This is a genomic window from Streptomyces sp. WY228 (assembly GCF_019287315.1).
In the GTDB taxonomy this organism is placed as follows: Bacteria; Actinomycetota; Actinomycetes; order Streptomycetales; family Streptomycetaceae; genus Streptomyces; species Streptomyces caviscabies.
Genome location: NZ_CP079114.1, coordinates 1 through 229,547, shown reverse-complemented (window position 1 = coordinate 229,547; position 229,547 = coordinate 1). Strand labels below are relative to the sequence as shown.

Below are 229,547 nucleotides of genomic sequence, written 5' to 3'. Positions count from 1 at the left end.
CGGGGCCGGTCGTCCCCGCCGCGCGCGCGTCCGTCGCCGTGGTGGCGACCGCGGCGGCCCCGGCTGCCGCCGCCGCGTACAGAACCCCGCGTCTCGCGGGCCCCCGGCCGCTCACTTCGGGCACACACCGGTCGGGTCGTAGGAGCTGCCGTAGGTGCCCACGGCGTCGCCGCCGGTGTTGCCGCTCATGGTGTTGGAGCAGACCGGGCCCTGCGGGGTGCGCATGAACTTGATGCCGCCGCCCGCGTTGCCGGTGATGGTGTTGCCGTAGACGGAGGTCGCGGTGCCGTCCGTCGCGGTGTCACCGCCGAGCCGGACGCCCGCGCCGACGTTGTCGTGGACGGTGTTGTAGCGGAAGATGTTGCCGCTGCCCCGGGCGTCGAGCCCGCCGGAGCTGGGGTCGCGCTGGCCGCTGCAGTCGTTGTGCTCCACGTAGTTGTTCGTCGCGTTCTCCTTCACGTCCACGCACTCGTTGCCCCGCGTGACGATGGTGTTGTGATGGATACGGTTGTTCCGGCTGACGTCGGCCGCCGCGTCCGGAGCCCCGTTGGAGCCCTGCTGCTCGGGGGCCGTGCCGAGGTAGACGCCCTCGCCGTTCTTCCCGCCGCCGTCGAACACGAAGTCGGCGACCCCGCAGTCGGTGATGGTGTTGTCGTCCACCTCGGCCCCCGTCACGAGGTAGCGCAGCCGCAGGCACTCGTCGGCCGCGTTCTTGAGGGTCATGCCGGTGATCCGCAGACCGCCGACCCCGTTCCCCGGGGTCGTGCTCATGACATAGATGAGTTTGAGCCGGTAGCCCGACACGTCCGAGGCCGAGCCGTGCAGCCCGTCGACGGTGAAGCCGCTGAGCGTCGTGCTGTCGTGCCGGACCTGGATGATCCGGGCCTCGCCCGCGCCCTTCACCACGGCGCTCGACGGACCGGTGAGGGTGACCCCGGCCCGGGCGGTCACCACGTCCTGCCGGTAGGTGCCCGGGGCCAGGTTCACCACCGCGCCCGCCGGGGCCAGGTCCACCGCCTTCTGGATCGTGGCCAGCGGGGCGCCCGCCGACGTACCGGCGTTGGCGTCGCTGCCGGACGGTGACACGTAGTACGCGCTCGCCGCCGGGGCGGCGGCCGAGGGGGTGGTGACGAGGAGCGGGGCGAGGCCGGCGACGAGCGCGGCGGCCAGGGCGGTGCGCGGAACACGGCTCATGAGGTGTGCCTCCTGGGATCGGCGAAGGACAGGGCGAGCAGGACCGGAACGCTGGGGCCGAGCAGCAGCGGCCCCAGCGGTACGACGAGGGAGAGCAGGACGGCGGAGACCACCGCGCCGAGCAGGGCGGTGCCCCGGGCCGGAGACCCGAAGCCGAGCGACAGCGCCCCGGCCGACCAGCCCCGGACACCGCCCTCGGGCGCACGGCCCGCCTCGGCCGCGAGCGCCACGTGATGGATCACGAACGCCGCCGCTATGCCCACCTGCGCGGCCAGCAACGGAAAGGTCCACGCCTCCGAACGGCCCAGCAGATGCACGGTGTTGGCGGCCAGGACGACCGCGGCGGCGGTGGACAGCAGACCGTGGAGCCACAGCGCGCGCCAGTAACCGCCGAAGGCGGCGAACGTGTTGGCGAAGCAGCGGCTGTCCCCGTCCACCCGCCACCGCTGGAGCGCGCGGCCCATCGCGGCAAGCGCCGGGAGCCAGGTCACCACGCCCAGCGCCAGCAGCGTGAACGCGGCCCCGGCGGCGGCCGGGTAGGCGATGAACTCCAGCCGGCGCAGCAGCGTCGGCCGGCCGGACGGGGTGGCTTCCGGAGCGGGCGGCGAGGCCACCGCCCCGGGCAGCGGTGCGAGAGGTGTGGGAGGTGTGGGAGGTGCCAGAGGTGTCCCCATGGGCTATCCGACCTTTCCGGTGTACGGCTCCGGTACGTCGAGGAGTACCCGGCCCGCCAGCTCCAGCCGGGTCGCCGCCACGACGTACGGGGCTCCGTCGGCGGAGAGCAGGACGGCGGCGGCGTCCGCCGAGAGCCCGTCGCCCCGCACACGGCGGTCGACGGGGGAGAGGAACACGCTCTCCTCGCCGTCCGCGAACCGCACGCCGTGCCCCTCGGCCAACTCCGTCCCGGCGACCGCGCACGCGGCGTCCGGCGTGATGGCGGTGAGGAACAGGCCCGAGCGGCAGGCGGCGGTGGTCACGTCGAGCGTGTGCAGGGTGCGTACGAGCCGCAGTTCCGGAGTGCTGGATGTCGGATTGGCGGCCACCTCCAGGACCCCGGTGCGCACCGACGCCTTGTCCGGGGCCAGCCGCCGCACCCGGGCGGTCGCCTCACCGGACCTGATCAGCCGGGTGCCGTCGGCGTGTTCCTCCGTCGGCCGGTCCGTCCGGAGCAGGAACGTCCACGCGCGAGGTTCGTCCGCCTCCGCCAGGTCCAGGAGCACCAGGCGCCCCGCCGGGGTGAACACCAGCGTCCGGTCCAGCCGGCGGAGTCCGAGGGCCGGGTCGTACATCGCGGCGATCTCCGCCGTGGCGTGCGCCCACCCCTCCTCCTCGCCCACCAGCACGTCCCGCTGCCGGGCCTGCCGCTCGAAGGGAATCCCCTCGTAGACGTGGTAGCGGTCCTCGTCCGCGTACCCCTGCCCGTCGACCAGCAGCAGATTGTGGTGCGCCGCCCGCTTGCGGTTGCTGTAGCCGTCGTCCACGGCGAGGAAGGCGCCCCGCGACAGCAGGACGAAGGAGCCCGAGTCCGGGTGGTGGTGCCCCTGGTTGAGTGTCTCGTGGCCCAGCTCCGTCCGGTGTTTCGCGCTCGTCTCCCAGGCCCGGTGGCCGCCGCCCGGACTCGCCTTGAACGACACCGCGGTGGCGTCGTCGTCCCAGCCGGTGCGGGCCGCGAGCAGCCCCAGATCCGGGAAGAACGCCCGGGTGGCGGTGGGCCGGGCGGGCGCGACGGCCGGGTCGTACCAGAGATATTCGAGGTACGCCTCCGGCAGGATGCCCGGCCGTACCCCGCTGTGCTCCGCCTCCGCCCACAGCAGCTCGCCCGAGGCCAGATCGCCCAGCCACTGCGCCTCGGCGATGCCGTACCGCGCGGCCAGCCGGTAGTAGAGCGCGGCGCTGTGGCCGCTGCGCCGGTCGTGGCAGTCGCCGTGGTCGACCGTGAACGCGAAGCCGGGCGCGCTCTGGTGCAGCCGGTAGCCGAAGGTGTTCGCCATGAAGCCTCCCCGGTCCCACCAGTCGACGCCCTCGGCCTCCGCCAGCAGATCCAGATGGATCGCCAGGAACGGGACCCCGTAACGCCAGTAGACGACCCCCTCCGCGTGCGAACCGTCCTCGGGCAGCACCTCCAGCACCGTGGCGAGGTTCGACTTCGCCCGTTCGGTCCACTCCTCCTTGCCCAGCACATAGCCGGCCGTCGCCAGACCCGCGTAACAGATCCAGTTGTGGTTCTGCCAGTACGAGGACGACCACCAGCGGCCCTCGCTCGCCACCGCGAAGTCGTACAGACGGCGCCCCTGGAGCAGCAGCTTGTACCGGAGCAGCGCGCCCACGTCCTCCGGCAGGTCGTCGCCGATCCAGCGCAGGGCGAGCGCCAGATGGTGCAGCAGCCAGCCGGCGTCCAGGTCGTGGTCGGGCATATGGGCCCGGCCCCAGTGCGGCAGCCGCACCGCCGCCTCGATCCAGCGCACGCTCTCCGCCAGATCGGCCGGATCGCCGCCGACCCGGTAGGCCAGGGCGGGGTTCGACGCGGCCGGGCCGAGCCAGGTGATGCTGGCCATCGGATGGGTGCGGGGCGGGGTCAGGGCGCGGTGCCGGGCCGCCTCCTCGCGCACCCGGGTCTCCTGCGCGGGGCGCGGACCGGGCGGTGGGGTCGCCGAGAGCAGCACGGCTCAGTCCTCCGTCCGGAAGCGGGCCGTCGAACCGTCCGCCAGTTCCACGGTCAGCTCACCGCCGTCCAGCCGTACGTCGCTCACCGCGGGGCCCGCCGACGCCGCCTGGTAGACCGAGGCGAAGACGGTGTGCGCGGCCTCGGCCGTGAAGTCGACCCGGGTCCTGGTGCGCTGCGGGTCGTCCGCCGGACCGGGGCCCGGCAGCGTGAGCGGGCGCACCGGCACTCCGGCGCTCTGCGTGTGCCAGCCGTGCAGCGTCTCCTCCCCGTACCAGGTGGTGCGCACCGGGCCCGCCGCCTGCACCTGTACGTCCAGAGCGGTGCCGGGCCGCAGCTGGGCGGTGACCCGGGGGTTCTCCCGCCCGGTGACCTCCACCGTCAGCAGGTCCACCAGATAGCACGGGCCGACGGCCACCCGGCGGACCGCCCGGACGCCCTCGTACGCCTCCGTCACCTCGGCGGTCACCGACACGGCGTCCGCCGCGGTCAGCGCACCGGCGCACTCGGCCTGCTCGGCGCCGTCCACCCGGAACGCGGGGTGCGCCGCCGTCGAGGTGTACAGATCGCGGAACTCCGGGTGGGCGTAGGGCACCTGACCCGGGTCCGGCTGCCACGCGGTGGTGTCGCCGTACAGATACAGCGAGAGCTTGTCCCGGTGGCCGTGCGATCCGCCGTGCGGCCCGAAGTCCACCAGCGCGTGGACGCCCGCCGCCCGCAGCACCGCGTACCCGGTCGAGGGAAACACGGTGACCGGCGCGGGCGCGGCCCGCCGGAGCAGCGGCGGACCGGCGAACCAGCCGCCCAGCTCACGGTCGAGCGCGTCGTCCGCGTCGCCGAGCTCCGCCCGGACCCGGTCCGCCACCAGCGCCAGCGCGTCCGACGGCACAGACTGCTGGGCCAGCGCGATCAGTTCCAGCCACTCCAGGCCGAGGGCGTTCCGCCGGTAGGGGCCGTCGTGCAGCGCGGGCAGCACACCGCCCGGCGTCGCGACGGCGGCCAGCACGTCCGTCATCCCCGCCAGCACGCCCACCACATCGGCAGGCAGGGCGGAGGGGGCGGTGGAGCGCAGCGCCAGCAGCGCCGCCCGCAGCACGAAGCCGTGGTAATAGGTGCTGCCCTCCCACTCCCAGCCGTCGTCCGCGACGGCCGCCCGCAGATGTGCGTACAGCCCGTGTTCGCCCTCCAGCCAGCGCCCGGCGCCCGCCCAGGCCTCCTCCCGTACGGCCGCCGCCGCCCGGCCCGCCGCGACACCGGCCGCGTTCAGCCACGCCGTGTAGTTGGAGGCCAGCTGCCCCCGGGAGATCAGCACCTCCCGGGCCTCCAGCGCCGCTTCCTCCAGCGTCTCCAGCAGCGGCAGCACCGCCGCCAGGTCACTGGCCTCCTTCTCCGCGAGCGTGAGCACCGCGTGCCCCACGTTCACCGCCCAGATGGCGTCCGTCAGCGCCTGGTGGAAGAGCCGGCCGCGCAGCATCCAGGTCTGGGCCTCGCCGTGCCGGCCGGCGGCCAACTCGGCGTACAGGCCCGTGTACTCGACCAGCCGCTCCACCGCCTCCGCCCGCTCACCCCGGTGCGCCAGCACCCGCAGCCGCCGGGCCCAGGCCTGGTGCGAGAGGACCAGCCACGCGCCCCGTACCGCTTCGCTGTCCACCCGGCAGCCGTGCGCACACCGCGCACCGCCCTCGGGAAACACCCCGGCCAGGAGATCGCCGTGCTCCAGCTCCACCCCGTGCGCCGGGCAGATGTACGCGTGCCACCAGCCGCCGCGCTCCCGCGCGATCCGCCTCAACGCGGCCATACGCCACCGTCGATGTCCGTCGTGGTCGCCGTGAGGAAGCCCGAGGCGGGCGAGGCCAGATGCACCACGGCGGAGGCCACGTCCTCGGGGGTGCCGGCCCGGCCGACCGGGATGCCCGCCTCCATGGCCTCCTGCGCCGCGGGCGCGGTGAAGGTGTCGTGGAAGTCGGTGCCCTTGATGAAGCCCGGCGCGACCGCGTTGACGGTGATGCCGGTTCCGGCCAGCTCCTTGGCCAGTCCCTTGGTGAAGCCGCGGATGCCGGCCTTGGCGGCGGCGTACGCCACCGAGCCCGGGCCGCCGCCGTTGTGCGCGGCGAGCGAGGACATGGTGATGACGCGTCCGGCCGAGGACCGCTCCAGATGCGGCAGCGCCGCCCGCACCGTGCGGAACGTCGAACCCAGGTTGGTGGAGATCACCCGGTCGAAGTGCTCGTCGGTCATCTCGGCGATGGTCGCGCGGCCGACGAGGTGACCGGCGTTGCAGACCAGGACGTCCAGTCCGCCGAGGAAGCCGGCCGCCTCCTCGACCAGCCGGTCCACCTCCGCGCTCACGGTCACGTCGGCGGCGAAGGCCTTGGCGCGCCGGCCCAGTGCCTCGATCGCGGAGACCGTCTCGACGGCCCGGTCGGCGGAGGAGTGGTAGTGCACGGCGACATCGGCGCCGGCCTCGGCCAGCGCGAGCGCGATGGCGCGGCCGATGCCGTGCCCCGCCCCCGTGACCAGCGCACGGGAGCCCTGAAGATCAGCAGACATGGGTGAAGCCCTTTCGGTTTCCGGCCACGGCGGGCCGGGGGCCGGTCAGGTGAGACCGGCGGTTCACTTGAGACCGGCGGTGGCGAAGCCCTGCACGAAGTAGCGCTGGCCGATGAGGAAGAGGAGCACCATGGGAAGGGTGGCGAGCGTGGTGCCGGCCATCAGGTAGTGCCACTGGGTGCCGTTCTCCGTCTTGAAGACGGACAGCCCGACCTGGATGACCCGCAGACTGTCCGTCCGGGTCACCAGCAGCGGCCACAGGAAGTTGTTCCAGGACGACTCGAAGGTCAGCAGCGCCACGGTGGTGAGCGCCGGCTTGACCTGCGGCGTCATGATCCGGGCGTAGATGCGGAACTCGCCGAGGCCGTCGAGGCGGGCCGCCTCCTCCAGCTCCACCGGCAGATCGAGGTAGAACTGGCGGAAGAGGAAGACCGCGAACGGCGTCACCGCACCCGGGACGATCAGCGCCCACCAGGTGTCGAGCCAGCCGCTGCCGCCCTGCCCGAGGATGTCGTTCCCGCCGGCCAGCGGCATGAAGCGGACGATCAGGAACTCCGGCAGCACCTTCGTGTACGTCGGGATCATCAGCGCCGCGATGAAGAGGTAGAAGATCACCTCACTGCCCCGGAACCTGATCCGGGCCAGCGCGTACCCGGCCATGGAGGCGACCAGCACGTTCAGCACGGTGTGGCTGAAGGCGATGATGAAGCTGTTGCGGGCGTAGGTGGCGAACGGCGCCGCCCGGAACGCGTCGACGTAGTTGCCGAACTGCCAGCTGCTGGGCAGGAGTCCGGCGTCCTGGGAGGCGATGTCCACCGGCGACTTGAGTGAGGTGATCACCATCCAGACGAACGGCACCACCATCAGCAGGGAGATCACCGACAGCGTGATGTAGAGCGCGATCCGGCCCGGGGACACCGGCCGCCGGCCGTCGTGTCCGCGCTTCACGGGGCTGACGTCCACCGGCTTCCGCGTCTCAACTGTGGCCACGGGTGCCTCCCATGATCCGCCGGTTGACCAGGGTGAAGCCCATCAGCAGCACGAACAGCACCAGGGACTGGGCGCAGGCGTATCCGACGCGGAACTCCCGGAAGGCGGACTTGTAGATCTCGTAGGTCATCATCGTCGTGCTGTTGGCGGGGCCGCCGTCGGTGAGGATGTAGATCTGGTCGAAGGACTGGAACGCGCCGATCATCGACGTGATGAGCACGAAGAACGTGGCGGGCTTCAGCAGCGGCAGCGTGATGGAGAAGAACTGCCGGACCTTCGAGGCGCCGTCCACCGACGCCGCCTCGTACAGCTCCCGGGGAAGCGACTGGAGCGCGGCGAGATAGATGAGCATCTTCATGCCGATGCCCTGCCAGATGCCGACCAGGATCACCGAGGGCATCGCCCACGCCGTAGAGGAGAGCCAGGCCGGGCCGTCGATGCCGATGAACGACAGCAGCGCGTTGAACAGGCCGTTGCCCGGGTTGTAGATCCACAGCCAGACCAGGGCGATGGCGACGGTGGCCGTGACCTGCGGCAGGAAGACCGCGGTGCGGAAGATGCCCCGGGCCTTGAGCCCGGTGTGCAGGGCCAGCGCCAGCAGCAGGCCCAGCAGCATGCCGAACGGCACGGTGAAGAAGGTGTAGACGACGGTGTTGACGATGGACTTGCGGAAGACCGCGTCGTCCAGCATGTCCCGGAAGTTGTCGAGCCCCACGAACTGCGGGGCGGTCAGCACGTCGTACTTCGTGAACGCCAGGACCACCGCCGCCAGCACCGGCAGGCCGATCCACAGCGAGGCGTGCAGCAGCGCGGGCGCCACCATGAGCATGCCGGCCCGGCGCCGTCGGCGTCCGGGGCCCGTGGGGGTCCTGCGGGTGCGCCGGGTCGGCGCCGGTTCAGGAGGTGCGGGCGGCCGCACGGGCCGCGCCTTCAGTACGGATGTCGCTCCCACAGTGACGGGTCCTCACATCCGGCCGATGGCGGCCTCGGCGAGCCGGCCGAGCTCCGCGATGGCGTCCTTCGCCGACTGGCCGCCCACGATCGCGGGCTCCAGCGTCGGCTTGATCTTCTCGCGGATCTCCATCCAGGCGGCGGTGCCGCCCTCGGACGCCGCGTGCTGGAGGTTCTTCAGGGAGAGGTCGACGAACTGGTTCTCCTTGACGTAACCGGTGTCGTCCAGATCCCGCAGCCCGGGGACCGAACCGCGCTGCTGGGCCGCGCCGAGGATCGATTCGGGGGTGGCCAGCCACTCCACGAGCGCACGGGCCGCGGCCGGGTGCTTGGAGCTCGCCGACTGGGTGACGAGGGTGCCGCCCTGGAGCATCGCGGGCCTGCGGTTGGCCAGGACGAACGCGCCGAGCTTGTCCTGCTCGATCAGCTCCGGGTGCTGCTCCTTGACCTGGACCCACAGTGCGCTGGTCGTCATCATCATCGACGCCTGACCGGTCTGCACGTTCGACGGGGCTCCGGCGGCGGTCTTGCGTGCGAAGTCCGCCGAGCCGTCGGCCACCAGGTCCTTGAAGAACTGGAGTGCCTCCACCCCGCGGGCGTCGGTGAACAGCACCTTCCTGCCGTCCGCGCTGAACAGCTGACCGCCGTTGGCGAAGAGGAAGGTCTCCCAGCACTGGCGCAGATCGATGGAGAAGGGGTCGAAGCCGACCCGGCCGTTTTTCGTCAACTGCTTGGCGACAGAGCGCAGTTCGGACCAGTTGCCGGGCGTCCTGCGGATGCCTGCCTCGGCGAAGTGGTCCTTGCGGTAGACCACGATGCGGGTGTCCAGCACGACGGGCAGGGCGTACAGCCTGCCGTCGTGGCGGGAGGGTTCCAGCACCCGCTTCTCGTAGTCGTGGGCCTTCGCCAGCTTCTCCGGCAGTTCCGCGATCGCCCCCTTGGCGGCGAACGGCGGGATCCAGCCGACGCCCATCATCAGCACGTCGGGCAGCAGGCCGCCCGCGAGCCCGGTGGTGATCTTCTCGTTGAGCTGGGCGTACGTGGTGTAGTCCACGTTTACCTTGACGTCCGGATACTTCTTCCGGAACCCGCCCAGCGTCTCGCCCTCCAGGAGCGTCTTGCCCTTCGCGCCCTCGTAGATCGGGGTGAGGAGGGTGATCTCGCCCTCGGCGTGACCGTCGGCGGAGCCGGCCGCGGAGGTGCCGGTGCCGCAGCCCGTGAGCGCGGCGGCGGTGCCCGCACCGATGGCGGCGAGCAGCGACCGTCTGTTGAGTTCCATGAGCACCCCTTTTGAGGTGGAGTCTGTGGATCGATCCAGTGAAGAGATCCCGGCCATGGCTGGGATGCACTGGTAAATCGATGCACTGAGACTAGGAATGCCGTTGGAGCGACGTCAACAGCTGATGCACAAGAATTTTTCGCCCACGTTAACGGGTGTATCGGTAGAGAGACTTCAGTAAATCGATACACTAGGGTGGTCAGGGAGTTTCGAACCGGAGGTGGCATGAGCGGGGTAACGATCCATCAGGTCGCGGCGGCTGCGGGCGTCTCCGCGAGCACGGTCTCCAACGTCCTCAACGGGCGCACCGACCGTATGCAGGCGGCCACCCTGGCGCGTGTCGAGGAGACCATCGAGCGGCTGAGCTACCGGCCCAACCGTGCGGCGCGGATGCTGCGCACGGGCCGGATCAAGGTGATCGGCCTGATCGTGCCCTCCGTCGCCAACCCGTTCTGGGGATCGCTCGCGCGGGAGCTGGAGGCCATCGCGCTCGCCGAGGGCTACCACGTACTGCTCTGCAACAGCGAGCGCGATCCCGCCCGGGAACTCAAGTACGGCGAGGAGCTGTTGGCGGACGGGGTCAGCGGTGTGGTGCTCTGCTCCTCGCTGCCCTCCCTCGAACACGTCGAGCCGCTGCTCAGCCGGGGTCTGAAGATGGTCGCCTTCGACCGTACGGCCCAGGCGGGCGATCCGCCGTCACTGGCGAGCATCAGTGTGGACAACGCGATGGGGGCCGAGCTGGCCACCCGTCATCTGCTCGAACTCGGCCACCGAAGACTGGCGTTCGTCTCCGGCTCGGTCAACAGCGTCAACCGCCGCGAGCGGCTGCGGGGCTTCCGCGCCGCGCTGGAGGGGGCCGGGCTCGACCCGGCCGACGCGACGGTCTGGCCCGGGGCGGACACCAGCGAGTTCGGCGACAAGGACGCGGCCGAGCTGGGCCGCAATGCGGCCCGCGAGCTGCTCTCCGGGCCTCGTCCGCCGACCGCGTTCGTCGCCATCAACGACATGTGCGCGATCGGGATCTGCCGGGGCGCCAAGGACGCCGGACGCACCGCCGGGCGCGATGTGTCGGTGGTCGGCTTCGACGACATCCTGCTCGCCGACCTCTTCGAACCGCCGCTCACCACCGTCCGCCAGCCGCTGCCGGAGATGGCGGCGGAGACCTTCCAGCAGCTGCGCGCCCGGATCGAGTCGGCGCCATCGGCCGGCCGCTCCCTGCTGATCCGGCCGCGGCTGGTGGTCCGGGAGTCGACCGCGCCGGTGCCCGGGTCCGAGCCCGGGTCCGAGCCCGCGTCGGCGTCGGCGGACGCGGGGACCCCGGACGCTCCGCACGCGGTCGCCCCGGACGAGGTCGCTCCGACGGTGTGAGGAGCGCCGGCGGCTGACGCGCCGGCCGCTCCGGGCGGTCACCCGGAGCGGCCGCACGCCTCGTTGTCCGTCAGCGCCGGACGACAGGCCGGTTGGCCGGCAGGTCGGTTGGCCGGCAGGTCAGCCGGACGATGAAGCAGTCGGACGATTGCGTCAGTCGGTCGACGCTGTCCAGCCCGTCGCGTCGATCCGGCCGGCGTCCCGGGGCCGTTCCGCGTCGAAGACCGTCCGGACGCCGTCCCGGACCCGCAGGCCGTCCACGTACGCGCCGCGTCCCACGTACAGCTGGTCGGTGGTGTAGCGCCACCGCAGGCGCACGTCCCGGCCGCGCCAGGCCGTCAGGTCCGCCTCCAGCCGGTGCCAGACACGCCCCGACCAGCCGCTCACCGAGCCGGCCGGATGCGGCTGCGGATCCGGCCGGTGGCCCGGTCCCGGACGTACGGTGGTGAACGGCACCGGCTGCCAGCCCTGCCCTGCCGACGCCTCCAGGAAGAGCCCGTCGGAGGCCGGCTCCGTGTCCCACCACAGCGCGCACTCCAGCCGGGCCCGCTCGGAGTCCAGGCGCAGCGCGGGCAGCGTGAGGGTGGCGGTGGACGCGCTCGCCATGCCCGAGAACCAGGCGGTGCGCCCCCGCTCGGGCCGGACCGGGACGGCCCGCGCCAGCTGGTTGGCGGCAGCCACTCGGGGCGCGCTGCCCGAGCGCCAACTCCGTACGGGATGGACCGAGTTGCCCAGCACGATGAGGAAGGTGTCGGTCGACGGGTCGAGCACCAGGCTGGTCCCGGTGAACCCGGTGTGCCCAGCGCTGCGCGGGGTCGCCATCGCGCCCATGTACCAGTGCTGGTAGAGCTCGAAGCCCAGACCGTGCTCGTCGCCCGGGAACGCGGTGTTGAAGTCGGTGAACAGCAGGTCGACCGAGTCCTCGGACAGGATGCGGGAGCGGCCGTACACCCCGCCGTTGAGGAGCGTCCGGGCGAGGACCGCGAGGTCCCAGGCGCAGGAGAACACCCCGGCGTGGCCCGCCACCCCGCCGAAGCCGAACGCGTTCTCGTCGTGCACCTCGCCCCAGACGAGACCGCGGTCGAGACCGGACCAGGGCAGCCGGGCGTCCTCGGTGGCCGCGATCTTCGGCTTCCAGGAGGCGGGCGGGTTGTAGCGGGTGCGGTGCATCCCGAGCGGTCCGGTGATCTCGTCGCGGAGCAGGGCGTCCAGCGGGCGGCCGGTGAGGTGCTCCAGGATCAGCTGCAGCGAGATGAGGTTGAGGTCGGAGTAGAGGTAGGCGCTGCCCGGGGTGCTCGCGGGCACCTCCTCCCACAGCATCCGGAGCTTGCCCTCCCGGGTCGGTTCCTCGTACAGCGGGATCCACGCCCGGAAACCCGAGGTGTGCGTGAGCAGGTGACGGACCGTGATGTCCTGCTTGCCGCCGCCCGCGAAGTCCGGGAGGTACGAGGCGACCGTCGCCTCCAGCTCCAGCCGGCCGCGCTCGATCTGCTGGACCGCCAGGAGCGAGGTGAACAGCTTGGAGATCGAGGCCAGGTCGAAGACGGTGTCCTCGGCCATCGCGATCTGCTGGTCCGCCGGGAACTCCACCCCGGTGTCGGTCTTCTCGTCGTACGCGGAATAGCGCACCGCCTTGCCGATCGGCCGGTGCAGCGCCACCGTGCCGCCCCGCCCGGCGAGCAGCACCGCGCCCGCGTACCAGGGGTGCTTGGGGGAGTCGGCGAGATAGGCCTCGGCGTCCCGCACCAGCTGGTCCAGCGGTCCCTGGAGCAGCCCGGCGCGCGCGGCGCTCCCGCGTCGCAGCGTGGGCCGGCGCGCCGCCCCTGACTCCATGCCCGCTCCCGCTCCCGCTCGCGTGTCCGCCGCTCCGTCCGCCGTGCCCGCGCCCGGCCCGCTCCGGGCGGCCGCGGCCGCGAGCGGAATCGGCGTCAGTGCGAGCGCGCCGCCCAGCGCCAGTATCCCGCCGCCCAGCCGCCGCCGGGCGATGCCGCTCCCGCCCGCGCGGGATCCGTCTGCCTGGGATCGGCCCGTGCGGGATCCGGCTGCCTGGGCTCCGACTGTGTGAGATCCGCCTGCCTGGGATCCTGCCGCGTGGGATCCGGACGGAGAACCGCCCCCGCCCCCTCGCGCGCCCCGGCCGTCCGCCGCCCGTCCGTTCCCCCGCGTGTCCCCGTGCGTGTCCCCGGTCATCCGCAACTCCTTCCCGCGCCCGACGCCCGGCCACCGGGTCGCACCCGGTGGCCGGAGTCCGCGCGAAAGTAACTTCCGAAATCTCGCCGAGCAGTGAAAGTTCCTGCCGCCGCAGAGGTTACTGTCACCCCCGCGCTCCCGGGTGCCTCCCGGCCCGCAAAGAATCTGACACTGCATCAGAAAATCTCTTCCCTCGGTCGCCCGGCTGCGGCATCCTGCCGCCCATGGAGACGGAACTGAGCCGCCGACTGGGAATCGAGCACGCCATCTTCGGCTTCACGCCGTTCCCCGAGGTCGCCGCGGCCATCACCAGAGCCGGCGGCTTCGGCGTGCTCGGGGCGGTCCGCTACACCGCGCCCGAGGACCTCGCGCGTGACCTGGACCGGCTGCACGAGCACGCCGACGGCAAGCCCTACGGCCTCGACGTCGTCATGCCGGCCAAGAAGGTCGAGGGCGTCACCGAGGCGGACGTCGAAGCGATGATCCCGGCCGAGCACCGCGGGTTCGTACAGGACCTCCTGGCCCGCTACGGCGTGCCCGAACTGGCCGAAGGAGAGGAGTCCGGCTGGCGCATCACCGGCTGGATGGAGGAGGTCGCCCGCAGCCAGCTCGACGTGGCCTTCGACTACCCGATCAAACTCCTCGCCAACGCTCTCGGCTCCCCGCCCGCCGACGTCATCGAGCGCGCCCACGACCACGACGTCCTCGTCGCCGCCCTGGCCGGAAGCGCCCGGCACGCCCGGCGGCACGCCGAGGCGGGCATCGACGTCGTCGTCGCCCAGGGGTACGAGGCGGGCGGCCACACCGGGGAGATCGGCTCCATGGTGCTGGTCCCCGAGGTCGTCGAGGCGGTCGCCCCGCTGCCCGTGCTGGCCGCCGGAGGCATCGGCAGCGGTGAGCAGGTCGCCGCCGGGCTCGCCCTCGGCGCGCAGGGCGTCTGGCTCGGCTCCCTCTGGCTCACCACCGAGGAGGCCGACCTGCACTCCGAGGCCCTGACCGCCAAACTGCTCGCCGCGGGCTCCGGGGACACGGTCCGCTCCCGCGCCCTGACGGGCAAGCCCGCACGCCAGCTCCGTACCGCGTGGACCGACGCCTGGGACGACGCGGCCGGGCCCGGCACCCTCCCCATGCCGCTCCAGGGGCTGCTGGTCGCCGAGGCCGTCTCGCGGATCCAGAAGTACGAGGTCGGGGAGCTGCTGGGCACGCCCGTCGGGCAGATCGTCGGCCGGATGACCAGCGAACGCAGTGTCCGGGCCGTGGTCGACGACCTGACCCGCGGCTTCGAACGGGCCGTCACCCGCATGAACCGCATCGCCGGAAGGAGCGCAACGTGAACCAGCCGCCCAACGGCTTCTGGGCCCAGGCCGCCGCCGACCCCGACCGCACCGTCCTGATCGCCCCCGACGGCGAGGAGTGGAGCGCGGGCCGGCTGCACGCCGACGTCAACCGCATGGTCCACGGACTGCGCGCGGCCGGGCTGCGCGAGGGCGACGCGTTCGCCGTCGTCCTGCCCAACGGCGTCGAACTGCTCACCGCCTACCTCGCCGCCTCGCAGGCCGGCTTCTACCTCGTGCCCGTCAACCACCACCTCGTCGGCCCCGAGATCGCCTGGATCGTCGCCGACTCGGGGGCCCGCGTCCTCATCGCCCACGAACGCTTCGCGACCGCCGCGACGGCCGCCGCCGACGAGGCGGAGCTGCCCGCCACCCACCGCTACGGCGTCGGCACGGTCCCCGGCAGCCGCCCGTACGCCGAACTCCTCGACGGCCACCCCGCGGGACCGCCCGAGGAACGCACCCTCGGCTGGGTCATGAACTACACCTCCGGCACCACCGGCCGTCCGCGCGGAATCCGGCGTCCGCTGCCCGGCAAACGGCCCGAGGAGACCTATCTCGGCGGGTTCCTCGGCATCTTCGGCATCCGGCCGTTCGACGGCAACGTCCACCTGGTCTGCTCGCCGCTCTACCACACCGCCGTGCTCCAATTCGCGGGCGCCGCACTCCATATCGGGCACCCGCTGGTCCTGATGGACGGCTGGGCGCCGCAGGAGATGCTGCGCCTCATCGACGCCCACCGCTGCACGCACACCCACATGGTGCCGACGCAGTTCCACCGTCTGCTCGCACTGCCCGAAGACATACGGGGCCGCTACGACGTCTCCTCCATGCGGCACGCCATCCACGGGGCCGCGCCCTGCCCCGACCACGTCAAACGCGCCATGATCGACTGGTGGGGGAGCTGCGTCGAGGAGTACTACGCGGCCAGCGAGGGCGGTGGAGCGTTCGCCACCGCCGAGGACTGGCTGAAGAAGCCCGGCACCGTGGGCAAGGCCTGGCCGATCAGCGAACTGGCCGTCTTCGACGACGACGGCAACCGGCTCGCGGCGGGCGAACTGGGCACCGTTTACATGAAGATGAGCACCGGCGGCTTCCGCTACCACAAGGACGAGACCAAGACCCGCAAGAACCGCATCGGCGACTTCTTCACCGTCGGCGACCTCGGTGTGCTGGACGAGGACGGCTACCTCTTCCTCCGCGACCGCAAGATCGACATGATCATCGCGGGCGGCGTCAACATCTATCCCGCCGAGATCGAGTCGGCCCTGCTCACCCACCCCGCCGTCGCGGACGCCGCCGTCTTCGGCATCCCGCACGCCGACCGGGGCGAGGAGGTCAAGGCCGTCGTCGAACCGGCCGACGGCCACGAGCCGTCGGCCGGACTCGCCGCCGCGATCCTCGCCCACTGCGAAGAGCGGCTCGCCGGCTACAAACGGCCCCGGAGCCTGGACTTCATCACCGCGATGCCCCGCGACCCCAACGGCAAGCTCTACAAACGACGCCTGCGCGAACCGTACTGGGAGGGCTTCGAACGGCCTCTTTGAGGCGGGCGGCGACGACCACTGCTCGGTGTTACATGGGGCCGCAGCCGGGCATGCCGCTGTTCCCGGAGGGCTTCGACCCGCCGCTGAGCGATGCGCAGCCGGCCTGGGCGCGGGCGGAGGGCGGAGCCGTGCCGGGGTGATCCGCCAGGAACGCCCGGGAACGCCGTCACGACACGTCAGCGAGAAGGGCGCCCGCCCAGGCGGACGCCCTTCTCACCGCGCACGGGCGCACCCACGCGCCCACCGCTCTACCGCCGCTCGTGCACCCGCACCACCCGCAGGGCCGGCGAGCGGGCGATGTCCTTCTCGCAGAACCGGGACGTCACCCAGCGCTCGCCCGCGTACAGCCGGGTCTGGTCGCTGAAGTGCGGCGACTTCGGGTTCTCCGACTGGGAGTACGTCAGCAGCGTCCGGGCCACCGGGCAGCGGCTGTCGTCCCAGCCGACCGCCTGGATGTAGCTGGAGCCCGTCGACACCTCCGTATAGCCGCCCGCCGCCGCGTTCCACACGGGCTCGGTCTTGTTCCAGATGCCCAGCGACTCCGTCCCGCCGCCGATCGGGAGCCGCTTGCCGTTCCGGACCACGAACTGGTGCTTGCCCAGCGGTGCGTCGAGCGCGATGCCCGCCGCCCGCAGCTCCGTCACCGCGTCCGCCAGCGCCGTGCCGACACCCGGCGCGGCGGTGTTCAGACCGCGCGGGGTGCGTACCGGGTCGGCCGGGTCGAACGGGGTCCGCCACAGCTCGGCGGCGGGCACCGCCGAGGCCCTCCGCCAGAACCGGTCGAAGAGCAGCGCGCCCCGGCTGTCGCTGTCCACGCTCCGGTCCCAGCGCCGCAGCACCCGGCAGGCCTCCGACACATCGACCGGCGTACCGCCCGTGCCCACGGCCGTGCCGCCCGGCAGCGCCGCGCACCACCGCGCCGTCTCCGACGCGGCCAGGTCTCCGGCCGGCGCACGGTTGGCGAACTGCTGCCGCTGGAGATCCGCGACCCGGAGGCGGCCCTTGTCCGCCATCGCCGCGACATCCTCGATCGCGCCACGCGTCCGCATCGACCGGGGCGTCGCGACCGTGCCGAAGATCCGCTCGTACCCGGTCAGCGGCTGCTCCGCGTTGGTCAGCCAGGCGCTGTCGTTGGAGTTCTCCACGTACGGCCGGTTCTTCAGCGTGGGCATCCGGCTCGGGCCGAAGACGCCCGGCTGCACCGCGTCCGGGTCGCTGCCCAGCGCGCAGTCCTCGCGCGAGCCGTCCAGCACCGCCAGCCCGGACGCCGGATACGTGGCCCGGCCCAGCGGGGTCGAGCAGCGCTCCGCCAGCTCGTCCGTGATCCTCGGCAGGACCTGCGACTGGGCGAAGAACGAGTGCCCCGCCCGGTCCGCCGCGATCGTGTTCACCCACGGCATGCCCTGGTTCCGGTGCAGTGAGCGTTCCACGTCCGCCGTGGAGCGGGCCCTGCTGAAGCCCAGACCGGTGTCCGCCATCCGCAGATTCGTCGCGTTCGGGTCGTTCAGCGCGTACGCCGTGCTCGCCGTCCACGGCAACGGCAGCGCCGAGCCCATGGAGTCGACGACCGGGCCGTAGCGCGTCCACCACTGGGTGCGGGTCACGGGAGCCGCGCCCTTCACCGGGACGCTCACCGTCCGCTTCGTCATCCGCTCCCGCTTCCCGTCCACCAGATACGTGGTCGGGTCGGCCGGATCCAGCGTCAGCTGATGCAGATTCAGCGTGACGCCCGTGGCGACCGTATGGCTCCACGCCACATCCGCGTTGTGCCCGATCGAGATCGTCGTGGCGCCCAGCAGGGACGCACCCGACACGTTCAGCTCACCGGGAATGGTCTGCTGCGACTGCCAGAAGCGGCGTCCGCCCTGCCACGGGTAGTGCGGGTTGCCGAGCAGCAGCCCGCGCCCGTTCACCGTGGTGGAGCCGTCGAAGGCCACCGCGTTGGAGCCCATGTCCGCGTTCTGCGCCGACAGCAGCCGCTCGGCCGCCGTCGCCGCCTCCTCGGGGGTGACCCCGGCCGCCGGGGGAGCGGCGGTCGGCGGCCGCGCCGCCGTGATGCCGTCGATGCCGCGCCCCTGACCGCCGAGCACGGCCAGCGCGTAGCCGCGCGCCGCCACGTCCAGAGCCGTCACCGGACGGACCCAGGACGCGCCCCGGCAGGCCGGATCGGTGATCCGGTTCTGCTCGATCCACGCGTTGTACCCGGCGGCGAACCCGCGCATCGTCTCCTTGGCGTCCCGGCTCGGACCGGCGGGCGCGGGCACCTTCAGCAGCTTCTCCACCGTGCCGCTGTCCCGGACACCCCGGAAGTACAGATCGCTGGAGAGGTTCGTCGCCGCCGAGGAGAGCGAGAAGTCCGGGGCGGCGTCCGGGCCGAAGAACCTCGACCGTTCCCCGCGCACCGTGAGGAAACCGTCCGCCAGCGTGCACACCTGGTCGGCCGCCTGCGCCCAGCCGGTGCCGAAGCCGAGCTGTGCGTAGTCCTTCGCCACGATGTGCGGAATGCCGTACTCCGTGTACCGGATGACGGCGGAGAGCCCGCCGCCGGACGGGTGCCGCTGTGGCCCGGCCCCGGACGCGGCGGCCGGCGGCAGCGAGGCCGACACGGTGAACAGGGCGAGACCGGCGACCCCGAGCAGTCTCAGACGGTTGCGTAACGTCAAGGTGTTCCTCCCAGCGGTGCGGGTGGCACGGCGGCGGTCCGGACCGTCCGGACAGCCACGCGCCACTCAGCCAGGGAGCCTCGGGCACTGTCAACCGTCTGGTCGGTATCCAGCCTCTTGACCCCGGGGCCCGGGCCGCACAGGATCACGCCATGACAGGTGTACGCAGCAGCACAGTCGACGGCGTCCTCACCCGCAGCGCCCGGCGCACCCCCGGCCGGACCGCCGTACGGTACGCCGACCGGGCCTGGACCTACCGCGCGCTGGACGCCGCCGTCTCCACGGCCGCCGCCGTCCTCACCGAGGAACACGGCCTCGCCCCCGGAGACCGGGTGGCCGCCTACGCGCACAACTCCGACGCCTATCTCATCGGCTTCCTCGCCTGCGCACGGGCCGGGTTCGTCCATGTGCCGGTCAACCAGAACCTCACCGGCGACGACCTGACCTACCTCCTGGACCAGTCCGGCTCCGCCCTCGTCCTGACCGACCCTGACCTCGCCGGGCGGCTGCCCGACAGAGTCCCGGTGCGCGCGCTGCGCGACGCTCCCGGTGCGCTCCTGGACGCCCTGGAGACGGAACGGCCGTTCACCCCGCAGCGCCCGCCCGCCTCCGACGACCTGGCGCAGCTGCTCTACACCTCCGGCACCACCGCCCTGCCCAAGGGCGCGATGATGACGCACGGGGCACTGGTCCACGAGTACGTCAGCGCGATCACCGCGCTCGGCCTCAGCGCCGCCGACCGGCCGGTGCACTCGCTGCCGCTCTACCACTCCGCTCAGATGCATGTGTTCCTGCTGCCCTATCTGGCGGTCGGCGCGGAGAACACCATCCTGGACGCGCCCGACGCCGTCCGCGTCTTCGACCTCGTCGAAGCGGGCCTGGCCGACAGCCTGTTCGCTCCGCCCACCGTCTGGATCGGCCTCGCCAACCACCCGGAGTTCGCCACCCGCGACCTCGGCGGTCTGCGCAAGGCGTTCTACGGGGCCTCGATCATGCCCGTGCCCGTCCTGGAGCGACTGCGGAGACGTCTCCCGCACCTGGCCTTCTTCAACTGCTTCGGCCAGAGCGAGATCGGCCCGCTGGCCACTGTGCTGGGCCCCGACGAGCACGAGGGCCGGATGGACTCCTGCGGCCGTCCCGTGCTCTTCGTGGAGGCCCGTGTCGTCGACGAGAAGGGCCAGGACGTCCCCGACGGCACCCCGGGCGAGGTCGTCTACCGCTCGCCCCAACTGTGCTCCGGCTACTGGGACAAGCCCGAGGAGACGGCGGCCGCCTTCCGCGACGGCTGGTTCCACTCCGGCGACCTCGCGGTCCGTGACGCCGAGGGCTTCTACACCGTCGTCGACCGGGTCAAGGACGTCATCAACTCCGGTGGTGTCCTCGTCGCCTCCCGCCAGGTCGAGGACGCTCTCTACACCCACCCCGCCGTCGCCGAGACCGCCGTCATCGGCCTGCCGGACGACCGCTGGATCGAGGCCGTCACCGCCGTCGTCGTCCTGCGCGGCGAGGCGAGCGACACCGAACTCATCGCCCACGCCCGTGAGAAGCTGACCGCGTTCAAGGCCCCCAAACGCGTCGTGTTCGTGAACGAACTGCCGCGCAACGCCAGCGGAAAGATCCTCAAGCGGCAACTGCGCGACGAGCTCGGCTGACTCAGGCCGCTACAGCCGCCCCGCCTCCACGATCCGCCGCAGGAACCGTCGGGTGCGCTCCTCGCGGGGCGCGCCGAACACCTCCTCGGGCGTGCCGCGTTCCAGCACCACTCCGGCGTCCAGGAAGCACACCTGGTCGGCGACCTCGCGCGCGAACGCCATCTCATGGGTGGCGATCACCATCGTCATGCCGTCCTCCTTCACCTCCCGTACGAGACCCAGCACTTCGCCCACCAGCTCCGGGTCCAGGGCGGCCGTGATCTCGTCCAGGAGCAGCAGCCGGGGCCGTACCGCCAGCGCCCGCACGATCGCCGCCCGCTGCTGCTGTCCGCCGCTGAGCCGGTCCGGATACTCCTCCGCCTTCGCCCCGAGCCCCAGCCGCTCCAGCAGCTCCCGGGCCTCCGCCTCCGCCCGGGTCCGGGACAGGCCGTGGACCCGGCGCGGGGCCAGCGTGATGTTCTGCAGGACGGTCAGATGCGGGAAGAGGTTGTACGCCTGGAACACCACGCCGATCCGGCGTCGCACCGCGTCCGCGTCGGCCCGGGGGTCCGTGATCTCCTCGCCCTCCAGCCAGATCGCCCCGTCGTCGACCTCCTCCAGCAGATTGGCGCAGCGCAGCAGCGTCGACTTCCCGGAGCCGGAAGCACCGATCAGCGCGGTCACCGTGTGCGGGGCCACCTCCAGGTCCACGTCCCGCAGCACCAGCGACGTACCGAACGACTTGCGGACCGCCTCCATCCGCAGCACCGGTGCCGTTCCCGCCGTGCTCATACCAGCCCTCCCTGGGCCCGCCGCCGGTCCATCCGGGCCGTCACCCAGTCGGTGAGCCGGGTCATCGGGATGGTCAGCGCCACGAAGACCAGCCCGGCGACGACGTACGGCGTGTAGTTGAAGTCCTTGCTCGCGATGATCTGCGCCGCGTACACGGCGTCCACCGCCCCGGCGATCGAGACCAGACCGGTGTCCTTCTGGAGCGACACCAGGTCGTTGAGGAGCGGCGGCACCACCCGGCGCACCGCCTGCGGCAGGACGACGAAGCGCAGCGCCTGCCCGCTGCTCAGCCCCAGCGAACGCGCCGCCGCCCGCTGCGACGGATGCACGGACTCGATGCCCGCCCGGAAGACCTCCGCGACGTACGCCGAGTACGTCAGCACCAGCGCGCTGCCGCCCAGCAGCACCGGATCGGTGGTCACCCCCTCCAGCCGCAGGGCGGGCACCCCGAAGACCACCATCAGCAGACAGATGATGAGCGGCAGCCCCCGGAAGAAGTCCGTGTACGCGGTCGCCAGCGCCCGCAGCGGGAAGAACACCGGACCGCGCAGGGTCCGTGCCACCGCCAGCAGCAGGCCGAGTACGAGCACGGCCGCACCGCACACGGCCAGCAGCCGGAGGTTCAGCCACAGGCCCTCCAGGACCTGCGGGAAGGCGACGCGCGCGTAATGGGCGCTGAAGAACGTCTCCTTGGTACGCGTCCAGCCCGGCGAGTTCGTGATCAGCAGGAACAGCACCGCGCCCACGACCAGGGTGCTGGTCGCGGCGATCGCGGTGGCCCGCCGGGTGCGGGCCCGCCGGTGGCGCTCGCGGGCGATCCGGCGCTCGGACGGGACGTAGCCGTCCTCGACGGCGGCCGGCGTCTTGTGCAGGGTCACTTGAGCACCGGCGCGTCGACGGCGTCGGAGAGCCACTCCTTCTCCAGGGCGGCCAGCGTGCCGTCCTTCCGCAGGGCGTCCACCGCACCGCTCACGCAGGAGGTGAGCGCGGACTCCTTGTCGAGGACCAGCCCGAACTGCTCCGGATCGCCGGGGGAGTCGGCGAACTGGCCCACCACCTCGGCCTCCGGCACCTCCGCCCCGGTGATGTAGAAGGCGGTCGGCAGATCCACCACGATGGCGTCCACCTGGCCGGTCTTCAGCGCCGACTTGGCGAAGTCGTTGCGCTGGTAGACGGCCGGCTTCTCGCCCGGCTTCACCAGATCGGTGATGAAGTCCAGGCTGGTGGTGCCCACTTGAGCGCCGAGCTTCACGTCCTTGAGGTCGGCCACGCTCTTCGCCCGCGCGGCCTTCGACGACTTGAGGGCGACGACGGCCTGGCGCACGTCGTAGTAGCCGGAGGAGAAGGCGACGGCCTTCTTCCGCTCCTCACTGATGGAGACCTGGTTGATGTCGAAGTCGAACTTCTTCGCACCGGGCGCGAACGCGCTGTTGAACGGCGTGTGCTGCCACACCACCGCCTCGCGGTCGTACCCGAGCTCCTTCGCCACGGCGTAGGCCACCGCCGACTCGAAGCCCTTCCCGTTGGCCGGATCGTCGTCGGAGAACCAGGGCGCGTAGGCGGGCTTGTCGGTGCCCACGGTCAGCTTCCCGGACGCCTGGGTGGCGAGCTCGCCGGGAGCGCAGGACGCTGTGGCGCCGGCGGCCCGGTCCGGCGCCTTCTCCTCCGCTTGCGGGGCACAGCCCGTGAGGGCGGCGCAGAGGACGACGGCGGAGCACAGGGCGGTGATGACCAGGGGCCGGTGGGCGAGATGCATAGCGGGAGACTCGCAGGACCCGGCCCCCCGTGTCGAGACGTTTCGGCAGCTGTCCACATCGTGGGAACGGGTGTTGCGGTGGTGTGAACAGGGCCGGTCAGCGCCGCTGCTCACCCCGTGCCGGACTCCTTCTCCCGCAGGTCCACGATCCGCCGGATCTTGCCCACCGAGCGCTCCAGCGACTCCGGATCCACGATCTCGACGCTCACCGACACCCCGACGCCGTCCTTCACCGCCGCCGCGATGGACCGCGCCGCCCTCTCCCGTTCGTCGCCCGTCGCGTCCGCCCGCGCTTCCGCGAGGACCGTCAGCGCGTCCAGCCGCCCGTCCCGGGTCAGCCGCAGCTGGAAGTGCGGGGCGACGGCGGGCGTACGCAGCACGATCTCCTCGATCTGGGTGGGAAAGAGGTTCACCCCGCGCAGGATCACCATGTCGTCGCTGCGCCCGGTGACCTTCTGCATCCGGCGGAACGTCCGCGCCGTCCCCGGCAGCAGCCGCGTCAGGTCCCGGGTGCGATAGCGGATCACCGGCATCGCCTCCTTGGTCAGCGAGGTGAAGACCAGCTCCCCCTCCTCGCCGTCGGGCAGCACCTCACCGGTGAACGGGTCCACGACCTCCGGATAGAAGTGGTCCTCCCAGATGTGCAGCCCGTCCTTCGTCTCCACGCACTCCTGCGCGACCCCCGGGCCCATCACCTCGGAGAGCCCGTATATGTCGACCGCGTCGATGGCGAACCGGTCCTCGATCTCCCGGCGCATCCCCTCGGTCCACGGCTCCGCGCCGAAGATCCCGACCTTCAGGGACGTCGACCTCGGATCGACGCCCTGCCGCTCGAACTCGTCCAGCAGCGTCAGCATGTACGACGGCGTGATCATGATGATCTCGGGCCGGAAGTCCTGGATCAGCCGGACCTGGCGCGCGGTCATGCCCCCGGAGGCCGGGATCACCGTGCAGCCCAGCCGCTCCGCCCCGTAGTGCGCCCCGAGGCCGCCGGTGAACAGCCCGTATCCGTACGCCACATGGACCTTGTGCCCGGGCCGTCCGCCCGCCGCCCGGATCGAACGGGCCACCACGTCCGCCCAGTGGTCCAGGTCCCGCTCGGTGTACCCGACGACCGTCGGACGTCCGGTCGTGCCGCTGGAGGCGTGGATCCTGCGCACCTCGTGCTCCGGCACGGCGAACATCCCGAAGGGGTAGTTGTCCCGCAGATCCGCCTTCGTGGTGAACGGGAACCGGGCCAGATCGGCGAGCGTCCGGCAGTCCTCGGGCTTCAGCCCGGCGCGGTCGAAGGCGTTCCGGTAGAAGGGGACCTTGTCGTACGCGTGCCGCAGCGTGGCGCGGAGCCGCTCCCGTTGCAGGGCCTCCAGCTCGCCCCGGCCGAGCCGTTCCGCCGCGTCCAGCATGGCCGTCATGGGGACCCTTCCTCTCCCGAAGCGGGCGACCGATCATTCGGTCGATCTTCCTGGGTGCAGTAATTCAGGAGGCCGGGGGCGCTGGCAAGAGGGGCGCACACATCGCCGTGGATCAGCTTCCCGCGAAGTCCGGTGCGTCCGCACACGGGTTCCTGTTTGGATGTGGCGTATGCCGATCTTCTCCGCGTACGACACGACCCCGCTCGCCTATCGCCTGGTGGGGGAGGGCGAACCGCTGATCTGCCTGCCCGGCGGGCCGATGCGGGCGAGCGCGTATCTCGGAGACCTGGGCGGGCTCGCCGCCCGTCGGCAGCTGGTCCTCGCGGACCTGCGCGGCACCGGCGACTCCGGGGTGCCCGAGGACCCCTCGACGTACCGTTGCGACCGCCTCGTCGACGATGTGGAGGCGCTGCGCGAACACCTGGGCCTCGACCGGATCGACGTCCTGACCCACTCCGCGGGCGCGGACCTCGCCCTGCTGTACGCCGCCCGCCACCCGGAACGGCTGCGCACCCTCACCCTGATCACGCCCAGCACCCGGGCCGTGGGCATCGAGGTGACCGACCAGGATCTGCGCGAGTCCGCCGAACTGCGGCGCGACGAGCCCTGGTACCCCGAGGCCAGGGCCGCCCAGGAAGCGCTGCTCGCCGGCGGGCCCTTCGCGGAGCTGTGGCCTGCCGTCCGGCCGCTCACGTACGGCCGCTGGGACGAGGCGGCCCGCGCCCACGCCGAGGCCTCGGCCGGACAGACCAACCCCGAGGCCCGTGACCACTACGCCGCCGAGGGCGCGTTCGACCCCGCCGCCACCGCCGCCGCCCTGCGCGAGGTGACCGTGCCGGTGCTGGTCCTGGCCGGGGAGTACGACGGCCACCCGAGCCCGGACCGCGCCACCGAGCTCGCCGCGCTCTTCCCGCACGCCGAGTTCGTCGTCCAGCGCGGCGCGGGGCACTTCCCGTGGCTGGACGACCCCGGAGCCTTCGCCCGTACGGTGGCGGCCTTCCTCGACCCGGAGATCCTGAGCGTGCAGGCCGGCGGGGTCCGGCTGGCCCACCGGGTGTGGGGCGCCCCCGAGGCCCCGCCCGTCGTCCTGCTGCACGGCCGGGCGGGCTCCGGCGCGACCTGGACCCGGATCGCGGAGGACCTGGCCGCCGACCACCGGGTGTACGCCCCCGACTTCCGGGGCCACGGGCTGAGCGACTGGCCCGGCCGCTACTCCTTCGAGATGTTCCGCGACGACCTGCACGCCTTCCTGGAGGCCCGCAACCTGGCCGGGGCGACCGTCGTCGGACACTCCATGGGCGGGGTCGCCGCCTACCTCCTGGCCCAGCGGGAACCGGACCTGATCGGGCGGCTGATCATCGAGGACGCGCCGCCGCTGTACCCGCTCGACCCGCCCCGGCCGCTCTCCGTCCGCCCGGCGGGCGACCTCGACTTCGACTGGCCCGTGGTCCCCGACACCGACGCCCAGCTGAACGACCCCGACCCGGCCGTCCCCGGGCGGTTCCCGGAGATCACCGCGCCCACCCTCGTCATCGGCGGCGGCCCCGCCAGCCACATCGACCAGGAACAGCTGGTGCGGATGGTCCGCGCGATACCGGACGCCGAGCTGGTCACCATCGACGCGGGGCATCTGATCCACACGGACCGGCCGGAGGAATTCCTCGCGGCGATCCGGTCGTTCGGGCTCACCGACCGGAAGGGAGGCGGCGGGGCGTGCTGACCGAAGGGCGGTTCAGGACCGATGCCCTGCCGCGGAGCGACCGGTTCGCCCGCTGGCAGCAGTGCATGACCGATGTCGTCGCGCCCATGGAGATCACGAGCCCGCACGCGGACGACTTCTGGGCCGACCACCGGCTCCTGCGCGTCGAGGACACCTTGCTGTGGCCCACTTGTCTGCACGCCTCCCGCTACCGGCGCACACCCCGGCTGATCCGGCAGTCCGACCCGGGACTGCTCCACATGACGCTGGTCCTGCCCGGCAGCGGGACCGTGCTCGTCGATCAGGGCGGGCTGCGCAGCGCCGTCGGACCGTACGACCTCTACGTCCTCGACGTGTCCAGACCCAGTGACGTCGGCACCGTCGACGAGCCGATCGTGGGGGTGGGGGTGGACTTCCCCCGGTCGCTGCTGCCCCTGCCGACGAGCACCTCGCTGGACGAGCTGCTCGGCCGGCCTCTCTCCGGCCGGCACGGCTTCGGCGCGCTGTTCAGCCAGTTCGTCACCCATCTGGTGGACCAGTCGGACTCCTACGGTCCCGCCGACGGGCCCCGGCTGAACCGGGTCCTGCTCGATCTCGCGGCCGGACTGCTCGCCGGTGGGCTCGACCGGGAGACGGCCCTGTCGCCGGAGACCCGGACCCGCAACCTCGTCCTGACCATCCGCACCTTCATCGGCCGCAATCTCCACGACCCCCGGCTCACCCCGGCCGCCGTCGCCGCCGCGCACCACATCTCCACCCGGCATCTGCACCGGCTCTTCCAGCAGGAGGGCACCACGGTGGCCGCACTCATCCGCAGCCGACGCCTCGAACGGGCCCGCCGGGACCTCGCCGACCCCGCCCTGGCCCACACACCACTGCACACGATCGCCGCCCGGTGCGGTTTCGGCGCGCCCGCCCACTTCAGCCGGGTGTTCCGCGCCGCCCACGGCATGTCCCCCAGCGACTACCGCCACGCCGGACTCCGGGACCGGGCGGAACCGGCGCGCTGACGAAGGCGGGTGAGGTGCTCGGCACACCCCCGTGGCACCGGGCACCCCGACGCCCGCCCCACCAGTCTGCGGTTCGCCTCCCGCCCTGTCCTTGACGATGGGCGACGGGGCGTTTGACGATCAGCGACCGGGGCGGCAGGGCTTGCCGACCGGGGGCCCGGGGCCGGGGGCGTCGGCCGGCCGGTCGTTCAGCTCCGCGCGGCCTCCGCCGCCACCGTCTTCGCCCACCGGTAGTCCGCCTTGCCGCTCGGCGAACGCTGGATCCGGTCGGCCAGCACCAGGGCCCGGGGGATCTTGTAGCCGGCGAGCCGCGTCCGGCAGTGCGTCTGCACCGAATCCAGAGTCAACGCATCGGCCCCGTCGCGGAGTTGGACCACGGCGGCGACCCGGTTGCCCCAGCGCTCGTCCGGAACGCCCGCGACGAGCGCGTCGTACACGTCCGGATGGGACTTCAGCGCCTGCTCGACCTCCTCCGGATACACCTTCTCGCCCCCGGTGTTGATGCACTGGGAGCCCCGGCCGAGCACGGTGACGATGCCGTCCGCGTCCACGGTCGCCATGTCGCCCAGCAGCACCCACCGTTCCTCGCCCCGGCGGAAGAAGGTGTCGGCGGTCTTGGCCGGGTCGTTGTAGTAGCCGAGCGGGACATGCCCGCGCTGGGCGATGCGGCCCGGCTCACCGGGGGCCACCGGCTCGTACGTGACCGGATCGACCACCGCCGTACGGGCGTTGACCTGCACCCGGAAGCCCTTCTCCGGCCCCGAGTCGGCGGTGGCCGTGCCGTTGAAGCCGGACTCCGATGAGCCGAAGTTGTTCAGCAGCATCACCGTCGGCACCAGCGCCTGGAACTCCGCCCGCACCGAGTCCGACATGATCGCCCCGGAGCTGGAGACGGAGAACAGCGACGAGCAGTCCGTCCCGCGCTGCGGCCCCTTGAGGCAGTCGATCAGCGGACGCAGCATCGCGTCGCCGACCAGTGACACACTGGTGACCTTCTCCTTCTCGATCGTCCGCAGCACCTCATCGGGCACGAACTTGCGGTGCACGACGACCCGTTGGCCGAAGTTGAAGCCGATGAACGCGGTCAGCGTGGAGGTCCCGTGCATCAGCGGCGGGGTGGGGAAGAAGGTGATGCCGTCGCCACCCGCGGCGACCCGCTCCGCCAGCTCCTGCGGGGCCTTCACCGGCTCACCGGTCGGCGCACCGCCGCCCAGACCCGAGAAGAACAGGTCCTCCTGACGCCACATCACGCCCTTCGGCATGCCGGTCGTGCCGCCGGTGTAGATGATCAACTGGTCGTCGGCGGAGCGGGCCGCGAAGCCGCGCCCGGCCGCGCCCGAGTCCTCCGCCTCGGCGAACGGCACGACCGGCCCGGCCGGGGGAGCGGCGCCGGCGGGGCCCACCCGGATCAGATGGCGCAGCCCCGGGGCCTGCGGGGCGGCCGCCGCGACCCGCTCGTCGAACTCGCCGTCGAAGACCAGCGCCGCCAGGTCGGCGTCCCGGTAGAGATAGACCAATTCCTCTTCTACGTAACGATAGTTGACGTTCACCGGAACGATCCTGGCCTTGAGGGCGCCCAGCACCGTCTGGAGGTATTCGACCCCGTTGTAGAGGTGCAGCCCCAGGTGCTCGCCCGGCCGGATGCCCGCGTCGATCAGGTGGTGGGCGATCCGGTTGGCGGCGGCGTCCAGCTCCGCGTAGGTGAGCCGCCGCTCCGCGCCCGTACCGGGATGGTCGACGTACAGGAGCGCCTCGCGGTCGGGCACCGTGTCGGCGACCGATTCGAACAGGTCGGCAAGGTTGTACTCCACCGTTCCTCCTGACCCCGGATGACTGGCGACTCGGCCGTCATTAGAGCGCCGGGCGGCACAAGTGGGAAGAGGTGGCGTCGAAACAATCTGACGAGCTGTCAGAAAACTATTGAACTGCGACCCCTCCTCCTGCAACCTGTTCCAGGTCTGGAGACAGGAGTCGGTCATGGGCGGTACGGAACACCTCACCGTGCGGCGCGAAGGCGCCACGCTGGTGCTCACCTTGAACAGACCACAGGCCAGGAACGCGCTCTCGCTGCCGATGCTCGTCGGCCTCCACGACGGCTGGATCGAGGCCGACGAGGACGACGCGATCCGCTCCGTCGTCCTCACCGGCGCGGGCGGCGCGTTCTGCGCGGGCATGGACCTCAAGGCGCTGGCGGGCGGCGGAATGGCGGGGGAGGAGTACCGGGAGCGGATGACGGCCGACCCGGACCTCCACTGGAAGGCGATGCTGCGCCACCACCGCCCCCGCAAACCGGTCATCGCCGCCGTGGAAGGCCCCTGTGTCGCGGGCGGCACCGAGATCCTCCAGGGCACCGACATCCGCATCGCCGGAGCGGGCGCCACCTTCGGGCTCTTCGAAGTGCGCCGGGGCCTCTTCCCGATCGGCGGCTCCACCGTCCGGCTGCCCCGCCAGATCCCCCGCACCCACGCCCTCGAAATGCTGCTCACCGGCCGCTCCTACACCGCCGAGGAGGCAGCCGCCATCGGGCTCGTCGGCAGGGTCGTGCCCGACGGAACCGCACTGGAGGAGGCCCTCGCCGTCGCCGAGCGGGTGAACGCCTGCGGGCCGCTCGCCGTCGAGGCCGTCAAGGCCTCGGTCTACGAGGGCGCCGAGCTGACCGAGACCGAGGCGCTGGCCGCCGAACTCAAGCGCGGCTGGCCCGTGTTCGCCACCGAGGACGCCAAGGAGGGCGCCCGTGCCTTCGCCGAGAAGCGCCCGCCCGTCTACCGGCGCGCCTGACCCGAGGAGAGAGCCATGACCGACGTCCTCAGCGCCCCGCTGGTGGTCGAATTCCCCTTCACCCGCTCGCTCGGGCCGGTGCAGAGCGCCTTCCTCACCGGACTGCGCGAACGCACCGTCCTCGGTGTCCGCACGGAGGACGGCACGGTGCTCGTGCCACCCGTCGAGTACGACCCCGTCACCGCGAACGAGATCCGCGACCTCGTCGAGGTCGCCCCCACCGGCACCGTCACCACCTGGGCCTGGAACCCGGCCCCCCGCCGTGACCAGCCGCTCGACACCCCCTTCGCCTGGGTCCTCGTCCGCCTCGACGGGGCCGGCACCGCACTCCTGCACGTACTCGACGCGCCCGGACCCGACGCCGTGCGCACCGGGATGCGCGTCCGGATCCGCTGGGCCGCGACCCGCACCGGCGCCATCACCGACATCGCCTGCTTCGAACCGTACGAGGGTGAGCCCGACGGCTCCGAACCCGCCCCGCACACCGCTGAGTTCGCCGACCCCGTCACCGGCATCGTCACCCCGGCCCGCCTCGACTACGTCCACACCCCGGGCCGCGCCCAGAGCGCCTACATCAAGGCCCTGGAGGAACGCCGCACCGTCGGCGAACGCTGCCCGTCCTGCCGCAAGGTCTACGTACCGCCGCGCGGCGCCTGTCCCACCTGCGGGGTCGCCACCGCCGAACAGGTCGAGGTCGGACCGCGCGGCACGGTCACCACGTTCTGCATCGTCAACATCAAGGCTGCTCATACGGCGAACCTCGATATCGAAGTCCCGTACGTCTACGCCCACATCGCCCTCGACGGCGCCGACCTCGCCCTCCACGGCCGCATCGCCGGAATCCCCTACGACCAGGTGCGCATGGGGCTGCGCGTCGAGCCCGTCTGGAGCGAGGGCGCCCGCCACGTGGACCACTACCGGCCCACCGGAGAGCCCGACGCCGACTACGACACGTACAAGGAGCTGGTGTAGATGCGGGACGTGGCCATCGTCGCCTTCGCCCAGAGTGCACACCGGCGGCGCACCGACGAGCTCTCCGAGGTCGACCTGCTGATGCCCGTCCTCCACGAGGTCCTGGGCGCGACCGGCCTCAAGGCCAACGAGATCGGGTTCACCTGCTCCGGCTCCGCCGACTACCTCGCCGGGCGGGCCTTCTCCTTCACCATGGCGCTCGACGGTGTCGGCGCCCATCCGCCCATCTCCGAGTCGCACGTCGAGATGGACGGGGCCTGGGCGCTGTACGAGGCCTGGGTCAAGATCCAGACAGGGGAGGCGGACACCGCGCTCGTCTACTCCTACGGCAAGTCCTCGCCCGGCCGGGTCCGCGACGTCCTGACCCGCCAGCTCGACCCCTACTACCTGGCCCCGCTCTGGCCGGACTCCGTCGCGCTCGCCGCCCTCCAGGCGCAGGCCCTCATCGACGCCGGAGACACCGACGAACCCGCCCTCGCCGAGGTTGCCGCCCGTAACCGCACCGCCGCCGTCGGTAATCCGTACGCCCAGCTCACCGGCGACGTCCCGGTCGGCGACCACCTCGTACGGCCGCTGCGCACCGCTGACTGCCCGCCCATCGGCGACGGCGCGGCCGCCGTGGTCCTCGCCGCCGGGGACACCGCCCGCGAGCTGTGCGAACGGCCCGCCTGGATCCGGGGCATCGACCACCGCATCGAGGCGCACGGCCTCGGCGTCCGCGACCTGACCGACAGCCCTTCCGCCCGGCTCGCCGCCCAGCACGCCGGAGCCTTCGAACGGCCCGTCGACACAGCCGAGCTGCACGCCCCGTTCACCTCGCAGGAAGTCGTCCTGCGCAAGGCGCTCGGGCTCGGCGACGACGTCCGCGTCAACCCCTCCGGCGGGGCGCTCGCCGCCAACCCCGTGATGGCCGCCGGACTGATCCGGCTCGGCGAGGCCGCCGCCCGCATCCACCGCGGCGAGTCCGACCGGGCCCTCGCGCACGCCACCTCGGGACCCTGCCTGCAACAGAACCTGGTCGCCGTCCTGGAAGGGGAGAGCGCTCATGCCTAAGGAGCCCGTCGCCGTCGTCGGCATCGGCCAGACCAAGCACGTCGCCGCCCGGCACGACGTGTCCATCGCCGGGCTGGTCCGAGAGGCCGCCGTCCGCGCCCTGGCGGACGCCGGGCTGACCTGGAGCGACATCGACGCCGTCGTGATCGGCAAGGCGCCCGACTTCTTCGAGGGCGTCATGATGCCGGAGCTCTACCTCGCCGACGCGCTGGGCGCCGTCGGCAAACCGATGCTCCGCGTGCACACGGCGGGCTCGGTCGGCGGCTCCACCGCCCTGGTCGCCGCCAACCTCGTCGCCGCCCGCGTGCACCGCACCGTCCTCACCCTCGCCTTCGAGAAACAGTCCGAGTCCAACGCCATGTGGGGGCTCTCCCTGCCCGTCCCCTTCCAGCAGCCGCTGCTGGCCGGGGCGGGCGGCTTCTTCGCCCCGCACGTGCGCGCGTACATGCGGCGTACCGGAGCGCCCGACGAGGTCGGATCGCTCGTCGCGTACAAGGACCGCCGCAACGCGCTGAAGAACCCCTACGCGCACCTCCACGACCACGACATCACCCTGGAGAAGGTCCGGGCCGCCCCCATGCTCTGGGACCCGATCCGCTACTCCGAGACCTGCCCCTCCTCCGACGGCGCCTGCGCCATGATCCTCACCGGCCGGGAAGGCGCGGCCCGCGCACCCCACCCGCCCGCCTGGGTGCACGGCGGGGCGATGCGCAGCGAACCGACGCTCTTCGCGGGCAAGGACTTCGTCTCCCCGCAGGCCGGGAAGGACTGCGCGGCCGACGTCTACCGACAGGCCCGGATCACCGACCCGCGCCGCGAGATCGACGCTGTCGAGATGTACGTACCGTTCTCCTGGTACGAGCCGATGTGGCTGGAGAACCTCGGCTTCGCCGACGAGGGCGAGGGCTGGAAGCTCACCGAGGCGGGCGTCACCGAACTCGACGGCGACCTTCCCGTCAACCCGTCGGGCGGCGTGCTGTCCACCAACCCCATCGGCGCGTCCGGCATGATCCGCTTCGCCGAGGCGGCCCTCCAGGTGCGCGGGCGGGCCGGCGAGCACCAGATCGACGGGGCCACGAGGGCGCTCGGTCACGCGTACGGGGGAGGGGCACAGTTCTTCGCCATGTGGCTCGTGGGGTCCGAGCCCCCGCCCGGCTGAGAGAACGCGGCGGGCCCGGTCCCACGGGGCCCGGGCCCGGCTCCGCAACGTGAGCCGGGACACGTAACATGGCAGGCATGTCCTTCCTCCGCCGCCGTAGCGCCGCAACACCCGCGGGCCCGGACTTCGACGTCCTGGCCATGGACCCCGGGGACTGGCCCGGCAACCTCGGCGCCGGTCTGCTCCCCGCCCCTGACGGCAGCTGCCAGGGCGTCTTCCTCCGTTACGACCTGTACGGCGGCCGGGGCCCGGCGATGATCATCGGCAACCTCCCGGAAGGCTCGCCCGCCCGCGAGACCGAGGAGGGCCAGGTCCCCTTCGAGGTGGCCCAGCTGCTCCTCGCCCTGGAGAACGACGAGCCGATCGAGGTCGTCAGCTCCGAGGACGTCCCGGTCATGCAGGGCGACAATCTGCTGATCGTCCGCCGGGTCAAGCTCTCCGAGAGCCGGATCGCCTGCGTCCAGTTCGACCGCAGCGACGGCGTCCTGGTGACCATCGCCAGCTGGGACCGGCCGATCACCGACGACCTGTACACCCTGCTCAAGCCCCTGCCCGCGGAGCTGTTCCAGCAAGGCTGAAACGTATCTCCATAGGCCGCCCGCATATGCCGGGCGGCCTGTTCCGTCGGCTGCGGCCCGCCGCGCGTTCCTCCGTACGACGGGCCGCGGAATCGTCAACTACACAGCACTACCTGCCAGTTGGGCCATCAGCCGAGTCACCTGCGCCGCCGAGGTGCCGAGCCCCGTGGGGCCGCTCAGGTGCCAGGGCGTGTCGTGCCCCTGCCGCAGATCCTCCTCACGGTAGCGGCGGCAGCCCCGGTGCCAGATCAGGATCCCCGCGATCCAGTGCTTGAGCTCCTGCACATAGCCCGCCAGGATCTCCCGAGCCTCGGCGCCGAGGTCGAAGTCGTCGTACAGCACCGGGAATTCGACCTCGGCGACATGCAGGAACTGCCGCAGCCGGGAATTCATCAGGTCGTGCACGATCGCCACGCCCGTCGGATAGTCCACGCCGAAGAAGTTCTGCACGACCAGGACGCCGTTGTGCACCTCGCCCTCGTACTCGATCTCCTTCTGGTACGAGAACAGATCGTTCAACAGGCAGGCGTAGTCCGCCGCCGCGTTCTCCAGGGAACGCATCGGACCGCTGCGGTAGACCTCGTCCGGAACGGTCCTGCCGTGCCCGAGCCGGCACAGGCTCATCGTCAGATCCGAGCCGAACGTCGCCCGCCGCATCTCCACGTAGTCCACCGGGTCGGGGATGCGGTTCTGCGCCTGGTTCGCCAGCTCCCACAGCCAGCTCTCGGTCATCGACTCGATCGAGGTACGGAAGGTCCGCCGCGCGCTCAGGTCCATCGGCGCGGCCGTCCTGCGCCACAGGTCGGCCAGACTCCGCTCCAGGGCGTTCACCGGCTCCGGCGTCCCCTCGCCGTCCAGCGGCATGAACAGCGACAGCCGTTCGTTGGCCAGCCGCGCCCCCGTCAGGTCCCGGGCCCGCCCGTGCACCACCGGGAACCAGTCGTCCCCGTACGTTCCCCAGGCCAGCCAGCCCGAGGACAGGTCCAGTTCGTCCGGGGTCGCGTCCGGATGCAGGCCCGCCGCGCAGAGCGGCAGGTCGATCGCGACGATCCGCCGCTCGTCCCAGATGTGCGAACCCGGCACGCCCGGCTGGGCCTCCAGGATGCCCATCCGCCGCGCCCACTCGACGAGCCGGACCCGGGCCCCCTCCAGATGAGGACTCAGCGTGGTGCCGAACGGCAGGTCGAAGTCCGGCAGCAGCGAGGGGCCCACGTGCTGGTACGGCACATGACTGTGGCTGCGGGCCCGCGCGGTCTCCGAGCGGAGCGTGAGTTTGATGGAGGCGGCGGACATGCCGAAACCGGCCACGGCCTCGCCCGCGCCGCCGCCGTTCATGTAGCGGCTGGAGCGCATGTGCCATTCGTGGCCGCCGGACTGCCAGTCCTGGAGCCCCTTGACGTACGCCAGCACGGCGGCGGTCTCGGTCGGGTCCAGGCCCTTCTCGGCGCAGAGCGGGCCGAGCTCGGTGAGGGCGGTGTTCTCGAACTGCTGGAGCCGTGAGGTCAGCAGGTCGTTGACCGCGTCGGCGGCCTCCTGCGTGGAGCAGTCGAGGAACTTCTCCAGCACCAGCACGCCGTTGCTGTTCTCCCCCTCGTCCTCCACCTCACGCTGGTAGGAGAAGAGGTCGTTGCGCAGGTGCACCGCGTCGGAGAAGGCGTCCCGCAGCACCCGCAGCGGCCGGGATCCGGCGACCGACGCCGGCACCTCCGCGTTCGCCGCGTACTCGACCAGGCCCGCGGACCAGGGCGCACCGCCCACCTTGCGGCGCATCTCGATGTACTCGACGGGGTTCGCGATGCGGCCCTCGTGGATGTTGGCGAGCTCCCACAGGGACTCGTTGAGGAGGTTCTCCGTCGACTCCGCGAACCGGGCCCGCCAGGCGTCCGTCATCGCCGGGACCGTCCGGGCCCACAGATCGGCGAGCCCCGCCTCGACCGGGTTCTCCGGCTCCGGGGTCGGGGCGCCTCGCTCCATCGGCATGAAGGCGGGCAGCCGGTCCAGATACCGCTTGCCGCCCTCCCGGTCGGGGGTGCGCTTGAACAGCTCCAGGAAGTGGTCGTCGAAGAAGAAGACCCACACGTACCAGTCGGTGACCAGGGACAGGGCCTCGGCCGAGCAGTCGGGGTGGGTGTAGGCGCACAGCAGGGCGTAGTCGTGCGCTTCCAGGTCCTTCTCCTCCCAGATGCCGGACCCCTCCAGCATCCCCATGGAGCGGGCCCACGCCCGGGTGTGCGTGCGTGCCGCCTCCACATGAGGGTTGAGCCGCGCCGGATACGGAACATAGAAATCCGGCAGTGAGAAGGGCTGTGCCATGTGCGTCAGGCCTTTCCAGAAGCCTCCGCGCGGGGAAACGCGCGGACCGGTGGTGTCCGCGCAGCACTACCCTTCGGCCATACGGAGCACGCACGACGGCGATTAGTCAGATCATCGCGGTTTGGCCTGTGCGTGCTCGGAAGTCGGTCGCTCAGTAGGCGGAGTCGACGTTGTCGATCGAGCCGTACCGGTCCGCGGCGTAGTTCGCGGCGGCGGTGATGTTGGCGACCGGGTCGGTGAGCTTCTTCGGGGTGCCCTTGACGTGGTACGCGTCGAAGGTGGGCTGGATCACCTGGAGGAGACCCTTGGAGGGAATGCCGTTCCGCGCGTTGATGTCCCAGTCGTTGACGGCGTTCGGGTTGCCGCTGGACTCGCGCATGATGTTGCGGTGCAGCCCCTCGTAGGAGCCGGGGATGTTCTTCTTCTTCATGATGTCGAGCGACTCGCGGATCCAGCCGTCGAGGTTGTTCGCGAACTTCTTCGGCGTGACGGCCTTGCGCTCGGTGGAGCGGTTGGCGGCCTGCTTCTCGGAGCGCGCCTCGGTGGCGTCCTTCTCCGCGGCGGCCTTGGCGGCGGCCTTCTTCGCGGCGGCTTCCTTGGCGGCGGTCGCCTCGGCGGCCTTCTTGGCCGCGGCGTCCTTCGCCGTGGGGATGCCCGCGGCGGCGACCGGCTCCACGGAGATGGAGGAGCGGGCCTGGGGGGTCTGCGCCTCACTCGCACCGCCGGTGGCGGCTATGGCGGTGACCGAACCGGCCGCGACGAGCACAGCGGTGGCGATCTTGTGCGAGCGAGTGATGCGCAGGGTGGAGATGCGGGGCATGCGTGAGCTCTTCCTATGGGGGACGGGCTTCGCGGCCTTCGCGCCGCGTCGGCAGGAACCGGGGTGTCCGGGCCGCGTTCGCCGGTGGGCGATCGACGCGGGCTCGTACTCGGTGCTTGCCGGGATCCATGGTTAGCGCTGTCCGACATGGGAAGCAATGACCGCCTTTACTACTCTTCATCGTGAGATGCCAATTTATGAGCCAAATGGGCTGTTCGTTACGCCGGACGGGACGGTTCGCGCCTCCTATCGGAGGTCGTAGGTGACGTGGGTCTCGTGGCGGGCCTCACCCGCCGGGGCCCCCGGAACAGCACAGGGTCAGCGCCCGGTCACGCGCGGACGGGGCCCGGACGGCGGTCGCAACCGCCCGTCCGGGCCCCGGAACAGCGCGCTGCAGGACCGGTGTGTCGGCACCGGTCCCGCAGCGCGCTTCCTTCTTCACAGTGGTCTGGTCACGGCCTTCACAGCGCTGCGGTCACTGTGGTTCTCGGCGGGCGGGCCGTCGGCCCGCGTCGTCCTGCGTGGTCGTTCTCCCCGTCGTCGCTCAGCGGGTGCCGACCGCGGCCCGCACCGCCCGCCGCGCCATGGCGCAGTCGTCGTGCAGCCTCCGCAGCAGCAGCCGCTGCTCCTCGCCCGAGGAGAGCGCGCCGGGGCGGTCCTGCCCCGCCCCCACCGGGGGCGCCTCGCGCATGGTGCGCTGCACCGCCGTCTCGTAATTGCGGATCTCGCGAGTCAGCACCAGCATCAGGTTCACCAGGAACGCGTCCCGCGCGGCCGGGCCCCTGGCCTGGGCCAGCTGGCTGATCTGGCGGCGCGCCACCGGCGCGTCGCCCAGCACCGCCCACAGCGTCGCCAGGTCGTACCCCGGGAGATACCAGCCGGCGTGCTCCCAGTCGACGAGTACCGGCCCGGTCGGCGACAACAGGATGTTGGAGAGCAGCGCGTCCCCGTGGCAGAACTGCCCCATGCCCTGCCGGCCGCCCGCGTGGGCCAGGCCGTGCAGCAGCTTCTGCAGATCGCCGAGGTCACGGTCGGTGAACAGACCGAGCTCGTGGTAGCGCGCGATCCGCGAGGCGTAGTCGAGCGGCGCCTCGAACAGTCCGGGCGGCGGCCGCCAGGCGTTCACCCGGGCGATCGCGCCCAGCGCGGCACGGATGTCGGCCCGCGGCGGCGCCTCCGCCGGATGCCGGGTGAGGGCGGCGACCCGGCCGGGCATCCGCTCGATCACCAGCGTGCAGTTCTCCGGGTCCGCCGCGATCAGCCGGGGCACCCGAACCGGGGGGCGGTGCCGGACGAACGCGCGGTACGCCGCTATTTCGTGCCGGAACCGCTCGGTCCAGGCCGGCGAGTGGTCCAGTAAACACTTCGCGACGGCGGTGGCCCGCCCGGTCGCTCCGACGATCAGGACCGAACGGCCGCTGCGGCGCAGCACCTGGACCGGGTTGAACTCGGGGCAGATGCGCTGGACGGAGGCGATGGCCATCCGCACCTGCGCGCCCTGCGGGCCGGACAGGTCGATGCGTCCGCTGAGCGGTCCGGCGCCCGGTCCCGCGGCCCGTCGGGCCCGGCCCGGACCCTGCGCCGGTGCGCCGGCGTGAGGAGCGAGATAGGGGCCGCCGCCGGCGCCCATCGGGCGGAGCGGACGAGGCGGGGCGGACACGGAGGACGATGCTGTGTACATGGGCGAGACAGATCCCTTCGTGCGCCGACAAGGTACGTGCGCCAACCCGGCCGACGGCCGTTCGGCACCCTGGGGAGTACCTAGGGCTGCCGGGCGGGGTGGCGCTTTCCTACCTGACACCGCGTCGCGGGTGGCAGACCATCTGGCGGACCCTGGCGAACCCTGGCGAATAGTCACAGCGCATCTGACAGGGGGTTAGTGTCAAGTCAGCCGAGAACCTGGGGGCTTGAAGTGACCGGAGAACCCAACACCCGTCTTTCCGACCTGTTCGGCCTGGCCGGCTGGTCCAAGGGCGAACTCGCGAGAATGGTGAACCGGCAGGCGGCGGCCATGGGCCACCCGCAGCTGGCCACCGACACCTCGCGGGTCAGGCGCTGGATCGACATGGGGGAATCCCCCCGTGATCCCGTGCCCGAAGTGCTGGCGGCTCTGTTCACCGAGCGGCTCGGCCGTGTCGTGACCATCGAGGACCTCGGGTTCGGCCGACGCGGGCGTGTGGGGAAACGGCGAGACTCCGGGACGGAAAACAATCCCGATCAATTGCCGTGGGCGCCCGAACGGACGGCAGCGGTCCTCACCGAATTCACGGGAATGGACCTCATGCTCAACCGACGCGGCTTGGTGGGTGCGGGCGCCGCGCTCGCCGCCGGCTCAACCATCGCCGGCCCCATGTACGACTGGCTGCACAGCGACCCCGCTCTGGCGGCCGACGCTCCACGTACCAGCGATCCTCTGCACGCCGATCCCGCCGGTTTCGACCGGTACGAGGCCGCTCCGGTGGGCTCCGAGGAGATCGAGGCCCTGGAGCATTCGGTCGAGGTCTTCCGCGCCTGGGACGCGTCCCGGGGCGGCGGACTTCAGCGCAAGGCGGTCGTGGGCCAGCTCAACGAGGTGGGCGGCATGCTCGCCTACCGCCACCCCGACCATCTCCAGCGCCGCCTGTGGGGCGTCGCCGCCAACCTCGCCGTCCTGGCGGGCTGGATGTCCCACGACGTCGGCCTCGAGCCCACCGCCCAGAAGTACTTCGTCATCGCCGCGCACGCGGCCCGCGAGGGCGGCGACCGGCCACGCGCCGGAGAAGCGCTCTCCCGGGCGGCGCGCCAGATGGTGCACCTGGGCCGGCCCGACGACGCGCTCGATCTGATGAAGCTCGCCAAGTCCGGCTCCGGCGACGAGACCCTGCCCCGTACGCAGGCGATGCTGCGCACCATCGAGGCCTGGGCACAGGCGTCGATGGGCCGTGGCCAGGCCATGCGGCGCACCCTCGGCGAGGCCGAGGAGCTCTTCGTGTCGGACAAGGGCGATGTGCCGCCGCCCAGTTGGATGCAGATGTTCGACGAGGCCGATATGCACGGCATGCAGGCGCTCGCCTTCCGCACCCTGGCCGAGCACGACCCGGGTGCCGCGATCATCGCCCAACGCCATGCCAAGCAGGCCCTGGAGCTGCGGATCAACGGGCGCCAGCGGTCGAAGATCTTCGACTACATCTCGCTGGCCTCGGCCTGCTTCATCGCCAACGACCCCGAGCAGGCCGACCGTTACGCCCGGCTCGCGCTGGTGTCGATGGGGGAGACCTCCTCGCACCGCACCTGGGACCGGCTCCGCGAAATGTACCGGCTCACCGGTCAGTTCGCGGGATACGCCGGAATCCAGGATCTGCGTGAGGAGATCGAGCTCTCGTTGCCGAACCAGAAGAAGGCCAAGGGCACACAGATCTGACCCGGCCCGGCCGCGCCGTTCCGCGCTCCGTCACACTCTGACAGTGCTCACCGGCAGTACTCACTGACAGGGCTCACTGACAGGGCTCACCGACGGGGCTGTGACACAGCCCCGACACGTCGGCGCTTCCTCATGCCCCGATACGGGCGACCAGCACGCACGCGTCGTCCGGTCGTTCGGTCCCGCCGAACTCCTCGACGACACTCCGGACGCACTCCTGTGCCGTACGGGCCTCGGCGAAGCGGGGCGCGAGGGCGAGCAATGCCTCCGGGCCCGCACCCCGGTCGCCGCGTCGGGTCAGGCCGTCGGTGTGCAGCACGAGCACGTCGCCGGGGAGCAGCCGTACGTCGTCCTGCTCGAAGACGACGTTGGACGCGGCGCCGAGCAGCATGCCGTCCGGCGGCGGCAGGAGCCGTCCCGAACCGTCGCGGAAGAGCAGCGGTGCGGGGTGTCCGGCCTGTGCCCAGGACAGAAGGGAGGTGCCGGGGTCGAAACGGCAGCACAGGGCGCTGCCCAGCGCGGGCTGGACCGACGTTTCGAGGACCTGGTTGAGGTGGCCCAGCAGCGCGCCCGGCTCGATGCCGGCGACCGCCATGCCCCGCAGCGCGCCCAGCATCATCGCCATCGCCGAGGTGGCGGGGATGCCGTGCCCGGTGAGGTCGCCGACGGTGAGCAGGGTGCGTCCGTCCGGGAGCTCCATCGCGTCGTACCAGTCGCCGCCGATGAGCCCGCTCGACGCCGAGGGGAGATAGTGCGCGGCGATGTCCAGGGCCCCGGGACCCCGGGCCGGGAGGCGGAGCGAGCCGCGCCACGGCGGCAGGACGGTCTCCTGGAGCTCCACCGCCATACGGTGCTCGGTCCGCTGGATGTGCTTCTCGCGCCGCACCGACGCACGGCTCCTGCCCACGGCCTGCTCGCTGCGGCGCAGCTCGCTGACGTCCCGCAGCACCGCCCACATCGAGGCGGTGCAGCCCTCGGCGTCCAGGACCGGCTCGCCCGTCATGTGCAGTGTGCGGGTGTCGCCGTCGGGGCGCACGATGCGGAACTCGCCGTCCATCGGCCGGCCGTCGACGAGGCAGCCCGTCACCATGGCGGTCAGCAGCGGCTGGTCCTCGGGCAGCAGCACGGACGGCAGGTCGTCCAGCGAGAGGGGTGTGGACCCGGGCGGCCTGCCGAAGATCTCGTACAGCTCGTCGGACCAGCTGGACTCGTCGGTGAGGAGGTTCCACTCGGCGCTGCCCACCCGGTTCGGCGGGGAACCGGCTCCCGGCCCGGCCGGGGCCTCGTCGTCCCGGGGAGCGGAGTCCTCGGTGCGCGGACCCGGCAGACCCGCCCTGAGCTGGCCCAGGTGCTCGTCGAGATTGTCCAGGTGGTGCACGGCCAGCTCGCACAGGGCGCGCTGCCAGCGCAGCTGGGGGTCGTCCTCGTCGAACAGGGCGGCGTCCCGCCGCACGGCGTCCACATCCCCCCGGAGCCGACGCGTCCGGTGGATCAGGTCGTCGACGGCGTCGTGCGCGGGAGGCTGTGGTGCGGGGCGGTCCGCGAAGAGGGGGGACGGCATCTCGTACTCCGATACAGGCGCGGCCTAGCCGGTTCTGAAGGGTGGACCGCTACCGACTGTCGCACAGGCCACGGCAGGCCGTAAGGGATTTGGCAACACTCGATGCGTTGGTGCGTCTGGCATATGCCAGCGGCTCTCCGGCGTGATGATAATCCGAACAGGCATGCGTTCGGGGCGAGTTGACCACATGGTTCGGGGCCGGTGGTGGGGCGGGAATGCCGAGGGGGTGGCTCGCGTTACCTCACCAGAACGAAAACGAATCCCATTCCCGATACGGGAGTGGGGTCGGCAGAGGTATCAGGGAGGCGCCCATGGCACGCAGTGAGATCAGGCCCGTCGTCACTCTCCGCTCCACCGCCGGAACGGGCCGGAGCTACGTGACGCGCAAGAACCGCCGCAACACCCCCGACCGGCTGGAGCTCCGCAAGTTCGACTCCGCCGCCGGCCGGCACGTGCTGTTCCGCGAGACCCGCTGACCGACCGGGTCCGCCGGCCGGAAGAAGTCCATCTCCTGTTTGTCACCGCTCTCGGTGGTGAGGAAGGAACGCATCGATGAAGCCCCGTATCCACCCCGTCTCCCGTCCCGTGGTCTTCCGCGACCGCGCGGCCGACGTCGCCTTCCTGACCCGCTCGACCGCCGACTCCGGCGAGCGCGTGCAGTGGCAGGACGGCAACACCTACCCCGTCATCGACGTCGAGACCTCGTCGGCGAGCCACCCGTTCTACACGGGCGGGCGCCAGGTGGTCGACACGGCGGGCCGGGTCGAACAGTTCCGGCGCCGTTACGGCACCGGCGAGACGTCCGGAAGCTGACCCGAACGAGCGCTGACCAGCGGTGGAGTCCGGGATTCCGTGCCGTGGATCACATCCGCGGTGGCGGGTTCCCGGGAACAGTCCAGGATGGTTTATCGTTCATCTATACGTGGGTGTGAGGGGGACAGTGTCCCCGGGCCTCACCTATAGCCCATGGGGACGATCGGACGACCGAAGCCCCATGGAGCCTTTCGCCGAGAGGCGACCGCCCTTCACGCCCGCACTCAAGCCGCCCCGGCTGGATTCCCCCGATCCGGCCGGGGCTTCCCCCTGTCCGGCCGCGGCCCGCCGCCCCGGAGCGGGGCCGTCTCCAGCACCAGCGCACCGGCAGCCGGCACCAGCGCGCCCAACGCGGCCCCCGGGCTCCACCACCGCTCGGCCAGGGCCGCGACCGCCGCCCCTGCCACCACCGCGGCCAGCCGCCCCAGCACCCAGCCGTCCCCACCCCGGAGCTCCCGCAGGGCCACCCGGCCCGCGAGCGAGGTCAGCGTCCCGGTGAAGTAGTTCGTCGGCGTCACCCGTACGCGCCCCTGGACGCCCATCGCGACCGCCACCAGGGCCAGCAACCCGAGCCGGTCCCCGTACGAGGAGACCAGCTCCAGCCCCCACAGCACGGCCGCCGCCCCCAGCAGAACGACCTCCGCTCCCAGCAGCACCGGAACCCGGAGCCCGAGCCGCCCGGCCATCAGCGCACCCGCCGCCGCCCCGCAGAAGTACGCGCCCAGGGCCACGGCCACCTTCAGCGCCACGCCCCTCTCGCCCGCACCGGCGGCCGAGGCCCCGAGCAGCACCAGGTTCCCGGTCATCACCCCGGCGAAGACCTGCCCCACGCACAGGAAGACGAACGCGTCCGCCGCCCCGGAAGCCGCGGACAGGAGAAGCAGCGCTCCCTCGCCGCGCCACGGCAGATCACCGGGCCGGGGCGCGGCGGAAGAGGTCGAGCGGGGCGGAGACGGCGGGGGCGCCGGGGGAGCGGTGGGCACCCGAGCATTCTCGGCACCCACCCCTCTCGGACCGGCGCGTCGCCCACGCTGCGGCGCGCCGCGGCCGAAAGCCTCACGCGCGCGGCCGTCACACGGTCTCGTGCAGATCCTTGGCGTAGTGCTCGATCGCCCGCCGGTACTCCTGAACCGACGGATCCTGGCTGGTCGTGGCGGTCAACTCCAGCAACAGCCGCATCGCCTCGTGGTGCTCGTCGGTGTTGAACAGGGCCATCGCCAGGAACGCCCGCAGCGCGCCGTGGTCCGGGAACTCCTCGACGCCCCGGCGCAGCGTCTCCACCGCCTGCCCGTACCGGCCGAGGACCCGGTACGTACTGCCCAGGCCCAGGAGCGCCCCGCGCCGGTCCTCCTCGGCGAGCTCCGGATTGGCCAGCGCACGCTCGTAGTACGGCACGGCCTCCGACTCCAGGCCCAGCACATCGTGGATCCACGCCGTGCGGTAGGCCACCTCCGCGTCGTCGGGGTACTCGGCGGTCAGGGCGAGAAGCCGCTCGCGCGCCTCCTCGGGCCGGCCTCCGGTACGCAACCGGTCGGCCTCGTCCAACAGGTCCTTCTTCGTCCGTGCGCTCATGCGCACATCGTCGCAGGAGGTCGCGGACGGGCGGGTGAGATTTCGTCCCACCGGGCCGCCGAGGAGTGTGTTCCGGCCGGGCCGGGGCACTCGTCGGCCATGACAGCAGAGGCGAATCCCCGGACACGCCAGGGGACATGGGTACGTGTGGTGGTGCGCGGCGCGGTCCTGACGGTGGTGCTGCTGGGACTGGTGGTGTTCTCCGTCCTGTTGGCCAAGGTGACGCTCACGCCCTCACCGGCCTCCGAGGACCTCGTGACGTCGAACCTCCGCCCCGGTCGCTCGCTGCGCCAGTACGCCGAGGACTACACCTTCCTCGCCGCGTGCAAACAGGCGGGCGGAAACCTGCTGCTCGGCGTGCCGTTCGGTCTCCTGCTGCCGTTCTTCGTACCGCGTCGGCTGCGCATGATCCGGATGACGTTGCTGACGGCCGTCGCCATGGCCGTGGTCGAACTGATCCAGGGCGCGCTGGTCGCGGGCCGCGCCTTCGACATCGACGACGTCATCCTCAACACGGCGGGCGCGCTGCTGGGCTACTTCGTGCTGGGCCGCCGGATCACCCACCGCTACTACATGTACGCCGACGTTCCCGCCCCTTCCGAACGTCCGGCAGAGCCCGAGCCCGCTCCCGAGCCGAAGCGCACGCCGAGGCTTACCGCCGGCGCGAAGGCCGCTCGTACGAAGCCGCCCGGTGCGAAGGCCGCCGGTGCGAAGGCCGCTCGCACCAAGCCGGCCGGTGCGAAGGGCACGAGGACGAAGTCCGCCGGGAAGAAGGGCACCGCCACGAAGCCCGCCGGCACAAAGACCGCCGCCACGAAGGGCACTAGCACGAAGAAGCCCCGCTCCCTCCTCGACCGCGTCCGTACCCGCGTCCGCAGCCGCTGAGCGCGGCACCCGTTCGGGCCCGGGCCGTTTGCGGGTGGCCCGGACCGGACGCACGGTGGGGACACGTCCTGCGCGCGGATGCCGTACGGACGCCCTGCCGAGGAGGAGCGACATGGCCGAAGGCCAGTGGAGCCCGGGCCGCAAGGAGATGGACGCGGACGAGTTCAGGCCCGTCCTGGACATCGTCGAACCGGCACGTCAGCGGCGGCTGACCGTCCTTCTGCGACTTCTGCTGCTCATCCCGCACTTCATCGTGCTGTTCTTCCTGCACATCGCGGCGTTCTTCACCGTGATCGTGGGCTGGTTCGCGGCCCTGGTGCTGGGGCGGCTGCCCGACCCCGTCTTCCGCTTCCTGGCCGGCGTCCTCGGCTACGACATGCGCGTATCGGCGAGCGACATGCTGCTCATCGACCGCTACCCGCCCTTCGCCCTGACCCCGCCGGCCGACTATCCGGCGCGGATCGAGGTGCGGCCCACCCCGCTCAACCGCCTGGCCGTGCTGTTCCGCGTCTTCCTGATGATCCCGGCGGCGATCGTGCAGAGCCTCGCCGTGTACGGGTGGTGGGCGCTGGCCTTCGTCTGGTGGCTGATCACGCTGTGCCTCGGCCGGATGCCCCGCCCGCTGTTCGAGGCGACGGCGGCCACCCTGCGCTACCGGATGCGGTTCTCCGCGTACGTCATGATGCTCACCCCGGCCTACCCCAAGGGCCTGTTCGGCGACGACGGCGACCTCGCCGTGGCCCGTGAGCCGGCGCGCTCCGCCACGCGCCCGCTGGTCCTGAGCAGCGCCGCGAAGTGGCTCGTGGTGCTGTTCCTGGTGCTGGGTCTCGCGGGGAACATCACCACGTCCGTGACCACCTCGACGACCGACGACACCCGCCTCGTCGGACGCTAGGGCCTGTCGGGCTCGGCCCCCGCCCCCGCCGCGTCGGCGTAACGGCGGGCCAGGTGGGCGAAGGCGTCCCTGAGGGCGTCCGGGCCGACCACCTCGATGTCCACGTCGAACCTGCCGAGTTCGGCGGCCAGGCCGGGCCAGGACCAGGCGCCCAGGATCACCCGGCAGCGGTCCGGGCCGTGCTCCTCGACGATGCCGTGGCGGAGATGGCCGGCCACCTCGGAGGCGGGTGCGGCGAGGATCGCCTCGCCGCGGCAGGGCCACTCCCCGGGGGTGTCGGAGCCCTGGAAGCGGGCGGCGACGAAGGCGGCCACATCGCCTCCTGGCACCTCGCGGGGCGTGAACCGGGGGCCCGTGGGGGTCCGTGGGGTGATCCGGTCCGCGCGGAAGGTCCGCCAGTCAGCGCGGTCCAAGTCCCAGGCGACCAGATACCAGCGCCCGCCCCAGGTGACCAGGCGGTGCGGCTCCACGCGGCGCACCGCGGGCGCGGCGTCGGCCTCCGCCGGAACGTACGCGGGGGAGTGGTCGAAGCGCAGCACCTCGCGGGCGTGCACCGCCGCGCTGAGCGTCAGGAGCACGCGCGGATCGGCCTGCGGCTGCGTCCGCCCTCCCGTGCGCTCGACGGTGGTGACCTGGAGCGCGTCCACGCGATGGCGCAGCCGGGCGGGCATGACCTGCCGGACGGTGGTGAGCGCGCGGGCCGCGGCCTCCCCGATCCCGGCTCCGGTCGCGGCGGCCGTCCGGAGGGCGACGGCCAGCGCGACGGCCTGATCGTCGTCGAACAGCAACGGCGGCAACTGCGCGCCCGCGTCCAGCCGGTATCCGCCGTCGGGCCCCTTGAACGCCGCGATCGGATAGCCCAGCTCCCGCAACCGGTCGACATCCCGCCGCACCGTGCGCGGACTGACCTGCAGCCGCTCGGCCAACAGGCTGCCCGGCCAGTCGCGGCGCGCCTGGAGCAGGGAGAGCAACGCCAGCAGTCGCGCTGAGGTCTTCGGCATGAGGCCAGTATGACCGGAGAAGAGGCCACACCCTGTCCTCTTCCCTTGCGAAGGTTGATCCGTACCGAACGACGGAAACACCGGAAGGACCCGATCGCCATGCCCGCAGCACCCACGTCCCTGGACGCCGAACGCACCGACCTCCTCGCCGCGCTGGCCACCGTGCGAGCCGCCCTGATCCGCTCGGTCGAAGGCCTCGGCGACGAGCAGGCCGGTGAGCGACCGACGGTCAGCGCGCTGTGCCTGGGCGGTCTCGTCAAGCACGTCACGGCCATGGAGGAGAGCTGGCTGCGCTTCGTGACCGAGGGCCCCTCGGCGATGTCCTTCGCGCTGCCCGACGGAGTCACCTGGGGCGACCTGGCGGCCGGCACCGCACGCGAGCTCCCGACGTGGATGGCCGACCGGGACAAGGAGTTCCGGATGCTGCCCGGTGAGACGACGGCCGGGGTCCTCCACGCCTACGAGCAGGCCGCCGCCCGCACCGAGAAGATCATCCTCGAGGTTCCCGACCTCGCGGCGGCGCATCCGCTTCCCGACGCGCCCTGGAACGAGCCCGGCGGGGAGTGGAGTGTGCGGCGGGTGCTGACCCACGTCATCGCCGAGACCGCACAGCACGCTGGCCACGCGGACATCCTGCGCGAGACGCTCGACGGGCGGCAGGCGACCTGACCGACGGGGCACCGGGGCACCCCGGGCGCCGGTACGCCCGGGGCGTCACGACAACGGGGCGTAGCGCTTGCGCGAGGATGTGCGAGGAAGCGCCCGCGGCAACCGAGAGGGAGAAACGACACGATGACCGTCCTCGACAACCGGGCGCTGAACCGTGCCATGCTCGCGCGGCAGTTGCTGCTCGACCGGGCCGACCAGCCGGTCGTGGACGCGGTGGCTCACCTCTGCGGCCTCCAGGCCCAGGAGCCGCAGGAGCCCTTCGTCGGGCTCTGGTCCCGGCTGGCCGCCTTCGATCCGGCGGCCCTCTCGGATCTGCTGACCCGGCGCGGCGTCGTGCGCACCCATCTCATGCGCCGCACGGTCCATCTGGTCACCGCCGACGACGTCCTCGCCTGGCGGTCCCGCCACGACGCGATGCTGCGGCAGCGGGTGCTCGGCGTCTACCGCGACGAGCTGAAAGGGGTGGAACTCGACGAACTCGCCGCAGAGGCGCGGGACTTGATGGCGGACGGGGAGCCCCGCACGGCGGCCGAGATCGTGCGGGAGCTCGCCCCGGGCCGGCCGGGTCCCGGGCCCCGGGCGCTGGGCGAGATGGTGGTCGCCGCCCTCGTCCCGATGGCCCAGGCGCCGCCCCGGGGGCTGTGGCGGACGAAGGGCGGGGTACGCAATGTCGCGCTCTCCTCGTGGCTCGGCCGCCCGGTCGACCCGCCCGCCGCCGACGGTTCCGATCCGGTCGGCCAGGCGCTGGTGCGGCGCTATCTGGCCGCTCACGGTCCGGCCGCCACGGCCGATCTGCGCGCCTGGTCCGGGCTGGCCGGACTGCCCGGCGCGGTGACCGCCGTACGCGACGAGCTGGTCTCCTTCCGCGACGAGCGGGGCCGGGAGCTGCTCGATCTGCCCGACGCGCCGCGACCGGATCCGGACACTCCCGCCCCGGTGCGGTTCCTGCCGGCCTTCGACAACGCGATCCTCGGTTATCAGGACCGGAGCCGGATCATCGACGATGCCCACCGCGGGCTCTCGGTGGCCGGGGAGCGCGTCGTCCTGGTCGACGGCCGGGTGGCCGCCACCTGGACCGTCAGCGAGGACGTCGTCACGGTGGATCCCCTGGGCGCCCTCTCCCGCGCCGACCGCGCCGCCGTGGCCGACCAGGGGAGCGAGCTGGCGTCGTTCCTCTCCGACGGCGACAGCGACCGCGTACGGGTGGCGGCCGCGCCGCGCTGACCGGAGCCGTCCGCCGGAAGGCCCCGCGTCTGCTCGTGCGTACCGGAACGGGCCTATTTTGTGCGGGAGTTCGTACGGGGGGCGGCGGGAGCGGGACTGAAAGCGCCGGGCGCGGGTCACACGCAGGACATGACGTCCAGCGACGTAACCACAGAGCCCGCGCCGCACAGCGGCGGAAAGCGGAACACCCGCCCCGCCCGGGGGTGTCTGCACGTCCTCGGCATCGGCGCGGCCGTCCTCGTCCTGCTGTTCGCCGGCAGCCGGCTGAGTCTGCTGCCCGGACTCGGCGACCTCTTCGGCGAGGAGACCCACGACCGGTCCGGCCCGGCCGTGCTCAAGTCGATCCAGGACATGAGCGCGTACGAGGCCGCCTCCGGCAACTTCCAGGTCGTCGTCGACCTGGAGAAGGACACGAAGTTCCTGCCCGACGTGGTGCGTGGCACCCGCACCCTGTTCGTCGGCGCGGGCACGGTCGGCGCCTCCGTCGACCTGGGCAAGGTCACCGACAACGGCGTCGTGGTGAACGAGGACCGCACCGCGGCCGAGATCCGGCTGCCCCACGCGGTGCTGGGCAAGCCGGCGCTCGACCCCGACCGTTCCTACGCGGTGTCCAAACAACGCGGTCTCCTCGACCGGCTGGGCGACTTCTTCTCCGACAACCCCGGCAGCGAGCAGGCGGTCAACCAGCTCGCCGCCCGGCACATAGCGGAAGCGGCGAAGGAGAGCGGACTGACCGTCCGCGCGGAGAAGAACACCGCCGCCATGTTGAAAGGACTGCTCGGCTCGCTCGGCTTCGAGCGCGTCACGGTCCGGTACGGCGACGACCAGGAATGATCGCGTCACCCGGGCGGCCCGGCGGCCGTGCGCGCCCGCCCGGGCCCATCCGGCGGGCGGGCGGCCGCCGCGTACCGCCCTTGACGTGAACGCGTCGGTCGGTATGGTCTAGTCCAAGTGCAAGGCCTTTCCGGACATCCGTCATCAGGCGTGTCCGGCAAGGGACTTGCAGCCCTTCGCGCCTCTTGGCCCCACACTCGCGAGGCCTCGCCGTCGAAGCCGGACCCCCCACGGTCCGCCACCGCGCGGTGCGGTCTCATGTGAAGGAGAAGCATGCACGCGAAAAGGAAGACCGCACTCGCCGTCGGCGCCATGCTCGCCCCGGTCCTCGCCCTCAGCCTTCCGGCGAGCTCCGCCAGTGCTCACGGCTACATCTCCAACCCGCCCAGCAGGCAGGCGCAGTGCGCCGCCGGCACGGTCAGCTGTGGTGCGATCAAGTACGAACCGCAGTCCGTCGAGGGCCCCAAGGGGCTCACCAGCTGCAGCGGCGGCAACAGCGGCTTCGCCGAGCTGGACGACGACTCCAAGGGCTGGTCGGTCACTCCGGTGAACCGCTCCCAGCAGTTCGAGTGGAAGATCACCGCACGCCACTCCACCAGCACCTGGCAGTACTTCGTGGGCGGCGAGAAGATCGCCGAGTTCGACGACGGCGGCGCGCAGCCCGGCGCGACCGTGACCCACCAGGTCGACTTCGGCAACAAGACCGGCCAGCAGAAGATCCTGGCCGTCTGGAACATCGCCGACACCTCGAACGCGTTCTACGCCTGCATCGACGTCAACATCGGCTAGCACCGCCCAGGCCGGGGCCCGCGCCCCGCGTCCACCACGCCCCGGTCGCGCCCGTCGCGCGGCCGGGGCGTGGTGCTGTCCCCGACGACGTGCCCGATGGCCGGAAAACGGCATGGCGCGGAAGCTTCATGTAGCCGAACGGTTACCCTACGTCAGCTGTCCTGATGGATCATCAGTGCTCGAGGGGACTCCTGACTTGAACCGCATGCGTACCGTACTTGCCGCGCTCGGCATCACCGCCGGACTGCTCTCCGCCCCCGCGGCGTACGCCGCACCCGGGCCCGAGCGGCCCGCGCCCGCCGCCGAACGCCATGAACCCTGCACCGGAGAGTTCCGCGGCGACGCCCGCCTCGGCCCCAAGTGGCTGCCGAACAAGCGGCTCGCCCCGGTCGGCCCGCTCCTGAACGGCTACCAGCGCACCGGCGACCTCACCCCGAAGGACTTCCTGAAGAAGTACTGGGAAGGCCCCGCGGACACCGGCAGCTGGAAGTACCCGCCCAACGACGGCTTCGCCGAGCTGAACGGCGAGCTCGACAAGGAACCGGTCAAGCTCCGCACCGGCCAGCGCCTGGACCGCTTCGGCTCGGAGTACGGCGGCTACCTCGCCCCCGCGGGCGACGCCTACGCCGAGCGCGCCCTGCCCCCGCAGAACCTCAACACCCGTGACGCGGACACCCCGTGCGACTACCGCGTCTACAAGGTCGCCAAGCCCTTCTGGGTCTGGCAGGGCTCCATCGCCCCGTGGTTCGAACAGCCCGGCGGCGGACAGCAGATCAAGCTCGACGCCGTGTTCCTCGACCCGGGCGAGGGGCATCGGCTCAATGTGAAGTGGCTGCTGGACAACGCCTACCTGACGCCCGCGGGCGCGTAACCGGCCATGGACCGCCGGGAACTGCACGCGGCACTCGTCGAGGCACGGATCCCCGGCGGCTACTACCGGATCGAGGGCGTCCACGAGCCCGTACCCACCCCGCCGGACTTCCTCTTCGTCCGGCGGGGCGGCAGCGGCGGCTGGGAGACCGGGGCGTTCGAGCGTGGTACGTACGAAGTCCTCGCCCACCACCCGGACGAGGCCGCCGCCTGCGCCCACCTGCTCGGTCTCCTCGTCTGAACCGCCCCCACCCCAGGGGTTTGCCGCATCGGCAAAAAACCTTGTCCGGGCGCACGCCCCGGCCGAATGATCGTGATCGTGCGGCCGGGCCACCCGGCCCGGCCGCCCGCCGAAGCGTCACGACCGCCCCACCCGCACGGGGCGCCCGAGGAGAAGCCATGCCGGAGCCCACCGCCGTACCCACGCCGCCCACGGGCCGTTCCGCCCGCCCCTCCACCGTCCTGCCCGGCGCGACCCACCGCACCGTCGACGTCCCCGGCGGCCGGATCCACTGCGTCGAACAGGGCACCGGCCCCCTCGTCCTCCTCGTCCACGGCTTCCCCGAGTCCTGGTACTCCTGGCGTCACCAGCTCCCCGCCCTGGCCGCCGCCGGACACCGGGCCGTCGCCATCGACGTACGCGGCTACGGGCGCTCCTCCGCACCCGCCGCCACCGACGCCTACCGCATGCTCGCCCATGTCGCCGACAACACCGCCGTCGTCCACGCCCTAGGCGAGGAGACCGCCACGGTCGTCGGCCACGACTGGGGCTCGCCCATCGCCGCGAACAGCGCCCTGCTCCGGCCGGACGTCTTCACCGCCGTCGCCCTGCTCAGCGTCCCCTACGCACCCCGCGGCGGCCCCCGCCCCACCGACGGCTTCGCGGGCATCGGCGGTGAGGAGGAGTTCTACGTCAGCTACTTCCAGACGCCCGGCCGCGCCGAGGCGGAGATCGAACCGGACGTACGCGGCTGGCTCGCCGGCTTCTACACGGGCCTCTCCGGCGACACCCCCGCCCCCGCCGACCGGGCCGGCCTCTTCTTCGTACCGCCGGGCGCGCGCATGGCCGACCGGTTCCCCACCGGCCGGCTCCCCGGCTGGCTCGACGAGCGGGACCTCGACGTCTACAGCGAGGAGTTCGAACGCACCGGCCTGACCGGCGCGCTCAACCGCTACCGCAACGTCGACCGGGACTGGGAGGACCTCGCCGCCTGGGACGGAGCACCGCTCACCCAGCCCTCGATCTTCATCGGCGGCGCCCTGGACGCCTCCATCACCTGGATGTCCGACGCCATCGACGCGTACCCGAAGACCCTCCCCGGTCTCTCCGCCGCCCACATCCTCGAAGGCTGCGGCCACTGGATCCAGCAGGAACGCCCCGACGAGGTCAACCGGCTGCTGACCGACTGGCTGCGGGGCCTGCGCTGAGGCTCTGATCCGAGACGCCCCGCCTCAGCAGGGCGTACCGCGGGTCGCCGCCGTAGCCCGCAGCAGATCGCGGACGAGCGTGAAGTCGATCTTCTTCGGGTTGCGGAAGCGCAGACAGCCCTTGCCCATGTCGTGCGGGGCCAGCCGGTCAGCGAACGCGTCGCGGACGTCGGTGCGCAGCAGATAGAACGAGATGTACTGCTTCTGATCGGCGAAGGCGATCTCCCCCGTCCCCGACCCCTCCCGCTCATAGGCGGGCATGCCGTACGCCATCACCTCACGGAACCCCGTCAGCTCCTCCCGGCACAGCGCGCGCAGCGCCGTGAGGGCCTCCCGGCGGGACTCCGGGGCCTCGGCGAGGTACTGATCGACGTTCTCCGCGCTGCTTCGGACCATGAGGAGATCGTACGGCGGCTTCCGCCGGCCCGGCGGTGTGTCGCACCCCGGGGCCGCCGGGCCCTCGGGCCAATGTGGGCGGATGAATACCGCAGGCATGCTGGCCGAAGCGTTCGACCGGGTCGGGGAAGCGGTCCACGCGGCGGTCGAAGGACTCACGCCCGACGACCTCAACGCCCGCGTCGACGCGGAGGCGAACTCCATCTCCTGGCTGGTCTGGCATCTCACCCGGGTCCAGGACGACCACATCGCCGACGCCGCCGGAATCGGACAGATCTGGCTCACCGAAGGCTGGGCCGAGCGCTTCGCGCTGCCGTTCGACGAGACGGCGACCGGCTACGGGCACACGGCCGACGAGGTCGCCGCCGTCCGCGTGGACTCCGCCGAACCCCTCCTCGGCTACTTCGACGCCGTCCACGAGCGGACCCTGGACTACGTCGCGGGGCTGGAGGGCCACGCCCTCGACCGGGTCGTCGACCAGGGCTGGTCACCGCCGGTGACGCTGGGTGTCCGGCTGATCAGCGTCCTGGCGGAGGACCTGCAGCACGCGGGCCAGGCCGCATTCGTCCGCGGCATGCTGGAACGCGCCTGAGCCGGCGCCCCCGGAACCCGTTGCCCGGGGGGTGTCCGGACCGGGACCGCGCACACCCGTGCACGGTCCCACCGGCGGTGCCATACTCGGAAGAAGTCGGCTGGACAGGCTTGTCATCGTCCGAAAGGTGACCGTCATGAGTTGGGCATCTTGGACGACCAGCGGGGTCTACACGGGCACCGGCGGAGTGCGCACCGAGGAAGCGGGCATCCTGAGCGGCGATCTCACGGTGCACACGACCTGGTTCGACGGACAGGCGGCGGTGGCCGTGCAGTACAGCGGCTCGTCGGACTGGTTCACGCTCACCGGCAGCCCCGTGCCGTGTCCCTCCGAGGAGGAGAGCCGCCGCTTCCACCAGAGCGTGGTCGAAGCCGTCCGCGCCGGGGAGGGCGCGACGGTCCCGCCGGTCGGCGCCGGACCGGCCTAGGGGGCGTCTTGTCGATCAGGGCCGGGTCCGCGACGCCTGCCACGGCACCTCGCGGCGTTGCCGAAACGCCCGAATCGCTCCGCGATGAGGACGTTCCAGCGCCTTGCGATGCACCGCACCAGACGCCGCGGCCTGACCGACCCTGATCGACAAGACACCCCCTAGGCCCTGGCGCACCTCGCCGCTCACCGCGCCCCATAGAGTGGATCACCGGATCCGTTCCCTCAGGGACGGGCGGCGGTACACGGGGCGAGGAGCGGTGCAATGGGGCGTGCCACACGGCGGTCGAGGACACGGAAGAACCGGCCGTTCTGGGTGGAGCTGCCGCTCCTCATCGGTATGGCCCTGGTGCTGGCCCTGCTGATCAAGACCTTCCTGGTGCAGGCCTTCTCGATCCCCTCGGACTCCATGCAGAACACCCTTCAGCAGGGCGACCGGGTCCTGGTCGACAAGCTGACGCCCTGGTTCGGTTCCGAGCCGGAGCGCGGTGAGGTCGTCGTCTTCCACGACCCGGCGGACTGGCTCGCGGGCGTGCCCGTGGACGAGCCCAACACCGTGCAGAAAGTACTGAGCTTCGTCGGCGTGATGCCCTCCGCCGAGGAGAAGGACCTCATCAAGCGGGTCATCGGCGTCGGGGGCGACACCGTGGAGTGCGCGGGCGACGGGCCGGTGAAGGTCAACGGCACCGCCCTGGACGAGCCGTACGTCTTCCCCGGCAACACCCCGTGCAGCAACGACGAGGGCGGCCGCTTCAAGGTCACCGTGCCCGACGGCAAGATCTGGGTGATGGGAGACCACCGCCAGGCCTCGGCGGACTCCCGCTACCACCAGGACGACCCGAACCAGGGCATGGTCCCCGTCGACGAGGTCGTCGGACGGGCCGTCGTCGTCGCCTGGCCGATCGGCCGCTGGAGCACCCTGCCGGTGCCGGAGACCTTCAAGAACGTGCCCGACAAGTCCTAAGAAGCGTCCTGGCGCGCCGGGAAGTTCCGTACGTAGCGGCGCTGCCAGGGCGTCTCCACCGCGCGCGGGTGGTAGCCGGCGCGCACGAACGCCACCGCCTCGTCGGCGGGCACCCCGTCCAGGACGGCCAGGCAGGCGAGGGCCGTCCCGGTGCGCCCCATCCCACCGCCGCAGGCCACCTCGACCCGGCTCCCGGCGGCCCGGTCCCACACCTCTTCCAGGAGGGCCCGTGCCGCCGCCCGGTCCGCCGGGAGCCGGAAGTCCGGCCACCGCAGCCACCGCGACTCCCAGGCCACCGGGGGCGGGGTCCGCCCCAGGAGGTGGACGGCGAAGTCGGGTTCGGGGCCCGCGGGCACGGGCCTGCGCAGCCCCCGGCCGCGTACGAGGCGTCCGGAGGGCAGGGCCAGGACGGCCGGGTCGGAGGCGTTCCACGTCTCGGTCACGTGTCCCAACCTAACGACCCGGCAGCCGCCGGTCATACGCATCGGAACAGGCGGGCGAAGATCGGACGGCGAAGATCAGACAGCGGCGTCGAGATCCTGCGCGAGCAGTTCCGCCAACTCCTCGACCGCCGCCCGCGCCCCGTCGCCCTCGGCGCTGAGCACCACGGTCTCGCCGTGCGGGGCGGCCAGGGCCAGCACCGCGAGCATGCTGCGGGCGTCGACCGGGTCGCGGCCCTCGCGGGCGATGGTCACCTTGACCGGCTGGCGGGCGGCGGCCTTGACGAACAGCGACGCCGGACGGGCGTGCAACCCGCTGCGCGAGGCTATGGCGACGGTCTGCTGGTGCATGGATCACTCCTCGGAAGAAACTGCGGATTCGGATCGGTGTGCGGGGTGTTCAGGCGGCGACGGTGACCCGGGAGTCGTCGGAGCCCGTGGCCTCCGCCTCCCCGGCCGGGTCCGACGCCGTCCGCCGGGCGCCTTTGAGCAGGACGACGAGTGCGGTCGCCACGAGCGTCCCGGCGGCGATGGCGAGCAGATAGAGGAACGGCTGACCGATCAGCGGGACGACGAAGACGCCGCCGTGCGGGGCGCGCAGCGTCGCGCCGAAGGCCATCGACAGCGCGCCGGTGACCGCACCGCCCGCCATCACCGACGGGATGACCCGCAGCGGATCGGCGGCGGCGAAGGGGATCGCGCCCTCGGTGATGAACGAGGCGCCCAGCACCCAGGCCGCCCGGCCGTTCTCGCGCTCGGTCTTCGTGAACAGCTTCTTGCGTACGGTGGTGGCGAGCGCCATCGCCAGCGGCGGGACCATTCCGGCGGCCATCACCGCGGCCATCACCTTCAGGCTGCCGTCGGTCGGGTCGGCGAGACCGCCGACCGCGAAGGCGTACGCCACCTTGTTCAGCGGGCCGCCCATGTCGAAGCACATCATCAGCCCGAGGACGACGCCGAGGATCACCGCGTTGGAGCCCGACAGACCGTTCAGCCAGTCCGTGAGCGCGTTCTGCAGCGAGGCGATGGGCTTGCCGACCACGATGAACATCAGGAAGCCCACGACCGCCGAGGCGATCAGGGGGATCACCAGGACCGGCATGATGCCGCGCAGGGTCGCGTGGACCGGGACCCGCTGGATGGCCATCACCACCGCACCGGCCAGCAGACCGGCGACCAGACCTCCGAGGAACCCGGCGTTCACCGTGAGCGCGATGGCGCCGCCGACGAAACCGGGCACCAGCGCCGGCCGGTCCGCCATCCCGTACGCGATGTACCCGGCCAGCACCGGCACCAGGAACGCGAAGGCCGCCGAGCCGATCTGGTTGAGCAGGGCCGCCCAGCTGTCCGCCTCGCCCCAGACGAAGTGGTCGGCGACCGACTTGGCGCTCGCTATCTCGTAGCCGCCGATGGCGAACGACAGGGCGATCAGCAGACCGCCCGCAGCGACGAACGGCACCATGTAGCTCACGCCGGACATCAGATACGTACGGAGCCGGACGCCGAAGTGCGCGTGATCCGCGCCGGATCCGCCCCCGTCGCCGTCGCCGGAGTCCGTGGATCCGCCGTCCTCGGACACGGCGGCGATCTCTCCGCGTTCCGCCTTGCGGCGGGCCTCGGCGATCAGCTCGGCGGGCCGGTTGATGCCCGCCTTCACCCCGACGTCGACCAGCGGCTTGCCCCGGAAGCGGCCCTTCTCCCGGACCTCCACGTCATGCGCCCAGATCACGGCGTCCGCTGCCGCGACGACGGCGGGGTCCAGCTTCTTGAAGCCGGCCGAGCCCTGGGTCTCCACCGTCACCTCGACCCCCTCGGCACGGCCCGCGGCGGCCAGGGACTCGGCCGCCATGTAGGTGTGGGCGATGCCGGTGGGGCAGGAGGTGACCGCGACGATCCGGAACGGCGCGGCCGCGGCCGCGGTGGCGTCATCCTCTTCAGGCTCAGGATCGGGATCGGGATTCTCGGTGGGTTCCTCGCCCCGGATCAGCGCGGCCACCGCCCCCGGGTCCGTCCCGGCGCGCAGCGCGGCGGTGAACTCCGGGTCCATCAGCCTGCGGGCCAGGGCCGACAGGATGGTGAGGTGGTCGTCGTCGGCCCCGGCCGGGGCGGCGATGAGGAAGATCAGGTCGGCCGGACCGTCGGCCGCCCCGAAGTCGATGCCCGCCGCGCTGCGCCCGAAGGCCAGCGTCGGGGCGCTCACATGCTCGCTGCGGCAGTGCGGGATGCCGATGCCGCCGTCGAGGCCGGTCGGCATCTGCGCCTCGCGGGCGGCGACATCGGCCAGGAAGCCGTCGAGATCGGTGACGCGGTCGGCGGCCACCATCCGCTCGGCGAGCGACCTCGCGGCGGCGTCCTTCGTTGCGGCGGACAGATCGAGGTCGACCAGTTCCGCGGTGATCAGCTCACTCATCGCGGTGCTCCTTGCTCGGGGACCGCCGTGCGGCGGCTCGGGGGGACGGGGCGGCGGGATCGTACGGGTGGGGTCCGTACCGGAGTTGCGGGGGTTGCGGGGGTGCCGGGTGATGGTGCGGGGGTCATGGGGCGGGCTCCGTCAGCGCGCGGTCCAGGGGCACGTCGGAGGTCGTCACGACCGACGGCAGATCGAGGTCGGCCGGGGTGGGCATCAGGCTTCCGGCCAGCTGTACGGCCGCGGCCCCATGGGCGACGGCCGAGGTGAGGGCCTCCGGGCCCCGCCCGCCCGCCGCCAGGAACCCGGCGAGCGAGGCGTCCCCGGCGCCGACATTGCTGCGTACGGCGGTCACCGGAGCGGTGGCGAAATACGCGCCCGACGCCTCGGCCAGCAGCTGCCCGTCCGCGCCCAGGCTCGCCAGCACCGAACGGGCCCCGCGCTCCCGCAGCTCCTCGGCCGCCTTCAGCGCGTCGCCCACCGTGGCGAGCGGCCGGCCGACGGCCTCGGCCAGCTCCTGGACGTTGGGCTTGATCACATCGGGCCCTCCGGCGAGCGCGGCGGTGAGCGCCGCCCCCGAGGTGTCCAGCGCGATCCGCGCACCGGCGCGGTGACTCCGCTCGACCAGCTCCGCGTACCACCGGGGCGGCAGCCCGCGCGGCAGGCTCCCGCAGCAGGCGATCCAGTCGGCGGCCGACGAGCGGACCCGTACCGCCTCCAGGACGTCCTCCGCCTCGGCCGGACTCAGTTCGGGGCCCGCCGCGTTGACCTTGGTGAGGGTGCCGTCGGGCTCGACGAGCGTGACGTTGATCCTGGTGTTCCCGGCGATCGGCACACCGGCCGCCTCGATGCCGAGATCGCCGAGGAGCCGCGCGAGCAGTGCGCCCTCCGGGCCGCCCATCGGGGCGACGGCGACCGTGCGGTGTCCGGCCGCCGCGACCGCGCGGGAGACGTTGACGCCCTTGCCGCCCGGGTCGACGCGGTCGGCCGTGGCACGCAGCACGGTGCCGCGGGTCAGTCCCGGCAGCTCGTAGGTGCGGTCCAGGCTGGGGTTGGGGGTGACGGTGAGGATCATGCGCGTACTACTTCCGTGCCCCGGCTCTCGATGGAGCGGGCGTCGTCGGGGCTGAGGCCCGTGTCGGTGATGAGCAGGTCCACATCGGTGAGATCACCGAAGCGGGCGAAGTGCTCCTGCCCGAACTTGCCGGAGTCGGCGAGCAGGACGACCCGGCGGGCCGCTTTGACCACGGCCCGCTTCACCGCGGCCTCGGCGAGGTCGGGCGTGGTCAGGCCGCGGTCGGGGCAGAAGCCGTTGGTGGCGAGGAAGACCACGTCGGCGTTGATCTCGGCGTACGAACCGAGCGCCCAGGCGTCGACCGCCGCGCGGGTACGGTGCCGGACCCGGCCGCCCACCAGATGCAGCGCGATGCCGGGGTGGTCGGCGAGCCGGGCGGCCACCGGCAGCGCGTGGGTCACCACGGTCAGCGCCGCGTCGACGGGGACGGCGGCGGCGAGCCGCGCGGTGGTGGTGCCGGCGTCGACGATCACATTGCCGTCGGCGGGCAGTTCGGCGAGGGCGGCCTGCGCGATCCGGTCCTTCTCGTCGGCGGCGAGGGCGTCGCGTTCGGCGAGGTCGGGCTCGAAATCGAGCCGCCCGACCGGGATCGCCCCACCGTGCACCCGGCGCAGCAGTCCCGCCCGGTCCAGGGCCTTGAGATCGCGCCGGACGGTCTCCGCCGTCACCTGGAACTCCTCGGCCAGCGACAGCACGTCGACCCGGCCGCTCTCCTGGGCGAGGCGGAGGATCTCCTGCTGCCGCTCCGGTGCGTACATGTGGTTTCGTTTCCGTTTCATGCCCGAGTCTGTGGTTTCGCGCTCAGGTTACGTCCGGGGTGCGGGAATGTAAACACATTCGGGCGAGGAGTGGGCATGAACGGAAGGCCGGGCTCGTCGTCGGACCTGGGCGCGCACAGCCGGGCGGGGCGCGCCCAGGTGCACGGCGCGCCCCGCCCGGCGGGTCCGGTCACCGCGGTTCGGGTGCGTCCTTGCTCAGGGGGCGGGCCAGCAGGGGAGCCCCGGGGACCTGATGGCCGCCGCTGGCGAGCATCCGGACCTCGCCCCGGTCGCTGATCTCGGCGCGCACGATCCCCGTCTCGTCCTCGTACACCGGGGATCCGCCCGCCCCCAGCCGGTCGGTCATCCGGACGGAGACCACGTCGTCCGCGGCGCCGGACATCTGGAAGATGAGCTCATAACGCTCGGTGTGCACCATGTGATCCATGACGGCCTCCGGGCCGGGCGCGGAGAATACGGCCCTGCCGCCATTGTTTCGCACCTCGGCGCCCGGCGCCCGGGGAGCGAGGGCCAACGGGCGGACCCGCCCGGTCGATCGGGTGGTTCCCCGGTAGGACAACATGACCGATGGCTCGGAGGGCTAGTCATGCGTGCATGAGACTCGATCCTCGACGAATGAACAGTGCCTCCTCCCGTTCCCGCACCCTCAAGACGGTCGGCGCCCTCGGCATGGCCGCCGCCGCGGCCGTGCTGATGACCGGATGCGGTCAGAGCTCGGACAGCGCGACGAGCGCGGCCACCTCCGAGGCCGCGAAGGTCGTTCCGCAGAAGCAGACGACCTCGCCGTCGGCCAGCGCCGAGCTCACCGAGGACCAGCAGGAGCGCAAGAAGGTGCTCGACGCCACGAAGGTCACCTTCGACGACGCGGCCACCACGGCCACCGGCGAGGTGGCCGGCGGCAAGCTGGTCGATCTGGACCTGGAAGGCGTGGACGACGACGACCGCGAGAGCCCCAGCCCCACCGCCACCGGTAGCCCCACCGGCACGGCCAGTCCCACCGGATCCGCCAGCCCCACCGGAACGGCGAGCCCGACCGGAACCTCCAGCCCCAGCGCGAGCCCGGGCGCCGAGGGCCCGGTCTGGGTCGCCGAGGTCGCGGAGAAGGACGGCACGGTCCACACCGTCCGGATCAACGCGGTCGACGGCAAGGTGATCGAGGCCCGTGTCGACGCGGATCAGGACGCGGACGACAAGAAGGAGACCGCCGACCGGCTGGCCCAGGCCACCCAGACCCCGCAGCAGGCGGCCAAGGTGGCCACCGAGAAGAAGAAGGGGACGGTCACCTCCGTCAGCCTCGACGACAACGAGGGCAACGGCGTCATGTGGCAGGTCGATGTGGTCGGCTCCGACTGGAAGAAGACGACCTTCGACGTGGACGCCAAGAACGACACCATCATCCGCGAGGAGACCGACAACGACTGACCGTCTCCCCGCCTGACCCGCGAAGGGGTACGCCGGACACCCGGCGTACCCCTTTCCGTATGCCTACTGCGCGCCGCCCGGCCTCCGGCGGTCGAGCAGCCGGCAGACGAAGTCCTCCTGGAGCTCGCGGAGGGTGGCCAGCAGTCGCGGGTTCGTGGTGCTGTTCACCTGGGAGGTGAGGGAGACGGTCAGCGACCGCTTGCCGTCCTTCGTCCCCGCGGCCAGCTGCGTGTAGCCGGGGAAGTTGCCGGTGTGGCCGTACACGGTGCCGCAGCGCGTCGTGTACGAGAACACGGCGAGACCGGCCCTGTTGCGTCCGGGACCGGCGGGTTCGGAGCTGCCCGCGACGAAGGACAACTGCTGCCGCCGGACCGCCGGGCCGAGCCCCAGCCCTCCCGCGTAGCCGCGCACGAAGGCCCCCAGATCCCGGGGCGTGGAGACGATGCCGCCCGACGCCCACACCCCCGAGGCGCTGAGCACCGTGCTGACGTCCTCCGGCGCGTTCGGCGGATCCACCGCGTAGCCGTGCAGAAAGGGCTCGGGCAGCCGGTAGCCCTGCGGGAGGCTGGTGTCGCGCAGGCCGAGCGGCCGGTACACCAGGTCGGCGAGGAGCTTCTCGTACCGCCGCCCCGTCGCCGCCTCGGCCATCAGCGCCACGGCGATGTTGTCGGAGTTGGAGTAGCGGTACGCCGATCCCGGCCGGAATCGCAGCGGGTCACCGGCGACGTAGTCCAGCAGCCGGCGGGAGTCGAAGTGCCGGCGCGGGTCGGCCGTCAGCTCGGCGACGAACGTGGGGTCCTCCGTGTAGTCGGGGAGCCCGCTGGTGTGGTTGAGGAGCTGGCGGAGCGTCACCCGGTGCCAGGCGGCGGGCAGCCGGGGCAGCCGCCGGCCGATGGTGTCGTCCAGGCCGAGCGCACCCCGCTCGGTCAGCTGCAGGGCGACCGAGCCGCTGAAGGCCTTCGCCGTGCTGGCGATCCGCATGTGGTCGGTGGTCCGGGGCGGGCGGCCCGTGCCGAGCTGCGACGTACCGGCCCGGTACACCTCGCTCCTGCCGCCCGCCGTGAGGACCGCGATGGCGCCGGGCGGCCCTCCCGGGGTGTCCACGAGCGCCTGGAGCCCGCGCTGCAACGCGGGATCGACCGGCCCGTGGCGGCCGTCGCCCCCGTCGCCGCCCGCATGGGCCGGGCCGGTCATCAGCCCGGCGAGCGACGCGGCCGCCACAGCGGCGACGACGGCTCTTCGCCGCGGCGGCCGACTGCGCGGGAGCGGAGCGTCGTGAAGGGAACGTACGGGCACGGGGGCCTCCGGGGAGCGGTGGGCGTCGAGCGGGCGGAGCGGCATGGTCCGCTTCCGCGAGCCCGGCGTCGGGCGGGCGGAAGCGGTACGGTCCGCTCCCGCGAGCCCCAGCATCGGGCGGCCGCACGGGGCTTGCCCCCGAGGTGGACCATCCGGCCGATCATCGCCACACCGGCGGAGTCCGGCGCGGACCGTCCCTCCGCCCGCCGCCGCATGCTCCGGCAGCCCCGGTCAGCGGACCGGGGGAGCGCCCCCGCTCAGATCCAGGACGTACCGCCGCCCGGGGCGGTCGCCGAACATCACGTCCTCCAGCGGCTCGAACCCCGTGCGCGCCAGCACCGCGCGGGATCCCGTGTTGTCGAGCGTCGTCTCCGCCCGCAGCGTGGTGAGCCCGTACTCCCCGACCGCCAGGACGCAGACCTGCTGGACCGCCCAGGTGGCCAGCCCCCGCCCCGCGGCCTTCTCCGCTATCCGGTAGCCCAGCTCGGCCGAAGCGTCCCGCACCCCTATCAGGTTGATCCGGCCGAGGACGGCGCCGTCGTCGTCCTCGATGAGGTGGAAATGGTGCAGCCCCGCGCCCTGTTCGGCGAGCAACTCGCGGTGGCGTTCGGCGAACGCGGCGAAGTAGTCGTCGCCCCGGTCGGGGATGGACGCGGCGAAGTAGGCCCGGTTCTCCCGTTCGAAGGCGAGCAGAGCCTCGGCATGGTCGGGACGGAGCCGGCTGATGGACGTCATACCGGGATGCTAGGCGGTCGGTGTCCGCCGGGTGTCCGACCACCGGCGCCCACCGCTCTACGGCCGGGCGCCGGTGCGGCGGGCGGTTCCGGCACGGACGGTCCGCGATCTCCGCGCTGTCCGGGCCTATCCGGGCTGCCCGCGCTCCAGCGCGTGGGCCAGGCCGCGTTCGGCGTCGTCGGCCGAGGCGTGCCGGTAGGCCCGCTCGTACGCCGAGTCGCCCGCGGCCTGCCGGGCCCGGAGCTCCCACTGCTCGCGGATCGCTCCGAGCTCCGGGGTGCCCCGGTGCGGGTGGCCGATCATGCGCCAGTACGCGTGTCCGGTACCGGAGGCACGGGCCGCGGCCACGCCGTTCCCCTGGGCGGCGATGGCGCCGGCGAGCAGATCGAGGCCGAGCGCTATGCCGAGGCTGTCATGGAGCTCGTGCTTGCTCGCGAGCATCGCCCGCGCGTGGCTCTCGGCGTGCCGGGGGCGGCCCTGGAGCAGGTGGATGAGGGCGAGTTGGTGATCGGCGTAGGCCCGTGCCCAGTGCTCGCCGAACCGCAGACTGATCCGCTGGAGCCGCATGGCCTCCTCGTACGCCTCGTCGAGCCGGCCGAGCGCGGACAACGCGAACAGGCGTATCACCCGGCAGCGCAGCTGCGAGGGCGCGTCCGCCGGGTCGCCCGGGTGGAGGCGCAGCGCGCGGTCGCTGACGGAGTGCGCGGTGAGCGGCCGGCCCATCATCAGATACGTGAAGCTCACGGAGTGCGCCGCGAGGAGCATGGCCTCGGGGTCCTCGTCCCGGCGGGCCGCGTGCCCGCACTCCTCGCCGGTACGGCGGGCCGCCTCGTGGTCACCCTGCAGGGTCATCGTGATCCCCAGGGCCCAGAGCGCCCGGGTGCGGTGCGGCCCGGCGGAGAGCGGCAGGGCGAGCACCCGCTGCAGATACGTACGGGCCTGGTGCAGATGGCCGCAGCAGCTCCAGAAGAGGCCGACGCACCCGGCCATCTCCATCGCCATCTCCGGGTCCTCGGCCAGCAGATGGTCCAGGGCCGCGCACAGGTCCGCGTGGGAGTCGGCGATCCGGTGGTACCAGAGGACCTGCGAGGGCCCCAGCCAGCCCGCGTACGCCTGGACGGAGACATGGGCGAAGTGCCGGGCGTGCCGGTCCGCGAAGAGCGCGTCCTCCGCCAGCTCGGCCAGCCACATCGCCCCGTACTCGCGCAGTGTGTCCAGCATCCGGTAGCCGTCCCCGGTACGCCGGAGCACGGACTGGTCCGCCAGGCGCTCCAGGGCGGGGGCGACGGCCTCGGTGTCCAGCGGTCCGCCCGCGCACACCGCCTCCGCGTCCGCGGTCGTGATGACGCCGCGGAAGACGGAGAGCCGCGCCCACAGCAGCCGCTCCAGCGGCGCGCAGAGCTCGTGGCTCCAGCCGATCGTGGTGCGCAGGGCGCGGTGGCGGCGGGGCCAGAGAGTGTCGTCGGTGAGGTTCTCCATCCGGGAGGCCAGCCGTCCGGTGATCTCCTGCGGACTGCTGTCGCGGAGCTGGGCACAGGCCAGCTCGACGGCGAGCGGTATGCCGTCGAGGCGGTGGCAGATCTCGGCGACGGCGGCCGTGCTGCCGGGGTCGCCGAGCGCGAGGCCCGGGGCGACGGCTGCCGCGCGCTCGTGGAAGAGCCGGACGGCGTCGTCGCCGTCCTCGCCCGCGGACAGCGGCGGCACCTCGACGCACAGCTCGTCCGCGGCGTCCAACGGCTCCCTGCTGGTGGCCAGGACCGTCAGCCCCGGGGCCGCGGCGAGCAGTTCGGCGACGAGCTGCCCGCAGGGGCCGACGATCCGCTCGCAGCAGTCGAGGACGAGGAGCAGGTTCTTCTCGGAGAGCCATTCGCCGAGCGCGGCCACCGGTCGGCGAGGGCTGTGGTCCAGGAGCCCGACGCCGTCGCAGACCGTCGTGGCGAGCAGGTGCTCGTCGTGCAGATGGGAAAGGTCGGCCCACCAGACACCGTCGGCGTAGCGGTCCCGGGCACGCTCGGCCGTGCGCAGGGCCAGCCGGCTCTTGCCGACCCCGCCGGGGCCGGTGAGCGTGACCAGCCGATGATCTCGAAGTGCCCGTTCGACGCTGACCAGTTCGCTGTCGCGGCCGACGAAGCTGGTCGTCACGACGGGGAGGTTGCCCATCACGGGGACATCCTGCCTCGCCGTGACCCATCGCCTCCGTTCATAGCGAAAAGCAGTCAGAAACGGCCGACAATGCATCCTGTTCGATCGTCAAGTGGCATCGGTCGAAAGGCCATCCGGAGCGCACGCACTGAGGTGTCCGCCGCGTCCGCCGCATCCGCCGCGTCCGTGTCCGCCGTATCCGAGCCGCCCGTCGATCACGCCGCGTCGAGAACCGTGGCCAACGACTCCAGGGCCGCCACCGGATCGGGACCGACCGGGGCCAGGACGGAGTCCGTGACACCCGCCGACCACAGCCCGTCGAGGCGGGCCCGGGCCTCCTGCGGGGTGCCGGCCACGGCGAGTCGCGCGACCTGGTCGTCGGGCAGCCGCCGGACGAACTCCGCGCGGTCGGCGCACCCGGCCCGGAGCTCGACCAGCTCGTCGGCGAACGGGAGCGGTGCGATGTGCGCGTGCCAGTCGGGCTCGCCGATCCACTCCAGCGCCGGGCGGGCGGCGGCCAGCGCGGTGTCCCGGTCGGCGTCCACGGACGCGACGTTGTACGCGACCAGGCGGTGGGGGCGGTCGGCGGCGATGTGCCCGAGCGCCGCCCGTGCGTACTCGGGGGCGACCGGCTCCGCGAGGACCGTTCCGTCGGCCACCTCGCCGGAGACGGCCAGCGACTTGGGGCCCCGGACACCGGCCAGGATGTCCGGCACGATCCCGGGCAGCGCGCTGGGGTCGAGCTGTACGCCGTCGAGGTGGACGTACTGCCCGCGCCGCTGCGTGAGCTCGCCGCGCAACAGCGCCCGCAGGGCGTCGACGTACTCGCGGAGCAAGGCCAGCGGGCTTCGGGGCCACTGACCGACGCTGCGCATCCAGTGGGGCATGCCGTGTCCCACGGCGACATCGACCCGGCCGGGGAAGAGCTGCGCCAGCGACGCGATCTCCAGCGCCGCGAACGCCACGTTGCGGGCGCCGGCGGGCAGCAGGCCGATGCCGACCCGGATGCGCTCGGTGGAGGCCAGCACGGCGGCCGCCTGGGCGACGCCCCCGCGGAAACCGAGGTCCTCGACCACCCAGACGGAGTCGAACCCCAACTCCTCGGCGCGGCGCGCGTACGGCAGGATCCGGTCGGCGGGCAGATCGCGCGGCAGCAGGACGCCCACGGTCCGGTCGGTGGCGGGGGAACGCACAGGTGCTCTCCTTCGGTCGGCGGCCGGGCGACGGCGATCGGCACACCCGCCGCCCCGTTCCGTCTCCGGTGAAGATAGCGAAGCACCGGTGGCGGACCGGACGGCGGCCGGGCGGCGTTGTCGTACCCCTGCACTACGTTGCTGGCATGACGCAATTCGTACTGGTGGCAGGGGCCTGGCTCGGCTCGTGGGCGTGGCGCGACGTGGTGCCCGGTCTGCGCGCGGCCGGTCACGGGGTCCACCCGCTGACGCTGTCGGGCCTCGCCGAGAAGCAGGGGGTGGCGGCCGGGCAGCGGACGCACGTCGAGGACATCGTCGGGCTGGTCGAGCGCCTCGACCTGCGCGACGTGGTGCTGGTCGGACACAGCTACGCGGGCATCCCGGTCGGGCAGGCGGCGACGCTGATCGGCGACCGGCTCGCCCACGTCGTGTTCGTCGACTCCAACGTCCCGGCCGACGGCGAGTCCTTCGTCTCCGGCTGGCCGGACGGCCGGGACGGCGTGGAGGCCGCCATCGCCGCCAACGAGGGCTTCTGGCCGCCGCCCGCCGCCGCCGACTGCGTGGACCAGGGCCTCACCGACGAACAGATCGCCCGGTTCCTCACCGGCGCGACCCCCCACCCCGGCGCCACCCTCACCGAGCCCGCCACCCTGACCCGGTCCCCGGGGATGCTGCCCACGACGTACGTCAAGTGCCTGCTCGACTGGCCCGAGCCGAGCCCCGAGGTCGCCGAGCTGCTCACGAGCGAGCCGTGGCGGCTGGTCACCATGGACACCGGTCACTGGCCGATGTTCTCGCAGCCGGACGAACTCGCCAGGGTTCTGCTGGACGCCGCGGGAAGGGTCGCGTGAGCATGCCGACCCCTTCCGGCCCGGAGCGGCGGGCCCCGGCCGAAGCGGCCACGGAGCACCCGGAGATCACCTACATCGGATGCGCCCGCTGCGGCACCCTGATCGCGGGCCTCGACGGACGGTACGCCTGCTCGGGCTGCGGCTGGGTCAACGAGTGGACCGAGGGCCACCGGCCCCTGCCCGCGGCCCGGCGCCGGCGCGCCCAGGGCCATCCGCGATCGCTCCCGTAACAGCTCACGGCCGCCCGTCCACCGGGACGGCACGGAACCCGCCGCCGAGAGCGGTGCGGAACGCACGAACCGACGACGACCCGGCGGCGGCCCCGCCGCAGGAGGAGAGCACGACATGTCCGACCCGCACGACACCGACCCGGTCCGCACGTCCCTGGCCGAGATCGCCGCCCTGCTCGCCCCGGCGCACCCCGCCGTGGCCGAGGAGGTGCTGCGCGCCCACGACAGCCCGCATGCGTACGTGAGCGCCTTCGCGGACCGGCTGGCGGACCGGGGCATCGACGAGCCGGTGGACAACCTCGCCTGGATCGCCCTCATCGACGCGCTCGACGCGCACGGGCTGCTCGCGGAGTTCGACTGGAAGGAGGACGCGCAGGAGATCCGGGCCCGGTTGCGGAAGCTGGAATCACGGCCCTCCATCGACCCGTGGGTGCTCTTCGAGGCCCGGGAGACGGGTCTGCCGACCGACAGGTTCCTCGACGCCTGCGGCCGCCACTACCGGGAGATCGGTGCGGCGCTGGCCGTCCTGGACATCGACTCCGACTGCTATCCGGTGGTGGGCCTGCGGGCGGCCCGCGCCGACGAGCTGACCGCCCTCGCCGCCCGTGCCGGCTTTCCCGTGCGGCATCTCGGCGCGGGCCGCCGCAGGCGGTGACCGGGCGGCCGCCCTCGGCCGCCCGGGGGAGCGGCGGGGCGCCGTTCCAGCAGGTGCGGGGCGGTCCCGGCACCTGAAGGCGAATCGCCCCCGCCGCCGCCCACCACGTACACTCGCCCCCGCCTCCGCCGACCGGCAGAGGCTTTTCGCACCAGACCGACGGGGAAAATCCGTATGAGTTCCGCAGACAGCACCGAAGCACCGATCTACGCCGGCCTCGTGGAGGAGCACGGCGACGTGCCCGCCGAAGTGCGCCGGGTGGCCGAGGAGGTCCTGCGCGAGGCCGACCGCGCCATCGATTTCGGCGCCGTACGGACCGCCGCCGCGGCCCGCTAGCAAGCAGCCGGAACCCCGGCCGCAGCCGCCCCAGGGCGGACAAGTCCATCACGGGACGATAAACGTCCTGCAACTATTGCCATATTCTTGCGTTCACGACGCGATGGCTTGCTGAAGAGCCGCCATACGTGGAAGCGGGTGAGGCCGCGGCAGGCCGGGCGCCGAACAGCGCGCCCGATGCCCCCGCGGCCCCCCGCCCGCCCGTCGTGACCGCCCCGGCGGCCGTGCTTCGGTGAGCGGTCCACGCACCCGCGTGGAGAGCGCTCCCAGCCGGCCGCCGAGGGGCGGGAGGCCGCAGCTCCGGTGCCGAACGCCGGACCGGCCGGACCTCCGCCCTCCCGAGCGGCCTTCCCGCGAGTCTCGCCGGGCGTCCCAGGTCGCCACGGCATCACCTCTCCTCCGTCGCCGACGCCGGCTTCCCCGGCGCCGGCCGTACGTGACCCGTAGCCACGGCCTGCGCGGTCGAGGAAAGCCTGTGCGGCTTCTGGTGGCCCATCAGCACTCACAGAACGTAGTGCAGTCGCAATCTTGCAAATGTGGATCGGAATATTGCGTTGGCCTGTTCGCCGTTCTATCGTGACGCTCCGATCAAGGCCGTGCTTGGGCGTCACCCCGGAGGAGCCGTAATGAAGCCGCGCAATCTTGCGATCTTGCTGACCACAGGTCTCGTCGTGAGCCTCGCTGCCTGTGGCAGCGACTCGGAGTCCGACGCGGGAGGAGGGGTGGCCATCACCGTGGCCTGTCAGCCACCGAAGACCGCACCGAAGCAGCGAGAGGCGTGGAACGACGACGTCGCCGCGTTCGAGAAGGCGCACCCCGGAGTCACGGTCAAGAGCACCGACCAGCAGCCGTGCTTCGACCCGAAGACCTTCGCCGCGAAGCTCGCCGGCGGACAGATGGAGACGGTGTTCATGGTGCCGGTCACCAACTACGCCGACGTGATCTCCAAGAAGCAGGCGAAGGACATCTCGGACGTCACCGACCTGGTGAAGAACTACGGCGACATCAAGCAGGACGTCAGGGACATGGTCGTCAAGGACGGCAAGACCTACGGCGTCCCCAACGTGAGCTACAGCGTCGGCCTGGTCTACAACCGCAAGCTCTTCAAGGACGCGGGTCTCGACCCCGACGCCCCGCCGAAGACGTGGGACGAGGTCCGTGCCGCGGCGAAGAAGATCGCCGGTCTCGGTGACGACTACGTCGGATACGGCGAGTACGGCGGCGGCAACGTCGGCGGCTGGCACTTCGCGCAGTCCATCTTCAGCCGCGGCGGCGAGATGGTCGTCGACGACAAGGCCGCGTTCAACAGCGCGGAGGGCAAGGCCGTGCTGCAGACGCTGCACGACATGCGCTGGAAGGACGACAGCGTCGGCAAGAAGGTGCTGATCGGCTGGGAGACGCTGATGCAGCAGATGGCCGCCGGCAAGACGGGCATGATGCTCGGAGCCCCGGACGTCGTCTCCGACGTGGTCCAGAAGTTCCAGGGGAAGAAGGACGACTACGGCATCACCGGCATCCCCGAGGGCGAGGCGTCCCTGACCGGCGGCGAGGCCTACATGGTCAACCCGAAGGCGAACGCCGCCCAGACCGAGGCGGCCATGCAGTGGATCGACTTCCAGTTCAACACCCCGGGCAAGGGCCGCCACGACTACGCGCGCGGCAAGGCCAACGGCGAGGCCGTCGGCGTGCCCAACAACGACTACATGGGTGACTCCCCGACCGGTCAGAGGATCGCGGACGCCCGCGAGGAGAACGCCGTCCTGCCGGTCGAGTACTACCAGCCGTACGTCGACACCTCCCGGGGCGTCGAACTGAAGCTGGAGCCGGCGAAGGCCCAGGAGCTCTACGCGGTGCTCGACGTGCCCATGTCCGCGGTCCTCACCCGGAAGGACGCGGACATCGACAAGCTGCTCGCGGACGCCGAGTCCAAGGCCAACGGGATTCTGGCCAGGGGCTGACGGCGACTGTCCCGGGTGCCGCCCAGCAGGGGAGGGCGGCACCCCGAGCAGGTCCGGCGGGAGAGGCGTGAACGGGAGATCACCATGCAGACACTCACCATCGAACCGAAGCGGCCGTCCAGGCCGCCTCGCAGACCGGCGGCCCAACGGAAACGGACCGTCCGGGCCAACATCACCGCGTACGGCTTCCTGTGCGCGGCGCTCTTCTGCTTCGCCATGTTCGCCTGGTGGCCGATCATCAGGCAGGTCGTCCTCTCCTTCCAGGAGACCAATCTCGTCGACGAGCCCACCTGGGTGGGCCTGGACAACTTCCGTACGGTGGTGGCGGACCCGGCCTTCGGACAGGCCTGGAAGAACACCGTCGTCTTCACCCTGCTGGCCCTGGTCTGCGGCTATGTGATCCCGTTCGCGGTGGCGATCGTGCTCAACGAACTGCGCCACGCCCGCGGCTACCTGCGCTTCGTGGTCTATCTGCCGGTGATGCTGCCGCCGATCGTCTCGGTGCTGCTCTTCCGCTGGTTCTACGATCCCGGTCCGGGCCTGTTCAACCAGGTCCTGGACTTCGCCGGCCTGCCGGCACTGTCCTGGCTCGACTCCTCGGACACCGCTCTGATCTCCCTGGTCGCCGTCTCCACCTGGATGAACATGGGCTCCGGCGTCCTGATCTACCTCGCCGCCCTGCAGAACATCCCGGGTGATCTGTACGAGGCCGCGGAGCTGGACGGAGCCGGGATCTTCAAGCGGATCTGGAACGTCACCGTCCCGCAGACCCGACTGATCCTGCTCCTCATGCTGATGCTGCAGATCGTCGCCACGATGCAGGTGTTCATCGAGCCGTACATGCTCACCGGCGGCGGACCGGAGAACGCGACGGTCACCGTCGCGTACCTCATGTACCAGTACGCCTTCGTGTACGGCGGCAACTACGGGGCCGGCAGCGCGCTCGGCCTGATGCTCATGCTCGTTCTCCTTGCGGTCGCCGCGGTGCAGCTCCGGCTGACCCGTGACGAGAAGAGGTAGTCCCGTGGCCAACCCAGTCGACACCACAGCCCACTTCGACACGGCGGGAGCGAACCGCGAGGTGACACCGCCGCCCACGCACGACGACAGGAAGCGGCGCCGCGCCGCCTGGGCCGACGGTCATGCCCGGACCATCGTCTCGCCCCTGGAACTCAAGTCCCGCTGGGGCAGCCGCATCTACTGGGCGGTCCTCGTCACCGTCCTGCTCGTCTTCACCCTGGTCTTCGTCTTCCCGCTGTACTGGATGGTCACCGGGGCGATGAAGTCGGGCGAGGAGATAGCCCAGATGCCGCCCACGCTGTGGCCCGAGAACCCCGACTTCTCGGTGTTCTCGGACGCCTGGGAGCTCTTCGACATCGGGCTCCTCCTGAAGAACACCCTCCTCTACGCGGTCGGCGCCTGGCTCTTCGCCCTCGCCGTCGATGTCACCGCCGCCTACGCGCTGTCCAAGCTGCGCCCGATGTTCGGCAACGTGATCCTCGGCGCGATGCTGGCCACCCTGATGATCCCGCCGATCGTCGTGATGATTCCGGCCTACATCACGGTCACCGATGTCCCCATCTTCGGCTGGCAGCTGCTCAACTCGCCCTGGGCGATCTGGTTCCCGGTGGCCGCCAACGGCTTCAACATCTTCCTGCTCAAACGGTTCTTCGACTCGATACCCGACGAGATCCTCGAAGCGGCCGAGATCGACGGTGTGCCCCCGTGGCGCGTCCTGGTCTCGATCATCCTGCCGATCTCGCGGCCCATCCTCGGTGTGGTCTCCATCTTCACCGTCGTCCTGGTCTTCAAGGACTTCGTCTGGCCGCTGCTCGTCCTGCCGGACAGCGAGAAGATGACGATCAGTGTGGGGCTCTCGCAGACCGCGGGAGCCGTCACACAGAACCAGATCATGGCCGGTCTGGTGATCGCGAGCATCCCGATGATCATCGTGTTCTTCTTCTTCCAGCGGAGCATCATGGCAGGTCTCACCGCCGGCAGTCTCAAGGGCTGATCCGCGCCCCGCCCCCTTCTTCCGCCCCACCACCGACACGCTCTCCGCCGCCGGTCACGTCAACCATGCCCCGCCGCGACCGGCGGCGGAGTCCCCATCTGCCCGAAAGGACCCTCACGTGGCAGCTGTGCCCCCCTCCCGAACCGACACCTGGTGGCGCGACGCCGTCATCTACCAGATCTACCCGCGCAGCTTCGCGGACGGCGACGGCGACGGCACCGGGGACCTCGCGGGGGTCCGCGCGCACCTGCCGTATCTCGCCGCCCTCGGCGTGGACGCCGTCTGGTTCACCCCGTGGTACCTGTCGCCGCTCGTCGACGGCGGGTACGACGTGGCCGACTACCGCACCATCGACCCGGCCTTCGGCACCCTCGACGAGGCCGAGAAACTGATCGCGGAAGCCGCCGGGTTCGACATCAAGGTCATCGTCGACATCGTCCCCAACCACCTCTCCGACCAGCACGTCTGGTTCACGTCAGCCCTCGCGGCCGGCCCCGGCAGCCCGGAGCGTGAGCTCTTCCACTTCCGCCCGGGCCGCGGCGAGAACGGCGAACTCCCCCCGAACAACTGGCCCTCCCAGTTCTCCGGCGACACCTGGACCCGGGTCCCCGACGGGGAGTGGTACCTGCACCTGTTCGCCCCCGAGCAGCCCGACCTCAATTGGTCCCATCCCACCGTCCGACGCGAACACGAGGACGTCCTGCGCTTCTGGTTCGAGCGCGGCGTGGCCGGCGTCCGCATCGACTCCGCGGCCCTGCTCACCAAACACCCCGACCTGCCCGACTTCACCGAGGGCGTCGACCCGCACCCGTACATCGACCAGGACGAGATCCACGACGTCTACCGCTCCTGGCGGACGATCGCGGACGCGTACGACGGCGTGTTCGTCGGCGAGGTCTGGCTCCCCGACTCCGAGCGCTTCGCCCGCTATCTGCGCCCCGACGAACTGCACACCGCCTTCAACTTCAATTTCCTCTCCTGCCCCTGGGACCCCGAGCGACTGCGCCGCACCATCGACGACACCCTCGCCGAGCACGCACCCGTCCGGGCCCCCGCCACCTGGGTCCTGTGCAACCACGACGTGACCCGCACGGTCACCCGCTACGGCCGCACGGACACCGCCTTCGACTTCGCCACGAAGGAGTTCGGCACCCCGGCCGACCTGGAGCTCGGCACCCGCCGCGCCCGCGCCGCGGCGCTCCTGACCCTGGCCCTGCCCGGCTCGGTCTACCTCTACCAGGGCGAGGAGCTGGGCCTGCCCGAGGCGGACATCCCGCTCGACCGCATCCAGGACCCGATGCACTTCCGCTCCGGCGGCACCGACCCCGGCCGCGACGGCTGCCGCGTCCCGCTGCCCTGGGCGGCGGCCGAACCGTACGGCGGCTTCGGCTCCACCACCGAGCCCTGGCTGCCCCAGCCCGCCGACTGGCCGACGTACGCCGTCGACCGGCAGGACGCCGACCCCGCCTCGATGCTCAGCCTGTACCGCGCTGCCCTGCGCCTGCGCCGCGAGACCTCCGGCTTCGGCGACGGCCCGATGACCTGGCTGCCCTCCGAGGACGGGGTGCTGGCCTTCGCCCGCACCGACGGCCTGGTGTGCGTGGTGAACCTTCTCGACCGCAGTGTCGAACTGCCGGTACACGAAGAACCGTTGCTGGCGAGCGGGCCGCTGGACGCCGACGGACGCCTGCCGTCCGACACGGCGGTGTGGCTGCGGCGCTGACCGCAAAGGGCCGCAACGTCCGGGACTCTCCGTCACGACGCCGTGGAAAGCCCCGGTTCCGGACGCCCCCCGGCGTCCGGAACCGGGAGAACCCGGGGGCCGGGCGTCAGGCGGCCCGGCCCGCGCTCCGCGCCAGCGGATGCAGCGCCGCGTACTCCAGTGGCGCCGAAGGATCGATCGACACCTCCATCGGAGCGGGCTCCGCCCCGGCCCGCACCAGCAGATCGCCGACCGCCGCGATCATCGCGCCGTTGTCCGTGCACAGCTTCAGCGGCGGCACCCGCAGCGTGATCCCGGCCGCCCGGCACCGTTGCTCCGCCAGCTCCCGCACCCGTGAGTTGGCGGCCACCCCGCCGACCACCACCAGCGTCCCCACCCCGTGATCACGGCACGCGGCCACGGCCTTACGGGTCAGCGCATCGGCCACCGCCTCCTGGAGCGACGCGCAACCGTCCGCCAACGGCAGCTCCCGGCCCGCGATCCGCTGCTGCTCGGCCCAGCGCGCGGCCGCCGTCTTGAGCCCCGAGAAGGAGAAGGCGTACGGGGCGTCCTTCGCACCGGTCATCGGACGCGGGAACGCCACCGCACGCCGGTCACCCTCCCGCGCCGCCCGGTCGACGGCCGGACCACCCGGATAGGGCAGCCCGAACACCCGGGCCACCTTGTCGAAGCACTCCCCGGCGGCGTCGTCCACGGTGTCCCCGAGATGCACGATCGGATCGCGGGCCAGATCCCGGACGAGCAGCAGCGAGGTGTGGCCGCCGGAGACGATCAGCACCACGCACGGATCGGGCAGCGGCCCGTGCTCCAGGGTGTCGGCGGCGACATGGCCCGCCAGATGATGCACCCCGTACAGCGGGACACCGAGCGCGTACGCCAGACCCTTCGCCCCGGCGAGCCCCACCTGGAGCGCCCCGGAGAGCCCCGGGCCGGTGGTCACGGCGACCGCGCCGATGTCCGCCATCCGCAGCCCGGCACTCTCCAGCGCCTGTCGGACGACCGGCCCGAACGCGTGCACATGGGCCCGCGCCGCGATCTCGGGCACCACCCCGCCGAAGCGGGCGTGCTCGTCCATGCTGGACGCGAGCGCGTGACCGAGCAGCCGCCCGTCCCGCATCAGCCCCGCGCCGGTCTCGTCGCACGACGATTCGATCCCGAGCACCACGGGAGAGCCCATAGGTACCTCCTTGCCATAGAGAAGTAATTGCACATGATGTGCAGCAAGGTGTCCACGGTACGTGACCGGGCAGGGGCGATTCGCCCCAGGAGGCTTGAGTACCCGCACTCAGGCCCCGCGCCCCGCCCACCACGACGATGAGGGCGTGGCGGGCGAAGCCGGAACGGGCGGGCCCCGGCCGCACCGCCGTCCACCAGGACGGCCACGCCCGCCGGACCCCGGGAGAACCGTGCTCAGCCGAATCGCCGCCGCCGTCGTCCCCTCGCTCGGACGCCTCACGGTCACCTCCGACCACGCCACGGCCCCGGCCGCCGGCAGCATCATCGTCGCCAACCACACCTCCCTGGCCGACCCCGGCATCGTCCTCGCCGCACTGCTGCGCCTCGGCGTCGAACCCGTCGTCATGGCCACCGCGGGCCTCTGGCGCATCCCGGTCCTCGGCCGCCTCCTGGAAGGCGGCGGCCATGTGCCCGTGCACCGCAACACCCACCGGGCGGCGGGCGCCCTCGACGCGGCGGCCGTCGCGCTCAGGGACGGCCGCCATCTGCTCATCTACGGCGAAGGACGGCTGCCCTGCCGCACGGACGCGGCGGAGGCCCCGCCGGAGAGCTTCCGCAGCGGTCTCGCCCGCCTCGCACACGCCTCGGGGGCGCCCGTCGTACCGCTCGGCCAGGCGGGCGCCCGCCGGGTGACCTCCGGCTCGGGCCTCAAGCAGATCTCCGGGCTCCTCACCGCCCCGGCCCGCCGCCCCCGGCTCCACGTCCACGTCGGCGCCCCGCTGCACCTCCCGCCGGAGGTCGGCGCGGCGACCGCCACCGCCCGCGAAGCCGTCACCGCCGCCTGGCGCACCGCCGCACACCACCTCGGCGAACCCGCCGCACTCACCGGACGCCGAACCGGCGAGTGATCCGGAGGGCACCACGAAGGCGAGCGATCCGGAGAGCACGGCGCGGCGGGCGAGCGATCCGGAGAGAACCACGACCGGACGGGCGGTCCGGTCAGGACTACTCCGCCTCCCGCGCCGCCTGCTCCAGGCGCTCCCGGTACCCCTCCCACCAGGCACGGTCGCCCGGCGGCAGGTTGTCGGTGCCGGACCGCAGCCCGACCGTCCCGTCGACCAGCTCCCGGACGATGTCCGCGTGCCCCGCGTGCCGCTGGAGGTCCGAGATCACATGGACCAGGATCTGGTGCAGGGTCACCCGGCGCCGCTCCTCGGGCCACCACCGCACCTGCCCGACCGCGTCGAGCGGCAGCTCGGCGATCGTGGCGTCCGCGTGCTCCGCCACCCGGCGGTAGAGACCGAGGATGTCCTCCCGCGACTCGTCGGGCGTCGCCCACATGTCCTGGTTCGCCTCGGCGTCGTCCTCGTAGGCCGGCGGCGCCTCGCCGAACGGCCGCCCGAACGTCTCGCCGAAATAGCCCAGCTCCACCCCGGCGGCATGCTTGACCAGCCCGAGGAGGTTCGTGCCGGTCGGCGTCAGGGGACGGCGGACGTCGTACTCCGAAAGCCCTTCGAGCTTCCACAGCAGGGTGTCGCGGGCGAACTGCAGATAGTGCTGGAGGTCAGCCTTCGGCTGCGAAGCGTTCATGCGGAAAGTCTGTCACCGGGCACTGACGTCGAGGGCCTCCCGGGTGGCGGCGGCGTCCCCGGCGGCGTAGGTATGGAGGCGTGCCCGCTCCGGAGGACGTGCGACGCCCCGGAGCGCTCCGGCCTGCGAACGGCCGGTGACCATCAGGCCCACCCGCCGGACCGGCGTCGGCGGCGCGGCGGCTCACCAGCGGTGACGAGGAGATGGATCCCGATGACCGAGGCAGCGCAGAGCACCCCCGTACACGGGGTTCCGTGCTGGGTCAGCCTCATGACCCGGGACCTGCGGGCCGCCGAGGACTTCTACGGGACCGTTCTCGGGTGGACCTTCCGCTCCGGCGGCCTCGGCGAGGGCTTCTCCGTCGCCCATGCCGACGCCCTGCCCATCGCCGGGATCGGACAGATCGCCCCCGGCCTGCCCACCTCCGTCTCCTGGACCCCGTACTTCGCCGTCGCGGACGTCGACACCGCCGCGGCCCGGGTCCGCGAACGGGGCGGCACCATCGCCGTCGGCCCGATCCGGCTGGGCCCCGGCCGGGGAGCCGTGGCCGCCGACCGCGAAGGAGCCGGATTCGGCTTCTGGGAGGGCCGGACCCCGCCCTGGTCGTACGGCCGCGACGACATGCCTGCCTCCCTCGAACTGCGTACCAGCCACGCCTTCGACTGCGCGATCTTCTACGCCGGGGTGTTCGGCTGGGACTCGCAGGAACCCGGCGGCTGCGAGGTCGGCTACGCCTACCAGCAGGACGCGGTCGTCGTACGGCAGGGAGGCAGGACCGTGGCCACCCTGCGCGGCGGCGGGGACGCGTCGGCCCCCGACCCCCGGCTGCGCCCGCGCTGGCACGTCCGCTTCCAGGTCGCGGACCTGGAAGCGGTCGCCGAGGCGGCACGCGCGGCGGGCGGAACGGTCGGCCCGCCGGAGGACTCGCCCGCCGACGGATCCGAGGTCGTCGTCTGCGACCCCGAAGGCGGCATCTTCACGGTCTGTGCCCACCCGCCGGACGCCCCGTGAGCCGTCAGCAGGTGCGGAACACGTACCCCGGCCGTCCGGCCGGCCGGACGTCGAGATCCCGGCGCACCACCGACACCTTCGCCCCCACGGACGAACACGCCTTCGCGAAGTCGCCGTCGGTGTACTCGACGACGAACACCTTGTCCTCGTACGCGGAGGCGTAGTCGGCGCACTCGTCGTACCGGCCGCACTCCTCGGCGACGGCGAAATCGAACCCGATCGCCTCCCGCCGGTCCAGCAGATCGGTGGTGTTCTTCTGGCCGATCGCCAGCCCAACGCTGTGCGCCCGGTCGGCCAGGAGCTTCGCGAACGCCGCGTTGTGCTCCCGCGTCAGCAGACCGTCGGAGCGCTCGAAGGAGTCCAGGTTGTCCGGCTCCACCGCCTGGAAACCGGATGCCGCGCAGCCGTCGATCCACTCCCCGACGATCTCCGCCAGCCGGGCGCGCTTGCCCGCGGTCGAGGTGTCGAGCAGCACCTCGTCCCAGGCCTCGTCGCTGACCAGCTCCCCGTCGCCGTCGCGCAGCAGCAGATCGGGGTCGTCCTTCTGCCACTGGTCCAGCGCGTCGGGCTGGGTCTGGAAGGCGTTGACGTAACAGACGTTGTACAGGCCCTCGGCCGGCGCGTCGCCGCGGTCCCGCGACACGGCCCCGACCCCGGCGGGCGGGGTGTACGCACCGCCGATCTGGTAGTCGAAGGTCACATTCGCCCGGGGCGGCACGATCTCGGGCGCGGCCTCGTCCGCCGACCCCGTGGCGAAGGCGTGGGACAGGAGCAGCCCCGCTCCCGTCGCGACCGCGACCCCGCAGGCCAGAGCGGCGAGCGTGCTGCGACGGCGGAGGAACGGAGGAACGGCGTGCTGGGGCATGACAAGACTCCCGTGACTGGGCTTCGGAACCTGCCCCCGCATCATGGCCGACCGATCATGAGCGAATCGTGAGCGTCCGCCGCGTGCCGCGCCGACCCCCCCTGCCGCGACCCGGCGGGGGCGAGCCGCAGGACGAACTCCGCGCCGCCGCCGGGGCGTTCCCGGACGGTCAGCGTTCCCCGATGGGCCTCGGCGATCCGCCCCGTGCCAGCGGCCGACGGCGACCCGCACCATGCCCCGTTCCCCCGGTTCCGGCGGCTGCACACCTCCTCGACGAGCTGGTCCAGCCGCAGCGGCTCCGCCCGTACGACGTCCACGTCGGCATCCAGCCGCCCCCGGGTCAGCAGGTTCTCCACGACGTCGGCCATCCGGTCCGCCGCCCGCCGGATCCGGGGCAGATGCGCCGCCGGCCCGTCCGGGGAGGCGGCGGCCACCTCCACCGATCCGCGCATCACCGCGACCGGGGTCCGCAACTCGTGCGCCGCGTCGGCCAGCAGCCGTTCCTGCTGCTCCAGCGCCTGCCAGGCGGGCCGCACGCTCCGCCCGGAGAGCACATGCCCGGTCAGCGCGGCCAGCGCCGTCAGCGCCCCGGTCCCGACGACGAGGGAGAGGACCAGACTGCGGTGCTCGGCCGCGCCGTACTCAGGATCGCCGACCGCGACGGCCGCGCCCGCCACCTCGTCGGTGGCGTCGTGGTAGAAGGGCACGGCCAGCAGATGCACGGGCTCTCCCGTGCGGTCGCGCGCCTCGGCCCGCACCGGCTCCTCCTCGCCCATCGCCGTACGGGCCACCGCGCGAAGAGCCCCGGCCGGTACGGCGAACTGTTCGGTGCGGCCCCGGAACACGGTCACCGGATCACCGCCGGGCCGTCCCTCCAGCACCAGGATCTGCGGGGTGCCCGAGGTCGCATCGTCGTCGTCGAGGCCGTCCAGCCGGATGCGGTCGTCCTCGTAGTAGACGAGCGAGGCCGCGACGGACGCCCGGCGGCGCATCTCGTCGTACTCCGCGTCCTGCCGCGCCCGGTCGTCGGTACGGATCACCAGCCAGGACAGCGCGGCCAGGCCGACGACGGTGATCAGGGTGTACGCGGCGGTCAGCCGCAGCTGCAGCCGGCGCAGCCGCCTCCGGGCCGGGGAACGACGCCGTACGGGCTTCGCCATCAGGACGGCCCCGGCTCCGCCGACAGCAGGAACCCCTGACCGCGCACGGTGTGCACGAGGCCGGGGGAGCCGAGCTTGCGCCGCAGCCCCGCGACGACGGCGTCCACCACATTGGACACCGGGTCGGCCATCTCGTCCCAGCAGTGCTCCAGCAGATCGGTACGGGTGACGACGGCGTCCCGGTGGACGAGGAGCTGCTGGAGGACCGCGTACTCCTTCGGGCTCAGCGACAGCAGCACGCCGCCGCGCCGCACCTCGTACCGCGCCACGTCCATGACCACATCCGCACAGCTCAGGAAGGACGGCAGCCGGGCCGCCGCCCGCCGGCTCAGGCCCCGGACCCGCAGCACCAGCTCCGGCATCGCGAACGGTTTGGCCAGATAGTCGTCCGCGCCGCTCTCCAGCCCCCGCAACCGCTCGGGCAGCGAGTCCAGGGCGGTGAGACACAGCACGGGCACCGACCAGCCGGCCCGGCGCCTGACCTCCAGCGGGACGAGGGTGTCGCCGGAGGGCACCATCCGGTCCAGCACCACACAGTCGTACGCGGTGACGTGCAGCAGCACATCCGCCTCCGGCCAGTCCGCCGCGCAGTCCACGGCGAAGCCCCCGTCCCGCAGCCCGGACGCGATGACCTCCCGCAGGTCGTCGTCGTCCTCCACCAGCAGCACACGCATGGGGAGGACGCCTCCGATGTCGTTCCAAGGGGGAGAGACCCGCCATCCTAAGGCGTCCCGCGCGCCCGCCCCGAGGCGGCCGTCAGACCGGTGAGGCCTCGATGATCCGGAAGATGTCGGGCGCGGGCAACGGCGTCACGCTCCGGAGGGCGAAGCCGCCCGCCGCGCACAGGGCGGCGAAGTCGTCCTCGGTCCGCTCCCGGCCGCCGACATTGACGAGCATGTTGAGATCGCTGAGGTAGACGCCTCCCGCCGGGTCCGCCGGCACCGTCGCGGGCAGCACCGGCTCGACGATCAGCAGCGAACCGTGGTCGGGGATGACGGCCCGGATGCGCCGCAGGATGGCCGCGCACCGCTCGTCGTCCCAGTCGTGGATGATGCTCTTCAGCAGATAGAGGTCGCCCCCGGCCGGGGCCGAGGCGAAGAAGTCACCGGTCTCCAGGACGACGCGGCCGGTCACATCCTGCTCGGCCAGCCGCCGCGGAGCCTGCGCGAGTCCCTCGGCCGTGTCGAACAGGACGCCCCGTAGCTCCGGGTGCGCGCGCAGGACCGAGGCCAGCAGGGTGCCGTCGCCGCCGCCGATGTCCACGAGCGTGCGGAAGCGCCCGAAGTCGAAGTGGTGCGGCACGTTCGAGGCGGTCAGCCTGGTGCCCTGGCTCATCGCCTCGTTGAACGCGGCGGACAGCTCGGGCTGCTCCTTGAGATGGCCGAAGAAGTCCGTCCCGAACACCGTGTCGAACGTGGTCTCTCCCGTACGGACGCTCTCGTCGAGCAGGTCCCAGCCCCGGAGCATGACCGGATCGGTGAACATCCGGGCCATGGCGACCATCGTGCCGGGCGTGTCGGCGCGCAGGGCGTCGCCCGCCGTCGTGGTCCGGAAGACGCCCGGCTCCGTCTCGGACAGCAACTGGAGTCCGGCGAGCGCGCGCAGCAGACGCAGTGTCGCCTGCGGATGGGTGCCGAGAGAACCGGCGAGCGTGTCGCCGCTCAGCTCGCCAGGACCGATCCGGTCGAACACCCCCAACCGCACCGCCGTGCCGAGTGCTTGGGTGGCCATCTGGCCGAGCACGAGCCGGGCGACCGTACCCCGCGCCTGCCAATCGACCGCCGTCTCCCGGCCGTTGCCGGTTTCCTGGCTCTGACTGCCCGTCATCGCACGCCCCTCTCTGGTTGGTTAGGTAAACCTAACCTCGTCCGGAGGGTGCCGCAATCACCCATACGCGGGGGTGGGCGGGGGTGAGGCAGAACCGGTCAGTCCGGCCGGTCGCCGTCGAGCGCCTCGGCCGCCTCGGCCGCCACCGCGTCGGCCACGGCCGCCAGGGCCGGCGAGTCCAGCTTCCACTGCTGCCAGTACAGCGGGACGACGACGCTCCGGCCGGGGGCGTCGTCCGGGGCGAGCCGCACCAGCCGGCCGTCGCCCAGCAACGGCTCCGCCTGGACCTCGGGAACCATGCCCCAGCCCATGCCCGCCGCCACGGCGTTCACGAACCCCTCCGAGGTGGGCACCAGATGACGCCGGGCGCTCGCCCGGGGCCCGAGGCCGAGCGCGCGCACGAACGCGTCCTGGAGGTCGTCGCGCCGGTCGAAGCCGATCACCGGGGCATCGCCGATCAGCTCGTGCAGCGCCGTGCCGGCCCGCCGCTCCAGCCACCGGTCGGCGAAAGCGGGACTGGCCACCGGCAGATACCGCATCCGGCCCAGTCCGCGCACCGAACAGCCCGTCACCGCTTCCGGGGACGAGGTCACCGCCGCCATCACCAGCCCCTCCCGCAGCAGGGCGGCCGTATGGTCCTGGTCCTCGCGGCGCAGCTCGTAGCAGAGGTCCAGCTCCTCCGGCACCCGTCGCAGGGCGGGCAGGAACCAGGTCGCCAGGGAATCGGAGTTCACCGCGATCGACAGGGGCGTCGGCCCGTCCGGACCCGCCATCCCGAGCGCCGTCCGCGCATCGCGCTCCAGTCGGGACAGCTGGCGCGCGAAGCGCACCACCACCTCGCCGGACTCGGTGGGCCGCACCGGCTTCGTGCGCATCAGCAGCACCCGGCCCGTGCGCTGCTCCAGTGCCTTCACGCGCTGGCTGACCGCCGACGGCGTCAGCTGCAGGACGCCCGCCGCCGCGTCGAAGGTGCCTTCGTCGACCACGGCCAGCAGCGTCCGTACCTGGTCGAGAGGAAGCTCGAACATCATGAACGCTAATGATACGTAAGGATCCTTAGCTGGACATCACATTGTCCCGCTTTGTAGCGTCGGCCGCATGATGAACGCCCTGACCACCGCGGCCGCCGGATTCGGCACCGGCCTCTCCCTCATCGTCGCCATCGGCGCCCAGAACGCCCTGGTGCTGCGCCAGGGCGTCCGCCGTGACGGTGTGCTCGCGGTGGTCGGGATCTGCGCCCTGTCCGACGCGGTGCTCATCACCCTGGGGGTCGCCGGGGTCGGTGCGGTCGTCGTGGCCTGGCCGTCGGCGCTGACGGTGGTGGGGCTGCTGGGCGGCCTGTTCCTGATCGGCTACGGCCTGCTCGCCGCACGCCGCGTCCTGCGCCCCTCGGCCCTGTACGCCGCCGACGCGCCGGCCACGTCGCGCCGGGGCGTCGTGCTGACCTGCCTGGCGATGACCTGGCTCAATCCGCACGTGTACCTCGACACCGTGTTCCTGCTCGGTTCCGTCGCCGCCGACCGGGGCCCGCTGCGCTGGACCTTCGGCCTCGGCGCGGTCCTCGCCAGCCTGTGCTGGTTCGTCGCGCTCGGATACGGCGCCCGGCTGCTGAGCGGGGTCCTGGCGCGGCCTGCCGCCTGGCGGGTGCTGGACGCGCTGGTCGCCGTGATGATGATCGGCCTCGGCGCGAAACTGGCGCTGGGCGCCTGAACGCCCGGCACCCGTCCCGCGTACGAACCTGAAAGCCGGGCGGCCGTTCCCCCGGCCCGGTTCAGCCGACCGGATCCAGCAGGCCGAGGCGCTCGGCGCGCTCCGGTGTCAGGTCGAGAGCGGTGAGGATGGAGGGCGTGGCGATACTGGGGAGTATGTGCTGCTGCAGCGTGATGTGGCGGCGCTGCAGGTCCTGGTAGTTGGTGAGAGTCTGGGAGACCGCCTGGGTTCCCGCGAAGGCGGCCACGTACAGGTCCGCCGTCTCGGTGGGGTTGACGTGGGGGAGCAGCTCGCCGTTGTGTTTGGCACGGGTGAGGAGGTGATGGGTGGCTTCCTGCCAGCGGAGAAAGGGGCCGCTGCGGTCGAGGCCCTGTGCCTGCTGGTCCATGGAGAGGCGGACGCCCGCCCGGGCGAGGAGGCTGGTCTGCAGACGATGGCTGAACAGCATGCCCAGGTCGATGAGTTCCTGGAGTTTGAGAGCCTGGTCCGGAACGGTCTGAGGTGGCTCCTGCGCATCGAGAACACCGAGCGCGAGATCTTCCTTGGACGGGAAATGGAAGTAGAGGGCGCCTTTGGTGACGCCGGAGCTTTTGAGTATCTCGGTGATCGTCGCGGCTTGATAGCCGTATTTCTCGAAGGCCTGCGCCGCTGCCATCAGGATTGTCTGGCGGGTGCGGATCGCCCGGTCCTGCTTGGCCATCCTGTCTCCTTTGCTGGGCGAGGGCCCGGGAAACGGCTGGGACGGTGTGGGGGGACGGCCCTGCCGGGGATAGAAAAAAAACCGCTTAGTCTGTATCTTATCAGCGCACGTGCATCGCAGGAACGGCTCGCCATCACATGACCCCTGGGGGGAGTTATGACCGACGCAGCAGTCTTGATCGATCCGGTGCCGGCAGTGGATTCGGAGGCCGAGGTGGTGCATCCCGTGGGGATCGACATGGTGCACCGGTCCAGGCCGGAGGACGCGTTTCCGCGTCACTGGGTACGCCTGGCACGCGATCGGTTCTCGGTCGCGGCGGTCCTGCCGCACGATCATCCGTTCTTCGCCCCGGTGAGCGGCGACCGGCACGATCCGCTGCTGGTGGCGGAAGCGATGCGACAGGCGGCCATGCTCTCCTTCCACGCCGGGTACGGCGTCCCGGTGGGCTACCACTTCCTGATGGCGGACCTCGACTACGCGTGCGACCTGGACCACCTGGGCGTCGGCGGCGCGCCCGCCGAGATCGACGTGGAGGTGTTCTGCTCCGACCTGAAGTGGCGGGGCGGACTGCCCGTACAGGGGCGCGTGGGGTGGGCGGTCCACCGCGACGGGGAACTGGCCGCTACGGGGACGGGCGCGACCCGCTTCACGAACCCCAAGGTGTACCGGCGGATGCGCGGTGACACACCCGCCGAGGGGATATCGATACCGCGGGCTACGCCGGTCTCCACCGCCGGGGCGGGCCGCACCAGGGCCGAGGACGTGGTGCTCTCGGAGGCCGGCCGGGACGGTGTGTGGGAACTGCGCGTGGACACCCGGCACCCGACCCTGTTCCAGCGGCCCAACGACCATGTCCCGGGCATGCTGCTGCTGGAGGCGGCCCGTCAGGCGGCCTGCCTGGCGGTGGGACCCGGCGGAATCGTTCCGGCGGAGGCGCGCAGCCGGTTCCACCGGTACGCCGAGTTCGACAGCCCGTGCTCGATCGGGGCGGTGGTCCGGCCGGGGGCGGCCGAGGATACGGTGACGGTCCAGGTGACAGGCCATCAGGACGGCGAACTGGTGTTCTCCACCGTTCTGTCCGGCCCGCGGGCCAACGGCTGAGAGGTTTCCGAGTGATTCTCGTGACGGGTGCGACCGGAGCGGTGGGCCGTGAGGTCGCCGGACAGCTGGCGGCGGCAGGCCCGGTGCGGATTCTCGCACGCAGTCCCGAGCGGCTGACGGTACGGGGGAGCGGGGTCGAGGTCGTCGAGGGCGAGTACGGGGACCGCTCCGCCCTCGACCGGGCCATGCGGGGCGTCAGCTCCGTGTTCCTGGTGACGAAGAGCCCCACGGAGCCCCACGACGAGTGGGTCGCCGCGGCGGCGGCAGCGGCGGGCGTCCGCCACCTGGTCAAGCTGTCCATGATGGCGGTGGAGGAGCCGGGGGCCGACGACTTCATCACTCGGCGTCAGCGGGAGAACGAACAGGCGGTGCGGGAGTCGGGGGTCGCCTGGACGTTCGTCCGCCCCAGGACGTTCATGTCCAACACGCTGTCCTGGGCGCCCGGCATCCGGTCGGCCGGAGTGGTGCGCGCGCTGTACGGCGACGCGCCGGTCGCGTGCGTCGACCCGCGCGACGTCGCGGCGGTGGCCGTCACCGCACTCACCGGTACGGGTCACGAGGGCAGGGCGTACGCCGTGTCGGGCCCGGAGGCGATCACCGCGCGGGAGCAGACGGCCGAGCTCTCCCGGGTGCTGGAGCGGCCGTTGCGCTTCGAGGAACTGGGCGTGGACGCCGCGCGCACGGCCCTGCTGGCGAGGTACCCGCGGCCCGTCGCGGAGGCCTTTCTGGAGAGCGCGGAGCGGCAGCGGGCGGGCGCGAAGGCGGCGGTGGTGCCCACCGTCGAGGAATTGACAGGGCGACCGGCCCGGCCGTTCCGGATCTGGTCGGCCGATCACGCGGACGCGTTCTCGGCGTAATGCCGCGTGACAGATCTCCAATAAGTGCGATGATCCGCCCTTTTCCTTTTCCCTTTCGGTCCGGTTTGACGGCCCTGAAGGGAAGAAGTGGCCGGAAAGGGATCCCGAAGCCTCCACCGTGTTCTACCGTTCGCTGGAAATGAAACCGGTAAGTTGGTTTGATAACTCCATGAAGCCGTCCCACTGCCCCGGCGGGGAGCCCTCCACCGGGGCAGCCGCCTTTTCCGCCCCCCTGCCCGGCCGCCGATTCTTCGAACGGAGGCCCCGGTGACCAAACAGGAGCGAGCCACCCGTACCCGCCGGTCGCTTATCCGCTCCGCCGCCGTCGTCTTCGAGCAGCACGGCTACGCGCAGGCGCGGCTGACGCTGATCAGTTCCGGCGCGGGCGTCAGCACGGGCGCGCTGCACTTCCACTTCGAGAACAAGGCCGCGGTAGCGGATGCGGTGGTGGTGGAGGCGTCCCGGGTGCTGCGCGAGATGTCCGGCGCGATCCGGCGCAGGACGGACACCGCCCTGCAGGCGCTCGTCGACAGCTCGCACGCTCTCGCGGAACGGCTGCGCGAGGACCCGGTGAGCCGGGCCGGATTCCGACTGAGCTGCGACGCCGCGGGAACCGCCGCCCCGGACCTGAGAGTGCAGTGGCACCACCGTGTGCGGGAACTGCTGGACGAGGCGGCCGCCGCCGGAACACTCGCCGACGACGTCTCCCGCGAGGACGCGGCCGCCGCCACGGTCGCCGCGACGGCCGGATTCGAGGTGCTCGGCCGGCACGATCCCGGGTGGCTGTCCCCGTACACGCTCACCGGCTTCTGGCAGTTGCTGCTGCCCCGGCTCGCCGCCGCGGAGACCCTGCCGCTCCTGGACCCGGCCGGCACGGGTACGACGTCGTCGCCCCGGATTCCCGCGCCCGCGGCGGGTGCGACCGATGAGGCGGAGGCGGCGGCAGGAGTGGCGTCCGGGGAGGTGGCTTCGGCGGCGGTGGCCGAAGCCGACTGAACTGACATCGGCTGCGGCACCGGAGTGTTCGCCCTGCTGCTGGCGGACCGCGGGTTCCAGGTCGTCGGCGTCGACCCCGCCCGGGCCTCGGTCGACGTGGCGCGCGCCAAACCGGGCGGTGACCGGGTCCGCTGGATCAGCGGTGACGCTTCGGCTCTTCCGCCGTTGCGGGTCGACCTGGTCACCATGACGGCCAACGTGGCGCAGGAGATCACCGGCCCGCGCGACTGGCGGGCGACGCTGCGCGGCGCCTACGAGGCGCTGCGGCCGGGCGGGCATCTGGTCGTCGAGACGCGGAACCCGGCCCGGCGCGCCTGGGAGGAGTGGAACCGGGAGCGCTCGCACCGTGTCACCGAGATCGCCGGCCTCGGCCCCGTCGAGAGCTGGGTCGAGGTGACCGAGGTCGCCGGGCCGCTCGTGTCGTTCCGTTGGACGTACGTCTTCGCGGCCGACGGCCAGGTCCTCACCTCCGACTCCACGCTGCGGTTCCGCGAGCGTCAGGAGGCCGAGGCGGACCTGACCGCCCAGGGATTCGTCGTGCGCGAGGTGCGTGACGCACCCGACCGGCCGGGCCGGGAGTTCGTCCTCATCGCTCGTCGTCCGGACCCCGCCCCGCCCCGCTGATCACATCCGCACGGCCCGCGTCGGCGCCCCAGCTCGCCAGCAGGCGCAGGGCCTGGGCCGACTCCGACCCCGGCTCCGCGTGGTAGGTCACCAGCTGCTGGTCCTCGTCGTCCGGGAGGTTCAGCGTCTCGTACGACAGGGTCAGGTCGCCGACGAGCGGATGCCGGATCAGCTTGATGCCGTGGCCCTTCTCCTTGACGTTGTGCGTCGCCCACAGCCGCCGGAACTCCTCGCTCTTCAGCGAGAGTTCGCCCACCAGTGCCGACAGCTGCGGATCGTCGGGGTGGCAACCCGCGTACAGCCGGAGATAGCTGACCATGTCCGAGGCCTTGGAGTCCCAGTTCAGGAACAGGTCCCGGTAGGCGGGGGAGAGGAACACCAGGCGCGCCCAGTTCCGCTCGGCCGGCGGCAGTGCGGCCCAGTCGCCGAACACCGCCGCCGCCATCGGATTCCAGGCGAGGATGTCGGACCGCGCCCCGGCCACGTACGCGGGAATGCCCTCCATGTTGTCCAGGAGATACAGCAGCCCGGTCCGCACCCGCTGCACCTTCGCCGGGCGGCGCTTCTTCTTGTGCCGGGCCGGCCTCGCCAGATGGTTCAGATGCGCGTGCTCGGCGTCGGTGAGCCGCAGCGCGCGGGCGATCGCGTCGAGCACCTCGGCCGACACATTGCGCCCGTTGCCCTGCTCCAGACGCGTGTAGTACGCCACGGACACCCCGGCCAGCTGCGCCAGCTCCTCCCGGCGCAGCCCGGGCACCCGACGGGCCCGGCCGAACTCCGGCAGTCCCACGTCCTGCGGCTGAAGCTTGGCCCTGCGGGTGCGCAGGAACTCACTGAGCTCGGCACGCCGGTCCAGCGGCTCGGGCGCGGCGGCCTCCGGCTGATCGTCCATGGGTTCCATTATTCCTGCGATCAGTGGTCGTAGGCGGCCGAGCCTGTCCCCGTCAGTAGTAGGACCACCGGACGTAGGCAAAGCGGTGGGCTGGGTAAACGTCGGACCCGGAGTGAGGCTGGGACACGTTCCTACCGCATCACCCAGAGGAGAACCTCCGGCATGACCACCGTTGCCGCCTACGCCGCTCCCCGTGCCAAGGCCCCGCTGGAGCGCACCACGATCGAGCGTCGTCCGGTGGGCGAGTTCGACATCCTGATCGACATCAAGTTCGCCGGCATCTGCCACTCCGACATCCACCAGGCCCGCGACGGCTGGGGCGAGGGCATCTTCCCGATGGTGCCCGGCCACGAGATCGCCGGGATCGTGGCCGAGACCGGCTCCGGGGTCACCCGGTTCAAGGTCGGCGACCGCGTCGGCGTCGGCTGCATGGTCGACTCCTGCGGAACGTGCGACGCCTGCCTGATGGGCCGCGAGCAGCACTGCGCCGAGGGCAACACCCAGACGTACAACGCTCTCGACCGCAGCGGCGAGCCCACCTACGGCGGCTACTCGACGCACATCGTCGTGACCGAGAAGTTCGCCGTCACCATCCCCGAGGGCATCGCCCTCGACGAGGCCGCGCCGCTCCTGTGCGCCGGCATCACCACGTACTCACCGCTGAAGCGCTGGGGCGCGGGCCCCGGCAAGAAGGTCGCCGTCGTCGGCCTCGGCGGTCTCGGCCACATGGCCGTCAAGATCGCGCACGCGCTCGGCGCCGAGGTCACGGTCCTCTCCCAGTCCCTGCGGAAGAAGGACGACGGGCTCAAGCTGGGCGCCGACCACTACTACGCGACCAGCGACCCCAAGACCTTCGAAGAACTGGCCGGAACCTTCGACGTCATCCTCTCCACGGTCTCGGCCCCGCTGGACTTCGGCGCCTACCTCGGCCTCCTGCGCACGGACGGCACCCTCGTCAACGTGGGCGCTCCCGAGGAGCCGGTCTCGCTGAACCTCTTCTCGCTGATCATGGGCAACCGGTCGATCGCGGGTTCGGCGATCGGCGGTATCGCGGAGACCCAGGAGATGCTGGACTTCTGCGCCGTGCACGGGCTCGGCGCAGAGATCGAGGTGATCGGCGCGAGCCAGGTCAACGAGGCGTACGAGCGGGTTCTCGCGAGCGACGTCCGCTACCGCTTCGTGATCGACACGGCGACCATCTGAGCCACCACGGCCCGCCCCCACCATGCGGACGACCGCCCGGCCGTGTGATCCCCGCAGGCGTCCGCCCCCAGCACCAGGTGCTCGGGGCGGACGCCTTCCCGCCCCCAGCGCAAAGGGCCCGACCGCCCGCCGGGCCGCACGGCCCGATCTCGCTCCGCGCGGTCACTTCGCCATCGCGCGCGGGCGGCCCGGTCCCGGCCGACAATGGCCAGAGGCAGTCCTACGGGCGTCACCGGGGGCCGGCCCAGGGAGAGGAGCGCGCGGCATGAGCGCACAGCGGCTCCCGGCGGACGCGACACCGCAACGGCCCCCGCCCGCCGCCGTCCGCCTGCCCCGCCGGGCGAGGCGCGGGGCACCGCCCGCGGAGGGAGCGCGCGGGTGATCGCCGGGCAGGAGCGGGCGACGATCCTCCGCCGGTCCGTGCGGGTCGCCGGCGCGGCGAGCGCCGGCTTCTACCCGCTGCTGTACGGAGCCGGGCTCCCGGTCACCGCGCTGTACGCCCTCTTCGCACCGATCGCCCTGGGACTCCTCTCGGCCGTCCCGGGCTCCGGCCGACAGCGGGCTTCCGTGATGGTGCGGGCCCTGCCCCCGGCGCTGCTCCTGACGACCCTGGGCACCCTGCTCGCCGTCGACACCCGGGCCGCCGTCGGCGGCATGCTCCTCGTCGGGTTCCTGCTGGCGTTCGCGGCGGTGGCCGGCCCCAGGCCCGCGGGCGCCGCCCCCGGACTCCAGCTGTTCTACATCCTCGCCTGCTTTCCGCCGTACGCCCCCGACACGCTCGTGGAGCGGCTGTCGGGGCTCACGGCAGGGGTGGTGCTCCTCGCCGCTTTCGAAGTCCTGCTGCCCGATCCGGCCGGTCCCTCCTACCGGGAACGGCTGGCCGACGCCCTCGACGAGGCGGCGCGCGGGGCCGCTCCCGGCGGCGTACCACCAGCACGGCTGCGCGCCGCCGGAGCGAAGCTGCGCCTGGCGGACGTACCACCGGCGGAACGCCCGGCGGGGGCCGGCCGGACGGACCGCGCGTTCGAACAGGCCGGCCGCTCCGCACGCAGACTCCTCGACCAGCTGGCCACCCTCGCCGAATCCACGCCCGTACCCGCGCCCGCCGATCCCGAGTCCGCCGCACTCCTGGACCGGGTCGCGGAGCCGTGCACCGCCTGCGCCCGGTTTCTGCGCACCGGCAGCCGCCCGCCGCCCGCCGGTGCGCTGGAGGAGGCGATGCGGGGCTTCCAGGCGGACCGGGTGCGCCTGGCCACCGGACCGCCCGGTGAGCGACCGCCCGTCGAGGTGCTGCGACGGCAGTCCCGGGTGCTGGCGCTCGCCGAATCGGCGCGGATGGTGGAGATCACCGTCGACATCGGCACGCACGGAGGGCCCACCGAGCCGGCCGCCCCGCGCGAACTGTTCTGGTACGCCGAACTGTCCACGCCGAGGCTGTGGGCCCGGCGCGTCCTCGGCAATGTGACGTTCCGGTCGGTGCTGTTCCAGAACGTCGTACGGACCGCGCTCGGACTCGCCGCGGCCCGCGCGGTGGCCGGCTCCCTCGACCTGACCCACGGGTTCTGGGTGCTCCTCGCCGTCCTGACCCTCGGACGTACCACCGTCGGCGCGACCTGGCAGGCGGTCCGCCGGGCGGTGGCGGGCAACGCGGCGGGCGCGCTGGTGGCCGGGGCGCTCGTGATCGGACTCGGCCGGCACACCGACGTGTACGCCGCCCTGCTCGCCCCCGTCATGCTGGTCGCCTTCGCCCTCGGGCCGCTGCTGGGCCTCGCGTACGCGCAGGCGCTGTTCACGCTCGTCGTCGCCACCGCGTTCGCCCAGATCGCCCCGGTCACCCTGCGGCTGCCGGAGGCGCGGATGATCGACGTCGTCACCGGCAGCGTGATCGGTCTGCTGTGCGGGCTGCTGGCCTGGCCCGCCGGGGCGCGAAGAGAGGTCCGCCTGGCCATGGCCGGGCTGCTCAGAACGTGCGCCCCGCTGGTGCCGGCGACCGCTCAGGCGCTGCTCGCGCCGTCGGACGGCTCGCGGGCCGCGCCGGCGATCCTGCCGGGCGTCCACCGGCTGCGCCTCGCCGAGGCGGCCTACGCCCAGTACCGCGCGGAGACCCCGGCCGCGGGCGCGACCGACCGCGCCGACTGGCACGCCCTGCTCATCGCCGCCAACCACATGCTGCTCGGCGCACAGTGGCTGCCGCGCTTCGGTCTCCGCCCGGAGTCCGGCGCGAGTGACGCTTCCGCCGTCCGGGCCCGGAGAACCGCGTCGGGCCTGGCGGCGGAGGCCGACCGGATCGCCGCCCTGCTCACGGCGGAGCGGCCGGGACCCGCACCGGGGACCGCACCCGGTCGCGGTCCGGACCGTGCACCGCCGACGCCCCTGTCCGTGGACCTGGAGGTGTGGATGACGAGCCTCGCCCACCAGCTCACCCGCATCGAGGCCTCGCTGAAGGCGACCCCCGGCACGGACCTGCCGGGCGCGCGCCCGGCATGAGCGGCCGGGCCCGCCGTCACCCCGCCGCGTCGAACAACACGCCAGGGTTGAGGATCCCGGCCGGGTCGAGGGCCTGCTTGGCCGCGCGCAGGGCGAGTGCGAACGGCTCCGGGCGCTGCCGGTCGTACCCGGGCCGGTGATCACGCCCCACCGCGTGATGATGGGTGACGGTCGCCCGGTGCTCGCCGAGGGTGTGCATCGCCGCCGCCTTGATCGCGTCCCACATGGCGACCTCCGACCCGCGCCGGCCCGGGGCGATCACCGTGAAGTAGGGGGCGGGACCGTCCGGGTAGACGTGCGTGAAACGGCAGTTGATCAGAGCCTCGGCGCCGGTCGCCGCCCGGACGGCCGCCCCGACGTCCCGGTGCACCGCCTCATACAGTTCCGGGAACCGGTCCCAGGTGCAGGCCGTCTCGAACGTCTCGCTGATCACGCTCATCCGGGCCAGCCCGTCCCGGATGTACGGCATCCGCAGGAACGCCGAACGCCAGGCCTCCGCTGCCGAGTCGCCCACGGCGGAGTCGCCCGCGGCGGTCGAGCCGCCGACGGGGGAGCCGCCGTGATCGCGGGCCAGGGCGACGAGTTCGGCGAGCCGGCCGTCCACCGGGTGGTGGGCCGACTCCACGCCCAGCACCAGGACGCTCCTGCCTCCGCCCGCCACCCCCGACAGCGCGGCCTCGCCCGGGTCGAGCAGCCGGCAGTTGGCCGGATGCAGGCCCGACTGCGCGACGGCCCGGACGGCGTCCACCGCGGCGGGAAAACGGTCGAACACCACCGAGGCCGACGCCTTGTGCACGGGGCGGTCCTGGAGCCGCATCCACGCCTCGGTGATGATCCCGAGGGTGCCCTCCGAGCCGAGGAAGAGCCGGTCGGGGGAGGGACCGGCCCCCGACCCGGGCAGGCGCAGCGACTCGCTCACCCCGGCGGGCGTGACCACGCGCAGGGCGGCGGTGAGATCGTCGATGTGCGTGTGCAGGGTGGCGTAGTGCCCGCCCGCCCGGGTAGCGAGCCAGCCGCCGAGCGTCGAGAACGCGAAGCTCTGCGGGAAGTGACGCAACGTCAGCCCGTGCGGCCTCAACTGCGCCTCCAGGCAAGGCCCGAGGGCTCCCGCCTGGATCCGCGCCGACCGGCTCACCCGGTCGATCTCCAGCACCCGGCCCATCCCCGAGAGGTCCATCGACAGGACGCCGGAGTGGGTTTTGGCGCGGTACTCGATCCCGCCGACCACCGAACTGCCCGCCCCGTACGGGATCACGGCGACGTCCGAGGCGGCTGCCCAGTCGAGCAGGTCCACCACGTCACGCTCCTCCCGGGGGAAGGCGACGAGATCCGGTGCGGCCGTCAGGTTGCCGTGGAGCGCGCGGACGACGTCACGGAAGGCCTTGCCGTAGGTGTGGCCCGCCCGGTCGGCCGGATCGCCGGAGACGAGGTGGGCGAGCGTACGGGGTGCGCTCACGCGGACGGGCGGCAGCTCCAGGGAGGCGATGGAGGGGATGGGCTGCGCGGTTCCGCGGGTTCTGGGACGCAGCGCTGAGCTCGGCGCACTTGATGTCCGGCAGGGCGTCGACCCGCCCCACCCGGCGACAACCGATCTGGCCTGCCGAACAGATCGGCCCGCCCGGATCCACCCGGCGTCACGCCCGCCGCCGAACGTTCGATCTCGCCCGGTCAAAAGCGTTCGTTCTGACCGCATCCTTCCCACCGCGGCACGCGACGAAAACGCGCGTTCCGGCTGGACGTTCTGACGGCCGACGTTGGACGCCGACGCCGCAACAGACCTCCGCACCCGCAGTCCGCAGCGGAGATGGCCGCGCGCTGCGCCCGGCTCCTGGCCGCGATCCGCTCCCCGTCCTGACTCCTCCCGGCTGCCCTCGCCCGCCCGCCGGTCACGGAAGCTACGTCGGAACCGGTGCGTCCGCGGGCAGATCCCCGGCCTCGGCCTCCGGCTCCCGCGGCTCCTCCGAGAGCTGCTCGCGGAGATAGTTCCAGGCCACCCCGAGCAGCGCGGCCAGCGGGACGGCGAGGAGGCTTCCCACCACACCGGCCAGGCTGCCGCCCAGCGTCACCGCGAGCAGGATCGTCGCCGCGTGCAGACCCAGCCCACGGCTCTGGATCATGGGCTGGAACACATTGCCCTCCAACTGCTGGACCACGATGATGATCCCGAGCACGATCAGGGCGTCCATCGGCCCGTTCGAGACCAGCGCGATGACCACCGCCACGAATCCGGCGAACAGCGCCCCCACGATCGGCACGAACGCGGAGACGAAGGTCAGCACCGCCAGCGGCAGAACGAGCGGCACGTCCAGGATCCACAGACCGAGCCCGATGAAGACCGCGTCCAGCAGGCCGACGAACGCCTGGGACCGTACGAACGCGCCCAGGGTGTCCCAACTGCGGGAGGCCACCTCGGGGATGTCGGTGGCGAGCCTGCCGGGAAGCTGACGCGTCAGCCACGGCAGGAACCGCGTGCCGTCCTTGAGGAAGAAGAACATCAGGAAGACCGCCAGTACCGCCGTGACGAGCCCGTTGACCACGGTGCTCACCCCGGTGACGGCGGTGGTGACCACACTGCCGACACTGTCCTGGAGCTTGGAGGTCGCGGTGTCGAGGGCGCCGGTGATCTGGTCGTCGCCGATGTTCAACGGCGGTCCGGCCGCCCACTCGCGGAGCTTCTCGATGCCGTCGACCACCCGGCCGGCCAGCTCTCCGGACTGGTCCGCCACCGGCACCGCGATCAGCGCCACGATGCCCGCCCCCACCAGCAGGGAGAACACCGTCACCGCCGACGCGGCGAGCGCGGGCCGCCAGCCGTGCCCGCGCAGGAAGCGGGCGAGCGGCCAGGTCAGGGTGGTGAGGAACAGAGCGACTATCAGCGGCCAGAGGACCGACCACATCCGGCCCAGCACCCACAGCGCGACCGCCGCCGCCACCAGGACCAACAACAACTCTGCGGAGACCCGTGCCGAGGTGCGGAGAGCAGCCGCGGTCTTGGTCGAACTCAAGGGCGAAGACATGGCGTCACCCTATGGGTTCGCCCACCGTGCTCCGGCCACCCCCACTGCCCGCGACCTCCGTCATCGCAACGCCGGGGGCAGCTCCTCCCGGTGGACGACGCCCAGACGCTGCGTGGCACGGGTGAGCGCCACATACAGATCGCTCGTGCCGAACCGGGCCGGTTCCACGACCAGCACATGGTCGAACTCCAGCCCCTTGGCCTGGCGCGGATCCAGCAGCACCACCGGATGTGTGAGGTCGGGAGCCTCACCCGCCACGACACCGTCCAGCGGTGCGGCGATCTCCTCGTGCAGCGCACGCGGCGCGATCACCGCCAGGCGTCCCTCCCGGGGCGTCAGTTCCACGACGGCCTCGGCCACCGCGCCCGCCAGATCCTCCCCGGCCGCCCGCTTCCACGGCTTCTCGCCGGTCGAGCGCACCGAGACGGGGGCGGTGAACGACGGGTCCTTCTCCCGCAGGACCCCGGCGGCCAGCTCCATGATCTCCGCGGGCGTACGGTAGTTGACCTCCAGCGTGACGTGTTCGAAGCGGTCACCGACGTACGGCCGCAGAATCTCCTCCCAGGACCCGACGCCCGCCTCCTCGGAGGTCTGGGCCGGATCACCGACCAGGGTCAGCGAGCGGGTCGGCGCCCGGCGCATCAGCAGCCGCCACGCCATCGGCGAGAGCTCCTGCGCCTCGTCGACGATGATGTGCCCGAACGCCCACGTACGGTCGGCGGCGGCCCGCTCGGCGGCGGTGCGGTGGTCGGCCTCCTCGTGGCGCTCCGCCATCCGCTCGGCGTCGATGATGTCGTGGGCGGCGAGGACCTCGGACTCCTCGTCCTCGAACTCGTAACTCTCCGAACCGCGCGACAGCTCCAGCACGCCCTGCGCGTAGCCGACCCGCTCCTGACGGGCCGCCTCGGCCGCCGCCCGCTCCGCGCTGTCGTCGACGCCGAGCAGCTCGGCGGCCTCGTCGAGCAGAGGTACGTCGGCGGGCGTCCACGCCCCGGCGCCGGCCGGGCGGCGGATCGCGTCGGCGTCCTCCTCCGGTACGTACACGGGGTCGGCCAGATAGTCGGCGAGGAAGCCCTCGGGGGTCAGCGGCGGCCACAGCTCGTCGACGGCCGCGTGTACCTCCTTGCTCAGCGCGACGTCCCGGCCGAGCAGCGCCACGTCGTCGGGGCCGAGGAAGTTGGGCCCGCCGTAGGGGTCCGCGCCGATGCGCTCGACGAGCTGCGCGGTGAGCGCGTCGATGACCCGGAAGACGAAGTGGGGCCGGGCGAGATTGTGCGGCAGGCGGGTGTCCCGGGCCGCCTGCCGGGCCTCGTAGGCGATCTCCCAGTCCAGGATCAGGTCTCCGCCGTCCTCGTGCGGGATCACCATCGCGGCCCCGGGCTCCGGCAGCCGCTGCCGGTCGCGTACGGCCAGGGCGAGGGCCTCCGCCATCGGCCCGCCGCCCTTGACGGTGGCGGCGCGCGGGGTGTCCGCACCGGTGGCGCGCACCCCCGGGAACAGCTCGGCCTGCGTCGCGAGCAGCACCCCGGTCTCGCCGAGCGCGGGCAGCACCTCCGCGATGTAGCGCAGGAACGCCGGGTTGGGACCCACGATGAGGACGGCCCGCTTGGCGAGCAGTTCGCGGTGCTCGTACAGCAGGAAGGCGGCCCGGTGCAGCGCGACGGCGGTCTTTCCGGTGCCGGGGCCGCCCTCGACGACGAGGACACCGCGGTGCGGGGCCCGGATGATGCCGTCCTGCTCGGCCTGGATGGTCCGCACGATGTCGCCCATGCGCCCGGTGCGCGCGGAGTTGAGCGCCGCGAGCAGCACGGCGTCACCGTTCGGATCCTCGAATCCGGTGCGGTCCCGGTCCCCGAGATCCAGGATCTCGTCATGGAGCTCGGTGACCGTGCGGCCCTCGGTGGTGATGTGCCGACGCCGGCGCAGCCCCATCGGCGTGTGCCCCGTGGCGAGATAGAAGGGGCGTGCCACCGGCGCACGCCAGTCGATCAGAACAGGAGTGTGCTCGGTGTCGTCCTCACGGATCCCGATCCGGCCGATGTGGTGCGCGAGCCCGTCGGAGCGGTCGATGCGACCGAAGCACAGGGATCCGTCGACCGCGTCGAGCGCGGCGAGCAGCCCCGAGCGCTCCGCCACCAGGATGTCGCGCTCCAGCCGCGCCTGCTGACCCGTGCCGACCGGCGTCAGCGCGCGCTCGACACCGTCGGCCGCCACACCGCGCAGGGCGTCGACCCGCGCATGGAGCCGATCGATGAATTCCTGCTCTTCCCGCAATTCGTCGCTTTCCCGGTTTGACAAAACGGCTCCCCGCCAGATATATTCGTATCCATAAGGCCCCCGAGAGGGGCCTTTCTGCGTAAGCGCAGAAGAATTCAATATACGCGCGATAATCCCCGGACCGCAATGACGGTCCGGGGATTCTCCGTACCCGGCGATCCACCCGCCCGACGCCCACCGCGACACCGGCCGAGAGGCTGACCTCGCCCGTCTCCGGTAGCGTGGAGCCCGCGACGCGCCGAGCGCGGTCGCCCCTCCGGCGGTGGCCGTTCCCGTCGTATCTCCCGTGCGCGCCCCAGCAGACCGGAGAGAGCCATGAGCACACGTTTCGAAGCCACGGTCGACATCGACCGGCCCATCGAGGAGGTCTTCGCCTACCTCGCGGACGGCGAACACGACCCCGAGTTCAGCCCACGGGTGCAGCGCATCGAGAAATCACCGAACGGCCCGACCCGCGTCGGCACCGTCTTCCACAGCACGGTCAAGGACGCGGGGATGACGTCCCGGCGCGACTTCGAGATCAGCGAACTGGTCGCCCCGACCCGGATTCGCTGGCACGAGCAGTCGAAGAACCTCATCACCGCGGCGGAGGGCGGTTACGACCTCGAACGTACGCCGGACGGCGGGACGCACGTAAGGCTCTTCAACGTCCTGGAGGGGCACGGAGTCGGCAAGCTGCTGGTCGGCTTCGCGGGAAGCGCGGCGCGCAAGGACGCGCCGGCGTTCGGGCAGCGCATCAAGGAAGCCGTCGAAGCGCCCTGAGCGAGGTCAGTCCGGCAGAGGGACGCGGATCACCGGGGCGAAGGGGCGCTTGTTGAAGCCGCTGCGCACATTGCGGCAGCTCGGCGCCTCGCACATGAAGAACTCCTCGACGCTCCGACGGCCCGTGCGGCCCCTGAGCCAGGTCTTCTCGCCGGTGGTGAGAGGGCGGTGCTTCTCATCGGAATCACACGTGTAGCAGTACAGGGTGCGAGCCGGCACGGAGCCTCCTGAAGCGGGCGAACAGCCAGAAGGCGAAGCATATGAGGGCGCGTCGGGCGGGGACAGTGTCCGGCACGCCCGAATTCGTCGGTGTCGGTGTCAGTGTCGGCGCAGGGGTCGGGGCTAGGCCTCGGCCGGGTTCAGCCAGGTGCTGATCCTGCCCAGCGCGCCGGTCCCGTAGTCGGAGGTGACATCGGCGGCGAGGTCGGCGACGGTGACCGAGCGGAGGGCTTCCCGCCAGGCGTCCTCGGCCCGGCCCATGGCGCGGTTGATGGCGCAGGGTGCGGTGCAGGCCTCCGGGGGAGTGGCCATCGGTCCGCGCTGCCGAATCTCGGTGCAGACGAACGCGGGCCCCGGGCCGTCGACCGCCTCGACGACGTCGAGCACCGTGATGAGCGCGGGTGACCGGGTGAGGACGTAGCCGCCCGCCTTGCCCTGGACCGACTGGACGAGTCCGGCCCGTGACAGGGCCTGCAACTGCTTGGCGAGATAGCTGGGCGAGACGTCGTGCAGCTCCGCCAGCCGCGCGGCCGGCGCGGGCTCCTCCGTCGCGGTCAGCACGACGCAGCAGTGCAGTGCCCACTCGACGCCACCAGACATTTTCACTTCTTCACTCTAATCCACGCCCCCCAGATACTCGGATGTTCGATGTCCGAGTATGATTCCGGATAAGAAATGTCCGCGTTCGGTGACGGGTGGTGCGATGCCCCGGCGGCCGGACGGGACGCGTGATCGAGGAAGGGCAGGGCCATGCACATTGCCGTCATCGGCGGAACCGGACTGATCGGATCCCGGGTGGTGCGGGATCTCGACGCGGCCGGTCACCGCGCAGTGCCCCACTCCCAGTCCACCGGGGTGGACGTGATCACCGGCGAAGGCCTGGACGCCGCCCTCGCCGGTGCGGACGTGGTCGTCAACCTCACCAACTCACCGACGTTCGACGACGCTTCGCCGGCGTTCTTCCGGACCTCGATGGACAACCTCGCCGCCGCCGCCCGGAAGGCGGACGTCGGGCACTTCGTCGTCCTGTCGATCGTCGGGGTCGATCAGGTGCCCGAACTGGACTACTACCGGGCCAAGACACTCCAGGAGGACATGCTCAAGGCCGGCGGTGTGCCCTACTCCATCGTTCGCGCCACGCAGTTCATGGAGTTCATCGACGCCGTCCTCTCCTGGACCGCCGACGACGACACCGTCCGCCTCCCGCGCACCCGGCTCCAGCCGGTCGCCGCCGAGGACGTCGCCGCCACCGTCGCCGAGGTCGCGGCCGGCACACCGCTCCGGGGCACCGTCGACCTCGCCGGACCCGACGCCTACCCGCTGGACGAACTGGGCCTCATCACGCTCCGCGCGAAGGGCGACAGCCGCTCGGTGACCACCGACGACACCGCCGGGATGTTCGCCGCGGTCAGCGGCGACGTCCTCACGCCGAAGCGCGGTGCCCGTATCGCCCCCACCCGCTACGCCGACTGGTTGGCACGGCACGCCTGACCCGCCCCGGACGGCGGCCCTCCGGGCGTGGGGAGCCGCCGAGAACGGGCACCGCGGCGGCTCCCCCTCACGATGCGTCCGGGGAGCCGCCGCGGTCCTGGCCGCCCGTGGTGTCAGCCGGTCAGGGTGAACGCCTGCGCGGCGGAGCCGGAACAGGGCTGCTGCGACAGCCTGGCCCCATCGGCCGTCGAGGAGTTGTCGACGGCCAGGCACTTGCCGCTGTGGCGGGCGACGAAGCGGTACCGTCCGCTGCCGCTCAGGGCCTCCGGCCGCCACTGCTGGTTGACGCCGCCCTCGTACGACCACAGGTGCACCTTGGTGCCGTCCGCGGTCGCCCCGGAACCGCCGTCGACGTCCCAGGCCTTCGCGTTGTGCCGGTTAACCACCTGGTAGTGGCCGCCGTCGGTCGGCCGGAACTGCCAGCGCTGGTTGGCCCCGGTCCCGCAGGCCCACTGCTGGAGCGCGGTGCCGTTCGCCGTGCCCCAGTCGGCGGCGTCGAGGCAGGCACCGCTGTTGGCGTTCCGCACCTGGTACCAGGCGGCGGGATCGATGGAGCCCGCGGGCGGGTCGGTCGTGCCGCCGCTCCCGTCCCAGGTGAAGGTGGCGACGGCGCCGGCGGGCAGCGTGTACGCCAGCGACCTGCCGTTGTCCGTCAGCGAGAACCGCTGCGACCCGGAGGAGGTGTTGACGACGACGGCCGCGCGGCTGCCGTCGCCGTTCTGGAAGGCGACGTTCTGCACCCCTCCCGCGCCCTGGCTGGTGGAGCCGATCCGGACCGCGCCGGCCCGGACGAACTTGGCGACATGACCGAGGACGTAGAACTCGGCGTTGCGGGTCACCTGGCCGCCGTCGATCTCGACGATGCCGTTGCAGCGGTTGGTGCAGTGCCCCTGATGGGGGCCGCCGTTCCGGTCGAGGGCGAGGTTCCAGTTGATGACCGTCTCACCGCCGTTGCGCATGTTCTGCACGACGAGGTTCTCGGCGTGCCACGTGAGCGTGTCGCCGAACGTGGTCGCCGGGTTCTCGCTGTCGGTGCCCGAGCACTCCGTGAAGAACACCCGCTTTCCGGCGTCGGCGATCTGCTTCTGCGCGGCCGGGGCTCCGCCGTAGCAGTGGAAGGCCGCGCCGATGACGCGCTGGATGCCGCCCGTCCGCGCGAAGACGTCCAGCGGATAGTTCGGATGGTCCCAGTTGTGGTCGTAGGCCAGGATGTTGGTCGGCAGGTTCGCCGCGGTGAGCGCCTGGTCCAGCACCCGGAGGAAGTCCGCCTGCTGGGCCGAGGTCATGCTCATGGACGGGTAACTGGTCGCGAACTCCGGCTCGTTCTGCGCCGTGAGATCGGTGAGGGTGATGCCCTCCTGCCCGTACGCCCTGATCGCCTTGACGAGGTAGTCGGCGTAGGCCTGGTAGTGCTCGGTGCGGAGACTGCCGCCGTTGAGGGAGTTGTTGGTCTTCATCCAGGCAGGGGGCGACCAGGGTGAGCCCATGAAGCGGATGGCCGGATTGACGGCGGTGGCCTGCTTCAGCACCGGGAGGATCTGGCTCCGGTCCCGGTCGATGGAGAAGGCGCCCCGGGTGTCCTCGTACGTGTACGGGTCGGAGTTCGCGTCGAAGTCGGTGCTTCCCAGGGGCTGACGCAGGTAGTTGAGCCCGATGCCGTCGCCCTCCGTGGAGAACAGCGACCTCAGCACCGAGGTGCGCTGCGCCTGGGGGAGGGACTGGAGGAGATGGGCGGAGGCGCCCGTCACCGAAGCCCCCGCACCGGTGAACTTCTGGCCCTTGTCGGCGGCGTCGACGCGGATGTCGACCGACTGCGGTGTTCCGTCGAAGGGGACGTTCCCCTCCGGGGTGAGCTTCTTGGCGCCGTCCGGGGTGGTGACCCAGACCTGTGCGGCGGGGTCGGCCGCCCGGGCGGTGGTGATGGCGCCGTTGACGCCGAGCGCGGCGACGGCCACGACGAACGCGGCGCCTGCCGCGCGCGCTCTCGAACGCAGGGGGGTGGGGCTTGGCATGGTTGCGGCTCTCCTCGGGTTCGTACCTGCTGACAGGTGGCACCCCGGCCGCCGGAGGGCGCGGCGGACGCCTCGCTCCGGGCGTGCCGGTCACAAGAGGGCGGGACAACGGCATGAAAGCACACCCACTAAGTGGTTAGTAAGTAGTCGGTCCCGGTGTTCTCCGGCGCTGTCCGGAAGATCTTCACCGGCGCTCCGGCAGGCTTAAGCTGACCCGGTGAGCAACCAGTCAGTGGGCAGACCGGCACGCAGTCAGGCCAGACCCCGCACGCCGCGCAGTCCGGAAGCCCGGCAGCGACAGCAGGACATCCTGGCCATCGCCATGGACGCCTTCGCCGCCCGTGGCTACAACAACGCCTCGCTCGCCGAGATCGCGGACCGGGTCGGCCTCACCCAGGCGGGGGTGCTGCACTACTTCCGCTCGAAGGCCCTGCTCCTCACCAGCGTGCTCGAACTGCGCGACCAGAGGGACATCGAGCACCTGGGACCCGACCGCCCCCAGGGGCTGGAATTCCTGCGCCACCTGGTCAGCACCGCGCTGCTCAACGCGGAACGGGAGGGCATCGTCCGGCTGTACGCGGTGCTCTCGGCGGAGTCGGTCACCGACGACCACCCCGCCCAGGACTATTTCCGCGACCGCTACCACGGGCTGCGGGCCTTCGTCTCCGACGCCCTGCGCGAGGCCTGCGAACTGCCCGCCGACCGGGCGGAGCTGACCGACAACGCGGCCAACGCCATCATCGCGGTCATGGACGGGCTGCAGGTCCAGTGGCTGCTGTCGCCGGAATCCGTGGACATGGCGGCCTCGACCGATCTCGTGGTCACCTCGCTGCTGGCGAAGCTCGCCCCCGAACGTTTCGGCCCGCACGCCGCCGGCTGACCTCGGCAGGTCCGGAGGGGCGCGGGTGTTCCGGAGGGGGCAGGGGGAGCGGTTTTCGGGCAGGCCGACCGGGCAGCTCAGCGGGCGCCGGCCGGGGCGGCACGGAGCTGCTCGATCCCGGTGTCCAGGGCGGCCTTGAGATGGGCCGAGCTGCCGGTGGACATCATGATCGACACCCCGCCCTGGATCCCGGCCAGCAGCGCGGCGGCGTTCCGGTCGACGTCCACGGACGCCGGGACCAGCTCGCGGGCGCGCAGGGTGCGGATGCCGTCCGCGATGCGCTCCTGCCACTGGCGCATCAGCTCGGCGACGATGGCCCGCGCGCCCGGCTCCGTACGGCCCACCTGCAGGAACAGCGACCCCAGCGGGCACTGGTCGTTCTGCAGCTCGTACCGCTCCACCACCGCGTCCCGCCAGCGGTACCAGGACTCCCAGGAGTCCAGGCAGTCCAGATGCGGCTGCTGGTCCGCCAGTACGCGGCTCGCCTCGAACTCCGCTACGGCCAGCAGCAGTTCGTCCTTGCCGCCGGGGAAGTAGTGGAAGAGCTGGCTCTTGCTCGTACCGGTGCGGTCCCGGATGTCGTCCAGCGTGGTGAAGGCGACGCCCTGCTCGCGCAGCACTTCCGCGGCGCCCTCGACGATACGGGCCTGGGTGGCGCGCCCCTTCGCGGTCGAAGCCTGTGACATCGACATCCTCCTCGACTGGACCGACGGGTCCATCCTAGGCGGCCGCCGACACGGTGAGCCGCCTGCGAGGGAGCCTCCGGACTGGACTTGCCGGTCCATTTTCATCGGAGCACAGTCGGTGCCGTGGTCCGGAGTACCGGACCGTCCCGCGGAGCCGGCCGGGCGAGGCCCCCGGACGCGGGAGCGTGCACACGATCATGAGAAGAGGAGACGTGCCATGGGTGGACGACTTGAGGGAAAGACGGCGCTCGTCACGGGCTCGACCAGCAACATCGGGCAGGCCATCGCCGAGGCGTTCGCCGCCGAAGGGGCCCATGTGGTCGTCTCCGGCCGCCACCGGGAACGAGGGCTCGCGGTCGTCGGATCGATCCGCGCGGCCGGCGGACGCGCGGACTTCGTGGCGGCCGACCTCGACGGCACCGCCGCGGTCTCCGGCCGGCGCGCCGAGGAGGCCACCCGGGTACTGGGCGGCCGCATCGACATCCTGGTCAACAACGCCGGGATCTTCCCGGGCTCCACGACCGCCGACACGGACGAGGACACCTTCGACCGCGTCTACGCGGTGAACGTCAAGGCGCCCTTCTTCCTGACCGCCGCCGTCGCCCCGGCCATGGCCCGGGCGGGCGGCGGAGCCGTCATCAACCTCGGCTCCTGGGTCGCCCGCCTCGGCATCCCGGTCGGCACCCTCTACAGCTCCACCAAGGGCGCGATGGAGACCCTCACCCGAGGCTGGGCCGCCGAGTTCGGCCCGCAGGGCGTACGGGTCAACGCCGTCTCCCCGGGCGTGATCGCCGCACCCGCCGTCAGGGACAGCGGGACGCACCCCGCCCAGGTCATGATGAAGGGCACCCCGGCCGGCGGCATCGGAGCCCCCGAGGCCATCGCCCACGCCGCCGTCTGGCTGGCGAGCGACGAGGCGGCCTTGGTGCACGGCACGGTGGTGGACGTCGACGGCGGACGGGTCGGCGCCGCGGTCATCGCCGCCTGAGCCCGTCGGAAGGGCCGGGTTCGAAAAGCGATGGGCTTGCCCGTGCCGATGTGGAACGGTCGCGTCATGAGTTCTGTACGACATGACGTGCTCTGCCGACAGTTCGACCTGACCTGGGCTCTTTTCGAGTACCACCTCGAGCGTCTGCGGCCGGAGGACATTCTGTGGGAGCCGCCGGCCACGCACTGTTGGACCGTGCGTCGAACACCTGATGGAAGTTGGGTGCCGGACTGGGCGGATACGGAGCCCGATCCGGTGCCCGTTCCGACCATCGGATGGCTCGGCTGGCACATCGGCTGGTGGTGGGACGCCGCGGTCGAGCACGCCAACGGACGCGATCCGCGCCCTCGTACCGAAGTGACGTGGAGCGGTGACCCTTACCGCGTGATCGAGTGGCTGCGGGAGCTCCGGTCGGCGTGGCTGGTCGTGCTGGAAGGCTTCACCGATGCTGATCTCGACGCCCCGGCCCGTTTCCCGTGGCAGGACGATCCGGGACGCACCGTGGCCGACACGGTGGCCTGGGTGAACGCCGAGCTGATGAAGAACGTGGCCGAGATCGGCCAGCTGCGGCTCCTGCGCGCCGCTCGGTCCGGGAAGTAGTTCCCGGCTTGCCTCCCGGACGCCCCGCCGGGACGAACCTCCCGGACGAACCGCTCGGATGAAGCGATCGGACGAACCGCTCGGACGAACGTCAGCAGTCACGAGGCCGGGCGCCGGTGAGGCCGTCAGGGCTTCTTCAGGCGGTCGCTTCCTCCAGCGCCGCAAGGAGCCAGTCGTGCGCGGAACCCGGGGTCGGCTCGGGACGGCCGCCGGGAGCGCTGATCACCTCGGCCGTCAGGTCCCAGTACCGGTCGATGCGCGGATCGGTCGCCAGCCGGCCGGCCAGCACCCGGCGGAAGGCCGGCGTGTCGTGGGCGCCGTACGTGCGGGCGTACGCGTCCACGAATCCGTCCAGCGCCTCACCGGGAGCGGGCTCCGCCCCACGGCGCAGCTCACCGCCCGCCAGGTCGTACGCCTCGGCAAGCCCCGCGTAGAGCACGGCCGGCGCACGGGCCCCCGCGACGCCGTGCGCCCGGGGCTGGGAGGAGCCGCCCCTGCCGTCACAGGGGCGGGTCACGAAGGCGTGCAGCCGGGCGAAGGCCAGGACTTGGGCCGGCCGGGGATCGTCGGGAGGATGCGGCACCGCCGCCTCCAGGAACGCGGTGACGGAGCGGGCGGGCATACGGGCCGGCAGCCATGAACGCCAGAAACGGGCCAGCGAGGCGGTGTTGGGAGGGGCGGCGACCGCACCGACCAGCCTCAGCCGGGCGGGCCGTTCGGCCGCCGGGCACTCCTGGACCAGCCGGAGCGCCGCCTCTCGCCAGCGCAGCGCCGCGAGCTCGGAGCCCAGGAGACGCAGCCGCCCGGCCACCGCGTCCTCCAACGCGCCTCCCGTACCGTCCGCGCCTTCCGCTCCGGCTCCGTCCCGTTCGTCCTGCTCGTCGAGGATGCGGCGCACTTCGGGCACCGGCAGGTCGAGGCCGCGCAGCGAGCGGATCATGGCCAGCCGCTCCACGGCCTCCGGGGCGTACCTGCGGTGACCGCCGGTGCTGCGGGACGCCTCCGGCAGCAGCCCGCGGTCCGAGTAGAAGCGGACGGTCTTGACGCTGACGCCCGCGTGCTCGGCCAGCTCGCCGATGGTGCACAAGCCGTCGTACGACGAGAACACTTGAACCTCCACCAGGGGGAGTTCCTACGGTACCGGCGAGCGCTGCCGGGGGTTCGGGCCGGTGCGCGGGAGACATCGTGACGAGGAGGGGCCATGACCGTATTCATTCTGGTGGCCGGGGCGTTCACCGGGCCGCACGTGTGGGAGGACACCGCCGCGCGGCTGACCGCGGACGGCGCCGCGGTGCGCATCGCCGCGCTCACCAGACTCGGCGGACGCACCGGCGGCTCCGGCCGGCCCGTCGACCTGGAGACGCATATCGACGACGTGCTCGCGGTGATCGACGCGGTGGTGGCGGAGGCGGAGCCGGGCGGGGAGGTCGTGCTCGTCGGCCACGACTACGGCATCCACCCGGTGCTCGGCGCGGCGGACCGGCGGGCCGGGGCGATCGCCCGGATCGTCCACCTCGACGCCGGGATGCCGCAGGACGGTGTTCCCGCCCTGGCCGCGGTGCCCGATCAGCGCCTGCGCGAGGAGGTGGCGGAGCGGGCCGCCGGAAGCGGGGAGGGGGCGGGCGGCGGTGAGCTGCCACCCCCGGACCGGGACGCGTGGTCCCGCTGGGGGAGCACCGCGGGCCTCTCCGACGCGGCGCTCGACGGGCTCACCGCCCTCGCGGCGCCGCAGCCCCTGGGCACGCTGCTCCAGCCGCTGCGACTCACCGGCGCCGTGGCCGCGGTGCCCGTGACCGGGGTGCTGTGCACCGGCAACGGACCGGGCATCGGGATGCTCCAGATCATGGTGGACGTCGGCGATCGGGCCCTCCGCGCACTGGCCGACGCCCGGGTGGCCTTCTTCGAACTGCCCACGGGGCACTGGCCGATGCTGTCCTGCCCCGCCGAACTGGCCGCGACCCTGATCGAGGCCGCCGCCGGCGCGGGCCACCGGCTGACCTCAGCCACCGATGGAGCCGAGCCGCCCGCCCATCTGCGGCCGTTCCTCCTCGACGTACCGGAGCGGCCCCGCGAGCGGACCGGGAACACCGACCTGTATCCGCCGGACGGTCCGGGGCCGCACCCGGCGGTGGTGTTCGTGCACGGCGGCCCGGTACCCGCCGAGGCGCGGCCGACGCCCCGGGACTGGCCGACCTTGACGGGATACGCGCGGTACGTCGCCGGGCGGGGAGCCGTGGGCGTGACGCTCGACCACCGCCTGCGCTCCGTGGCCGACTACGGGACGGCCGCCGGGGACGTGGCCGACGCGGTGGAGCGGGTGCGCGCCGATCCGCGCGTGGACGCGGACCGGGTCGCGCTTTGGTTCTTCTCGGGCGGGGGCCCGCTCGCGGCGGACTGGCTGGCGAAGCCCCCGGTGTGGCTGCGCTGCGTGGCGGCGAACTACCCGATCCTCGCGCCGCTGCCGAGCTGGGGACTGACCGACACCCGCTTCAACCCGGTCCGGGCGGTTTCCGGCGCCGGTCACCTGCCCTTCGTGCTGGTCCGGGCGGGACGCGAGATGGCCGAGATCGCCGCGACGGTCGAGGAGTTCCTGACCGAGGCCGCCCGCTGCGAGGCGAACGTCGAGATCATCGACGTACCGGAAGGACGCCACGGCTTCGAGACGCTCGACCCGACCGACGAGGCGCGCGAGGCCGTCCACCGCGCGGTGGACACGGTGCTGGCCCGCCTGAAGGGCTGACGGCCGCGACGACGTCGCACCGCGACGAGCGGGGGCCGGCCGATGGCGTTCTCGGCCGGCCCCCGCCGCGGCGACGGTGGGATGCGGGTGGGCGCGGGACGGGAAGGGGCGGAAGCGGGGGACTACTCGATGACGAGCTCGACGTCGATGTTGCCCCGCGTGGCCTTGGAGTACGGGCAGTAGGCGTGCGTGGCCTCGACCAGCTTCTGCCCGGCCTCGCCCGCGAGGGAGTCCGGCAGCTCCACCCGCATGACCACCGCGAGCCCGAAGCCGTCGCCCTCCTTGCCGATGGAGACCTCGGCGGTCACGGAGGCGTCCTTCGTGTCCACCTTCATCTCGCGACCGACCGCGGCCATCGCGCTGGCGAAACAGGCCGCGTAGCCGGCGGCGAAGAGCTGCTCGGGGTTGGTGCCCTTGCCGTTGCCGCCGAGGGCCGGGGGCATGGCGAGGGGCAGGTCGATCTGACCGTCCGAGCTGACGGCACGGCCCTCGCGCCCGTTGGCGGTGGCGGCGGCGGTGTACAACGCGTCCATGGGTGACCCTCCTCTGGAGCCCCGACCAGGTTGGTCGCGGCCACTGATATAAAGATTGCACACAACTAAGTTGTGCACAACTCAATGGCATGGTCGGCGGTACGCTGGTTCCATGACCACTGCCCCGAGCGCCTCGCCCGAACTGCCCGCCGTCCCCGACGCGGAACTGCTGCGGCTGGACCATCAGGTCTGCTTCTCGCTGCACGCCGCGTCGCGAGCGTTCGGCGGCTTCTACCGGCAGGCGCTGAAGGACCTCGGTCTCACCTACTCGCAGTACCTGGTCATGCTGGTCCTGTGGGAGCACGGCCCGCAGTCGGTCAAGGCCATCGGGGAGCGTCTCCAACTGGACTCCGGGACCCTCTCGCCGCTGCTGAAGCGACTGGAGACGGCTGGGCTGGTCCGGCGCGAGCGCAGCCGTGAGGACGAGCGCTCCGTCGTGATCGACCTGACCGACGAGGGCACGCGACTGCGTGAGCGCGCACTGTCCGTCCCTCGTGGCGTGCTGGCCGCGACCGGCCTGTCCCTGGACGAGGTCCTCGGGCTCCAGGACGTGCTGGGCCGTCTCACCACCGCCCTGGGAAAGGCTGCCGACGCCTACTGATCCAGGGCGTCGGCGATGCGCTCGGCGACGGCCTGCCGCATCGCGGGGTCCAGCCGGTCCGAGGTGAGGGATTCGTACAGCCACAGGCCGTCGGCTGCCAGGCGGAGGATGAACCGGTCGAGCGCGGCAGGATCGGCCGATGTCGATGCCGGTGCCGATGCCGGGGGCGGGGGCGGGGGCGGCGCCCACCGTTCCGTCACGGCTTTCCAAACGGCCGCGTGTGCCGTGTTCGTCGACCCTTCGAGCATGAGCAGCAGCTCGGCCCGGGTGGCGCTCTGGATGGCGACCCGCGTGTACGCGGCCAGCCGTTCGTCGCGGGTGGCCTCGGCGGCGGGCTTCCCCGCCGCGGCGACCAGATCGGCTTCCCAGCGGTCGGCCAGATGCTGGTGGATCGCCTGGATGAGGTCGTCACGCGAGGCGAAATGGTAGAGGAGCCCGCCCTTCGTCAGTCCGGCCTCCGCGGCGACGGAGTCGAAGGTGACGCTCTTGACGCCTTCACGCTGCACGACCCGGGTGGCGGCGTCGAGGATCTGGGTTCGTTTGCTGGTTCGCATGGTCGCTCCCTGCTGCTGTCGGGGGGTCAGTGCTGCGCGGGGCCGGTCAGGGCCGAGCCGGGGCCGTGGCGGCGCAGCAGAAGCCCGGTCGCCAGCGTGCCGATGGCGAGGGCGGCGGCGACCACGATCATCACGGCGAGATACGCTCCGTCGAACGCTTCCGAGGCTGCTGTGACCAGCGGGATGTTCGTCCGTGCCCCCTCGTCCGCCAGGGCGAGCGCGCTGTCGAGGCTGTCGCGCGCCCGGTCGGGGACTCCGGCGGGGAGGTCGATGGTCGCGGAGTACACGGCCGTCAGCAGGCTGCCGAGGAGCGCGACCGCGACCAGGCCGCCGAACTCGTAGGAGACCTCCTCGACGGACGAGGCCATGCCCGCTCGGGAGGCGGGAACGTTGCCCATGATCGCACTGGAGGCGACGGACATGGCCGCCCCGAGACCGCCGCCGGTGATGATCAGCCCGGTGACGAGGAGGGGCGTGCTGGTGGCGAAGTTCATCAGGGCCACCACGGTGCCGACGGCCCCGAGGGCGAGGCCTCCGGTGATGAGGGGCAGCAGGCCGACGCGGTGGAGAATCGCGCCCCCGAGCATCGCCGTGGGGAACGCGCCGGCGGCGACGGCCGCGACGAGGAACCCGGCCCGCAACGGAGTGAAGCCCTCCACGAGCTGGAAGCGCTGCGTGGTGACGAGCTGGATACCGGCCAGGGCGAACAGCGCGAATCCGGCGGCCAGTACACCCGCGAGGAAGGCACGGTTGCGGAAGATGGCGAAGTCCAGCAGGGGGTAGGGCAGGCGGCGCTGGCGCCGGGCGAACGCCCGTCCGCCGACCGCGGTCGCGAGGAGGGCGGCTGCGATGACCGCCGGAGCGGGGTCGGCTTTCGCCGTCTCCTTGATCGCCATCACCAGGCCGACCAGGGTGACGAGTGCCAGGAGCGAGGAGGTGAGGTCCCACTGCTTGGAGGGGTCCGGGTCGTTCGGGGGAGCGAGGGCCAGTGTGGCGACGACCGCCGCGACGACGACGGGGACGTTGATGATGAAGACCGACCCCCACCAGAAGTGCTGCAGCAGGATCCCGCTGACGATCGGGCCCAGCGCGCTGCCCACGACCGCCATGGTTCCCCAGATCGCGATGGCCACGTTGCGCTCGCGCTCGTCGTCGAAGGTGACGCGGATCAGGGCCAGCGTGGCGGGCATCATCGCGGCGGCCCCGACGGCGAGGAAGGCCCGGGCGGCGATCAGCGCCTCCGGGCCGGCGGAGAACGCCGCGACGAGCGAGGCCGCGCCGAAGACCACGAGGCCGACCAGGAACATCCGACGGTGCCCCACCCGGTCGCCGAGCGTGCCGCTGCCCAGCAGCAGGCCGGCCATCACGACCGGGTAGGCGTTGATGATCCAGAGTCCCTGGGAGCTGCTCGCGCCGAGATCCTCGACCAGAGTCGGCAACGCCGAGTACAGGATGGAGTTGTCCAACGTGATCAACAGGAGCCCTGCGCTCACCACGGCCAGGAGCAGCCAGCGTCGCCTCGTACTGATGATCATCCCTGTGAACCTCACTGCGCGAACCGCCTCGAGCGCCGTAACTGTACCTTATGAAAGGTATAGTTACGGCTGGACGCGACAGCGTGCCCTGTCCTCATATCGCGTCGACATAAATAATTGCTCACATGTGGTGCGACAGTTAAAGTTGTCGCATGGATGATGTGAGAGCGATCCCCACCCCCGACCAGAGCGATGACACCTTCTGGGCCACGGTCCTGACCCCGGTGGACCCCGCCTGGAGCGAGCCCGGCGACGACGACACGTTCGCCATGGATGAGCAGGTGCTCGACGCGGCCCGGGCGCTGGCCGAACGGATCTCGACGCGCGCACTCGCGTACCGCGCCGCCGGTAAGCCTTTCGACGCCGCGCTCATGGCCGCGCCCGATGTGCAGCTGGCGATGTTGCGCTCGCTCTACGAAGCCAAGCGGTCCGTCGACCGGCTGGCCGAGAGCGCGGCCACCGTCGCCGGACGTGGCGGCTCCAGTTACGCGCAGCTCGGCGCGGCCTGGGGCGGCATCAAGCGCCAGTCGGCCCGCCTCAAGTGGCCCCACGCGGTGCCCAAGAAGTCCGCCAGCGAGTCCATCCCGCTCCACTACGCGGGCGGCGACGCCGTCATCCACCACGACCCGGGCGCCGACGCCTGGTGGTACACCGCCACGGGCGCCGACCTGCAGGAGGACGAGTCGGAGGCCGTCCACGGCACGCCCGCCGAGGCCATCGCACGGGCGACCGAGTTCCTGCTGACCCACGCCGGGCCCGTGCGGAACGAGACGGGGTGACGGGGAAGTTCGGCTTGTCCGTCGTTGCGGCATCGCACTACCGTTGCCGGTGTGGATCTCTTCGCACACGCGTGGACAGCACTGCGTGAGGCCGTCGCCGCCCTTTCCGACGAGGACTTCGACCGGCCGTCCGGCTGCACCGGCTGGCTCGTGCGGGACCTCGTGTGTCACTTGGTCATCGACGCGCAGGACGTCCTGATCACCCTGGTGACACCCGCCGAAACGGAACCGACCCGTGACGCGGTGACCTACTGGACCGTCTCCGGTACGCCACCCACGGGCGACGACCCGCTCGACGCCCTGACCGTGCGGCTGGCCGCCGCCTACCAGGACCCGGGTCTGCTCACGTTCCACCTCGACGACGTCGGCTCCGCCGCGGGCCGCGCCGCCCGGCTCGCCGATCCTGATCTCCGGGTCAGCACCTGCGGCGAGGTCCTCACCGCGGGCGACTACCTCTCCGCGTACGTACTGGAGTGGACGCTGCACCACCTCGACCTGGTCATGCACCTCCCGGACGCGGCGGGGCCGCCCCCGGAAGGGCTCGCTCGGTCACGTGACCTGGTCGAAAGGATCAGCGGGGCCGCGTTCCCCGCCTCGTTCTCGGACGAGGACGTGTTGCTGGTCGCCACCGGGCGGCGGGCCCCGACCGACGCCGAGAGGTCCGAGCTGGGCGAACTGGCGGCGGCCCTTCCACTCGTTCTCGGCTAGCCGCCCCGCCGGAGCCCGGTACCGGTGCCTGTCCTCGGCCTCCGGCCGGAGCGGGGGAGTAGGTCATGGAACAGCGGCGGCAGGCCCGGGCCGGCCGCCTCGAGCACACCTTCAGACGGCCGTGTTCCGGGCAGGGCAACCCCCGTAGACGTACGGGTCGATTTCCTTGCCCCAGGGTTCCACCATCAGCTCCAGCGGCACCTCGCCGTCGTTTCCGACCACCAGCCGCGCCGTTCGCCCCGCGAACATCTCCCTCACCTCTCCTTTTCGGGCCCCGCCCCGCCCCGGAAGTCCCAGGCCTCGATGTCGCGGTAGTGGATCGGCCCAGGGCCACGGCCGATGTTGCTGCCGACCAGGTGGAGGCGCCCCGCCTCCCAGCTCCGGCCCGCGAACCCGGCCAGCCCGGCGGCCGCCTCCACCGTGGCCGCCTGGTCGCCCCGGCGGGACCGGGCCAGGGTCAGATGCGGCCGGAGCGGCCGATCCGGGAAGGCGACACCACATTCCCGGACGAGGGCGCGTACGTCGATGGCGAGCCGGTGCAGCCCTTCGAGGTCCCCCGTGACCCCGGTCCACAACACCCGCTCGTCGAAGTGCCCGCCGCCGTGCAGCGCCAGCCGTAGCGGCGCTTGTCGCGTCGCCAGCGCGGCGAGCGGCGACATCAGGGGCGGGACGGCGGTGACCGGCAGCTCGCCGAGGAACGCCAGGGTGATGTGCCAGTCCTCGATGCGGTTCCACCGCAGGTGGGGGTAGGCGTCGTAGGCCGGTCGCAGCGCCCGCGCGAGCTCCTTTTTCGCTCCGTCGGGCGGGGCGAGCGCCAGGAACACGCGGGTCGTCGTGGCCCGGACGCAGTCGTCCGCGGAGGTGCCGGTCACGGCTTCGAGCGGTTCGTTCACCCGCCGTACCGTACGTGCCTGCCACGCCCACCTCGTAACGCGGGGCCGACAACGTACGCGGACGGACCGATGTCCTGTCCCTCAGGGCGCTGATCCGCATCCTCATCCGAGAATTCAGTGACCGGCCCGTACCGTTGCCCCCGCCGTGCCCGCCACCGTCGTTGTCGTCCGGAACCGGGCCCGGTACTGCGTGGGGGAGAGGCCCAGCGTCTGCTGGAACGCCCGGCGCATCGTCTCGGCGGATCCGAAGCCCGCCCCGTCGGCCACCACCTCGACGGGATCGGTGCCCGAAGCCAGCAGTGCCTGGGCGGCCTCCAGCCGTACGGACTCAATGTACTGGGCGGGCGTGAGCCCGGTCTCGCTGCGGAACAGGCGGCTCAGATGCCGGGCGGACACCTTGCCGCGCCGGGCCAGCGTGGCCGGTGAGTGCCGGCCGGCCGGGTCGGCACTCACCGCGTCCATGGCCGCCCGTACGACGGGATGCGTCGCCTCACGGGGCCGCAGCCGGGCGCTGAACTGGGACTGGCCGCCCGGTCTGGCCATGAACACCACCAGCTCCCGCGCGGTGTCACGGGCCGGATCGGCCCCGTGGTCCTCCTCCACCAGGGACAGCGCCAGGTCCATGCCCGCGGTGATGCCCGCCGAAGTGATCACGGGCCCGTCGCGCACGAAGAGGGGGTCAGCCTCGACCGTCACCGCGGGATAGGCGGCGGCCAGTTCACCGGCCAGCCGCCAGTGCGTCGCCGCTCTGCGGCCGTCCAGGAGACCCGCCTCGGCCAGGACGAACGCGCCCGCGCACACGGACGCCACCCGGCGGGACCGCTCGGCGAGATCCCGTACCCCGGCCGTCAGCGCGGCGTCGGCCACCGCCTGCCGCCAGTCCCGGCGGCCCGGCACGAGCAGCGTTCCGAGCCGCCCCGGAAGACTGTCCAGGGTGCCGTCGACGCCCAGCCTCACCCCTCCGGAGGTCCGGACGTCCTTGCCGGTCACCGAGACGATCCGGACGTCGTAGCGGCCTCCGTGGCCGTTGGCCGTGGTGAACACCTCCGCCGGGCCGGTGACGTCGAGGAGCTGAACGTCGTCGAACGCCACGACGGCCACCAGGTGGGGGCGGGCGGCGCCGGTCATTCGGGCCAGGGGGAGTCGAGGATGGTGCGGACGAAGTCGCCGCGTTCGAAACCGGGGACGTAGTGCTCCAGGACATCGGCCTTGACGTTGCCGAACGTCGTCTCCGGCTTCGGGCGGATGCCGTCCGTGAACGCCCCGAGGATCCGCCGTTTGAACTCCGGCCGGGGGTGGAGCGCGACGATCTCCGCCCGGTCGGCCGGTGCGAGGTCCGCGTACCCGATACCGAGTACGTCGTACTCCACCCCGGCGGTCACCAGAGCCACCTCGGGCTCCATGAAGGCCGGGATGCCCGGAGTGGTGTGCAGGGCGATGGCGGTCCAGACCCGCCGCACGCTGTCCTCCGGAACCCCGTGGGCCTGGAGGAAGCGGCGCGCCTCGTCCGCGCTGTCCACCTCGAATCGGCGGCCGCTGGAGCGGAAGGACTCGGCCAGACCGAGATCATGGAACAGGGCGCCCACATAGAGCAGTTCGGGATCGAAGCTCAGATCGCGGTGCTGCCCCTGAAGGGACCCGAACCAGTAGACGCGGCACGAGTGGTGGTAGATCAGCTCACTGGTGGTGTCCCGCACCAGCTCGGTCGCCTCCCGGGCGAGCGCGGTGTCCGGAACGCGCACGCGGGACGTGAGCGATGCATCGGACGACGCGCGCGTCGAGGCGCCGGTCGGCGTGTGGTCGGAGGTGCCGTTCGACGGGCCGGCCGGCAAATCGGTGGCCATGAGGTCTCCGCCCCTTCCTGTCTTCATCCGGAACATTCGGAACATCCGGAATGCCCCGCACGGCCGAGGATCCGGCCGCTCACTCCAGCATCGGCTTCCGGCCCGGAGCACGCCATGTCCCGAGGGCCGTACATCCCACAGATCAGGACATGGCCCGGGCCCAGACCGGAGTCCAGGCGTCGGCGGGCGGCTCCGGCCGTACCCGCACGAGGTATCCGCGCAGCGCCGCCAGTACCGGGTGCGGGTTGTCCGTCCGGTACAGGAACGTGTGCGGATAGACCGGCGTCGGCCCCGCGACCGGGATCCGCCGCAGGTCATGGGCGGTCGGCCAGACATATCTGTCCCGGGACCCGACGAGGGTGGACAGCGCGGCGGAGTCGGCGATCGAGTCCATCAGCGCCTCGGTTCCGAAGTCGGGCCCGACCGCGTCGATGCGCAGACCGAAGTCCTCCGCGAGCTCGTCGTAGTAGGCGGCCCACTCGCTGCCCCGCTTGATGCCCGGGATCCAGATCCGGTGCCCGGCCAGGTCCGCCGGGGCCAACGATCGCGCGGAGGCCAGCGGGTGGCGCGGCCCGACGAGAAGCTGCAACGGATCGTCCAGGACGCGCTCGGCGCCGATCCCTTCGGGCAGCGCACCCGCGGGCACGGCACGGAAGGTCGCGTCGACCTCGCCGGCCCGCACGGCCTCGGCCGCCCCGGCCACATGCGCGTCGGCAAGGGTGACCACGTCCAGGTCCGTGCCCGGGTGCGCCTGGTAGAAGCCGCGTACGGCCAGTGCCGGGGCGATACGCCGATGGAGCACGTCCACACGCAGCATCCGGTCCCCGGGCCGCACCGAGGCGGCGGCCCGCTCCACGGCCCGCAGGACCTCACGGGCGTGCGGGAGGAAGGCCTGCCCGTCCAGAGTGGGGCGGGCCCCCCCGGGCGGTGCGGACGAACAACGTCACCCCGAGCGCGCGCTCCAGGCCCGCCACGCGCTTGGAGACGGCCTGCTGGCTGATGCGCAGGTCCACGGCGGCTTCCTGGAACTGTCCGGTGTCCACAACGGTGACGAAGGTGCGTACGGCTTCGATGTCCACGACCCGAACCCTATGCCTCCACAACCACCGGTTGTGGCTCACCGACGACGCGGTTGTTGGATCACGGGCATGCTCGGCTGGTCGAATCCTCGCCGTCAACGATGGGTTGTGACGGAAGGTTGATTCATGGCGGGGCAAGAGCCGGCAAGGCAACAGACGGCAAGGCAACAGTCGGCCGGGCAAGAGCGGGCACGGCCGGAGCTGGGGCGCTCGTTCGGATGGCTGTGGGCCGCGTTCACCGCCTCCACGGCCGGCACCTGGCTGGGATTCGGCGCGTTCCCGCTGATCGCGATCCAGGTGCTGCACGTCGGTCCGGCCGAGGTCTCGGCGCTGGCGGCCGCCGGCCTCGCGGTCGGAGCGCTCCTCGCGCTTCCGCTCGGCCCCTGGGTCGAGGCCCGGCGCAAGAAGCCGGTCATGGTCGTCACCGACCTCGTACGGTTCGGCGCCCTGCTGACGATTCCGCTCGCCCACTTCACCGGCACGCTGACCTACACCCAGCTGTTGATCGTCACCGTGATCGGTGCGGCGGCGAACATCGCGTTCACCTCCGCCGCCGGCGCGTATCTCCAGCAGCTCGTGCGCCCGGATCATCTGCTGGTGGCCAACGGCCGTTTCGAGACGACCACCTGGACCGCGACAGCGGTCGGCCCGACCCTGGGCGGCGCGGCGATCAGCCTGCTGGGGCCCGCCGTCACCGTGATCGCCAACGCCGCCGGGTTCCTGCTGTCCGCGCTCGGGATCGGCGCGATCCGGCAGCGGGAGGCCGAACCCGAGCACGTCCGGACCGAGAAGTTCCGGGCCGCGGACCTGGCCCAGGGCTGGAAGTTCATCCACGCGGACCCGCTGCTGCGCCCGCTGTTCCGGAACACCGTGGCCGTCAACGCCCTGATCATGGCCACCGAACCGCTGATGGCGGTCCTGCTGCTGGACGACCTGGGCTGGGCCGCCTGGACCTACGGGCTCGCGTTCGGCCTGCCCTGCGTCGGCGGGTTCGTCGGCGCCCGGGCCGCCCCGCGTCTGGAAGCCCGCTACGGACGACGCCGCGTGATGAGGACCTCCGGAGTCCTGCGGGCCCTGTGGCCCGTCGGGCTGTTCTTCGTCATGTCCGGGACCGGCGGAGTGTTCTTGGTCATCGCCGTCGAACTGGCCCTGATCACCTGCATGGGCGTGTTCAACCCGCTGTTCGCGACGGAACGCCTCCAGCGGGTGCCGGCCGACCGGGTGGGCCGGGTCCTGACGGCCTGGCAGGTGACCGGTGTCGGGGCGATCGCGCTGCTGACCGCTCTGTGGGGCGTCCTGGCGGCCCTCACCGACGCGCGCACCGCGATCGGCGTCGCCGGCGTACTGCTGCTCGCGACACCGTGGCTGCTGTTGCGCGGGGACGAGGGCCAGGGCCGGCCCCGTACCGGTGGCCCGGAGGAGCCGGCCCTGACCACGGCCTGAGCGGGCGCGCCGGACTCCGGCCACGCTGCCTGAGCAGGCCACTGACCACGCGGCCCGCCCGGCCCGGACGCCGTTCACGGCCCGAGCCGGCCCGCCCGGCCCGGATTCAGGAAGCGGTCGCGTCGGCCCGTTCCGAGGCATCCGGGCCGGCGGGCCGCGAAGTGCCCTCCGCGGTGCGAGTGACCTCCGCGGTGCGAGCGCTCTCCGCAAGGTGAGTGCTCTCCGCGAGGTGGGGGCCTTCCGCGGCGCGGGCGGGACGCAGCGGTCCACGGAACAGCACGTAGAGGAAGAGAGCGGCCATCACGGCGACCCCGGCCCACATGGCGTTCTGCCAGCCGTCGACGAACGACTGCCGCGCGGCGCGGATCAGCTCCTGTGCGTACGGGCCGGCTCCGTTCGCCGCCTCGACGGCGTTGGCGACGCCTTCGCGTGCGCTGTCGGCCGGGCCGTCGGGGACACCGGCGAGCCGGGAGTCGATGGCGCCGCGATAGCCGGCGGACAGCAGCGCTCCGAGCAGGGCGACCCCGAGCGCGGTGCCGAACTCCCGGGTCACATCGTTCAGCGCGGACGCGACCCCCTGGCGCTCACGGGGCAGTGCACCGGTGATGGCTTCGGTGGAAGGCGTCATCGCCAGCCCCATGCCGAGGCCCATCGCCAGCATGCCGGGCAGCACGGACAGGTAGCCGCCGTCCACGGAGACGATCCCGGCCATCAGCGCGAGCCCCGCGCCGGCCAGCAGGATGCCCGTGGCCATGGTCGCGCGGGCGCCGACCCGTGCGGTCAGGTGGGGTGCGAGGCCCGAGGCCATCATCATCAGGACGGCCATGGGCATGAGGGCCGACGTCGACAGCAGCCCCGACCAGCCGAGGACGGCCTGGAGGAACGGGAACAGGACCACGAAGATGCCCGCCTGAACACCGAAGACGACCAGAAGAGTGACCGAACCTCCGGCCAGTGCGCGCTCGCGGAACAGGCGTACGTCCAGGAGCGCGGCATCCCCGCGGCGCAGCTCCTGAACCACGAAGCCGACGCCGGCGAGCACTCCGACCACGAGGCCGATCAGTGTCACCGGTGAGCTCCAGCCGCGCTCCGGTCCCTCCTGGAGAACGAAGATGAGCCCGACCACGGCCACGGCCGAGGTCAGCGCACCGGCGGCGTCGAACCCGTGGCGGAACGCCTCGCGGGAGTCGGGAACGAAGCGCAGCGTCATGACGAGCGCTGCCGCGCCGAGCACCAGCGGCAGGACGAACAGCCACCGCCAGTTCGCCACGTCGACCAGTGCGGCGGAGAGGAACATGCCGAGTACGCCACCGCCTCCGGCGACCCCGGTCCACACGCCGATGGCGCGTCCCCGCTCGTTCTCGGGGAACGTCGTGGTGATCACGGCAAGGGTGATGGGCATGATCATCGCCGCGCCCACCCCGCTGAGCAGCCGTGCGCCGAGCATGACCTCGGCCGACGGCGCGAGACCCGCCGCCGCACTGGCCACGCCGAAGACGACGAGACCGGCGACCAGCACGGGCTTGCGGCCGAGCCGGTCGCCGATCGCGCCGAGCGGCAGCAACAGGGCGGCCAGGCCGAGGGTGTAGATGTTGATGATCCACAGGATCGTGCTCTGCGAGGCGCCGAAGGCGACGGCCAGGTCGGGCTGGGCGACGTTGAGGCCCGAGACCGAGGCGATCACGGCCATCAGCGCGAGGCACACGGTGAGCAGGATCGTGCGGCGCCGGCGCGCGTCGAGCACGCCCTCGCCCTCGTCCGCGCCCGACAGGCGCGGGGCGTCGTCCGGATCGACACTCACCGGGCCGGGCTGGTTCGTACTCATGGATACCTCTTCCGTGCGAGCCCACTTCTTCCGGGGCCGAGCACGAACGACGCTAAGCGCGACTTGCTTCATTGGCATACGCTCATGCCTATGACGCAAGAAGATGGTGAGCTGGACAGCCTGGTACGCAAACGCATCCGCGCCCTGCGCGTGGCCCAGGGCTGGTCCCTGGAGGAGCTGGCCGCCCGCGCGAAGGTCAGCCAGTCCACGCTCAGCCGCATCGAGAACGGCCGCCGCCGGCTGGCCCTGGACCAGCTCGTCACCCTCGCCCGCGCCCTGGACACCTCCCTCGACCAGTTGGTCGAGACCGCGTCCGACGACATCGTCTCCAACCCGATGATCGACGGAGCCCACGGTCAGATGCGATGGCCCATCAAGGCGGAACCCGGCATGACCGTCATCCGCCAGCGCATGACCGAGCCGCCGCCCGACAACCCCGCGCGCCTGCGCGCGCATCCGGGCCGCGAGTGGCTCGTCGTCCTCTCCGGCACCGCGATCCTGCTCCTGGGCAACCGGCGTCTGAGGATCGAGACGAACCAGGCGGCGGAGTTCCCCACGATGCTTCCGCACGCGATCGGCGCCGAGGGCGGACCGTGCGAGCTGCTGGGCATCTTCGACCGGGATGCCCGCCGCGGCCACCAGCGCGGCGAAGGCGCGGAGAAGGCGGACCGCCCGGCCGGGCCGGGGCGGAGCCTCCGGTGACCAGTGCCGGAGCGTGACCAGTGCCGGAGCGTGACCAGTGCCGGAGCGTGACGAGCGCCGGAGAGCGATGAGCGCCGGGGCGCGCGGGCCGGGGCCCCGCCGATCATCACGACCGGCGGGGCCCCGGCCCCGGTCCGTGCGGCAGGCCTTCCGCCCGACTCGGTGACGCACCAGCTCACCAGCTCACCAGCTCAGCGGCTCACGCGGGGTCGACGCGGGAGACGGTGCCGTTGCTGCCGAGCACGTACAGCTCGCCGTCACCGCCCTCCGCGAAGGAGATGACCTCGCCGGCGCTGACCCCGAGGTCGCCCACGCCGGTCACCTCGCCGTCCGCCATCTGGAGCGTACGCAGGGTGCCGTCGCAGTAGTCGCTGAACACGTAGCTTCCCTGAAGGTCCGGAAGCGCCTGGCCGCGGTAGACGAATCCGCCGGTCACCGAGCACCCGAGGCCCGTGCGGTCGTACTCGTGCACCGGCGGGACATGGTTCGCGGGCTCCGTGCCGCCCCGGAAGGGATGCGTGCCCTCCATGGAGGACCAGCCGTAGTTCTCGCCGCCCGGGCTGTCCGCCGGGGCCCAGTCGATCTCCTCCCAGTCGCTCTGGCCGACGTCGCCGATCAGCAGGTCGCCCGTGCCCGCGTCGAAGGAGAACCGCCACGGATTGCGCAGCCCGTACGACCAGATCTCATCCTTCGCGTTCGCGTCGGCCACGAACGGGTTGTCCGCCGGGATCGCGTACGGTTCGCCGCCGCTCGGGTCGATCCGCAGCAGCTTGCCGAGCAGGGTGTCGAGTTTCTGCCCGTTGCCGTGCGGGTCGCCGCCCGAGCCGCCGTCGCCGAAGGCGATGTACAGATAGCCGTCGGGGCCGAACTTGATGTCCCCGCCGTTGTGGTTCGCGTACGGCTGGGTCTGGGTGAGTACCGTCCGCCGTGTGTCCGGCTGGAGTTGACCGTCCTCCACGGCGAACTCGTCGATCGTGCTGGTGCCTTCGAGGTCGGTGAACGAGATGTAGAAGTGCGCGAACGTCTTGTCGAACGCGACGCCCAGCAGGCCGCGTTCGCCGTCGGTGGTGGTCTCGTCGGATATGTCGAGGACGGGTGCGCCGAGACCCGAACCGTCCAGGACCCTTACGGTGCCCGCGCGTTCGGCGATCCACAGGGTGTCGTCGGGGCCGGCCGTGCCGGCGGACGGGCCCTGGGCCTTGGCCACTTCGGTCAGGGAGGCGTTCACCGGTTGAACCGGGGCGGCGGGCTCGTCGGCCGACGCCGTGGCCAAGGCCAACGACGTGACGAGGCAGAGCGTGCCGATGATCGCCGAGCTTCTGGTGCGAAATTTCACCGTGGCCTCCTGGAGGCGGCGAATGGGGGAGATCACCCGGCTGCTCGAGCGGAGTTGAGTGGGGGGCGCGAGCCGGCAGGCAACCTGGGTGGGGGAAAGGGTGTGTCACCGGCTACAGGTGAGAATAGAGGGACGGGCACGGCCTGGCCTAGACCAGCGTTACGGCATCTTCTGCCGCAGGACGCCGCGCGGCACGTTCCGCGGCGCGCTTCACGGCGGGTTCCGCAGCGCGTTCTCCGCGGCCCGGCCCCTCCGCAAGTCGGTAGTCGGCCAAACCTCGACGCGAACTTGACCGGTGACGCACGCGCGCCGACGCCCGAGTCCCCCGATGGGAGCGCTCCACTCACCCTCAACTGCCGTTCCATGCAAGGTGATTGCGTTGGAAGGCTTGACAGTCATCGAATGCGCCGTCAGTTTGGGAGCGCTCCCACGAGCAGGCTTCTCCGTCCGCTTCACCCTCGCCTGCCTCCCCCCACCCGATTCCCCTACTTCTCCTTCCCCGAGCGTCACGGACCCCTGAACCCGTCCGTCGATACCCGCGACGGACGTACGAGAGGAACACGGAGCCGCAATGAGAAACGGAGCCGCAATGAGAATCCGAGGCACCACCCCACACGCATCGCGCAGGAGGGCGGCCGCCGCCCTGTCCGCGCTGATCATGGGCGCATCGCTCGCGGTCGCCGTCCCCGGACAGGCATCGGCCGCCGACCGCGTCGACAACCCCTATGCGGGCGCCACCGCGTACGTGAATCCCGACTGGTCCGCCAAAGCCGCCGCGGAACCCGGCGGCGGCGCCATCGCGAACGAGCCGTCGTTCGTCTGGATGGACCGCATCGCCGCCATCGAAGGCACACCCGGCGCGCGGGGCTTACGCGCGCACCTCGACACGGCCGTGAGCCAGGGCGCCGACCTCTTCCAGGTCGTGGTCTACAACCTGCCGGGCCGGGACTGTTCCGCACTCGCCTCCAACGGTGAACTCGGCCCCACCGAACTCGACCGCTACAAGAACGACTACGTCGACCCCATCGCCGAGATACTCGGCGACCCCGCCTACGCGAGCCTGCGCATCGTGACGCTGATCGAACCGGACTCGCTGCCCAACCTCGTCACCAACGCCGGAGGCACGGCCGGTTCGACGCCCGAGTGCGCCACGATGAAGGCCAACGGCAACTACGAGAAGGGCATCGGGTACGCCCTGCACACGCTCGGCGCCCTGCCCAACGTCTACAACTACGTCGACGCCGCCCACCACGGCTGGCTCGGCTGGGACTCCAACTTCGTCCCCGCGGCCCAGCAGTTCAAGAAGGCCGCGACGACGGAGGGCGCCACCGTCGCCGACGTACACGGCTTCATCGTGAACACGGCCAACTACTCGGCGCTGAAGGAGCCCCACTTCGCGGTGACCGACTCCGTGAACGGCACCACGGTGCGCCAGTCGCGCTGGGTGGACTGGAACTACTACGTCGACGAGCTCTCGTTCGCTCAGGGGCTGCGCACCGAACTGGTCCGCCAGGGCTTCGCCGCCGACCTCGGCATGCTCATCGACACCGCCCGCAACGGCTGGGGCGGCTCCTCCCGGCCCACCGGCCCCGGACCGCTGACCGGCGTCGACGCCTATGTCGACGGCAGTCGCACCGACCGCCGCATCCACGCGGGCAACTGGTGCAACCAGAGCGGCGCGGGCGTCGGAGAGCGGCCCACGGTCGCGCCCGAGCCGGGGATCGACGCCTACGTGTGGGCCAAGCCCCCGGGCGAGTCCGACGGCAGCAGCGAGCCCATCGACAACGACGAGGGCAAGGGCTTCGACCGGATGTGCGACCCGACGTACACCGGCAACGGCCGCAACGGCTACAACCTCACGGGCGCCCTGCCCGGCTCCCCGGTGGCCGGGCACTGGTTCTCCGGACAGTTCCAGGAACTGCTCCGCAACGCCCACCCGCCGCTCGACGGCGGCAGCGCACAGCGCGGGTAGCGCCGGCCGGCAGGTCACCGGGGCACCGGCCCACGGCGATCGAGGCGTACGTGCCGCACCCGACGGGAACAGCTCCGTCGGGTGCGGCACAGCGCGGTGAGCGGTGCGGCGCGGTACGGGTGCGCTGCGGTCGGACGACCCGGGTCAGCGCACGTCGACCCGGTCGCCGGAACTGGTCGCGCCCAGGCGCGCCGACGTGGCCGTGAACTGCGCCTTCCAGGTGCCGTCCTTCTTCGCGGTGAACCCCTTCGAGAAGACGCCCTTGCTGTTGGTCTTCACGGTGGCCGGCTTGCTCCACTTGCTGGAACCGTCGGCCTTGAACAGGATGCTGACCGACTGGCCCGAGGTGTTCTTCCAGGTGCCGTCCAGGCTGCGCAGGGTGCCCTTGACGGTGATGGTGCGTCCCTTGCGGACCGGCTCGGGGGAGGCGTTGAAGCCGGACACGGCGGTCCGCAGCTTGACGTCCACGGAGTCCAGGGAGCTGACCGCCGCGGCACGGTCGGCGGTTCCCGCGTAACGGGCGCGCCAGGTGCCGTCCTTGACGGCGGTGACCGATGCCGAGGCGACGCCCTTGCTGTTCGTGGTGACCGTGGTGGTCCGGCTCCAGGTCTTGCCGCCCTTCGACCGGAACTCGATCAGGACGGGCGCCTTGGCCTGCGGGCGCCAGACGTCGTCCGTTGCGCCGGCGGTCTGGAGCGTGGCGACCACCTTCAGCTGGGAGCCCTTGCCGACCGGCTCCGGCGAGGCGTTGAAGGAGATGATCCGGGCGGGAACCGCGGACACCGTGAGCGTGGCGGCCGACGTCGCCGTCTCGCCGGACGCGTTGACGAAGACGGCGCGGTAGCGGTGACCGTCGAGCGCGGCGGACGCCTTCACCGACAGGGTGGCGGAGGTGGCCTTGGCGACGGTGCTCCAGGTCGCGCCACGGTCGGTGCTGCGCTCCCAGCGGACCGTGTCGCCGCCCGTCGCGGCCGCGGTGAACGTGCCGGTGGCGCCCGAGCGGACGGTACGCGACGCGGGGTGCCGGGTGACGGCGGGGGCCGGGGCCTCGACGCCGAACTTCAGCGGCTGGGCCACGTCCTGGGCGCGGGAGGGCATCCAGGTGGGGTCGCCGCCGTCGTGCGCATTGAAGCTCGTGACGAAGCAGGCGGTGGTACGGCAGTCGACGGAGGGCGCCCCGGAGGGGGTGAACGTCTCGGTGAGCTTCGCGGTGACGCTGAAGGTGCCGTCCCCGCCGACCTGGCGGACGTACACCGCGTTTCCGTAGACGCTGGGGTACGTGGTGCCGGGCAGGGCGATGGACTGGGCCAGGTACACCCCGCGCCCGGGCTGGTAGCCCTTGCCGCTGATGGTGACCTCGGTCTCCGCGCCCAGCCCGCTGACCTGGCTGACCGTCAGCGTGGGGACGCTGACGCCGCCGCTGACGGCGAGGGGGTCCAGGACGGTGCCGACCGGGTACATGGGGTGGCCCTGGTAGGCGAAGACCTCCGCGCCCTCGGCGGTGAGCGTGGCCGTGATGCCGCGCCACTCGAGGGTGGATCCGTCGAGGGCGCCCGCCGTCGCCGTGAGGTCGGCGAGCGGCACGCCGGGCGTGGTGACCGGGGCCTCACCGGGGACGAGATCGGTCGTCAGGTCCACGTGGAGCGTGCCCCGGCCGTTCTTGATGACGACGCGCGGGTTGGCGAGGGTGATGGCGGTGATGCCGTGGCTGGGCACCGCATAGGTGACCGAGCCGCCGAAGCGCACATCGGCTGAGCGCTCGGCGGGGTCCACCGAGCCGTGCCTGACGGGATGGCCGATCAGTCCGGCCGCGTCCTTGGTCGCGCCGCCGGCCACCTCCACCGAACCGCCCGAGCCCGTGACGTAACGGACCCAGGACTCCTTGAAGCCCCACGAGGACCCGCCGGACACCAGGATCGGGGAGGACGCCGACGTGCTGCCCGGGGCCGCGGCCGGTGCGGCGGCGTGGACGCCCGGGGCGGCGGACGCGGGTACGGCGAGGACGCCGGCGCCCACGGATATGACGGTGAGGGCGGCGAGAGCGGCCAGGCGGCCGCGGCGGGGCATGGACATGCGCTGGATGTGTCCTTCGGGGGAGAGGGCCGGCGCACGTCTGGACGGAGCCGTTCCCGGGAGGCGAACGAAAGAAGGGGGGATACCGGCTTCTTGGAATGTGGGGACCCGAAGACGACAACCGCATATTAGGTGAGGCTTACCTAAATGTCACGATGGGGGTGTGTCGTCGCCGTGAGCCGCCGACCGGCCGACTCCGTTACCCGCCGGCCCGCGCCGCTCCCCGAAGCCGCGGCGCCGGGCCCGTCACCCCGGGCGGCCGGTGTTGAGCCGGGCGGCCTGGCGCGTGAGGTGGGCGCGCTCGGCGAGGGTGGGTGCCTTGTGGGCGGCCTCCGCGTACAGCCGTGCCGCCGTCTCGAGATCGCCGTCACGCTCGTGGAGATATGCCGCCACCGCCGTGTGGCGGGGCAACGAGTCGCTCAGCGCGGCGAGTTCGGCCAGCCCGGCGCGCGGACCGTCGGCCTCGCCGACGGCCACCGCCCGGTTGAGGCGGACGACCGGGCTGTCCGTCAGGCCCGCCAACTCGTCGTACCACTCGACGATCTGCACCCAGTCCGTCTCCTCGGCGGTCCGCGCGTCGGCGTGGAGCGCCGCGACGGCGGCCTGGGCCTGGAACTCGCCCAGCCGGTCGCGCACGAGTGCCCCCTGCAGGATCTCCACCCCCTCGGCGATCATCGCGGTGTCCCAGCGGCCCCGGTCCTGCTCGGCGAGCGGCACCAGGCTCCCGTCCGGCGCGGTCCGGGAGGCGCGCCGGGCATGGTGGAGCAGCATCAGGGCGAGCAGCCCCGCCACCTCCGGGTGATCGATCGCGGCCGCGAGCTGCCGGGTGAGCCGGATCGCCTCGGCGGCGAGGTCGACATCACCGGAATAGCCCTCGTTGAAGACCAGATAGAGGACGCGCAGCACGGTGGCGACATCGCCGGGCTGATCGAACCGCACCCCGGAGACGGTGCGCTTCGCCCGGCTGATGCGCTGCGCCATGGTCGCCTCGGGCACCAGATAGGCCCGGGCGATCTGGCGGGTGGTCAGCCCGCCGACCGCGCGCAGCGTGAGCGCGACGGCCGACGACGGCGTCAGCGACGGATGGGCGCACAGGAAGTAGAGCTGGAGCGTGTCGTCCGTCGCGGGCGCGGGGCCGGGCACGGGCTCCTCGTCGACGCGGTCCTCCCGCCGCCTGCGGGCGGCCTCGGCCCGGGTCGCGTCGAGGAACCGCCGCCAGGCCACGGTGACCAGCCAGCCCTTCGGGTCCCGCGGCTGTTCGTCCGGCCAGACGCGGACCGCCTCGACCAGGGCGTCCTGAACGGCGTCCTCGGCCGCCGCGAAATCCGCTCCGCGGCGGACGAGGATCCCGAGGATGCTCGGTGTGAGGCTGCGCAGAAGAGCCTCGTTCATCGAGGCGTCACTCCGTGACGGTGGGCGGCGCGGTCAGGAACGGGCGCACCTCCAGCCACTCGTGGATCGGCCTCCCACCCGCCCCCGGAGCGGCCGACAGCTCACCGGCCAGCTCGACGGCACGGTCGTAACCGTCGACGTCGATGATCATCCAGCCGGCGATGAGGTCCTTGGTCTCGGCGAACGGCCCGTCGGTGACCGGCGGCCGGCCCTCACCGTCGTACCGGACCCACGCGCCCTCGGGGGCGAGCGCCTGACCGTCGACGAACTCCCCGGTCTTCTCCAGCCGGTCCGCGAAGTCCTGCATGTACTGCATGTGCGCCGAGATCTCCTCGGGCGTCCACCGGTCCATCGGTACGTCGTTGACCGCGGCCGGGGCTCCGCGGTAGTGCTTCAGCAGCAGGTACTTGGCCATGGTCTTACTCCTCGATGCGGTGCGACCCATTCTGGTCGCTCTCACCACGGGGACGGAGCCGGATCCTGGTTCTCGACATCGTCGCCCGAAAACTTCCCGACATTTTCTCGCGGGCCGCGAACGAGCCCGCGATCACTGCTCCCGCAGGCCCCACGGAGACCCGTACGCGACGAGCAGATCGAGGAACGGGCGCGGGTCCAGCGCCTCGGCGCCGAGGACGCCCACGCCGCTCCATACGCCGTTCGCCACGAGCTCCAGGGCGATCACCGGGTTGATGGCCGTCTGCCAGACCACGGCCTGGGAACCGTACTCCCGCATCGACCACTGGTTGTCGACCACGTGGTAGAGGTACACCTCGCGGGGCGCACCGTCCTTGGTGCCCTTCACCCAGGTGCCGGCACAGGTCTTGCCGTGCATACGGTCGCCGAGCGAGGCGGGATCCGGCAGGCAGGCCGCGACCACATCGCGCGGCGACACGTCACCGCCGGGCACGCTGACCTTGTCCGTACGGTCCAGACCGAGTTTGTGGAGCGTCTTGAGGGTGTCGATGAACTCGTCGCCCAGCCCGTACTTGAAGGTGACCCGCCGGGACTCCACCCAGCGCGGGATCAGCAGCACCTCCTCGTGCTCGACGTTGACGCATTCGACCGGCCCGATGCCCTCGGGGAAGTCGAAGACCTCCGGCTCGCCGAACGGGGCCGTGGTGAACCAGCCGCGGTCCTTCTCCCAGACCACCGGCGGGTTCAGACACTCCTCGATGGTGGTCCAGATCGAGAACGACGGAGCGAAGTCGTAGCCGTCGACGGTGAGGTTCGCGCCGTCACGGACCCCGATCTCCTCGACCGTGTCGAACAGCTCGTCCGCGGCGTACCGGGCGAAGACATCGGAGAGTCCCGGCTCGACGCCCACCCCGACGAGCGCGAGCCGGCCGGCCTCCTCCCACGCGGCGGCGCGCTCGAACTGCCCGTCGCCGAGCTTGACCCCGCACTCCTCGTACGGGCGCTCCGGATGCGGCGACGAGAGGGACATGGCCATGTCCAGATAGTCGACGCCCGCGGCCAGCGCCGCCTCGAACAACGGCATCACGAACCGGGGGTCGGTGGCGTTCACGAGGATGTCGCACCGCTGCTCGGTGAGGAGGGCGGTGACCGCCTCCCGGTCCGAGGCGTCGACGCGCAGCGCGGTGAACCGGGCCTGCTCCTCGCCGAGCGCGGCCACCGCGGCCTCGGCCCGGGAGAGGTCGTAGTCGGTGACGATCATGTGGTCGAAGAACGAGCGGCGGGCGGCGACCCTGGTGATCGCCGTACCCACGCCACCTGCGCCGACGAGCAGTACGCGCATGGCGGATGTGCCTTTCGTCGATGAGCCGGGCCGTGCGGCCCGATGCCCTTGGATTCGTCCATGAAAGGGGCGCACTTGAGTAACGTCAACGCCGTTGGCATAAGCTCGGAATCCGCCGGGTCCGGCACAGGACGCCGAAACCGGAACCGGACCGCACGAGGCAGGAACCAGGCAGGGACCGGACCGGAAGAGGGGGACCCGATGGCGAAAGAAGTGGTTCCGGAGGAGGGGCGCCGGCGCAGAAGGCCGACCAAGCAGGGCGTGGTCGTCACCCAGCAGCTGATCGTCGAGACGGCGCTGCGCATGCTCCACGAACACGGCAGGGACGGACTGACCGTGCGACGCCTGGGCATCGCTCTGGGCGCCGACCCGAGCACGCTCTACCGCTACTTCCGCGGCATCGACGACCTGACCCTGGCGATCGCCGACGAGCTGATCGGACGCGCCCTGCGGGGATGGCGGCCCGGTGGGGAGTGGCGGAACGACCTGCGCGAGGTGGGCCTGCGCATCCACACCGCCTACCTCGCCCACCCGGAGGCCGCGGTGCTGACCGCCAGCCGGGTCAGCGGCCGGGCCAACGAGATCGCCGGCGACGAGGCGGTCCTCGGCATCCTGCGGTCCACCGGACTGCCCGACACGGACGTCGTCCGGATCTATCAGGCGTTCGTCGACCAGGCACTCGCCTTCGCCGCACTGGACGCCGCGAGCCTGGCCCTGCCCGAAGCCGCACGCGCCGCCGACGAGCGGGTCTGGCGCGCCACCTATGCCCGGCTGCCGGCGGAGACCCACCCGAACATCGCCGCCACCGCCCCGCTGCTGGTGGCGAGGATGAACGACAGCGCCTACCCCACGGCACTGGAGATGCTCCTCGACAGCGCGGCGGCGGCCGTACGGCTCCACCTGGCGGCCCCGGAGGCCGCGGCGCAGACTGGCCGGAGACGACAGCATCCCGGAGAGGCCTGGGGCGATGGGTGAGTACGCGGACCTTCCAGGTGTCAGGACCTGGTACGAGACCGAGGGGACCGGCGACCCGCTGGTCCTGCTGCACGGCGGCTTCTGCACCAACGACACATGGGGCGCGCAGCGCGCCGACCTCGCCGCCGCCTACCGCGTCCTCCTGCCGGAACGCCGCGCCCACGGGCACACGGCCGATGTGGCGGGGCCGCTGACGTACAGGGACATGGCCGAGGACACCGCGGCCTTCCTGGAACAGGTCGTCGAGGGACCGGCGCATCTGGTGGGCTGGAGCGACGGGGGAGTGGTCGCGCTGCTCGTCGCCACGGCCCGGCCCGACCTCGTGCGCAAGGTCGTGGCGATCGGCGCCAACTTCCGTCCGGGCCCCGAGTGTTTCGTCGAGCCGTCGATGCTCGACGCGATGACGCCGGAGGGGCCCGACCTCGCCTTCTTCCGGGAACTGTACGAGCCCGTCGCTCCGGACGGCGCGGGCCACTGGCCGGTGGTGGCCGCGAAGGTGATCGACATGTGGCGCACCCAGCCGACGCTCACGACCGAGGAACTGGCCCGGGTCGCGGCGCCCACCCTCGTCATGGCCGGCGACGACGACCTGATGACGCTGGAACACACGATCGCCCTCTACCGCGCGATTCCGGACGCACAGCTCGCGATCGTGCCCGGAGCGTCCCATCTGGTTCCGCTGGAGAGGCCGGCTCTGGTCAACCGTCTGATCCTCGACCATCTCGCGCAGGACGCGGTGGAGACGATGATGCCGATCAGGCGGGCGGAGCCGGAGACGGGGACTCCCGACGACACGGTTCTCTGACCGAGACGCCCCCCGACGCTCCGCGGTCACCTGATCCGCGGACCGCCTGGTCGCTCCCGGAGCTGCCGGGGCGCCCGGGGCCGCCGGAGCTCAGCCCTCAGTGCAGCTGAAGTCCTGCGGTGAGGTGCGCAGCTTGCCCAGCAGCCGCCGCAACGCCCCCTGATCGCGTACGGACAGGTCCGCGAAGAGTTCCCGTTCCACGGTGTCGAGCGCCAGGTCCGACGTGCTGAGCTGCGCGGTCCCCTGCGGGGTGATCTCGACGATGTGCCGGCGGCGGTCCGCGGTGTCGCGTCGGCGGCGTACGAGATCGCCGCCCTCCAGATCGTTGAGCAGGGCGACGAGGACGCTGGGGTCGACGTCGAGCCGCTCGATCAGCGCCTTCTGCGTCACCGGCCCCTCGGCCAGCTGCAGCAGCGTCATCATGTGCCGCGGCGTGAGCCCGGTGGCCGCGAGCGCCTTGTGGATCAGGGTCTGTGTCGCATTGCCGTGGTAGGCGAGCAGGAAGCCGAGGCGTTGGTCCGGAGACATCGACGGCCCCGCGGAGTCCTGGGTGGCCCTGTCCTGAACTGGCATTCCCCCACGGTATCAGGGCGTCCATTGTGGAACGGTGAGAATCGTTTATAGTCATCAACGATATATTCAGATCCATCATTGATGATCCCGAGGTAACCCATGTTCATCGCCTACGCCGTGGTCGGCGTCCTCCTCGCCCTCGTCATCGGCGCCTCCGCCGTGCTGACGTTCCTGCGCAACGAGGCCATCACCGCCTCGATGGGCAAGGTGGGCGTTCCCGACACCTGGCTCCCCCGGCTCGCCTCGCTCAAGGCGGCGGGCGCCCTCGGTCTCCTGATCGGCCTCGGCGTGCCGCTGATCGGGTCGGCCGCCGCCATCGGCGTCTTCCTGTACTTCATCGGGGCCGTCGTCGCCCACGTGCGCGCCAAGGACTACGAAATCGCCCCGGCGGTGGTGCTCGCCCTGCTGGCGGCCGCCGCGTTGGCCCTGCGCGTACTGTCCGCCTGAGCGTCCCGCGCCGCCTGCCGCGGCGCGGGGATCGGCACGGAGACCAGCGCGGAGATCAGCACCAAGCAAGATGTGCGCATTTATGCTGGCTCGATGCGATCTGCTCCTTGGTGGGCCTTGGTCACCTCCGGCTGCGCCCCCGTGCTTCTGGTCGGTTCCTGGATGATTGCGCAACTGCGCCAAGGCCCGGAGTACGACCCCGCGCGGCACACCCTGAGCGTGCTGGCCGCTTACGGGGCCACCAGCTACTGGCTGATGACGGGGATGCTGCTGGTGCTGGGGACGTGTTACGTGCTGACGGCGCACGCGCTCCGGCAGGCGGCGTTCCCCGGGCGGGTGGCTTTGGCCGGCGGCGGACTGTGCGCCCTGGCCCTGACCCTGGTGCCGGCGCCGAGCAGCGGCGGGGCGCTGGAGCACGGGGTGGTGGCCACAGTGGGCGTCCTGCTGCTGGCGGCGTGGCCTCCGCTGGCCGCCGTCCGGGGGCGGAACCCGGTGCCATGGGGGCTGAGACTCGATGTGTCCCTCGCCGCGAGCGCGTTGATGGGTGCGAGCGCTCTGTGGTTCCTGGCGGAGCTGCAGAGCGATGGCACGCCCGGCGTCGCCGAGCGCGTGGTGACGTTCGTCCAGGCGCTGTGGCCCTTCCTGGTCGTCGTCTCCTGCCGGAGAAGCGCGGCCTGACGAGCCGTCACCGCAAGAACGCCACCCACCTGCCGGGGCGTCGGCCGCCGGGCAGGAGTCCGCTACGACTCACCGAAAGCCATCGTGCCCGCGCCGCAGCCAGGCGTCGATGGCCGCGTAGTCGCTGTCCGTCAGGCCCCACCGGGGATCCACCCGGTGAAGCAGCGCGGGGCCCGGGTGGTGGGCGGAGACCCAGACCCGGTCGGTGCCGGTGATCTCGTCGTCGACCCAGACGAAGGGGCGGCCCGCGGCTCGGGCCACGAGGACCCGGGTCTTCCAGTGCAGCCCGTTCCTCTCGTCCTCATCCTCCTCGCCGTTGCCGCGGGAGCCGTCCCCTTCGGAGGGCTCCGGCCACCGGACGACCTCCAACGGAGGCAGGCCGATACGCGGGGCGATCCAGGTGTTCGCGTCCTCCATCCATGTCGTCGCCCAGACGAGTTCGCAGGGCAGCGCCCCGAGTCGTGGTCCGTGCCGGGGATCGATCCTGTTCAGGAGGGGGTTCGCGCCGGTGCCCGGGCTCTCGGGGCCCGCCTCGTAGGTCGGGTACGGGTGGGCCGACGCGCCGAAGGGGATGAGAGGCCCGTCGACGTCGAGGAACAACAGCGGACACCGCGCGGTGGGATTCACGGGAGCACGATAGCGACGGACCCGAACCGCGCACGGCTCCACCGCCGACGGGTCCACCGTCCACGGCCCCACCGCCCACAGGTCTGCCGCCCACGGATCCGCCGTCAGACCCGGGCGGCACGCGGCGCGAACGGCTCCGGGGCGACAGCAAGCCGTTGTCGCCCCGGAACCCCGCGTCGGACCGGTCTAGCCGAGCGGCTCGACCCACACATTGCGGTAGCGGATCTTGCTTCCGTGGTCCTGGAGCTTGATCGCCCCGGCCGTCGGACCCTCGGCCGCCCCGCCGCCGGTCGGACCGTCGACCGCCACGTCGTCGTGGACGGTGACGCCGTTCCACACGACGGAGATCCGGGCGTCCTCCGTCTTGTTGCCCGCGGCGTCGTAGCGGGCGGCGCGGAAGGTGATGTCGTACGTCTGCCAGGTCTCCGGCGCCGTCGCGGCGTTCACGTCCGGAGCCTTCTTGGTGTAGATCGCCCCGGCCTCGTTGTCGGCGAGCGTGGTGTCACCGTACGAGTCCAGGATCTGCACCTCGTAACGCTCCTGCAGATACACGCCGCTGTTGGCGCGGTCCTGGCCGGTCACGTCCGGCGGGAGATTCGGCAGCCAGAACTCGACATGCGCACGGAAGTCCTGGAAGCCCTGCTTGGTCCGCAGGTCCCCGCCGGATATCTCCATCTCCCCATCGCTCACCGGCCATTCGGGCGTACGGCCGTCCGGATGCTGCCAGGCCGCCTGGTCCGTGCCGTCGAAGAGCTGGACACGGGCGCCCTTCGGATGAACGGTGATCATGTCCAGGTTCACATGACCGGTGTCGCCACTGTCGTACGCGTACGTGATCGTGTTGCGGCCCTCGCGCAGCTCCAGTTGCTCGGTCCCCGTCGACCAGGTCTTCCAGTCGGTGGTGGACAGCAGCTCGGTCTGCCGCACCTTCTCGCCGTTGACGTGGACGCTCACCGTCTTGGTGCCGGGAGCCGGGTCCGGCCCGTTGGAGTAGCGCAGACCCACGTCGTACGGACCCGCCTCACCGGCCTCCACATCGAAGGTGACCGCCGCACCCTCCTCGCCGAAGTTGTCGACGAAACCGCCGCCGGAGTAGCCCGCGTGCTCGGTGTCGACGCCCGCGCCTCCGGTGAGGGTGCCCTCCTCGGCCTCGTACTGGGTGGCCGGAGGCTGGTCGCCCGGCAGCGAGTTGAGCGTGTACCAGGCCTCGGTGCTCCACAGCTCCGTACCGCCGGCGGAGCTGAAGGGGCGCGGCGAGCGGACGTGGACCACGCGGTTCGCCTTGAGGCCCGGGATGGTCAGCGTGACCTTCTTGCCGTCCTCGGAGAGTGTGGCCGCACTGACGGCGAGCGACTCCTCGTCGATCTTGGGCCCGCCGTACTGCGGCGTGGGGGCGTACGTCCACTGATCGACCCGATAGCTCTCGGCGAGCTTCGCGGCCGTCGCCTCGGAGAGCGGCTCGGTGTACTCCAGCTCGAAACCGCCGGGCTTCGCGCGCATGGCCAGGATGTCGAAGGCCTTGTCACCGCTGGGGGAGAGCTTCTGGAGCCCGTAGGTCAGCTTGCCCTCCTGGCCCCAGTTGCCGCCCGCGCCCAGCCCGCCGGCGTAGATCGCGCCGTCCGGGCCCATGCTGATCCGGTTGACGCCCGCCTCCAGGCCCTGGGTGAAGCGGAAGACCGCGCCCTGGTACTCGCCGTCGACCTTCTCCAGATACGCGCGCTGGATCCCGCCGTACGTGACGTCACCGAACAGCATCTGCCCGGCGAACCGGCCCTCAGTCAACTGCAGTGGCGTACTGGGGGAGTTGGCTATCTCGTTCTGCGGCAACCACAGCACCGGCTTGGTGACCGGCTGCGCGTCGAACGGGCCCGCCGGGTTGGTGTAGTGGTTGAAGAACCTGTCCTGCTTGATGTGGAGAAGCTTCGAGGAGGGCAGCCAGCCGCCCTGGTTGTCGAGCACGAACATGTCGCCCTCGGGCCCCCAGCCGATGCCGTTGGGGGTACGCAGGCCACCGGCGATGTAGTCGACCTCGCCGGTCTCCTTGTTCACCTTGATGGTCGATCCGCGGTTCGGCGCCGGCTGCGGATCCGTCGTCGCCCCGCCCAGGTTGATCGCCACGGACAGGTTCAGATAGAAGTACCCGTCCCGGTAGAGCAGGCCGAAGGCGAACTCGTGGAAGTTCCCGCCGTACGGCCACGTCGCGACCGTCCGCCGCGCATCGGTCACATCGTCGCCGTCGGAGTCGGTCAGCTCGGTGAGTTCGTGCTTCTGGGAGACGTACAGCTTGCCGTCGACGGCCTTGATGCCCATGGGCTCCTTGAGACCCTCGGCCACCTTCTTCGCCGTCACACTGCCGGGACCGGTCTCGCCCTGGACGCCGTCGAGGAGATAGACCTCTCCGGTCTCGTTGTCCGTGCCGCCCCAGGTGGTCACGGCGAGCCGGCCGTCGGGCAGCCAGTCCATCGCGGTGACCTGCGGCTCGAAGCCCGCGGGGCGCAGATCGGTGAGCGCGTAGTCCGGGTGCACCTCGGTCAGGGGCAGCCCGTCGCCGGGGGAGTCGAGAGCGCCCTCGCACTCCTTGCGGCCCGGCGCCGTCACCCGTACGACATCGGCGTCGGTGCTCAGCACGGAGTTCGGCACGACGGCGAAGTCCCCGGCGCCGGGCGGCTTCCACTCCAAGGTGACCTGCTGGCCGCCCGTACGGTCGAAGTGGTCGATCCTCAGCGCATGGTGACCCTCCGTCAATTCGACGGAGCCGTCCTTGGGGTCCGCGCCGTGCAGCCCGTCGTGGTCGATGACGGTGGAGTCGTCGATCCGCAGCCGCGAACCGTCGTCGCTGGTCAGCCGGAAGGCGTACGCCCCACCCTCGGGAACGGTGAGGTTGGCCGTGACCTGGGAGACGAAGTGGTCGCCGAAGCCGAAGTCGTCCGGCGAGCTCCAGTCGATCTCGGGCATCAGCTTGTCGACGTTCGGCGTCTGCCCGGCCTTGATGTCGCACAGTTCGCTGAGGGGGACCTGCACATCGAAGACGCGCAGGGTGACGCCCGGCTCCTGCGGCGGGAGTTCGTCCCGCGGCGCCGGCGCGGCCGTGGCCGGCACGGCGGAGAAGGCGCCGACGAGGAACGCGGAGACCAGCAGACCGGTGAGATGTCTGCGGCAACGGTGGAGCGGCCGTGGATGCATTCTTCCTCCTGGCCCCTCGCGGCGAGGGGCACGTCGCGGCGGTGGGTGGGGCCACCCGGCGCCCGGGGGTGAACGTTCGGCTCGTGCGGTGGGGCAGCGCATGCTCCGGACAAGGGCTCCGGTGGCTGCGCCGAGAACAGTAGGAGGCTTCTACCGGCGGCGTCCATACTTCGTCACCACAGTGTTCAAAGTTTGCCGGTGATAATGAAAAGTGCTCAAACCCCTTGATGTACGGGGCATCTGGCGGTCAGTCAGCAACCGCCGGACGCCCACGCACCCCTCTACGCGCCCGGTTCCGCCGCACAGTCGAGGTCCCGAGACGGCCGCTGACCAGTCATCAGGAACCTCGTCACCGCGCCGTTCGCGCAGACGTTGTCATCGAACGGATAGACACCGTGCCCGCCCTGATCGGCCGTCACCATCACGGCCCGCTGGCCGAACGCCCGCCGCAGCTCCCGGGCGCCTGCCAGCGGCGTCCCCGGGTCGCGCTCGTTCTGCACCATGAGCACGTTCGACGGCCCCCGGTCACCGATCGGCACCGGCGGCTCGACCTGACCGGTCGGCCAGAACGCGCACGGACCGATGCTCGCCGTGGAGCCACCGAGCATCGGATACCGCACCCGGTCGACGGCCGCATTGCGCTGGTACTCCCGAACCGTCCCCGGCCAGCGCGCATCACCGCAGATCACATAGAAGCGCGCCGCCATGAGGTTCTCCAGATTCGCCGGCAGGGGCAAGGAGGGCGGCAACGGCCGGTCCGTGTCGAGCGCCTGCCAGAGTTCCGCCAGGTGCGGCATCAGGGCATCCGTGTAGAGATGTTCGAACGTGGCCCCGCGGAACGCCGTCCCGTCGACACCTCGGACGGGCTTCCGCTCCAGCCGCTTCGCGAGGTCGAAGAACTTCGCGGTCACCTGCTCCGGCGTGCTGCCCAGACCGTACTCGGGGCGCGCGGCCGCGAACTCCGCGAAGTCCGGGAACCGGTCTTTCAGCCCCCGGGCGAACAACCGCATGGCCGTGACGTCGTAACCGCCGGGACCCAGATTGCTGTCGAGCACGACCCGGTCGCCGCGCCTCGGGAACATCGTCGTATACACCGCACCGAGGTACGTGCCGTACGAATGGCCGAGGTAGGAAATCTTCCGTTCTCCGAGCGCCACCCTGATCCGGTCCATGTCGCGCGCGGTGTTCGCGGTGGTGATGTGCGGCAGCATCCACGCCGTCCGCGACGTGGCGCACTGCCGTGCGACGGTCCGCGCGTAGCCCGCTTCCCGCGCGACGTCGGCCGCGGTGTGCGCGTACGGAGCGAAATTGCCGCGGTATTGCTGCTCCTGCGTCAGATGGCAGGTCACCGGAGAGCTGCGACCGACACCACGGGGATCGAAGCCGATCACATCGTAGGAGTCCAGCACCTCCTGGGGCAGACCCGACGCGGCGAGAACGGCCGGATAGCCGAGCCCCGAACCCCCGGGACCGCCCGGATCGGTCAGCAGCACACCACGGCGCTTCGACGGGTTCTCGCTCGCCAGCCGGGAGATCGCGATCTCGATCCGGCGGCCGTCCGGGCGCCGGTAGTCCAGCGGGACGTCGAGCGTCGAGCACTCCAGACGGGGCGCGGCGACGTCCTCGGGACACGGGCCCCACCGCACGGTGTCCGAACCCGCCCCCGCGGTACCCGGAGCCGCCGCCGACGCCCCCGGCATCGCGGCCGCCACCGCCACCGCGCCGGCGGCGAGCGCCAGCGACAAGGATTTACGCATCAGATGTCCTCCTGGAAAAGGGCGCACAGGGCGCCGGAAAATGCGGGCTCACAGCGCCCGCCGCTGACTGCGTGAAGGCAGTGACGGTTACGCGGCCGTGAAGGCGGCCACCGCTCTCCGGCCCTGACCTCCGCGTCACCGTCTCGGCGGCACGGACGACCGGGCCCGCTGTTCCGCACCGGTTCGGACCGCCTCCCGGCCGCAGACCGTCCCGTACCCTCCGGCCCGCTCGACGGCGGACTCCCGGCGGATGTGCGCCCAGCCACCGACCGCCACCGAGAGCAGCGCGACGAGCCCGAGGAGCACCATCGGACCGGCAGAGCCGCCGGAGACCCGGCCGAGGAGACCCCACAGCAACGCGGTGTCGCGGTCGAGCAGGCCACGGATCACCGCCTGGGACGCCAGGGCCGTCACCGCCATCCCGGCCGCCTCGAGCGCCACCAGACCACGCTCACGCATCGCGCCCCTCCGTCCCACGTCCGGTCGTCTCGGTACGGGGACGAGTCTGTCCGTGCGGCGGAACCGGGCACATCGGCCCCGCGGCCCGGAGCGGGACCGACCAGTGGCGAGGCGTTCGTACGACTCCGGTCGAAGACGCATCCGCCCTGGGGCTGACTCCCCGGCCCCGCGGCTTCGCGATACTGAACGGGTGAACACGGACGGCGCGCCACGGCTCGGATGGTGGCAGCAGACCTGGCGGCTGGCGGCGGCCGCGGTGCTGAGTGTGCCGATCTGGCTCTACATCGGCGTGCTGCTGCACAACCAGGGCGTCGGACCGGACCCCTGGTTCCGCATCGGTGATCCGCTGGTGGCCCTCGCCTGCCTGACCGTGTTGCCGTGGCGGCGGCGGTTCCCGCTGGCCGTCGCCATGACGGTCACGATCGCCTCGACCGCGTCGGCGCTCGCCACCGGCGCCGCCCTACTGGCCCTGGGCTCGATCTCCACCCGCCGTCGGCCCGTGGAGATCGGGGCGGTCGTCCTGGCCTATGTCACCGCGACGCAGTTCGTGGGCGGGTTCTACCCGGTCCAGAACCCGCCCGGCACGTTCTGGTTCCAACTCGCGCTGCCGGCCCTGACCGCCGGCATCGCGGTGGCCGTGGGCATGGCCATCGGCGCGCGACGCGTCGAGGTGCGGTCACTGCGGGACCGCGCGGAGAGCGCGGAACGGGAACAGGCGGCACGAGCGGCACAGGCACGGGTCCTGGAGCGCAACCGGATCGCCCGCGAGATGCACGACGTACTCGCGCACCGCATCTCCCTGGTCGCCATGCAGGCCGGAGTGCTGGACCACCGCGGCGACCTCAGGGCCGAGGAGAACCGGCTGCTGGTCCGCGGCATCGCCGAGGGCTCCCACCAGGCTCTGGAAGAGCTGCGGGACGTCCTCGGCGTGCTCCGGGCGGACCCGGGCCACCCCGAACCACCGCAGCCCTCCCTCGACCGCATCCCCGACCTGGTGGCCGATGCCCGCGCGTCGGGCCTGGACGTCACGCTGACCACCACCGTGACGGGAACACCGGCCGACGTCGTGGGCCGGACCTGCTACCGGGTGGTCCAGGAAGGACTGACCAACGCCGCCAAACACGCTCCGGGCGCACGCGTCCACATCGCTGTCGAGGGCCGCTCGGGCGACGGCCTCGGCGTCAGCGTCCGCAACTCCCCGGCCACCGACAGACCCGCTCAGCGGCCACCGGCGTCGGGATTCGGACTGCTCGGCCTCACCGAACGCGTCGACCTCGCGGGTGGAACCCTCCACCACTGCCCCACACCCGACCACGGGTACGTCCTCACCGTGCGGCTGCCCTGGCCGGCCCCCACCCATGAAAAGAGAACCTGAGTGGACAGCGAGCAGCGGGAACCGGTACGCGTCGTCATCGTCGACGACGACCAATTGGTGCGGATGGCGTTGCGGCTGGTCATCGACGGTGAGCCGGATCTGACCGTCGTCGCCGAGGCGGCCGACGGGAGGGCCGCGATCACGGTGGTGGACGAGCAGCGGCCGGACGTCGTGCTGATGGACGTACGGATGCCGGTCCTCGACGGTCTCAGCGCGACCCGTGAGCTCCTCACCCGGCCGGTGCCGCCCCGGGTGCTGATGCTGACGACCTTCGACTCCGACGACCTGGTGCTCGGCGCGCTACGGGCCGGAGCCCTCGGGTTCGTCCTGAAGGACACCCAGCCGTCGCGGATCCTCGACGCGGTGCGGACCGTCGCGGACGGCAATCCCGTGCTGTCCCCGGCCGCCACGGCACGGGTGATCGCCGCGGCCACCGGTCCGCAGTCCTCCCACACGCGTGACGCGTCCCGTCGGGCCGCGCGGGACCGGCTGTCGGCACTGACCGAGCGGGAACGCGAGACGGCCGGGGCGATCGCGGACGGGCTGGGGAACCCGGAGATCGCGGAGAGGCTCCACATCAGCGTCGCGACGGTCAAGGCGCACACCGGCAGCCTGTTCTCCAAGCTGGCGGTCCAGAACCGGGTGCAGGTCGCGCTGCTGGTGCGCGACGCGGAGGAATGACCCCGCGGCATCACCCTGAAGAGGCCGGTTCGCACGGGAGTCGCACACACGACAAAGGCAAGGAGGGAAACTCTCTCCTTGCCACTCTCAACTTATAGCTCACCGGGGGGCTTGCGGCAAGGCCCGGGGGATGGCGCAGAATCGGCGGCCGACCGCTGCTGCCTGCGGAATCGAGGGCGACGACGTACGCGTGTTGTTGTCGGCGAACCGGGGCTGCGGTGACGTCGAATCAGGGGTGGGACCGGTCGTGCGGCTGCGGGGGTAGGCCCAGCCTGCCCGGGTGTGTCGGCCGCAGGACTCGCCGGAAGGAAGACGACCAGGGATGAGAACGTGCCCGAAGAGAAGCGTGACGGAGAGCGCGACACCGGTGATCCGACCGGCCGCCGCGGCGCGACGGATGACGGCCACCCCGGAGGCGTCGCGATGACCGGGCGGTACGTGGTGGATCTGCGGGAGGTCGACGAGACGCAGGTCGCGGTCGTCGGCGGCAAGGGCGCACATCTGGGCGGCCTGTCGAGGATCGAGGGCGCCCATGTGCCGGGTGGCGTCTGTGTGACGACGGATGCCTTCCGGCGGGTGATGGCGCAAGCTCCCACGCTCGACGGCCTGCTCGATGAGTTGTCGCGGGTGGACCCGGAGGACCGGGAGGCGATCCGTACGCTCAGCGCGCGGATCCGGAGCACGATCGAGGAGACCGCGCTCCCCGACGACATCGCGGCGGAGATCACCGGCGCGCTCGCCGGTATCGACGGTCTCACCGGTGCCGACAGCCTCGGCGGTCCCGCCGGCCCCGGCGCGCAGGCCGCCTATGCGGTGCGGTCCAGTGCGACGGCGGAGGATTCGCCGACCGCTTCGTTCGCCGGACAGCAGGACACGTACCTGAATGTGGTCGGGCCGTCGGAGGTCCTGCGCCGTATCAGCCATTGCTGGGCGTCGCTGTTCACCGAGCGGGCGGTGGTCTACCGGCAGCGCAACGGAATCGACCACCGCGCGGTCCGTATGGCGGTGGTCGTGCAGCGAATGGTCTTTCCGCGGGCGTCGGGCATCCTGTTCACGGCCGATCCCGTCACGGGGAACCGGAAGGTCGCGACGGTGGAGGCGGGCTTCGGTCTGGGCGAGGCCTTGGTGTCGGGTCTGGTGAACCCGGATGTCTTCACCGTGCGGAACGACGCGGTGGTGGCCAAGGCGATTGCCGCCAAGCGGCGGGCGGTTCGCCCTGAGCCGGGTGGTGGTACGCGGGAGGTGGCGGTCGATGCGGGGGAGCAGGAGCGGCCGGCACTGGCGGATGAGCAGGCGGTGGAGTTGGTGCGGCTGGGGCGGCGGATCGAAGCGTATTTCGGCTCTCCGCAGGACATCGAGTGGTGTCTGGTGCAGGACGGCTTCCGGATCGTTCAGAGCCGGCCGATCACCACGCTCTTCCCCGTGCCCGAGAACGGCGACGAGGAGAACCACGTCTACGTCTCGGTGGGCCACGGGCAGATGATGACCGACCCGATGAGGCCTCTCGGGTACTCGATGTGGCAGCTGACGGCTCTGGTCCCGATGCTGGAGGCGGGCGGGAGGCTGTTCGTCGACGTCACCGAACGGCTGGCCTCGCCCGCGACCCGCGACGGTCTCCTCGACGCGATGGGGAAGGGTGACCCGCTGATCAGGGATGCCCTGGAGACCGTGATCGACCGCGGCGACTTCGTCCCGTCGCTCCCGGACACGACTCCCGGCAGGCCGCCGTCCGCCGGTGCGCCGCCCGCGCCGATCGCGACCGATCCGGCCGTCGTCACCGCGCTGATCGAGCGCAGCCGGGCGTCGGTCGAGGCCCTGGAGCGGGACATCCGGACGAAGAGCGGACCGGCGCTGTTCGCGTTTCTGCTGGAGGCTTTCGAGGAGCACAAGCGCGTGCTGAGCGATCCGCTGAGCATGCGGGTGATCATGGCGGGGATGGAGGCCACGTGGTGGCTGAACGACAAACTGGGGGAGTGGCTGGGCGAGAAGAACGCGGCGGACACGCTGACACTGTCCGCGCCGGACAACATCACGTCGGAGATGGGACTGGACCTGCTCGACGTCGCGGATGTGATCCGCCCGTGGCCGGAGGTGGTGGCGTTCCTGCGGGACACCGCGGACACCGCGGACACCGCGGACACCGCGGACACCGCGGACACCGCGGACACCGCGGGCACCGGGGATGCGGGCGGTGCCGGGGATGCGGGGAACGGGAATTTCCTGGACGAGATGGAGAAGCTCCCGGGCGGGGCCGAGGCGCGCGAGGCGATCGTCGGCTATCTCGACCGGTACGGCATGCGCTGCGTGGGCGAGATCGATATCACCAGGCCGCGTTGGCATGAGCGGCCCGTCACGCTGGTGCCGGTGATCCTCGACCATGTGCGGAATTTCGAGGCGGGTGCGGCGGTCCGGCGTTTCGAGGAGGGCCGGGAGAAGGCGCGCCGGAAGGAACAGGAAGTGCTGTCGCGCCTGCGGGCCCTGCCGGGCGGGGAGGCGAAGGCCGATGAGACGCGGCGGATGATCGACCGGGTCAGGACGTTCATCGGGTACCGGGAGTATCCGAAGTACGGGATCGTCAGCCGCTATTTCGTCTACAAGCGAGCCCTGCTGGCGGAGGCCGAACGCCTGGTGCGGGCAGGGGTGCTGAGGGAGACGGAGGACGTCTTCCACCTGACGTTCCAGGAGTTCCACGACGCCGTGCGCACGAACCGGGCGGATGCCGGCCTCGTGGCACAGCGCAAGGAGGCGTTCCGTTCGTACCACGCCCTGACGCCGCCGCGGGTGCTCACATCGGAGGGTGAGGTCTTCACCGGGGTGTACCGGCGTGACGATGTGCCGGCGGGGGCGCTGACCGGGCTGGCGGTGTCGGCGGGGACGGTCGAGGGAAGGGCCCGCGTCGTCCTGGACATGGCGCGGGCCGATCTCGAGGCGGGCGACATCCTGGTCACGGCTTTCACGGATCCGAGCTGGTCACCGCTGTTCGTCGGCATCGCGGGTCTGGTGACGGAGGTGGGAGGCCTGATGACCCATGGTGCGGTCATCGCCCGGGAGTACGGCCTGCCGGCTGTGGTGGGGGTGGAGCGGGCGACCGTGCTGATCCGGGACGGGCAGCGGATCCGCGTGCACGGCAGGGACGGGTACGTCGAGATCCTGCCCTGACGGGCCGGCGGGCCCGGCGTGACCCGGCCCTGCTCCGCGCAGGCCCGGGCCGCGCCGGGTACGGCGCGTCAGCTGGGGTGGCCGGTCCGGTCCCGGAGGATTTCCTGGATGGATTCGGCGCGCCAGCGGGCGAGGAGTGCGTGGAAGGCGACGGCGCTGTGGGGGTAGGCGAAGGGGCCGTTCGGCCGGCCGCGGCCTTCACGGTTGTAGTAGCCGGGGGTGCACTCGGCGTGGAACCACTCGTGGTCGGGTGCGTCCGCGGCCAGGACGGCGGTCCAGGCGTCCTCGGCCTCGGGTGTGGGTTCGATGAGGGCAGCGGCGTCCTCGGCGGCTGCGATGAGGGCGGCGGCGTGGCGGGCCTGTTCGTCCAGGATGTGGGTGAAGTTGACGCTGCTGGCGTTCTGGAGGGCGCCCAGGTGTATGAGGTTGGGGAAGCCGTTGCTGGTGAAGCCGTGGAGGGTGCGCGGGCCCCGTCGTGCCCAGGCGTGGAGCAGCTGGGTGCCGCCGCGGCCGTGTACGGGGAGCTTGCCGGTGCTGATGGCGGAGGTTCCGACGTTGAACCCGGTGGCGAAGATCAGGCAGTCGAGTTCGTAGGTGGCCGCGCCGACAGTGACGCCGTGTTCGGTGATGTACTCGATGCCGTGGGTGTCCGCGGTGTCGACGAGGGTGACGTTGTCGCGGTTGAACGCGGGGTAGTAGAGGTCGGAGAAGGTGGGGCGTTTGCAGGCGTAGCGGTACCAGGGCTTGAGCTTCTCCGCCGTCTCCGGGTCCGTGACGCTCTGCTCGACGCGGGTGCGCAGCTCGTTCATCTTGGCGGCGTCGGCGGCCTCGTAGGCGGCTTCGAAGGCTGCCCGGTCGCCGTGCCGGCGGAAGCTGGGCAGGAGTTTTTCCAGCAGGCCCGCCGATGCGGTCCACCGGTCGGCGACGAGGTCGTGGTCGGTGTTCTCGCCGGAGACGATGCGGAGGTAGTTCTCCCGTCGCCCGCGGGCCCAGCCGTCGTGGTCGGCGCCGACGTCCTGGGCGGTGGTGCGGCGGTTGGCGCGTACGTCCACGGTGGAGGGTGTGCGCTGGAACACGTAGAGGTGGGCGGCGTCCTGGGCCAGCATCGGGATGACCTGGATGCCGGTGGCCCCGGTGCCGACGATGCCCACCCGCTTGTCCGCGAGGCGGGTCATGCCGCCCTGCGGGGTGCCGCCGGTGTAGGCGTAGTCCCACCGTGAGGTGTGGAAGGTGTGGCCGGTGAACTTCTCGATGCCGGGGATCCCGGGGAGTTTCGGGTCGGTGAGGGTACCGGTGGCGTTGACGACGTAGGTGGCCCGGAAGGCATCACCGCGGTCGGTGGCCACGATCCATGTCCCGGACGTCTCCTCCCAGGTCAGCGACGTGACGCCGGTGGAGAACAGGGTGTCGGTGTAGAGCCCGAAGGTGTCCGCGATCCGTACGGCGTGGCGGCGGATCTCGTCTCCGGGGGCGTATTTCCACTCCGGTACGTAGCCGGTTTCGTCGAGCATCGGCAGATACACGTGGGACTCGACGTCGCAGTGGACACCCGGGTAGCGGTTCCAGTACCAGGTGCCCCCGAAGTCGCCGCCCTTCTCGACGAACCGCACACGCTCCACGCCTTGTTGACGCAGGTGCGCCCCGGTGAGGATGCCGCCGAAGCCGCCGCCTATGACGGCGACGTCGACGGTGTCGTGGCAAGGGCCGCGCCTGCGGGGCTCCTTGATGTAGGGATCGGCGGCGTAGTAGCCGAACTCGGCGTCGGCGTCCCGGTATTGGGCGGCGCCGTCGAGCCGGACGCGCCGCTCGCGCTCGTAGCGGTAGCGCTCGCGCAGTGCGGCCGGCTCGTGGGGGGCCGGTAGGTGAGGGTTCGTCATGCGGGGGCCTCGTTCCGGTGGTCGGGGTCGGTCCCGGTGGGCGACCGGTCCGCTACCGTAGCAACTACCGGACAACACTGTCCGGTTGCGGTTCGGTGGCAGCGACGACATCAAGCCAAGGGCAGAGACGTCCATACGCACGCCGCCCCCGGGAATCCGCACCGTGGACAGGAAGAGCGACCTGCTATGCAGCGAACACCGGCCCGGCGTCTTACCGTGCTGGCCACGATCGGCGCCCTGCTCCTGACGGGATGCGGCACCAAGCCCGCGGCCCCGGAAGCAGAACGAACAACGGCCTCCGCGGACGGGCGGACGATCCGGGCGCAGAAACTGATGCAGCTGACCCGGACGCACACCGAGACGGGCATGACCTTGCTGGAGGGTCCGGTGTTCGGCAAGGACGGCGGCCTGTACGTCGTCGATGTCACCGCACCCGAGGGCAAGCCCAAGGTCATCCGCGTCGACGTCACGAGGAAGACGTCCCGGGCGGTCCACACCGACGGCAAAGGGGCATATACCTCGGCCCAGTTCAGCCCGTACGACCAGCGGCTCTACCTCAGCGACTTCGCGCACGGCGAGGTCGTGAGCCTGGCCCCCGGAGGCGGCGACCTGCGGACCTTCTTCTCGGGCGAGATCGACGGAGCGCCGATGAACCCCGACGACATCGCCTTCGACCAGGAGGGCAATCTGTACGTCAGCGACTCACGGGGCCTGTCCGAGGGCAAGACTCTGGGCCGTGTGGTGCGGATCGGCCGCGAGGGCGGACAGGCCACGGTCCTGGCCGAGAACCTGGCCGCACCGAACGGGATCTCGTTCGACGCGGACCACCGAGGGCTGTGGTTCAGCGAACTCACCGAGAACCGGATCTCCTACCTGCGCCTCGACGAAAGAGGCGCAGTACTCTCCCGGCACACCGCGATCCGCGTGGACGCCGGGATCGCTCAGACCGACTCGATCGCCGTCGACGCGGACGGCAACCTCTACCAGGGACTGCACGGGCGGGCGGCCATGGCCGTGTACGACCGGCACGGTGAGCGGCTGGCGACCGTCGAGGTCCCTTCCCGCGCGGAGGGTCTGGAATCGGCGACGAACGTGGCCATCACGCCCGGCGGGACGAAGGCCTACATGACCGTCAGCGGCCCCGCGGGAGGCTACCTGTACACCTTCGACGCCCTCGCGGAGGGCATCCGGCAGTCCAACGGCGGCTGACACCGACACACGCCTCGCAGCTCAACCGCCGAAGGCCTGTACCGGCCCCACCTCCACACCGAGCAACCGCCAGGCGGCCAGCGCCCGGTGCTCGCGTTCTTCGCGGGTGGGGCCGGTGGCGGCGGCGGAGACCATGGCGACCGAGAGCGCGAGGCCGTCCGCCACCCCCAGCCGATGACCGGGGGGCAGATGCTTGCGCAGTGCGTGCTCGACACGCCCGGACAGGCTCAGGGCGTGCACGCGAATCCCGGAGCGACTGCCCGCCCGGTCGGCGTGGAGGAGGCCGATGAAAGCGGCAGATTCCGCGAGATGCCAGGTCAGTACGCCGAGCACCGAGGGGAAGGTCGCGCTCTCGGCCTCGGCGGCCTGCTCGATCTGCCGCACGTTCTCCTCGAGAACCGCGCTCACCGCAGCGGTCCGGTCGGGGAAATGCCGATAGAGAACGCCCTGCCCGACCCCGGCCCTGCGCGCTATGGCGGACAGCGGAGCCTCCAGCCCGTGCTCCGCGAAGACCTCCCGGGCAGCGGCGACCAGGGCGGCCCGGTTACGGCCGGCAGCCTTCGGCCCGTCATTCGCGGGCCGCCGTCCCCCCGGCTCGGTGTGCTCGGTCATCCGGGAAGGGTACCGGCCGGGACGATCCGGCTTCACCGGGTTGCGGCACTGGTCGGCGGTGGCGGCTTTTGCTGCGCTCGGTGTGGTGAACGGGGCCTTGCGGGCGGTGTCGGTTCCTGCACTGGTGGGCCGCAGGCGATCCGGCCGGCCGTGTTTGCCGCACCGGCACCGTCACCGGGTGCCGATGCTTTCGCTGGTTGGGTGGAGGGGCGGAAGGCGTGCGCACTTTCCGGTTGCGTGTTCGATTAGCGTTCTGGGGGCGGCAGCAGGAAGAATCGATGGCATGGCGATGTGCAAGAAGTGCGGTGCGCAGAAACGACGTTGGCCCCGTACTTGTTCCCGGTGCCGTTCCGGATCGTCGGACCGGGGAGAGACGGCCATGGACGCCGCCGAACTGGCCGCGGAGACGGGACTGCTCGGGTGGATCGGGCGGGGCGTCATGGGGGTCGTGCGACTGGTACTGCGCACGATTGGGTGACTGGCGGGGTTTCTGTCCCCTTTTTTTGTTCGGGGTGTCTTGTCGCGGTGCCCGTGCTGGTGTTGGTGGTTGTGTTGCGGCTTTGCGAGGGTGAACCGGTTTTCGTGCGTGGTATTCCGGGTGTGGCGTGTTCGTTTTCGTAGGGGGGGCTCGTGGCGGTGTTGGTGATGACCGGGCATGGAGACCTGTCTGTAGGCCTCCATGCCAGACATGATCACAGCCGTGCCTTCGCGCCGGATCAGGGGCTGGAGTGGCTGGCCGAACGCGATGTGACGCTGTGGTCCTTTACCGGTCCTCTGTGGCGGGTGTTGGCGGAGGCGAGCTGCAGGTCTGTGCGCCCGCTCTTTGCGGACGACAGTAAGGCCCGCGATGTTTTTGGGGCTCTGGCTTTCAATGTCCTGTAGGGCAGGACGTGGTGGTTGATGTGGCGGTAGGGGGAGCCCTTGGGCCTTCGCCCTGGCTCTGGCCACTGGCCCACGCCCTGGCTTGTCCTTCGTCTTGTCTGGCATGGGTGGCATGGGTGGCATGGGTGGCGGGTGGTGTCGAGGAGTGTTGGTGTGGGGTTGCTCGGCACCGGTGGGGTGTTTCTCGTCGTGTGCCTTGGGTGGGGGTGGGGGTGTCTTTCCGTGCCCGGCATGGTGGAAGTGTCCTGCCCGGTCGGGGGTGTTTCCGGTGCCTGGGCGGGGTTGTTTCTGGTGCCTGGAGTCGGGGTGTTTTTGGTGCCTTGGGCGGGGTGCCCCCCGGGGTGCCCTTTCGGGTGTTTGGGGTTGGGGGGTGTTTCAGGACAGGCGTGGTGTCAGGGCCTCGGGTAGCGTCGGACGCGGTTCAGGGAGGCATGACGACGATGCAGGAACGCGGTGAGCGGACCGTTCAGCGGATCGTCGAGGCCGCTGGAATCGTTTTCGACCGGGAAGGCTACGCCGGTGCGACGACTCCGGAGATCCAGCGCCTGGCGAATGTCCCGCGGGGTTTCTACCACCATTTCGCGTCGAAGGAAGATCTCGGCGACGCGATCCTGTCTCACCAGCACGACTACTTCAAGCAGGTTTCCGAGCAGATGGCGGCGGGACCGGTCCCCGAGCTCTGGCTCCAGGCTCTGATCGACATCAGCCACCACTACACCGCCGGTATCCTCGAGGACCCCGTCCTGCGGGCCGCTGTACGCCTGTCGATCGAGCCGGGCCCGTACCAGACCGCCGACAGCTACGCGGCGTCGCTGGGGGCCGTCACCGCCGCTCTCGAGTCCGCCCGGGACGCCGACGAGCTCCAGGACCACGTCGACCCCGGGGAGGCCGCCCGCACACTGGTCGGCTGCTACAGCGGCGTGCAGTTGCTCGCTCTCGCCCTTGCCGAGCGTGACGCTCTGCACCAGCAGGTCAGCGCCATGTGGGCCTTGATCATGCCCGGCCTCGCCCGCCCGGCCGTTCTCACCCGACTGCGCCTGGGCCCGCCACGTCGCCCTGCGGGTACATCCCGCCCACGCTGAGCCCGGGCCCGTGCACCCCACCACCACTTCGCCTCGGTCACCGCACCGTCGGCCACGGCACGGGCCCGGGGACCCAGCAGAGCCGCGCCGCCGTAGAGCCCTCCCGCCCACGCACCCCCGTACATCCCCGCAAGGCGCACCGCCCTTCGCAGGGCGCCCCCAGGGTGCACCACGCCCCGGGAGGCCGGCAGGCTGACCCGCCGGCCGGCTCTCCGGATGCACCGGCATCCGCCCTGACACCGGCCCTGCCCTGGCATCCGCCCGGGCACCTGCCTTGCCCTGGCACCTGCCCTGGCGCTGGTACCCGGTACACCGGTATCTGGCCTGGTACCGGTATCCGCCCCTCCGCCCCGTGCCCGGGCCGGGCATACGAACCCGCCCGCCTTCACGGATCACGCCCGATTCGGCCCCGCGCTGTCCCGGGGGGCCGGCAGTACGAACCCTCAGACGCTCTCGACCGTCAGCTGCCGCCACCATCGGCTGTCCGGGACCGCAGACAACGATCAACGGCCAACTACCGCCGCGGCCGCCGTGTCCCTGAAGGCGCCGCGGTAGAGCACCGGCTGCCTGCTCGGGTGGCCCGGCACACAGGGCATGGAGCAGGGGCAGCTGCCCGATGGTCACCAAGGTTTTTCCCTCGCCGGGGCGGCGGAGCGGAAACCGGGCGGGCACGCACGAACACGTACCCCCGCCCGGGGCCACACGGCCGGTCACCAGGCCGGCCCGCGTCACGCCCGGCCGCAACCCGACCCACCCGACCAGGTGCACCCCCAGGCGTGGCACCGCCCCGACGAGGTGCACGTCATGATCACAAACTCACCCTGGTCCGCTCGGACCTGCTTGCTCCAGCAGCATGTTCCCGGCCCCCTCCCGCAGCCCCAGGGTGTTCGCTCAGCAGAACGCTGAGGTACGGGCTTTGGGCGGCGGTGACGAGGGATGGATGTGCAGGAGTCGACCGCCGGGCCGGCCTTCGTGGCGCCCGACGCACCGGGAGGACGGCCGACGAGGCCCGAGGTTCCAACCCGACGAGGAAACACCGCCGAGCTTCGCCCGGAAGCCCACATACAAGAGGTCAGCGAGATCATCCGTATGCCCTGCGGTAAAGATCCACGATCCCGGAACCGGTGACACCCCTGCTGGCCGAGTACAGACTCCGCACGCCAGGGCAAGGGGATGTGGCCGCCCGGCGCCGCTGAGGCTTCGGAAGGCGCAGGTCCGGCGGTACTGCTGGACAGACGGGCGCTGAGGGACGACCGGCGTGGCCCGCTTCGTGGGCCGCTCCCGCGGTGAGCACCGACGCGAAGAACGCCAGGGTTCCGCTGACCGAAGGCCTACGGATCCCGCGACCTCGGCCCCGGAGACCGGGCCAGCGCCCTGGACCAGCTCGGTCTCACCCCCCGTTACCTTCTTCGTGGTTTCCGCAATGAGGCCTCCGGCCTTCAGGTCCTGCATGACTTCCCTCTTTGTTGTTCATGATCCGGGGGTGGGTCACCGGATCCGGAGACACCGACGGACCGCTGATGAGGGGCTTGAGCACGGCTTCCCCCCGAGCCGGAAGAGTTCTCCGTAACGTGGATGTGGCAGCTCGGTGCCCTGGCAAGGCCGGACGTAAGCGTGATGGAGGGGCCTGCACGTGATCGACACCGGAGACGTCGACGTCTTCCCCAGCCTGGACGGCGGCAAGAGCGAACACCAGGCCACCGCCGTCACCCCGGCCGGGAAGAAAGCCTTCGACAAGCGCCTGCCCGACACCGAGCCCAAGCTCCGCGAGCTGTTCGCAAAGCTGCAAGCCAAGCACGGGACACGGCTGGTCGTGGTCGACCAGCCGACCTCGATCGGGGCTCTGCCGCTGGCGGTCGCCCGGGACAGAGGCTGCCCGGTCGCCTACCTGCATGGTCTGACGATGCGGCGGATCGCCGACCTCTACCCCGGCGAGGCGAAGACGGACGCGAGGGACGCGTTCATCATCGCCGACGCGGCCCGCGCGATGCCACACACACTGCGGGCCATCGACAGCGAGGACGAGACGATGCCCTGCGCGCCCCCCGACCGCATGACTCTGTCCGCTCTCGGACTGCACCTGGACGCCCCGGTTGACGCCCTGCGCGGACCGCGCCCGGCCGAGCACATGTGGCACGTCTCGGTCCGGAACGCCCCCACCGACACCACCGATCTCCTGAACCGGCTCCGCGACGCCAGCCTCCGCGTCCGCGAACACCACGACGAGAACGGGACCATCGACGGGTACGCGGTCGCGCCGACCATGGCCCGCGGCCGGTCTGGTTCTCGGGCCGGACCCTCGCCTACGACCTCTCCCTGCCCCGCATCCGCGAACGCTACGAACCCGCCGTCACCCCCCCCGGACATCACCCGCGCACACCACCGCATCCGCGAAGCAGCCGCCCTCCTGGCCCGCGCCGGACGCACGCAGGGTGCGGGCGACGCCACCGCCCTGGGCGACCTCCTCACCATCGCCGCCGCGACGTCCCCCGCCGCCGTACGCAACAAGGTCCGCGCAGCGGCCGCCGTCTACGAGCATGCCTCCCTGGCCCCCGGCGCACGCACCCGCGACGGCACCGCCCGCACCCGGTTCAAGGCCGCCGCCCGCGCCCTGGAACACGCACCCAGAACGGCACGCGGCGGCGCACCCGCCGCCCTGAACCTCCTGCTCGTCCTCGCCGAAGCCATCGAGGCGGCGACCGCCTGGCACCGCGCACAACACCACCGCGCCCAGACAACAGCCGCCGCCCGGGCCGCAGTCCTCCTCCGCGAAGCCACCACCATCACCACCACCGGCCACACGACGGCGCCGCGAACGACGACACCCCGCCCGGCGCCCCAGGCCTCTCCGCGCACCGTACGGGTGACACCTGCTGCCGAGCGTGGCCCGGCTCCGCCCCCGCCCGTTACCGGTGTACCGCCCCAACCCCCCACCGGACCACCCCCGGGCCCGGGCCCGGGGCGCTTGCGCTGACCGTACGAAGGAGACCCGCCACCATGACCACCCCCGCACCTGCCCAGCTGCCGGGTGAGCCGTTCTCCGAAGCGTTGTCCGAGGCGGCGCAGGCCGCGGCGATGTCGGTCCGGCTGTTCCTCACGATCGCCGACGCGGTCCGCCGCGCTTCCCAGGAGCACCACCACGGCCAGGAGCAGGCGGGCGGTGATGCCGGAGGGCGCCCTGCACGACCTGATGGCTGATGCGAACTGGCCCGTCATGGCCCGTCAGCTCGCCGGGCTCCAGCGCGCGGCGTCGACCTGACCGCCTTCCTCCCGAACCTGGGCCGCATGGCCGCCGGGGTCGAGCACGCGGTCGCCAAGAACATCGCCCGCATCCAGGCCGAGGGCACCGACCGCTGGGCCGACCTCCTGCGCACGACCCTCCCCGAAGGCCTCATCCGCGACGCGATCCTCGCCTCCCCGGCCTGGCCCGATACCGCCGCCCACATGGGCCGCCTCCACGACCAGGGCGTCGACGTTGCACGCATCCTCACCGACGCCCACGCAGCCGGCCTCGGCATCGACCAGGCCATCGCCCCGCCGCCGCTGCTCCCGTTCCCGCCGCGCCCGCGCCGGCCGCTCCCGGCACGGCGCAGAAGCCCGACCCCTGGGCCGCCCCGGCGGTGAGCACCGACGCGAAGAACGTCTGGGGCCCGCTGACCGAAGGCCTGAACATCCTGCATGACCTCGACCTCGGCGACCGGACCCGCGCCCTTCACCAGCTCGGCGTCACCCTCGACGCTCACCGCACCCTGGTCAGCAGGGTCAACGAGACCCTGCTGCCAGCGGGATGCCGCGCCCTGGTGAGCTCCCGTCAGTGGCCCGTCCTCGCCCACCGCATGCACCGCATGGCCCAGCAGAACATGCCCTTCGCCGCGCACCTCGCCCGGATCGCACCCGACACCGCCACCTGGCGTACCGGCCCGCCCTCCGGCATCACCGCCCGCCTGCTCCTGGCCGCCCACCACGCCCTCACCACACCACTCGACCAGGCCCTGCCCACCGGCCCCCGCGTTTCCACCACAGCCACCCGCTCACGCTCCATCACCGAGGTCCCGGACACGGCACCGCCGAAGCAGCCCGCCCCCGCCGCACACCGCCAGCACAACACCCCCGCACCCCGGCAGGGACGCGGACGGTAGACCCGCCGACCTCGACTGAGGAAACCGCCGGCAGACCGCCCCGGGGATCGGAAGCAGACACGGCCCGGGGAGAGCCAGCCGCAGCTGTCGGCCGGTCTGGACGCCGCGCTGGCCGCCCGCGTCGGCACGGTCCTCGCCGACGCTCCGGCCACGGGGAGGGGCGCGCGGGCGACGAGACGTACACGGCGTTCGATGCCGAGCTGGTGGTCGAAGTGCTCGCCGGATCGGGCCGTCACGGCACGCTGACTGCCGTACGGATCCGCTGAGACGGGCGACGAGGTCGGTTGCTTCGGTCCGCCGGTCTCGGGCGATCGACAGCCGCCTGGCCGTCATCTGGACGCTGCCCGTCCCTTCCTCCGCGAGGGAGAGAGGGACGGGCAGCGGCGTGTTCGTGCTCTCGCTCAGGGAGACGGCAGGCAGTGGTCGGGGCAGGAACCGGACATATTCTTGAACGCTGCCCTGGTCTCTGATCCGGCGATTCCGTTGAGATGTCCGTTGTATCCGAAGTAGTAGAGGTAACTCTGCAACGCCGTCACCGTGTTGGGCCCGACGATTCCGTCGATGCTGTCCTTGTAGCCGTACTTCTTCTTGAGGAAGCGCTGCATCGCCTTCCAGCTGTTGGTGCCGAGATGCCCGTCGATCGCGTCGTTGTAGCCCCAGCGGGCCTTCAGCGCACGCTGCACGTTCTTGGCCTGCGCGCTGCTCAGGCCGAGGTTGTTCACCGCGGCGACGGAGACGTCCTGGGTGCTCGCCGCGGTTTCGGCGGCCTGCGGGGACGCCGCGAAGCTGGTACCCGCGCCCGCCACCGTTGCGGCGGTGAGGCCGACGGCGGCGGTGAGGCTGATGACGGTCCTCGTCAATGCGTTCGGTCGCATACTTTCCCTTGGGTCGTGGGGCGGCACCTGCCGTGCCACCGGCTTGCGACATCAGAATGCGGGGCGGGCAGCGAGGGGCCACGGCTGCTGCGGAAATGACCTCGTGGGACGTCTCAGCCGCTGACCTGCGGGGACACCGTCCGCTTCGGCGGTATGGCGGGACGGTGGGACGAGCGACGTCCCTTCGGAAAGAATGCTCGGCCGAGAACATTTGACACGAGCGAGGAAGCGCATGCGGACCGTGTCGCACTAATCAAATACGCACAGGCCAACTACAACCCGAAGGAAGGCGGATAGAGAGCTCCCACTCCGGGCCCGGACTGTGCGGCACCGGGGGAGGGGCGCCGCTGGGACGACGCCCCCAAGCCCACCGCGATGCCGTATGCCGAGTTGGAGCGCCAGCAGGACCAGGTCCGGCGCGGGATCGACCTGAACCCAGGCTGCGAGGCCGACGACGGTCTCTGCCCGACCCTGGCCGTGGTCGGCGAGACCCGGTGCGCCCTGCACCTCGGGTGGCCGCTCCGCTCCGGCCTCGACGACTACACCTGCACCGTCCGCACCCGCACCCAGTGCGCCACCTGCCAGGACGAAGCGCGCTTCGTCCGGATCGACGCCACCCTCCCCGTGACCGAGACCGACGACGGCACCTGCCCCGGCCACGCCGACACCTGCGGCCGCGCCGCCCGCCCCGGAGACCCGCTCTGCGCCCGCGGCCGGATCGCCGCCCAGCGCGACCGCGACCGTGTCGTATGCGAGTGGGAAGCCGTCCGCGACGCAGCCGTCGCAGCCGCCACCGCACAAGAGACCCACCAGCCTCACGAAGCCCAGGAAGCAGCCCCAGCGCCGTTCTGAGCCCTGATCTCCCACCCCGCGCCCCTCCGCTGGCGGGGCGGGAGATCAGCTCTCAGCGGCCCGCACAGACGATCACCGGCCCCGGGGTGCAGCCTCGCACGGCGAGCGCGGTTCCGGCGGCAACACCCCTGAACGAGAACGGCCACCAGCCGACGCCGTGACCACACCGCACGCATGCCGGCGGGCGGCACCCCGTGGTGGGGTGCCGCCCTCCGGGCTTCTGCATCAGGTGCGCCGCCACCACCGCGGCCGCCGCCCGGCGTCCGCCGGACGGGCCTCGGCTGCCGAGCGGGCAGTGGGGGTGATGTGGACCGTGATCTGGATACCGAACACGGCGGCACCGATGCCCGCGATGGGCAAGGCCAGCGCGGCCGCCCCCGTGAGCTGCAGGATCAGGGCGATGGAGACGCAGGCCACGGCGGTGCAGAGCTGTGCCCAGGCCAGGGCGGGGCTGATGCTCGCGCGGTGGTCTGAGGTACGTTCGATGGAGGTCAAAGAAGTTCGCCCCTTTCGGCTGTTGCGAGACGGACCGGAGGACAAGCGGCGAATTTCTGTGATCACGACAGGGAAGTCTCAGGTCAGCCTGCAAGCATTGACCTGCAACTTCCCTTTGTCGTATGTGCGCATCGCCGTGTTCGAGGCGGTGGACGGGCCCGGCGGTCCCCGCGCCCGCAGGTGGTCGGCGGCACTCATCCCGGCTGCCCTGCCTTCCTGCCGGCATTGCTCCCCCGAGCCAGCAGTGCGACCTCCTCGACTGCCAGTTCGACCTCCTCCAGCGTCTGGTACTTCGCCTCCAGGCGCTCGGCCTCCGTGCGCTCGATCTCCGTGCGCTCGGCCTTCAAGCGCTCGATCTCCGAGTTGCTCAGGTTGATGTTGAACGGCTTGGCCAGCTGGTAGGTGTGTACCGACTCGTAGCCGCCCTTGGTGCGCGCGTTCACCACCTCGTCGGTCCCGGTCTTCACGAGCAGCTCGTGGTGCAGCAGCTCCTCGATGCCCCGCGTCACCGTGTGGCGGCCCAGTCCCAGGGCACGTGCACCGCGGGTGTCCTGCGGGAGGGTGAAGGTCTCTTTCCGCCTGCTCATCGCGGCCAGCAGAACAGCCTTGCCGGGCATGTCCAGCTTCCGGTGCCAGTCCTCGCGCCAGTATGCGAAGGGGACCCGAAGTAGACATCGCTCTTGGCACCAGTGGGAACGGTGTAGGCCACCGAGGCCTTTCCCCCGACCAGTCCGCACTCTCGGCGCTTGATGATGCGCTTGAAGCGACCGTGTGAAGTGTCGTTGCGATGCCAGCGCAGTGGTGTCATTACTGAGCCAGCGTCAGGTTGATGGCTTCGACCCTGTGAGCTGTGCCTCTGTAGTTGCGCTCGATGGCACGGCTGTGAGGTCACCAGTGGCAGGACGTGACATCTCTGCTGGGCAGCGTGGTGACACTTCCCATGTGGTCCTACGGGCCCGGTGGTTGGTGCCATCTTCGGCAGCGCGCGTTTGTGCAGGCGTGCACCCTCTGGTGCGGGGCCGGGGGAAGGGCCGCGGGCGTAGTCCTATGTGGTGTGGCCGCAGATGAAAACCGGTAGGTGGCAGATGCGACGCGGCCGATACTGGTCTTCCAGGAGGTTCAGATGGGAATCGACCCGGCCGTGCTTGCCTGCATCGACGAGACAGCTGCTGAGTTCGCTTCTCTCCAGGAGCTGTTGCAGCGCTGGATCGAGCGTGCCAACGCAGAGGCATGGCAAGGTCAGGCCGCAGCCGAAGCTGACGCGATATGGGCTGCCCTGTGTTTCCACGTCACGGAACGGGGAGGGCTGGCGGGGGACTTCATCGGCCGGGGCGCCGATCGGTGGCCTGCGAACCCTCAGGCCGTCTCGGACAGTGCCATGGAGACCTGGGCCGGTTATGCGGAGGCTGTGGGCCACCCCATGCTGCGTGCCCGCCTGCATCACCTGGTGTGGGAGGCGCGCAAGAGTTTCCCGCATGCCCGAAAGGCGATCGAAGACTACACGGAGGCTGTGCCCCGATTTCTGGGTATGGCGGACCGCTCCGCGGGGCGCTGCCGGGCCAGTGACTGCCTGTGCTTCGCGTACGACCTTGCGGTACGGCTGAGCGTGCGCGACCTGGAACTCACCACCAAGCAGGCCATGATCAGCTTTGTGTCTGAGCTTCTCGACGACTCCCAGGAAGCGGCGCCGGGCCTGGTCTTGGAGATCTTGAGGAAGCTGGTGGGCCGCCACGCCTCAGATGCTGCCGTGCAAGCACTCCTCAGCAGGGCCACCGGCATCCACGGAGGGGACGTTCCGGTGGTGGTGGAACTGCTGCAGCTGCGTATCGCGGGGACGCAAGACCCGCAAGAACGGACGGCACTGCAGCGACAGATCGTCGAAGCGCTGCTCACCGAAGCAGAGCGGTTCACGGGCTTTGTCCGCGTGGACCGGCTGAACGCAGCAGCCACCGCAGCACGTGACTACGGTTTGGAGGACCTGTTCGATGACGCTCGGGTACGGATGCAGGCGATCGCTCCGGACCAACTCGGCATGGAAAGTTTCCACTTCGAGTTCCCTCTGCGGCGAGGCGAGATCGAGGACTACTCCCAGAGGGTCCTTGGCCAGGCGCAGACCCTCGGGCAGGCCTTCAGCGCACTGGCCAGCCTGCCGGCCCCCTGCGGAACGCGGCAGGCTGCCCAGGAACATGCAAGGAGGCTGGCATCCGAGGGGTTGTTGTCCTCCTTCATCCCCAGCATCCGGATCAATGCCGCTGGCCCCGTTCCTGTGGCGGAGGCCCGAGTGCGCACGGCAGCGGACGACGAGAGCGAGTGGCACGTCACCGCAATGATGATCACCTCTGTCTACGTGCACCACCTCCTGGAGACGGTGGGAGACCGCTTCGACCCGACCACCGCCCAGCTTGCCCAGCTGTTCACGGCCGACCCCATCATCACGGGGATCCGCGCCACCAAGCTCGCGCGCGCCTTCCGCTACTATTGGAGCGGGGAGTACGACGCAGCCTTCGCGATCGCCCTGCCCCGGATCGAAGGGATCCTCCGGGAGAACCTGCGCTATCACCGCATTCCGATCGTCCAGCCGCCACAGGGTGACAGCCGCGGCCGAGTGACTCTCCTGGCCACCCTCATCGACCGCGCGACCGACGCCGGCATGCACGCCGACTGGCAGGCTTTCCTGCGTCTCCTGCTCGTCGACAGCGACGGAGGACTCAACCTCCGCAACAGCGAACTCCACGATCTATCCGACACGGAGACGGCCCCTCAGACGGTGGCACTCGTTCTCTTGGCTGCCCTGCATGTCACCGCACACGCTCACCAGGCGGCTGCACCCGCCTTCGGAATCTGAAGGAGCAGTAGCCGGGCCGATGCTGTTGTGGGTGGCGGCGCGACAGGCCACGCTGGGGCAAGGGAATCAGCAAGGGCACCATGTCTCGGTACGGTGCGCAGGTGGAGAACTTGGAGACTTCGGACTGGATCGCGCTGAGCGCAAGGCCGAGAGATGCTGCAGATCTTTGGCTGACCTGACCAGGGGGTGCGGGACGCGGGCCCTCGTGCTGTTGGCTCGGCTCACTGGGTAAGGTCCGGGGATGTTCTATCCCGGATCTGAGCCGGAGCTTGTCGCCGGCATGAGCAAGGCCGGCCTGGCTGGCCATCAAAGTCTGCTAATACAGGCGACGTTGAGAGCGATGCATCCCGGTGCGTATGCCACGCAGCACGCGGCGGCCGGGGGAGCAGCCGTACTCTCCCTCAGCCGCGCCGAAGCTGTGCTCCGATCCCGAGCTGGCGCGAGCGACAGCAAAGACGCCCAGCCGAACGAGAAGCTGGCCTACACGGTCATTGAGCGAACCCTGAAGTCAGTGCTAGCACTGGAGGCTGTTGTAATCCCGGCCAAGCAGCCGCTCGCGGATATCCACGATCTGCTGGCAGACATGGTGCTCCGTGGCCGGAACGATCTCAAAGAGCCGTCCCGCTGCGGCGTTCTGGCTCATCAGCTGGCAGCGTTCGTACCCAAGATCGAGCGCATCGTTCTGGATCTCTTTCAGCAGGCCTGGGACACAGCAATGCCTGTGACGGCGGCCGAGCGCGCCATCGCCGAGGTCGCGAGTCTCGCCGTGTGGCGTGGACGAGACTATGAATGCCTGGTTGCGGATCTGCAGCGTTTCCTTCGGAAAGCGCCTTGCGGGCAGGGGCTACTCTCGGTGCTGCGGCCAGCGCATCGCCAGATCCGGGTGGCTGCCGTCGTGGAGGGTGCCCGCACCTTGGCCGGGCTTGGCCAGCTGTTCGACGCCGACACCAATGTCCGGCAGTTTCCAATCGGCAAGAAGGCACCGGACGGCTGGGGCCAGGGGACCGCGAAGTTGAGGAAGTTCGCAGCGCTACACGGCCGTCACGCTGGCGTGGACCCACGGGAAGGGGAACGGGCTGCTGCTGCCGTCCTGTTGACCTTGTCCGTCATGGCACCTGACCGGGGCGTCGCCGTTCACCTGGCCAGGCGACGGATTGAAGAGGCGCTCGACACCTATGTCGCGGGCCACCGGCTTGCCGAACTGCGCCTGGCGCCGGAGACGTTGGTCTTCGAGGAGTCAGACGACCGCTCGCGTCGTTACACCTCTCGAGGGCCCACGGTCGACACTGCGTGGCCACTGACCAGGCACTGGCCTGCGGAAATCCGCGAATGCCTCCGTATGGCCCACATCGCACGTTCCACCTCCTCACCACTCACCAGCGCAGCCCTGTCCTGGGCCGCCATCGAAGCGGCCGGAATCCGTCACGGCTACAACGACAGTGCCGCTCATGTGGAACTCGCCCGCGCTCTCAGCCTTCAGGCAATGCGCCAGCAGCTGCTCAGTTCCTATCAGTGCGTGCGTCGTGTCGCCAGCGCGATTCATGGCGAGGTGACGGAGCGTGCGGCGGGGACCGGTCGTGCTGTGGAGGGCTTGGAGCGGCACCTCGCCAAGAAGGGCGCTCAGTCGGCCCTGGAACAGCAACTGCGGGAGGCACGTGGCCGAGCGGCCACTGCCGAACTGGAGGCGGCAGACGCCGACAACCTGTATCTCCAGCCGCTGAACGAAATCGACCGAGCAGCCCCGGTTAACGGCCATGGCCTGCTGAGCGACCTCAATCGGTGGGCCGACTTGCTGGCCGAGCCACCCGGAGCCGCTCAGGAAGTGAAGATCGGCTCAGCAGCCCTGTCACGCCTGAGGACCGTCCTGCACGGCCTGCCCGCCTATGACATCGACGTCTGGCGAGCCCGCATGAGCAGCCCGAAGCAGTGCGCAGCATGGCTCAGGGACGCCGAAGAACGCTGCCGAGCTCAGCTCAGCTGGATGTACGTGCTGCGCAACACAGCACTGCACCAAGGGGTTTTCGCGTCGGTCGCGGACAGCCATGACGCTCATGGGGCCTGCGGAACTCTCGATCTCACACTGGAAGTGCTGGGCAACTGGTATGCGGTGGCCAGTTCGGCTCAACTTCCGGAAGCCACCTGGACAGCGCACCGAGTGATCACCGAACTAGCAAAACGGCAGCAGGACGTGATCCGTCATCTCGAGGCAGACGCTGCCGTGGTGGACCTGCAGTTCACACACCTGACCAGCCCCACATCGAACGGACACGACCGACTGTGACGTGAAAGACGGACAGATGAGGAAGGAAGGAAGGGAGTGTCTTTGCCTATTGGACGACCCGCACAGCGGACAGGGACTCGAACCCTGGTCTCTCCCAGGTGGGCCGGAGTGATTGCGAGTCACTACACCCGAAGTGACCGGCCCTGGAAAGAGCTTAGCGGAGGATCTGCTGGCTGAGGTTCTGGCTTCCTGTTGTGTGCTCGCCTTGCGGTAAGCGTCCGTTGGAGCGCCGGCGCGGACTCGGGCGCAGGCCGGCTGCTTGCCAGTGACGAAGATCGCGGCAGTCAGCTGCTAGGGCTTGTAGGCCGTGCTGCCTGACAGACGGTCCCGGGCCCACGCATCGCATCGATCGCGATGCGCCTCGTGCTGATCAGCTACAGGCGTTCCTTCTGCGAGTGCGGTAAGGCTGGACAGCAGTGCCCCTCCAGCTAGTTGGTGCACGACTGGGGCGACGCTGGCTGCGGCGGCCGCGGTGACTGGGCCGCCGTGGGCGAGGGCGTTGCGGACCAGCCGCAGGCGGCCCAGGGTTCGCGTCCACCGGTTCTCCAGGTCCGTGTACCAGACGCGTACGCCAGCAGGGGTTGATATCCGGTGAGCTGCAGCAGCGGTCCGGCGATGCTGCAGGGTGTGCTCTGGGAGAGCTGCTGCCAAGGAGGGAAGTTCGACAGCTACCTGGGCCATGTCAGCGCGAGATTCCCAGTTTCGATGACGCAGCAGTTTGTCATGGATCGTGGTGATCGCTTCCTGTTCCTGCGGGCTCCACCCGTGGAGGTCATCGCGCGCATGCCACACCACATCGAACAGCTCGGATGTCATGGAGCGACGGATCCATGAGTTCTTCTGGAAGGCGTCGAGATATCCGTACCAGGTCTGGCCGTGCTCGCACACCGCCGTCGCCACGGTCTCCAGGATGCGCACATCCAGCAGTACTGACGCGTGCGGAGGCTGCACTCCCGAGGCCTTCCACCAGCCGATGGCATCGACTACACCGGACACGTTCGCAAGCCCGGAAGCCAGGTGCGGAGCTACGCGCGGTGCCATTTCGGACAGGCGCTTCGCAGTGATGTCCATCGGCCCGTAAGGCATCCGGGCGTCGATGTCCTCGTCGAGCAGACTGAAAACCTTCCAGCCGCAGGCACCATCGGCGACATGTATGTAGCCCTCGTAGAGCTCCCAGCCGTGCTGGTCTTCGGGGAACGTGGCTGCCAGAATCAACGACTGCACCAAGACTCGGGAGTCGGCCGGAGCGTCGGCCCTTGCTCCGGAACCCAAATCGACTCTGGCTATCACCACATCCTTCCCCTCGGGCAGCATCTCAGCGGGAAAGAAGCCGTCGTCGGCTCTTGTCTCGGCAGGGAGATCGCCCCTGAAGGGCCCGTCCTTGAGCAGGTTCCCGCGCAACCACTCGCTGTCGTACAACGTAACGGGCCCGTATTCCTCGACCATCCTGCTGATCGCTGCCCGTCTGAATGCGTGCCATACCACGTGATGGGCCGTGAGGGGCTGAGTCACCACCAGCCGCTCGCACAGATCAGCGCGTGCCTGTGGGCTCCACCTGGCCGCACAACCCGCGATGTCTCTCCACGGTGCAGAGACATCGAGATCACCCAGCCGCAGCTGGGCCCCCTGTACGGTCACTGCGTCATCGCGCATCACCCCGGACAACTGGCTGCACACCTGTTCGGCCCGATGCTGTGAGCGCTGCAACAACACGTACAGCAGTTTTCGGCACCCGTTGAGTGCGTCGAAGCCGACATCATCGCGTGCCGAGCCCACCAAGTCCTGCCACGCCGCGGGCAGCAACTGCCCACTATCAGCCTGCATGAGCAGCTCATCAGCCAGCCGCGCCGCCTTGGCGATGCGCTCTGTGGCGCTGGCGTTCGGTGGCGTCGACAGAGCGGAAAGGAGCTCGGAGAGACGAGGCTCCAACTGGTGTCGTACCGCCGGACCCAACTGGACAGCCGCATGCGTGAGATCGGAAATGGTCGCTTCCCAAGGCTGCCGCTGCTGCCCGGTGTAGGGACCGTCGCCAGCCCGCGCACGCAGCTGTTCCAGCGCCTCCGGCCAGGTCAGCTCCCGCTCCGCGGAGTGTAATCTGCTGCTCCGTAGGACCTGCGCCACCTCATCAGCCCACGTCCGTGTAGTGCGCACCTCACTCTTGCCCTCACCCATGGACTGCAGTCTGCCACCGCTGTGCAACAAGCGGCCCACTGCTGGCGGGTAGTGGATTGCGCACACTCTTGAAGGTGGTGTAGAGCTCGAGCCCGGCACGAGTGCCCGATGCCGGCGCAGCCGCCCCTCCGTTTGTGGCGAGCCCGGTGCTGCGGTTGCCTACCAGCCGCGGTGACCTCCCGCAGGTACCGGTCGTTTAAGCGGACGTCGCACGGCGCGGTCCGGGAGAGCGGACGTGGGGGAGGTCCTCACGGCTCTCGTCGTCGGCGAGAGCGGTTTCGGGCAGGCGACGGTAGCGGTGCAGCAGGACAGTCAGCTGCTCATGCTGCGGGTCGGCGGCTGCCACCAGGGCGGCGAGCAGTTCGGCGCGCGAGGTGCGTTCGCCGGCCGCTGTGGCGGCACGGACCAGGATGTTCAGGTGCCGGTCGATGTCCTCGGGCCACTGCACCGAAGTCGTGCGGCGCTGCTGCTGACGGGAAACTTCTGGGAGTGGAACGGGCCCAGTTGCTCCTACTGCCACGGATGGTCCGGTCAGTGCCTGACTGCGGACCAGCACGAGCACTACCTCATTGCGTCCAGCCACCGGCACTGATTGGCCCGGTCACGAGACCGGTCTTGGGTACCGTGGGTCAGGTGCTGGACCGCGCCTCGCCGGGCGTTCTCTCGTGGGCGTTGGTGTGCCTTGATCGGTGGGTTGGCGGTTTCGGCTGAGGAAGTTGCGAAGGCTGCGCCATGCGCTGTGGATGTGGACGCGGTCGCTTGGTTTGACGCGGCAGACGGCTAGGAACGTTGCCAGTTGTTCCTCGGTTGCGGGCAGTCTGCGCCGGTTGATGATGTTGTACAGGGTGGTGCGGGGGATGGGCGTCAGCCCTGCCGCGGGGCGGGTCAAAGTGCTGGGGGAGGGGGCGCCGGCCTTCTCGTAGGCGTTGGCGAGCACGGCGGCGAGTGCACCGCGGCCATAAATGTATCGGGCGGAGGGCGCACCGATGTGGCGGTCGCGGGCGGTGGTGCGGCCCTGGTTTCGTAGTTGGTGCGCGTCGTGGCGAGCGTGGGGGGAAGCTTGGCACGCGTCGAGGAGCGCGTCGAGGACTGCGGGGGAGGGGGCGGAGGCGCCGGACTCGGCGTTCTGAATTGTCCCGCGGGAGACTGCTGCGGTCAGTGCGAGGGCGCGCTGGCTGAGCCGTGCTTGCTTGCGCAGCGCGGACAGGTGCGCGGCGAGACGGGCGTAGGGCACGTCTGCGTCGCTGGTGGGAGGGGCCATGGCAGGTGTCTACCTGCCGGTGCCGGAGCGCATCGCGACCTCGGCCAGGACGGCGATCAGCCAGTGGCGGCCGCCGCCGGCGAGCGCGAGGGTGCCTGCGCCGACTGCACCGCAGCCGCCGAGCAGGGCGAGGATGGCGCCGGTGGGCGTTCCCTTGAGGAACAGCAGAGTGCCGAGCGCCAGAAACGCGATCAGCAGGATCAGGGCATGTGTGGGGTCCCAGCGCACTGACGAAGCCGGGGCAGTAGGCGCAAGGGGAGAGGACAGATGGTTCACGAGATGACCTGTCGGGCGAAGGGCCCGGCGCGGCGGCCGGGGCCAGGTTGAGTGGTCGCAATCGACGTGCAGCCCTGGGCAGTTGGCCCTGCCTTAAGCGGGGTTGCACGATGAGTACAGCCTTCCACGCCTGCCCCGCCGCCCACCTACCACCCAAGGCCTATATGTCCTCTTTGTCGGTTCACGGCCTAGTCAATGTTCCCCTGCCGGCTACGCAGTTCCCGCCGGCACCGCAGCGCTCCGAGGCATGCCGCTGGCCCGTCGTTCCACGATGCGCACGCCCGAGATGCGAGCAAGCGAGGCTGCCTGATCGACGACCCCGGCCGGCAGATGGCCGCGTGGCCCAGCATTCGTTCCCGCTCGCTTGCGGTCCAGGCCCGATTGGTGGACGCTTCGCAGCGACGACACCCGCCGCTTCAGCTGCCGGTGTCACCTGAAGGCGATTGGTCGCAAGCCCGAACCTCAGGAACGGCAGGCGCGTTGGTCCGCGCCTGCCGAGCGCCCGGCCGACACCCTCTGGTGTCGGCCTTCGGCGTGCCCGATCTCGTGCCGGGATTGCTGCGGAGCATCCGCAGGGGCACCGTTGAGGGCAAGACGTCATCGGCAACGCCACGTCCGCACAGACCTGAGAATGAGCAGCAGACCAAGCATTGCCATCGCCCCATACAGAGGCAGGAGAGGCCTGCCAGCGCTGCCTTCTACGCGCGTCATTTATGCAGACACGAGTGATGTCCGAAACGGTGTATCGGTGGCTTCTGCGGGTGGTGCCGCTGGGAAGTGCGGCACCCGGGCGGGGCCGGAGCAGTTTTGCTTCCGAGGAGGACCGCGGGCGAGCGCTGGTAGACCTGGAGGATGTGCCGGTGCTCGCGCTGTTCGGTGAACGAGGTGCCGGAAAGTCGGTGACGATCCTGCGCGAGGGCCGGGCCGTGGGGAAGAAGAAGGCCAGGCCGCACCGGATAGACCTGGGGCGACATCAGACCGAGTCGCAGATTGGCGCAGCCCTCGCGGCTGCCCGCCGGCCCGACCAGGCAGGGCGAGGGTGGCTCTTCCTGGACAGTGAAGAGGAGGGCCTGAACGTCCTGCCTTCCCTGGGCGGCGTGATCGCCAACTGGATCGGCTCGCTCAGCGAAGAACAGCGACTCGGCAGGCGGCTGTGGTTTACCTGCCGCACGGGGCGTTGGCCCGAAGCTTGCTGGCCTGCGCCGAGGCAGCACGCGAGGCCCTCCCACGTCCCGTCCCCCGCAGAGTGAGCCCTTGGCGGTTGCATCGAGAGCGTGGTGCGGGCAGAGCGTTGGCTACTGTGGATTGGTGGATGCTGCGAAGATCGGTCTGCTGGGGGCAGTCGCTGCTGCTCTGATCGCAGCGCTGGCTGCGACGATCGGCCCTCTGACTGTTCAGCGCAGGAAGGAACGCGCTGACAGCAGGCAGAGGCTGGGGGACGCTGTCGCACGGAGAATTGACGTGGTCAACGACGCCGGCGTGCGCTGCCGTGCGTGGCTTACCTTCCTCGTTCGCGTCTTGGAGGACGCCCAGGCAGGCAGAGTGCTTCCTGTCGACGACTTCGACGAGAAGCGCGAGCCGTTCAGGTCTGCTGCCGAGAGCGCCCTCGCTCAAGCGGTACACGCAGGCTATGAGCTGCTCGACAGCGAACTGGCCCACGCCATGCGCTCCGTGAAGTCCGCAGTGCGCAGCGCGTCGCTGAACCCCGCCCACGCACCACTGGACCAACTGCGGGACCGGGCAAACGCCTACTTCGAACCCAGAGAGGTGATCAGGACCCACATGCTTCGTGAGGTCACCAGGCTCGAAGAGCCGACTGATCCTCTCGCAGGCACGGTCTTTGACTCTCGCAGGCTGCCTGCCCGGTAGGCACGAAGCGGCTGTCGGGCGCTACGTCGACGAGAGCCCCCGTGCAGCCCGGCAGACCTGAGCTGTCCAGCAGGTTGGGTTCCGAAGGCCCGCGCGACGCAGCGGGCCGACGGCTGCGGCAACGTCTGGCCGCAGACGTGGCGTGCGCTGTGGTTGAGTACCCAGCCCCGCCTCACGGCCAGCAACTTCAGTCGAAGAGGCTCTCCTGTACGGCCGGCGCGTTGCGGGGGCGGGGGAGTGGACGCCGCATCGCTTCCGCTGGCGCGGGCGAGCCGGCGGAGCCCTCGGTCAATGCGTGCTGGCATGCTGCCCGTAGCTCAGGCAATGTGAGCCGGCATCCCTGAAGATCCAGGAAGTCCTGCACGCTCCAGTTGACGAGCGCGCCTTGCCGGGACAGGTACAGCCCTACTTCCGTGACAGTGAAGGCGTCGCTGTAGTCGAGCAGGAGATAGCCGGCGAGCTGGTAGATCTCGGCCCGGCTCATCCGCTCCGGCCGGATGGTCGCTTTGCAGTCGATCAGCTGCCCGTCCAGGATGAAGTCGGCGTCCGCTCCGCCGACATCGCGACTGCCGTCGAACACGGGGCCGCCGATCCGTGCAGCGGCGGGCAGCTTGATGAAGCGGTCGAAGGGGCCCGGCGTGCCGGCCAGCCGCATCTGGCTGCGGATGTCGGCCACCACGTAATCGGGCACCGCGGCGGTGATGTTGTCGAGGGTGTCCCCGGGGCGGGTTGAACCGAGATTGTTGCCGCGTACCCACCCCACACAGCGGAAGATCGCTTCGAAACTGGAGGCTACGTGGCACAGACGCACGAGACGGTCCTCGGATGCGTCGTCGAGGGTGAGCAGCCGACCATCAGTGTTCTCGTACCGGGACAGTTCCTCCAGGAGCACCTGTCCCGCTGCCTGCACGGTGCCGATGACTTCGACGCTGGGCCACCCGTCGTCGTCGAGCGCGGCGCGCACCACACCCTCCCGGATCGGCTGGCCGGTGGGCACGCCGAGGCTGATCCGGAGCCGGTGGTCGATGGTGTGTCCCAGCATGCGGTACTCGGCGCGCGTGCCCGCTTCAGGTGCGGGCTTGACCGGAGGTGAGTACTGGGCCAGGCGATCGCGGTAGTCGCACAGCACGACGTCAGGAAAGGGGAGGTGTTCCGCCAGGAAGCGTGAGATGGCGGATGCGGGGTCCTTCAGGCAGGAAGTGAGACTCATGCGCGTCATCGTTGCGGCTGCCTCTGACAACGGGTCAGGAGCGAATCGTTTCCTCTCTTCCCGAAGGGAATGAAACCGGCCAGGTGGAAGGAAGTGATGTGTGCCGCGTGCGGCCCAAGAGGCCCGTAGCTCTGCAATGCGTGAGTGTAAGGAGAGCGAGCCCAGGAACTGTTACCAGCCATTTATTTCTCGGCGCGCAGCTGGAGTGGGTTCAGGGCTCTTGGCCACTTTGCAGTTACGCATCCGCACGAGGTGGCATCTCGACGGCGCACATCTCCTGGCAGGTTAATTACAGCCAAAGCGGCGTGCGTTTCCGCCATATGTGGTGACAGGTGATCAGGTTACCTCGTGGTAGTTGCACGTGTTGTCAGTGGTGGGCGCTACGGTGACGGCCCTTTTGGTCCGGTAGCCGGCTCGGCGCCCATCCCTGTCCCCGCGCGAACGGCGATTGATCGGCCTGACATCACTTCCTGAGCCGTGTCGCAGCCCTCCTACGCACCACCGCAGAACATCGCCAAACCCACTCCCACCTCGGCTTTTGGGTCGCCGCAGCAGCATCTGTGGGCTGTGCGCCACGCAGCTCTGCTTCAACGCCGTAGCGGCGTTGTTCCTTCGGTCCCCTAAAGCGAATTCTTGATGGTTCAGAACTCAACAATGTCGAGGCAATAACTACGCGCGTTGCACGGCCATCCGCATAACGTCCGCATAACGGTTAGTGAACCAATGGCTGGCATATCGTCCTGCCAGCCGGTGTGAAGCAACACGCCACCGGCAACGGCCCACGCCACTTGCTCCCTGTGCCTCCGCCTCCACCCCTGGCGTCACACAGCGGTCCGACCATGCGCTGCGCCGTGCCAATTCCGCACAGCGAACGACATACGGAGCACGCGATGGGATTCGGAGAACTGGGCGCCAAGGGCCTCGAAGGAGGACGAACCCTTGCCAGGACTTTGGACGTGCGAGTCTTCGACGACGTCGAATGGACCCGCAGTGACCAGGAACGTCTGAAGCAAGCGGTGAAGTACCTGTCCTTGAAAAAGGGTGCAGCAGCAGCCCTTCAGGCCCACCGCATCACAACGGATCCGTCCGCTCTCAGTCAGTGGTTGTCGACGGGTCACGTGCCGGACCTGGACACACAGCAACGCGTGCAGCATGCCTTCCGGGACCTACGGCGCCGCAACATTGCCCCGTGGCTGACCCGCTACCTCAACGCCGGCGGCGGAACCCGCATTGAGATCCATCCCGTCGACCAGGAGGGCGTCGAAGCCCGCCATCGGCGCCCATTGCGGGTGAGGAACAAGAACATCTACCGCTGGGGCCCGATCGTGCGGGCCTGGGCCAGCCAGGACTTCCTCGAACTGGAGCACCGGTGGGAGTGGGAGATCAGCGACCTGGACTCCGACCACCGCAGCTACGCATACGTCTCGCACATCGGCCTTTTCGGCTGACGTGCTGCCCGTCTAGCCCTTGCTTACCGACAGACCGCATCGTCAAGAAAGAGTGCTGTCCCCATGCGCCGGGCCCCAATCGACACCCTCGCGGACGAACCCGCCCTGGTTCCATCCCCCCGCGAAAAGCGGGCGTTGCTGACCGCCGGAGTTCGCTCCCTAACTGTGCTGCGCGAACGCGGTGAACTGACCAGCGCCGAGGTGAAGACCGTCGCACGTACGGTCGGCGTCCACGAGACAACCGTCTGGCGGCGCCTGAAAAAGGCCAAGGCCACCGGCACCGCCGACCTTGCACCCCGCAGCCACTACACCGTCACCGACGAGGTCCGCATCAAGCTTGCCTACTATCGCGGCAACATCAAACGCGTTCATCAAGAGATGCTCGAGGAGGCTGGCGACCTGAAGCAGGTGCCCAGCCTGTCCACGCTGCACCGGGCGGTGAAACTGGACCTCGCTCCCGGCGACCTGGCAGGCCTGCGATCCGGCATTCCCGCCTCCCGAGCCCTTGACCCCCACCTGAAGCGCCCGCCCACCTGCCGCAACGAAGAATGGGAAGGCGACCACAAACAGGCACCCGTCCTGGTCTGGGCTGACGGCAGACTGGTCAAGCCCTGGATCACGTGGTTCTGCGACTGCCACACCGGCGTGACCATGGGCTGGGCCGTCACCCCGCACTACCCGCACCGCGGATCGATTCTGGCCGCCCTGCGCTCCTGCATCCTCACCGACGACATCCACGGTCCGGCCGGCGGACTGCCCCGCCGTATCCGTATCGACCGAGGCAAAGACTTCCTCTCCCGGTCTGTCACCCAGGCCATGGGCAGCTTCGGCGTCCACGTCGAAGTACTGCCGCCCTACACCCCGCACCTCAAAGGAAACATCGAGAACCTCAACCGTGCGGCAACCACCATGTTCTTCTCCACCCTGCCCCGCTACACCAAGAACCAGAAGCTGGACACGAAGCACCGGGCGGGGGAGAAAGACCCGGCGCTGACGTTCGAGAACTTCGTCGACCTCTTCGCCCAGTGGGTCCGCACCCGCAACACCGAGCACCGCATGGCTGGCCGCGGCAATCTGACGCCCATGGACAGCTGGAACAGCGACACCACCCCCTTGAGAGAACCACCGCTGAAGGACCTGCACGTCTTCCTGATGGAAGGCGAACGCTCCACCCGCGTCATCCACGGGCACGGGATCCGCTGGCAGGGACGTGACTACATCGGCGCATGGATGACCGGCCGCACCGGCACCCAGGTCACCGTGCGCTACCAGCCCCACCACCCCCGTGCCATCGAGGTCTTCCACGCCCAGACGCACCAACATCTGGGCACCGCTCACCTGGCTGACGAGGCCAGCGAAGAGGAGATCCAAGCCGTCTACCAGGCCCGCGACGACCGTGTCCGACGCATCCGCCGCGACCTGGCCGAAGCGCAGCGCCGACGCCGCCGCCGCTTCCAGCCCGCCACCCAGCCGGGCCCAGCCCGCCTCGCCGGAACGATGACACGCAAACAAGCCGTGGCAGAACTGACCGCTACCCGCCCTGCGCGGCCCAAGGACGACGGCGTCCCCGCCGGCTACATGCCCCGCCGCGTGATCCCCGGCGCCCGCTGGGCGATCCCGACCCCGCCGGCCGGCACCCCCAAGGACACCGCATGACCCCATCTCCAGGAGTACACCGGCGGATCGGGCCCCAAGGACACATTCGCTGGCAGGGCCGCACCTACACCGGAGCCCTCACCCAAGCCCACGCCGGAACCCGGGTCACTGTTCACCCCTCACCGCAACAGGGGCTGATCGAACTGACCGATCCCGCCACCGGCCATGACCTCGGCACAGCACACGCCCTGCATCCCACGCCGCCCGTACCGGTCACCACCACGCCACAGCCTGGACCAACAGCGATTCCTGAACCACCCCTTCATCCCACAACCCCAGGAGCAGAGCCCATGACCATCACCGACACCACTGTCGAGACCAGCGACGACCCCGACTTCTATCTCGACCTGGCCGACGCCCGCATCGTGGCCACCGAAGCCCTGCTGGAAGCGGGCGAGAACATCGCTGACACCATCGACGCTCGCGCCATGTCCTGCATCTACGGGGACGCCGGGCTCGGAAAAACCTTCTCCGTCCTCGCCGCACTCAAGGAAGTCGCCCCCGACCTCGTCCTGCTCCTGCAGTTCCGCTCCCGCCCCACCCCGCGAGACATCCGCATGGAACTGTTCGAAGCCCTCCACCTGGAAGGCAAACCCCCCGCCCACCCCAGCGAATTCGACCGGCTCCTCAAGCAATCCCTGGCCCGACGCCCTTACGTCCTGGTCTGCGACGAGGCCCAGCAGTTCAGCCGCGAGTGCTTCGAATTCGTCCGCCACCTGTGGGACACAGGCAGGAAGAAGAACCGGCCCGCCGTCCTGTTCGTCGGCGGCGAAGAGTGCTACAAAACCCTCTACAACGAGCCCGCTCTCGCCTCCCGGATCTACATCTGGCAGGAATTCACGCCCATGGAACCGGACGAAGTCCTCAAGAACATCCCCCTGTTCCACCCCGTCTGGGCCTCCGCCCCCGCCGACCTCATCAACTTCATCGACCTGGAAGCCGGCGGCGGCACCTTCCGCATGTGGTCCAAAATCACCCACCATGTCCTCGAAGGCATGAAGCGGCGCGGACTGAGCGAAGTCGACGAAACCATTGCCCGCTGGGCCGTCCGCCGCGCCCGCCCCGCCCGCCCCGTACGGCGCGACGACGACCGATGACCGAACTCTCCTACCGGACCACGCGGACCACCACCATCAGCACCGCCCACGGAAACGTCCGCTCCGCCCGCCACCACCTCGACCTCACCGCCGCCCGCACCGTGCACACCCGCCAGGTCGCCTCCGCCACATCTGCCCTCAACGCCACAGTCGCCCAACAAGGCATGCTGTGCATCGCCGCTCCCGCAGGAGCAGGGAAGACCTTCACCCTCCACACCGTCCTGGACCAGCATCCCGCCTGGCACCCCATCCGGCTCCTGCCCCAGCCTCAAGCCCGCCCCGACGACCTCCGCCACAGCATCCACCACGCCCTCGGCCTGCCCAGCCCCCCACCCAAAGACCCCGGCACCAGCGACGACCTCATCCGCCACGCCCTGCACCACCCCCCGCGGCTCTTGACCATCGACGAAGCCCACCAACTCTCCGCGTCCTGCCTGGAATACGTGCGCTACCTCTACGACGACCCGCACACACGCGTGACTGTCGCCCTGGCCGCCGGCAGCCACCGCCTCCGTATCCTGCGCACGACTCCTGTACTCGCCTCCCGCGTGACCTGCTGGCACGAGCTCGACGTCCTCGACGAAGACGAGATCACCACCGTCATCCCCGCCTTCCACCCCCACTGGAAGCGAACCGATCCCGCCGTACTCCGCGACCTCGACCAGGCATGGGCCCGAGGCAACTTCCGACGCTGGGCCACCCTCACCCACCGCAGCACCCAGCGCATCACCAGAGACCCGCGGGCACTACTGCGCCAACTGACCCCCAGAGCGGCCAAAACATGACTCCGACTCCTATAGCACCACGAACGGCAAGGCTTGCCCACGCGGAGAAAGACGAAAAATGGTGCCCGACCTGGCAGTCACACCACCACACCGCGCTGCCTCTCGTCACCGTCGTCGTCACCCCACACGACGAACCGCACTACATGCGCCTCGCTTTCGCCGCACACACGCCGCGCCACGGACGCATCACCGTCCATCCCACGCCCCTGGCCGGAAACGGCGCATACCTCGCGCACGACCTGATCCGCGCCCTCGGTAAACACCTGCCCGTCCCCGACGACGCGCACCGTTTACCCGCATGGACCAACAACTCCGACCGCAGCTGGCACATCGCCGCGTCCTGGTTCATCGCGCTCGGAATCACCCGCATGACCGTCTGCCGGGCCCACCGCCTCAGCAAACCCCAGTGGGAGCACCTGCTGGCACTCAGCGCCCTCACCCGCACCCGTCTCACTCTCCTATGCAACGGCCCCGTCCCGCGCCCCACCGCCGCCCTCCTCGACACGATTCCCCACCGTGTGCTGGACACCACGCGCGCCGCGACCACCCACTGGCGCCCCCTGAGCGGTCCACCGGTATCTGACAGCTACCCGTGGTGGCAGCACACGACCGCCTTCCCGCCCCGCGATGCCGAACTCTGGTTCCGCCTGCCCCCGCAGCCGCGCGAGCCCCTCACCATCAAATTCATTCCCGGTGCCGAGCCAACCGGCGCCACCCCACCTCTGCCAGTACCCGGACCACACCAAGACCCCAGCCACCCCCACACCGCCCAGATCGCGGCCCGAATCCATACCCGCGTCGCCCACCCCGTCCACGCGGCGTGCGTCGCCCTGCGCGCCTTGACCGGCTACAGCAGCGCCCAGATCAAGACCCTCCACGAAAGATCAGGAAACGGCCTCCCCGAAATACCCGCATGGGCGAGGCTGCTGCTGGACACGGCCCGTCACCTCACCCACCTACGAGGCCACCCAGACGCACTCAACGTGCTCTCCACCCCGCACTGGGAACACCCAGAGATCGAACAGGCCCTACGTGCCTGTCGCCTCTTACCCACACCACGTGCCCGCCACCACACCGCGCCCGTCACCACTGGAACACGCAGTACTAACCGCAGCATGCTGCAAGCACGCGCCTTGTAAAGGACCCAACCATGCTCGACGACTTCTGCACCGCTTCCATCGCCGAAGCGCTTGACTTTGCCGACACCCACCACTGGACACGCCAACCGCCCCGCTCTGACAGCGCCCGCCTGCGCTTTCTCGTAACCCGGTACACCGACATAGGGGTCTTGGCCAGTCGGCTTGGTGCCAAGCCCGGCCTCGTCAAGGAGGTCATGGAGGGGCGGCGGAGCGCACCGGGCAGCGTGCTATCCCAGGCCATCGCCATAGACGTCGTACGCCTCTGGCAGCCGCGCGTGCGACGCCGCGCCCACCACCTGATCTCCACCGGCCACGACGGCATGCTCGTGCACTTCAAGGCCTGGTTCGGTTTCACTGGAGTAGCCGGCTCCTCCGACGACGGCCGAGTACGCCACATCACCGAACGACTTCCTACTGCCTATGCCGCCCAGTTGTTCCAAGCCCGATACCGCAACGCCGACGAAGGCGAACTCCGAGGAATCATTGCCGACGCCGTCGGCGAGGCGTACTTCAAAGTCTCACCCAGAGGCAAGCTTCATATGGTGGCGCTTACCGACATCGCGTACATCGAGTTCTCTTACTGAGGTTTTTCAGCCTGGCCACTGATCGGGTGACGGGGCGTTGTGAGGTCGGGGCGCAACGGGCAGGGCTCCCGTGCCGTTGAGGGAGGTGTTCGAAGTCTCAACTCAGCAGCGCAGGAGCCCTGTTGGTTCCGTAGCCTGCCGCACTCGACCTGCCTCACGCCCTGGTCGAGTGGGTCACCATGTTCGTCGTCACCCGGGAGGGTGACCGACGGTGCAAACTCCCGCCGCACCGCCGTGCGCTGGTCGCACTGGTGTTCCTGCGCCGCCACGACACCCTCGCCCATATCGCCACGGCCTTCGGAATATCCGTCGGCACCGCCCACGCCTACGTCACCGCGGTCACCGGGCTGCTCGCCGAGCAGGCGCCGGGCCTGCTGAAGACGCTGCGTATGCACGATCCGGACTTCGTTCTCCTGGACGGCACGCTCGCGGAGTGCGACCGCGTCGGAGACGGCAGGGCCGACTACTCCTCGAAGCACAAGCGGCACGGGGTGAACGTGCAGGTCGTCACGGACCCGGCCGGTGAGATTCTGTGGCTGTCGCCGGCATTACCGGGCCGGACCCACGATCTGACGGCCGCCCGCACCCACAAGATCCTCCGAATCTGCGCACGCCAAGGCGTCCCGGTCCTTGCCGACATGGCCTACATCGGTGCCGGTGACTGGGTCACCACCGCCAAACGCCGCCCGCCAGGCGGCGAACTCACAACCACTGAGCAGACCAAGAACCGGGCCCTGTCCGCAGCCCGCGCACCCGTCGAACGAGGCATGGCACGACTGAAGTCATGGCAGATATTCCGCAGATCCCGTATCAGCCCCAACCGCATGAGCGTCATCTCCAGAGCCGTCCTCACCCTGGAGAGGCAACGCTGAAAACGCTCACTGATCCCATTCCAGCCCGCATGAGCCACCGCGGAACGAAGTGCGTGCTCATCATCGTGAACGAGTTGTCTTCTCATGCCAGCCAGGGCCTGCCAGAGCTCACGTGCTGGTGGCGAGCCCGCCCGGCGCACACACCCCGGTCGTCGCGCCGGCCTGGCCCGTGGCCGATGCTTCTGCCATCATTCGGATCTTGGTGAACGCGCAGGGAAGGCATCCTGCTACGCCTCTACCGTCACGGACGCGAGGCAGCAGAGCAAGGCCACTGCAGGCGCGTACTCGCAGCCGCAGTGCGCCGGAGCCGCCCGCTCCTGACCATCACCCCCGGAGCAGCGAGACCCGTTTCCCAATCGCCGATGTGGTGGCGTCCGGAGACGGTGGGGTGCCGTCAAGGAAGCCACGGTTGCTGGCGCTGTCCAGCGGCAGGGCCGGGCGGGCGGCTTCAGCCGCTCAGCGACGGACCGTACGACGGGCAGGGCCACGGGACTTGCGGTCCCCTCTCCAACTAGACTCAGATATCTGATCAGACTTGCACGGGTTTGGGTTTGCCGATAGCGTCCAAGCGCGGCAACGCCCCGATCCGAGGAGGCAGGCCATGCTGCTCACCACAGGACAAGCCGCAGAGGAACTGGGCTGCGCGATCACCACTTACCGGCGCCTCATTAGGGCAGGCGTGCTTCCCGGCATCTCCCGGCGCGGCGTCCGTGTGATGACGCCTCTCTGGGTAGTCCGAGCCCTGCAAGAGCGCGCCCACCCCTCTTTGAATCGCCTCAACGTCAAAGAAGTTGCAGTCCTGCGTGTCGACGCGGCACGCCCCAGCGAGGACAACCACCGGGAGCCGATCGGCTACGCGGCAGGTCTTGGCCCCGAGGTACTCCTCAACCGCTTGAGGGGCTGGTGGCGCTGCGACGCTGCCAGCGTGGCGGCCGGGGGAGTGCTGCCGGTGACCCTGTCCGGCTACGTGGTGGCCGTCCTTACCGGTCTTAACAGGTGGGAGAAAGGCCACGGGGGGCGGCACGCTTTTCCGGACGCTGTCCTGGCCGGACACGTCACCGACCTGGCCACCCCCGTCAAGCATCTGACCGCACCGCAGCAAACCGACCGGGGCATCGCGGACCTCCTCCTGGGCACCCGCCTGCCCTCGCAGTCCAGCGGCGCGATCGCGTACGTCTCCACCCACAGCAGTTCCGCCAACTGACCTGCAGGTACAAGGAATCGTGATGGACGCAAAGACCTACAACGCGGAGCTGGCCGAGCTGCGCGCCCTGCGGGACGGCATCAGGAAGGCGCAGGCCGCGCTGGAGAAACTGGAGACGGACCGCGCCCGCAAGATCACCGCGCTCGCGGGATACGAGAAGGCGAAGGCAGAGCGCATCGCACCCGCCGCCGGACTCAGCCTGGCCGACATCGTGGCGATCGCCCCCATCCTCGCCCCCGACCGGCTCACCACCGCAGCACAGCCAAACCCCACTCCCGTGCCCCCGTCGCCCGAACCGGCAGCTCCGCCCACTGCAGCCGTCTCAGCCCCCGAGCCCGCCGGGGACACAGCACTGCCCAGCGGCACCGAACACCCACAGCCCCCCTCCCAGGCGGGTACGGTCGCCCCGGCCATGACCCGCCCCGCCCCTGAACCGGCAGCGGAACCCGAACTGCCCGCAGCCTCCTCTAAGCCGGCCCCGGCCGCCGTCGCTCCTCTCGCGGCCCAGGGAGCACAGCACACCCTGCCCGGTATCCCCGAAGGCCTTGATGGGGACCGTTGGTTCGCTCATACCGCGAACCTCGTCTCCACGCACCCCAACTTCACCCAGCAGGCCCGCAGCACCGTCTTCCTCGACACGCATACCGGTGTGCTGGTCCACCGTGACCAGACGTTCCGCATCGACCTGCCGACCGCCAGCGCCGCGGAAATTCTGAACACCGTCTTCCACGTCCTGCCCGGCGGCGTCGAGCGGATCTACATCACCGCGGGCGCCCCCTGGCACCGGCAGGCCGACCAGCACCCCTTCCTCAAGGACACCGTCGCCGCCTGGCTGAACGCCCCCACACCCGGCTGGCGCACGGACACCGGCCGCGGCAAGGACCGGATGGCCGGCCACTTCGTCCACCCCCGCAACCCCGTCGGTCGCTACCAGCGCGAACACGGCGACCAGCACGTCGAAATCCGCTCAGCGGGGGAGTGGTTCGATACTGAGGGCACCGAGCCCGCCGTCATCCGTGACGCGTTTGTCCTGCTGTGGAAGGCCCTGCGTCGCCACTGGCCCGACGCCGTCCTGATGGGCTCACCGTCCCAGACCGGCCGTGACCTGTGGACCCGCACCATCCCGACCAAGGGCCAGTACGCGGACGGCTACCCCGTCCTGTCCGAAGAGCTCCGCGGCCTCTTCCACGCCACCGCGGGGCAGGGACGTACCGAACTCATCACCCCGCCCCACGTTCCCGCCCAGCTCCCCGCCCTGGTCGAGTACGACCGCACCTTCGCCTACGCCAAACACACCTGGAAATCCGGAGTCGGCACCCCCCGCCGCGTCACCGCAGCCACCTTCGCCTCCTGGTCCCAGAAGGAACAGACCAAAGCCCTCTTCGCCTGCGGCCACTGGCACGTCCGCGTCACCGTCCCCGACACCTGGACCCACATCGGGATCCTCCCCGCACCCGCCCCCGGCGACCGCGCCTGGCACTACCCCGCCACCCCCGGCACCACCTTCACCACCTGGGCCGGCGGCCCCGAAATCCACACCGCCCTGTCCAACCCCCACACCCCGTGGAAGATCGAAATCCTCGACGGGATCCTCTTCGACGACGGCAAACCACTCGACGACTGGTCCAAGAAGCTCAAGGAAGCCTGGTCCTCCCTCACCGCCCAGGCCGACCTGAACGGCGACCCCGACCAGCGCACCGCAGCCCACCTCGCCGCCCGCGCCGTCCGCGCCCTCCTCCTCTACGGAATCGGCGCCTTCGCCCAACGCCCCCGCACCGTCACCGGCACCACCCCCCGCACCATGGAACGCGACGTCCCCCCGGACGCCGAAATCATCGGCTTCGACGACCAGACCATCACCTGGCAACGCCCCACCGGCTTCACCCGCGACCCCAACGCCCACCCCGAATGGGCCGCCCACATCTGGTCATCCGCCCGCGCCGCCCTGCTCTCCCAGCGCCACCGCGACGACAACACCTACGCCGGAGCCCTCCACGCCCCGCCCGGCACGATCGTCGCCTTCCGCACCGACGCCGTCTACCTCACCCAGCCCCAACCATGGCCCCACCACGGCCAGCCGGGCGACTACCTCAACAAAGGCCACCTCCCCGGCCCCATCCCGGCCCCCGCCACCGAAGACGAACTCCTGACCCTCCGCGACAGGGGCCGCGCCGCCCACCACGCCACGCCCACCCCTGGGAGGGCCTGATGCCACCGCGCCGCAAGCGCCCCCCGGCACCGCATCGCAACGAAGCAGCCTGCCTCGCCGACCAACTCCAACAAGCCGGCTACACCAAACGCGACATCGCCCGCATCATCAACCGCGACGCCTCCCTCGTCTCCCAGTTCTACACAAAAAACAAGGGCGCAGCCTTCGTCCCCGCCCTCACCCAGGTCCTCACCGCCATCCACACCACAGGCATCAGCGGCGTCACCGAACTCGCGGCCATCGCCGCCCCCCACACCACCCGCCGCACCACCGCCAGCGGCACCCGAGCTCGCGTCCGCACCAAAGCCGTCCTCATCACCCCCACCGGTACCGGCACCGGACGCGCCGGAGCACAAGCCATCGCCTCCGGCTCCGCCCGGCTCCGCCCGTTGATCGCCGAAGCCGCCCGCCAGGACCTGCGCCTGGCCTTCACCGTGCGCCTCGCCAAAACCGGCTACGTCCACGTGTCAGGAAGCCGCACCGACTCACCCGGCATCCGCCGCGACGTCATCCAGCGTGCCGACCACACCGAGGAACGCTCCTACGGATCCGCCACAACGGGCGGCTTCGCGGCAGCAGACATCGCACGTCTTGTCGATGCGGCGGGCGGCGATGTCACCACGGCCATCCATCGGTGGCTGGTCGACACCGGCCGGATCCACCCCGACGCCCACATCGTCCATCTGGAGATCCGTACCTGGCGCCGCCGCTGAACCCGAGCGGCCGCAACGGGTGTACCGCCAACCCCGCAGCCGGGTGATGTGGTGCCTGGGCGTCATCCTGTCCGGTCGTGCCTGACGCGTGTACGCCGCGGAGAAGGCCACAGTGGGGCCACGATGGCAGCACGGTCGTTGCCCTTTCATGTTCTGGCTGGAATCGACCACGGCATGCGATCAGCCGCAACGATGCCTGGCACTCCAGCGGTTCGGCTGCCCCGGGGACGGCCGGTCGTGCACCGCCAGGAGTCACGAGCGCCGACGGCGCCAGCGTGCGAGCCATCCCGTCGTGGGTGGCGCGGCCGAGGCCACCTCCGACGGCGGACGCTGCAGCCCGGTCTCGACGTACAAGGGGGTCGCGACGATCAGCCGATGCCGCAGAGGCTCCGGCGGGAAGTTGCACAGCACTCGTGCGTGCCCCCGCAGATAGCCGGCCGTCCGGTGATCGGCATGCATCGCGAACGCGGAGCGAGCCGCGAACTCCTGATCATTCAGGCGAGTGGAGCCCAGCAGACTCGGCAGCGACGTATCACCCCGGGCTTCCCGGGCGACCAAGTCCACTGCCAGATCGTGAAGCCAGTCCGAGCCGGACCCCATCCTGCTGGGTGGATGGTCACGGTGGTCCCGCACGTGCTGCATCGAGCCGCAGAGTAGCAACTGAATGTGGCCGCAGAATTCGTCGTCACGGTGCCTGCAACGGCCCTCTTCCAATGACTTCCAGGTGAAAACGTCGTGGTAGCGGAGCCCTAGATCCCGTGCCGCTGCGCCATAGAGGAAGGGCCCGCAGAACTCCAGCCAGGCACGCCCTCCCAGCTCCTGGCATGTGGACGGCTCTTGGGTGTGAGCCGAGCACGTCTCCCGAAGGTGTGCCAGAGCCTTCTCCAGCCGTTCGGCATCCCGCTCGGTGGCCGTGGGCTGCTCCGCGTTGCTCGGGCCGAGTGCGATGCGGGCACTGATACCCATAGCGCTGGCTTCCGCTTCCAGGGACCGGTCACCGAGCCCCCTGCGAGGCGGCTCGTAGAAGTCATCCAGCTTGGCCGTTGCCAGATATTGCAGTTCCCGCACGGGCGCCCCCACTCGCATGACATCCCACCGCTGTCGTGATGCTGGTTCTACACTTCCCAGCCCGCATCCCCGTGAGTCATCGGCGGAGGACGGCGGCGCACTCAGGCTCTGGCACCATGGCACGGCCGAGCATCGAGCACCCCATCGAGGACAACGGCGTCTGCTCGGGGAGCAAGTCAGAGGCGGGCAGTTCACTTCCACCTCCCACATGGCCCCAGGCCTCCGGAAGATGCGGCTCCAGCCGGGCTCACTGCGAGTCAGAGAGGTGACCCCTCCCTATTCCAACAGGAACGATTCGAATGCTCGCCAGCCACGTGGCTCGTCGGACAGCCCCAGCCACCATGAGCGCGCGCCACACTCTGTGGGGAGCGCCCCGTCTCAGAGGGCGGGGCCGGGATGGCTGTGGTGGGGCAGACGTCTGACAGCCCGCACTGGCTGGATTGCAGCCTTGCACCGCGTCGCCGAATCCGCTGGCTTGCCGTCTCGGCAAGCCTCTTTTAAGCACCGACTGGACCAGACGACTCAAAATTCAGACGGTGGCGGCCCCGGTGAAGAATGTTGCACGCCATCTCGCGAATGTCTCATTATCGACGGCGGCCGGGCGGCTCTTCGGGGCGTCCTTCGAAAATGTCATTGCCGGAGAAATAGGCGCCCAGGCTGAGAGGTATGCGCCTGACCCTTATCCGCATTCTGCTGTCCCCCATCACCAGTTGCCGAGCGGCCTGGGCTGTGACGCACAGTGCGGGACACCTGTCGTTCGACGCCGCGTGGCGGCAGGAACGCGTGGCCAGACACCCTGATGAGCTGGTCTATCGCCAGCACGGTCACCAGCCGCCCCGTGAACGGAACGCCCCCTGAGCAGGGGGGCACAAGCCCTCGAGTCCGAATACCGAACCGGGGGCTGACGGGGGAAGTATGGACAGCCCGCCCAGACCGTAATCTGCGGCAGAAGAGACTGGAGAAACGCGTGTGACGAGAGAGGAAAAGTTCCTTTCAGCCATCTTCCCGAACGCTTGATGACTGCACCGGCGAGTGAGCCAGAATCTTCTCGCGTTGCTTCGATACGCACAAAAATCAGGGGGAGTTCATGGCTGATCTCAGTGCCCTATCCGCGGTGCTCGGCGCCGGGCTGCCGGCCACCTTCACATTTCTCTACCAACGCCTGGAGAACCTGCTGGACCGCCGCGGCGAGCCGGAAGCTGACCTGTCTGCTCCCGGGGTCCTGAGCGGGGAACTGAGCCTGCCGCTCATCGCGAACCAGCAGGCACTCGCGGAACGCCAGGACAACCTGGAGACCCTGCGCGATGTGCTGGAGGGATACCAGCACGATCCCACACGAATCGATGCCGCTGATGTCCGGCTGCTGCGCATGCTCGGCCGGGTGCGCGGCACGCTCGAGGACATTTACGACCAGCGCCTGACGTTCGTGGGGGAGGAGGACCGCGAGCCGTCCGGACCGTCGGCACAACAGAAGATCAAGACGCTGCACGGCAGGGCCACGGGCATCGATGCCGACACCGTCGTTGGCCCGGTCGAGACGGTCCACGAGGTCGAGACGGTGGAGACGGGCGGCGAGCTGACGGGTATCAGGGCCCGCTACGTGGGTCCGCCGCCTTCCAGGTGATCTGCCGCCACCCTCCGGTCGCCTCGAGAAGGACAATATGTGACCTCCATCATCCCGTCCCCGCAGCCCCTAGACGACCTGCCGGCGCCCGACCGCGATCCGCAGCCTCCGGACGATGCCCAGCCCTCACCTGCCGCTTCCCGCAACGGCCCGCCCCCGCCACAACCCGCTCCTGCCACCCCTGCCGACGACGCTGCCGGCGCAAACGACAGCGAACACCACGAGCAGACCACCAAGGACTACTGGGCCTGGCGGGTCAGCCAGCGCGTCGGCACGAACAACGGCGTGGTCATCGGGACACTCATCGAGCAGGGCATCCGACGCCTGCGCGGCACCACCCTCACCCCCAAGGACATCACCACACACCTGCGGGCCTATGTCCGCAACCCGGACGACGACCTCACGATCAACAAGATCCTCACCGAGAAGCGGGTGGTGGTGCTGACCGGGGCGGACGGCAGCGGCCGCTTCAGCACCGCGCTGGACGTGCTGCACCGCCGACTGGACGACAACGGCACCGTCCGCCAGATCCGGCAGGTCCGCCGGGAATCAGGTGATCCATTCGAAGTGGGCGGTCTCCACGAGCCTGACACCGGCTGGATCCTGGACCTGCGGGCCGAGACGCCTCCGGCAGGCTTCGGAGCCGACCTGGCTGCGGACGCTGCAGAGCTCACCCAGGGTTCCCTTCTCGTGGTCCTGGTCGGCACGAACGCATGGGAGAGCTGCGCCACGGCCGCAACTGACCTCGCCCACGCCCTGGCCGGCCCGCCCCGCGACCGCATCCTGCGCAGCTATCTGCAGCACGCCCCCCTCACTATCGACAGCAGCAGGTGGAGCGAGGCCCCTGCAATCCGGCGGGGGATCGCTTCACTCGTGCCGGCCCGGATTGCTGGCTGGGCCGACGCCATCGTCAACACCGAGGAAGTCGAACGGGACGAGGGCCGCCTCACCTCCGACCAGGTCAACGACGACACCTACTTCAACGGACTGGTTCAAAAGGTCGTCAAAGCCGCCGAAGACTGGCGCGGTGAACTCCTCGACTGGCACACCAACCACCAGGACAGCGACTACCGCAACTACCTGCTCGCCGCCGCAGTACTCGAGGGCGCGAGATCGGAGAAGATCTACGAGGCCTCCACCAACCTGGCCAAGGCCCTCAAGGAGGCCCCCCAGCCCCGACCCGGGCAGCAAGGACTCGGCGTCGTCGCGCTGACAAAGGAGGCCAACGCCGAACTCCAGCGGGACGGCACAATCCGCTTCCAGTACCACAACTACGCCGAGGCGGTCGTCGACTACTTCCTCGACGACCGCCCCCACCTGCTGGAAGAATTCACCCGCTGGACCGCCGAACAGGTCACCGGGCTCGACCGAGACCTCGCCCAGCGACTGGCCCAGCGCGTCATCCACTGGGCCGTGCACTACACGGCCCGCCACCGCAGAACCCATCTGCTCAAATCCCTGGCCGACCAGTGGTCCACCACCCACGCCAAGGCCGCCTGCGACCTCCTGGTCCTGGCCGCCGTCGACGACCGCAGCGGCGACCTCGCCCGCAACGCCTACCGCCGGTGGACCAGCCCCGAGACCACCTCGCTCTCCGCCGACTTCACGGCCGTACTGATCCGTGCATGTTGCCGCATCGCCGAGGCCCACCCCGTGAGCATGCTCAGCCGCATCGCTGAGCTCGCCAGCTTCGCGCACCAGGACAGCGACGGCAAGGATTCCCTCCGGGTTACCCAGGCCGTCAGCGAGGCCCTCAACACCCTGTGGGACGACAGCCAGCAGCGCGCAGGAATCCACCATCAACTCACCACCTGGACCAGCGACCCGGACGGCTCCCACCGGGCGGCCGCACAGGGCACCTTCGCCCACCTCGCCCAGCGCCGCACCTCCAACGGCCCGGCCCTGCTGACCGACCCCTTGACCGACACCGCATGGCTCACCGACATGTGGCGCAACGCGCTGCCCACCAGCGGCTGGTCCACGCCAGTCGCCGACTCCTTCGCCTACTGGATGGAAAGCGTCCTCAGCCACCCCGAACTACGAGAGAGCATCGAACAGATCGTGTGCGGGGCCGTCCACCGCACCACCGACCCGTACTACAGCGCCAACCGCCGGATCGCCGTGCAGAACCTCCTGTACAGCTGGGCCCCCGCCCCACCGGCCCCGCAAGACACTGACGCCACACAACAGCGTGACCGGATCCTGAACCTCCTCATGGCCCAAGACCCCGCCGCACCCCCGCCTGCGGACGGCCATGCGCGGCATCCGTAGCCGAACCGGCTGGCCGGCACCGCGCGCCGGCCAGCTCACCGGCAGCCATCTGCTGGCCAGCAACACCCCGGGACACCGCTTCCACGCCGAACTAAGCGGCCAGTGGCAGGAAACACCTGCCGCCCGCCTCCACCACGATCCGTGCGCGGCCGCCACCCACCACGCCCTTGAGACCGCCCGCTTCACCGCCACCCGCTACCCACTGGGCGAACACCAGGCCGCGCAGGCCCATATCAACAGCCGTCTGGGCGCCGAAACCGACCTCGACGACATCCCGGTCCGTCTGCTGTGGGCGCGCGTCGAACTGACCGTTACCGCCGAGAACCTTGCCGCGGCCACCATCCTGGAGCGACGGTTGCACGAGGAGGCGCTGAACGAGCAGTCACGCCGACGGCGCCAGCAGGAGGCGGAAGAACTCCACCAGACGCTGGCTGCCACCCCGACCCTGACGCTGGCTTACTGGCTCGCGAATCACCCCGAGGCAACGGGTAAAGACACTGTCGAGGCCATCAACCGGCTAGCGCAGCAGATCACCGATCACGCGCCCGATAACGCCTGGGTCCAGGCTGCCCGCCTCCTGCAGACCTTCGTCGAACGGCTCGACAAGCATCAGCGTGCGAACCTCGTCGAGAGCCTGGCACAGATCATGACTCGCTACGACGAGCCCGTCTTGGCCGACGACATGCGGGCCCTCGCCTCCGGCACGGCCCACCTCAACGGAAACGCGTCCCACAACCCGCCAGGACCAGACACAAAAGTCCGCTGAGGCAGCCTGCGGGTGCGCAGCTCTGAGGCCTGACGGAACCCGAGACTTTTGCTTCCGGAACCAGCCGGCGCAGCTCGTCTGCCAGGTCCTGCGACGATGCGGACTGCGTCGAGGGCGCCACCAAGGCTTCCCACACGCCACGGTGTCCTGCGGCGCCTTCGACCCGGGCTCGATACGGTTCAGATCCGCCAGTCCGAGCGGTTCACGGTCGTCAACCTCCACCTCCACCTGTTCGCCGGCGATCCACTCGGGCTTTCCTGTGTCCGTTCCGGACAGTTGGGTTGGACCAGGGACGCAACTGCCCGGGCCCAAGCCTCCTCCGTGTCTACTCGCCCCGCCGCTTCAGCGGGATGGGGGCATCGAAGACGTCGACGACGGACTCTGAGGTTCCGCTGCCTTCGAAGTCGACGTCGTAGCGGCTGTGCAGCAGCGTATGAATCCTCACCCACCTGTCTTGATCCGTTGCGTCCGCCGCCACCTGGAGCGCGCCGCGAACAGGACCCGCACTGCTGTCCTTCTGCTTGCTCGTCCAGGTCCGCTCGAGATTCGCCCCCTCAGGAATGGCCCAGGTGCGCAGCTCGGCGCTGGCCGGTACAGACACCTCGTCGTTGAGCAGGCGGATGACCCACCCGACGCCTCCGTCGCGCTGCCGCTCATTCGACATGCGGATACCGAGCCCGATCATGTAAGCCCCCTCGAGGTACTCCTCGAGTTCCTCGTCGATCTGTCCGAAGAACACAGCCTCGCGAACGACCTCGACCGGACCGCACTCGGTGAAGGCCCCCATAACCGGAGCGCACTTGTCCTTAAGGTACTGCTGCACGGCCATGCGCACCGCCTTGGGCACCCGGTCAAGCACCTCTCCAAGGGCACTGTCGTCCCGGTCGTACAGAAAGCAGTTCAGTGCACTGACCATTTCCGCCGTCAAGTGGAGATCACCGGCTCCCAGCGTGGTCACGGCCTCCAGTTCGTCCCCAGGACCCCTTACCAGGGCGAACACCCTGCTCCGGCCAGGACTCGTGTGCGCGATGAACGAATGAATCATTTCCTGTCTCACATCACATCTCAGGAGCGGTTGCCGACACGAAAACGCGCCTGGGCCGCAGAAGAATAAGGGAACCCCGTCAACCGACCTGTCACACGAGTTACTCGCCCGTCCGCATGAGTCGGAGGTGATTCGCTGTCAGACCCGGCGCTTCAGCCCAGGATCCGCATGGCGTCGGCCGCCTACCCAGGCGGCATCGGCGGGGGCAAGACGCACCCGCCACCTTCCAGGCCCGCCGCTCCGAGCTAACTTGATCTTTAACCTCGGACGTCGAACGGCCTCTCGTACTTGATCATCCGGTCTGGTAACTGCCGTACGTGCAGACGGCCTTCGGCTGAGCATGTGCTCCGACCAAGGAACACACACGCTCAGCACGAAGGCCGTGGGGATGAGTCTGCTGCATCAAGCTGTCCGGCAGGATCCGTTCGAGGAACTGTCACGCTTCCGGGGCGAGTTCTACTCCTGCCTGACCAGACGTGCGGACGCTCTGTTCGAGCTGGCGGATGCCGTGCTGTGTGCGGACGGCCCGGTCAGGTCGCTGGTGGAGCTGTCGCTGGTGGGCGAACACCGTCGTGGGCACGGCGGGCTCTACAACGCCCTGGCCGCCGGCAGGGTGGAGGTGGCCCGGCTGCGTCGGGCCCTGGCCGCGATGCCTTTGCCGCGGGCGGCGGACGGGCGGCTGGTGCTGGCCGCCGACATCACCTGCTGGCTGCGGCCCGACGCGCACACCTCACCACAACGGATCCTGTGCTACACCTACGGACGCGGCAAGGACCAGCACATTCCCGTTCCCGGCTGGCCGTACTCGGTGATCTGCGCACTGGAGACGGGCCGCAGCTCGTGGACCGCTCCGTTGGACGCACTGCGTCTCGCCCCGGGTGACGACGCCGCCACGGTCACCGCTGGGCAGATGCGTGAACTGGTCGAGCGGCTCGTCAGCGCCGGGCAGTGGCGAGGCGGCGACCCGGACATCCTGATCGTGGTGGACGCCGGTTACGACGTGCCCCGTCTGGCCTTCCTGCTCAGGGATCTGCCGGTGCAGGTGCTGGGCCGGATGCGCTCGGACCGCGTCCTGCGTCGCGCTGCACCACCCCGTGAGCCCGGCACCCGGGGCCGCCCATCCCGCCACGGTGGCGAGTTCGCGTTCGGCGACCCCGCCACCTGGAACACCCCTGACGCGGCGACCGTGACCGAGACCCGCCTCTACGGCGTCGCAGCCGCCCGGGCCTGGGACCGGCTCCACCCGAGGCTGACCCATCGCTCCGCCTGGACCGCCCAGCTGGGTGCGCTGCCGGTGATCGAGGGCACCGTGATCCTCCTGAAGGCCGAGCGCCTGCCCAGCGGCGCCACCCCCAAGCCGGTATGGCTGTGGTGGTCGGGCACCGACGCCACCGCAGCCCAGGTCGACCTGCTCTGGCAAGCCTTCCTGCGGCGCTTCGACATCGAGCACACCTTCCGCCTGTTCAAGCAGACCCTGGGCTGGACCTGTCCGAGGATCCGAACCCCGGAGGCCGCCGACCGCTGGACCTGGCTGATCCTCGCGGCCTTCACCCAGCTCCGGCTCGCCCGCCCGCTCGCCCGCTCGCCGCTGACCTTCGCCGGCCTTGGGAGAAACCGGCCCCGACCGACAGACTCACCCCTGCCCGAGTCCGCCGCGACTTCCGGCACCTCCGCCCGAAGGCCGCCTGTCCCGCCGGAGCACCGAAATCCTCCCGCCCCGGTCCCGGACGACCACCCGGACGCAAGAACACCCAGCCGACCCCACGCCACGACGTCCACACAGTCCGCAAAACGGGCATCACGAAATCGAAAGCGAAGAAGTCCACTTCTCCTCGCCCACGCCGCACAGGTTAAAGATCAAGCTAAGGGTTGTCCCGCAATGCTCGGTGGCAAGGCGGACAACCTGCTGTCGGCGGAGGCTGGGGCGAGGATGAGCGGACCCGCCTATGCTTCCGCCATGCAGCAGCCTGGATCCATAGCGATGACCGACGATGACCTGGTTGCGGCGTTCCCACACCAGCTGGCCAGTGACGTTCGGGCGGTGTTGGCGGTCATGCCGGAGGCCCGGATCGCACCCGTGTCGCCGTTCTCGGTGTACGTGGGCGATGAAGCCGTCGCCATTCCGTATCGGATCTATCAGGATGAGCTGCCCGACGACGTGGTGCGCGCCTTGACGGGGGTGCAGCAGGCGGTCCTCCACTGCCTGTACTCACGGCACAGCGACGGGCTGGTCCGCCAGCGGCACCTGGAACACATCGCCAGTTCTGGCGAACCGTGGGCGGTGCCGTTCGTGGTGCAGTTGGCCGGCGAGTACGTCGTGGAGATCGTGGAGTCCATCCAACACGGCCTTGCCGACCTGCTCTCTACGGGGTCCGCCCAGCGGCTGGCATACGGGGACTTCATTGCACGCAATCCGGGGTTCTTCTCGCGGACCGAGCGCCGGGTGGTGAGCTACTGGTCCTGCTACTACCGGTGGAAGTTCCCCGTGTTCGGCACATACCCGGGTTGCCATCTGCTGGGGCTGCTGCGGGCCGCCGCAGTCGACCGCACGGGCAGGGCATGGCCCCGTCACACCCCGCTGGACTAATGGCGAGATGGATCCGTGAGATGAACACCGTCGCCGTCACCCGGTGAGTGCGAGGTTGTGCAGGTGGGCGATGCCGAGCACCGCGTGGTGGACGCCGTCGCCTTTCAGTCGGCAGTCGCGAAGGATCTTCCACGTTTTCATGCGGGCGAATACGTGCTCGACGCGGGCCCGGACCTGCTTGTGGGACTTGTTGTGCGCCTGCTTCCAGGCGGGCAGTTCCTCGTTCTTCGCGTGGCGGCGATGTGGGATGACCAGCCCTGTTCCCCGGTAGCCGCCATCGGCGATGGTAGTCGTGGTGCCAACGGCGGCTTTGGCGCCGGACTCGGTCCAGGCCCGGCAGTCGTTGCGGATGCCGGGCAAGGGCTGGCCGACGACGACGATCAGGCGGGTGCTGGCGTCGATGACCACCTGGTGGTTCGTGGAGTAGCGATAGTTCTTCGACTGCTCCGCGATCTTGTGGTCGCGGGTGGGCACCAACGTGCCGTCGACGATGAGAACGGTGTCCCTGCGGAACCGCTTCCTGGATTGCAGCGCCAACAACGGACCGGTGCGGCCGATGATGCGATCGGCAGCTGACTTCGAGATCCCGAACAGCGGAGCAAGTTGACGCAGGGTCAGATTGGTGCGCCAGTACGCCGTGACCAGCAGCACCCGGTCCTCCAGCGGCAGGCTCCATGGCCGGCCTCGGCGGCACACCTCGCCGCCCTCGCGCCGCAACTGACGCATCAGCTTGGCAAACACCTGCGGGCTCAGCCCGGTGAACGGGGCTATCCAAGACGACTCCGACGCCGTGATCACACCAGACACCGCAAGATCATCTCAGGCGTGGACAGCCGTTACGGGACAGCCCTTAGGGAGACCGATCCCGGCCATTCCCGAAGGGCGTGAGCTCAAGTGCTGGGCGCGTACGCCACTGCACGATCGGCGACGGAGCAGCCCCGTTCAGGTAGTTGCCGCCGTCCGTCTAACGCACTGGCGGGTTGGCTTGATTCGTGTGGGTACGATCGTCGCTACACGCCCCCCACGTTGAGAGCCGAGGACTTACATGTCTGGAAACCTTCCCGTTCAGAGTGTCACGGCAGACTATGCGCAGCGGGTCGCTGATGACCTGGCGGCGAACCGCAGCGAGCAGGAGCGCGTGCGCAGCGAGCTGGCGCGGTTGCAGGATGAACTGGTCCGTCTGGAGGACAGCGAGCAGGTCCTGACGAAGATGCAGGAAGTGCTCGGCGGCACGCCCAAGCAGACAGCGAAGCAGCGCAACGGCGGCAAGGGGGCCGCGGTTCCCGCGGCGCGGGGCTCCAACGGTAAGAAGGCGGCTGCCGCGGCCGGGCGCAAGGCGTCCAAGAAGGCTGTGTCGCCCAAGAAGGCGGGGGAGCCGACGTGGCTGGAGCTGACCACCGCTTACCTGGGAGGACAGGGCGAGCCGCGGTCCGCGGCTGAAGTGGCGGCCTCGCTCACTGAGGCGCACCCTGAGCGCACGGTCCAGGTGACGGTGGTGCGGAACTCTCTGGAGCAGGGCGTTGCGCAGGGGCTGCTGGAGCGTTCCAAGCAGGGACGTTCGGTCTTCTACAGTCCCACCGCCCCTGCCTCAGCCTCGTCCGGTTCCTAGTGCCGCATCAGACAACGTTCGCCCTCTTGACCGAGCCTGAGAACTCGTCCACGCGCGCTCCTCGGCAGGAGTTGTCGGTGGCCAATGTGATGCTGACGCCGACAACTCCGCTCCCAATGATCATTCAGGGGTTCCGATGGGTGAACAATCAAGGTCTGCCCTGTCTTCGGTCGACTTCGACGCCGCTTGGTGCGCCACCGACCTCGGCAAGTACCGTGCCTGCCAATACACCTATGAGCACTACTCCCTTGAGAGTCTGCCGCCGCTGGACTCCAGCCAGTTCACGGGTGCCTTCCGATGGCTCGGGGACGCTGGCGACCTCATCCCGCGGCAGGTCATGAAGCTCAATGGGCTGGCAAGGGATCTGGCCGCCAGGGGCCTCACCTTGCCGCAGGATTTCGTGACGTTTCAGACCACCGAGAATCTGTACGGCTCGCTGGACGATGTTTCGGTAACTGGGTGCTGGACAAATCTCTCAGACCCGCTGCCCAGTCCCGTCGAGCCCGATGCCTTCCTGGTGCGGTTCTTCCGGGACCAGCAGGACTGCGTCATCTGGTACCTCTACCTCCGCCCGATGAGCGAGGCATTCGTGGTGTACTCCGACCTCGACTACGAGTTCGAGTACGAGGCGCGGCGCGATGGGGAGGAGACGCAGGCCGATCTTGAGGATGCGGAGGAGCAGAGGGCCGCGATCCTTTGGTGTGCGCCGTCATTCGAGGAGTTTGCCCATCGGTTCTGGATCGAGAACCGCCTCTGGCATGCGGTCAACGACCGTGAACCGCCACTGCTCGAGCCGCAGCTGCAGGATTACTTGAATCACTACGCGCCGCCTGGAGCTCCCATCTGACCGCGCATTGAGCGAGATCCTATGCGGATGCCAGAGCGTGTACGGGTTCGTGAGATCGATGACGACGAGGGCCGGCGGCTGCTGCGGATCATCCGCAGGGGCACCGGGTCGGTGGTGACCTGGCGGCGGGCTCAGATGGTGCTGCTGTCCGCTCAGGGCATGCCGGTGGCGAGAATCGCCGAGGTGTCGTTCACCAGTGACGATCGTGTCAGAGACGTGATCCACAACTTCAACACGGACGGCTTCGGCTCGCTGTATCCGAAGTATTCCGGCGGCCGGCCGAAGACGTTCACGTTGCCGGAACGACGCGAGATCAAGAAGATCGCCAAGTCCAAGCCGACCGAGCACGACCTGCCGTTCTCGACCTGGACTCTGACCAAGTTGGCGGACTTCCTGGTCGCCGAGGGGGTGGTCGACGACATCAGCTACGAGGGCCTGCGCATCCTACTCCGCGAGGAAGGCGTCTCCTTTCAACGCCTGAAGACCTGGAAGACCTCCCGCGATCCGGACTACGCGGCCAAGAAGGCCCGCGTCGAGCACCTCTATGCGATCGCAGACGGCGAGGTCATACCCGAGGACGGTGAACCCGAGGTCATTTTCTGCATGGACGAGTTCGGGCCCCTCAACCTGATGCCGCACCCGGGCCGGCAGTGGGCCGAACGGGGAGGTAAGCACAAGGACCCCGACCGCGAGCCCCGGCGACGGCGCCGGGCGACCTACAACCGCTACGGCGGGGTCCGGCACCTGTTCGCTGCCCTGGACCTGACCAAGGACAAGCTCTACGGCCACATCAAACCGGTCAAGAAGAGGACCCAGTTCCTGGAGTTTTGCCGCTACCTCCGCACGTTTCACCCACCAACGGTGCGGATCGCGATCGTCAGCGACAACTTCTCCCCGCACCTGACCACGAAAAAGTGCCAGCGCGTCGGCACCTGGGCAGCGGCGAACAACGTGGAGATGGCCTACACCCCGACCAACAGCTCCTGGCTCAACCGCATCGAGGCCCAGTTCACAGCCCTGCGCTACTTCACCCTCGACGGCACCGACCACGCCGACCATAAAGAGCAGGGCAGCATGATCCGCCGCTACATCATCTGGCGAAACCGCCACGCCGACGACAGGCGCCTACGCGCCGTCGTCCACAGGGCGAACGTTGCCTGATGCGGCACTAGCCAGTGTCGGTTGCTTCAGTCGGGTAGTCGGTAAGCCCGTTTATACATCGAGGGGCCCTGACCGACTGCCTGCGGCTGTTTCTCCCTCCAGCCCGCAGGATGATGTCCAGGGCTTCTCAGGGCCTTCTGCGGGCCGGAGCGGGAGGTAACGCCAGCCGCGCCCAGACGGCTTTGCCGGTGGCGCCGGAGGGTTTCCACCCCCACCCCTCACTGAGTGCCTCGACGATGGGCAGTCCGCGGTGGTCCTCGGCCAGGGGAGCGGGCGGTGTGAGGCGGGGCCTGCGCTGGCTGGGGTCGTACACCACGCAGAGCAGGCTGTGCGGGCGCCGGGTCAGGGCCAGCCACACGACGGGGCGGCTGCCATCGGGCAGGGGGGTGCGGCGTTTGCCGTGGCGTACCGCATTGGCGACGAGCTCGGATGCGATCTGCACAGCGTCCTCGCGCACGGGGTTCAGGTTCCAGCGGCGGACGACGTCGGAGGTGAACTTCCGTGCGTCTCTCAGACACCGGGTGTCCGTGCTGATGCGGTGGGCGGCGAAAGGCGGTGCCGCGAGCGCGAGATGGGACACGATCCCGGAGTGGCCGCTGGCACCGCTGTGCTGGCGCTGATGTGTTCGGTTTTCCATGAGCGGTTTCCCCGTAAGTGAGCGTGTCGGCGGCTCACTGCATCTTGTCCCGCTACCTGCCGCGCTAATGCTCGTTCCTGAAAGGACGGCTGAAATTTCAGCGGCCCCGGTCGCACGAACGTTCCCGCTGATGGGTGTGGACGACTGTGGCCGAGGGGCCGACAGGAGGCGGATTTTCAATGACAGTGCAGCTCAACGGCGTTAGTGCTGAGACGATCACGGGGGCGGTCTGGCGGAAGAGCGCGCGGAGCAACGCGGCCGGAAACTGTGTGGAAGTCGCCCGACTGGAGGGGGGAGAAATTGCCATGCGCAACTCCCGCTTCCCCTCAGGGCCGGCGCTGGTCTACACCCCGGCCGAGATGGAATCGTTTCTCCTCGGCGTGAAGGACGGCGAGTTCGACTTCGCCCTGTAACGAATCGTGTTGCTCTGGCCAGTACATGCTTCCTCTTTGTCAGGCTGACATACTGGCGCCCCGAACAAGGGGGCTCAGGGGAGGCATTCGGAATGACTGGCCAGCACGGGGAAAACCGTTCCATACGCGGTTTCGCACCCCGGCCCCATCTCGGTGCGGCAGCCCACCGCAGAGCCCTCGGCGAGCACCTGCGACGCTGCCGCACCGGCATTGGGATGACCGGGAAAGCCGCGGCCCGCCACATCGGAACATCCGGGCCGACGGTGAGCCGACTGGAAAAGGGCGAACGGACCGAGAACACCGGCCAGCACGCCACCGCCCTGCTGCGTCTGTGCGGAGTCACCGACCGCCAGGAACTCTCCCACGCGCTGTCGATCGCGGCTCAGGGCGAGCAGCCGGATGCCTGGGAGGCGTACGGCAACTCCATCGCCCGCTGGGTGCAGCCGCTGCTCGCTCTCGAACCGGCCGCCCAGCGGATCATGGCCTACGAACCACAGCTCGTCCCTGGCTGGCTGCAGACCACCGAATACGCCCAACTCGTCATCCGCGCAGGCTTCCCGGACCTGTCCCAGGCAGAGGTCGAAGCCCGCGCACGGGCCCGGGGCAACCGCTTGAGCATGTTCCACCGGGACCAGGACCCGCCGGCCATGGTCGCTATCATGGATGAAGACGTGCTGCGCCGCCCTGTGGGCAGCCCCGGCGTGCTGTACCGGCAGATCGAGCACCTGATCCAGCTGCTCAAGAGCGACCTGCGGCACCGCATCAACCTCCACATCGCTCCGCTCTCGATGGGGATGACAGGCGCTGTAGGGCATCCGATCGTGCACCTGAGGTTCGCCGACGCCCTGCTGTCCGATTTCGTCTACCTCGAGCAGAGCGAAGGCGCCCGCTGCGTCGAGGGCGAAGGCGAGGCGGAACGCTACCTGTCGCGCGTCACCACCCTCTCCGGCATGGCCAACCCCGCCGCCCTCACCCTGACTCAGCTGGAGGACCGGCTGGACGAGCTGGCCACCGGCCGCTAGCGAACCCACGGGGCCGGTTCAGGGAACCAGGCCGGCCCCGCCGAACTCCTCCCACTCAAAGCTCTGCTGGGGTGGAGCAACAGGCACATCGGCAGGGCGCCACCGGGAGACCTCGACCAGGCCCGGCTCGACAACCGACAGCCCGTTGTCCTCGAAGTAGCTCTCGACGTCAGCCCGGGTCCGCACCCGGCCCCAGTGCCCCCGGGTCTCACGGTCCATGAACGCAGACACCTCATCACGGACCTGCTCGCTCTCGCTGACCAACTGGCAGATGACCATCACACTGCCGCTGGCCAGCCGGCTCCGCACCCTGCGGATGAGGTCAACGGGCCGGTCCGCATCGGGAATGCAGTGCAGAACCGAAACGAACAGCGCACCGACCGGCTCCCGGAAATCAATCAACCGCCGCACCGGCTCACTGTCGAAGATCTCCTGAGTGTCACGCATGTCCGCCTGCAGGACAGCGGTCCGGTCATCGGTCTCCAGAAGAGCCCCGCCCACACTGCGCACGATCGGATCGCTGTCCACGTACACGACCCTGGAGGCACCGTCGACGCGCTGAGCGATCTGGTGCACGTTGTCCTGCGTCGGCAGCCCTGACCCGTGGTCGATGAACTGACGGATGCCGTACTCCCGGGCGAGAGTCCGCACTACCCGCTGAAGAAAGGCCCGGTTGTTCAGGGCGAGGTCCTTCATGCTCGGGACCTGCTGTAAGAGGTGGTCGCACGCAGCACGATCGGCGGAGAAATTGTCCTTGCCGTCCAGAAGATGGTCGTACATCCGCGCGACGCTCGGAGTCCTCACGTCCACACCGTACGGAAGCTGATTCTCGGCCGTCATCGCATCCCCCGGAAAATTCATGGCGTGGCCGGATCGGCCCGCACCGGAAGAGAGACAGCGTAGTGAAATTTCAGAAAGCGCACGAGACCACGATCGGCTGAAAAGCAGCCGCACCACGCCCCTCTCAGGCGGCGTCGCAGGACTGCTGAGCCCCGCAGCAAGCATCCGCCGGGCAGCCGGCCGAGTGCAGCGCGACAAGGAACTCGCCACGCGTCAGCCCCATGAGATCGGAGGCCCGGCCGATATCCATCCTGAGATGGTCCCGCAGCACATGCGCGTCGCCGCTGCAGACCCGGCCCCCGGGGCAGGAAGCTGGTGAACCGTCCGCGTCATCCACGCAGGCGGCCAGCAGACGCCAGGCCGCCGCGGCAGGGTGGGAACAGCCCAGCGTGGCGGACCAGCGGACCGCGAGCGCAGTGAGGGAATCCTCCACCACCCGCTCCGCCAACTCGCGCGTGCCCAGCCTCGCCGTGGCATAGGCGACATAGCCCGTCCTGTACAAGTCACGAAAGGCACGGAAAGCGATCACCGCGGTGCGGTCACCACCAGCCTCGTGCAAAGAAGGGGCGCTCGATGCGACTGCGGGCCGCTGAGGTGTCATCATCCTGGGCCGTCCCCGCCCTCAACCGGTCGTCTCGCTGACCAGATCACTGACACAGGGGTCATCCGTCATCAGGAAGCTGTAATGGATCGCCTCCCACAGCGGCTTGAAATCCGCAGCCTGCCCACCCAACGCGGTGACCAGCGCCCCGACAACCTCCCACTCCGGAACCGCATTCCCCCGTAGAACCTGGGCAACGACCTGCACAGGCACCAGCCCATGACTGCGCCGGTGAATCTCGTCAGGTGTCGGCCGTGCAGCGGCCAGGTGCAGTCCCCGCAACGCAGCCTTCAGCGCAGCGATGTACTCCGTCACCGTCTGCCGCGGAGGCTGCTCGATGCCATGAGCCGCCTCACACAACAGCCGCAACTCCCCAGGCTCGTGCCCCAGGATGCTGCACAGATGACACACCAGGTCCCACGAGGGAAGCCGTTCTCCCGACAAGATCCTGGAGATGAAGGAAGGAGAGAGCATCGTGCGGTCCGCGATCACTCGGATGCTGAGGCCGCTCTTTCGCTGCAGGTAGGACAGGGCCGCCGCCAGCCTCTGACGCGCGGTGGCCGCCATCGGCCTCACCGGCTTCTGCCCCTCACCCTGTTGAAGCGAGGACATAGACCGAGGCGAGGGAAGCGGCGCTGCTCTCTGAGCGATAGCACGGTGATCCAGCAGCCGCCGCACCCGGTCCGGACTCCACTTGGTGCGGGCCGTCTCAGCAGTGACATTCACCGCCTTGGCAATGTCCTCCCACCTGGCACCACGGTCCCGATCCGCCCCGACCTCAGCCGCGAGAAAGTAGTCAATCTCCTGCTGAACAGCCCGGGCACGCTGCACCAGTTCCCCCAGACCCTCACCCGCGTACGTCGCCTCCAACAGAAGGCTAGCCAGCCGGTGAGCCTCAGCCGCAATCTCATGCCCCGGAGACGTCCCGGCGTGACCGGCGGCCGGCCTCTCCCGTTCCCGCCGCCTCTGCGCCTGACGCCGATGCCCCTCGTCACAATAGGAACGGCGCCTCCCCGGGCCGCTGGCGGCAGGAAGCGACGCCCCACAGAAACCACAGACACGACTCGCAGCATCCCTTGTCACCGCATCCTCCTTCGCGCTGATCGCCGTCACCGGCAGCCCCGCTGAAGACCTGCCGCCGGACTCGATTACTCCTCTCCTTGAGAGGCACCATTCGCTGCGCCGACCGTGACTCCTGCCTGTCTGGCACCACGGCCGGCGCATCCGGGCCGGGCGGCCTTCAGTCGGCGCGAGCCCACAGCCAGGAGAACCGCGAATCACGGCACGCCCAAGCGATCACCCCGGCCCCTCCCAGCGCATACGCCGCCGCCCAGGACTCCTCGGCGGGGTCGAAAAGGAGAGCCGCCAGGGCCAGGACTCCTCCGAGATTCAGCGTGACAACGCAGGCACGCAGCCGTGCGAAACCCGCCTTGCCGGCGCTACCGTTAGCACCACCCCGAGACGCCACGGCGCCACGGAACGCATATCGAGAAGGCATGAGATTCCTCCAAGGAGACTCGTAACTGAACGAATGCGGTAGGGGGCTTGGTTCTAGGTTTGCGGCCGGGCCCAGGCCCCCTCCTGACCGCGACACTAGCCCGGTCGAAGCCCCGAGCGCCACGCACTCATGCCGTAATCCGATATATCTGCCCGCACCCAAGCTGAGAAACGCTCACCGATTCGATTCAGGCACTCCGTTGCCAATCGAGCTGCCAATATGAGCCCTCAGATGCGCGAAATGCGACAGGCCTCGCCTTCCGTTGATCGCAATTGATCGGGGGTGGGAAACCTGCAGCAGCAACAGGTTCTCTGGAATTTCAGTTCGACGCCAGCCTTCAGACAGCAGAACACCAGGCTGACCAACAGACCGCGTCCGGTGACCTCGCGGCTCCTCGCGCCTGCTGGCGAGCTTTCCGGGCCCCCGGGCCGCCAGGACAGACCCCACACCTGGTGGTGATGCCGGTCCCGCCCGGCAGCCAGAGGCTGCTGCACAGCGAGCGCGACGGACCGCAACACAGAGCTGGCCGGCTTCGTGACCGACGCACCGAGCGTAAAGACCTCGACCAGCCTCCCCACGCGCGAACAGGGTGTTGATGTGGGCAAAGGATCGTCGGCTGCGAACACAGCACGGTCATTCGTACGACCGGCCTGATCCGCACCGTGCTCGGCACAGCCGCCAGGACCCGCCGCGAAACGGCTCCTCCACCGCCTCGCCGCCAGCCACCCGAGTTGCCAACCTCCGCCCGTGCATCGGAATAACCAGGTGCGGAAGCGTTCCTGCGGTGAACCCTCTCCCCCGTGCGAGTGAGCACAGGGGCGCCCAGCTTCGCCAAGGACCGGTGTGGCCGGTAGAACACCTTGGTGATCAAGAACTTTGTGCGCGGATTCAGCGCGCTTTCCCTCGCCCTCGTACCCCTGCTCTCCGCTCCTGCAGCACAGGCCGCTCCGGCGGCGGAGGTGACGACACTGGCCGACGCCGTCGGCCTGGTCCAGGTGACCGAGGAGGACCGCACCGGCTACACCCGGTCCTCGTTCAAGCACTGGAACTCGGGCGACGACGCGACCGACGGATGCAACACGCGCACTGAGGTCCTGATTTCCGAGGCGGTTGTCGCGCCGACGGTGGAGGCCGGCTGCAAGCTGAGCGGTGGCACGTGGCGCTCGTACTACGACGTCCAGGAGGTCACCAGCGCTGGTGCGTTGGACATCGACCACATGGTCCCGTTGGCCGAGGCGTGGGACTCCGGTGCTTCCGGCTGGACTGCGGCGCGGCGGGAGGCGTACGCGAACGACCAGGGCTCTACAGTCTCGTTGGTCGCGGTGACCGCGCGCAGCAACCGGCAGAAATCTGACCAGGACCCGGCCGACTGGATGCCGCCGTCCCCGGAGGCGCAGTGCCGGTACGTGGGGGAGTGGGTGTCGACCAAGCTCCGCTGGCAGCTCACCGCGGATGACCGCGAGCTCGAAGCGCTGAAGGTGTACGCCGAGGGCCCGTGCGAGGACACCATCGTCCGGTACACACACGCCGCCTGACCCGCCCCCGCCGGGCGGGAACGCCGGCGAAGCCCTTCACAGCCGGCCGCTCCCGCCCGCTCCCCGGGGAGCGGGCCAGGTTGTCAGTGGCCACTCGTACCGTCGAAGACAGGTGCTGGAGCGACCGGACCTGTGTGAGAACGGAGTGGGCCATGGGCGAAATCAAGGTGAGCAGCCACAACCTCGGGCGGCTCCTGGCCGACAGCACCGGCAGCCCGGCCCGCTCCTACCAGGCCGTCTTCTCCGAGCTCGCCGAATCCCACCGGGGCCGGCCGGTCACGAAGATCGTGGTGCTGCGGCGCCGGGCGGCGGACGAGGCGCTACTCGGGCTCGCGGCCGCGGGCTTGGTCGAGCAGGCCGAGGCGATCCGGACCGGCGAGCGGTGCGTACTGCGGATCCGTGTCACCGAGGCCGGCGACGGCGGGCGTGGCCGGGGCTGGTGGGCCCGTCCGGTCGACGTGCGAAGGGCGCCCGGACGGGCACCGCACCCAACGCTGCACCCTCCAGGCTCGGGGCCGCGAACGCCATGCCCGGGCCGCGAACGTCCGTAGCCCTTCCGTCCACCACGGGACCGCTCCGCAACATAGGCGGGGACAGCCTGCCCGGCGGGGCGTGCCGTGCCTATCCGCCGGTGTCCCAGTGTGCTGCTGCAGCCCCCGACCGACCGGTTGTCCAGTTCCTCCCGACCGATATTCCGTCAACGCCTTGTCGGGGGTGCTCACGCGTGCGGCTAACCTGCTGCGCGGTGGGCTCTTCCTTGCCCTCTCCCTGTCGACTTGGTGCTCGTTCCCCTCGCAGGGGCCTTGAGGCTCGACGGCAGCTCTGCCGCCCAGGTGAGGTCACGAGGGCCTGCCTCGGCGGCCCTCTATGTCGTCAGTCTGTCGCGGGCATGGGCGAAGAGATACGCGGCGACTGCTCAAGAGTCTTCTTCGTACCGTCTGCGGCGACGGCAACAATGACGTACCACTTGTCGGGGGAGGCTAGGAGGGGCCACCTCATTGAGGTGGCGTCGCCGGGGACCTTGTATCTGTTGAGGGAGTAGAACCGGTCTTTGGTGTCCGGTGTGGTTGCCGGGTACCAGAAGCCGTCGTGTATCTCGTAGTGATCCACGGCTCCGGGAGCAGCCGGGTTCCAGCTGAGGTTGACGCGGTTGCCGTCGAGGATGCCTCGGAAACCAGTGGCGGGGGCGGGCGCGGCCGGGACCGTGACGGATATGGGGGCGCTGGGCAGAGCGCGCATCGTGGCGTCGTGGTAGGGCTCCACGGTGAAGTTGTTCGTCACTCCCGGTGTCACGGTGGCTGTGCAGCGGAAGCTGAGGCGGTCGGCTTCCTGCTGGTAGGTCAGGGAGCGGCAGTGTTCCGCGTTGTCGGTCGATTCGCCGGATGGCCTGTCGGCGCTCGGGGTGCGGTGCAGGCGGTAGTCGGACCAGCGGATGGCGAAGGTGTCCAGTGGTTGGGTCCACTGCAGGAGTGCGGTGTTGCTGCCCTGGTAGGAGATGGTGACGTCGTTGAGCCGGGGGTGCCAGAAGGCGTTCGGGTAGACCTCGTCGGCGGTGGAGGCAGGGGCCGCGTTACCTGCGGTGTCGTACGCCTCGACACGGTAGGCGATGTTCGCGCCCAGTGCCGGTACGTAGTCGGTGTGGGTGGTGCCGGTGGTCCGTGCGACCTCGGTCCAGACCCTGGGGACGCCGGAGTGCAGGATCAGGCGCAGCACGCGATACCGGGCGGCGTCCGGGACGGCTTTCCAGGTCAGGAGGTAGCTTTCGCGTGTCTGGTCGGTTCCCATGGTGACGGTGGGGATGACGCGTGCCGGAGCGGTCTTGTCGGCGGTGACGACGGGGAGGTCGGCGGTGCCGGTGGACTCGTTGCCCGCCTTGTCATAGGCGCGGGCCTCGTAGTAGAAGACCTGGCCGGTGGCGCGCGGGGTGTCCACGTACGAAGTGGCTTTGGTCTGGGCGACCTTGGTGTAGGCGGCCGTGCCCTTGAGGCGGCGGTAGACGCGGTATCCGGCGAGGTCCATGTCCACGTTCGAGGACCAGCGGACGGTGGATTTGGTGGTGGTCGTGTTGTACGTCGCCGTGATGCCGGCGGGCGTGCGGGGCTTGGTCTTGTCTACGGCCGCTGAGGTGCGGGGCGCGTACGCGAAGGAGACGTTGGCGGCGCCGGTCCAGTTCACGTAGTCGATGCGTAGCGTGTGCTTGCCGCTGGGGATCGTGACGTTGACGGTCTTCTTCTGGGTGGTGGAGACGTTCTTCCAGATGTTGATCTTGCGTACGCCGTCGAGGTAGACGCGGACGCCGTCACGGGCGGCGGTGGTGAAGGTGAAGGGGCCGCCGTTGCCGAAGTCGCGGACCAGGCTGTAGCGGACGCCGAAGTTGTTCGTCGGGAGGCCGGAGGCTGGAGCCCCGGTGCCCCAGTTCTGGTCCATCACGTTGTCGCAGTCGGTCTTCTTCGGAGTGCCGGAGAAGGTGGTGTTCGCGTAGAACGTGCGGGTGAAGTGGTTGGTCTTGCACGGGGTGGCGGCCGACGCGGGCGAGGCGGCGAGGAAACCCCCTGCCGTGGCGAGGACGACGGCCGCGGACACCGGTCTCAGCCGGGTACTGGTCTTCAACTGGGGTGACCCCTTCATTTGGCCCGCCGTGTACGCACGGCAATACGCGCGCAGAGAGGGCGGAATAGCGCGAAACGAGATGAAATAAGGTTGAGCAGAGGCGGACTGCTACACGCCTGGAGTGGATCTTACGGTCTGCTTTCCCTTGCTGACGAGGCCTTTAGGGGTCCTTTCAGAATGCTGGGTGCTTGCGGGCGAGGGTCATGCAGTGGGCGAGCTGGAGGAAGGCGTCGTGCATGTCGTCTCAGGCCTCCCAGCGGGTTCGTAAGCGGCGAGGGCCGTGGAGCCAGGCGATGGCAGACTCGGCAACCCATCGCACACGACCCAGGCCCGAACCGTGTGCCTGACCGCGACGGGCGATCTTCGGGACGATGCCCCGCTCACGCAGTCGGCGGCGGTAGATGTCGTAGCCGCGGTCCGCATACAAGGCGCGGGGCTTTCGCCGGGGTCGGCCCCGCTTGCCGCGCACCGGCGGCAGGCCGTCGACCAGTGGCAGGAGCTGGGTGACGGTGTTGCGGTGCCGCTGCGTCTGCTCAGATGTCCACTGGGACCGTGCTGTCGCGGGGTTCCGCGCCGACGATCAGCTCCCCGTGTCCCGTGCCGGCGGCCAGTGATGCCCTCCAGATACGTTCCTTCCACTCGGGGGGCCAGCTGGTCGTTGTGTCCCACCGGATGCCTTCGAGATCGACTCCGTCCAGGTCGACCGATTGAAGGTCGGCCCCCCGGAAGTCGGTACTGGCCTCTTCTACGGCTGCCACTGCCGTAGACAGTGCCAGCGCCTCCCGGTAGGCCAGGTCGAGGTCGTCGGCCAAGTCCTGCGACACCTCGAGCGCGCCGAGCCACGACATGTCCGTCCAGCGGAAATGAAGCAGCAGTTCGTTGTCGAGCAGTTGCTTGGAGCGGCGGGCCTCTGCCACCAGCCGCCACGTGCACGTGGCCAGGAAATCCTCCACTTCTTCCATGTAGTCCAATCCACCCAGACCAGGCTGGGGTACCTGGTCCGGCTGCGGAAGGGCAAGCACGCGGCCCATTCCGCTGCTTACCCGCAGGAGCTGGTCACGGGCGGTGTCCGGAAGTATTTCCTCCTCCAGATCGACGACGAGCCGCTGCACGGTGTCCACCGCGTCCCGAATGACCCGAACGGCATCCAGAGGCCAGTACCGCCGCGCACAGTTCAAGGCCTGCTCGCGGTACTTGAGCCGCACGAACGCAGGGCGCCGCATCAAGAGTCCCTCGGAAGACCCCTCCCGGTCGGCTGCGGCACGCTCGCGAGGCGCTCTGCGTCCCGTACGGGCCAGTCGCCCCACAACCGCATCCCCGGTCTGGCGATGGGCCGCCGCGAGCAGACGCCCCAGCGTCTGATCAGGGTCCCGCAGTTCCGGCGGCCCGCCGCTGCTCATCAGGCCGTCGTAGACGGCGATCCCCAGTTGCTTGTGCGCTCGTGCCAGCAAAGTCTCAAGCTGTTCGGATGCCCGGTCGCGGTTCATCGCTCCTCCTCTGCAGTCTCGTAGCCCAGTCCTTCAAGTCCCAGCCGGGCTTTGAGAGTCGCCCGCGCCCGGGAGAGGTTCTGCCGGGCGGCCTCGGGCGAGATACCCATCGCATCGGCGCTCTCCTGTGTGGTGAATCCGTCCAGAGTCCAGGCCAGCGCCGCACGTTGCTTGGACGGCAACAACAGCAGCATCTCGATCACACGCCGCTCTTCGACGCCGAGTTCCACAGCATGCGCAGGCGAATCCCAATGCGCAGTCGGCCGGTCCGGAACCTCCTCGCAAGGCTCCTCCCGCACCTGCTGACGTAACCAGGAGCGCCAGGCCACCGTGCGCAGCCACGCCTTGGGGTAGCGAATACTCGTCCCCGGCCGGCACATCTGCGTGAAGGCGTCCTGCGCGGCGTCCTGCGCCTCGCTCCAGGACGCCCCGTGCAGCAGCAGGAAGCGCACAAGGCCCGGAAACTCGGCATGGTGCAGATCCTCGGCAAGATCTCTCCCCTGCAGATCCACTGGGGAGAACCGGTCAAGCGGATCACTCACCCGAAGTTCAGCCTCGGCCGCGTCCTCCATGACGGCTCACCCCGACCTGTGCCAGGCAGCCGGAGCCACAGCCCGTCGAGGGTGAAGGCAGGCTGTTCTGAGCGTGCTCGGCGAGCAGCCTGGACACATGAAGCCCCACTTCATGCTTCAGCCGCTTCCGGGCGAACCGTAGGGTACTGCTCACAGCCCCCAGAAACACGATCGCTACGCTCGTGATCAACACCGGATCCACCCTTGCGCTCCCGCCTCTTCGAGCATTGGTGGCTCCCGGACGGGCGCCACGCTAACTAGTGCTGTCGGCAGGCCGGACTGTGACATCCCGGGCTGAGAATTCTCGGCCCGGGCCCGGCCAGCGCCCAAGCACCGGCCGGGCCCGGGCAGGAAAGGTAGACCACGTCGCAGAGTCCGCGGTCAGGCCGTGCAGGTAACCGGTCCTGGAAGGAGTGGAGCCAAGTCCGTCCGCCGGCCGAGCGGAAGACTGCGGGAATTACTCTGCGCCAGGGCCTTCAGCCCGGCCGGTATGTGAGGTCACACGGTCAGACTCAAGGCCTGGGTAGTTGTCGGTGAGGTGGTTGTGCCGGGCGAGCTCCCAGTGCAGGTCTTCGGGGACAGCACCGTGCGCCCAGGAGCGCAGGAAGCGCGTGGCGGCAAGTATGTCGAGCAAGGGGATGAGCTCTTGAGGCGGGAGGCCGCACATGCGCGCGAGAGTTTCCTGCTCAGCAGATGCTGGCGCGCCCGGCTCGTCCGGGAGGTGTGCGGCCAGTGCCAGTGCCAGCAGACGCGGGGATGTGCCGAGTTGGCGGATTTCGCTCATCTGGCAGGTGCGCAGTATCCAGTTGGCCGCCCGGGCGCGGTCTGCGCGAGTCGGTGCCTGCATCCGCACAGCGGTGTCCAAGAGTTCCACCGAGATGCCTGCGTGTGTCAGTCCGGTGGGGGAGTACAGCCAGCCGGCGGCTTCCAGTTCGGTGAACGCAGACGGCTCCGAAGCAATCCGCATGCCGCGGATCAAGCCGGCGGGGATGTTCACCTTCCCGGTGGTGGTGGAACGCAGGGCGCACTGCAGGGCCAGCAGGCGAGCAGCCGCACTGGTCCGGGCGGGAAGAGCAGCAGCCAGATAGCTGAGCATCTCCCGCACGCGCACCTGCTCCGAGGGGCCGTGCGATGTACTCCTGCGCTGCCTTTGCCGGATCCGTTTCACCGACGCTGCCGGAGAGGCCGTGGCGAGGACTGTGTCGGGCACGACCGCGGCATGGTCAGTGGCTGCCGCGCAGGCGGCGCAGGTGTCGGCGAGCCGCCAGAGCCGGCCGCCGTGCTCGCGGGTGAGGACGAGTAGGACGGGTCCGGAGCAGCCGCGGTGGCGTGGGTGCCACCTGCAGCCGTGTGAGTGGCACTGGCAGGTCCGAAGGTGCCTGGGAAGGAAGTCATGGCGGGCGTGAGCGGCCAGGTGGGTCAGTGCCTGGGACGGCGCGGTCCGCAGGGATGGTACGGAGGGTGGGCACTGCAGGCAGCGCAGCATGGTCCCTCCGTGTTCAGGGTGCAGCTCCACGATCCAGGTGCGTCGCACCAGCGGGTGCGTCGTGCAGAGCCTCATCTGATTGGTCTTTCTCCTGGTCCTCGGCGCGCTTGATCTGCTGGTGCGGTGGGGCGGGGGGAGTGGGACGGCAGCACACCGTAGTGCAGACCTCTGCCCTGTGTGGGGGCGTGGCGACCTGCGGAAATAGGGCAGAGGTCTGCACTGACAGGGCAGGTGTCTGCACCTTCGGATGGTGGGGTGACGATCTTCCCGCCCGACCCGAACCTCACCGCCCTCCGCCTGGAGCTGGCGCGGCTGAGGGGCGAACGCGGCTGGAGCTACGACGAGCTCGCCCGCCGAACCGGCCTGGCCAGGCGCACCCTCATCGAAATCGAGCAAGGCCGCACCATCGGCTCACTCACGACCTGGCATGCCATCGCCCACGCCCTCGACGTCCCCGTCGACCACCTCTTCGCCCGCCTCTGCGAAGGTCACGAACCTCCAGCCGAACTCACCTCCTGAGCACTCAGGGCCACCGCCTGGGAGATCACCCGATCCAGTCATCAAAAGGCACTCCTGCGCGAGAGACCGCACACAGGTTCCCCGCCGTTGAGCCGTCCGCAGGACACTCCGGCACGCTCCCCGCAGCACCGGCGTGTCACCTGCCACCTTCACCGCCATGTGCTCCGCCAACGCCCCAACCCCTCGCCGGTGGGACGGCACCTCCACCCGCACCCCACGCTCACGGTCCCTGCGCGTCGCCGCCGACAGTCCCACCCGTCTCGTCCGCAGCGCGCAGCCCGGCCGCTGCCCTGACTGCGGCAACCGCGTCGACTGGCATCCCCGCACAGACGGCGACGACCGAGCCGTAGGGCTCCACCCTCACGAACTCCCCGCCGCCGCTGTCCCTGCCGTCAGCCGCTGGCACGTCAGCTCCGGCATCGCCCACCCCGCCCACGACGGCACCCCCTGGTGCCGCATCCCGCACACAGCCCTGTGCCCCGCACGCAGCGCTCCCACAGCCCTCACCCCAGAACTGGCCGCGCTGCGCCGCCACCTCGCCCTGCACACCCGCCGCCTGATCAACAACGGCGCCCTCACCACACCGGCCGCCCCACCACCACTCGAACAGACCGAGTCCTGCAGGCCCGCCCGCCCCATCGCCCACCTTCTAGGCGTCTACTACATCGCCAGCCACCCCATCGACGCCATCCAGTGCGTCGCCCAGACCCGGCAGCGGCACCGCTGTACCCGCCCCGTCCTCGACGGCCAAGCGCCGCACGGCACCTGGGCCTTGCTCCCCACCGCCCTCCCCAGCCACCGACCTCTTTCTTCCCCTACGGACGGGATGGCTGTCTACGACCTGACTCACCTGGCCTTCGCCGAGCAGATGCGATGGCGTCACCAGCACTGCCCCGGCCACGCCGCCTCCTCAGCCGCCGATCTCGCCCTCACCGAGTGGGAACCCTTCGACGCACGGCTCCACCACCAGCACATCCACCAACGCCTGCCTCACGGCGGACACAGGCAGAACCACAGGACATAACCCCCACCCCGCCACGCATCCCGGCAACGCCGCCCACCAGCTCCCGGCGCACCATCCCCAACCCACGGAGACCCCGGTGCCTTCCCCCACCGACGAACAGACCGCCGCCGCCGACCGCTTCCACGCCGGCGACCACCTCGCCCTCCAAGCAGGAGCAGGCACCGGCAAGACCAGCACCCTCGCGCTCCTTGCCCACGGAACCAGACGCCGCGGCCGCTACATCGCCTACAACAGAGCCATCGCCCAGGAAGCCGCCACCCGCTTCCCGGCCACCGTCACCTGCAAAACAGCGCACGCCCTCGCCTATGCCGCAGTCGGCCACCGCTACCGCGCCCGCCTCAACAGCCCCCGCCAGCCCAGCTGGAAAACCGGCCACCACCTCGGCATCACCAAGACCCTCCGCATCGGCGACCGAGACCTCTCACCCCGCGCACTCTCCTACGCGACCCTGCGTACCGTCACCCGCTTCTGCCACTCCGCAGACCCCGCCCTCACCGCCCACCACGTCCCCCGACTACGCAACCTCGAAGACGCCGACCACCACCGCGAACTCACCGCACTGGTCATGCCCTTCGCTCACAAAGCATGGGCCGACCTGCAAAACCCCGACGCCGGCGCCGTCCGCTTCGACCACGACCACTACCTCAAGATCTGGGCACTGACCGAACCGAGAATCCCCGCAGACTTCCTCCTCCTCGACGAAGCCCAGGACACCAACCCCGTCGTCGAACAGGTCTTCAACGCCCAGCGCAATCACGCCCAGCTCGTCATGGTCGGAGACTCAGCCCAAGCCATCTACCAATGGCGCGGCGCCCGCGACATCATGACCGCCTTCAACGGCACCGAACTCACCCTGTCCCGATCCTTCCGCTTCGGCCCCAGCCTCGCCGCCGAGGCCAACCGCTGGCTCTCCATCGCCGCCGCGCCCCTGCGCCTCGCGGGCACCGACACGATCCCCACCACCCTCGGCCCCGTCGACCAGCCTGACGCCATCCTGTGCCGCACCAACGTCGGAGCGATGCGCGAAGTCATGCAACTCCTCGACACAGACCATCGCGTCGCCCTCACCGGGGGAGGAGAGTCCCTGCGAGCACTCGCCCGCGCCGCCGACGATCTCCGTGCCGGCCGACGAACCTTCCACCCCGAACTGCTTCTCTTCCCCACCTGGGGAGACCTGCAGGACTACGCCGCGAACGATCCCGCGGGGCGAGATCTCCAGCCGCTCGTCGACCTCGTCGACACTCACGGACCCGACGCCATCCTCAACGCTGTTCACCGCCTCACGCCTGAGAACACCGCCGACGTCACCGTCTCGACTGCCCACAAGTCCAAGGGGCGGGAATGGGCAAGCGTCAAAATCGCCGACGACTTCACCCCGCCCCGCGACACCGAGAAGAAGGACGAGCACGGGCGGCCTGTCCCCGAGCCTGTCGACGAAGCGGAAGCGCGCCTTGCTTACGTCGCTGTCACTCGCGCTCGCCAACGGCTCGACCTGGGCGGCCTGTCATGGATCAACGATCACCCTGATGGAAGGCCTCCGGCATAGCCCCTCCCAGGGCTGCGGTGTTACCAGATGCCGTGTTCCAGCTCTTCCAGTGAGAGGTTCCACTGCGATTCATCGTCCGCGAAGGGCGTGGAGTCGAAGGCACCGACGGTTTCCCTGAAGCGGGCTGAGAGCTCTTCAGGGTCCACGTCGTTGTCGTGGTCGACCTCGAGCTTCCGGAACTCGACGAGCGCGTACACCAGGGACTCGACGTCGCGGTGGAGCGGGATGTAGCCGGAGGATCCCTCGGGGAACGCGTAGACCTTCCCCGAGGCCGGGTCGAGGGCGATGAGCGAGGTGAAGAGGTAGCCGAGCATCCACCAGGACCGGCTCTCCGTCGGACACGGCATGCCGTAGTGGTCGAAGCGGCTGCCGAGCGAGATCGCATCAAGGTTGGCCGGGTAAGGGTCCTCGACGTCCTCCCTGGAGGTGAAAACCTCGGAGTGCGGAAGGCCCACGAAACTCAGGAAGCTAGCGGAACGCGCGTCGAATCCGGCCGTATCGCCTTGCGGGAAATAGATAATTTTGTCCAGGCCGTAGGCCTGCACCAATTCGTTCGGAGTGACGGAAAAGTTCACGCGGATCATCCTACCCTACTGTGGTGCTACTTACCGTGAAGCTCTTTTAGGTGGCTCAAATATTTGGTGTGCTCGGTATTCGTTGTCTTGCCTTCCGGCGTGTAGTAGTCGGCGACGTGAGTGACCTTCATGTTCTGTTTGAAATAAAAATCCAGCCAGCGCGCACATTCAGGATTTTTTCTGCAAGGTTCTCGTTCCGTGAATACTTCTGTCAAGTTGTCCTGTTTCCCGTTGTGGAGAAGGGGGCGTCCGATCATGCGCTCTGAATGCCCGTTCTTGTTGCTGTATCCGACGAGGATGGACTCCTTCCCTCCGGGCTCGATGTACCGGCCGGCAGCGTAGTTGGTTCCCTTGTAGTCATCCCGCGCGATCCGGGCGGCCTGCGTTGCCTGGACCAGATCGTCCTGGCTGTCGAAACCGATTTTCCGGGAGGGGGCGCGGCCAGGGTGCTTGGAGTCCGCGTAGAATTCGCTCTTCTCTTTCGGGGTGCTGGGAATCCAGGCCTTCCCGTTGTTCAGTACGACACCGTTGAGCCGGGTCTTGTCCTCCGTGTCGAGAGGGCTCGTTCTCCCACTCTCGTCCAGGCGCTGAACCGAACCATCTGCGTTGAGTAGATAGGTGCGAACCTCTTCACCCTCGTCGACATCGCACTTAGCGATCTCTTTCCCGCGCCGTTCGTCCTCCTCCTTCTGATCGCGCTTGCTTTTGCTGATCTTCCCGCCGTGGTCTTCAAGAGTTTTCACCATCTCGAGAGCCTTTTCCTCGACGGTGTCCTCCGCCTTGTCCATGACGGTGGCAAGCTTGTGAAATCGGCTGTCCTTCTTGACGGACGTCTTGCGCTGAGATCCCCCGCTCTTGAAGTCACCCTTCTTCTTGTCGAAGTTGGTGGCTGTCCTCTGGTAGTCGCTGGCGGAACGCTCGAACTCGTCGAACTCGATGACCAGGTCCTGGGCCATGTCGCTGCTGCCCGATGCCATCACGTCGTAGGTGCTGCCGCCGCTGAGCCGGTCGGTGAACAGCTTCTCGAGTTCCCCGAGGATCTTGCCCTCGATCTTGTCCGTGACGATCGACGTGATCCGCTCCACGGCGGTATCGATGATCTCCTGGATGATCAGGCGAGCTGCCGCGACCGCCGCGGCGGACAGCAGCCCGCTTGCCCCGAGAGTGAAGAACATGCCGACCACTCCGGCACCGGCAGCGGCCGCGGTGGCGCTGAGCTTCGCGATGATCGCGATCTTGCACCCGAGAACGAGATCGGCACAGTCGTCCAGAGCGTCAGCGAGCGTGTCGCACCCCTTGGCGAACGTCGACAGATCCCGTGTGGTGAGCTTCCCCCAGCGCCGGTCGATCGCTGTGACCGTCTCACCCCTGCTTTTGCCCGCAACGATGTGCGAGCAGGCGTTGTTGCCCTCCTTGACGGCATCGCGAATGCCCTCGGCCAGCTTCCGGTAGTCCTTGGCCGAGGCCTTGACCTCGTCCTCATCAATCTGTGGCCAGTCGATGCCGATGAGGTTCAAAACCTCCACCAGATCATCGGGCAGCTGCTTCCCCACATGTCCCCCCGTCGTCACCCGATCGGCTTACCCTCCGGTGACAGTTGATCAGCCGTCAACCCTGAACAGATGCAGACCCTGCGCAGAAACTACGGTCCCTTCTGCACACCGCCAGGTGCCGGCTGTGCCGGGGGCCTTGGCGTAAGGCAGACCAGGTACTCGTCCATCCCCACCACGAGCCGGCCATCCGGTGCGAGAGCGACAGCCCGGACCGGCGGCCCGGGCCTGAACGTTTGCCGCGCACCGGAATCCACCTCGATCCATTCCACCGCCCCGTCCCCCCAGGCCACCGCCAGCGCCGGACCACTCGGCGTCATCGTGGCGTCGACGGACACCACCGCAGAGTCCCGCTCGGCCAGAGGCACAGCCATCGGAGCATGCCCCGGGCTCCAGGCCCGCACCGTGCCATCCGCACCACCGCTGTAGACCAGAGGCACCACCCCCTCGCTGCCTACCGGCATACCCAGGGCAGCAACAGCGTTCACCCCACCCCGGTGCAGCACCGCGGCGCCCTCCCAGTCCCCGAACGCTCGTACCTCTCCCGCAGCGTCACCGAACACCACAATCCCGAGATCCGGCCCCGCCGCACACGCGATCGCCGTGCTGACATGACCCCGCAGCGCCGTCAACAGCGCCTCCCGGCCGGTAGGGCCCTCATCGAGCAGCCGCGCGATCCCAGATCCTGCCGGCCGCGACACCCAGCTCCCATCCGCGTGAACACGACCCCCCTCATCCAGCACCAGCACCGTGCCGTCAGCCATCACCGACACCAACTGCGGCTGAAAGCCGCCCACAACAATCCGCCCCCGCGCACCACCGTCACCCATCCGCACCACACGGACCGACCCGCTGGGCCCGGTCACCAACACGGCACCTTCCAAGGGCCCTTCCCCCACGGCCAGCGCACTGACGGGACCCGGCCACGGCGGTACCAGATCACCACTGACCCTGCTCCACTCCCAGCACCACGCAGAACCCGCAGCCGCCCCTACCAGAGCGGAAGCGAGGCGGGGATCCGCACCATCCCCCAGAGCGGCGAGAAGGGTCAGCGCACGAGAAGCCGACTCCCCATCCCGGCACAGAGACTGCCCGGCCCTCAACCACGCCTCCCGCAGCCCCCCGTACTCGCCCCTCCGCGCCCTTTCGTAGGCAGCGGTGACCGTCCACGCGTCAGCCCGGCAGACGGCGACCGGATCCCACAGATCCACGACAGCACCGGGCTTGGGCATCCCAGCCCCCACGTGCTGCGAGGTCTGAGAAGCCTGCCACTGGGCGAAGCGCCGCTCATCACGCCACTGCTCCAGGTCCAAGTCCAGCTCCGCGCAACCGGAGCCGGACAGAAGACGATGCGCAGGACTGCCCGAGCGGGACTCGACCACCAGCCGGATGCCCGGCACGTCGGCTAGGGCCAGTACGAGCTCCGCAACCGCTTCACCGTGCACGTCCGGCAGCACGATCACGGTACGGCGCCCATCCGCCGCCAGTACCGGCACAAGCTCCCAAGGGGCGCGGGCCACGACGCCGAGCTGGTCAGCGATCGACCACACCGTGCCGAGGACACTCTCGTCGGGAGAAGGAGGAACAACAGCGTGAACCGTCCGCTCCGCCAGGCCACCTGGCCGGCTGCCGTGATGAACGAGCCAGGCCAGCAGAGCCGACTTGCCGCAGTCCTCAGAGCCGGAGACCAGACACACGTGCGGGGCCTGCGGATCGGAAAGCCACCCCAGCAGAGCAGCCGCCGCGGGCTCCCTTCCCCCGGCCGGACGGTCCCAGCGCATCATGCGCGCCGCCGGGTCTCGGCGTCATGAAGGATCAGCTGCTTCAAGCCCTCTTCCCGGGATTCCGCAGTGTCCCCGTAGTCGAAACTGTGCGTGAACTCCGCATGAGGCAAGACCTGCTGCATCCAGACGGAGCAGTAGTGACCCGGCATGAGGCAGGGTTCCAACTCGCAGTGAACCCGCCGAACCTGACCGGGCTCCACCCCCTCAGCGGACAGACGCCGCCACAAGGCCTCCTCCGGATGGGGCCTGCCGACCCCCGCAACCTCGGTGACGACCTGCTTGGCACCAGAACCGTCGACGTACTCGAACGCCGCGGAGAACGGGAAATTCAGTGTGTGGCGGATGTCGTCGAGTACCCGCGGCCACCAAGATTCCCGCTCAACGAACGCGGAAGCGTCAATACGCCGCAGCTCAGCCGCGAGCCTCTGGAACACGGCAGCACCCTCGGCCAGACCCGAAGTCCCGAACATCGCGGTCTGTGCTCGGTCCAAAGCCAGAAGCGAAGCGTTCAGCGAAGCCACATCGGTGCTGACGAACATGTCCTCCGCCGCTTCCGAGAGCACGACGGCCTGAACAGCACCATCGGGACGCACACACAGATGCGCCAGACCATCGAAACCGATCCGAAGCCAGCCCCCCACGGGCGCGGATGGCTGCAACCCACCTACGCGCGCCGCGAGCGCCCCAAGTGTCACCGGATCCTCGGCACTCGCTGCGAGGAAGTAGGGAGCAACTCCTCGCGGTACCCCGGTCTTCTGCAGGAGATTCCGTGCTGCCGCTGGGAGCTCGACTGCCAGCAGGTTTCCCTGCTCGAACAGTCTCAGGCCCTCCGAGCCGAAGTGCTGGATCAGTTCGGCAGACGAATCGGGGGAGGGCATGAGTACCTCGCGGAAAAAGGGGGTCTGGCCAGCGAACACAGCCGACCATAGCCGAGCTCCACCATGTGTGTTCGATGGCATCCCAGCCATAGTTTCGTTCGACGCGCACAGGCCCGAATCTTTGCTCCGCGCTGTACTCAGCAGACGATCGGATCACGGCCCGGGAACCGCGTGGCCTCATTTGCAGCACCCGACAGCCATGGCTGTCGGCACCTGTCCCCGGCAGTACCCCGCGTGGACGCCGCCCACGGAGACGTCACCGCCGCCGTACAACAGTGGCTCGAAGAGACGGGACGCATTCACCCCGGGCACACATCACCCACCTCGAAGTCCGCACCTGGCAGCCACGCCGTGCTCAGTACTCCGAGGGCTCAGGGCCGGTCGCGTCCGACTAACCGCCCAGCAATTTGAAGACTGTCTTCCGTGCGGCGGACACGGCTGGAATCTACGTCGCATCCCACATTGCGGTCTGGAACGCAGCTACGAACGCGTCGCGCTCCCGCCGGTACGTGCTGCGCCGCGTCTCGTACTTCTCGCGCTGTTCTGCGACTTTGGGAGCGTCGACCATACGGCCGCTGTCGGCCGCCGCAGCCTCCAGCCAGATGTCTGGGTGCTTGGCCCAAATCCGGCCGACCCACTCGGCCTGATTAGCAGCCAGAACGGCGGCGTGGAAGACGGTGGTGGCCTGCCGGGTCAGTCCCTCGCTGGACGCCAGGCGGACGTCTTCCAGTGCAGTGCTAGCCGCCTCCGCGAGGGCACGCAGTTCATCGGTCAGCCTCTTGACCATGCCGTCAGTGTCCTCCCACAGGGTGAGCCGTTCCGGCAGGGCCTGACTCGGTTTGTTGTGAGGGCGGGCAGCGTAGCCGTACGCCGCTGCATCCAGGGCCGCGACGGCTCGCAGGAACACCCCGTGTGCCTTGCGCTGAGCCTCGCGGCGTTCGGCGGCCAGGTCGTGGCGGGCCTTCGTTTCCAGCTCGTCGCGCTGCGCGGCAAGGGTCTCCCGGTGAAGACGCTCGGCATGCCGACGCGTGCGCCATGCGGACACCAGCACCACGATGACGTTGAAGGCGACGCCGCTGATCAGGATCGGGTACGGGTTCGGGTTCGGCACTGCCGCGCTGATGATGACGTGCGGGTCAGGATTCATGCCGCCGACGGTATGGCCGACCATAGCCCGGAAGTAGGGGAGTTGAGCTACATCGGAGCTTTCAGCGGTAGGACGACGCCCGCAGGAGGTCAGCCCCACCGTGGATGCCGGACCTCGCCCGCCCCGTGCTCCAGTCTCTCGCCTTCCTCAAGCGATCCCGCGAGCCTAAGGGCTGTCCCGCAATTCCCGGTGGATCAGCGCGCGGCGTCAGATGCGGTGCATCGCAAGGCGGAGGGACGGCCGCATACTGGATGTATGTGGACGTTCCGACAACGCGGCGAGGTGCCGTAGCTGTCGTCGCGCGCCCGCCGGGAATTGCGGGACAGCCCTTAGCCTTCGACCGCCGGACGTATTCCTCCAGAACCGCGGTCGCTACAGCGGCCCGATCGGGAAAGTGCCGTTACAGCACGCCCTGGCCGACTTGGGCCCGTCATGCGATCGCGGACGCGTCGGCGGCGCCCCTCTCGTCGAGCTTGTCGGCCTGCCAGCGATCCGGCGGCCGCCACGAATGGCCAGCAGGCTCGCAACGCCCGGGCGGGATGAGTGGCAGTTCAAGGTCGCAGTCGTTCAGTCGGCTTCCGGCTCGCTGTGAGGATCGTCCTGAATGTTCAGTACCAAGTGGATGGCCTCGAAGGCACCGTCCATGTCTGCTCGGACGTGAGCCGGCCGCTTCAGGCTCCGACATCCATGAGTGTTGACTATGTGGACGGTGAGCGAGCCTTTTCGAGAGGGGCTGTTGAGCCAGCTGGACAGCACATCCGGCAGAAGCTCTCCGGCCTTGGCCAGGCTGGCACAGGTCTCCAACTCGTCCAGGTCCACCACCGCCAGAGGCTGGACGTTCGACTGCTGCAGCCATCCTTCGGCCTTCAGCCGTTCTTCGACGTGATTCCGCGTCACCGGGTTGAGCGGGAAGCCGTTGCCGCACACCACCACCGGGTACACCTTCTCCGCCGGCTTCGCCAGGGGGGATCCGGCAGTCTGCGGAGACTGGAGGAGAAGCTTCGCCGTTCCGTCCAGCTGCTTTGTCTTCTCGACGACAGCCTTTTCGGCGTCGACCTTGAACTTGTCCAGGTCACCGGATCGGGCGGCCAGTGTCATGGGCTTGTTGACGATCTCCAACAGGACGACGCTGTTGCCGAAGTCGATGCCCATGTCGCAGTTCAGCGGCGTCACCCCCTTCTTGCCAGGGAAGGCCGCTTTGATGTCGTCCTCGGTGAAGAACGAACTGGAACCGTCGAGGAGGAGCGGGGCAACCTCCTTGATGAGGTCCTCAGCAAGGAGTTCGATCATCTCCGCGTACGCGCGCGACCATGCCTGCCACGCCTTGTCACCACCCGTGGCCCTGAGGTGCTCCTGCACCGGCCAGTAGAGGCCGCTGGTCACCGCCTCCCACAAGAAGGGCTCATCGAGAACCACGACGGTGTCACCGACACGAAGAAGCGGGGTGGTCTGGAGCGGGAGCATCTGCCAGGGCTGATCGCAGACTGCGAGCGCGGCCGCGAGGTCGTCGAGCGTTGCCGAGTAGAGCGCCAGGAACTTTTCGATCTTCTCATTCGGCAAGGTCAGCAACGGGAACGCCGGGACTCGCACCGGGCCGACCAGGCGCGTTTCTGTTGTCTTGAGCCAGTACGCGAAGGCAGGAGCAAGGATCTCCACAAGATCCAGACCTGTCGCGGCCGCTAGCAGGTCCACCGGCGCCGCGGGGAGATTCTCGCGCTTCTGGTTCGCGCCATGGTGTGTCCACAGCGACCAGGTCCTGCTGATCGCGCTACCGACGTCCTTTGGCTCGTTGAAGATCTGGTTGCAGACCACTTCCTTCGCGAGGCTCTCGCCCATGCCCCCGAACTTCGCCTCGTGCTCGGGTCGCTCCCTCTCAAGCGTGTCGGCGACAAGGTGAACCAGCAGGATCGAAGCCGTTTCAAGATCCACGTCGCCGAGGAAGCTCACTACTCGCGAATCCGGCTCATCCCGCGGCACCGGGCTGGTCAGCACGAGGCGCATGGCTCGGAGAGTCGGCTGCCGGGCTATGAACCACTGCGGCTGGCCGTCCTTCGCGCCCGCCAACGCCGCTTCGGCCAACGTACGAAGTCCCGTCCCCAAACCAGCCAAGAACCTCTGCTGGATAGCAAGGACGGCCTCCTTGAACGGTGCGGCGCGGTTGAGGAACGCCAGCATCTCGACGTACGCCTCGCGGGGATGCTTGCGGAGCAGTGCGTCGAGCCAGAAGTCAGGGTCGAACTGATCACCCCGGAGCTTCTCGAACTCCCCGAGGTACTCACGTGCCGTCACATACGCGATGACAACAGTGTCCAGCCAGCCATCGGGCTCTCGAACAAGACCAAGGCGGGTCGCCGCCCAGGACAGATCCGGGAGGAGCAGGTCAGAGGTATGGGCGCCGCTTGCGACAGCAGGGGGCGGTTGAACAGCGGGCCGGGTATCGGCTGCGGGCCAGTCACAGACAGATCCTAGGAGGAGCCCCAGCCTGAAGCACGGTATTTGACGTACCGGCCACCAGCTACCTTCTCTGCGACCCGACCGCTCCTGCGACAGCTCGACGGGTCACACAACAGGGGACGAACACGGCGTCGTCCCACGCGAACGGAGAACCGCGGCGCAGCAGCCACTGTGCGGCGACCGATGCTTCATCCGCAGTGGGGGAGCGGGGCTATGGAAGGGGCGGGGTGTCGAGCCAGCCGGGCGGGATGAGGGTTTCACCGTCGCGCCAGTTGTAGCGGACGCACTGTTGGAACCAGTCGTCGGGAAGGTCGGCATGGTCGCTGACGATCATCTGGAAGTCCGGGGACAGGCTGGCGGTGATCTCATACATCAGCCGGAAGAGCCTCTTGACCGCTTCCCGGTCGTCGTCACCGGAGAGGTCCTCGAGCTTGCCGCGCCGTTTGGCCATGTCGGAGGGGTAATAGGGCTGGGTCGGCTGGTCGAGCATGAGGAAGCGGGGGACTGGCCGGTGGTTGGAGACGAAGTACTGGTGGAGCGCCAGGTGCGCGGCAAGGTGGTAGCCGACGTGGTTTTTGCCGCTGCCGATCCGGATGAGTTCGGTCACCTCGTCGATGGCGTCGGTGACTACGGTCAGCTTCTTCAGGTCGAGTCGGACGAGCCGGTCGCCCTGTTCGAGCCGCAGGTATCGGGCATGGCGGGTCATCTGGCTGCTGATGTAGCCGAGGCTGTGGGAGAGCCGGCCCTCGATGTCGTCCGCGTCCAGTTGCGCTTCGAGCTCCTGCACGATGCGCTGGGCGATGGAGACATCGGATTCGAGCTGCTGGATCTCTCGGCCGTCCGACGCGCTGTTGATCTGTCCCAGGTAGGCGTCGATCCGCCCGCGGGTGTAAGCCTGAGTCTCGGCCTGGCCGAGCAGGCCGGCGTGGCGCTCGCGTTCCTCGGCCAGGACGCTGAGCGCGCCCTCGATGCCTCGCAGCCGCTGCCGCAGCTCGACGGCGACCTGTTCGAGTTCGCGCAGCGCCTGTTCGCGGCGTGGCTGGGCCGCCCGGACGGCGTCCAGCTGCCCGCGCAGTTCCTGGAGGGTGTGCTGCATGTCAGTGACGGTCGGGTCGGGATCCTCCAGCGTGCTGCCGCACGCCGGGCACATGCCTGCGGTGCCCGATGTGCCGGCGGGCACCAGGTCCAGGGCGGACAGCCGTGACATGCCGCGGCCGACCACGCCGCGGTACCCGTTCTCCTCGGCCTCGAGGTCGGTCAGGAGCTTGCGTTCCTCGGCCACGGTGCGCAGCTGGCGGCGCAATTTGCTTGCCTGCTGGCTGAGTTCCAGTTCCTGGCGGCGCTGCTGCTGGTCGTCGAAACGGTTGCCAGGCTGGAACGATGCGGCTTCCCGCAGGGCGGCGAGGATGGCACTGCGGTCGTTGTCCAGGGCGGCCGTATCGCCCACCAGGCCGTGCACGCGCGCCTCGCTGAGCAGGGAGCGCAGCCGTGCCTCCACGTCGCGGTTGAGCTCCTGAGCGGCTTTGAGGTCGTTCTGGGCCTTGCGTAGCGCCCGGCGGGCCTGGAGGAGCTGCTGCTGGCGGGCGGCCTGGTCCTCGGGGACGGCGCCGAGGAAGTAGGGGATGGTCGTCTTCAGGGCACTGCGGATGTGCGCCTCGTCGTTCTGCCGGTGGAACAGGGCGCGCTTGAGGGCGACCTCATCCTGGTTCTGCAGGCAGAGCAGCATCGCGTGCCCCAGGTTCGCGCTGAGCGGGGCGGCGAAACCTCCTGCCGGCGCCTCAGCGCGGGGATCACCGATGCCGATCCGCCGCCCGATCTGTCGGCGGATGGTGTCGGAATCGGCGGCGACCTTGAGATCGGCCAGCTCGGGGATGGCCAGGTCGGCCCCGACCTCGATCATTCCGTTGGTGACGGACCTGGCATTGGGGCCCGGCGCCGGGCGCGCTACGAAGATACGGGTGTCGTTGAGCTGGAGCATGACCGCGTACCACGCGACCGTGCGGAAGATAGCCGTGGCCGGCAGAGTGATTTCGTCGCGCCCCAGACAGAAGTCGACGATGTCGAGCAGCGCGCTTTTGCCGGTCTGCGACGTTCCGGTGACGATGTTGAGCTCGCCGAGCCGGAAGTCCAGGACACGTTTGTCGCCGCTCTTGCTGTAAAGGATGATCGACCGCAGCTGCACGAACGTTAGGGTCTCATGCCCAACAAGGCGAAGACGGTGGAAGGGTTCTCGCTCTTTGCAGTCCATCGCCCCACGAGCGCCGCGCTGCGCAGCAGTTCCCTCAGCTCGCCTGTGGTCTTCGGCTCCCGCGGCTGTGCCGCCCGCACTGTGCCGTTCTCAAGAACGAGTAGGTCATGTCGCAGACCGAACCGTAGTCCCTCCCGCACTGCGGGTATCAGTGACTTGCTCCTCGCGGGCAGACCGGCGACCAGCACCGGGTGATCGGACACCCACTTCGGCAGATGAGTCCGTGTCGACGCTGGCAGTGCGCTGCGGGTGGGCCGGTGCAGGACGAGGGGCGCCACCAGGAAACACAGCGGCCAGACCATCGCCCGGCCCCGTCGCTCAGCCTCGTAGGCGCGTGCCGCGGAGGCATGGATGGCGGCGAGCAGCGCCGGATTGAGGAACGCGGCTCCCGCCTGGGGCCGCTCGTGCCAGTCAGCCACGAACGGCCCTCACCAGGTTCTCGATGCGTTCTTCAAAGTCGGGGTGCCAGCCGATGCGTCCGCGGTCGGCGAGCTCGTGGTGCTTGCCCCGTGAGAAGAATGCTTCGTCGTAGCGTTCACGGACCTTGTACCGCGTCTGGTCGAGTGCCTTGCGCAGCAGCAGCCGCCCGGCGCGCTGCTGGTCGGATTCGGTTGCGCCGTCGCCGAGCTCGTCGAGCATCCAGTCGAACTCGCGGCTCCACTCGTCGGCGAGGTTGCCCTCGAACTTCGACAGCTCGTCGAGGTCGACCAGATCGTCCTCGAGCCAAGCCACGGTCTGGGTGTAGGCGCGGTAGTAGTCGACCATCGCCTTGTCCAGCTGCCGACCGGCCCCGACCCACAGCAGCTGATGGACGAACCTGGCGTCTGCCAGCTCGTCTGCCGCCTCCTCGGGGAAGTCCTCACGCTGGACGAGAGTGGGCAGCCGGTCGGAGGTGTAGTCGTCCCGGATCCGGCTCACCCGCTGCATGAGCCGGTCGACCGAGACGCTCGTGTGCCGCTTCTGCAGCATCTCCACGGTCTGCTCATACCACCACGCCCACAGCTGCCGCATGAACGAGTCGGTGTGCCCGTGCGGCAACACCGCACGCAGCTTCGCCTGGACGGCGCCGTCCAGGTCGTCGATGGTGGGGGAGCCGTCCACGACACGCATTCGCTGGACGAACACCGCGCGGGCTGGTCCGGGAAGCTCGAGGAACGCCTTGCGTGACTCCTTGGTGTCCCGTGCCTCGGACTGCTGGGCCGCCGCGGTCAGCAGGTCCACAGCAGCCGCCGGGTCGCGGTCGGGGGAGCGGAGCGCGGCCATGGCCGAGCCCTTCCTCGCCTGCTGCGTGGTGACCAGCGTCAACCACGGGCCGTCTGCGTCACCAGGGTCGTGCGTGTCCATCCACGACTTGATGGTCCGCCAGACGTCGTCATCCTTGTCTCCAAGCGTCCGAACTCCACGGACGTGGTGCTTCACCTGCAGCAGATCGACAGGCGCGCCGTTCTCCTCCCACGCCACGTCATCATGCAGCTCCAGACTGATCGCCCCGTCCGGCCGCTGCTCCGCACCACGCAGCAACTCCAGCAGCGCCAGCTGTGCTTGGAACAGATACCCCAGAGCTGACGACGAGGCCTCATGTACGGAGGATGCCATTGATCCAGTCTCCCGATGCTCACGCTGCGTTGTCCAGAACCCCACCGCAATTCGAACAAATTATCGCCCATTCGTGTTGCCCTTAAGGCCCGTTACCTCGTACGGATGCCGCACATCGCGCTGGACCGGCCGCCAGACAGGCACCCGCGCCCGCGCGTTGCCTCACAACCTGGGTTCGGAAAGATTACGCAGGAGGACGTCCCGCCTACGGGCGTCCCCAAGGCTCCGGCCGACCGACACGCCCTCCACACCTCGGGGGCTTTGCCGATGGCGCAGTTCCTTGCCGGCCTGGAACTTCGGGAGCTACGCCAGTCGGGTCACACACAGTGTCCACTCGTCTCCGGCACGCCTTGAGTGTGCCGGAAAGGTCGGCTCCGCCCCGACGGAGACGCCCCAGCAACTGCCCTTCCTCCAAGCGTCCCAGACATGGCCCCGCCGTTCGCCGGATGACACCTGACTGATTCCAGGGGTTCGGCGTGAAGGTTGAGGCTTCAAGAGCTATCGTTCCGCCTCAACGAAATGCTGAGGCTGGGGGGATCGCCATGGCTGTGCTCAAGCGCTGCGTCGTCTGTCGTCTACCGGTGAGCAAGAAGAAGCTCACCACCCTCAACGGCCGCAGACCAGCTCACCGGGCCTGCCGCCCCGGCCCCGATACCAGCACCGTCACAGTCACCTTCACTGGCATCCGTGTCGGCCCTGAGCCTCCCGCTCCCTTCGCTGGCCTGCCCCAGGCGTCGAAGCAGAAACAGATGAGCCGTGCCGCACTGCTGAAGCGGATCGAGGAACTGCGGCAGCGGGACGCGAAAAAGAAGGCCCAGACCACGATGACGCAACCCCGGTCTCGCGCCAAGACCAAGGGCGCGTCCGCGCGCATCAGTACCCCCGCGACCGGATCCCAGCCGTACTACGGCGTTGAGATGAAGTCCGTCAACGGCCGGTGGGTACAGATGCACCCGGAGTCCGAATAGCGCCCACGATTACAGACGCGTGGCTGGAGGCGCCAGCCGATCAGTGCGTACGAGCCGGCCTCGGCTGTCCACACCACGTGAGCCACCTGGTACATGCCGCACAGGCATGTACCAGCAGATGTCCATGTCGGCCGGAGGTCTCTTGCAGAGAGATTGGCGCGGTCTCCAGCGCCACCCCGCCCAGCAGGTCCCGCACCCGCTCTCCAAGCAACGAACCCCACCATCGAATCGAAGACGCTATTGCGCTCCCACGTCTTGGATCCGATGGTTCCATGCCCATTCCATCAAAGAATGACCGACAGCCTCAGGGCGTTCCGGCATCCTGAAGCATGCGCCCCGGCCTACCCCATGACGCCGGGAGAGCCGTCGAGTCACGCCGGTGGCCACCCGGTGAGCACGGTCAGCCACGGTGAGGACGAGGCCAAGAGCAGCCCTCCAGGAGGCGCTCCCACAGCGTCAGCGAAGTTCACAGTGGCGCCGTTGAAGGACGAGTTCAAAAGCCGGATGCTGCCGTCGCGGAAGTCCATGCGCTGGAAATCCAGCACACCCCTGCTCAGCGACGCCCGTGTGACGGGGCGCGCCGGGATGCCACGCAGCATCCGCACCACCACGCCGGCTCAGCTCCCGTACGCCACCTCGATTGCTCCGGCGTTGATCAAAGCAACCCTCAACGCCTCGTACTCAGGTGCGCCCCCCGAAGCAGCAGCGAACAGGTTTCCGGCGTAGCGGATGATCTCGCCACGCCGGTACCCACCGGCCGGAGCGGTGTCCAGCGCGGCCGCGGCGATGACCTGAGCGTAGGCAGAGCCGGGAGTACGGGCCGCACGCTTGACCATGCGGTCGCTGTCGTCCAGATCAGGTTGCTGCGCCACGGTCCGCGCGGTCAGCTCCAGCCAGGTGTCCTCGTCGAACGTCTCCGCGAAAGCGAAGTGACCTGCACCGCGCAGCGCCTCGGAAGGAAGCCGGGCATCGAGCACGGTCCGCCACAACTCCACAGCCCGCCGCTGCGCCCACTCCCGGTCATCCTCGCCGGCACCGGTCAGGGCCGTGGCGAGGCGGGACAGCATCACACTGATTGTCTGCGCCCCGCCCTCCCTGCCCGACAGAGCGGCGAGGAACTCCGCAGCCGGGCCGAGCGGCATCTCCTCCTGCAGGAGAGCGTTCAGCGTCTTGTCGAGTGAACCCTCACCCTCACCCGGAGCCTCCCACCTGGCCAGCACGTCGAACAGCCCGGACCGGTCCAGCGCAGCCAGCAGCTGGTGATCACGCCGCCGGCCATGGGCCAGCCAGCCACGCGCGGGACGCCACGCCTCATCCAGGGTCAGCAACACTCCGGCATGCCCGGCCGCCCAATCCGCATCCGCCTGCGACAGCTGGCTGAGCACGAACCCGATCACGGCCAGGGCCTGGTCGTCGGGCTCGCCGGTGAGCAAAGGATCCAGTACTGCGCTCAGCCTTTCAGGCAGCCCGCTCCCGCCCCGCGCCTGCCGCAGCCCCCAGACGACGAGCGACAACAGAGCGCTGCCGCCCGGCCCGTACACCGCTTTGGTCAGCGGCGAGTCACTGTCCCGGCGAGGAACCGTCCAGCCTTCGACGAGGCCGCTCAGCCACGCCACAGCCTCCGCCTCGGCCTGCACCGACTCGCCGGCATTCCAGGTGCGGTGGAGCAGATTGCTGACGACCATCTCCAGCCGTGCCGCCCCGTCCTGCGCACCCTGAAGAGGCCGCACGGCGAACGCCGCCTCGGTCACCTGCGCCACGACACCCTCTTCCAGGCCGCCTTCACCCGCGGCACGGTGCAGCGCGTTGAAGTAGGCGGCCTGCAGCACTGGACGTCCGGCCGCCGCCGCGACCTCGGCCGGCTCGCCGGCCCACAGCGTCGGGTCCTTGGCGACGAGCTCGCCGAGCAGCCCCGCCCGCTCCTCGTTCCCGTCCTCGTCACTGTCCATCCGGGGCACGGCCGCACCGGCGAGCTCCGCCACCGCCGCGGCCGGTCCCTGCGCCTGCGCAAGGGCGGCGAACGCGTCAAGGGACAGCCCACCGTGGGACTCCACCCAGCTGTCGAACTTCATCATCGGCTCGACCCTGGCCGGTGCCGGCCCGAACTGCTGCTGAAGCACCGTGAGGACCGGCTGCCACCCGGCGAGCACCCCAGCAGGCAGCACCGCAGAAAACCCTCGCACGATGCGCCACGCATCAGGAACCGGCCCATCAGCTCCCTCCCACTCGCTGATCTCCCGCTGCGTCGGGGGAGTACCGAGCCCCTGCCTCAGAGCCCCGTCCACGGACTCACGCGACTCGGCGGGGCACTGACCGGAGAGCAGGGCGACGAAATCAGAGACATCCGCACACGGCCACCTCCCGCAGCCGACCTGCCCGGCAGCCTCCACCGCCTCCTGCCACCACGCAGCCCCGGCACCGGCCTGAGTATCGACGGTGAACGACTCCGCCAGATGCACCGCGACAAGCCGTGCCCGGAACTGCGTACCGACCGGCTTCACGCGAACCGCCCGGAGTCGCTGATCGACCGGCACACCGAGCCGCGCTTCGTCCCGCGCGAGGTCGAGCACAGCCCGCATCAGCCCCACCGCGGCCGAATGCGCGGATTCCACTGCCTCGGCAGACCCGAGATCGTTGCACAGCTCGACCTCCAGCCGGGCATCGTCCTGTTCCAGATGACCGGCCAGGACACCCGCGAGCGATGAGCGGATGATGACTCCCAACCGGTCCCCGTCGTCCCGCAGCCGGCCCTCGGGAAGCGCCGTAGCCTTCAGCGAGGCCAGCAACTGTCCCGTCTCCCACTCCTCGCGCTTCGTGAACTCCACCGAGCCGAGAACCCTCTCAACCACCCTGACCCACAGGCTGTCCCGGTCTGCCACCGGCACGTCATGAGCCCAGTCCGCTGCACGGACCTGCACATACCGCTCCGGATACTCCCGCACGATCCGCTCAAGCAGCGCCCCGACCGCGACACCACCCTCGGCCACCACAGACACGGCCTGCCACAGCGCCCCCGCCCCCTGCCCGGCGATCTCCTCCAGACGCTCCTGGCCCCAGGCACACACCAGCCCCGGCTGCCTGGCCAGCAGCCGCCGCATATACGGAGCCGCCGGCCACCGCCGCTCCTCGGGCAGCAACCGCTCCAGAGGAAGCAGTCCCAGCCACCTGTCACTGACCGCAGCCCTGAAGAAATAGGCGCCGGCCCGCGGATCGGTCATCCGCGCGACCTCGTCGGCATCCTGCTGGCTCGGGCATTCCAGCACAGCAAGTTCCCGCAACCGGTCTGCCCGATCGGGCAGACCCAGAAAAAGCTCCTCCATGGCAGCGACCACCCCGGCCAGCTGCTGGCGTGCGTCGACCGTGCTGTTCGAGCCGTGCAGCACCGCTGAGGCCCCACTGTAGAACGCGCTCCAGGAGTCACGGGCCCCCTGCTGCTCGGCCAGCCCCATCTCCTGCCGTGTCTGCTCGAAGAGGAGGCGCTCGACCTGCCGCACACGAAAACCGCCACGGTCCGCCTTCTGGGCACGCACCTCCCTCACCGTCGCGAGGAGCGAGTCCACAAGATCCGACGAGACCTCTCCCTGCTCGCTCCAGGAGTCGGCGACAGCCCCGGCCGCATCCTCCAGAGCACGCGCGGCACGCTGCGGCCCGGGAAAGTCCTCACCTGCCAGTTTCAGCACACTGTCCATAGCACCCCGCACACACGAAAGCGCGACCTCGAAGGCCCGGTGAAAGCTGTCCGGGCGGTCCAGCACATACGCGGCGTCCAGCAGCAGCTCCAAGGCCCGCTCCCCATCCGCTCCCTGGGCCCGCAGTGCTTCGGCGAGCTCGGGACGGACAGCGCCTGCAGCCGGCCGCCGCTGCTGAACAGTCTCTCCGGAAGGTGTCTCGTTCACCCGGCACACCGTACTGGCACGAACACCCGCCCAAGCCGCCCCTCTTGTCCACCCCTTGGCTTGCGGGTTGAGGACCCCGGTGTGTCTGCACCGCTCGACCCGCGGCCGCCGGCGACGGAGTGCATGCCGCGCATCCCCAGATCCAGTGCTTGCGACGGATGCCGGCCCGGAGGCCGACTCCTGTTCCTTCCTGACCCTCCTGGCTGCCGGGGCGGACCCGCAGCCCCAGAGCCTCAAAGGGGGCCGCATCCACGCACCAGACAGCCCGGACAACGCGGGGCACAGCAGCTGAAGTGACAGGGTCACACCCTTAAGTAAACCGAAAACGGCACTCAAGAATCACAAATCAATCAATTAAAAATTGCAGTCGTGAACATATGTTTGTTGATCGAGAGGTCAATCTCTCAATCCGTCGTCCCAGGTTCCCCAGCCGTCCCATGCCGGGGCAGACCTGAGCCATGCGCCCAGAAACCTGAGACAGCCTTTTGATCCGTCGATCGAAGCGGACCCTCGCGGACAGCAGTCGAGCCAGAATGCTTCGCACACTGTCACCTGGGCGGCACAGAACCCCTCACGGACCCCCGCAACCAGCACCGACGGTGAAGCCCGTTCGCTTCTCGGTTCCGCCAACGAGCCGCGCTCCTGGAGGAGACGGGCTCGACCGCTCACAGAGCCGGACCCACCACCTGCGCGCCCCAGAGCGCAAGCCCCGAGCCCACTCGAAAGGAGTCACAGCCGTTCGCTGCGCGCCCCTTCCGGCCCGTACCGCCTGCGTGCCGAAGCGCTGCGCGTCACAGGTTCCGCCGGCCAGTACCGAGAGCGCCGCGAAGAAGAGATCAAAGCAAACAGCCAGTCTCCGAACCAGGCCGATCTTGTTCCTTATCGCGCTGCCGCTTCGCGACGCCAGGACGAGACAACGCGACAGGTCTCAACAGATCCCTGGCACCACAAGCCAGTCTCACGCTGAGGGAACCCGTCACCGCAGCAGGCAGGTTCCTGCAGGTCAGAGACATCATTCTTCAGCGCTGGCTCAGAGGCTTCCTGTTTGCGGGGTGCCTCGCACATTCTGATTCACACGACGTCCCACAAGGATTGTCCACGAGTGCGGCCGCAGACAGCCTTCCCGGGTCCACTGCAACTGCACTCGGTCCTTCGTCATTTCTCATCTGTTGGTCCGGACGGGGTGACGAAAGCGTAAACCGTGGGATCGGTTGCAGCCCTTCCCGCGACTGCTGGGTAGGCCGCCAACTGCGGCCTCAAACCCGACTGTTGGGGTGGGCGGGGTCTGAGAAGACTCCGCCCACCCCAAGAGTCCGACAGCCAGACACCATCCAGCCGTTGGAGCCCGCAATGACCATTCACCCATTGCCCAAAGCCCCCTGCCCCACCAGCAGCCCTGCCTCACAAGCAGAGCCTTGAGCCCCTCCTCACCCCTTCCTCTGGCCCAACCAGGCGGCAGTCCCTGCCGTGCCCCGCCCAAACGGGCGCCGCGCACTCCGCAACCAGTCCCGCAGCCGTCCGTGACCTGCCGGCGTGCTCTTGCGGCGACAGCAAGCGCACAGGCCTCCATGAGTCCTCAAAGGACCGAGGACCTGACACCTGCCGAAGCGAACGGTCATGGCCTTTGACAACCCAAAGAGCCGGGACTGAACCGCGCCCCGCCGCGGTCCCACGCTCACCCGCCCTTTCCAGGCGCCAGCAAGGGCGCAGCCAGACGACTGATGTCGCTCGGAGCGCCAGGGACCCTGCCCACGAGCGGTCGTAGCGGCGGAACGCCAGGAGACCGGCCATAGTCCCGCAGACACCACCACCGCAGGTCTGCGTGAGCTGAGCCGTGGCATCGCGCGCAGCTCGCAGGCTGAGAAACGTTTCGTTGCGCACTGGCTCCCCGACCGCGAAAGCCCCAAACCGCAGGTCAGACCGAAACGCGCGGAGGTATGCGGCAGCCTGCCCGAAGGCGAACGCCCTGCATGAGAATCACGCGCTCGACCAGGTCCTGCCCTGCTGCAGACGCGTTTCAAATACTTCCCAGCGTGATGCGCAGGACACGCCTGAACTACCTTCTATGACAGGCACAAGCCCCGCCCTCTCCCATCGCGGCCAGGCAACGCGCGTACACCCCCAGGGCGATCTCGTGAGTGCCGGTTCTGCGTCGTCCGCCGTGACAGCGCGACGGACCAAATACTGCTGCGACCCTCGGCAGACATGCCATGCCAAACAGCCTGAAGAGCCGCTCCAGGCCACCGGTGCTCCCTGGGCACCCCGGAAGCACCAGGAAGCCGTTGTCGGCCCTGTCAGGAGACCCTCAGAGGGCAAGAACGCCTCCAGCACCCCCTGCCGGCTCAGAGAAGCCTCTGCAGCCGTGCCCCTCCGTGCCACAGCAGGAAAGACCTCAAGCACGCGCCGGCCACGGCAAGACAACCAGGCTCCCCCCGCAGTGACCGCGCTTCACTCCCCAAGGCGGCTCCAGGTGCGGCACTGAACGGACCCTGTCCAGCTGCCCCGTAGCGATCACCGAGTACCCAGCAGACGGCGCGGCCTCGATCAACGCCATCACCTTCCAGAGGGTCAACCCTCTCCTGAAAGTTGCAATTGCAACCATCTTTGTGCAGTGCTCCCGATGGAGAAGGAGTACCTGTACAACCCTAGAAATATTAAATGCATCGAACGCCACCTCGCCAGGCGGATCGGAAGCCGACTAGGAGAGCGATGTATCTCAGGGGAATCAGGACGGAAACAGTTGAAAGAGAGCAGGAAATCAGAAAGCGCACCCCCCATATCAATCAGGCAAGCAAGCAGCCCTTCTACCCTCGCTCTGATATCGCCGCACAGGGGGCGCCGCGAATATCCGTATTCCGAAGAACGCTAGAAAGCCAAACGGAAACCAAGAGCCCAATGCCGCCAAGCAAGAAGTCGACCCGCGACAGCGAGTCCCGACCGACCCGCTGAACAACACCCCGCACGGACAAGCACGCCCTCGGCGCGTCAGCGGCTTACCCACGGGACGGCGGCAGATCCGCAGACAAAGCCCAGGGGCCCCCGAAGGGCAGAGCGACCAGCCAGGGACGCCAGCGGTCCGCTGAGAGGCGCCCGCGGGAGCGGTCGAACGGACTCGAGCACTGGCGCGCTCTCGGCCGTCGTGCCAGGGGTTCCTGGTGCATCTAGCCATCGCTCCGCGGCGGCCTCGTTCCCGCCGACGCCGAGGAGCAGAACGATGGCCGTGTACGAAGGCCATGACGGGGGAAGAGCAGCCCCGACCAGACCAACCAGAAGCCGTGAGCCAACAGCCGCAGCCGCCGTGCCCGTCACCTCGCAGGCCTTCGCGCTCCGGAAGACCACGAGCGCCAGCACCACCTCGACGAGCACGGCGAGGCGGCGAGCGACGACGAGAACGACGGAAGGCGGGGGCGAGGCCCTCAAGCCTCGCCCCCGCCTTCCGTCACCCGAGATCAGGTACTACCCCGCCCAGGACGCGAACCCCTCATGGTCGCGCGTGAACCGGTTCCACTCCCGCTTCTCCTCCGGACTCGCCGAGCGCACCACCATCCTGGAGAGCCGGTCCAGCTCCCTCTGGGCGACGGGCCGGGCGTCTACCGCGGCGGCCCGGGCCCTCTCGACCGCCCACCCGGGCACGAACTGGCCCGCGAACAGCCGGTCGAGGAGCTCGATCCCCAGCTTCGCCCGGGCCGCGAACGCCTTGATGGTCACGTTCTCCTCCGTCAAGGCCTTCTCGAGCACCTCCGCGAAACGCAGCCGCGCGGGGGATGCCACCGAGACGGCGCTCACCACCTGCTCGACGGGGGGAAGCACCATGCGCATCTTCCGCAGCCGTCGAGGCTTCCAGTTGGCGGCCATGTCCCGGCCCGGGTCGAGCCGGTCGAACGCCCGGGCCCACCCATGCTGCTGCCGCACGGGCACCCCGCACACGAACAAGATCGCGGCGAGATGCTCGAACGCCATCGGACGCTTCCCGTTCAGCACGGCCCCCAACGAGGCGCGACTGAAGGAGATACCGCTCTGACGTACGGCATCGGCCAGCACCCGTAGCGACACATCCTTGAAGCTGAGCAGCGCACGCAGCACGGCGAGGTACTCCTCGTCGCTGTTGAGGCCGCTGATCACAGCCAGCCCGCGGTTCTGGGACCAGC

Annotated in this window: 197 protein-coding genes and 6 pseudogenes (1 of these 203 running past the window's edge); 100 read left to right on the top strand and 103 right to left on the bottom strand. The window is 70.3% G+C overall.

Annotated features, from left to right (window positions below):
• From KV381_RS01015 to KV381_RS00975, 9 genes are all read right to left on the bottom strand, one after another.
• On the bottom strand, positions 1-115 hold the start of the coding sequence (locus tag KV381_RS01015) for an SGNH/GDSL hydrolase family protein (protein ID WP_030086459.1). 1,037 nt of this gene lie to the left of the window's left edge; the window shows 115 of its 1,152 coding nt (coding positions 1-115); it begins with the start codon at positions 113-115; its stop codon lies off the left edge, out of view.
• A complete protein-coding gene (locus KV381_RS01010; RefSeq protein ID WP_030086461.1) occupies positions 112-1,194 on the bottom strand; it encodes a right-handed parallel beta-helix repeat-containing protein in 1,083 nt (360 codons plus the stop codon). Before KV381_RS01010 ends, KV381_RS01015 begins: the two co-directional genes overlap by 4 nt.
• The gene (locus KV381_RS01005; RefSeq protein WP_230543896.1) at positions 1,191-1,868 is read right to left on the bottom strand and encodes a DUF624 domain-containing protein; all 678 of its coding nucleotides are present in this window, start codon (positions 1,866-1,868) and stop codon (positions 1,191-1,193) included. The genes KV381_RS01010 and KV381_RS01005 overlap by 4 nt, the downstream gene beginning before the upstream one ends.
• Before the next feature lie 3 nt (positions 1,869-1,871).
• On the bottom strand, positions 1,872-3,857 hold the full coding sequence (locus tag KV381_RS01000; protein ID WP_030629836.1) for a hypothetical protein: 1,986 nt from the start codon (positions 3,855-3,857) through the stop codon (positions 1,872-1,874).
• Between the two features lie 3 nt (positions 3,858-3,860).
• Entirely contained in the window at positions 3,861-5,654 is a 1,794-nt protein-coding gene (locus tag KV381_RS36895; protein ID WP_267881890.1) for a heparinase II/III family protein, read from the bottom strand.
• On the bottom strand, positions 5,642-6,406 hold the full coding sequence (locus tag KV381_RS00990; RefSeq protein WP_030086469.1) for an SDR family NAD(P)-dependent oxidoreductase: 765 nt from the start codon (positions 6,404-6,406) through the stop codon (positions 5,642-5,644). Before KV381_RS00990 ends, KV381_RS36895 begins: the two co-directional genes overlap by 13 nt.
• A gap of 63 nt (positions 6,407-6,469) precedes the next feature.
• Entirely contained in the window at positions 6,470-7,396 is a 927-nt protein-coding gene (locus KV381_RS00985; RefSeq protein WP_030086471.1) for a carbohydrate ABC transporter permease, read from the bottom strand.
• On the bottom strand, positions 7,383-8,225 hold the full coding sequence (locus tag KV381_RS00980; protein ID WP_030086472.1) for a carbohydrate ABC transporter permease: 843 nt from the start codon (positions 8,223-8,225) through the stop codon (positions 7,383-7,385). Before KV381_RS00980 ends, KV381_RS00985 begins: the two co-directional genes overlap by 14 nt.
• Positions 8,226-8,360: 135 nt before the next feature.
• Complete coding sequence (locus tag KV381_RS00975; protein WP_030086473.1) at positions 8,361-9,626, bottom strand: ABC transporter substrate-binding protein; 1,266 nt, start codon at positions 9,624-9,626, stop codon at positions 8,361-8,363.
• Between the two features lie 225 nt (positions 9,627-9,851).
• On the opposite strand from KV381_RS00975, the gene KV381_RS00970 reads away from it, so the two are divergent.
• Positions 9,852-10,994: a LacI family DNA-binding transcriptional regulator gene (locus KV381_RS00970; RefSeq protein WP_050504958.1), complete on the top strand. Its 1,143-nt coding sequence runs from the start codon at positions 9,852-9,854 to the stop codon at positions 10,992-10,994.
• Between the two features lie 153 nt (positions 10,995-11,147).
• On the opposite strand, the gene KV381_RS00965 is transcribed toward KV381_RS00970, so the two are convergent.
• Entirely contained in the window at positions 11,148-13,184 is a 2,037-nt protein-coding gene (locus tag KV381_RS00965; protein ID WP_030629840.1) for a serine hydrolase domain-containing protein, read from the bottom strand.
• Between the two features lie 224 nt (positions 13,185-13,408).
• Between KV381_RS00965 and KV381_RS00960 the strand changes: the two genes are divergently transcribed.
• Both KV381_RS00960 and KV381_RS00955 read left to right on the top strand, forming a co-directional pair.
• Positions 13,409-14,518: a nitronate monooxygenase family protein gene (locus tag KV381_RS00960; protein ID WP_030086476.1), complete on the top strand. Its 1,110-nt coding sequence runs from the start codon at positions 13,409-13,411 to the stop codon at positions 14,516-14,518.
• Complete coding sequence (locus tag KV381_RS00955; protein ID WP_218784255.1) at positions 14,515-16,065, top strand: acyl-CoA synthetase; 1,551 nt, start codon at positions 14,515-14,517, stop codon at positions 16,063-16,065. The genes KV381_RS00960 and KV381_RS00955 overlap by 4 nt, the downstream gene beginning before the upstream one ends.
• Positions 16,066-16,313: 248 nt before the next feature.
• Here the strand turns inward: KV381_RS00955 and KV381_RS00950 are convergent, their stop codons facing one another.
• Complete coding sequence (locus tag KV381_RS00950) at positions 16,314-18,728, bottom strand: acylase (protein WP_030086479.1); 2,415 nt, start codon at positions 18,726-18,728, stop codon at positions 16,314-16,316.
• A 152-nt stretch (positions 18,729-18,880) separates the two neighbouring features.
• Here KV381_RS00950 and KV381_RS00945 point away from each other — a divergent pair, with 152 nt between their 5' ends.
• Positions 18,881-20,380, top strand: coding sequence for an acyl-CoA synthetase (locus KV381_RS00945; protein ID WP_030629849.1), 1,500 nt, complete (start codon positions 18,881-18,883; stop codon positions 20,378-20,380).
• 9 nt (positions 20,381-20,389) lie between these two features.
• On the opposite strand, the gene KV381_RS00940 is transcribed toward KV381_RS00945, so the two are convergent.
• The 4 genes from KV381_RS00940 to paaK form a co-directional block, all read right to left on the bottom strand.
• On the bottom strand, positions 20,390-21,151 hold the full coding sequence (locus tag KV381_RS00940) for an amino acid ABC transporter ATP-binding protein (protein WP_030629851.1): 762 nt from the start codon (positions 21,149-21,151) through the stop codon (positions 20,390-20,392).
• Complete coding sequence (locus tag KV381_RS00935) at positions 21,148-22,029, bottom strand: amino acid ABC transporter permease (protein ID WP_030629853.1); 882 nt, start codon at positions 22,027-22,029, stop codon at positions 21,148-21,150. Before KV381_RS00935 ends, KV381_RS00940 begins: the two co-directional genes overlap by 4 nt.
• Positions 22,026-22,907 carry an ABC transporter substrate-binding protein gene (locus KV381_RS00930; RefSeq protein WP_030629855.1) on the bottom strand — a complete coding sequence of 294 codons (882 nt, stop codon included), beginning with the start codon at positions 22,905-22,907 and terminating at the stop codon, positions 22,026-22,028. The genes KV381_RS00935 and KV381_RS00930 overlap by 4 nt, the downstream gene beginning before the upstream one ends.
• A gap of 110 nt (positions 22,908-23,017) precedes the next feature.
• Positions 23,018-24,319: a phenylacetate--CoA ligase PaaK gene (gene paaK / locus KV381_RS00925; protein ID WP_030629858.1), complete on the bottom strand. Its 1,302-nt coding sequence runs from the start codon at positions 24,317-24,319 to the stop codon at positions 23,018-23,020.
• 169 nt (positions 24,320-24,488) lie between these two features.
• On the opposite strand from paaK, the gene KV381_RS00920 reads away from it, so the two are divergent.
• Both KV381_RS00920 and KV381_RS00915 read left to right on the top strand, forming a co-directional pair.
• Entirely contained in the window at positions 24,489-26,039 is a 1,551-nt protein-coding gene (locus tag KV381_RS00920; RefSeq protein WP_086777879.1) for an alpha/beta fold hydrolase, read from the top strand.
• Complete coding sequence (locus tag KV381_RS00915) at positions 26,033-27,028, top strand: helix-turn-helix domain-containing protein (protein WP_218784254.1); 996 nt, start codon at positions 26,033-26,035, stop codon at positions 27,026-27,028. Before KV381_RS00920 ends, KV381_RS00915 begins: the two co-directional genes overlap by 7 nt.
• Before the next feature lie 188 nt (positions 27,029-27,216).
• On the opposite strand, the gene KV381_RS00910 is transcribed toward KV381_RS00915, so the two are convergent.
• Positions 27,217-28,839: an acyl-CoA synthetase gene (locus tag KV381_RS00910; protein WP_218784253.1), complete on the bottom strand. Its 1,623-nt coding sequence runs from the start codon at positions 28,837-28,839 to the stop codon at positions 27,217-27,219.
• 166 nt (positions 28,840-29,005) lie between these two features.
• Here KV381_RS00910 and KV381_RS00905 point away from each other — a divergent pair, with 166 nt between their 5' ends.
• The 5 genes from KV381_RS00905 (at position 29,006) to KV381_RS00885 (ending at position 33,568) form a co-directional block, all read left to right on the top strand.
• Positions 29,006-29,806 (top strand): crotonase/enoyl-CoA hydratase family protein, encoded by an 801-nt coding sequence (locus KV381_RS00905; RefSeq protein ID WP_218784252.1) that lies wholly within the window; start codon positions 29,006-29,008, stop codon positions 29,804-29,806.
• A gap of 15 nt (positions 29,807-29,821) precedes the next feature.
• Positions 29,822-30,778, top strand: coding sequence for a Zn-ribbon domain-containing OB-fold protein (locus tag KV381_RS00900; RefSeq protein WP_218784251.1), 957 nt, complete (start codon positions 29,822-29,824; stop codon positions 30,776-30,778).
• Entirely contained in the window at positions 30,779-31,831 is a 1,053-nt protein-coding gene (locus tag KV381_RS00895; RefSeq protein WP_193464008.1) for a thiolase domain-containing protein, read from the top strand.
• Positions 31,824-32,990 carry a thiolase domain-containing protein gene (locus KV381_RS00890; protein ID WP_218784250.1) on the top strand — a complete coding sequence of 389 codons (1,167 nt, stop codon included), beginning with the start codon at positions 31,824-31,826 and terminating at the stop codon, positions 32,988-32,990. Before KV381_RS00895 ends, KV381_RS00890 begins: the two co-directional genes overlap by 8 nt.
• Positions 32,991-33,067: 77 nt before the next feature.
• Positions 33,068-33,568 (top strand): hypothetical protein, encoded by a 501-nt coding sequence (locus KV381_RS00885; protein WP_003971159.1) that lies wholly within the window; start codon positions 33,068-33,070, stop codon positions 33,566-33,568.
• 99 nt (positions 33,569-33,667) lie between these two features.
• On the opposite strand, the gene KV381_RS00880 is transcribed toward KV381_RS00885, so the two are convergent.
• From KV381_RS00880 to KV381_RS00870, 3 genes are all read right to left on the bottom strand, one after another.
• A complete protein-coding gene (locus KV381_RS00880) occupies positions 33,668-35,881 on the bottom strand; it encodes a terpene synthase family protein (protein WP_030629878.1) in 2,214 nt (737 codons plus the stop codon).
• A gap of 151 nt (positions 35,882-36,032) precedes the next feature.
• The gene (locus KV381_RS00875; RefSeq protein WP_030086507.1) at positions 36,033-36,701 is read right to left on the bottom strand and encodes a transglycosylase SLT domain-containing protein; all 669 of its coding nucleotides are present in this window, start codon (positions 36,699-36,701) and stop codon (positions 36,033-36,035) included.
• 544 nt (positions 36,702-37,245) lie between these two features.
• Positions 37,246-38,382, bottom strand: a complete 1,137-nt coding sequence (locus tag KV381_RS00870; protein WP_086778366.1) for an aminoglycoside phosphotransferase family protein — start codon at positions 38,380-38,382, stop codon at positions 37,246-37,248.
• 231 nt (positions 38,383-38,613) lie between these two features.
• Here KV381_RS00870 and KV381_RS00865 point away from each other — a divergent pair, with 231 nt between their 5' ends.
• Positions 38,614-40,101 carry a hypothetical protein gene (locus KV381_RS00865; RefSeq protein WP_030086509.1) on the top strand — a complete coding sequence of 496 codons (1,488 nt, stop codon included), beginning with the start codon at positions 38,614-38,616 and terminating at the stop codon, positions 40,099-40,101.
• Between the two features lie 130 nt (positions 40,102-40,231).
• Here the strand turns inward: KV381_RS00865 and KV381_RS00860 are convergent, their stop codons facing one another.
• Complete coding sequence (locus KV381_RS00860) at positions 40,232-41,662, bottom strand: PP2C family protein-serine/threonine phosphatase (RefSeq protein ID WP_030629881.1); 1,431 nt, start codon at positions 41,660-41,662, stop codon at positions 40,232-40,234.
• A gap of 311 nt (positions 41,663-41,973) precedes the next feature.
• Between KV381_RS00860 and rpmG the strand changes: the two genes are divergently transcribed.
• Complete coding sequence (rpmG, locus tag KV381_RS00855; protein ID WP_030086513.1) at positions 41,974-42,138, top strand: 50S ribosomal protein L33; 165 nt, start codon at positions 41,974-41,976, stop codon at positions 42,136-42,138.
• Between the two features lie 76 nt (positions 42,139-42,214).
• Positions 42,215-42,475 (top strand): type B 50S ribosomal protein L31, encoded by a 261-nt coding sequence (locus KV381_RS00850; RefSeq protein WP_030086515.1) that lies wholly within the window; start codon positions 42,215-42,217, stop codon positions 42,473-42,475.
• A 224-nt stretch (positions 42,476-42,699) separates the two neighbouring features.
• Here KV381_RS00850 and KV381_RS00845 read toward each other — a convergent pair whose 3' ends face one another.
• Positions 42,700-43,383: a YoaK family protein gene (locus KV381_RS00845; protein ID WP_030086518.1), complete on the bottom strand. Its 684-nt coding sequence runs from the start codon at positions 43,381-43,383 to the stop codon at positions 42,700-42,702.
• A 163-nt stretch (positions 43,384-43,546) separates the two neighbouring features.
• Positions 43,547-44,047, bottom strand: a complete 501-nt coding sequence (locus tag KV381_RS00840; RefSeq protein ID WP_030086520.1) for a tetratricopeptide repeat protein — start codon at positions 44,045-44,047, stop codon at positions 43,547-43,549.
• A gap of 147 nt (positions 44,048-44,194) precedes the next feature.
• Here KV381_RS00840 and KV381_RS00835 point away from each other — a divergent pair, with 147 nt between their 5' ends.
• Complete coding sequence (locus KV381_RS00835; protein WP_030086522.1) at positions 44,195-44,932, top strand: VanZ family protein; 738 nt, start codon at positions 44,195-44,197, stop codon at positions 44,930-44,932.
• 112 nt (positions 44,933-45,044) lie between these two features.
• Complete coding sequence (locus tag KV381_RS00830; protein WP_218784249.1) at positions 45,045-45,827, top strand: DUF4389 domain-containing protein; 783 nt, start codon at positions 45,045-45,047, stop codon at positions 45,825-45,827.
• On the opposite strand, the gene KV381_RS00825 is transcribed toward KV381_RS00830, so the two are convergent.
• Positions 45,824-46,828: a YafY family protein gene (locus KV381_RS00825; protein ID WP_218784248.1), complete on the bottom strand. Its 1,005-nt coding sequence runs from the start codon at positions 46,826-46,828 to the stop codon at positions 45,824-45,826. The genes KV381_RS00830 and KV381_RS00825 overlap by 4 nt on opposite strands.
• Positions 46,829-46,927: 99 nt before the next feature.
• Between KV381_RS00825 and KV381_RS00820 the strand changes: the two genes are divergently transcribed.
• The 7 genes from KV381_RS00820 (at position 46,928) to KV381_RS00790 (ending at position 52,642) form a co-directional block, all read left to right on the top strand.
• Positions 46,928-47,497, top strand: a complete 570-nt coding sequence (locus KV381_RS00820; RefSeq protein WP_086778093.1) for a DinB family protein — start codon at positions 46,928-46,930, stop codon at positions 47,495-47,497.
• A gap of 123 nt (positions 47,498-47,620) precedes the next feature.
• Entirely contained in the window at positions 47,621-48,721 is a 1,101-nt protein-coding gene (locus KV381_RS00815) for a winged helix DNA-binding domain-containing protein (RefSeq protein WP_086778092.1), read from the top strand.
• A 129-nt stretch (positions 48,722-48,850) separates the two neighbouring features.
• Positions 48,851-49,555 carry a DUF4230 domain-containing protein gene (locus KV381_RS00810; RefSeq protein ID WP_030086531.1) on the top strand — a complete coding sequence of 235 codons (705 nt, stop codon included), beginning with the start codon at positions 48,851-48,853 and terminating at the stop codon, positions 49,553-49,555.
• A gap of 273 nt (positions 49,556-49,828) precedes the next feature.
• On the top strand, positions 49,829-50,344 hold the full coding sequence (locus KV381_RS00805; RefSeq protein ID WP_030086533.1) for a lytic polysaccharide monooxygenase auxiliary activity family 9 protein: 516 nt from the start codon (positions 49,829-49,831) through the stop codon (positions 50,342-50,344).
• 196 nt (positions 50,345-50,540) lie between these two features.
• Complete coding sequence (locus KV381_RS00800; RefSeq protein WP_218784247.1) at positions 50,541-51,215, top strand: TNT domain-containing protein; 675 nt, start codon at positions 50,541-50,543, stop codon at positions 51,213-51,215.
• 6 nt (positions 51,216-51,221) lie between these two features.
• On the top strand, positions 51,222-51,455 hold the full coding sequence (locus KV381_RS00795; RefSeq protein ID WP_030086536.1) for a hypothetical protein: 234 nt from the start codon (positions 51,222-51,224) through the stop codon (positions 51,453-51,455).
• Positions 51,456-51,613: 158 nt separating this feature from the next.
• Entirely contained in the window at positions 51,614-52,642 is a 1,029-nt protein-coding gene (locus KV381_RS00790; protein WP_218784246.1) for an alpha/beta fold hydrolase, read from the top strand.
• A 24-nt stretch (positions 52,643-52,666) separates the two neighbouring features.
• Here KV381_RS00790 and KV381_RS00785 read toward each other — a convergent pair whose 3' ends face one another.
• Positions 52,667-53,038, bottom strand: coding sequence for an iron chaperone (locus KV381_RS00785; RefSeq protein ID WP_030086539.1), 372 nt, complete (start codon positions 53,036-53,038; stop codon positions 52,667-52,669).
• 82 nt (positions 53,039-53,120) lie between these two features.
• Here KV381_RS00785 and KV381_RS00780 point away from each other — a divergent pair, with 82 nt between their 5' ends.
• The 3 genes from KV381_RS00780 (at position 53,121) to lepB (ending at position 55,020) form a co-directional block, all read left to right on the top strand.
• Positions 53,121-53,630, top strand: a complete 510-nt coding sequence (locus KV381_RS00780; protein ID WP_030086542.1) for a DUF664 domain-containing protein — start codon at positions 53,121-53,123, stop codon at positions 53,628-53,630.
• Positions 53,631-53,766: 136 nt separating this feature from the next.
• A complete protein-coding gene (locus KV381_RS00775; protein ID WP_030086544.1) occupies positions 53,767-54,057 on the top strand; it encodes a hypothetical protein in 291 nt (96 codons plus the stop codon).
• A gap of 264 nt (positions 54,058-54,321) precedes the next feature.
• Positions 54,322-55,020 (top strand): signal peptidase I, encoded by a 699-nt coding sequence (lepB, locus tag KV381_RS00770; protein ID WP_193464016.1) that lies wholly within the window; start codon positions 54,322-54,324, stop codon positions 55,018-55,020.
• Here the strand turns inward: lepB and KV381_RS00765 are convergent.
• From KV381_RS00765 to KV381_RS00740, 6 genes are all read right to left on the bottom strand, one after another.
• The gene (locus KV381_RS00765; protein WP_030082145.1) at positions 55,017-55,463 is read right to left on the bottom strand and encodes a protein-tyrosine phosphatase family protein; all 447 of its coding nucleotides are present in this window, start codon (positions 55,461-55,463) and stop codon (positions 55,017-55,019) included. The genes lepB and KV381_RS00765 overlap by 4 nt on opposite strands.
• A 75-nt stretch (positions 55,464-55,538) precedes the next feature.
• Complete coding sequence (locus KV381_RS00760) at positions 55,539-55,811, bottom strand: HPr family phosphocarrier protein (protein WP_030082147.1); 273 nt, start codon at positions 55,809-55,811, stop codon at positions 55,539-55,541.
• A 49-nt stretch (positions 55,812-55,860) separates the two neighbouring features.
• Entirely contained in the window at positions 55,861-57,870 is a 2,010-nt protein-coding gene (locus KV381_RS00755) for a fructose-specific PTS transporter subunit EIIC (RefSeq protein WP_030082149.1), read from the bottom strand.
• Positions 57,871-57,994: 124 nt separating this feature from the next.
• Entirely contained in the window at positions 57,995-58,942 is a 948-nt protein-coding gene (gene pfkB / locus KV381_RS00750; RefSeq protein WP_030082151.1) for a 1-phosphofructokinase, read from the bottom strand.
• Entirely contained in the window at positions 58,939-59,700 is a 762-nt protein-coding gene (locus KV381_RS00745; RefSeq protein WP_030082153.1) for a DeoR/GlpR family DNA-binding transcription regulator, read from the bottom strand. The genes pfkB and KV381_RS00745 overlap by 4 nt, the downstream gene beginning before the upstream one ends.
• Positions 59,701-59,890: 190 nt before the next feature.
• Entirely contained in the window at positions 59,891-60,139 is a 249-nt protein-coding gene (locus KV381_RS00740) for a DUF6296 family protein (RefSeq protein WP_030082155.1), read from the bottom strand.
• Positions 60,140-60,336: 197 nt separating this feature from the next.
• On the opposite strand from KV381_RS00740, the gene KV381_RS00735 reads away from it, so the two are divergent.
• Entirely contained in the window at positions 60,337-61,143 is an 807-nt protein-coding gene (locus KV381_RS00735; protein ID WP_086779815.1) for a PepSY domain-containing protein, read from the top strand.
• 63 nt (positions 61,144-61,206) lie between these two features.
• Here the strand turns inward: KV381_RS00735 and KV381_RS00730 are convergent, their stop codons facing one another.
• The 4 genes from KV381_RS00730 to KV381_RS00715 all read right to left on the bottom strand — a co-directional run bounded on the left by KV381_RS00730 (position 61,207) and on the right by KV381_RS00715 (position 66,509).
• Positions 61,207-62,553, bottom strand: a complete 1,347-nt coding sequence (locus KV381_RS00730) for a serine hydrolase (protein WP_218784245.1) — start codon at positions 62,551-62,553, stop codon at positions 61,207-61,209.
• A gap of 117 nt (positions 62,554-62,670) precedes the next feature.
• Entirely contained in the window at positions 62,671-63,174 is a 504-nt protein-coding gene (locus KV381_RS00725) for a GNAT family N-acetyltransferase (RefSeq protein WP_103537582.1), read from the bottom strand.
• Positions 63,175-63,300: 126 nt separating this feature from the next.
• Complete coding sequence (locus KV381_RS00720) at positions 63,301-65,334, bottom strand: regulator (protein WP_193464019.1); 2,034 nt, start codon at positions 65,332-65,334, stop codon at positions 63,301-63,303.
• Positions 65,335-65,531: 197 nt separating this feature from the next.
• Positions 65,532-66,509 carry an LLM class flavin-dependent oxidoreductase gene (locus KV381_RS00715; protein ID WP_218784244.1) on the bottom strand — a complete coding sequence of 326 codons (978 nt, stop codon included), beginning with the start codon at positions 66,507-66,509 and terminating at the stop codon, positions 65,532-65,534.
• 146 nt (positions 66,510-66,655) lie between these two features.
• Between KV381_RS00715 and KV381_RS00710 the strand changes: the two genes are divergently transcribed.
• The 8 genes from KV381_RS00710 (at position 66,656) to KV381_RS00675 (ending at position 74,276) form a co-directional block, all read left to right on the top strand.
• Complete coding sequence (locus tag KV381_RS00710; protein WP_218784243.1) at positions 66,656-67,360, top strand: alpha/beta fold hydrolase; 705 nt, start codon at positions 66,656-66,658, stop codon at positions 67,358-67,360.
• Between the two features lie 2 nt (positions 67,361-67,362).
• Positions 67,363-67,590: a hypothetical protein gene (locus KV381_RS00705; RefSeq protein WP_030082167.1), complete on the top strand. Its 228-nt coding sequence runs from the start codon at positions 67,363-67,365 to the stop codon at positions 67,588-67,590.
• Between the two features lie 115 nt (positions 67,591-67,705).
• The gene (locus tag KV381_RS00700) at positions 67,706-68,245 is read left to right on the top strand and encodes a DUF6630 family protein (protein WP_030629963.1); all 540 of its coding nucleotides are present in this window, start codon (positions 67,706-67,708) and stop codon (positions 68,243-68,245) included.
• Between the two features lie 174 nt (positions 68,246-68,419).
• Complete coding sequence (locus tag KV381_RS00695) at positions 68,420-68,581, top strand: hypothetical protein (RefSeq protein WP_179889519.1); 162 nt, start codon at positions 68,420-68,422, stop codon at positions 68,579-68,581.
• A 722-nt stretch (positions 68,582-69,303) separates the two neighbouring features.
• The gene (locus KV381_RS00690) at positions 69,304-70,539 is read left to right on the top strand and encodes an ABC transporter substrate-binding protein (RefSeq protein WP_249626966.1); all 1,236 of its coding nucleotides are present in this window, start codon (positions 69,304-69,306) and stop codon (positions 70,537-70,539) included.
• 84 nt (positions 70,540-70,623) lie between these two features.
• Positions 70,624-71,559, top strand: coding sequence for a carbohydrate ABC transporter permease (locus KV381_RS00685; protein WP_030082174.1), 936 nt, complete (start codon positions 70,624-70,626; stop codon positions 71,557-71,559).
• 61 nt (positions 71,560-71,620) lie between these two features.
• Entirely contained in the window at positions 71,621-72,553 is a 933-nt protein-coding gene (locus KV381_RS00680) for a carbohydrate ABC transporter permease (RefSeq protein ID WP_373461193.1), read from the top strand.
• Between the two features lie 118 nt (positions 72,554-72,671).
• Entirely contained in the window at positions 72,672-74,276 is a 1,605-nt protein-coding gene (locus KV381_RS00675; protein ID WP_218784241.1) for a glycoside hydrolase family 13 protein, read from the top strand.
• A 106-nt stretch (positions 74,277-74,382) separates the two neighbouring features.
• On the opposite strand, the gene tsaD is transcribed toward KV381_RS00675, so the two are convergent.
• The gene (gene tsaD, locus KV381_RS00670) at positions 74,383-75,453 is read right to left on the bottom strand and encodes a tRNA (adenosine(37)-N6)-threonylcarbamoyltransferase complex transferase subunit TsaD (RefSeq protein WP_218784240.1); all 1,071 of its coding nucleotides are present in this window, start codon (positions 75,451-75,453) and stop codon (positions 74,383-74,385) included.
• Between the two features lie 229 nt (positions 75,454-75,682).
• On the opposite strand from tsaD, the gene KV381_RS00665 reads away from it, so the two are divergent.
• Positions 75,683-76,360: a 1-acyl-sn-glycerol-3-phosphate acyltransferase gene (locus KV381_RS00665; protein ID WP_030082182.1), complete on the top strand. Its 678-nt coding sequence runs from the start codon at positions 75,683-75,685 to the stop codon at positions 76,358-76,360.
• A gap of 97 nt (positions 76,361-76,457) precedes the next feature.
• On the opposite strand, the gene KV381_RS00660 is transcribed toward KV381_RS00665, so the two are convergent.
• On the bottom strand, positions 76,458-77,042 hold the full coding sequence (locus KV381_RS00660) for a DinB family protein (protein WP_030082184.1): 585 nt from the start codon (positions 77,040-77,042) through the stop codon (positions 76,458-76,460).
• 213 nt (positions 77,043-77,255) lie between these two features.
• On the opposite strand from KV381_RS00660, the gene KV381_RS00655 reads away from it, so the two are divergent.
• Complete coding sequence (locus KV381_RS00655) at positions 77,256-78,053, top strand: VOC family protein (RefSeq protein WP_218784239.1); 798 nt, start codon at positions 77,256-77,258, stop codon at positions 78,051-78,053.
• Between the two features lie 4 nt (positions 78,054-78,057).
• On the opposite strand, the gene KV381_RS00650 is transcribed toward KV381_RS00655, so the two are convergent.
• The 5 genes from KV381_RS00650 to KV381_RS00630 form a co-directional block, all read right to left on the bottom strand.
• Positions 78,058-78,918 (bottom strand): endo alpha-1,4 polygalactosaminidase, encoded by an 861-nt coding sequence (locus KV381_RS00650; protein ID WP_218784238.1) that lies wholly within the window; start codon positions 78,916-78,918, stop codon positions 78,058-78,060.
• 41 nt (positions 78,919-78,959) lie between these two features.
• Complete coding sequence (locus KV381_RS00645; protein WP_218784237.1) at positions 78,960-80,078, bottom strand: HAMP domain-containing sensor histidine kinase; 1,119 nt, start codon at positions 80,076-80,078, stop codon at positions 78,960-78,962.
• Complete coding sequence (locus KV381_RS00640; RefSeq protein WP_030082193.1) at positions 80,078-80,752, bottom strand: response regulator transcription factor; 675 nt, start codon at positions 80,750-80,752, stop codon at positions 80,078-80,080. The genes KV381_RS00645 and KV381_RS00640 overlap by 1 nt, the downstream gene beginning before the upstream one ends.
• An 82-nt stretch (positions 80,753-80,834) precedes the next feature.
• On the bottom strand, positions 80,835-81,905 hold the full coding sequence (locus tag KV381_RS00635; RefSeq protein WP_218784236.1) for a methyltransferase: 1,071 nt from the start codon (positions 81,903-81,905) through the stop codon (positions 80,835-80,837).
• A 98-nt stretch (positions 81,906-82,003) separates the two neighbouring features.
• Positions 82,004-82,936 (bottom strand): LysR family transcriptional regulator ArgP, encoded by a 933-nt coding sequence (locus KV381_RS00630; RefSeq protein ID WP_218784235.1) that lies wholly within the window; start codon positions 82,934-82,936, stop codon positions 82,004-82,006.
• 67 nt (positions 82,937-83,003) lie between these two features.
• On the opposite strand from KV381_RS00630, the gene KV381_RS00625 reads away from it, so the two are divergent.
• On the top strand, positions 83,004-83,615 hold the full coding sequence (locus KV381_RS00625; RefSeq protein ID WP_218784234.1) for a LysE/ArgO family amino acid transporter: 612 nt from the start codon (positions 83,004-83,006) through the stop codon (positions 83,613-83,615).
• A 61-nt stretch (positions 83,616-83,676) separates the two neighbouring features.
• Here KV381_RS00625 and KV381_RS00620 read toward each other — a convergent pair whose 3' ends face one another.
• The gene (locus KV381_RS00620) at positions 83,677-84,315 is read right to left on the bottom strand and encodes a ScbR family autoregulator-binding transcription factor (RefSeq protein WP_030082200.1); all 639 of its coding nucleotides are present in this window, start codon (positions 84,313-84,315) and stop codon (positions 83,677-83,679) included.
• Between the two features lie 156 nt (positions 84,316-84,471).
• On the opposite strand from KV381_RS00620, the gene KV381_RS00615 reads away from it, so the two are divergent.
• The 4 genes and pseudogenes from KV381_RS00615 to KV381_RS00600 all read left to right on the top strand — a co-directional run.
• Positions 84,472-85,416, top strand: coding sequence for a ScbA/BarX family gamma-butyrolactone biosynthesis protein (locus KV381_RS00615; protein WP_218784233.1), 945 nt, complete (start codon positions 84,472-84,474; stop codon positions 85,414-85,416).
• Between the two features lie 11 nt (positions 85,417-85,427).
• Positions 85,428-86,273 (top strand): NAD(P)H-binding protein, encoded by an 846-nt coding sequence (locus KV381_RS00610; RefSeq protein WP_030629996.1) that lies wholly within the window; start codon positions 85,428-85,430, stop codon positions 86,271-86,273.
• Positions 86,274-86,540: 267 nt separating this feature from the next.
• Positions 86,541-87,269, top strand: a complete 729-nt coding sequence (locus tag KV381_RS00605) for a ScbR family autoregulator-binding transcription factor (RefSeq protein WP_078846009.1) — start codon at positions 86,541-86,543, stop codon at positions 87,267-87,269.
• 3 nt (positions 87,270-87,272) lie between these two features.
• A pseudogene (locus KV381_RS00600) lies at positions 87,273-87,893 on the top strand (class I SAM-dependent methyltransferase); the annotation flags it as partial.
• Here the strand turns inward: KV381_RS00600 and KV381_RS00595 are convergent.
• The gene (locus tag KV381_RS00595; RefSeq protein ID WP_030082205.1) at positions 87,856-88,785 is read right to left on the bottom strand and encodes a helix-turn-helix domain-containing protein; all 930 of its coding nucleotides are present in this window, start codon (positions 88,783-88,785) and stop codon (positions 87,856-87,858) included. The pseudogene KV381_RS00600 and the gene KV381_RS00595 overlap by 38 nt on opposite strands.
• Before the next feature lie 162 nt (positions 88,786-88,947).
• Between KV381_RS00595 and KV381_RS00590 the strand changes: the two genes are divergently transcribed.
• Positions 88,948-89,988 carry an NAD(P)-dependent alcohol dehydrogenase gene (locus KV381_RS00590; RefSeq protein ID WP_030082206.1) on the top strand — a complete coding sequence of 347 codons (1,041 nt, stop codon included), beginning with the start codon at positions 88,948-88,950 and terminating at the stop codon, positions 89,986-89,988.
• Between the two features lie 378 nt (positions 89,989-90,366).
• On the top strand, positions 90,367-92,475 hold the full coding sequence (locus KV381_RS00585; RefSeq protein ID WP_218784232.1) for an FUSC family protein: 2,109 nt from the start codon (positions 90,367-90,369) through the stop codon (positions 92,473-92,475).
• Between the two features lie 16 nt (positions 92,476-92,491).
• Here the strand turns inward: KV381_RS00585 and KV381_RS00580 are convergent, their stop codons facing one another.
• The 3 genes from KV381_RS00580 to KV381_RS00570 all read right to left on the bottom strand — a co-directional run bounded on the left by KV381_RS00580 (position 92,492) and on the right by KV381_RS00570 (position 97,766).
• On the bottom strand, positions 92,492-93,931 hold the full coding sequence (locus KV381_RS00580; RefSeq protein ID WP_373460971.1) for an FAD-binding oxidoreductase: 1,440 nt from the start codon (positions 93,929-93,931) through the stop codon (positions 92,492-92,494).
• Positions 93,932-94,370: 439 nt separating this feature from the next.
• Positions 94,371-95,492 (bottom strand): AI-2E family transporter, encoded by a 1,122-nt coding sequence (locus KV381_RS00575; protein ID WP_030082210.1) that lies wholly within the window; start codon positions 95,490-95,492, stop codon positions 94,371-94,373.
• A 60-nt stretch (positions 95,493-95,552) separates the two neighbouring features.
• Entirely contained in the window at positions 95,553-97,766 is a 2,214-nt protein-coding gene (locus tag KV381_RS00570; RefSeq protein ID WP_103538896.1) for an AAA family ATPase, read from the bottom strand.
• 318 nt (positions 97,767-98,084) lie between these two features.
• On the opposite strand from KV381_RS00570, the gene KV381_RS00565 reads away from it, so the two are divergent.
• Positions 98,085-98,531, top strand: a complete 447-nt coding sequence (locus KV381_RS00565; RefSeq protein WP_030082212.1) for an SRPBCC family protein — start codon at positions 98,085-98,087, stop codon at positions 98,529-98,531.
• Between the two features lie 6 nt (positions 98,532-98,537).
• Here KV381_RS00565 and KV381_RS00560 read toward each other — a convergent pair whose 3' ends face one another.
• Both KV381_RS00560 and KV381_RS00555 read right to left on the bottom strand, forming a co-directional pair.
• Positions 98,538-98,750, bottom strand: coding sequence for a hypothetical protein (locus tag KV381_RS00560; protein WP_030082214.1), 213 nt, complete (start codon positions 98,748-98,750; stop codon positions 98,538-98,540).
• A gap of 123 nt (positions 98,751-98,873) precedes the next feature.
• Entirely contained in the window at positions 98,874-99,350 is a 477-nt protein-coding gene (locus KV381_RS00555) for an Rrf2 family transcriptional regulator (RefSeq protein WP_218784231.1), read from the bottom strand.
• Between the two features lie 150 nt (positions 99,351-99,500).
• Between KV381_RS00555 and KV381_RS00550 the strand changes: the two genes are divergently transcribed.
• Positions 99,501-100,241 (top strand): SDR family oxidoreductase, encoded by a 741-nt coding sequence (locus KV381_RS00550; protein ID WP_218784230.1) that lies wholly within the window; start codon positions 99,501-99,503, stop codon positions 100,239-100,241.
• A gap of 113 nt (positions 100,242-100,354) precedes the next feature.
• Here KV381_RS00550 and KV381_RS00545 read toward each other — a convergent pair whose 3' ends face one another.
• A complete protein-coding gene (locus KV381_RS00545; RefSeq protein WP_218784229.1) occupies positions 100,355-102,253 on the bottom strand; it encodes an RICIN domain-containing protein in 1,899 nt (632 codons plus the stop codon).
• 217 nt (positions 102,254-102,470) lie between these two features.
• Between KV381_RS00545 and KV381_RS00540 the strand changes: the two genes are divergently transcribed.
• Positions 102,471-103,133, top strand: coding sequence for a TetR/AcrR family transcriptional regulator (locus KV381_RS00540; RefSeq protein WP_256994998.1), 663 nt, complete (start codon positions 102,471-102,473; stop codon positions 103,131-103,133).
• 77 nt (positions 103,134-103,210) lie between these two features.
• Here KV381_RS00540 and KV381_RS00535 read toward each other — a convergent pair whose 3' ends face one another.
• Entirely contained in the window at positions 103,211-103,819 is a 609-nt protein-coding gene (locus KV381_RS00535; protein ID WP_193464026.1) for a TetR/AcrR family transcriptional regulator, read from the bottom strand.
• 217 nt (positions 103,820-104,036) lie between these two features.
• On the opposite strand from KV381_RS00535, the gene KV381_RS00530 reads away from it, so the two are divergent.
• Together KV381_RS00530 and KV381_RS00525 are read left to right on the top strand one after the other, a co-directional pair.
• Positions 104,037-104,807, top strand: coding sequence for an SDR family NAD(P)-dependent oxidoreductase (locus KV381_RS00530; RefSeq protein ID WP_218784228.1), 771 nt, complete (start codon positions 104,037-104,039; stop codon positions 104,805-104,807).
• A 66-nt stretch (positions 104,808-104,873) separates the two neighbouring features.
• Positions 104,874-105,407: a DinB family protein gene (locus KV381_RS00525; RefSeq protein WP_218787155.1), complete on the top strand. Its 534-nt coding sequence runs from the start codon at positions 104,874-104,876 to the stop codon at positions 105,405-105,407.
• 136 nt (positions 105,408-105,543) lie between these two features.
• Here the strand turns inward: KV381_RS00525 and KV381_RS00520 are convergent, their stop codons facing one another.
• Positions 105,544-106,515: a MerR family transcriptional regulator gene (locus KV381_RS00520; RefSeq protein ID WP_218787154.1), complete on the bottom strand. Its 972-nt coding sequence runs from the start codon at positions 106,513-106,515 to the stop codon at positions 105,544-105,546.
• 93 nt (positions 106,516-106,608) lie between these two features.
• Between KV381_RS00520 and KV381_RS00515 the strand changes: the two genes are divergently transcribed.
• A complete protein-coding gene (locus KV381_RS00515) occupies positions 106,609-108,147 on the top strand; it encodes an alpha/beta fold hydrolase (protein ID WP_218784227.1) in 1,539 nt (512 codons plus the stop codon).
• 122 nt (positions 108,148-108,269) lie between these two features.
• Here KV381_RS00515 and KV381_RS00510 read toward each other — a convergent pair whose 3' ends face one another.
• A complete protein-coding gene (locus KV381_RS00510) occupies positions 108,270-108,680 on the bottom strand; it encodes an Ohr family peroxiredoxin (RefSeq protein ID WP_030082228.1) in 411 nt (136 codons plus the stop codon).
• A 112-nt stretch (positions 108,681-108,792) separates the two neighbouring features.
• Between KV381_RS00510 and KV381_RS00505 the strand changes: the two genes are divergently transcribed.
• Positions 108,793-109,281, top strand: a complete 489-nt coding sequence (locus KV381_RS00505) for a MarR family winged helix-turn-helix transcriptional regulator (protein WP_030082230.1) — start codon at positions 108,793-108,795, stop codon at positions 109,279-109,281.
• Here the strand turns inward: KV381_RS00505 and KV381_RS00500 are convergent.
• Both KV381_RS00500 and KV381_RS00495 read right to left on the bottom strand, forming a co-directional pair.
• Positions 109,275-109,835, bottom strand: coding sequence for a TetR/AcrR family transcriptional regulator (locus KV381_RS00500; protein ID WP_218784226.1), 561 nt, complete (start codon positions 109,833-109,835; stop codon positions 109,275-109,277). The genes KV381_RS00505 and KV381_RS00500 overlap by 7 nt on opposite strands.
• 26 nt (positions 109,836-109,861) lie before the next feature.
• Complete coding sequence (locus KV381_RS00495) at positions 109,862-111,370, bottom strand: MFS transporter (protein ID WP_218784225.1); 1,509 nt, start codon at positions 111,368-111,370, stop codon at positions 109,862-109,864.
• Positions 111,371-111,522: 152 nt separating this feature from the next.
• Between KV381_RS00495 and KV381_RS00490 the strand changes: the two genes are divergently transcribed.
• Together KV381_RS00490 and KV381_RS00485 are read left to right on the top strand one after the other, a co-directional pair.
• Positions 111,523-112,149: a hypothetical protein gene (locus tag KV381_RS00490; protein ID WP_030082236.1), complete on the top strand. Its 627-nt coding sequence runs from the start codon at positions 111,523-111,525 to the stop codon at positions 112,147-112,149.
• A gap of 51 nt (positions 112,150-112,200) precedes the next feature.
• Positions 112,201-112,857: a maleylpyruvate isomerase N-terminal domain-containing protein gene (locus KV381_RS00485; RefSeq protein ID WP_030082238.1), complete on the top strand. Its 657-nt coding sequence runs from the start codon at positions 112,201-112,203 to the stop codon at positions 112,855-112,857.
• Between the two features lie 111 nt (positions 112,858-112,968).
• Here KV381_RS00485 and KV381_RS00480 read toward each other — a convergent pair whose 3' ends face one another.
• From KV381_RS00480 to KV381_RS00460, 5 genes and pseudogenes are all read right to left on the bottom strand, one after another.
• The gene (locus tag KV381_RS00480; RefSeq protein ID WP_193464031.1) at positions 112,969-113,106 is read right to left on the bottom strand and encodes a hypothetical protein; all 138 of its coding nucleotides are present in this window, start codon (positions 113,104-113,106) and stop codon (positions 112,969-112,971) included.
• 5 nt (positions 113,107-113,111) lie between these two features.
• Positions 113,112-113,750: an RNA 2',3'-cyclic phosphodiesterase gene (gene thpR, locus KV381_RS00475; RefSeq protein ID WP_030082240.1), complete on the bottom strand. Its 639-nt coding sequence runs from the start codon at positions 113,748-113,750 to the stop codon at positions 113,112-113,114.
• Positions 113,751-113,864: 114 nt separating this feature from the next.
• Positions 113,865-114,878 carry a GlxA family transcriptional regulator gene (locus KV381_RS00470; RefSeq protein ID WP_193464032.1) on the bottom strand — a complete coding sequence of 338 codons (1,014 nt, stop codon included), beginning with the start codon at positions 114,876-114,878 and terminating at the stop codon, positions 113,865-113,867.
• Complete coding sequence (locus KV381_RS00465) at positions 114,875-115,594, bottom strand: HD domain-containing protein (RefSeq protein WP_078611175.1); 720 nt, start codon at positions 115,592-115,594, stop codon at positions 114,875-114,877. Before KV381_RS00465 ends, KV381_RS00470 begins: the two co-directional genes overlap by 4 nt.
• A 142-nt stretch (positions 115,595-115,736) precedes the next feature.
• A pseudogene (locus KV381_RS00460) lies at positions 115,737-116,673 on the bottom strand (LysR family transcriptional regulator).
• 126 nt (positions 116,674-116,799) lie between these two features.
• On the opposite strand from KV381_RS00460, the gene KV381_RS00455 reads away from it, so the two are divergent.
• Positions 116,800-118,116, top strand: a complete 1,317-nt coding sequence (locus KV381_RS00455; protein WP_218784224.1) for an MFS transporter — start codon at positions 116,800-116,802, stop codon at positions 118,114-118,116.
• A gap of 106 nt (positions 118,117-118,222) precedes the next feature.
• On the opposite strand, the gene KV381_RS00450 is transcribed toward KV381_RS00455, so the two are convergent.
• Positions 118,223-119,941, bottom strand: coding sequence for an MFS transporter (locus KV381_RS00450; RefSeq protein ID WP_218784223.1), 1,719 nt, complete (start codon positions 119,939-119,941; stop codon positions 118,223-118,225).
• Between the two features lie 90 nt (positions 119,942-120,031).
• On the opposite strand from KV381_RS00450, the gene KV381_RS00445 reads away from it, so the two are divergent.
• Positions 120,032-120,643 carry a helix-turn-helix domain-containing protein gene (locus KV381_RS00445; RefSeq protein WP_030082251.1) on the top strand — a complete coding sequence of 204 codons (612 nt, stop codon included), beginning with the start codon at positions 120,032-120,034 and terminating at the stop codon, positions 120,641-120,643.
• A 199-nt stretch (positions 120,644-120,842) separates the two neighbouring features.
• Here KV381_RS00445 and KV381_RS00440 read toward each other — a convergent pair whose 3' ends face one another.
• Positions 120,843-121,979 (bottom strand): sorbosone dehydrogenase family protein, encoded by a 1,137-nt coding sequence (locus tag KV381_RS00440; protein WP_218784222.1) that lies wholly within the window; start codon positions 121,977-121,979, stop codon positions 120,843-120,845.
• Between the two features lie 589 nt (positions 121,980-122,568).
• On the opposite strand from KV381_RS00440, the pseudogene KV381_RS00435 reads away from it, so the two are divergent.
• Positions 122,569-123,936: pseudogene (locus KV381_RS00435) on the top strand (glycoside hydrolase family 6 protein); the annotation flags it as partial.
• A 159-nt stretch (positions 123,937-124,095) separates the two neighbouring features.
• Here KV381_RS00435 and KV381_RS00430 read toward each other — a convergent pair.
• The 4 genes from KV381_RS00430 to KV381_RS00415 form a co-directional block, all read right to left on the bottom strand.
• On the bottom strand, positions 124,096-126,024 hold the full coding sequence (locus tag KV381_RS00430) for an HtaA domain-containing protein (protein ID WP_218784221.1): 1,929 nt from the start codon (positions 126,022-126,024) through the stop codon (positions 124,096-124,098).
• A 246-nt stretch (positions 126,025-126,270) separates the two neighbouring features.
• Positions 126,271-127,416, bottom strand: coding sequence for an RNA polymerase sigma factor (locus KV381_RS00425; RefSeq protein ID WP_218784220.1), 1,146 nt, complete (start codon positions 127,414-127,416; stop codon positions 126,271-126,273).
• A 7-nt stretch (positions 127,417-127,423) separates the two neighbouring features.
• A complete protein-coding gene (locus KV381_RS00420) occupies positions 127,424-127,831 on the bottom strand; it encodes a YciI family protein (protein ID WP_030082262.1) in 408 nt (135 codons plus the stop codon).
• A 132-nt stretch (positions 127,832-127,963) separates the two neighbouring features.
• Positions 127,964-129,172, bottom strand: a complete 1,209-nt coding sequence (locus KV381_RS00415; protein WP_218784219.1) for a saccharopine dehydrogenase family protein — start codon at positions 129,170-129,172, stop codon at positions 127,964-127,966.
• A 201-nt stretch (positions 129,173-129,373) separates the two neighbouring features.
• Here KV381_RS00415 and KV381_RS00410 point away from each other — a divergent pair, with 201 nt between their 5' ends.
• Positions 129,374-130,147, top strand: coding sequence for a TetR/AcrR family transcriptional regulator (locus tag KV381_RS00410; protein WP_230543899.1), 774 nt, complete (start codon positions 129,374-129,376; stop codon positions 130,145-130,147).
• A complete protein-coding gene (locus KV381_RS00405) occupies positions 130,140-130,952 on the top strand; it encodes an alpha/beta fold hydrolase (protein WP_086778307.1) in 813 nt (270 codons plus the stop codon). The genes KV381_RS00410 and KV381_RS00405 overlap by 8 nt, the downstream gene beginning before the upstream one ends.
• A 90-nt stretch (positions 130,953-131,042) precedes the next feature.
• On the opposite strand, the gene KV381_RS00400 is transcribed toward KV381_RS00405, so the two are convergent.
• A complete protein-coding gene (locus tag KV381_RS00400; protein WP_218784218.1) occupies positions 131,043-131,525 on the bottom strand; it encodes a MarR family winged helix-turn-helix transcriptional regulator in 483 nt (160 codons plus the stop codon).
• 99 nt (positions 131,526-131,624) lie between these two features.
• Between KV381_RS00400 and KV381_RS00395 the strand changes: the two genes are divergently transcribed.
• A complete protein-coding gene (locus KV381_RS00395) occupies positions 131,625-131,972 on the top strand; it encodes a DoxX family protein (RefSeq protein ID WP_030082272.1) in 348 nt (115 codons plus the stop codon).
• 93 nt (positions 131,973-132,065) lie between these two features.
• Positions 132,066-132,650: a DUF998 domain-containing protein gene (locus KV381_RS00390; protein WP_030630080.1), complete on the top strand. Its 585-nt coding sequence runs from the start codon at positions 132,066-132,068 to the stop codon at positions 132,648-132,650.
• Between the two features lie 69 nt (positions 132,651-132,719).
• On the opposite strand, the gene KV381_RS00385 is transcribed toward KV381_RS00390, so the two are convergent.
• The 4 genes from KV381_RS00385 to KV381_RS00370 all read right to left on the bottom strand — a co-directional run bounded on the left by KV381_RS00385 (position 132,720) and on the right by KV381_RS00370 (position 138,676).
• Complete coding sequence (locus tag KV381_RS00385) at positions 132,720-133,277, bottom strand: hypothetical protein (RefSeq protein WP_218784217.1); 558 nt, start codon at positions 133,275-133,277, stop codon at positions 132,720-132,722.
• 186 nt (positions 133,278-133,463) lie between these two features.
• Positions 133,464-136,460 (bottom strand): family 16 glycoside hydrolase, encoded by a 2,997-nt coding sequence (locus tag KV381_RS00380; protein ID WP_218784216.1) that lies wholly within the window; start codon positions 136,458-136,460, stop codon positions 133,464-133,466.
• A 281-nt stretch (positions 136,461-136,741) separates the two neighbouring features.
• Positions 136,742-138,217: an alpha/beta hydrolase gene (locus KV381_RS00375; protein WP_218784215.1), complete on the bottom strand. Its 1,476-nt coding sequence runs from the start codon at positions 138,215-138,217 to the stop codon at positions 136,742-136,744.
• Positions 138,218-138,352: 135 nt separating this feature from the next.
• Positions 138,353-138,676 carry a hypothetical protein gene (locus KV381_RS00370; protein WP_218784214.1) on the bottom strand — a complete coding sequence of 108 codons (324 nt, stop codon included), beginning with the start codon at positions 138,674-138,676 and terminating at the stop codon, positions 138,353-138,355.
• Positions 138,677-138,866: 190 nt separating this feature from the next.
• Here KV381_RS00370 and KV381_RS00365 point away from each other — a divergent pair, with 190 nt between their 5' ends.
• From KV381_RS00365 to rph, 3 genes are all read left to right on the top strand, one after another.
• Positions 138,867-140,051 (top strand): sensor histidine kinase, encoded by a 1,185-nt coding sequence (locus tag KV381_RS00365; protein WP_098024793.1) that lies wholly within the window; start codon positions 138,867-138,869, stop codon positions 140,049-140,051.
• Positions 140,052-140,732 (top strand): response regulator transcription factor, encoded by a 681-nt coding sequence (locus KV381_RS00360; protein WP_030082284.1) that lies wholly within the window; start codon positions 140,052-140,054, stop codon positions 140,730-140,732.
• A 423-nt stretch (positions 140,733-141,155) separates the two neighbouring features.
• Positions 141,156-143,891, top strand: coding sequence for a rifamycin-inactivating phosphotransferase (gene rph, locus KV381_RS00355; RefSeq protein ID WP_218787153.1), 2,736 nt, complete (start codon positions 141,156-141,158; stop codon positions 143,889-143,891).
• 68 nt (positions 143,892-143,959) lie between these two features.
• Here rph and KV381_RS00350 read toward each other — a convergent pair whose 3' ends face one another.
• Positions 143,960-145,768, bottom strand: a complete 1,809-nt coding sequence (locus KV381_RS00350; protein ID WP_218784213.1) for an NAD(P)/FAD-dependent oxidoreductase — start codon at positions 145,766-145,768, stop codon at positions 143,960-143,962.
• Between the two features lie 186 nt (positions 145,769-145,954).
• Between KV381_RS00350 and KV381_RS00345 the strand changes: the two genes are divergently transcribed.
• Positions 145,955-146,977, top strand: coding sequence for an SMP-30/gluconolactonase/LRE family protein (locus KV381_RS00345; protein ID WP_218784212.1), 1,023 nt, complete (start codon positions 145,955-145,957; stop codon positions 146,975-146,977).
• A 21-nt stretch (positions 146,978-146,998) separates the two neighbouring features.
• Here the strand turns inward: KV381_RS00345 and KV381_RS00340 are convergent, their stop codons facing one another.
• Positions 146,999-147,589, bottom strand: a complete 591-nt coding sequence (locus tag KV381_RS00340; RefSeq protein WP_030082288.1) for a TetR/AcrR family transcriptional regulator — start codon at positions 147,587-147,589, stop codon at positions 146,999-147,001.
• Positions 147,590-148,911: 1,322 nt separating this feature from the next.
• On the opposite strand from KV381_RS00340, the gene KV381_RS00335 reads away from it, so the two are divergent.
• The 5 genes and pseudogenes from KV381_RS00335 (at position 148,912) to KV381_RS00310 (ending at position 153,692) form a co-directional block, all read left to right on the top strand.
• Positions 148,912-149,553 carry a ScbR family autoregulator-binding transcription factor gene (locus KV381_RS00335; RefSeq protein ID WP_218787152.1) on the top strand — a complete coding sequence of 214 codons (642 nt, stop codon included), beginning with the start codon at positions 148,912-148,914 and terminating at the stop codon, positions 149,551-149,553.
• Between the two features lie 1,633 nt (positions 149,554-151,186).
• Positions 151,187-151,585, top strand: a pseudogene (locus tag KV381_RS00330) (IS110 family transposase); the annotation flags it as partial.
• A gap of 965 nt (positions 151,586-152,550) precedes the next feature.
• Positions 152,551-152,751: a hypothetical protein gene (locus KV381_RS00320; protein WP_218784211.1), complete on the top strand. Its 201-nt coding sequence runs from the start codon at positions 152,551-152,553 to the stop codon at positions 152,749-152,751.
• Between the two features lie 87 nt (positions 152,752-152,838).
• Entirely contained in the window at positions 152,839-153,177 is a 339-nt protein-coding gene (locus KV381_RS00315) for a hypothetical protein (protein WP_218784210.1), read from the top strand.
• Positions 153,174-153,692 carry a hypothetical protein gene (locus tag KV381_RS00310; protein WP_218784209.1) on the top strand — a complete coding sequence of 173 codons (519 nt, stop codon included), beginning with the start codon at positions 153,174-153,176 and terminating at the stop codon, positions 153,690-153,692. The genes KV381_RS00315 and KV381_RS00310 overlap by 4 nt, the downstream gene beginning before the upstream one ends.
• Positions 153,693-154,093: 401 nt before the next feature.
• Here the strand turns inward: KV381_RS00310 and KV381_RS00305 are convergent, their stop codons facing one another.
• A complete protein-coding gene (locus KV381_RS00305; protein ID WP_218784208.1) occupies positions 154,094-154,567 on the bottom strand; it encodes a peptidoglycan-binding protein in 474 nt (157 codons plus the stop codon).
• 375 nt (positions 154,568-154,942) lie between these two features.
• On the opposite strand from KV381_RS00305, the gene KV381_RS36890 reads away from it, so the two are divergent.
• Positions 154,943-155,419, top strand: a complete 477-nt coding sequence (locus tag KV381_RS36890; RefSeq protein WP_218784207.1) for a hypothetical protein — start codon at positions 154,943-154,945, stop codon at positions 155,417-155,419.
• Between the two features lie 225 nt (positions 155,420-155,644).
• Here the strand turns inward: KV381_RS36890 and KV381_RS00295 are convergent, their stop codons facing one another.
• Entirely contained in the window at positions 155,645-155,914 is a 270-nt protein-coding gene (locus tag KV381_RS00295) for a hypothetical protein (protein ID WP_218784206.1), read from the bottom strand.
• A 194-nt stretch (positions 155,915-156,108) separates the two neighbouring features.
• Positions 156,109-156,531 carry a hypothetical protein gene (locus KV381_RS00290; protein ID WP_218784205.1) on the bottom strand — a complete coding sequence of 141 codons (423 nt, stop codon included), beginning with the start codon at positions 156,529-156,531 and terminating at the stop codon, positions 156,109-156,111.
• A 506-nt stretch (positions 156,532-157,037) separates the two neighbouring features.
• Between KV381_RS00290 and KV381_RS00285 the strand changes: the two genes are divergently transcribed.
• Both KV381_RS00285 and KV381_RS00280 read left to right on the top strand, forming a co-directional pair.
• Positions 157,038-158,759, top strand: a complete 1,722-nt coding sequence (locus KV381_RS00285) for a hypothetical protein (RefSeq protein WP_218784204.1) — start codon at positions 157,038-157,040, stop codon at positions 158,757-158,759.
• Positions 158,760-159,000: 241 nt separating this feature from the next.
• The gene (locus KV381_RS00280; protein ID WP_218784203.1) at positions 159,001-161,040 is read left to right on the top strand and encodes a hypothetical protein; all 2,040 of its coding nucleotides are present in this window, start codon (positions 159,001-159,003) and stop codon (positions 161,038-161,040) included.
• A 291-nt stretch (positions 161,041-161,331) separates the two neighbouring features.
• Here KV381_RS00280 and KV381_RS00275 read toward each other — a convergent pair whose 3' ends face one another.
• From KV381_RS00275 to KV381_RS00260, 4 genes are all read right to left on the bottom strand, one after another.
• Entirely contained in the window at positions 161,332-163,212 is a 1,881-nt protein-coding gene (locus tag KV381_RS00275) for a hypothetical protein (RefSeq protein WP_218784202.1), read from the bottom strand.
• A 196-nt stretch (positions 163,213-163,408) separates the two neighbouring features.
• On the bottom strand, positions 163,409-163,660 hold the full coding sequence (locus tag KV381_RS00270; RefSeq protein WP_256994997.1) for a hypothetical protein: 252 nt from the start codon (positions 163,658-163,660) through the stop codon (positions 163,409-163,411).
• 153 nt (positions 163,661-163,813) lie between these two features.
• Positions 163,814-164,473: a helix-turn-helix domain-containing protein gene (locus tag KV381_RS36990; protein WP_218784200.1), complete on the bottom strand. Its 660-nt coding sequence runs from the start codon at positions 164,471-164,473 to the stop codon at positions 163,814-163,816.
• 9 nt (positions 164,474-164,482) lie between these two features.
• A complete protein-coding gene (locus tag KV381_RS00260) occupies positions 164,483-164,701 on the bottom strand; it encodes a hypothetical protein (RefSeq protein ID WP_256994996.1) in 219 nt (72 codons plus the stop codon).
• Between the two features lie 776 nt (positions 164,702-165,477).
• Between KV381_RS00260 and KV381_RS00255 the strand changes: the two genes are divergently transcribed.
• Together KV381_RS00255 and KV381_RS00250 are read left to right on the top strand one after the other, a co-directional pair.
• Positions 165,478-165,999, top strand: a complete 522-nt coding sequence (locus KV381_RS00255; protein ID WP_218784198.1) for a hypothetical protein — start codon at positions 165,478-165,480, stop codon at positions 165,997-165,999.
• A 58-nt stretch (positions 166,000-166,057) separates the two neighbouring features.
• Entirely contained in the window at positions 166,058-166,618 is a 561-nt protein-coding gene (locus tag KV381_RS00250) for a hypothetical protein (protein ID WP_218784197.1), read from the top strand.
• A 187-nt stretch (positions 166,619-166,805) separates the two neighbouring features.
• Here the strand turns inward: KV381_RS00250 and KV381_RS00245 are convergent, their stop codons facing one another.
• Positions 166,806-167,828 (bottom strand): hypothetical protein, encoded by a 1,023-nt coding sequence (locus tag KV381_RS00245; RefSeq protein WP_218784196.1) that lies wholly within the window; start codon positions 167,826-167,828, stop codon positions 166,806-166,808.
• Between the two features lie 890 nt (positions 167,829-168,718).
• Between KV381_RS00245 and KV381_RS00240 the strand changes: the two genes are divergently transcribed.
• From KV381_RS00240 to KV381_RS00195, 10 genes are all read left to right on the top strand, one after another.
• On the top strand, positions 168,719-169,276 hold the full coding sequence (locus tag KV381_RS00240) for a hypothetical protein (RefSeq protein ID WP_218784195.1): 558 nt from the start codon (positions 168,719-168,721) through the stop codon (positions 169,274-169,276).
• A gap of 165 nt (positions 169,277-169,441) precedes the next feature.
• Positions 169,442-170,932: a Mu transposase C-terminal domain-containing protein gene (locus KV381_RS00235; RefSeq protein WP_218784194.1), complete on the top strand. Its 1,491-nt coding sequence runs from the start codon at positions 169,442-169,444 to the stop codon at positions 170,930-170,932.
• Between the two features lie 290 nt (positions 170,933-171,222).
• Positions 171,223-172,029, top strand: a complete 807-nt coding sequence (locus KV381_RS00230) for an ATP-binding protein (RefSeq protein WP_218784193.1) — start codon at positions 171,223-171,225, stop codon at positions 172,027-172,029.
• The gene (locus KV381_RS00225) at positions 172,026-172,814 is read left to right on the top strand and encodes an ATP-binding protein (RefSeq protein ID WP_218784192.1); all 789 of its coding nucleotides are present in this window, start codon (positions 172,026-172,028) and stop codon (positions 172,812-172,814) included. The genes KV381_RS00230 and KV381_RS00225 overlap by 4 nt, the downstream gene beginning before the upstream one ends.
• 143 nt (positions 172,815-172,957) lie before the next feature.
• Positions 172,958-173,953: a hypothetical protein gene (locus KV381_RS00220; RefSeq protein WP_218784191.1), complete on the top strand. Its 996-nt coding sequence runs from the start codon at positions 172,958-172,960 to the stop codon at positions 173,951-173,953.
• A gap of 11 nt (positions 173,954-173,964) precedes the next feature.
• Complete coding sequence (locus tag KV381_RS00215; protein ID WP_218784190.1) at positions 173,965-174,537, top strand: XRE family transcriptional regulator; 573 nt, start codon at positions 173,965-173,967, stop codon at positions 174,535-174,537.
• Between the two features lie 179 nt (positions 174,538-174,716).
• The gene (locus KV381_RS00210) at positions 174,717-175,409 is read left to right on the top strand and encodes a transposase (RefSeq protein WP_256994995.1); all 693 of its coding nucleotides are present in this window, start codon (positions 174,717-174,719) and stop codon (positions 175,407-175,409) included.
• 601 nt (positions 175,410-176,010) lie between these two features.
• A complete protein-coding gene (locus KV381_RS00205; RefSeq protein WP_218784189.1) occupies positions 176,011-176,613 on the top strand; it encodes a helix-turn-helix domain-containing protein in 603 nt (200 codons plus the stop codon).
• 22 nt (positions 176,614-176,635) lie between these two features.
• A complete protein-coding gene (locus KV381_RS00200; RefSeq protein WP_218784188.1) occupies positions 176,636-178,822 on the top strand; it encodes a hypothetical protein in 2,187 nt (728 codons plus the stop codon).
• On the top strand, positions 178,822-179,535 hold the full coding sequence (locus tag KV381_RS00195; protein ID WP_218784187.1) for a helix-turn-helix domain containing protein: 714 nt from the start codon (positions 178,822-178,824) through the stop codon (positions 179,533-179,535). Before KV381_RS00200 ends, KV381_RS00195 begins: the two co-directional genes overlap by 1 nt.
• Before the next feature lie 252 nt (positions 179,536-179,787).
• Here KV381_RS00195 and KV381_RS00190 read toward each other — a convergent pair whose 3' ends face one another.
• A complete protein-coding gene (locus KV381_RS00190) occupies positions 179,788-180,603 on the bottom strand; it encodes an SAVMC3_10250 family protein (RefSeq protein ID WP_256994994.1) in 816 nt (271 codons plus the stop codon).
• A 1,087-nt stretch (positions 180,604-181,690) separates the two neighbouring features.
• Between KV381_RS00190 and KV381_RS00185 the strand changes: the two genes are divergently transcribed.
• The 3 genes from KV381_RS00185 to KV381_RS00175 are packed head-to-tail and all read left to right on the top strand — an operon-like array spanning position 181,691 to position 185,264.
• Positions 181,691-182,227, top strand: coding sequence for a hypothetical protein (locus KV381_RS00185; RefSeq protein WP_218784185.1), 537 nt, complete (start codon positions 181,691-181,693; stop codon positions 182,225-182,227).
• A gap of 39 nt (positions 182,228-182,266) precedes the next feature.
• Positions 182,267-184,498 (top strand): hypothetical protein, encoded by a 2,232-nt coding sequence (locus tag KV381_RS00180; RefSeq protein ID WP_218784184.1) that lies wholly within the window; start codon positions 182,267-182,269, stop codon positions 184,496-184,498.
• Entirely contained in the window at positions 184,482-185,264 is a 783-nt protein-coding gene (locus KV381_RS00175; protein ID WP_218784183.1) for a hypothetical protein, read from the top strand. Before KV381_RS00180 ends, KV381_RS00175 begins: the two co-directional genes overlap by 17 nt.
• A 325-nt stretch (positions 185,265-185,589) precedes the next feature.
• On the opposite strand, the gene KV381_RS00170 is transcribed toward KV381_RS00175, so the two are convergent.
• Positions 185,590-186,222, bottom strand: a complete 633-nt coding sequence (locus KV381_RS00170) for a hypothetical protein (protein ID WP_218784182.1) — start codon at positions 186,220-186,222, stop codon at positions 185,590-185,592.
• 475 nt (positions 186,223-186,697) lie between these two features.
• On the opposite strand from KV381_RS00170, the pseudogene KV381_RS00165 reads away from it, so the two are divergent.
• Together KV381_RS00165 and KV381_RS00160 are read left to right on the top strand one after the other, a co-directional pair.
• Positions 186,698-188,163, top strand: a pseudogene (locus tag KV381_RS00165) (NF041680 family putative transposase).
• 103 nt (positions 188,164-188,266) lie between these two features.
• On the top strand, positions 188,267-188,896 hold the full coding sequence (locus KV381_RS00160; RefSeq protein ID WP_218784181.1) for a hypothetical protein: 630 nt from the start codon (positions 188,267-188,269) through the stop codon (positions 188,894-188,896).
• A 36-nt stretch (positions 188,897-188,932) separates the two neighbouring features.
• On the opposite strand, the gene KV381_RS00155 is transcribed toward KV381_RS00160, so the two are convergent.
• On the bottom strand, positions 188,933-189,703 hold the full coding sequence (locus tag KV381_RS00155; protein ID WP_218784180.1) for a transposase: 771 nt from the start codon (positions 189,701-189,703) through the stop codon (positions 188,933-188,935).
• Between the two features lie 238 nt (positions 189,704-189,941).
• Here KV381_RS00155 and KV381_RS00150 point away from each other — a divergent pair, with 238 nt between their 5' ends.
• The 3 genes from KV381_RS00150 (at position 189,942) to KV381_RS00140 (ending at position 192,513) form a co-directional block, all read left to right on the top strand.
• Positions 189,942-190,505: a hypothetical protein gene (locus KV381_RS00150; protein ID WP_218784179.1), complete on the top strand. Its 564-nt coding sequence runs from the start codon at positions 189,942-189,944 to the stop codon at positions 190,503-190,505.
• Positions 190,506-190,641: 136 nt separating this feature from the next.
• Complete coding sequence (locus tag KV381_RS00145; protein ID WP_218784178.1) at positions 190,642-191,352, top strand: hypothetical protein; 711 nt, start codon at positions 190,642-190,644, stop codon at positions 191,350-191,352.
• Positions 191,353-191,379: 27 nt separating this feature from the next.
• The gene (locus KV381_RS00140; RefSeq protein WP_218784177.1) at positions 191,380-192,513 is read left to right on the top strand and encodes an IS630 family transposase; all 1,134 of its coding nucleotides are present in this window, start codon (positions 191,380-191,382) and stop codon (positions 192,511-192,513) included.
• A 127-nt stretch (positions 192,514-192,640) separates the two neighbouring features.
• On the opposite strand, the gene KV381_RS00135 is transcribed toward KV381_RS00140, so the two are convergent.
• Positions 192,641-193,150, bottom strand: coding sequence for an ATP-binding protein (locus tag KV381_RS00135; protein ID WP_218784176.1), 510 nt, complete (start codon positions 193,148-193,150; stop codon positions 192,641-192,643).
• A gap of 179 nt (positions 193,151-193,329) precedes the next feature.
• Between KV381_RS00135 and KV381_RS00130 the strand changes: the two genes are divergently transcribed.
• Both KV381_RS00130 and KV381_RS00125 read left to right on the top strand, forming a co-directional pair.
• The gene (locus KV381_RS00130; protein WP_218784175.1) at positions 193,330-193,563 is read left to right on the top strand and encodes a DUF397 domain-containing protein; all 234 of its coding nucleotides are present in this window, start codon (positions 193,330-193,332) and stop codon (positions 193,561-193,563) included.
• Positions 193,564-193,655: 92 nt separating this feature from the next.
• Positions 193,656-194,585 (top strand): helix-turn-helix transcriptional regulator, encoded by a 930-nt coding sequence (locus KV381_RS00125; RefSeq protein WP_210993306.1) that lies wholly within the window; start codon positions 193,656-193,658, stop codon positions 194,583-194,585.
• Between the two features lie 18 nt (positions 194,586-194,603).
• On the opposite strand, the gene KV381_RS00120 is transcribed toward KV381_RS00125, so the two are convergent.
• The 3 genes from KV381_RS00120 to KV381_RS36265 all read right to left on the bottom strand — a co-directional run bounded on the left by KV381_RS00120 (position 194,604) and on the right by KV381_RS36265 (position 196,896).
• The gene (locus KV381_RS00120) at positions 194,604-195,425 is read right to left on the bottom strand and encodes an SAM-dependent methyltransferase (RefSeq protein WP_210993308.1); all 822 of its coding nucleotides are present in this window, start codon (positions 195,423-195,425) and stop codon (positions 194,604-194,606) included.
• 124 nt (positions 195,426-195,549) lie between these two features.
• Positions 195,550-195,954 (bottom strand): hypothetical protein, encoded by a 405-nt coding sequence (locus tag KV381_RS00115; protein WP_210993309.1) that lies wholly within the window; start codon positions 195,952-195,954, stop codon positions 195,550-195,552.
• A 93-nt stretch (positions 195,955-196,047) separates the two neighbouring features.
• Positions 196,048-196,896, bottom strand: a complete 849-nt coding sequence (locus tag KV381_RS36265) for a helix-turn-helix domain-containing protein (RefSeq protein WP_256994993.1) — start codon at positions 196,894-196,896, stop codon at positions 196,048-196,050.
• 1,491 nt (positions 196,897-198,387) lie between these two features.
• On the opposite strand from KV381_RS36265, the gene KV381_RS00105 reads away from it, so the two are divergent.
• On the top strand, positions 198,388-199,059 hold the full coding sequence (locus KV381_RS00105) for an HNH endonuclease family protein (RefSeq protein ID WP_218784174.1): 672 nt from the start codon (positions 198,388-198,390) through the stop codon (positions 199,057-199,059).
• 152 nt (positions 199,060-199,211) lie between these two features.
• Positions 199,212-199,610 (top strand): hypothetical protein, encoded by a 399-nt coding sequence (locus KV381_RS00100; protein ID WP_218784173.1) that lies wholly within the window; start codon positions 199,212-199,214, stop codon positions 199,608-199,610.
• Positions 199,611-199,932: 322 nt separating this feature from the next.
• Here KV381_RS00100 and KV381_RS00095 read toward each other — a convergent pair whose 3' ends face one another.
• The 5 genes and pseudogenes from KV381_RS00095 to KV381_RS36260 all read right to left on the bottom strand — a co-directional run bounded on the left by KV381_RS00095 (position 199,933) and on the right by KV381_RS36260 (position 204,833).
• Entirely contained in the window at positions 199,933-201,669 is a 1,737-nt protein-coding gene (locus KV381_RS00095) for a fibronectin type III domain-containing protein (RefSeq protein ID WP_256994992.1), read from the bottom strand.
• 172 nt (positions 201,670-201,841) lie between these two features.
• Positions 201,842-202,198, bottom strand: a pseudogene (locus KV381_RS00090) (transposase); the annotation flags it as partial.
• A 4-nt stretch (positions 202,199-202,202) separates the two neighbouring features.
• The gene (locus tag KV381_RS00085) at positions 202,203-203,156 is read right to left on the bottom strand and encodes a hypothetical protein (protein WP_218784171.1); all 954 of its coding nucleotides are present in this window, start codon (positions 203,154-203,156) and stop codon (positions 202,203-202,205) included.
• Positions 203,153-203,728, bottom strand: a complete 576-nt coding sequence (locus KV381_RS00080; protein ID WP_210993313.1) for an RNA polymerase sigma factor — start codon at positions 203,726-203,728, stop codon at positions 203,153-203,155. Before KV381_RS00080 ends, KV381_RS00085 begins: the two co-directional genes overlap by 4 nt.
• 457 nt (positions 203,729-204,185) lie before the next feature.
• The gene (locus tag KV381_RS36260) at positions 204,186-204,833 is read right to left on the bottom strand and encodes a hypothetical protein (protein ID WP_256994991.1); all 648 of its coding nucleotides are present in this window, start codon (positions 204,831-204,833) and stop codon (positions 204,186-204,188) included.
• A 636-nt stretch (positions 204,834-205,469) separates the two neighbouring features.
• Here KV381_RS36260 and KV381_RS00070 point away from each other — a divergent pair.
• The 3 genes from KV381_RS00070 (at position 205,470) to KV381_RS00060 (ending at position 208,303) form a co-directional block, all read left to right on the top strand.
• Entirely contained in the window at positions 205,470-205,733 is a 264-nt protein-coding gene (locus KV381_RS00070) for a helix-turn-helix transcriptional regulator (protein WP_218784169.1), read from the top strand.
• A 157-nt stretch (positions 205,734-205,890) separates the two neighbouring features.
• The gene (locus tag KV381_RS00065) at positions 205,891-206,757 is read left to right on the top strand and encodes a DUF6083 domain-containing protein (RefSeq protein WP_218784168.1); all 867 of its coding nucleotides are present in this window, start codon (positions 205,891-205,893) and stop codon (positions 206,755-206,757) included.
• 76 nt (positions 206,758-206,833) lie between these two features.
• Positions 206,834-208,303, top strand: a complete 1,470-nt coding sequence (locus KV381_RS00060; protein WP_218784167.1) for a UvrD-helicase domain-containing protein — start codon at positions 206,834-206,836, stop codon at positions 208,301-208,303.
• A 20-nt stretch (positions 208,304-208,323) separates the two neighbouring features.
• On the opposite strand, the gene KV381_RS00055 is transcribed toward KV381_RS00060, so the two are convergent.
• From KV381_RS00055 to KV381_RS00020, 9 genes are all read right to left on the bottom strand, one after another.
• Entirely contained in the window at positions 208,324-208,887 is a 564-nt protein-coding gene (locus tag KV381_RS00055; RefSeq protein WP_218784166.1) for an SUKH-4 family immunity protein, read from the bottom strand.
• Positions 208,888-208,904: 17 nt separating this feature from the next.
• Positions 208,905-210,431 (bottom strand): nucleic acid/nucleotide deaminase domain-containing protein, encoded by a 1,527-nt coding sequence (locus KV381_RS00050; protein WP_218784165.1) that lies wholly within the window; start codon positions 210,429-210,431, stop codon positions 208,905-208,907.
• A gap of 89 nt (positions 210,432-210,520) precedes the next feature.
• Positions 210,521-212,212 carry a WD40 repeat domain-containing protein gene (locus KV381_RS00045; protein WP_218784164.1) on the bottom strand — a complete coding sequence of 564 codons (1,692 nt, stop codon included), beginning with the start codon at positions 212,210-212,212 and terminating at the stop codon, positions 210,521-210,523.
• Complete coding sequence (locus KV381_RS00040) at positions 212,209-213,090, bottom strand: nucleic acid/nucleotide deaminase domain-containing protein (RefSeq protein WP_218784163.1); 882 nt, start codon at positions 213,088-213,090, stop codon at positions 212,209-212,211. The genes KV381_RS00045 and KV381_RS00040 overlap by 4 nt, the downstream gene beginning before the upstream one ends.
• A gap of 445 nt (positions 213,091-213,535) precedes the next feature.
• Entirely contained in the window at positions 213,536-214,237 is a 702-nt protein-coding gene (locus KV381_RS00035; protein ID WP_218784162.1) for a hypothetical protein, read from the bottom strand.
• Positions 214,238-214,804: 567 nt separating this feature from the next.
• Entirely contained in the window at positions 214,805-216,526 is a 1,722-nt protein-coding gene (locus tag KV381_RS00030) for a hypothetical protein (protein WP_218784161.1), read from the bottom strand.
• 376 nt (positions 216,527-216,902) lie between these two features.
• Entirely contained in the window at positions 216,903-218,873 is a 1,971-nt protein-coding gene (locus KV381_RS00025) for a DUF3732 domain-containing protein (RefSeq protein WP_256994990.1), read from the bottom strand.
• Between the two features lie 5 nt (positions 218,874-218,878).
• Positions 218,879-219,358 carry a three component ABC system middle component gene (locus KV381_RS36255; RefSeq protein WP_256994989.1) on the bottom strand — a complete coding sequence of 160 codons (480 nt, stop codon included), beginning with the start codon at positions 219,356-219,358 and terminating at the stop codon, positions 218,879-218,881.
• A complete protein-coding gene (locus KV381_RS00020) occupies positions 219,351-220,535 on the bottom strand; it encodes an ABC-three component system protein (RefSeq protein ID WP_218784159.1) in 1,185 nt (394 codons plus the stop codon). Before KV381_RS00020 ends, KV381_RS36255 begins: the two co-directional genes overlap by 8 nt.
• Before the next feature lie 542 nt (positions 220,536-221,077).
• Between KV381_RS00020 and KV381_RS00015 the strand changes: the two genes are divergently transcribed.
• Positions 221,078-221,503: a hypothetical protein gene (locus KV381_RS00015; protein WP_218784158.1), complete on the top strand. Its 426-nt coding sequence runs from the start codon at positions 221,078-221,080 to the stop codon at positions 221,501-221,503.
• A gap of 617 nt (positions 221,504-222,120) precedes the next feature.
• Here KV381_RS00015 and KV381_RS00010 read toward each other — a convergent pair.
• Positions 222,121-225,285: a hypothetical protein gene (locus KV381_RS00010; protein WP_218784157.1), complete on the bottom strand. Its 3,165-nt coding sequence runs from the start codon at positions 225,283-225,285 to the stop codon at positions 222,121-222,123.
• Between the two features lie 3,570 nt (positions 225,286-228,855).
• Positions 228,856-229,547: hypothetical protein (locus KV381_RS00005; protein WP_218784156.1), on the bottom strand; the 692-nt coding region annotated here is incomplete at its 5' end.

What these genes read in the sequence shown, in the direction of transcription:
- KV381_RS01010 (WP_030086461.1), bottom strand. Translation starts at nt 1,194, where the DNA reads ATGAGCCGTGTTCCGCGCACCGCCCTGGCCGCCGCGCTCGTCGCCGGC.
- KV381_RS01005 (WP_230543896.1), bottom strand. Translation starts at nt 1,868, where the DNA reads ATGGGGACACCTCTGGCACCTCCCACACCTCCCACACCTCTCGCACCG.
- KV381_RS36895 (WP_267881890.1), bottom strand. Translation starts at nt 5,654, where the DNA reads ATGGCCGCGTTGAGGCGGATCGCGCGGGAGCGCGGCGGCTGGTGGCAC.
- KV381_RS00990 (WP_030086469.1), bottom strand. Translation starts at nt 6,406, where the DNA reads ATGTCTGCTGATCTTCAGGGCTCCCGTGCGCTGGTCACGGGGGCGGGG.
- KV381_RS00980 (WP_030086472.1), bottom strand. Translation starts at nt 8,225, where the DNA reads ATGCTCATGGTGGCGCCCGCGCTGCTGCACGCCTCGCTGTGGATCGGC.
- KV381_RS00975 (WP_030086473.1), bottom strand. Translation starts at nt 9,626, where the DNA reads ATGGAACTCAACAGACGGTCGCTGCTCGCCGCCATCGGTGCGGGCACC.
- KV381_RS00970 (WP_050504958.1), top strand. Translation starts at nt 9,852, where the DNA reads ATGAGCGGGGTAACGATCCATCAGGTCGCGGCGGCTGCGGGCGTCTCC.
- KV381_RS00965 (WP_030629840.1), bottom strand. Translation starts at nt 13,184, where the DNA reads ATGACCGGGGACACGCACGGGGACACGCGGGGGAACGGACGGGCGGCG.
- KV381_RS00960 (WP_030086476.1), top strand. Translation starts at nt 13,409, where the DNA reads ATGGAGACGGAACTGAGCCGCCGACTGGGAATCGAGCACGCCATCTTC.
- KV381_RS00945 (WP_030629849.1), top strand. Translation starts at nt 18,881, where the DNA reads ATGACAGGTGTACGCAGCAGCACAGTCGACGGCGTCCTCACCCGCAGC.
- KV381_RS00940 (WP_030629851.1), bottom strand. Translation starts at nt 21,151, where the DNA reads ATGAGCACGGCGGGAACGGCACCGGTGCTGCGGATGGAGGCGGTCCGC.
- KV381_RS00930 (WP_030629855.1), bottom strand. Translation starts at nt 22,907, where the DNA reads ATGCATCTCGCCCACCGGCCCCTGGTCATCACCGCCCTGTGCTCCGCC.
- paaK (WP_030629858.1), bottom strand. Translation starts at nt 24,319, where the DNA reads ATGACGGCCATGCTGGACGCGGCGGAACGGCTCGGCCGGGGCGAGCTG.
- KV381_RS00920 (WP_086777879.1), top strand. Translation starts at nt 24,489, where the DNA reads ATGCCGATCTTCTCCGCGTACGACACGACCCCGCTCGCCTATCGCCTG.
- KV381_RS00905 (WP_218784252.1), top strand. Translation starts at nt 29,006, where the DNA reads ATGGGCGGTACGGAACACCTCACCGTGCGGCGCGAAGGCGCCACGCTG.
- KV381_RS00900 (WP_218784251.1), top strand. Translation starts at nt 29,822, where the DNA reads ATGACCGACGTCCTCAGCGCCCCGCTGGTGGTCGAATTCCCCTTCACC.
- KV381_RS00895 (WP_193464008.1), top strand. Translation starts at nt 30,779, where the DNA reads ATGCGGGACGTGGCCATCGTCGCCTTCGCCCAGAGTGCACACCGGCGG.
- KV381_RS00890 (WP_218784250.1), top strand. Translation starts at nt 31,824, where the DNA reads ATGCCTAAGGAGCCCGTCGCCGTCGTCGGCATCGGCCAGACCAAGCAC.
- KV381_RS00885 (WP_003971159.1), top strand. Translation starts at nt 33,068, where the DNA reads ATGTCCTTCCTCCGCCGCCGTAGCGCCGCAACACCCGCGGGCCCGGAC.
- KV381_RS00880 (WP_030629878.1), bottom strand. Translation starts at nt 35,881, where the DNA reads ATGGCACAGCCCTTCTCACTGCCGGATTTCTATGTTCCGTATCCGGCG.
- KV381_RS00875 (WP_030086507.1), bottom strand. Translation starts at nt 36,701, where the DNA reads ATGCCCCGCATCTCCACCCTGCGCATCACTCGCTCGCACAAGATCGCC.
- KV381_RS00870 (WP_086778366.1), bottom strand. Translation starts at nt 38,382, where the DNA reads ATGTACACAGCATCGTCCTCCGTGTCCGCCCCGCCTCGTCCGCTCCGC.
- KV381_RS00860 (WP_030629881.1), bottom strand. Translation starts at nt 41,662, where the DNA reads ATGCCGTCCCCCCTCTTCGCGGACCGCCCCGCACCACAGCCTCCCGCG.
- rpmG (WP_030086513.1), top strand. Translation starts at nt 41,974, where the DNA reads ATGGCACGCAGTGAGATCAGGCCCGTCGTCACTCTCCGCTCCACCGCC.
- KV381_RS00850 (WP_030086515.1), top strand. Translation starts at nt 42,215, where the DNA reads ATGAAGCCCCGTATCCACCCCGTCTCCCGTCCCGTGGTCTTCCGCGAC.
- KV381_RS00840 (WP_030086520.1), bottom strand. Translation starts at nt 44,047, where the DNA reads ATGAGCGCACGGACGAAGAAGGACCTGTTGGACGAGGCCGACCGGTTG.
- KV381_RS00830 (WP_218784249.1), top strand. Translation starts at nt 45,045, where the DNA reads ATGGCCGAAGGCCAGTGGAGCCCGGGCCGCAAGGAGATGGACGCGGAC.
- KV381_RS00825 (WP_218784248.1), bottom strand. Translation starts at nt 46,828, where the DNA reads ATGCCGAAGACCTCAGCGCGACTGCTGGCGTTGCTCTCCCTGCTCCAG.
- KV381_RS00820 (WP_086778093.1), top strand. Translation starts at nt 46,928, where the DNA reads ATGCCCGCAGCACCCACGTCCCTGGACGCCGAACGCACCGACCTCCTC.
- KV381_RS00815 (WP_086778092.1), top strand. Translation starts at nt 47,621, where the DNA reads ATGACCGTCCTCGACAACCGGGCGCTGAACCGTGCCATGCTCGCGCGG.
- KV381_RS00810 (WP_030086531.1), top strand. Translation starts at nt 48,851, where the DNA reads ATGACGTCCAGCGACGTAACCACAGAGCCCGCGCCGCACAGCGGCGGA.
- KV381_RS00805 (WP_030086533.1), top strand. Translation starts at nt 49,829, where the DNA reads ATGCACGCGAAAAGGAAGACCGCACTCGCCGTCGGCGCCATGCTCGCC.
- KV381_RS00795 (WP_030086536.1), top strand. Translation starts at nt 51,222, where the DNA reads ATGGACCGCCGGGAACTGCACGCGGCACTCGTCGAGGCACGGATCCCC.
- KV381_RS00790 (WP_218784246.1), top strand. Translation starts at nt 51,614, where the DNA reads ATGCCGGAGCCCACCGCCGTACCCACGCCGCCCACGGGCCGTTCCGCC.
- KV381_RS00785 (WP_030086539.1), bottom strand. Translation starts at nt 53,038, where the DNA reads ATGGTCCGAAGCAGCGCGGAGAACGTCGATCAGTACCTCGCCGAGGCC.
- KV381_RS00780 (WP_030086542.1), top strand. Translation starts at nt 53,121, where the DNA reads ATGAATACCGCAGGCATGCTGGCCGAAGCGTTCGACCGGGTCGGGGAA.
- KV381_RS00775 (WP_030086544.1), top strand. Translation starts at nt 53,767, where the DNA reads ATGAGTTGGGCATCTTGGACGACCAGCGGGGTCTACACGGGCACCGGC.
- lepB (WP_193464016.1), top strand. Translation starts at nt 54,322, where the DNA reads ATGGGGCGTGCCACACGGCGGTCGAGGACACGGAAGAACCGGCCGTTC.
- KV381_RS00760 (WP_030082147.1), bottom strand. Translation starts at nt 55,811, where the DNA reads ATGCACCAGCAGACCGTCGCCATAGCCTCGCGCAGCGGGTTGCACGCC.
- KV381_RS00755 (WP_030082149.1), bottom strand. Translation starts at nt 57,870, where the DNA reads ATGAGTGAGCTGATCACCGCGGAACTGGTCGACCTCGATCTGTCCGCC.
- pfkB (WP_030082151.1), bottom strand. Translation starts at nt 58,942, where the DNA reads ATGATCCTCACCGTCACCCCCAACCCCAGCCTGGACCGCACCTACGAG.
- KV381_RS00745 (WP_030082153.1), bottom strand. Translation starts at nt 59,700, where the DNA reads ATGTACGCACCGGAGCGGCAGCAGGAGATCCTCCGCCTCGCCCAGGAG.
- KV381_RS00740 (WP_030082155.1), bottom strand. Translation starts at nt 60,139, where the DNA reads ATGGTGCACACCGAGCGTTATGAGCTCATCTTCCAGATGTCCGGCGCC.
- KV381_RS00735 (WP_086779815.1), top strand. Translation starts at nt 60,337, where the DNA reads ATGAACAGTGCCTCCTCCCGTTCCCGCACCCTCAAGACGGTCGGCGCC.
- KV381_RS00730 (WP_218784245.1), bottom strand. Translation starts at nt 62,553, where the DNA reads ATGCTGGGGCTCGCGGGAGCGGACCGTACCGCTTCCGCCCGCCCGACG.
- KV381_RS00725 (WP_103537582.1), bottom strand. Translation starts at nt 63,174, where the DNA reads ATGACGTCCATCAGCCGGCTCCGTCCCGACCATGCCGAGGCTCTGCTC.
- KV381_RS00720 (WP_193464019.1), bottom strand. Translation starts at nt 65,334, where the DNA reads ATGGGCAACCTCCCCGTCGTGACGACCAGCTTCGTCGGCCGCGACAGC.
- KV381_RS00710 (WP_218784243.1), top strand. Translation starts at nt 66,656, where the DNA reads ATGACGCAATTCGTACTGGTGGCAGGGGCCTGGCTCGGCTCGTGGGCG.
- KV381_RS00705 (WP_030082167.1), top strand. Translation starts at nt 67,363, where the DNA reads ATGCCGACCCCTTCCGGCCCGGAGCGGCGGGCCCCGGCCGAAGCGGCC.
- KV381_RS00700 (WP_030629963.1), top strand. Translation starts at nt 67,706, where the DNA reads ATGTCCGACCCGCACGACACCGACCCGGTCCGCACGTCCCTGGCCGAG.
- KV381_RS00695 (WP_179889519.1), top strand. Translation starts at nt 68,420, where the DNA reads ATGAGTTCCGCAGACAGCACCGAAGCACCGATCTACGCCGGCCTCGTG.
- KV381_RS00685 (WP_030082174.1), top strand. Translation starts at nt 70,624, where the DNA reads ATGCAGACACTCACCATCGAACCGAAGCGGCCGTCCAGGCCGCCTCGC.
- tsaD (WP_218784240.1), bottom strand. Translation starts at nt 75,453, where the DNA reads ATGGGCTCTCCCGTGGTGCTCGGGATCGAATCGTCGTGCGACGAGACC.
- KV381_RS00660 (WP_030082184.1), bottom strand. Translation starts at nt 77,042, where the DNA reads ATGAACGCTTCGCAGCCGAAGGCTGACCTCCAGCACTATCTGCAGTTC.
- KV381_RS00655 (WP_218784239.1), top strand. Translation starts at nt 77,256, where the DNA reads ATGACCGAGGCAGCGCAGAGCACCCCCGTACACGGGGTTCCGTGCTGG.
- KV381_RS00650 (WP_218784238.1), bottom strand. Translation starts at nt 78,918, where the DNA reads ATGCCCCAGCACGCCGTTCCTCCGTTCCTCCGCCGTCGCAGCACGCTC.
- KV381_RS00645 (WP_218784237.1), bottom strand. Translation starts at nt 80,078, where the DNA reads ATGGCGAAGCCCGTACGGCGTCGTTCCCCGGCCCGGAGGCGGCTGCGC.
- KV381_RS00640 (WP_030082193.1), bottom strand. Translation starts at nt 80,752, where the DNA reads ATGCGTGTGCTGCTGGTGGAGGACGACGACGACCTGCGGGAGGTCATC.
- KV381_RS00635 (WP_218784236.1), bottom strand. Translation starts at nt 81,905, where the DNA reads ATGACGGGCAGTCAGAGCCAGGAAACCGGCAACGGCCGGGAGACGGCG.
- KV381_RS00630 (WP_218784235.1), bottom strand. Translation starts at nt 82,936, where the DNA reads ATGATGTTCGAGCTTCCTCTCGACCAGGTACGGACGCTGCTGGCCGTG.
- KV381_RS00625 (WP_218784234.1), top strand. Translation starts at nt 83,004, where the DNA reads ATGATGAACGCCCTGACCACCGCGGCCGCCGGATTCGGCACCGGCCTC.
- KV381_RS00620 (WP_030082200.1), bottom strand. Translation starts at nt 84,315, where the DNA reads ATGGCCAAGCAGGACCGGGCGATCCGCACCCGCCAGACAATCCTGATG.
- KV381_RS00615 (WP_218784233.1), top strand. Translation starts at nt 84,472, where the DNA reads ATGACCGACGCAGCAGTCTTGATCGATCCGGTGCCGGCAGTGGATTCG.
- KV381_RS00595 (WP_030082205.1), bottom strand. Translation starts at nt 88,785, where the DNA reads ATGGACGATCAGCCGGAGGCCGCCGCGCCCGAGCCGCTGGACCGGCGT.
- KV381_RS00590 (WP_030082206.1), top strand. Translation starts at nt 88,948, where the DNA reads ATGACCACCGTTGCCGCCTACGCCGCTCCCCGTGCCAAGGCCCCGCTG.
- KV381_RS00575 (WP_030082210.1), bottom strand. Translation starts at nt 95,492, where the DNA reads ATGTCTTCGCCCTTGAGTTCGACCAAGACCGCGGCTGCTCTCCGCACC.
- KV381_RS00565 (WP_030082212.1), top strand. Translation starts at nt 98,085, where the DNA reads ATGAGCACACGTTTCGAAGCCACGGTCGACATCGACCGGCCCATCGAG.
- KV381_RS00555 (WP_218784231.1), bottom strand. Translation starts at nt 99,350, where the DNA reads ATGTCTGGTGGCGTCGAGTGGGCACTGCACTGCTGCGTCGTGCTGACC.
- KV381_RS00550 (WP_218784230.1), top strand. Translation starts at nt 99,501, where the DNA reads ATGCACATTGCCGTCATCGGCGGAACCGGACTGATCGGATCCCGGGTG.
- KV381_RS00545 (WP_218784229.1), bottom strand. Translation starts at nt 102,253, where the DNA reads ATGCCAAGCCCCACCCCCCTGCGTTCGAGAGCGCGCGCGGCAGGCGCC.
- KV381_RS00535 (WP_193464026.1), bottom strand. Translation starts at nt 103,819, where the DNA reads ATGTCACAGGCTTCGACCGCGAAGGGGCGCGCCACCCAGGCCCGTATC.
- KV381_RS00530 (WP_218784228.1), top strand. Translation starts at nt 104,037, where the DNA reads ATGGGTGGACGACTTGAGGGAAAGACGGCGCTCGTCACGGGCTCGACC.
- KV381_RS00525 (WP_218787155.1), top strand. Translation starts at nt 104,874, where the DNA reads ATGAGTTCTGTACGACATGACGTGCTCTGCCGACAGTTCGACCTGACC.
- KV381_RS00515 (WP_218784227.1), top strand. Translation starts at nt 106,609, where the DNA reads ATGACCGTATTCATTCTGGTGGCCGGGGCGTTCACCGGGCCGCACGTG.
- KV381_RS00510 (WP_030082228.1), bottom strand. Translation starts at nt 108,680, where the DNA reads ATGGACGCGTTGTACACCGCCGCCGCCACCGCCAACGGGCGCGAGGGC.
- KV381_RS00505 (WP_030082230.1), top strand. Translation starts at nt 108,793, where the DNA reads ATGACCACTGCCCCGAGCGCCTCGCCCGAACTGCCCGCCGTCCCCGAC.
- KV381_RS00500 (WP_218784226.1), bottom strand. Translation starts at nt 109,835, where the DNA reads ATGCGAACCAGCAAACGAACCCAGATCCTCGACGCCGCCACCCGGGTC.
- KV381_RS00495 (WP_218784225.1), bottom strand. Translation starts at nt 111,370, where the DNA reads ATGATCATCAGTACGAGGCGACGCTGGCTGCTCCTGGCCGTGGTGAGC.
- KV381_RS00490 (WP_030082236.1), top strand. Translation starts at nt 111,523, where the DNA reads ATGGATGATGTGAGAGCGATCCCCACCCCCGACCAGAGCGATGACACC.
- KV381_RS00480 (WP_193464031.1), bottom strand. Translation starts at nt 113,106, where the DNA reads ATGTTCGCGGGGCGAACGGCGCGGCTGGTGGTCGGAAACGACGGCGAG.
- KV381_RS00470 (WP_193464032.1), bottom strand. Translation starts at nt 114,878, where the DNA reads ATGACCGGCGCCGCCCGCCCCCACCTGGTGGCCGTCGTGGCGTTCGAC.
- KV381_RS00465 (WP_078611175.1), bottom strand. Translation starts at nt 115,594, where the DNA reads ATGGCCACCGATTTGCCGGCCGGCCCGTCGAACGGCACCTCCGACCAC.
- KV381_RS00455 (WP_218784224.1), top strand. Translation starts at nt 116,800, where the DNA reads ATGGCGGGGCAAGAGCCGGCAAGGCAACAGACGGCAAGGCAACAGTCG.
- KV381_RS00450 (WP_218784223.1), bottom strand. Translation starts at nt 119,941, where the DNA reads ATGAGTACGAACCAGCCCGGCCCGGTGAGTGTCGATCCGGACGACGCC.
- KV381_RS00445 (WP_030082251.1), top strand. Translation starts at nt 120,032, where the DNA reads ATGACGCAAGAAGATGGTGAGCTGGACAGCCTGGTACGCAAACGCATC.
- KV381_RS00430 (WP_218784221.1), bottom strand. Translation starts at nt 126,024, where the DNA reads ATGTCCATGCCCCGCCGCGGCCGCCTGGCCGCTCTCGCCGCCCTCACC.
- KV381_RS00425 (WP_218784220.1), bottom strand. Translation starts at nt 127,416, where the DNA reads ATGAACGAGGCTCTTCTGCGCAGCCTCACACCGAGCATCCTCGGGATC.
- KV381_RS00420 (WP_030082262.1), bottom strand. Translation starts at nt 127,831, where the DNA reads ATGGCCAAGTACCTGCTGCTGAAGCACTACCGCGGAGCCCCGGCCGCG.
- KV381_RS00415 (WP_218784219.1), bottom strand. Translation starts at nt 129,172, where the DNA reads ATGCGCGTACTGCTCGTCGGCGCAGGTGGCGTGGGTACGGCGATCACC.
- KV381_RS00410 (WP_230543899.1), top strand. Translation starts at nt 129,374, where the DNA reads ATGGCGAAAGAAGTGGTTCCGGAGGAGGGGCGCCGGCGCAGAAGGCCG.
- KV381_RS00405 (WP_086778307.1), top strand. Translation starts at nt 130,140, where the DNA reads ATGGGTGAGTACGCGGACCTTCCAGGTGTCAGGACCTGGTACGAGACC.
- KV381_RS00400 (WP_218784218.1), bottom strand. Translation starts at nt 131,525, where the DNA reads ATGCCAGTTCAGGACAGGGCCACCCAGGACTCCGCGGGGCCGTCGATG.
- KV381_RS00395 (WP_030082272.1), top strand. Translation starts at nt 131,625, where the DNA reads ATGTTCATCGCCTACGCCGTGGTCGGCGTCCTCCTCGCCCTCGTCATC.
- KV381_RS00390 (WP_030630080.1), top strand. Translation starts at nt 132,066, where the DNA reads ATGCGATCTGCTCCTTGGTGGGCCTTGGTCACCTCCGGCTGCGCCCCC.
- KV381_RS00380 (WP_218784216.1), bottom strand. Translation starts at nt 136,460, where the DNA reads ATGCATCCACGGCCGCTCCACCGTTGCCGCAGACATCTCACCGGTCTG.
- KV381_RS00375 (WP_218784215.1), bottom strand. Translation starts at nt 138,217, where the DNA reads ATGCGTAAATCCTTGTCGCTGGCGCTCGCCGCCGGCGCGGTGGCGGTG.
- KV381_RS00370 (WP_218784214.1), bottom strand. Translation starts at nt 138,676, where the DNA reads ATGCGTGAGCGTGGTCTGGTGGCGCTCGAGGCGGCCGGGATGGCGGTG.
- rph (WP_218787153.1), top strand. Translation starts at nt 141,156, where the DNA reads ATGACCGGGCGGTACGTGGTGGATCTGCGGGAGGTCGACGAGACGCAG.
- KV381_RS00350 (WP_218784213.1), bottom strand. Translation starts at nt 145,768, where the DNA reads ATGACGAACCCTCACCTACCGGCCCCCCACGAGCCGGCCGCACTGCGC.
- KV381_RS00345 (WP_218784212.1), top strand. Translation starts at nt 145,955, where the DNA reads ATGCAGCGAACACCGGCCCGGCGTCTTACCGTGCTGGCCACGATCGGC.
- KV381_RS00340 (WP_030082288.1), bottom strand. Translation starts at nt 147,589, where the DNA reads ATGACCGAGCACACCGAGCCGGGGGGACGGCGGCCCGCGAATGACGGG.
- KV381_RS00335 (WP_218787152.1), top strand. Translation starts at nt 148,912, where the DNA reads ATGCAGGAACGCGGTGAGCGGACCGTTCAGCGGATCGTCGAGGCCGCT.
- KV381_RS00320 (WP_218784211.1), top strand. Translation starts at nt 152,551, where the DNA reads ATGACCACCCCCGCACCTGCCCAGCTGCCGGGTGAGCCGTTCTCCGAA.
- KV381_RS00315 (WP_218784210.1), top strand. Translation starts at nt 152,839, where the DNA reads ATGGCCGCCGGGGTCGAGCACGCGGTCGCCAAGAACATCGCCCGCATC.
- KV381_RS00305 (WP_218784208.1), bottom strand. Translation starts at nt 154,567, where the DNA reads ATGCGACCGAACGCATTGACGAGGACCGTCATCAGCCTCACCGCCGCC.
- KV381_RS36890 (WP_218784207.1), top strand. Translation starts at nt 154,943, where the DNA reads ATGCCGTATGCCGAGTTGGAGCGCCAGCAGGACCAGGTCCGGCGCGGG.
- KV381_RS00290 (WP_218784205.1), bottom strand. Translation starts at nt 156,531, where the DNA reads ATGCCCGGCAAGGCTGTTCTGCTGGCCGCGATGAGCAGGCGGAAAGAG.
- KV381_RS00285 (WP_218784204.1), top strand. Translation starts at nt 157,038, where the DNA reads ATGGGAATCGACCCGGCCGTGCTTGCCTGCATCGACGAGACAGCTGCT.
- KV381_RS00280 (WP_218784203.1), top strand. Translation starts at nt 159,001, where the DNA reads ATGTTCTATCCCGGATCTGAGCCGGAGCTTGTCGCCGGCATGAGCAAG.
- KV381_RS00275 (WP_218784202.1), bottom strand. Translation starts at nt 163,212, where the DNA reads ATGGGTGAGGGCAAGAGTGAGGTGCGCACTACACGGACGTGGGCTGAT.
- KV381_RS36990 (WP_218784200.1), bottom strand. Translation starts at nt 164,473, where the DNA reads ATGGCCCCTCCCACCAGCGACGCAGACGTGCCCTACGCCCGTCTCGCC.
- KV381_RS00255 (WP_218784198.1), top strand. Translation starts at nt 165,478, where the DNA reads ATGTCCGAAACGGTGTATCGGTGGCTTCTGCGGGTGGTGCCGCTGGGA.
- KV381_RS00245 (WP_218784196.1), bottom strand. Translation starts at nt 167,828, where the DNA reads ATGAGTCTCACTTCCTGCCTGAAGGACCCCGCATCCGCCATCTCACGC.
- KV381_RS00240 (WP_218784195.1), top strand. Translation starts at nt 168,719, where the DNA reads ATGGGATTCGGAGAACTGGGCGCCAAGGGCCTCGAAGGAGGACGAACC.
- KV381_RS00230 (WP_218784193.1), top strand. Translation starts at nt 171,223, where the DNA reads ATGACCATCACCGACACCACTGTCGAGACCAGCGACGACCCCGACTTC.
- KV381_RS00225 (WP_218784192.1), top strand. Translation starts at nt 172,026, where the DNA reads ATGACCGAACTCTCCTACCGGACCACGCGGACCACCACCATCAGCACC.
- KV381_RS00220 (WP_218784191.1), top strand. Translation starts at nt 172,958, where the DNA reads ATGCGCCTCGCTTTCGCCGCACACACGCCGCGCCACGGACGCATCACC.
- KV381_RS00215 (WP_218784190.1), top strand. Translation starts at nt 173,965, where the DNA reads ATGCTCGACGACTTCTGCACCGCTTCCATCGCCGAAGCGCTTGACTTT.
- KV381_RS00210 (WP_256994995.1), top strand. Translation starts at nt 174,717, where the DNA reads ATGTTCGTCGTCACCCGGGAGGGTGACCGACGGTGCAAACTCCCGCCG.
- KV381_RS00205 (WP_218784189.1), top strand. Translation starts at nt 176,011, where the DNA reads ATGCTGCTCACCACAGGACAAGCCGCAGAGGAACTGGGCTGCGCGATC.
- KV381_RS00200 (WP_218784188.1), top strand. Translation starts at nt 176,636, where the DNA reads ATGGACGCAAAGACCTACAACGCGGAGCTGGCCGAGCTGCGCGCCCTG.
- KV381_RS00195 (WP_218784187.1), top strand. Translation starts at nt 178,822, where the DNA reads ATGCCACCGCGCCGCAAGCGCCCCCCGGCACCGCATCGCAACGAAGCA.
- KV381_RS00185 (WP_218784185.1), top strand. Translation starts at nt 181,691, where the DNA reads ATGGCTGATCTCAGTGCCCTATCCGCGGTGCTCGGCGCCGGGCTGCCG.
- KV381_RS00175 (WP_218784183.1), top strand. Translation starts at nt 184,482, where the DNA reads ATGCGCGGCATCCGTAGCCGAACCGGCTGGCCGGCACCGCGCGCCGGC.
- KV381_RS00160 (WP_218784181.1), top strand. Translation starts at nt 188,267, where the DNA reads ATGCAGCAGCCTGGATCCATAGCGATGACCGACGATGACCTGGTTGCG.
- KV381_RS00150 (WP_218784179.1), top strand. Translation starts at nt 189,942, where the DNA reads ATGTCTGGAAACCTTCCCGTTCAGAGTGTCACGGCAGACTATGCGCAG.
- KV381_RS00145 (WP_218784178.1), top strand. Translation starts at nt 190,642, where the DNA reads ATGGGTGAACAATCAAGGTCTGCCCTGTCTTCGGTCGACTTCGACGCC.
- KV381_RS00140 (WP_218784177.1), top strand. Translation starts at nt 191,380, where the DNA reads ATGCCAGAGCGTGTACGGGTTCGTGAGATCGATGACGACGAGGGCCGG.
- KV381_RS00135 (WP_218784176.1), bottom strand. Translation starts at nt 193,150, where the DNA reads ATGGAAAACCGAACACATCAGCGCCAGCACAGCGGTGCCAGCGGCCAC.
- KV381_RS00130 (WP_218784175.1), top strand. Translation starts at nt 193,330, where the DNA reads ATGACAGTGCAGCTCAACGGCGTTAGTGCTGAGACGATCACGGGGGCG.
- KV381_RS00125 (WP_210993306.1), top strand. Translation starts at nt 193,656, where the DNA reads ATGACTGGCCAGCACGGGGAAAACCGTTCCATACGCGGTTTCGCACCC.
- KV381_RS00120 (WP_210993308.1), bottom strand. Translation starts at nt 195,425, where the DNA reads ATGACGGCCGAGAATCAGCTTCCGTACGGTGTGGACGTGAGGACTCCG.
- KV381_RS00100 (WP_218784173.1), top strand. Translation starts at nt 199,212, where the DNA reads ATGGGCGAAATCAAGGTGAGCAGCCACAACCTCGGGCGGCTCCTGGCC.
- KV381_RS00085 (WP_218784171.1), bottom strand. Translation starts at nt 203,156, where the DNA reads ATGAACCGCGACCGGGCATCCGAACAGCTTGAGACTTTGCTGGCACGA.
- KV381_RS00080 (WP_210993313.1), bottom strand. Translation starts at nt 203,728, where the DNA reads ATGGAGGACGCGGCCGAGGCTGAACTTCGGGTGAGTGATCCGCTTGAC.
- KV381_RS00065 (WP_218784168.1), top strand. Translation starts at nt 205,891, where the DNA reads ATGTGCTCCGCCAACGCCCCAACCCCTCGCCGGTGGGACGGCACCTCC.
- KV381_RS00055 (WP_218784166.1), bottom strand. Translation starts at nt 208,887, where the DNA reads ATGATCCGCGTGAACTTTTCCGTCACTCCGAACGAATTGGTGCAGGCC.
- KV381_RS00045 (WP_218784164.1), bottom strand. Translation starts at nt 212,212, where the DNA reads ATGATGCGCTGGGACCGTCCGGCCGGGGGAAGGGAGCCCGCGGCGGCT.
- KV381_RS00040 (WP_218784163.1), bottom strand. Translation starts at nt 213,090, where the DNA reads ATGCCCTCCCCCGATTCGTCTGCCGAACTGATCCAGCACTTCGGCTCG.
- KV381_RS00035 (WP_218784162.1), bottom strand. Translation starts at nt 214,237, where the DNA reads ATGAATCCTGACCCGCACGTCATCATCAGCGCGGCAGTGCCGAACCCG.
- KV381_RS00020 (WP_218784159.1), bottom strand. Translation starts at nt 220,535, where the DNA reads ATGGCATCCTCCGTACATGAGGCCTCGTCGTCAGCTCTGGGGTATCTG.
- KV381_RS00015 (WP_218784158.1), top strand. Translation starts at nt 221,078, where the DNA reads ATGGCTGTGCTCAAGCGCTGCGTCGTCTGTCGTCTACCGGTGAGCAAG.